Annotated in this window: 191 protein-coding genes, 1 tRNA gene and 1 pseudogene; 115 read left to right on the top strand and 78 right to left on the bottom strand. The window is 69.2% G+C overall.

Annotated features, from left to right (window positions below; genetic code table 11):
* The first annotated feature begins 120 nt into the window (after positions 1-120).
* Positions 121-1,764: a DUF222 domain-containing protein gene (locus ACPCHZ_RS25370; protein WP_423487279.1), complete on the top strand. Its 1,644-nt coding sequence runs from the start codon at positions 121-123 to the stop codon at positions 1,762-1,764.
* Here ACPCHZ_RS25370 and ACPCHZ_RS25365 read toward each other — a convergent pair whose 3' ends face one another.
* Both ACPCHZ_RS25365 and ACPCHZ_RS25360 read right to left on the bottom strand, forming a co-directional pair.
* Positions 1,765-2,427 (bottom strand): response regulator, encoded by a 663-nt coding sequence (locus ACPCHZ_RS25365; protein WP_423487278.1) that lies wholly within the window; start codon positions 2,425-2,427, stop codon positions 1,765-1,767. It lies immediately after the preceding gene.
* Positions 2,420-4,084, bottom strand: a complete 1,665-nt coding sequence (locus ACPCHZ_RS25360) for an ATP-binding protein (RefSeq protein ID WP_423487277.1) — start codon at positions 4,082-4,084, stop codon at positions 2,420-2,422. The genes ACPCHZ_RS25365 and ACPCHZ_RS25360 overlap by 8 nt, the downstream gene beginning before the upstream one ends.
* A 67-nt stretch (positions 4,085-4,151) precedes the next feature.
* Between ACPCHZ_RS25360 and ACPCHZ_RS25355 the strand changes: the two genes are divergently transcribed.
* Genes ACPCHZ_RS25355 through ACPCHZ_RS25340 form a run of 4 tightly spaced genes read left to right on the top strand, consistent with a single transcriptional unit; the run spans position 4,152 to position 7,611 of the window.
* Positions 4,152-5,129 carry a Bug family tripartite tricarboxylate transporter substrate binding protein gene (locus tag ACPCHZ_RS25355; protein WP_364981045.1) on the top strand — a complete coding sequence of 326 codons (978 nt, stop codon included), beginning with the start codon at positions 4,152-4,154 and terminating at the stop codon, positions 5,127-5,129.
* Positions 5,126-5,680, top strand: coding sequence for a tripartite tricarboxylate transporter TctB family protein (locus tag ACPCHZ_RS25350; protein ID WP_423487276.1), 555 nt, complete (start codon positions 5,126-5,128; stop codon positions 5,678-5,680). Before ACPCHZ_RS25355 ends, ACPCHZ_RS25350 begins: the two co-directional genes overlap by 4 nt.
* Positions 5,681-7,222, top strand: a complete 1,542-nt coding sequence (locus ACPCHZ_RS25345) for a tripartite tricarboxylate transporter permease (protein ID WP_423487275.1) — start codon at positions 5,681-5,683, stop codon at positions 7,220-7,222.
* A complete protein-coding gene (locus ACPCHZ_RS25340) occupies positions 7,219-7,611 on the top strand; it encodes a universal stress protein (RefSeq protein ID WP_423487274.1) in 393 nt (130 codons plus the stop codon). Before ACPCHZ_RS25345 ends, ACPCHZ_RS25340 begins: the two co-directional genes overlap by 4 nt.
* 7 nt (positions 7,612-7,618) lie before the next feature.
* On the opposite strand, the gene ACPCHZ_RS25335 is transcribed toward ACPCHZ_RS25340, so the two are convergent.
* The 5 genes from ACPCHZ_RS25335 to ACPCHZ_RS25315 all read right to left on the bottom strand — a co-directional run bounded on the left by ACPCHZ_RS25335 (position 7,619) and on the right by ACPCHZ_RS25315 (position 12,312).
* Entirely contained in the window at positions 7,619-8,305 is a 687-nt protein-coding gene (locus tag ACPCHZ_RS25335; RefSeq protein WP_423487273.1) for a sensor domain-containing protein, read from the bottom strand.
* 128 nt (positions 8,306-8,433) lie between these two features.
* Entirely contained in the window at positions 8,434-9,069 is a 636-nt protein-coding gene (locus ACPCHZ_RS25330; RefSeq protein WP_423487272.1) for an NADPH-dependent F420 reductase, read from the bottom strand.
* 81 nt (positions 9,070-9,150) lie between these two features.
* Complete coding sequence (locus ACPCHZ_RS25325; protein ID WP_364981033.1) at positions 9,151-9,453, bottom strand: Rieske (2Fe-2S) protein; 303 nt, start codon at positions 9,451-9,453, stop codon at positions 9,151-9,153.
* A gap of 28 nt (positions 9,454-9,481) precedes the next feature.
* Positions 9,482-11,959, bottom strand: a complete 2,478-nt coding sequence (gene nirB / locus ACPCHZ_RS25320; RefSeq protein ID WP_423487271.1) for a nitrite reductase large subunit NirB — start codon at positions 11,957-11,959, stop codon at positions 9,482-9,484.
* Positions 11,959-12,312, bottom strand: a complete 354-nt coding sequence (locus tag ACPCHZ_RS25315; protein WP_364981027.1) for a molybdopterin oxidoreductase — start codon at positions 12,310-12,312, stop codon at positions 11,959-11,961. Before ACPCHZ_RS25315 ends, nirB begins: the two co-directional genes overlap by 1 nt.
* Before the next feature lie 161 nt (positions 12,313-12,473).
* On the opposite strand from ACPCHZ_RS25315, the gene ACPCHZ_RS25310 reads away from it, so the two are divergent.
* The 3 genes from ACPCHZ_RS25310 (at position 12,474) to ACPCHZ_RS25300 (ending at position 18,715) form a co-directional block, all read left to right on the top strand.
* Positions 12,474-13,883: a nitrate/nitrite transporter gene (locus tag ACPCHZ_RS25310; RefSeq protein WP_423487270.1), complete on the top strand. Its 1,410-nt coding sequence runs from the start codon at positions 12,474-12,476 to the stop codon at positions 13,881-13,883.
* Between the two features lie 109 nt (positions 13,884-13,992).
* Positions 13,993-18,021, top strand: coding sequence for a molybdopterin-dependent oxidoreductase (locus tag ACPCHZ_RS25305; RefSeq protein ID WP_423487269.1), 4,029 nt, complete (start codon positions 13,993-13,995; stop codon positions 18,019-18,021).
* Positions 18,022-18,415: 394 nt separating this feature from the next.
* A complete protein-coding gene (locus ACPCHZ_RS25300; RefSeq protein ID WP_423487268.1) occupies positions 18,416-18,715 on the top strand; it encodes a hypothetical protein in 300 nt (99 codons plus the stop codon).
* Between the two features lie 61 nt (positions 18,716-18,776).
* Here the strand turns inward: ACPCHZ_RS25300 and ACPCHZ_RS25295 are convergent, their stop codons facing one another.
* Together ACPCHZ_RS25295 and ACPCHZ_RS25290 are read right to left on the bottom strand one after the other, a co-directional pair.
* Positions 18,777-19,121, bottom strand: coding sequence for a hypothetical protein (locus tag ACPCHZ_RS25295; RefSeq protein ID WP_423487267.1), 345 nt, complete (start codon positions 19,119-19,121; stop codon positions 18,777-18,779).
* Positions 19,115-19,513 carry a hypothetical protein gene (locus tag ACPCHZ_RS25290; protein WP_423487266.1) on the bottom strand — a complete coding sequence of 133 codons (399 nt, stop codon included), beginning with the start codon at positions 19,511-19,513 and terminating at the stop codon, positions 19,115-19,117. Before ACPCHZ_RS25290 ends, ACPCHZ_RS25295 begins: the two co-directional genes overlap by 7 nt.
* Positions 19,514-19,813: 300 nt before the next feature.
* Here ACPCHZ_RS25290 and ACPCHZ_RS25285 point away from each other — a divergent pair, with 300 nt between their 5' ends.
* Both ACPCHZ_RS25285 and ACPCHZ_RS25280 read left to right on the top strand, forming a co-directional pair.
* The gene (locus tag ACPCHZ_RS25285) at positions 19,814-20,245 is read left to right on the top strand and encodes a hypothetical protein (protein WP_423487265.1); all 432 of its coding nucleotides are present in this window, start codon (positions 19,814-19,816) and stop codon (positions 20,243-20,245) included.
* Positions 20,246-20,327: 82 nt separating this feature from the next.
* Positions 20,328-20,507 (top strand): hypothetical protein, encoded by a 180-nt coding sequence (locus ACPCHZ_RS25280; protein WP_423487264.1) that lies wholly within the window; start codon positions 20,328-20,330, stop codon positions 20,505-20,507.
* Positions 20,508-20,559: 52 nt separating this feature from the next.
* Here the strand turns inward: ACPCHZ_RS25280 and ACPCHZ_RS25275 are convergent, their stop codons facing one another.
* The 9 genes from ACPCHZ_RS25275 to ACPCHZ_RS25235 all read right to left on the bottom strand — a co-directional run bounded on the left by ACPCHZ_RS25275 (position 20,560) and on the right by ACPCHZ_RS25235 (position 26,608).
* The gene (locus tag ACPCHZ_RS25275) at positions 20,560-21,225 is read right to left on the bottom strand and encodes a hypothetical protein (RefSeq protein WP_423487263.1); all 666 of its coding nucleotides are present in this window, start codon (positions 21,223-21,225) and stop codon (positions 20,560-20,562) included.
* 28 nt (positions 21,226-21,253) lie between these two features.
* On the bottom strand, positions 21,254-21,793 hold the full coding sequence (locus ACPCHZ_RS25270) for a hypothetical protein (protein WP_423487262.1): 540 nt from the start codon (positions 21,791-21,793) through the stop codon (positions 21,254-21,256).
* A gap of 38 nt (positions 21,794-21,831) precedes the next feature.
* Complete coding sequence (locus ACPCHZ_RS25265; protein WP_423487261.1) at positions 21,832-22,293, bottom strand: DUF2510 domain-containing protein; 462 nt, start codon at positions 22,291-22,293, stop codon at positions 21,832-21,834.
* Positions 22,294-22,596: 303 nt separating this feature from the next.
* Positions 22,597-23,385, bottom strand: a complete 789-nt coding sequence (locus ACPCHZ_RS25260; protein WP_423487260.1) for a hypothetical protein — start codon at positions 23,383-23,385, stop codon at positions 22,597-22,599.
* 11 nt (positions 23,386-23,396) lie between these two features.
* Positions 23,397-23,720: a hypothetical protein gene (locus ACPCHZ_RS25255; RefSeq protein WP_423487259.1), complete on the bottom strand. Its 324-nt coding sequence runs from the start codon at positions 23,718-23,720 to the stop codon at positions 23,397-23,399.
* Positions 23,721-24,054: 334 nt separating this feature from the next.
* Entirely contained in the window at positions 24,055-24,195 is a 141-nt protein-coding gene (locus tag ACPCHZ_RS25250; RefSeq protein WP_423487258.1) for a hypothetical protein, read from the bottom strand.
* Positions 24,196-24,475: 280 nt separating this feature from the next.
* Complete coding sequence (locus ACPCHZ_RS25245) at positions 24,476-25,390, bottom strand: recombinase RecA (protein WP_423487257.1); 915 nt, start codon at positions 25,388-25,390, stop codon at positions 24,476-24,478.
* A gap of 263 nt (positions 25,391-25,653) precedes the next feature.
* The gene (locus ACPCHZ_RS25240) at positions 25,654-26,142 is read right to left on the bottom strand and encodes a hypothetical protein (RefSeq protein WP_423487256.1); all 489 of its coding nucleotides are present in this window, start codon (positions 26,140-26,142) and stop codon (positions 25,654-25,656) included.
* A gap of 253 nt (positions 26,143-26,395) precedes the next feature.
* Positions 26,396-26,608, bottom strand: coding sequence for a helix-turn-helix domain-containing protein (locus tag ACPCHZ_RS25235; RefSeq protein ID WP_423487255.1), 213 nt, complete (start codon positions 26,606-26,608; stop codon positions 26,396-26,398).
* A 127-nt stretch (positions 26,609-26,735) separates the two neighbouring features.
* Here ACPCHZ_RS25235 and ACPCHZ_RS25230 point away from each other — a divergent pair, with 127 nt between their 5' ends.
* Positions 26,736-27,287 (top strand): helix-turn-helix domain-containing protein, encoded by a 552-nt coding sequence (locus tag ACPCHZ_RS25230; protein ID WP_423487254.1) that lies wholly within the window; start codon positions 26,736-26,738, stop codon positions 27,285-27,287.
* Entirely contained in the window at positions 27,274-28,422 is a 1,149-nt protein-coding gene (locus ACPCHZ_RS25225) for a tyrosine-type recombinase/integrase (RefSeq protein WP_423487253.1), read from the top strand. The genes ACPCHZ_RS25230 and ACPCHZ_RS25225 overlap by 14 nt, the downstream gene beginning before the upstream one ends.
* A 26-nt stretch (positions 28,423-28,448) precedes the next feature.
* On the opposite strand, the gene ACPCHZ_RS25220 is transcribed toward ACPCHZ_RS25225, so the two are convergent.
* Positions 28,449-28,534: transfer RNA gene (locus tag ACPCHZ_RS25220), tRNA-Leu, on the bottom strand.
* A 70-nt stretch (positions 28,535-28,604) separates the two neighbouring features.
* On the opposite strand from ACPCHZ_RS25220, the gene ACPCHZ_RS25215 reads away from it, so the two are divergent.
* Both ACPCHZ_RS25215 and ACPCHZ_RS25210 read left to right on the top strand, forming a co-directional pair.
* A complete protein-coding gene (locus ACPCHZ_RS25215; protein WP_423487252.1) occupies positions 28,605-29,948 on the top strand; it encodes a M20/M25/M40 family metallo-hydrolase in 1,344 nt (447 codons plus the stop codon).
* 38 nt (positions 29,949-29,986) lie between these two features.
* Entirely contained in the window at positions 29,987-30,523 is a 537-nt protein-coding gene (locus tag ACPCHZ_RS25210) for a YbhB/YbcL family Raf kinase inhibitor-like protein (RefSeq protein ID WP_423487251.1), read from the top strand.
* A 2-nt stretch (positions 30,524-30,525) separates the two neighbouring features.
* On the opposite strand, the gene ACPCHZ_RS25205 is transcribed toward ACPCHZ_RS25210, so the two are convergent.
* From ACPCHZ_RS25205 to ACPCHZ_RS25195, 3 genes are read right to left on the bottom strand one after another with little or no spacing between them, the layout of a single operon-like run.
* Complete coding sequence (locus tag ACPCHZ_RS25205; protein ID WP_423487289.1) at positions 30,526-31,587, bottom strand: quinone-dependent dihydroorotate dehydrogenase; 1,062 nt, start codon at positions 31,585-31,587, stop codon at positions 30,526-30,528.
* A gap of 7 nt (positions 31,588-31,594) precedes the next feature.
* The gene (locus ACPCHZ_RS25200) at positions 31,595-31,831 is read right to left on the bottom strand and encodes a DUF5703 family protein (protein WP_364981836.1); all 237 of its coding nucleotides are present in this window, start codon (positions 31,829-31,831) and stop codon (positions 31,595-31,597) included.
* A 5-nt stretch (positions 31,832-31,836) separates the two neighbouring features.
* Positions 31,837-32,835 (bottom strand): YncE family protein, encoded by a 999-nt coding sequence (locus tag ACPCHZ_RS25195; protein ID WP_423487250.1) that lies wholly within the window; start codon positions 32,833-32,835, stop codon positions 31,837-31,839.
* 193 nt (positions 32,836-33,028) lie between these two features.
* Here ACPCHZ_RS25195 and ACPCHZ_RS25190 point away from each other — a divergent pair, with 193 nt between their 5' ends.
* From ACPCHZ_RS25190 to ACPCHZ_RS25145, 10 genes are all read left to right on the top strand, one after another.
* On the top strand, positions 33,029-33,340 hold the full coding sequence (locus ACPCHZ_RS25190) for a hypothetical protein (protein ID WP_423487249.1): 312 nt from the start codon (positions 33,029-33,031) through the stop codon (positions 33,338-33,340).
* Between the two features lie 39 nt (positions 33,341-33,379).
* The gene (locus ACPCHZ_RS25185) at positions 33,380-34,210 is read left to right on the top strand and encodes an undecaprenyl-diphosphate phosphatase (RefSeq protein WP_423487288.1); all 831 of its coding nucleotides are present in this window, start codon (positions 33,380-33,382) and stop codon (positions 34,208-34,210) included.
* Positions 34,207-34,917: a histidine phosphatase family protein gene (locus ACPCHZ_RS25180; RefSeq protein ID WP_423487248.1), complete on the top strand. Its 711-nt coding sequence runs from the start codon at positions 34,207-34,209 to the stop codon at positions 34,915-34,917. The genes ACPCHZ_RS25185 and ACPCHZ_RS25180 overlap by 4 nt, the downstream gene beginning before the upstream one ends.
* 55 nt (positions 34,918-34,972) lie before the next feature.
* Positions 34,973-35,560 (top strand): DUF3090 domain-containing protein, encoded by a 588-nt coding sequence (locus ACPCHZ_RS25175; protein ID WP_423487247.1) that lies wholly within the window; start codon positions 34,973-34,975, stop codon positions 35,558-35,560.
* Positions 35,544-36,386 (top strand): SCO1664 family protein, encoded by an 843-nt coding sequence (locus ACPCHZ_RS25170; RefSeq protein ID WP_423487246.1) that lies wholly within the window; start codon positions 35,544-35,546, stop codon positions 36,384-36,386. The genes ACPCHZ_RS25175 and ACPCHZ_RS25170 overlap by 17 nt, the downstream gene beginning before the upstream one ends.
* 230 nt (positions 36,387-36,616) lie before the next feature.
* The gene (locus ACPCHZ_RS25165; protein ID WP_423487245.1) at positions 36,617-37,378 is read left to right on the top strand and encodes a 3'(2'),5'-bisphosphate nucleotidase CysQ; all 762 of its coding nucleotides are present in this window, start codon (positions 36,617-36,619) and stop codon (positions 37,376-37,378) included.
* Between the two features lie 99 nt (positions 37,379-37,477).
* Positions 37,478-38,716, top strand: coding sequence for a cysteine--1-D-myo-inosityl 2-amino-2-deoxy-alpha-D-glucopyranoside ligase (gene mshC, locus ACPCHZ_RS25160; protein WP_423487244.1), 1,239 nt, complete (start codon positions 37,478-37,480; stop codon positions 38,714-38,716).
* A gap of 284 nt (positions 38,717-39,000) precedes the next feature.
* Positions 39,001-40,614 carry a polysaccharide lyase gene (locus tag ACPCHZ_RS25155; protein WP_423487243.1) on the top strand — a complete coding sequence of 538 codons (1,614 nt, stop codon included), beginning with the start codon at positions 39,001-39,003 and terminating at the stop codon, positions 40,612-40,614.
* Between the two features lie 90 nt (positions 40,615-40,704).
* Positions 40,705-41,580 (top strand): SDR family oxidoreductase, encoded by an 876-nt coding sequence (locus ACPCHZ_RS25150; RefSeq protein ID WP_423487242.1) that lies wholly within the window; start codon positions 40,705-40,707, stop codon positions 41,578-41,580.
* Positions 41,577-43,004: a DUF1254 domain-containing protein gene (locus ACPCHZ_RS25145; RefSeq protein ID WP_423487241.1), complete on the top strand. Its 1,428-nt coding sequence runs from the start codon at positions 41,577-41,579 to the stop codon at positions 43,002-43,004. The genes ACPCHZ_RS25150 and ACPCHZ_RS25145 overlap by 4 nt, the downstream gene beginning before the upstream one ends.
* A 10-nt stretch (positions 43,005-43,014) precedes the next feature.
* Here ACPCHZ_RS25145 and ACPCHZ_RS25140 read toward each other — a convergent pair whose 3' ends face one another.
* Complete coding sequence (locus tag ACPCHZ_RS25140; RefSeq protein ID WP_364980983.1) at positions 43,015-43,905, bottom strand: PAC2 family protein; 891 nt, start codon at positions 43,903-43,905, stop codon at positions 43,015-43,017.
* An 82-nt stretch (positions 43,906-43,987) separates the two neighbouring features.
* Here ACPCHZ_RS25140 and ACPCHZ_RS25135 point away from each other — a divergent pair, with 82 nt between their 5' ends.
* The 8 genes from ACPCHZ_RS25135 to ACPCHZ_RS25100 all read left to right on the top strand — a co-directional run bounded on the left by ACPCHZ_RS25135 (position 43,988) and on the right by ACPCHZ_RS25100 (position 53,482).
* Positions 43,988-44,122 carry a hypothetical protein gene (locus tag ACPCHZ_RS25135; RefSeq protein ID WP_423487240.1) on the top strand — a complete coding sequence of 45 codons (135 nt, stop codon included), beginning with the start codon at positions 43,988-43,990 and terminating at the stop codon, positions 44,120-44,122.
* 312 nt (positions 44,123-44,434) lie between these two features.
* Complete coding sequence (gene metH, locus ACPCHZ_RS25130) at positions 44,435-48,079, top strand: methionine synthase (RefSeq protein ID WP_423487287.1); 3,645 nt, start codon at positions 44,435-44,437, stop codon at positions 48,077-48,079.
* A 2-nt stretch (positions 48,080-48,081) separates the two neighbouring features.
* Positions 48,082-48,765, top strand: coding sequence for an HAD family hydrolase (locus ACPCHZ_RS25125; RefSeq protein ID WP_423487239.1), 684 nt, complete (start codon positions 48,082-48,084; stop codon positions 48,763-48,765).
* A gap of 93 nt (positions 48,766-48,858) precedes the next feature.
* On the top strand, positions 48,859-50,334 hold the full coding sequence (locus ACPCHZ_RS25120; RefSeq protein ID WP_423487238.1) for a sugar porter family MFS transporter: 1,476 nt from the start codon (positions 48,859-48,861) through the stop codon (positions 50,332-50,334).
* Positions 50,335-50,365: 31 nt separating this feature from the next.
* Complete coding sequence (locus tag ACPCHZ_RS25115; RefSeq protein ID WP_364980971.1) at positions 50,366-50,647, top strand: phosphoribosyl-ATP diphosphatase; 282 nt, start codon at positions 50,366-50,368, stop codon at positions 50,645-50,647.
* Between the two features lie 38 nt (positions 50,648-50,685).
* On the top strand, positions 50,686-51,537 hold the full coding sequence (hisG, locus tag ACPCHZ_RS25110) for an ATP phosphoribosyltransferase (protein WP_423487237.1): 852 nt from the start codon (positions 50,686-50,688) through the stop codon (positions 51,535-51,537).
* 69 nt (positions 51,538-51,606) lie between these two features.
* Positions 51,607-52,089, top strand: coding sequence for a DUF4126 family protein (locus ACPCHZ_RS25105; protein ID WP_423487236.1), 483 nt, complete (start codon positions 51,607-51,609; stop codon positions 52,087-52,089).
* 13 nt (positions 52,090-52,102) lie between these two features.
* Positions 52,103-53,482, top strand: coding sequence for an FAD-containing oxidoreductase (locus ACPCHZ_RS25100; RefSeq protein ID WP_423487235.1), 1,380 nt, complete (start codon positions 52,103-52,105; stop codon positions 53,480-53,482).
* Here the strand turns inward: ACPCHZ_RS25100 and ACPCHZ_RS25095 are convergent.
* From ACPCHZ_RS25095 to ACPCHZ_RS25070, 6 genes are all read right to left on the bottom strand, one after another.
* Complete coding sequence (locus ACPCHZ_RS25095; RefSeq protein ID WP_423487234.1) at positions 53,433-54,080, bottom strand: flavodoxin family protein; 648 nt, start codon at positions 54,078-54,080, stop codon at positions 53,433-53,435. The genes ACPCHZ_RS25100 and ACPCHZ_RS25095 overlap by 50 nt on opposite strands.
* The gene (locus ACPCHZ_RS25090; protein ID WP_423487233.1) at positions 54,073-54,558 is read right to left on the bottom strand and encodes an SRPBCC family protein; all 486 of its coding nucleotides are present in this window, start codon (positions 54,556-54,558) and stop codon (positions 54,073-54,075) included. Before ACPCHZ_RS25090 ends, ACPCHZ_RS25095 begins: the two co-directional genes overlap by 8 nt.
* Positions 54,555-54,872 carry an ArsR/SmtB family transcription factor gene (locus ACPCHZ_RS25085; RefSeq protein ID WP_423487232.1) on the bottom strand — a complete coding sequence of 106 codons (318 nt, stop codon included), beginning with the start codon at positions 54,870-54,872 and terminating at the stop codon, positions 54,555-54,557. The genes ACPCHZ_RS25090 and ACPCHZ_RS25085 overlap by 4 nt, the downstream gene beginning before the upstream one ends.
* 105 nt (positions 54,873-54,977) lie before the next feature.
* The gene (locus ACPCHZ_RS25080) at positions 54,978-55,493 is read right to left on the bottom strand and encodes a DinB family protein (RefSeq protein ID WP_423487231.1); all 516 of its coding nucleotides are present in this window, start codon (positions 55,491-55,493) and stop codon (positions 54,978-54,980) included.
* A complete protein-coding gene (locus ACPCHZ_RS25075; protein WP_423487230.1) occupies positions 55,490-56,287 on the bottom strand; it encodes a thioesterase family protein in 798 nt (265 codons plus the stop codon). The genes ACPCHZ_RS25080 and ACPCHZ_RS25075 overlap by 4 nt, the downstream gene beginning before the upstream one ends.
* On the bottom strand, positions 56,284-57,162 hold the full coding sequence (locus ACPCHZ_RS25070) for a RecB family exonuclease (RefSeq protein ID WP_364980943.1): 879 nt from the start codon (positions 57,160-57,162) through the stop codon (positions 56,284-56,286). Before ACPCHZ_RS25070 ends, ACPCHZ_RS25075 begins: the two co-directional genes overlap by 4 nt.
* A gap of 75 nt (positions 57,163-57,237) precedes the next feature.
* Between ACPCHZ_RS25070 and ACPCHZ_RS25065 the strand changes: the two genes are divergently transcribed.
* On the top strand, positions 57,238-58,071 hold the full coding sequence (locus ACPCHZ_RS25065; RefSeq protein ID WP_423487229.1) for a tRNA (adenine-N1)-methyltransferase: 834 nt from the start codon (positions 57,238-57,240) through the stop codon (positions 58,069-58,071).
* Here the strand turns inward: ACPCHZ_RS25065 and ACPCHZ_RS25060 are convergent, their stop codons facing one another.
* The 3 genes from ACPCHZ_RS25060 to ACPCHZ_RS25050 are packed head-to-tail and all read right to left on the bottom strand — an operon-like array spanning position 58,072 to position 59,367.
* The gene (locus ACPCHZ_RS25060) at positions 58,072-58,368 is read right to left on the bottom strand and encodes a DUF503 domain-containing protein (protein WP_423487228.1); all 297 of its coding nucleotides are present in this window, start codon (positions 58,366-58,368) and stop codon (positions 58,072-58,074) included.
* 10 nt (positions 58,369-58,378) lie between these two features.
* The gene (locus ACPCHZ_RS25055) at positions 58,379-58,867 is read right to left on the bottom strand and encodes a hypothetical protein (protein ID WP_423487227.1); all 489 of its coding nucleotides are present in this window, start codon (positions 58,865-58,867) and stop codon (positions 58,379-58,381) included.
* A 47-nt stretch (positions 58,868-58,914) separates the two neighbouring features.
* Entirely contained in the window at positions 58,915-59,367 is a 453-nt protein-coding gene (locus ACPCHZ_RS25050; protein WP_423487226.1) for a hypothetical protein, read from the bottom strand.
* Between the two features lie 171 nt (positions 59,368-59,538).
* Between ACPCHZ_RS25050 and arc the strand changes: the two genes are divergently transcribed.
* Positions 59,539-61,377, top strand: a complete 1,839-nt coding sequence (gene arc / locus ACPCHZ_RS25045) for a proteasome ATPase (RefSeq protein ID WP_423487225.1) — start codon at positions 59,539-59,541, stop codon at positions 61,375-61,377.
* 63 nt (positions 61,378-61,440) lie between these two features.
* On the opposite strand, the gene ACPCHZ_RS25040 is transcribed toward arc, so the two are convergent.
* On the bottom strand, positions 61,441-61,755 hold the full coding sequence (locus tag ACPCHZ_RS25040) for a DUF732 domain-containing protein (protein WP_423487224.1): 315 nt from the start codon (positions 61,753-61,755) through the stop codon (positions 61,441-61,443).
* Positions 61,752-62,909 (bottom strand): hypothetical protein, encoded by a 1,158-nt coding sequence (locus tag ACPCHZ_RS25035; protein ID WP_423487223.1) that lies wholly within the window; start codon positions 62,907-62,909, stop codon positions 61,752-61,754. Before ACPCHZ_RS25035 ends, ACPCHZ_RS25040 begins: the two co-directional genes overlap by 4 nt.
* A gap of 52 nt (positions 62,910-62,961) precedes the next feature.
* Between ACPCHZ_RS25035 and ACPCHZ_RS25030 the strand changes: the two genes are divergently transcribed.
* Entirely contained in the window at positions 62,962-64,362 is a 1,401-nt protein-coding gene (locus ACPCHZ_RS25030) for an ATP-binding protein (protein ID WP_423487222.1), read from the top strand.
* On the opposite strand, the gene ACPCHZ_RS25025 is transcribed toward ACPCHZ_RS25030, so the two are convergent.
* Complete coding sequence (locus ACPCHZ_RS25025) at positions 64,323-65,012, bottom strand: response regulator transcription factor (RefSeq protein WP_423487221.1); 690 nt, start codon at positions 65,010-65,012, stop codon at positions 64,323-64,325. The genes ACPCHZ_RS25030 and ACPCHZ_RS25025 overlap by 40 nt on opposite strands.
* A gap of 75 nt (positions 65,013-65,087) precedes the next feature.
* Between ACPCHZ_RS25025 and dop the strand changes: the two genes are divergently transcribed.
* From dop to prcA, 4 genes are all read left to right on the top strand, one after another.
* Entirely contained in the window at positions 65,088-66,584 is a 1,497-nt protein-coding gene (dop, locus tag ACPCHZ_RS25020) for a depupylase/deamidase Dop (protein ID WP_364980914.1), read from the top strand.
* Between the two features lie 94 nt (positions 66,585-66,678).
* The gene (locus ACPCHZ_RS25015) at positions 66,679-66,873 is read left to right on the top strand and encodes a ubiquitin-like protein Pup (protein WP_264010673.1); all 195 of its coding nucleotides are present in this window, start codon (positions 66,679-66,681) and stop codon (positions 66,871-66,873) included.
* Positions 66,870-67,772 carry a proteasome subunit beta gene (gene prcB, locus ACPCHZ_RS25010; RefSeq protein WP_423487220.1) on the top strand — a complete coding sequence of 301 codons (903 nt, stop codon included), beginning with the start codon at positions 66,870-66,872 and terminating at the stop codon, positions 67,770-67,772. The genes ACPCHZ_RS25015 and prcB overlap by 4 nt, the downstream gene beginning before the upstream one ends.
* Entirely contained in the window at positions 67,769-68,527 is a 759-nt protein-coding gene (prcA, locus tag ACPCHZ_RS25005) for a proteasome subunit alpha (protein WP_423487219.1), read from the top strand. Before prcB ends, prcA begins: the two co-directional genes overlap by 4 nt.
* On the opposite strand, the gene ACPCHZ_RS25000 is transcribed toward prcA, so the two are convergent.
* Positions 68,524-68,694, bottom strand: a complete 171-nt coding sequence (locus ACPCHZ_RS25000) for a hypothetical protein (protein WP_423487218.1) — start codon at positions 68,692-68,694, stop codon at positions 68,524-68,526. The two genes, prcA and ACPCHZ_RS25000, sit on opposite strands and share 4 nt — an antisense overlap.
* 279 nt (positions 68,695-68,973) lie before the next feature.
* Here ACPCHZ_RS25000 and ACPCHZ_RS24995 point away from each other — a divergent pair, with 279 nt between their 5' ends.
* The 8 genes from ACPCHZ_RS24995 to ACPCHZ_RS24960 are packed head-to-tail and all read left to right on the top strand — an operon-like array spanning position 68,974 to position 80,926.
* Entirely contained in the window at positions 68,974-71,409 is a 2,436-nt protein-coding gene (locus ACPCHZ_RS24995; protein ID WP_423487217.1) for a GcvT family protein, read from the top strand.
* A gap of 3 nt (positions 71,410-71,412) precedes the next feature.
* Positions 71,413-72,546 carry an N-methyl-L-tryptophan oxidase gene (gene solA, locus ACPCHZ_RS24990; protein WP_423487216.1) on the top strand — a complete coding sequence of 378 codons (1,134 nt, stop codon included), beginning with the start codon at positions 71,413-71,415 and terminating at the stop codon, positions 72,544-72,546.
* A complete protein-coding gene (locus tag ACPCHZ_RS24985) occupies positions 72,543-73,679 on the top strand; it encodes an aromatic ring-hydroxylating oxygenase subunit alpha (protein WP_423487215.1) in 1,137 nt (378 codons plus the stop codon). The genes solA and ACPCHZ_RS24985 overlap by 4 nt, the downstream gene beginning before the upstream one ends.
* Positions 73,680-73,690: 11 nt before the next feature.
* The gene (locus ACPCHZ_RS24980; RefSeq protein WP_423487214.1) at positions 73,691-75,169 is read left to right on the top strand and encodes an aldehyde dehydrogenase family protein; all 1,479 of its coding nucleotides are present in this window, start codon (positions 73,691-73,693) and stop codon (positions 75,167-75,169) included.
* Between the two features lie 19 nt (positions 75,170-75,188).
* Positions 75,189-76,754 carry an APC family permease gene (locus ACPCHZ_RS24975; protein ID WP_423487213.1) on the top strand — a complete coding sequence of 522 codons (1,566 nt, stop codon included), beginning with the start codon at positions 75,189-75,191 and terminating at the stop codon, positions 76,752-76,754.
* Positions 76,747-78,282, top strand: a complete 1,536-nt coding sequence (locus ACPCHZ_RS24970; RefSeq protein ID WP_423487212.1) for a GMC family oxidoreductase — start codon at positions 76,747-76,749, stop codon at positions 78,280-78,282. Before ACPCHZ_RS24975 ends, ACPCHZ_RS24970 begins: the two co-directional genes overlap by 8 nt.
* Before the next feature lie 49 nt (positions 78,283-78,331).
* Positions 78,332-80,104, top strand: coding sequence for a putative nucleotidyltransferase substrate binding domain-containing protein (locus ACPCHZ_RS24965; protein WP_423487211.1), 1,773 nt, complete (start codon positions 78,332-78,334; stop codon positions 80,102-80,104).
* Between the two features lie 12 nt (positions 80,105-80,116).
* Positions 80,117-80,926: an IclR family transcriptional regulator gene (locus tag ACPCHZ_RS24960; RefSeq protein ID WP_364980881.1), complete on the top strand. Its 810-nt coding sequence runs from the start codon at positions 80,117-80,119 to the stop codon at positions 80,924-80,926.
* Here the strand turns inward: ACPCHZ_RS24960 and ACPCHZ_RS24955 are convergent.
* Together ACPCHZ_RS24955 and ACPCHZ_RS24950 are read right to left on the bottom strand one after the other, a co-directional pair.
* Positions 80,865-82,502, bottom strand: coding sequence for an alpha/beta hydrolase (locus ACPCHZ_RS24955; RefSeq protein ID WP_423487210.1), 1,638 nt, complete (start codon positions 82,500-82,502; stop codon positions 80,865-80,867). The two genes, ACPCHZ_RS24960 and ACPCHZ_RS24955, sit on opposite strands and share 62 nt — an antisense overlap.
* Positions 82,499-82,774, bottom strand: a complete 276-nt coding sequence (locus ACPCHZ_RS24950; RefSeq protein ID WP_423487209.1) for a DUF7162 family protein — start codon at positions 82,772-82,774, stop codon at positions 82,499-82,501. Before ACPCHZ_RS24950 ends, ACPCHZ_RS24955 begins: the two co-directional genes overlap by 4 nt.
* Before the next feature lie 205 nt (positions 82,775-82,979).
* Here ACPCHZ_RS24950 and pafA point away from each other — a divergent pair, with 205 nt between their 5' ends.
* Positions 82,980-84,338: a Pup--protein ligase gene (pafA, locus tag ACPCHZ_RS24945; RefSeq protein WP_264012757.1), complete on the top strand. Its 1,359-nt coding sequence runs from the start codon at positions 82,980-82,982 to the stop codon at positions 84,336-84,338.
* Positions 84,339-84,344: 6 nt separating this feature from the next.
* Here the strand turns inward: pafA and ACPCHZ_RS24940 are convergent, their stop codons facing one another.
* Positions 84,345-84,848: a hypothetical protein gene (locus tag ACPCHZ_RS24940; RefSeq protein ID WP_423487208.1), complete on the bottom strand. Its 504-nt coding sequence runs from the start codon at positions 84,846-84,848 to the stop codon at positions 84,345-84,347.
* Positions 84,849-85,018: 170 nt separating this feature from the next.
* Between ACPCHZ_RS24940 and ACPCHZ_RS24935 the strand changes: the two genes are divergently transcribed.
* The 6 genes from ACPCHZ_RS24935 (at position 85,019) to ACPCHZ_RS24910 (ending at position 91,996) form a co-directional block, all read left to right on the top strand.
* On the top strand, positions 85,019-86,014 hold the full coding sequence (locus ACPCHZ_RS24935; protein WP_423487207.1) for a helix-turn-helix transcriptional regulator: 996 nt from the start codon (positions 85,019-85,021) through the stop codon (positions 86,012-86,014).
* Positions 86,011-86,997 carry a helix-turn-helix transcriptional regulator gene (locus ACPCHZ_RS24930; RefSeq protein ID WP_423487206.1) on the top strand — a complete coding sequence of 329 codons (987 nt, stop codon included), beginning with the start codon at positions 86,011-86,013 and terminating at the stop codon, positions 86,995-86,997. The genes ACPCHZ_RS24935 and ACPCHZ_RS24930 overlap by 4 nt, the downstream gene beginning before the upstream one ends.
* Positions 86,998-87,026: 29 nt before the next feature.
* Entirely contained in the window at positions 87,027-87,293 is a 267-nt protein-coding gene (tatA, locus tag ACPCHZ_RS24925; RefSeq protein WP_423487286.1) for a Sec-independent protein translocase subunit TatA, read from the top strand.
* A 79-nt stretch (positions 87,294-87,372) separates the two neighbouring features.
* A complete protein-coding gene (gene tatC / locus ACPCHZ_RS24920; protein ID WP_423487205.1) occupies positions 87,373-88,323 on the top strand; it encodes a twin-arginine translocase subunit TatC in 951 nt (316 codons plus the stop codon).
* Positions 88,307-91,084 (top strand): DEAD/DEAH box helicase, encoded by a 2,778-nt coding sequence (locus ACPCHZ_RS24915; protein ID WP_423487204.1) that lies wholly within the window; start codon positions 88,307-88,309, stop codon positions 91,082-91,084. Before tatC ends, ACPCHZ_RS24915 begins: the two co-directional genes overlap by 17 nt.
* Positions 91,085-91,147: 63 nt before the next feature.
* Positions 91,148-91,996 carry a DUF4333 domain-containing protein gene (locus tag ACPCHZ_RS24910; RefSeq protein ID WP_423487203.1) on the top strand — a complete coding sequence of 283 codons (849 nt, stop codon included), beginning with the start codon at positions 91,148-91,150 and terminating at the stop codon, positions 91,994-91,996.
* Here ACPCHZ_RS24910 and ACPCHZ_RS24905 read toward each other — a convergent pair.
* Positions 91,993-92,949 carry a 5'-3' exonuclease gene (locus ACPCHZ_RS24905; protein ID WP_423487202.1) on the bottom strand — a complete coding sequence of 319 codons (957 nt, stop codon included), beginning with the start codon at positions 92,947-92,949 and terminating at the stop codon, positions 91,993-91,995. The two genes, ACPCHZ_RS24910 and ACPCHZ_RS24905, sit on opposite strands and share 4 nt — an antisense overlap.
* Entirely contained in the window at positions 92,946-93,794 is an 849-nt protein-coding gene (locus ACPCHZ_RS24900; protein WP_423487201.1) for a hypothetical protein, read from the bottom strand. The genes ACPCHZ_RS24905 and ACPCHZ_RS24900 overlap by 4 nt, the downstream gene beginning before the upstream one ends.
* A gap of 37 nt (positions 93,795-93,831) precedes the next feature.
* Here ACPCHZ_RS24900 and ACPCHZ_RS24895 point away from each other — a divergent pair, with 37 nt between their 5' ends.
* On the top strand, positions 93,832-94,974 hold the full coding sequence (locus tag ACPCHZ_RS24895; RefSeq protein ID WP_423487200.1) for a M24 family metallopeptidase: 1,143 nt from the start codon (positions 93,832-93,834) through the stop codon (positions 94,972-94,974).
* A 17-nt stretch (positions 94,975-94,991) separates the two neighbouring features.
* On the opposite strand, the gene ACPCHZ_RS24890 is transcribed toward ACPCHZ_RS24895, so the two are convergent.
* Positions 94,992-95,417: a F420-dependent biliverdin reductase gene (locus tag ACPCHZ_RS24890; RefSeq protein ID WP_423487199.1), complete on the bottom strand. Its 426-nt coding sequence runs from the start codon at positions 95,415-95,417 to the stop codon at positions 94,992-94,994.
* A gap of 35 nt (positions 95,418-95,452) precedes the next feature.
* Between ACPCHZ_RS24890 and ACPCHZ_RS24885 the strand changes: the two genes are divergently transcribed.
* From ACPCHZ_RS24885 to ACPCHZ_RS24870, 4 genes are read left to right on the top strand one after another with little or no spacing between them, the layout of a single operon-like run.
* A complete protein-coding gene (locus tag ACPCHZ_RS24885; protein ID WP_423487198.1) occupies positions 95,453-96,223 on the top strand; it encodes an SDR family NAD(P)-dependent oxidoreductase in 771 nt (256 codons plus the stop codon).
* A 28-nt stretch (positions 96,224-96,251) separates the two neighbouring features.
* Positions 96,252-97,454 (top strand): precorrin-6y C5,15-methyltransferase (decarboxylating) subunit CbiE, encoded by a 1,203-nt coding sequence (cbiE, locus tag ACPCHZ_RS24880; protein WP_423487197.1) that lies wholly within the window; start codon positions 96,252-96,254, stop codon positions 97,452-97,454.
* Complete coding sequence (gene cobM, locus ACPCHZ_RS24875; protein WP_423487196.1) at positions 97,451-98,206, top strand: precorrin-4 C(11)-methyltransferase; 756 nt, start codon at positions 97,451-97,453, stop codon at positions 98,204-98,206. The genes cbiE and cobM overlap by 4 nt, the downstream gene beginning before the upstream one ends.
* Before the next feature lie 21 nt (positions 98,207-98,227).
* Positions 98,228-98,953 (top strand): cobalt-precorrin-6A reductase, encoded by a 726-nt coding sequence (locus ACPCHZ_RS24870; protein WP_423487285.1) that lies wholly within the window; start codon positions 98,228-98,230, stop codon positions 98,951-98,953.
* Here the strand turns inward: ACPCHZ_RS24870 and ACPCHZ_RS24865 are convergent.
* The 4 genes from ACPCHZ_RS24865 to cobG are packed head-to-tail and all read right to left on the bottom strand — an operon-like array spanning position 98,940 to position 103,250.
* Complete coding sequence (locus ACPCHZ_RS24865) at positions 98,940-100,004, bottom strand: phosphotransferase family protein (protein WP_423487195.1); 1,065 nt, start codon at positions 100,002-100,004, stop codon at positions 98,940-98,942. The two genes, ACPCHZ_RS24870 and ACPCHZ_RS24865, sit on opposite strands and share 14 nt — an antisense overlap.
* Before the next feature lie 12 nt (positions 100,005-100,016).
* A complete protein-coding gene (locus tag ACPCHZ_RS24860) occupies positions 100,017-101,498 on the bottom strand; it encodes a precorrin-2 C(20)-methyltransferase (RefSeq protein WP_364980828.1) in 1,482 nt (493 codons plus the stop codon).
* Positions 101,495-102,121, bottom strand: coding sequence for a precorrin-8X methylmutase (locus tag ACPCHZ_RS24855; protein WP_423487194.1), 627 nt, complete (start codon positions 102,119-102,121; stop codon positions 101,495-101,497). The genes ACPCHZ_RS24860 and ACPCHZ_RS24855 overlap by 4 nt, the downstream gene beginning before the upstream one ends.
* A gap of 4 nt (positions 102,122-102,125) precedes the next feature.
* On the bottom strand, positions 102,126-103,250 hold the full coding sequence (cobG, locus tag ACPCHZ_RS24850; RefSeq protein WP_423487193.1) for a precorrin-3B synthase: 1,125 nt from the start codon (positions 103,248-103,250) through the stop codon (positions 102,126-102,128).
* A gap of 237 nt (positions 103,251-103,487) precedes the next feature.
* On the opposite strand from cobG, the gene ACPCHZ_RS24845 reads away from it, so the two are divergent.
* On the top strand, positions 103,488-103,751 hold the full coding sequence (locus ACPCHZ_RS24845; RefSeq protein ID WP_423487192.1) for a hypothetical protein: 264 nt from the start codon (positions 103,488-103,490) through the stop codon (positions 103,749-103,751).
* Between the two features lie 2 nt (positions 103,752-103,753).
* On the opposite strand, the gene ACPCHZ_RS24840 is transcribed toward ACPCHZ_RS24845, so the two are convergent.
* Positions 103,754-104,665 (bottom strand): TauD/TfdA dioxygenase family protein, encoded by a 912-nt coding sequence (locus ACPCHZ_RS24840; RefSeq protein ID WP_423487191.1) that lies wholly within the window; start codon positions 104,663-104,665, stop codon positions 103,754-103,756.
* A gap of 171 nt (positions 104,666-104,836) precedes the next feature.
* On the opposite strand from ACPCHZ_RS24840, the gene ACPCHZ_RS24835 reads away from it, so the two are divergent.
* From ACPCHZ_RS24835 to ACPCHZ_RS24805, 7 genes are all read left to right on the top strand, one after another.
* Positions 104,837-105,484 carry an ABC transporter permease gene (locus ACPCHZ_RS24835; RefSeq protein ID WP_364980813.1) on the top strand — a complete coding sequence of 216 codons (648 nt, stop codon included), beginning with the start codon at positions 104,837-104,839 and terminating at the stop codon, positions 105,482-105,484.
* Positions 105,481-106,671, top strand: a complete 1,191-nt coding sequence (locus ACPCHZ_RS24830; RefSeq protein ID WP_423487190.1) for an ATP-binding cassette domain-containing protein — start codon at positions 105,481-105,483, stop codon at positions 106,669-106,671. Before ACPCHZ_RS24835 ends, ACPCHZ_RS24830 begins: the two co-directional genes overlap by 4 nt.
* Complete coding sequence (locus ACPCHZ_RS24825; protein WP_423487189.1) at positions 106,668-107,438, top strand: ABC transporter permease; 771 nt, start codon at positions 106,668-106,670, stop codon at positions 107,436-107,438. Before ACPCHZ_RS24830 ends, ACPCHZ_RS24825 begins: the two co-directional genes overlap by 4 nt.
* A complete protein-coding gene (locus tag ACPCHZ_RS24820) occupies positions 107,435-108,412 on the top strand; it encodes a glycine betaine ABC transporter substrate-binding protein (protein ID WP_423487188.1) in 978 nt (325 codons plus the stop codon). Before ACPCHZ_RS24825 ends, ACPCHZ_RS24820 begins: the two co-directional genes overlap by 4 nt.
* 279 nt (positions 108,413-108,691) lie before the next feature.
* The gene (cobN, locus tag ACPCHZ_RS24815; RefSeq protein ID WP_423487187.1) at positions 108,692-112,276 is read left to right on the top strand and encodes a cobaltochelatase subunit CobN; all 3,585 of its coding nucleotides are present in this window, start codon (positions 108,692-108,694) and stop codon (positions 112,274-112,276) included.
* Positions 112,277-112,302: 26 nt separating this feature from the next.
* Positions 112,303-112,686, top strand: a complete 384-nt coding sequence (locus ACPCHZ_RS24810) for a PPOX class F420-dependent oxidoreductase (RefSeq protein ID WP_364980797.1) — start codon at positions 112,303-112,305, stop codon at positions 112,684-112,686.
* Position 112,687: 1 nt separating this feature from the next.
* Positions 112,688-113,071, top strand: coding sequence for a PPOX class F420-dependent oxidoreductase (locus tag ACPCHZ_RS24805; RefSeq protein ID WP_264015745.1), 384 nt, complete (start codon positions 112,688-112,690; stop codon positions 113,069-113,071).
* Here the strand turns inward: ACPCHZ_RS24805 and ACPCHZ_RS24800 are convergent.
* Entirely contained in the window at positions 113,068-113,718 is a 651-nt protein-coding gene (locus ACPCHZ_RS24800) for a dienelactone hydrolase family protein (RefSeq protein ID WP_423487284.1), read from the bottom strand. The genes ACPCHZ_RS24805 and ACPCHZ_RS24800 overlap by 4 nt on opposite strands.
* Positions 113,719-113,822: 104 nt before the next feature.
* Here ACPCHZ_RS24800 and ACPCHZ_RS24795 point away from each other — a divergent pair, with 104 nt between their 5' ends.
* From ACPCHZ_RS24795 to ACPCHZ_RS24780, 4 genes are read left to right on the top strand one after another with little or no spacing between them, the layout of a single operon-like run.
* Positions 113,823-114,329, top strand: a complete 507-nt coding sequence (locus tag ACPCHZ_RS24795; protein WP_423487186.1) for an FxsA family protein — start codon at positions 113,823-113,825, stop codon at positions 114,327-114,329.
* A 15-nt stretch (positions 114,330-114,344) separates the two neighbouring features.
* Positions 114,345-115,937 carry an amidohydrolase gene (locus ACPCHZ_RS24790; RefSeq protein ID WP_423487283.1) on the top strand — a complete coding sequence of 531 codons (1,593 nt, stop codon included), beginning with the start codon at positions 114,345-114,347 and terminating at the stop codon, positions 115,935-115,937.
* A complete protein-coding gene (gene lnt / locus ACPCHZ_RS24785; protein WP_423487185.1) occupies positions 115,930-117,831 on the top strand; it encodes an apolipoprotein N-acyltransferase in 1,902 nt (633 codons plus the stop codon). The genes ACPCHZ_RS24790 and lnt overlap by 8 nt, the downstream gene beginning before the upstream one ends.
* Positions 117,828-118,622 (top strand): polyprenol monophosphomannose synthase, encoded by a 795-nt coding sequence (locus tag ACPCHZ_RS24780; RefSeq protein WP_364980787.1) that lies wholly within the window; start codon positions 117,828-117,830, stop codon positions 118,620-118,622. Before lnt ends, ACPCHZ_RS24780 begins: the two co-directional genes overlap by 4 nt.
* Positions 118,623-118,629: 7 nt before the next feature.
* On the opposite strand, the gene rbpA is transcribed toward ACPCHZ_RS24780, so the two are convergent.
* The gene (gene rbpA / locus ACPCHZ_RS24775) at positions 118,630-118,968 is read right to left on the bottom strand and encodes an RNA polymerase-binding protein RbpA (RefSeq protein ID WP_264015750.1); all 339 of its coding nucleotides are present in this window, start codon (positions 118,966-118,968) and stop codon (positions 118,630-118,632) included.
* A 120-nt stretch (positions 118,969-119,088) separates the two neighbouring features.
* Here rbpA and ACPCHZ_RS24770 point away from each other — a divergent pair, with 120 nt between their 5' ends.
* From ACPCHZ_RS24770 to ACPCHZ_RS24740, 7 genes are all read left to right on the top strand, one after another.
* Complete coding sequence (locus ACPCHZ_RS24770; RefSeq protein ID WP_423487184.1) at positions 119,089-119,454, top strand: hypothetical protein; 366 nt, start codon at positions 119,089-119,091, stop codon at positions 119,452-119,454.
* Positions 119,455-119,563: 109 nt separating this feature from the next.
* The gene (locus ACPCHZ_RS24765; protein WP_423487183.1) at positions 119,564-120,250 is read left to right on the top strand and encodes a hypothetical protein; all 687 of its coding nucleotides are present in this window, start codon (positions 119,564-119,566) and stop codon (positions 120,248-120,250) included.
* A 151-nt stretch (positions 120,251-120,401) separates the two neighbouring features.
* Positions 120,402-121,178, top strand: coding sequence for an ABC transporter permease (locus ACPCHZ_RS24760; protein ID WP_423487282.1), 777 nt, complete (start codon positions 120,402-120,404; stop codon positions 121,176-121,178).
* Positions 121,175-121,912, top strand: a complete 738-nt coding sequence (locus ACPCHZ_RS24755; RefSeq protein ID WP_423487182.1) for an ABC transporter ATP-binding protein — start codon at positions 121,175-121,177, stop codon at positions 121,910-121,912. Before ACPCHZ_RS24760 ends, ACPCHZ_RS24755 begins: the two co-directional genes overlap by 4 nt.
* 32 nt (positions 121,913-121,944) lie before the next feature.
* Positions 121,945-122,979, top strand: a complete 1,035-nt coding sequence (locus ACPCHZ_RS24750) for an ABC transporter substrate-binding protein (protein ID WP_423487181.1) — start codon at positions 121,945-121,947, stop codon at positions 122,977-122,979.
* A gap of 1 nt (position 122,980) precedes the next feature.
* The gene (locus ACPCHZ_RS24745) at positions 122,981-124,105 is read left to right on the top strand and encodes an LLM class flavin-dependent oxidoreductase (RefSeq protein ID WP_423487180.1); all 1,125 of its coding nucleotides are present in this window, start codon (positions 122,981-122,983) and stop codon (positions 124,103-124,105) included.
* Between the two features lie 40 nt (positions 124,106-124,145).
* Positions 124,146-124,721, top strand: coding sequence for a hypothetical protein (locus ACPCHZ_RS24740; protein WP_423487179.1), 576 nt, complete (start codon positions 124,146-124,148; stop codon positions 124,719-124,721).
* 10 nt (positions 124,722-124,731) lie between these two features.
* Here ACPCHZ_RS24740 and ACPCHZ_RS24735 read toward each other — a convergent pair whose 3' ends face one another.
* The gene (locus ACPCHZ_RS24735) at positions 124,732-125,439 is read right to left on the bottom strand and encodes a hypothetical protein (protein WP_423487178.1); all 708 of its coding nucleotides are present in this window, start codon (positions 125,437-125,439) and stop codon (positions 124,732-124,734) included.
* Between the two features lie 76 nt (positions 125,440-125,515).
* Here ACPCHZ_RS24735 and ACPCHZ_RS24730 point away from each other — a divergent pair, with 76 nt between their 5' ends.
* From ACPCHZ_RS24730 to ACPCHZ_RS24705, 6 genes are all read left to right on the top strand, one after another.
* A complete protein-coding gene (locus tag ACPCHZ_RS24730) occupies positions 125,516-127,024 on the top strand; it encodes a carboxylesterase/lipase family protein (RefSeq protein ID WP_423487177.1) in 1,509 nt (502 codons plus the stop codon).
* 54 nt (positions 127,025-127,078) lie between these two features.
* Positions 127,079-129,028: a primary-amine oxidase gene (locus tag ACPCHZ_RS24725; protein ID WP_423487176.1), complete on the top strand. Its 1,950-nt coding sequence runs from the start codon at positions 127,079-127,081 to the stop codon at positions 129,026-129,028.
* 47 nt (positions 129,029-129,075) lie between these two features.
* On the top strand, positions 129,076-131,073 hold the full coding sequence (locus ACPCHZ_RS24720; protein ID WP_423487175.1) for a phosphotransferase: 1,998 nt from the start codon (positions 129,076-129,078) through the stop codon (positions 131,071-131,073).
* 81 nt (positions 131,074-131,154) lie between these two features.
* A complete protein-coding gene (locus ACPCHZ_RS24715) occupies positions 131,155-131,484 on the top strand; it encodes a YnfA family protein (RefSeq protein ID WP_423487174.1) in 330 nt (109 codons plus the stop codon).
* 59 nt (positions 131,485-131,543) lie between these two features.
* Entirely contained in the window at positions 131,544-131,753 is a 210-nt protein-coding gene (locus ACPCHZ_RS24710; RefSeq protein WP_423487173.1) for a DUF2945 domain-containing protein, read from the top strand.
* 3 nt (positions 131,754-131,756) lie between these two features.
* Positions 131,757-132,128 (top strand): DUF3140 domain-containing protein, encoded by a 372-nt coding sequence (locus tag ACPCHZ_RS24705; RefSeq protein WP_423487172.1) that lies wholly within the window; start codon positions 131,757-131,759, stop codon positions 132,126-132,128.
* On the opposite strand, the gene ACPCHZ_RS24700 is transcribed toward ACPCHZ_RS24705, so the two are convergent.
* On the bottom strand, positions 132,115-133,005 hold the full coding sequence (locus ACPCHZ_RS24700; RefSeq protein ID WP_423487171.1) for an SCO6745 family protein: 891 nt from the start codon (positions 133,003-133,005) through the stop codon (positions 132,115-132,117). The two genes, ACPCHZ_RS24705 and ACPCHZ_RS24700, sit on opposite strands and share 14 nt — an antisense overlap.
* 8 nt (positions 133,006-133,013) lie before the next feature.
* Entirely contained in the window at positions 133,014-133,718 is a 705-nt protein-coding gene (locus ACPCHZ_RS24695) for a FadR/GntR family transcriptional regulator (protein WP_423487170.1), read from the bottom strand.
* A gap of 124 nt (positions 133,719-133,842) precedes the next feature.
* On the opposite strand from ACPCHZ_RS24695, the gene ACPCHZ_RS24690 reads away from it, so the two are divergent.
* Entirely contained in the window at positions 133,843-134,355 is a 513-nt protein-coding gene (locus ACPCHZ_RS24690; protein ID WP_423487169.1) for a gluconokinase, read from the top strand.
* Positions 134,352-135,827, top strand: coding sequence for a GntP family permease (locus tag ACPCHZ_RS24685; RefSeq protein WP_423487168.1), 1,476 nt, complete (start codon positions 134,352-134,354; stop codon positions 135,825-135,827). The genes ACPCHZ_RS24690 and ACPCHZ_RS24685 overlap by 4 nt, the downstream gene beginning before the upstream one ends.
* Positions 135,828-135,855: 28 nt before the next feature.
* On the opposite strand, the gene ACPCHZ_RS24680 is transcribed toward ACPCHZ_RS24685, so the two are convergent.
* From ACPCHZ_RS24680 to ACPCHZ_RS24665, 4 genes are all read right to left on the bottom strand, one after another.
* Positions 135,856-136,329, bottom strand: a complete 474-nt coding sequence (locus ACPCHZ_RS24680) for an RDD family protein (protein WP_423487167.1) — start codon at positions 136,327-136,329, stop codon at positions 135,856-135,858.
* Between the two features lie 98 nt (positions 136,330-136,427).
* Entirely contained in the window at positions 136,428-137,402 is a 975-nt protein-coding gene (locus ACPCHZ_RS24675) for a DoxX family protein (protein WP_423487166.1), read from the bottom strand.
* A 46-nt stretch (positions 137,403-137,448) separates the two neighbouring features.
* Complete coding sequence (locus tag ACPCHZ_RS24670; protein WP_423487165.1) at positions 137,449-137,952, bottom strand: DUF6328 family protein; 504 nt, start codon at positions 137,950-137,952, stop codon at positions 137,449-137,451.
* Positions 137,953-138,001: 49 nt separating this feature from the next.
* Positions 138,002-138,553 carry a dihydrofolate reductase family protein gene (locus ACPCHZ_RS24665; RefSeq protein WP_423487164.1) on the bottom strand — a complete coding sequence of 184 codons (552 nt, stop codon included), beginning with the start codon at positions 138,551-138,553 and terminating at the stop codon, positions 138,002-138,004.
* Positions 138,554-138,636: 83 nt separating this feature from the next.
* Here ACPCHZ_RS24665 and ACPCHZ_RS24660 point away from each other — a divergent pair, with 83 nt between their 5' ends.
* A complete protein-coding gene (locus ACPCHZ_RS24660; RefSeq protein WP_423487163.1) occupies positions 138,637-140,034 on the top strand; it encodes a xylulokinase in 1,398 nt (465 codons plus the stop codon).
* Positions 140,035-140,069: 35 nt separating this feature from the next.
* On the opposite strand, the gene ACPCHZ_RS24655 is transcribed toward ACPCHZ_RS24660, so the two are convergent.
* Positions 140,070-140,987, bottom strand: a complete 918-nt coding sequence (locus ACPCHZ_RS24655) for a LysR family transcriptional regulator (protein ID WP_423487162.1) — start codon at positions 140,985-140,987, stop codon at positions 140,070-140,072.
* A gap of 53 nt (positions 140,988-141,040) precedes the next feature.
* Between ACPCHZ_RS24655 and ACPCHZ_RS24650 the strand changes: the two genes are divergently transcribed.
* Positions 141,041-141,883 (top strand): acyl-CoA thioesterase domain-containing protein, encoded by an 843-nt coding sequence (locus ACPCHZ_RS24650; RefSeq protein ID WP_423487281.1) that lies wholly within the window; start codon positions 141,041-141,043, stop codon positions 141,881-141,883.
* 42 nt (positions 141,884-141,925) lie between these two features.
* Entirely contained in the window at positions 141,926-143,422 is a 1,497-nt protein-coding gene (locus ACPCHZ_RS24645; protein ID WP_423487161.1) for an FGGY-family carbohydrate kinase, read from the top strand.
* On the opposite strand, the gene ACPCHZ_RS24640 is transcribed toward ACPCHZ_RS24645, so the two are convergent.
* A complete protein-coding gene (locus tag ACPCHZ_RS24640; protein ID WP_423487160.1) occupies positions 143,407-144,198 on the bottom strand; it encodes an SDR family NAD(P)-dependent oxidoreductase in 792 nt (263 codons plus the stop codon). The genes ACPCHZ_RS24645 and ACPCHZ_RS24640 overlap by 16 nt on opposite strands.
* Before the next feature lie 29 nt (positions 144,199-144,227).
* A complete protein-coding gene (locus ACPCHZ_RS24635; RefSeq protein ID WP_423487159.1) occupies positions 144,228-145,253 on the bottom strand; it encodes a sugar-binding transcriptional regulator in 1,026 nt (341 codons plus the stop codon).
* Between the two features lie 127 nt (positions 145,254-145,380).
* Between ACPCHZ_RS24635 and eltD the strand changes: the two genes are divergently transcribed.
* The 12 genes from eltD (at position 145,381) to ACPCHZ_RS24575 (ending at position 156,579) form a co-directional block, all read left to right on the top strand.
* A complete protein-coding gene (gene eltD, locus ACPCHZ_RS24630; protein ID WP_423487158.1) occupies positions 145,381-146,469 on the top strand; it encodes an erythritol/L-threitol dehyrogenase in 1,089 nt (362 codons plus the stop codon).
* Between the two features lie 20 nt (positions 146,470-146,489).
* Complete coding sequence (locus tag ACPCHZ_RS24625; RefSeq protein ID WP_423487157.1) at positions 146,490-147,914, top strand: extracellular solute-binding protein; 1,425 nt, start codon at positions 146,490-146,492, stop codon at positions 147,912-147,914.
* 14 nt (positions 147,915-147,928) lie between these two features.
* Entirely contained in the window at positions 147,929-148,885 is a 957-nt protein-coding gene (locus ACPCHZ_RS24620; protein ID WP_423487156.1) for a carbohydrate ABC transporter permease, read from the top strand.
* 3 nt (positions 148,886-148,888) lie between these two features.
* The gene (locus tag ACPCHZ_RS24615; RefSeq protein WP_364980704.1) at positions 148,889-149,770 is read left to right on the top strand and encodes a carbohydrate ABC transporter permease; all 882 of its coding nucleotides are present in this window, start codon (positions 148,889-148,891) and stop codon (positions 149,768-149,770) included.
* A complete protein-coding gene (locus ACPCHZ_RS24610; protein ID WP_423487155.1) occupies positions 149,770-150,876 on the top strand; it encodes an ABC transporter ATP-binding protein in 1,107 nt (368 codons plus the stop codon). Before ACPCHZ_RS24615 ends, ACPCHZ_RS24610 begins: the two co-directional genes overlap by 1 nt.
* Positions 150,873-152,000: an ABC transporter ATP-binding protein gene (locus tag ACPCHZ_RS24605; protein WP_423487154.1), complete on the top strand. Its 1,128-nt coding sequence runs from the start codon at positions 150,873-150,875 to the stop codon at positions 151,998-152,000. Before ACPCHZ_RS24610 ends, ACPCHZ_RS24605 begins: the two co-directional genes overlap by 4 nt.
* A complete protein-coding gene (derK, locus tag ACPCHZ_RS24600; protein WP_423487153.1) occupies positions 151,997-153,742 on the top strand; it encodes a D-erythrulose 4-kinase in 1,746 nt (581 codons plus the stop codon). Before ACPCHZ_RS24605 ends, derK begins: the two co-directional genes overlap by 4 nt.
* On the top strand, positions 153,739-154,212 hold the full coding sequence (gene derI1 / locus ACPCHZ_RS24595) for a D-erythrulose 4-phosphate isomerase DerI1 (RefSeq protein ID WP_423487152.1): 474 nt from the start codon (positions 153,739-153,741) through the stop codon (positions 154,210-154,212). Before derK ends, derI1 begins: the two co-directional genes overlap by 4 nt.
* Positions 154,213-154,257: 45 nt before the next feature.
* Complete coding sequence (locus tag ACPCHZ_RS24590; RefSeq protein ID WP_423487151.1) at positions 154,258-154,734, top strand: SRPBCC family protein; 477 nt, start codon at positions 154,258-154,260, stop codon at positions 154,732-154,734.
* A 46-nt stretch (positions 154,735-154,780) separates the two neighbouring features.
* Positions 154,781-155,236 (top strand): Rieske (2Fe-2S) protein, encoded by a 456-nt coding sequence (locus tag ACPCHZ_RS24585; protein ID WP_423487150.1) that lies wholly within the window; start codon positions 154,781-154,783, stop codon positions 155,234-155,236.
* 88 nt (positions 155,237-155,324) lie between these two features.
* Complete coding sequence (locus tag ACPCHZ_RS24580; protein ID WP_423487149.1) at positions 155,325-156,191, top strand: EamA family transporter; 867 nt, start codon at positions 155,325-155,327, stop codon at positions 156,189-156,191.
* A 34-nt stretch (positions 156,192-156,225) separates the two neighbouring features.
* A complete protein-coding gene (locus ACPCHZ_RS24575; RefSeq protein ID WP_423487148.1) occupies positions 156,226-156,579 on the top strand; it encodes a nitroreductase/quinone reductase family protein in 354 nt (117 codons plus the stop codon).
* Positions 156,580-156,634: 55 nt separating this feature from the next.
* Here ACPCHZ_RS24575 and ACPCHZ_RS24570 read toward each other — a convergent pair whose 3' ends face one another.
* The 5 genes from ACPCHZ_RS24570 to ACPCHZ_RS24550 all read right to left on the bottom strand — a co-directional run bounded on the left by ACPCHZ_RS24570 (position 156,635) and on the right by ACPCHZ_RS24550 (position 161,254).
* A complete protein-coding gene (locus ACPCHZ_RS24570) occupies positions 156,635-157,063 on the bottom strand; it encodes a PPOX class F420-dependent oxidoreductase (protein WP_423487147.1) in 429 nt (142 codons plus the stop codon).
* A 77-nt stretch (positions 157,064-157,140) separates the two neighbouring features.
* Entirely contained in the window at positions 157,141-158,001 is an 861-nt protein-coding gene (locus ACPCHZ_RS24565; RefSeq protein WP_423487146.1) for an ABC transporter permease, read from the bottom strand.
* The gene (locus tag ACPCHZ_RS24560) at positions 157,998-158,873 is read right to left on the bottom strand and encodes an ABC transporter permease (protein WP_364980665.1); all 876 of its coding nucleotides are present in this window, start codon (positions 158,871-158,873) and stop codon (positions 157,998-158,000) included. The genes ACPCHZ_RS24565 and ACPCHZ_RS24560 overlap by 4 nt, the downstream gene beginning before the upstream one ends.
* 3 nt (positions 158,874-158,876) lie before the next feature.
* Entirely contained in the window at positions 158,877-160,079 is a 1,203-nt protein-coding gene (locus tag ACPCHZ_RS24555; RefSeq protein WP_423487145.1) for a polyamine ABC transporter substrate-binding protein, read from the bottom strand.
* Between the two features lie 53 nt (positions 160,080-160,132).
* Complete coding sequence (locus ACPCHZ_RS24550; RefSeq protein ID WP_423487280.1) at positions 160,133-161,254, bottom strand: ABC transporter ATP-binding protein; 1,122 nt, start codon at positions 161,252-161,254, stop codon at positions 160,133-160,135.
* A 293-nt stretch (positions 161,255-161,547) separates the two neighbouring features.
* Here ACPCHZ_RS24550 and ACPCHZ_RS24545 point away from each other — a divergent pair, with 293 nt between their 5' ends.
* The gene (locus tag ACPCHZ_RS24545; RefSeq protein ID WP_423487144.1) at positions 161,548-161,976 is read left to right on the top strand and encodes a type II toxin-antitoxin system Rv0910 family toxin; all 429 of its coding nucleotides are present in this window, start codon (positions 161,548-161,550) and stop codon (positions 161,974-161,976) included.
* Here the strand turns inward: ACPCHZ_RS24545 and ACPCHZ_RS24540 are convergent.
* On the bottom strand, positions 161,973-163,445 hold the full coding sequence (locus ACPCHZ_RS24540; protein WP_423487143.1) for an MFS transporter: 1,473 nt from the start codon (positions 163,443-163,445) through the stop codon (positions 161,973-161,975). The two genes, ACPCHZ_RS24545 and ACPCHZ_RS24540, sit on opposite strands and share 4 nt — an antisense overlap.
* Before the next feature lie 120 nt (positions 163,446-163,565).
* Between ACPCHZ_RS24540 and ACPCHZ_RS24535 the strand changes: the two genes are divergently transcribed.
* The 3 genes from ACPCHZ_RS24535 (at position 163,566) to ACPCHZ_RS24525 (ending at position 166,088) form a co-directional block, all read left to right on the top strand.
* Entirely contained in the window at positions 163,566-164,972 is a 1,407-nt protein-coding gene (locus tag ACPCHZ_RS24535; RefSeq protein WP_423487142.1) for a purine-cytosine permease family protein, read from the top strand.
* 67 nt (positions 164,973-165,039) lie between these two features.
* Positions 165,040-165,516 (top strand): TspO/MBR family protein, encoded by a 477-nt coding sequence (locus ACPCHZ_RS24530; protein ID WP_423487141.1) that lies wholly within the window; start codon positions 165,040-165,042, stop codon positions 165,514-165,516.
* Positions 165,501-166,088, top strand: coding sequence for a phosphate-starvation-inducible PsiE family protein (locus tag ACPCHZ_RS24525; protein ID WP_423487140.1), 588 nt, complete (start codon positions 165,501-165,503; stop codon positions 166,086-166,088). The genes ACPCHZ_RS24530 and ACPCHZ_RS24525 overlap by 16 nt, the downstream gene beginning before the upstream one ends.
* Positions 166,089-166,112: 24 nt before the next feature.
* On the opposite strand, the gene ACPCHZ_RS24520 is transcribed toward ACPCHZ_RS24525, so the two are convergent.
* Entirely contained in the window at positions 166,113-167,165 is a 1,053-nt protein-coding gene (locus ACPCHZ_RS24520; protein ID WP_423487139.1) for a tartrate dehydrogenase, read from the bottom strand.
* Positions 167,162-168,766, bottom strand: a complete 1,605-nt coding sequence (locus ACPCHZ_RS24515) for an SLC13 family permease (protein WP_423487138.1) — start codon at positions 168,764-168,766, stop codon at positions 167,162-167,164. The genes ACPCHZ_RS24520 and ACPCHZ_RS24515 overlap by 4 nt, the downstream gene beginning before the upstream one ends.
* Before the next feature lie 98 nt (positions 168,767-168,864).
* Here ACPCHZ_RS24515 and ACPCHZ_RS24510 point away from each other — a divergent pair, with 98 nt between their 5' ends.
* Positions 168,865-169,563, top strand: a complete 699-nt coding sequence (locus ACPCHZ_RS24510; protein ID WP_423487137.1) for a TIGR02206 family membrane protein — start codon at positions 168,865-168,867, stop codon at positions 169,561-169,563.
* A gap of 10 nt (positions 169,564-169,573) precedes the next feature.
* Here ACPCHZ_RS24510 and ACPCHZ_RS24505 read toward each other — a convergent pair whose 3' ends face one another.
* Both ACPCHZ_RS24505 and ACPCHZ_RS24500 read right to left on the bottom strand, forming a co-directional pair.
* On the bottom strand, positions 169,574-169,960 hold the full coding sequence (locus ACPCHZ_RS24505; RefSeq protein ID WP_423487136.1) for a hypothetical protein: 387 nt from the start codon (positions 169,958-169,960) through the stop codon (positions 169,574-169,576).
* A gap of 37 nt (positions 169,961-169,997) precedes the next feature.
* Complete coding sequence (locus ACPCHZ_RS24500) at positions 169,998-170,378, bottom strand: hypothetical protein (RefSeq protein ID WP_423487135.1); 381 nt, start codon at positions 170,376-170,378, stop codon at positions 169,998-170,000.
* Positions 170,379-170,510: 132 nt separating this feature from the next.
* Here ACPCHZ_RS24500 and ACPCHZ_RS24495 point away from each other — a divergent pair, with 132 nt between their 5' ends.
* The 4 genes from ACPCHZ_RS24495 to ACPCHZ_RS24480 all read left to right on the top strand — a co-directional run bounded on the left by ACPCHZ_RS24495 (position 170,511) and on the right by ACPCHZ_RS24480 (position 173,345).
* Positions 170,511-171,719 (top strand): sensor histidine kinase, encoded by a 1,209-nt coding sequence (locus tag ACPCHZ_RS24495; protein WP_423487134.1) that lies wholly within the window; start codon positions 170,511-170,513, stop codon positions 171,717-171,719.
* Positions 171,716-172,378 carry a response regulator gene (locus tag ACPCHZ_RS24490; RefSeq protein WP_423487133.1) on the top strand — a complete coding sequence of 221 codons (663 nt, stop codon included), beginning with the start codon at positions 171,716-171,718 and terminating at the stop codon, positions 172,376-172,378. The genes ACPCHZ_RS24495 and ACPCHZ_RS24490 overlap by 4 nt, the downstream gene beginning before the upstream one ends.
* Positions 172,379-172,457: 79 nt before the next feature.
* Complete coding sequence (locus ACPCHZ_RS24485; RefSeq protein ID WP_423487132.1) at positions 172,458-172,886, top strand: DUF4383 domain-containing protein; 429 nt, start codon at positions 172,458-172,460, stop codon at positions 172,884-172,886.
* A 132-nt stretch (positions 172,887-173,018) separates the two neighbouring features.
* Positions 173,019-173,345 (top strand): hypothetical protein, encoded by a 327-nt coding sequence (locus tag ACPCHZ_RS24480; protein ID WP_423487131.1) that lies wholly within the window; start codon positions 173,019-173,021, stop codon positions 173,343-173,345.
* Positions 173,346-173,358: 13 nt separating this feature from the next.
* On the opposite strand, the gene ACPCHZ_RS24475 is transcribed toward ACPCHZ_RS24480, so the two are convergent.
* From ACPCHZ_RS24475 to ACPCHZ_RS24460, 4 genes are all read right to left on the bottom strand, one after another.
* Complete coding sequence (locus ACPCHZ_RS24475) at positions 173,359-173,844, bottom strand: cupin domain-containing protein (RefSeq protein WP_423487130.1); 486 nt, start codon at positions 173,842-173,844, stop codon at positions 173,359-173,361.
* 59 nt (positions 173,845-173,903) lie between these two features.
* Positions 173,904-174,929, bottom strand: a complete 1,026-nt coding sequence (locus ACPCHZ_RS24470) for an alpha/beta fold hydrolase (RefSeq protein WP_423487129.1) — start codon at positions 174,927-174,929, stop codon at positions 173,904-173,906.
* 568 nt (positions 174,930-175,497) lie between these two features.
* On the bottom strand, positions 175,498-175,854 hold the full coding sequence (locus tag ACPCHZ_RS24465; RefSeq protein ID WP_423487128.1) for a hypothetical protein: 357 nt from the start codon (positions 175,852-175,854) through the stop codon (positions 175,498-175,500).
* 124 nt (positions 175,855-175,978) lie between these two features.
* Positions 175,979-176,236 (bottom strand): DUF3297 family protein, encoded by a 258-nt coding sequence (locus ACPCHZ_RS24460; RefSeq protein ID WP_423487127.1) that lies wholly within the window; start codon positions 176,234-176,236, stop codon positions 175,979-175,981.
* A gap of 138 nt (positions 176,237-176,374) precedes the next feature.
* Between ACPCHZ_RS24460 and ACPCHZ_RS24455 the strand changes: the two genes are divergently transcribed.
* Entirely contained in the window at positions 176,375-176,926 is a 552-nt protein-coding gene (locus ACPCHZ_RS24455; RefSeq protein ID WP_423487126.1) for a YaeQ family protein, read from the top strand.
* A 60-nt stretch (positions 176,927-176,986) separates the two neighbouring features.
* On the opposite strand, the gene ACPCHZ_RS24450 is transcribed toward ACPCHZ_RS24455, so the two are convergent.
* Entirely contained in the window at positions 176,987-177,382 is a 396-nt protein-coding gene (locus ACPCHZ_RS24450; protein WP_423487125.1) for a tautomerase family protein, read from the bottom strand.
* A gap of 195 nt (positions 177,383-177,577) precedes the next feature.
* On the opposite strand from ACPCHZ_RS24450, the gene ACPCHZ_RS24445 reads away from it, so the two are divergent.
* The 3 genes from ACPCHZ_RS24445 (at position 177,578) to ACPCHZ_RS24435 (ending at position 180,310) form a co-directional block, all read left to right on the top strand.
* Positions 177,578-177,724: a hypothetical protein gene (locus ACPCHZ_RS24445; RefSeq protein ID WP_423487124.1), complete on the top strand. Its 147-nt coding sequence runs from the start codon at positions 177,578-177,580 to the stop codon at positions 177,722-177,724.
* An 11-nt stretch (positions 177,725-177,735) separates the two neighbouring features.
* Positions 177,736-179,412: a GMC family oxidoreductase gene (locus ACPCHZ_RS24440; RefSeq protein ID WP_423487123.1), complete on the top strand. Its 1,677-nt coding sequence runs from the start codon at positions 177,736-177,738 to the stop codon at positions 179,410-179,412.
* Between the two features lie 88 nt (positions 179,413-179,500).
* The gene (locus tag ACPCHZ_RS24435) at positions 179,501-180,310 is read left to right on the top strand and encodes an LLM class F420-dependent oxidoreductase (RefSeq protein ID WP_423487122.1); all 810 of its coding nucleotides are present in this window, start codon (positions 179,501-179,503) and stop codon (positions 180,308-180,310) included.
* 39 nt (positions 180,311-180,349) lie between these two features.
* On the opposite strand, the gene ACPCHZ_RS24430 is transcribed toward ACPCHZ_RS24435, so the two are convergent.
* From ACPCHZ_RS24430 to ACPCHZ_RS24420, 3 genes are all read right to left on the bottom strand, one after another.
* A complete protein-coding gene (locus ACPCHZ_RS24430; protein WP_423487121.1) occupies positions 180,350-180,814 on the bottom strand; it encodes an SRPBCC family protein in 465 nt (154 codons plus the stop codon).
* A gap of 76 nt (positions 180,815-180,890) precedes the next feature.
* Positions 180,891-181,712, bottom strand: coding sequence for an alpha/beta fold hydrolase (locus ACPCHZ_RS24425; RefSeq protein ID WP_423487120.1), 822 nt, complete (start codon positions 181,710-181,712; stop codon positions 180,891-180,893).
* Between the two features lie 126 nt (positions 181,713-181,838).
* On the bottom strand, positions 181,839-182,297 hold the full coding sequence (locus ACPCHZ_RS24420) for a RidA family protein (RefSeq protein ID WP_423487119.1): 459 nt from the start codon (positions 182,295-182,297) through the stop codon (positions 181,839-181,841).
* Between the two features lie 63 nt (positions 182,298-182,360).
* Between ACPCHZ_RS24420 and ACPCHZ_RS24415 the strand changes: the two genes are divergently transcribed.
* Positions 182,361-182,828 carry a MarR family winged helix-turn-helix transcriptional regulator gene (locus ACPCHZ_RS24415; protein ID WP_423487118.1) on the top strand — a complete coding sequence of 156 codons (468 nt, stop codon included), beginning with the start codon at positions 182,361-182,363 and terminating at the stop codon, positions 182,826-182,828.
* Between the two features lie 59 nt (positions 182,829-182,887).
* Here ACPCHZ_RS24415 and ACPCHZ_RS24410 read toward each other — a convergent pair.
* Positions 182,888-183,082: pseudogene (locus tag ACPCHZ_RS24410) on the bottom strand (hypothetical protein); the annotation flags it as partial.

The following is a 183,082-nucleotide window of genomic DNA, read 5'->3' as shown; positions in this document are numbered from 1 at the left end:
GCCAACGTCAACCCCATCCACTGGGCCTACGCGCGCATTTTCGATGAGGCAACGAATCACCCATTCGCGCGCATTTCTGATGAGTCAACGCGGTCGTAGCTCGCGGATATACTCGAACACATGTTCGAGTCAGTGTCGACGGGTGAGGTGGTCGCAGCGATCACCGATGCCTATCGGGAGGAGTCGAGGCTGGTCGGGCGGCGGTTGGCGGCGATCGCCGAACTACTGGGCCGTCGTACCTGGGAGGCCGAGGCCGAAGACCCCGACTGTGGCTACATGATCGTCACCGGGTTGCAGCGCACCAGCGCCGAGGTGGCCGCGGCGATGAACCTCACGGCGGCCGCGGCCAGCGTGCTGGTGGCACAGGCCGATGCGTTGGACAGCCGGTTGCCGAAGGTGGCCGCGGTGCTCGCTCGGGGTGACATCGACTTGCGCACCGTGCAGATCATCCTGTCGCGCAGCGAGTTGGTCAGTGACCGCACGATCATCGCCGCCCTCGACTCCCAGTTGGCCGAACGCATCCCGCGGTGGCAGTCCTGGTCGCGTAAACGGGTGATCGATGCGGTGGACGCCGCGGTGCGCACCCTGGATCGTGATGCGGTCAAGGAACGTGAACGCGCCGAAGACCACCGCCACATGGATGTGATCGCCGTCGGTGACGGGACGGCCAAGGTCGACGGGGTGGTGGACGCCGAGACCGCGGTGATCTTCGACCGCACGCTGGGTGCACTCGCGACCGGGGTGTGCCCGTCAGATCCGCGGACCCTGGCCCAGCGCCGCGCCGACGCAGTGGCCGCGATGGCACAGGGACTACCGCTGGCGTGCCGGTGCGAGGCGTGCGCCGCATCGAAGTCGGCGCCGGCGCCGGCCGCCGCCGAGACTGATGCCGAGACCGGCGATCTCGAGGCGCCCGCGCCCGCAGCGCCTCCGCCGGCGCCCTCGGGCACCAAGTTCGTGATCAATGTGATCGCCGATCAGTCCACCGTGCTGGGTACCGGCAATCGGCCCGGTTATCTGGAGGGTTTCGGCGTGATCGACGCCGACCTGGTCCGCCAACTCGCCCACAACGCAACCCTGCGGCCGCTGAACCCGCCAACGGTGACGGCCGAGCAGGGGTTGCGGTATCAGCCGACGGCGGCGGTGGAACGGTTCGTGCGGATGCGGGATCTGAGGTGTCGCTTCCCCGGGTGTGACCGGCCCGCCCAAGGCTGCGACCTCGACCACACCATCGCGTTCAACCACGTCGACCCACGGGCCGGCGGTAAGACAGTGCCGGAGAACCTCAAATGCCTGTGCCGTCAACATCACCGGGCCAAGACGTTCGTGCAGGGCTGGCGTGACCTGCAGTTGCCCGACGGCACCGTGGTGTGGACGACGCCCGATGGGCGACAGGTGCACACCGTGCCCGGCGGTGTCGAACTCTTCCCCGCCCTGGCGGGTCGTCCGTGTGCGGCACCGCGGCCGACGCGCTGCAACCCCACCCGCAGACGCGCGAGTCGTGTCGAGCGGCGCCGCGCCAAGAACCGCGCCCTGCGCCCGCTCAACGAGGCTCACCGCACCCTGGAACGGGCCCGCCGCCGCGAGATCGAGGCCCGCAAAGACCGCAACCGCCACCGCACCATGCTCATGCTGTTCAAAGGCGGCCGACCCACCAAGAGTCCGTTCATGCGCTGGGTCAACCAACCCTACGAATCCGAAGTGCTGCCACCGGACTGGCAACCACCACCCGACCCACCACCACAACCCGACGACCCACCGTTCTAGCTAGCCGCGGGCGCGGTAGCGGCGCTCCGGACGGCCGACGCCGTACTGCAGCCGGAGTTCGAGCGCGCCGGTGCTGAGGTAGTGCTCGAGGTAGCGGCGCGCGCTCACCCGCGAAATGCCGATCAGCTCGGCACATTCGGCCGCCGACACCTCGCCGGCATCGCGGACGGCATCGAGCACCAGGCGGCCCGTCTCGACGCCCAGCCCCTTGGGCAGCGCCTCGGCCGACGTCGCGGGCCGGCCGAAGAGCGCGTCGATCAGCGACTGGTCGGCGCCGCGGTCCGATTCGAGGGCGTCGGCCCGTGCGGCGAACGCCTCCAGCTTGGCCCGCAGTTGCGCGAACTCGAACGGCTTGATCAGGTAGTCGGCGGCTCCACCGTCCAATGCACCACTGACCGTGTCCAATTCGCGGGCGGCGGTGATCATGATGACGCCGACCCGGTCGCCTGCCGAGCGCAACCGGTGCAGCACCTCCAACCCCGTCATGTCGGGCAGGTACACGTCGAGCAGGATGAGGTGCGGGCTCAGGTCACGTGCGGCGACGAGCGCCTCGGCGCCCGTGCGTGCGACGCCGACGGCGCGGAATCCGTCCACCCGGTCGACGAACCGGCGGTGGATGTCGGCCACCATGAAGTCGTCGTCGACCACCAACACGTCACGCACGGGCCAGCACCCCCGGCAGTCTCGCGACGAACGTGGCCCCGCCGCCGGGGCGATCGGTCACCTCGACGCTGCCGCCGTGCTGCGCGGTCACCAGTCGCACCAGCGCCAGGCCGATGCCGCGGCCACCCGGCACGTCGGACTTCGACGTGACGCCACGGGCGAAGATCGCCTCCCGGAGATGTTCGGGCACACCGGGTCCCGAGTCGGACACCGACACCTCCAACCCGGCGGAATCGGAGATCCCCACCGCCACCCGGGCCTCGTCCGATCCCACCGACACGTCCACCGCGTTGTCGATGAGATTGCCCAGCAACGTGATCACGTCGGTGGCCAGCGCCGGGTCGAGCGCGCCGAGGTGTGACTCCGGTTCGAGGTGCAACCCCACCCCGCTCTCGGCGGCCAGGGTGGTCTTGGCGATCAGCAGCGCCGCCACCGCCGGGTCGGAGATGCGCCGCGTCACCGCGTCGCTGATCTCGGCGCGCCTGCGGGTGAGGTCGCCCACCAGGTCGCGCACGGCGTCGTACTCGCCGAGCTGCACCAGACCGGAGATGGTGTGCAGCTGGTTGGCGAACTCGTGGGTCTGCGCCCTCAGCGTGTCGGTCACGCTCTTGTGCGACGACAGCTGTGCCTGCAGTGCGGCCAGTTCCGTGCTGTCGCGCATCGTGGTCACCGTACCGATCCGCCGCCCGGCACTGGTGGTCGCGCGCCGGTTCAACGCAAGCACCCGCGTCCGCGTAGCGATCACCACGTCGCGGCGATCCTCGCCGGAGAGCAGGAATTCCACCACCGCCGGGTCCAGACCGACCTCGTCGACGCGCCTGCCGACCGCAGTGCCGTCCACGCCGAGCAGATCCTGTGCGCTGTCGTTCATCAGCGTGATGCCGCCCTCGTTGTTGACCGCCACCACACCCTCACGGATGCTGTGCAGCAACGCTTCCCGATGGTCGGCCAACCCGGCGATCTCGGCGACCTCCAGCCCACCGGTGTGCCGCTTGATGCGCCGTGACAGCAGCCACGACGCCACCATGCCCAGCGCGGCGCCTATCCCCAGATAGAACAGCAGCCGTTCGCCCGCCCCGCTCACCAGCCCCCACACCGACGGATAGGGCTCGCTCACCGACGCGATCGCCAGCACCTCACCCCTGCTGGACAGCAGCGGCACCTGACCGATGAGATTGTGCGCGCCGTCGATGTCGCCGTCGCCGAACCACGCCCGTCCCTCGTCGGCCCGGGTCAGCCCGAGATCGGTCTGGTGTCCCACCCGCGATGGATCCGACGAGGCCCGCACCACCCCTGCCGGGTCGATGATCTCGGCGAGCCCGGCGCCCGACAGCGCGACGGCGCGGTCGACCTCCGGCGCGAGTGTCTGTGCGGCAGCGGGATCGTTGTAGCGGTCGCGAACCACCGGGGTCGACGCCACGTTCTCGGCCACGGCGATCAACCGCTGCCCCCGCACGTCGCGGAACTCCCGCGTCGACTCCGCAACGGAGAAGCCGGCCACCGCCAGCAGCACCACCGCGACCACCAGCAGCTGGAACGCCAGGAACTGCCCGGCGAGGCTGCGCCCGGACAGCGCCCGGACAACCGGCGCCCACCGCGAATGGTTCGTGTTCTTAATGACCAAATCTTCCTTTGCGTTCGAATCAGTGACGCACATCACTGGTGGGGTCCAGTATTGCTGAGCATCACACCGCTGCCGATTGGGGACGACTGTGCACAGAATCGTGGCCGCACTGCCGAGGGCGCTGGGTCTTGCGCTCGCCGCGCTCCTGCTGCTGACGGCCTGCGGCGTCACGCGCGGCGACGGCAACGAGGAGTTCCACCGGCTCCGGATGATGGTTCCCAACAGCCCCGGCGGTGGCTACGACCTGACCGCACGCACCGCGGTGAAGATCATGGAGGACGACGACATCACCGGGCGCATCGAGGTGTTCAACGTGATCGGCGCCGGCGGCACCGTCGCGATGGCCCGGCTGATGAACGAGAAGGGCAACAACGACCTCATGATGACCATGGGGCTCGGTGTCGTCGGCGCCACCTATACCAACGGCTCGAAGATCAAGGCGTCCGATGCGACGGCGCTGGCGAAGCTGATCGAGGATCCCGGCGCGATCTTCGTGCCCGCCGATTCCCCGTTCAAGACGATCCAGGACTTCGTCGCGGCGTGGAAGAAGGACCCGTCGAAGGTCACCATCGGCGGCGGATCGTCGCCGGGCGGACCGGATCACCTGTTCCCGATGGAGACCGCCGAGGCGGTCGGCGTCGATCCCAAGTCGGTCAACTTCGTCACCTACGACGGCGGCGGCGACCTGCTGACGGCGCTGCTCGGCAACAAGATCACCGCGGGCACGTCGAGCCCGGGTGAGCTCATCGACCAGATCGAGGCCGGCCAGCTACGGGTGCTCGCGGTGTCGAGCGACGAGCGCGTCGAGGGTATCGACGCACCGACACTCAAGGAGTCCGGGATCGACCTGACCTTCGCCAACTGGCGCGGAGTCCTCGCTCCGCCAGGCATTTCCGACGACGCCAAGCGCAGGATGATCAAGGTGCTCGAGGAGTTGCACGCCTCGCAGGGCTGGAAGGACGCCCTGGTGAAGAACGGCTGGACCGACGCTTTCGTGACCGGGGCGGCGTTCGAGCAGTTCCTCGTGGACCAAGACAACCGGGTCTCCTCGACCCTGACCGAACTGGGGCTGCTGTGACCACCACCGAGAAGCCGGAACCTCCGGCCCAGGAACCACCCGAACGGGAACCGGCCGTGGCCGAGAAGCGCATCGACAAGGCGCAGTACCTCGTCTGCGCCGTGCTCGTCGCGGTCGGCGCCTTCCTCATCTACGGTGCGTTCGCGTTGGAACCCGGATTCGCGAAGGTCGATCCGGTGGGGCCCAAGGCCTTCCCGATGGTCATCGGGATCGTGCTGATCGTGCTGGCCGTCATCCTCGCGGTGGCGATACCGCGGGGATCGGTGGGTGAGGCCGACGCCGGTGAGGACGTCGACCCGGACGCTCCGAGCGACTGGCGCACGGTCGGAATGCTCGTCGGCGTGTTCGTCGCCGTCATCCTGCTGGTCGAACCGCTCGGCTGGGTGATCACCAGCACACTGCTGTTCGCGGGCGCGGCAACGATTCTCGGCAACCGCCATTACGTCCGCAACATCGCCATCGGGGTGGTGCTCGCGCTGGTGAGCTTCTATGCATTCTATTCCGGGCTCGGGATCCCGCTGCCCGCAGGCATTCTGGACGGGATCCTGTAGATGAACAACTTCGACTGGCTGCTCCAGGGATTCGCCGAGGCGGCGACCCCGATGAACCTGCTGTACGCGGTCATCGGCGTGCTGCTGGGCACCGCGGTGGGCGTGCTGCCCGGCATCGGGCCCGCGATGACGGTCGCGCTGCTGCTCCCCGTCACCTACAACGTCAGCCCCAGTGCGGCGTTCATCATGTTCGCCGGCATCTTCTACGGCGGCATGTACGGCGGTTCCACCACGTCGATCCTGCTGAACACCCCCGGCGAATCGTCATCGGTGATCACGGCGATCGAGGGCAACAAGATGGCGAAGGCCGGACGCGCCGCGCAGGCGCTCGCCACCGCGGCCATCGGCTCGTTCGTCGCCGGCGCGATCGGCACCGCGCTGCTCGCCACATTCGCACCACCGATCTCACGGTTCGCGGTGTCGCTCGGTGCCCCGTCCTACCTGGCGATCATGATCTTCGCGCTCGTCGCGGTCACCGCGGTGCTCGGCGCCTCCAAGCTGCGCGGCGCCATCTCGCTGTTCCTCGGACTCGCGATCGGCGTGGTCGGCATCGACTTCCTCACCGGCCAGCCGCGCGCGACGTTCGGGTTGCCGCAGCTCTCCGACGGCATCGACATCGTCGTCATCGCGGTGGCCATCTTCGCGGTCGGCGAGGCGCTGTGGGTGGCCGCGCATCTGCGGCGCCGCCCTGCCGAGGTGATCCCGGTGGGCCGGCCCTGGATGGGCCGCGACGACTTCCGGCGATCGTGGAAGCCGTGGCTGCGTGGTACCGCCTACGGATTCCCGTTCGGCGCGCTACCTGCCGGTGGGGCGGAGCTGCCGACGTTCCTGTCCTACATCACCGAGAAGCGGCTCTCCAAGCACAAAGAGGAGTTCGGCAAGGGCGCCATCGAAGGTGTCGCCGGGCCGGAGGCCGCCAACAACGCCTCGGCGGCGGGCACGCTGGTGCCGATGCTGTCACTCGGTCTGCCCACCAACGCCACCGCGGCGGTCATGCTGACCGCGTTCGTGTCGTACGGAATCCAGCCGGGTCCCACCCTGTTCGACAAGGAGCCGTTGCTGATCTGGACGCTGATCGCCAGCCTCTTCATCGGCAACCTACTGCTGCTGCTGATCAACCTGCCGCTGGCGCCGCTGTGGGCGAAGCTGCTGCGCACCCCGCGGCCCTACCTGTACGCCGGCATCCTGTTCTTCGCGACGCTCGGCGCGCTGGCGGTCAACGTGCAGCCGCTCGACCTCGCGCTGCTGCTGGTGTTCGGACTGCTCGGCCTGATGATGCGGCGCTTCGGCCTGCCGGTGCTGCCCCTGATCATCGGGGTGATCCTCGGCCCGCGCGTCGAACGTCAACTCCGCCAGAGCCTCCAGCTCGGCGGCGGGGACTGGGCCAGCCTGTTCACCGAGCCGGTGGCGATCATCACCTACATCCTGATGGCGATCCTGCTCATCATGCCGCTGATCCTGAAGTTGATGCACCGCAGTGAGGAGTCGCTGTTGATCGTCGAGGACGACGCGGACCAGAAGGCGAAGGCGGCCCAGTCATGATCGTTGTTGGATACTCGGCTGACGAATTCGGCCGCGCCGCAGTCGAACACGGCATCACCGAGGCCAAGCGGCGCGACACCGAACTGCTGGTGATCAACGCCACCTCCGGCGAGTCCTACGTCGACAAACGCTTCGCCCAGCAGAGCGAAGTGCACGACGTCGAGGCCAGACTGACCGAGTGCGGGGTGCCGTTCGAGCTCAGTCAGCCCGTCGGTGTGGACGCCGCCGAGGAACTGGTCCGTGCGATGGACCGCGCCGAGGCAGAACTGCTCGTCATCGGGCTCCGGCACCGCAACCCGGTGGGCAAGCTGCTGATGGGCAGTGTGGCTCAGCGGGTGCTGCTGGAGTGCCCGAAGCCGGTGCTGGCCGTCAAGCCGGCGGAAGGCTGAGCCGTCACTACTGCGCCAGGATCTTGTCTCCGATCAGATCGGCGATCCTCACCGCCGAGTCGGCGGGGTCGGCGCTGCAGGTGTTCACGTCGATGATGATGTTGTTGCGCAGGGCCAGTGCCCTGCCGCACCCCCAACCCGGTGCTGCGGCTTCCTGCTGAACGACGTTGGTGCTCAGGATGTCGTCGACGTTCTTGATCTCTCCGACGTCCCAGCGTGATCCGCTCTGGGTGTGGACGTACTGGTGGCAGTTCGGCCACTGGCCGACCGATGTCTCGAAGAATGCGGCAGCCTTCTCGCGGTAGGGGAACTGCACCACGGCCTGCTTGAGGTAGTGGGTGAAATCGTCGCCGGTGTTGAGGCTCTGATCGCGCACGGCCTGGAATTCGCTGCCCGCGTACACCAGCGCCTCCGCGGCGCCGTCGATGGCGAGACACTCCACGGGTGCCATGATCGCGCTGTTGTCGGACATCGCGGTCTGGGACTCGGTGACCATCATGGCGGGCGATCCCATTGCGGCGGCCGCCTCGTGCGGCGCGAGAAGCAGTCCTGGCAACTCACGCTCGACGAGGGGACGCGGGATGGCGAATCGGATGTCCGGAGGCGCCACGGCCGTGGCATTGCTGGTCGTGGTGCATCCGGCGACGAGCAGGCAGATGCCCCAGAGCACCGTGCATACTTTCGAATGACGCATATATGCATGGTGAGGCAGGCTCTGCGGCAATGAAGCGATGTCGACCGCGAGTCATGGTCACGATGCACCGCAGACCTGATAACGAAATCGTGTACCGTCTCCGGCCCGACAGCTGCGGTCAGGCCGGGCTAGACCAGATCCATCTCGGCCGGACCCGCACCCCCGATGGCCTGGGAGATGAAGCTCTTGGTGGTCAACGGCCCGCCGAACTGCTGAAGCAGTCCGCCGCCGTCGTTGCGGCCGAGATCGAGCGCCTCGAATCCGAGGTCGGAGATCAGTTGTGCCACCGTGGCATTCGCGTCCGGGTGATTTCCGGACACGAACAACACGCGCCGGCCGCCGTGCCCGTCGCCGGGCTCGCGCGCCAGCACCTTGGCCCAGGTGTGGCCGAAGGCCTTGACCACCCTGGCGCCGCCCGCCCACTCCTCGACCAGATCGGAAGACGCCCGTCCGCCGAGGTCGGCGGGGGAGAAGTCGCTGTAGTCGATGGCGTTGGTGGCGTCGACGATGATGCGGCCGCCCCAGTCCGGCACCGACCCGACCAGTTCCCGGACCGCCTCGAACGGGGTGGCGAGGATGACGATGTCGGCTGCCAGTGCATCGGACACCTCGGCCGGGATGACGTTCGGTCCGATCGCGGCTGCGACGCCGCGGACCGCCTCGACACCGCGCGACGCGGCCAGTCCCACGTCGGTGCCGGTGCGGGCGAAATGCCCCGCGACGGCCGTGCCGATGTTTCCCGCTCCGATGATTGCGTACTGCATGACGTGCTCCTTCAGCCGACCAGAATGCGTGATATGTCACCGAACTGTGCCGGCCGGCCGGGTATTCCCTCGGGTGCCCGATCAGAGTGTGATGCGGATGGTTCCGTCCACGGCCTCGACGGGGAAGCTGCGCACCGACAAGTCGGCGCCTGCGGCCTCACGCCCGTCGCAGAGATCGAAGGTGTGCCCGTGCAGCGGACACACCACCACGCGGTCGTCGGCGAGTCCGTCGGCCAGCGGTCCGCCGCGGTGCGGGCACACCGCGTCGATCGCCCGCAGCGTGCCGTCGCGCAACCGGAACACCGCGATCTGCTCGCCGCGCACCGAGTACGTGCGGCCCTCGCCGACCGGTACCTCGTCCAGCGAGCCGATGTCGACGCTCATCGGGGTCCTCGGCTCTTCGCGCAAGCGCTCATCGCACGGGCACCAGGGGGAGCGGCAGCAGCGGCAGCGACGGCCGGAACTGTCCTTCGGTCACCGGGTCCTGCCCGTCCCGCCACGGGTCGCGATAGGCGTCCACCGACTTCTGCATCCTCCGGTCGAGGTCAGCTCCGATGCCCTCGCTGTCGTCGACCACCACCGCACGCAGGTGCTCGATGCCCACCCTCGGCACGAACGCGTAGGTGCGCTCGAGCCAGTTCGCGTTCTCCCGGTAGTACTGCAGGAAGCGGCCGGTCAGCGTGATCACCGTCTGCGGGTCGTCGACGGTCGCGAGCAGGTCGCCCTTGCGGATGTGCGCACCCGCGGCACCGCCGACGTAGATCTCCCACCGGCCGCCGTCCACCGCCACCACACCGAGGTCCTTGCACAGCGCCTCGGCGCAGTTTCGCGGGCATCCGGTGACGGCCAGCTTCATCTTGGCCGGGCTGGCCAGGCCCTGGTATCGCTCCTCGATGGCGATGCCCAGTGCCGTCGAATCGCCCAGCCCGAAGCGGCAGAAGTCGCTGCCCACACAGGTTTTGACGGTCCGGAAGCTCTTGCCGTACGCGTAGCCGGACGGCATGTCGAGATCGGCCCACACCGCGGGCAGATCCTCCTTGCGCACCCCGAGCAGGTCGATGCGCTGGCCACCGGTGAGCTTGATCATCGGGATCGCGTACTTCTCGGCGACATCGGCGATCGTGCGCAGCTGCGCCACGTCGGTCACCCCGCCCTTCATCTGCGGCACCACCGAGAACGTGCCGTCGCGCTGGATGTTGGCGTGCACCCGGTCGTTGATGAACCGGGCGTCGCGCTCGTCGACGTACTCGTCGGCCCACATCGTCTCCAGCAGCGACGCCAGCGCCATCTTCGAGCCCGCGTCCTCGCGGCCGTCGGGCGCCAGCGCGGCGAACACCGACGACACCGAATGCAGTTCGAGCTCGCGGATGTGGCGCATCAGCGTCGGCTTGTCGTAGGGCACCCCCGGCACGTACCAGGACGCCGACGGATCCTCGCTGACGGCGCCGCCTGCCGCCCATTCGACGACCTGGCCCACCAGCTCCTTGCACGAGCCGCAGCCCTTGCCCGCCTTCGTCTTCGCCATCACGCCCGACACCGACGTCTCGCCCGCTCGGACACAGCCGACCAGCGCGCCCTTGCTGACCCCGTTGCAGTTGCAGATCTGCGCGTCGTCGGCGAGCTCGGCGACGCCGACCGCGACGTCGGGGGTGCCGATGTCGAACATCAGCGACACCCGCTCGTCGGGTAGCGGCAACCCGCTGTCGAAGGCCTGCGTGAGGAACGACACCTTGCTGACGTCGCCGAGCAGGGTGGCGCCCACCAACTTCCCGTCCCGGATGACGATCGTCTTGTAGACGCCGTGCCGGGGTTCGGAGTACTGGACGAACTCGTCGTCCGGCCGCTCGGGCGCCTTGAGCCCCATCGACGCCACGTCCACGCCGGCCACCTTGAGCTTGGTGGCGGTGCGCGACCCGTGATAGGCCGCCGCCGGGTCGTTTCCGGTGAGCTGGTCGGCGAGCACGCCGGCCTGCTCCCACAGCGGAGCCACCAGGCCGTACACCTGACCGCGGTGCTGTGCGCATTCGCCGACGACGTAGATGTGCCCGTCGTCGATGGAGCGCATGTGGTCGTCGACCACGATCGCGCGTTCGACGGTCAGGCCCGCCCGTTGCGCCAGACCGACATTCGGCCGGATGCCCGCCGCGATCACCAGCATGTCGCAGTCGATGACCGAGCCGTCGGAGAACACGATCCCGGACAGCCTCCCCGAGTCGTCGGTGAGCACCTCGGTGGTGCGCTTCTCGGTGTGCACGGTGATACCGAGCGCCTCCACCGAACGCCGGAGGATGGCGCCCGCCGTGACGTCGAGCTGTGCGTTCATCAGCACCGGGCCCGCGTGCACGACATCGACTGTCAGGCCCCGGTTCTGAAGTCCGCGAGCGGCTTCGAGCCCGAGCAGCCCACCGCCGATCACCACGGCCTTGGTGCGGTGCTGCGCCTCGTCGATCATGCCCATGCAGTCGTCGAGGGTGCGGAAGCCGAACACCCCGTCGGTCAAAGTCGTGTCATCGGCCCACAGGCCGGTCATGGGCGGGAAGAAGGACCGGCTGCCGGTGGCGAGCACCAGATCGTCGTACTTCTGCACGGTGCCGTCGTCGGCGTACACCAGCCGGGCGAACCGGTCGATGCGCACCACCCGCACCCCGGCCCGCAGGTCGATGCCGTTCTCGGCGTACCAGTCCAGCGCGTTGAGGTAGATCTCGCCGGCGTCGGCCTCGACGTCCTGACTGCCCGCCAGCACGTTCGACAGCAGGATCCGGTTGTAGTTGCCGTACGGTTCGTCGCCGAACACCGTGATGTCGAACATCGCACCGCCGCCCCTGGCGAGGATCTCCTCGATGGCGCGCACGCCCGCCATCCCGTTGCCGACCACCACCAGCTTGCGCATCACACCTCCACCAGGCCGAGATCGACGACGACGGTGCCCGAACAGCCGGCGGGCGCGGCGACGAACAGTTCGAGCACGGTGTCCCCGAGCAGGTCCTCGACCACCCGCAACGCCACGTGGGTGGCGCCCTTGGCGGCGATGGGGAAGTACCGCATCGGCGCGCCGTCGCGGATCAGCACCACGGTGACCATCTCGTCGCAGGAGTTGCCGCCGCGGAAGTAGACCGGCTGGGTCACCGACCCGGCGGGCACCGTGTAGCGCAGTGAGTCGTCGATCGGCGTGGGCTTGGTGAGGCCGTTGCCCTCGAACTCGAAAGCGCCTTGCAGGAATCGGGGAATGCTGCCGTCGCTCATGCACCATGACTAGGCGGCGTTTGTTTCGCGGTGGTTTCGTCGCCGAGTCGGCCGTGGATCTCGTTGTGCACAGCCGCTGTCGCAGCAGGTGTGAGGCCGAGTTGACACAGCCGACACCGGAGGGCAACGGCGGCGGAACGGCCCGGCAGTACACAGATGGCATGAGCCGCGACATCGCACACTGGGACGCCGAGGACGTCGAGGCGTGGAACTCGGGCGGGCACAAGATCGCCAAGCGCAACCTGATCTGGTCGATCTTCGCCGAGCACGTCGGCTTCTCGATCTGGTCGATCTGGTCGGTGATGGTGCTGTTCATGCCGCAGGACGTCTACGGCATCGACCCGGCGGGCAAGTTCTACCTGGTGGCAATGCCGACCCTGGTCGGCGCCTTCATGCGCATCCCGTACACCGTCGCGCCCGCCCGGTTCGGCGGCCGCAACTGGACGATCGTCAGCGCGCTGCTCCTGCTGATCCCGACGCTGCTCACCCTCTGGGCGATGAAGAATCCCGGCACCAGTTACACCACGTTCATGGTGGTGGCGGCGTTCGCCGGCTTCGGCGGCGGCAACTTCGCCTCGTCGATGACCAACATCAATGCCTTCTACCCGCAGCGGCTCAAGGGCTGGGCACTGGGCCTCAACGCCGGTGGCGGCAACATCGGCGTGCCGGTCATCCAGCTGGTCGGGCTGCTCGTCATCGCCACCGTCGGCAACACCGCCCCCGAAATCGTCTGCGCCGCCTACCTCGTGCTGATCGCTGCGGCCGCGGTCGGCGCCGCGCTGTTCATGGACAACCTCGGCAACCAGCGGTCGAACCTGGGCGCGCTCGCCGAAGCGCTGCGCTACCAGCACTCCTGGGTGATGAGCTTCCTGTACATCGGCACGTTCGGCTCGTTCATCGGGTTCTCGTTCGCCTTCGGACAGGTGCTGCAGATCAACTACCTCGCCGGCGGCGACACCGCGGCGCAGGCCTCGCTGCACGCCGCGCAGATCTCGTTCATCGGGCCGCTTCTCGGCTCGATCTCGCGGCCGTTCGGCGGCAAGCTCGCCGACCGGATCGGCGGCGGACGGATCACGCTGTACACCTTCGTCGCGATGACCTTCGCGGCCGGAATCCTGGTGACGACCGGCATGATCGACGACGGCACGGCCGGCGCGCCGACCGGCGGGCAGATGGCGTGCTACGTGGCCGGCTTCATCATGCTGTTCATCCTGTCCGGGATCGGCAACGGCTCGACGTACAAGATGATCCCGTCGATCTTCGAGGCGAAGGCCCAGGGCCACGACGAGTGGAGCCCGGCGGAGAAGGCGGCGTGGTCGCGCAGCATGTCCGGCGCGCTGATCGGATTCGCCGGGGCGGTCGGCGCACTCGGCGGGGTGTTCATCAACATCGTGCTGCGCGCGTCCTACGTCGGTGACGCGAAGTCGGCCACCAACGCTTTCTGGGTGTTCATGGGGTTCTACGTGGTCTGCGCGGTCGTCACCTGGGTGGTCTTCCTGCGTATGCGGACGGCCAAGGCGGGTGGCGGAGAACACATCGACCGTGTGCCCTCTCCGGCTTCAACGGCCTGAGCAGCGCTGATGCGGCTCACCGAGCCCGCATGGCGGCGGTGAGCACCAGTTTTCCTGCCGATAACGTCACCGGAAACGAACCGGAACAGGACCCGCACACCATGGGGTCATGGCGGTGACCAGGACGGCGTGCTCGTACTGCGGCGTCGGCTGCGGCATCGAGGTGCAGACCGACGGTGACGCCGACCGCCCGGTGATCGCCCGGGTGTCTGGCGACAAGCTGCACCCGACCAACGCGGGCAGGCTGTGCACCAAGGGCGCCACCCATGCGGAGATGATGCGGGCCGACGAAGGGCGGCTGAAATCGGCGCTGCTGCGGCCCGGCCGTGACGACGAACCGGTGCCGGTGCCCGTCGACGACGCGATCGCCGAAGCCGGCAGGCGGCTGCGGGCCATCGTCGACAAGTACGGGCCGGATGCGGTCGCACTGTACGTCTCAGGGCAGATGTCGCTCGAATCCCAGTATCTGGCAACCAAACTCGCCAAGGGATTCCTGCGGACGAAGTACATGGAGTCGAACTCGCGGCTCTGCATGGCCAGCGCGGGCACCGGCTACAAGCAGTCCCTCGGCTCCGACGGCCCACCCGGGTCCTACACCGACTTCGACCTGACGAACCTGTTCTTCGTCATCGGATCCAACATGGCCGACTGCCACCCGATCCTCTACCTGCGCATGGCCGAGCGGCTCAAGGCGGGCGCCAAGCTGATCGTCGTCGACCCCCGACGCACCACCACCGCCGAGAAGGCCGACCTGTTCCTGCAGATCAAGCCCGGCACCGACCTCGCGCTGCTCAACGGCCTGCTGCATCTCCTGGTGGAGAGCGGCGACATCGACGAGCGGTTCATCGCCGAGCACACCGAGGGCTGGGAGCAGATGCGCCCGTTCCTGGCGGACTATCCGCCCGCGCGGGTGTCGGAGATCACCGGGATCGGTGAGTCGGATCTCCGGCTGGCCGCGGCGATGATCGACGAGGCCGGCGACTGGATGACGTGCTGGGCGGTCGGCATGAACCAGAGCACCCACGGCACCTGGAACACCAACGCGATCTGCAACCTGCACCTGGCGACCGGCGCGATCTGCCGCCCGGGCACCGGGCCGATGTCGCTGACCGGTCAGCCCAACGCGATGGGCGGACGCGAGATGGGCTACATGGGGCCGGGTCTGCCCGGACAGCGTTCGGTGGTCTCCGCCGATGACCGGGCGTACGTCGAGCAGCAGTGGGGTCTGGCGCCGGACACCATCCGCAGCGAGTTCGGGCCGGGCGCGGTCGACATGTTCGAACGCCTCGCCGCGGGCGAGATCAAGGCGTGCTGGATCATCTGCACCAATCCGGTGGCCACCATGCCGAACCGCAAGACCACGATCGCGGGGCTGGAGGCCGCCGAACTGGTGATCACCCAGGACACCTACCGGGACAACGCGACGAACCGCTACGCCGACATCGTGCTGCCCGCCACCCTGTGGGCCGAATCGGACGCGGTGATGATCAACTCCGACCGCACCATGACGCTGCTGCGGCAGTCGATCCCGCCGGCCGGCCAGGCCCGGCCGGACTGGCAGCTGATCTGCGACATCGCCGCCCAGCTCGGCTTCGGTGAACACTTCGACTACCGCGACAGCGCCGAGATCATCGACGAGATCACCGGATTCACCAATTTTCGGACGGGTTACGACCTGCGCGGCGTCAGCTACGAGCGGCTCCTCCGGACGCCGCTGCAGTGGCCGGTGCCACCGCAGGAGGCGCCCGGTGGCGACACCGACCGGCATCCGATCCGCTACCTCAACGACGGTGTCAGCCAGCATCTGTTCGTCGACGAGGACGGCTGCCGGCCCCGGCTGGCGTTCGCGACCCCGTCACGACGGGCGGTGTTCTTCCCGCGCCCGCACGTCGACGCCGACGAACTGCCCGACACCGACTACCCGATCGTGCTGAACACCGGTCGGCTGCAGCACCAGTGGCACACCATGACCAAGACCGGCAAGGTGGACAAGCTCAACAAACTCAACAGCGGCCCGTTCGTCGAGATCCACCCCGTCGACGCGGTGGCCCTCGAGATCACCGACGGGACCTCGGTGGAACTCGCCTCCCGGCGCGGCCGCGCCGTGCTGCCCGCGGTGGTGACCGACCGGGTGCGGCCCGGAAGCTGCTTCGTGCCGTTCCACTGGAACGACGAACACGGCGAGTACCTCACCATCAACGCCCTGACCAACGACGCCGTCGACCCGGAATCGCTGCAACCGGAGTTCAAGGTGTGCGCGATCAGCCTGCGCCCGGTGAGGCCGGTGGACACCCCGGCCGGCCATCCGCTCGTCGCCGAACTGGGCATCGGGCGGATCCGCAAGCCGACCCTGACCGATGACGAGAAGCTCTATCTCTCAGGCTTTCTCGGCGCAGTGGGCGATCAGCCCAGCGGAGTGCCGGTGCTCCCCGCGCACGCCCCGGTGCGCGCCGACGTGCGGCTGTGGATCGACGGTGTGCTCGCGGGGCGCTACTCCCGTGCCGGCGCCGCACCGGCCACGGCGGAGGACGCACCCGCCGGGGGAGGGCCGCTGGTGCTGTGGGCGTCGCAGACCGGCAACGCCGAGGAGGTGGCGGGCCGGGTGGCGGCGAAACTCGCTGCCGCGCAACTGCGCAGCATGGACGACGTGGCCGTGACCGATCTCACGACGGCCCGCGACGTGCTGGTGGTCACCAGCACCTTCGGCGACGGCGGCCCGCCGGACAACGGCGCGGACTTCTGGAGCCGCCTCGAGTCGGCCGAGGCTCCCGCCCTCGACGGTGTGCGCTTCGCCGTGCTGGGGATCGGCGACAGGGCCTACGACGACTTCTGCGGGCACGCCCGCTCGCTCGACGACCGGCTGGCCGCGCTCGGCGCCACCAGGCTGCGCAGTCGCGCCGAATGCGAGGCGTACGACGAGGAACCGATGCAGAGCTGGACCGACGACGTCGTCGCGCTGCTCGGCGAATCCACACCGACCGCCCCGCCGCGCGGCGGCACAACGACGATCACCCGGCCGGCCACCATCGCCGAACCGTTCACCCGCGCCAAGCCGGTGCTGGCACCGCTGAGCCGCAACGTGGTGCTCAGCGGCCCTTCCTCAGCGAAAGAGGTGCGGCTCTTCGGATTCGACATCTCCCAGTTCGGAGTCGGCTACGGCGTCGGCGATTCGCTGGGAGTGTTCGCCCGCAACGATCCCGCGGTGGTCGACGGGTGGCTGTCTGCCACCGGCCTGCGCGGGGAGCAGGTGGTCGAGGTGGACGGCGCCGAACAGCCCCTGAGTGACGCGCTGGCCACCTGTTACGACATCCGCAAGGTCACACCCAACCTGCTGCGGTTCGTCGCCGAGAACAGCCGCGACGCAAGGCCGCTGCGGGCGCCGAAGGACAAGCTCGACAAATGGCTGGCCACCAGGGACGGGCTGGACATCGTCCGAGAGTTCGCGGTGCACGCCGACCCGGCGCAGTGGCAGGAGGTGCTGGTCCGGCTGACGCCGCGCAACTACTCCATCTCGTCGAGCCCGCTGGTCAGCCCGAACGAGGTGCAGCTGACCGTGTCGGTGGTGCGCTATCACGGCACCGACGGCGGCCGCCGCGGCGGCGTGTGCTCGACCTTCCTCGCCGACCGCGCCGCGGATGCGCCGGTGCCGGTGTTCCTGCAGCGCTCACCGCACTTCCGCCCGCCGGAGGACGCCGACACCCCGATGATCATGGTCGGCCCGGGCACCGGCATCGCACCGTTCCGCGGGTTCCTGCAGGAGCGACGGGCACTCGGCCACACCGGCCACAACTGGCTGTTCTTCGGTGACCAGCACCGCAGGGACAACTTCTACTACCGCGACGACCTCGAGCACATGGTCAGTGACGGCTTCCTGGAGATGGACCTGGCGTTCTCCCGCGACCAGAAGGAGCGGGTGTACGTCCAGCACCGGATGCTCGAGCGGGGCGCCGAGGTGTGGCGGCGGCTGCAGGACGGCGCGCACTTCTACGTCTGCGGCGACGCCACCCGGATGGCGCGCGACGTGGACAACGCGCTGACCGCGATCATCCGCAAGCACGGCGCGATGACCAACGAGCAGGCCCACGACTACAAGCGTGAGCTGGTGGCGTCGAAACGCTACGTGCGCGACGTGTATTGAGCTCCGTCGCCTGGTGTCCGAGGGGGGACTTGAACCCCCATAGAGCTACCAGGTCAGGACGACAAAACTGCGTTTAGCTGCTGAAACACGTCACTGTAGATAACGCGAGCTATCCGGACTTCAGGCAAGTTTGTGTCCAAATGGTGTCCACGTGCGGGGCACGACGGTGGCACCTGGGGTTGATCCCGGCGCAGGTCTCGCGCTGGCGATCCTTAAGGCCGGCCAGATCGGCCAGTGTCCATGCGACCCAAAGCGCAACAAAACCGCCGATGTTATCCGGTGTGTCTGGCGAGACCCGGGCGCCAAGCGCATAGGTTATGCGTCACCCGGGTAAGCTATGCGGAGTTCAAACCTACTATTTACCAATAGGTTTCGATGCTCTACCGTCCCGAACATGACACAGCAGTTTCAGCCCGACCACCTCCTTCGGCTACCCCGCCCCGTCGGCGCCGTCATCGGTGACTGGCACCTCAGCGAGTACGTCGAGGACATCTACCGGACGCTGACGTGGTCGCGGCACGACGTAGCCGGGACGATGATCGCGGTCGAGGGCGCGCAGTACGCGGACGGCCGGATCGAGCGGCACGTCGTCGCCCTCCCATACTGCGCAGACTTCGAGCTGACGGCCGCGGATGCTCGCCGACTAGCTGGTGCGCTTCTCGACGCAGCCGAAGTGGTTGACCGGTTGGAATAGCGCACTCGATGGCCCGCAGTGGACTGGGCCCCGCAAATCTAGCGAGGGCTGAGTGTCCCGGTTAGCTTGGGTCGCCGTAGCTGCGCATAGCAATCTTCACTTGTGGCATGTACTCCGCGCAGCGGCCTTCGACGGACTCCCAGACGATGTCACCAGCCGACTCCAAATCCCAGCCACCAGCCACGTAGCTGTCTATGACCGTCCGTACGTCATCTGAGGATAGTGGCGGGCTGGCCTCAGCCGCTCTATCCAGGGAGACACAGTTTCGTTGACCGTTCGCGAAAATTTCCTGTTTCTCATCGGCTGTGAGTAAGCCGTAGACGTCCGGTTCGGCGCTGGCTGTCGGTGCGAGCACTGTCACGGCGATCGTCGCAACTACGGCTGCGGTGAGTGTGGGGTTCAGCACGCCATGTCCTGCGCCATGCTGAACATCTGACCAGTCCACTCCTCAGAGGCCCCCAAGTCCTCCGCAACCCACATGACGATGTTGTTCGGGTGTACACCGCCGGCCAAGTTTGAGCAGATGCCGCGCGCGATCTGCAGTAACCGGTCACGGTCAGTCGGAATGCCCGGCATGTCGTATTGAAGCCGAAAGTCGATGAAGTCCGTCTCGCGACTGTTAGGAGGGCTGACGTCGAACCAGCAATTCCAGGCGCTCGTTTTCGCGCCGCAGTAGCCGGGCTCCCCCGGGCCTGGAACGCTTGGGGGTGGTGCCGCCGTGGCGGTTCCGCCGGCCAAGGGAACGCACACCGCGGCGACCGTCGTCGCAACTGCGAACTTGAACTGCTGACGCTTCATCAGATCCCCCTCGAGCAAACCCAGGATGGCACGGCTTAGTGGTCCACCGCCGACGAATAAGCAAACGGTCGCCGCGCGATAACTGCGCCGAAGTGACGGCTGGGCCCGCTAGCCTCGACGCTATGGCGGAATCTCGGCCACACGGGGCGATCGACAACGAGTTGCGCTTGGTCGCCGCGATTCGGGCCTGTGTCGCCCGGCAAGGCGGCCCGACGCCCGAAGTCAGGTGGCCGATGCGTTGCAAGACGAGCGGGAGCTCCCCCGCAGCGACCCCCGCGGGATCGGGGATAGGCGCGCGGCATGCCTGAACCTGCAGATTTCGACTTTGGCGGTTGGGAGCCCGAGGCAGAGCCAACAGGCCCAACAGTCACGTCCGACGAGACGCTCCGGCGACTTTTCAAAGCGTCGATCGTGATGAACATCGGCATCCCGGTCACCCTGTTCCTGCCGTGGGGTGTCGCAGCCGGTTCCATAGCTAGCCGCAAACAGTTTGACTACACACTCGAATCTGGACTCCCCCACAACTATCGGGACATCCCGATACTGAACGCGCTGGTTCATTCATCCGGGAATGACGCGGACGACGCCGGCTACTTTCATCTCCGGGCTGCCACGACCTGGTCGGCGACGAATGTGCAATTTCATGTAGGGCTGCGTGTAAGGCTCGCCGACGTTTCTGCCTGGAGGGTCGGCCTTCCGAAGGGGCTAGAGTCCGAGGCGCGCGGCTCCTGACGCTCATCGAGGAAAGGGTTCGGCCTAGTGCGGTCCCGATTGACACGATTCGTGTCAGCCCTCGCCGCTACGGTCACCACCCATGAGCAACGCAGCCCCGTGGGCCACCGGCGCCGCCAACAAGTTCCGCGAGGTCGCGAGGACCACCGAGAACGAGACCACCAAGCTCCTCGCTGAGGGGCTCACTGCCCTATCGGAGTCCGTCCGAGCACTCGACGAGGAACTAGCTGCCATTCAGAAGCGGGTTCAGCCCGGCGGCTGAGGCTTTCGAGCGACCGAGCCACCACCTGGCGCAGGCGCAGCGGGCCGCCCCTCTACTGGTCGGCCGACACTTTGCCATCCCAGTCACCCGGGAGCCGCGTCGGCTTCAGCACCGCCCACTGAGTCGGATCGAAGGACCAATTGCCGGGGGTGGTAGCCGGGGGAGGCGGTTCGGCCGGGTCCGGCAGCGGATTCAGATCCGTGAAGGCCACGTACAACACCTGGGCCTCAAGCCACCGGCACTTGTGCACCGCAGCCGCCAGCTCGGTCCGAGTCAACTCCAGCTCTTTGACCTTGTTCGGCGAAACGAATATGTCGAGGGGGCTACGTGTCAACCGCAGCCGATCGCTCCCGACCGGCTCCGCGCTTACACCGTGCGCAGCCAGATCCCGCACGACCTTCACCTCGCTGAATACACCGTTGAAATCGCCGAGCTCCGCATCAGTGCCGAGTTCCTTCGCGATCCGTTGGAACAGTCGTGGCCGGTCCTCGTCGCGGCCGTTCTTCACCACTTTGTCCATCACGAAGCCGGCCACGCCTGGCAACCCCTCCAGGGACATCGGATCGTCGTCGGAGTCTTCGTCCCACAGGGGCATGCGCAGCAGGAAATAGGCACTCGCGAGCTGGTCCAGGAGCACTTGAACGTGAGCGAACGCGCCCACTAGCTGCCAGAGCTGTTGATGCATGCTCTGTTGCGGATCGAAGAGCGGGATCGTCACCGCAGCGCGCCTCCTAGAGCACCGGTAGTCATGAGGCCGGGCCGAGGTTCTCGACTATCCATAACGCGAAGCGCGGAACGGTGACAGCGCCGCCGAGCGTCGTGTTGTAGGTCCAGTCGCCGCTTACCTCGACGAACATCTTGAGCCGGTCGCCCTTCACCACATCCTTGACGGCGTTCGGGTTCGGGCCCGCGGAGATGAAAGCGTTCTGGCTGTATGAATCCGTCTGGTCCGGTGGCAAAGCTCCAGTCTCGGCCCGGAAGTCGGTAGTGCCAGTAGCGGCGTCGAATTGTGTGACGGTTCCGTACACAATGACCCGTTCGCCTTTCGATGCATCAGGATCCTTCGCGATGAGTGCGAACTCTCGATCCGTCAGAGGCCGATAATTGGCGGGGTCCTTGCCGGCCTTGACCGCCGACTCCTGCCGGCGCGCGGCGGCGTCTCGCTCAGCGGAGTCAACGGATGACGTGGCGCTCGTCGAAGGTGCCGGCGTCGACGTCTCCGAGCAAGCGGCCAGCAGTACAGCCACCACAGCGGTCATCACCAATTTGGCCGACACCGCGGCCACCAAGCACAGCTCCGCAACGAGAGCTTGGACCCGCCGCCTCACGTGATCACAGCCAGCAGCGCCACTGCCGCAACGATCGCAATCAACGTCACCGCTACGCTTCCCCACCGCCACTGACCCTCGTCGTCGACCCAAATTGCGCCGAGTCCGTCGTACTGGGCCGGAGGCCGACCCACGTGGCCGTACTCGTCGACGACGTCTACCCGGCGGCGATTGTCGAACGCCACTAACAGCCACACCCACCCCCATCCGCCGCAAGCCCAGAACGTGAGCAGCGTGAGGACACCGTGAAACACGTGATTTGGGCCGGTCACCACCGTTCTTGCCGGCGAAGCGGCAGGAACCACGTAGCCGGAGTTGGCAGCAGATGGCGCGATGGTTGGCGGGGGGAACGGTGCATATCTGTCAGTCCAGCCCGCGCCGTCGAAATAACGTTGTTGCCCCGACCCAGCCGGATCCGGATACCAACCAGCGGGCACAGCAGATGATGGCTCCCCCATGCGGCGAATAGTAACGAGCGCCGCAGCCCGCCAGCGCCAGTTTCAGCGGGGATCGAAGCACCTGCGCGTACATGATCTGGCTCTTCGGGGTGGACGTCGCCTCGCATGAGGTCTGCCCTCGGGTCACCCGTGGAAATTGGCTCCGTGTGTGAAAGCGGCACGCACCGGGAGTGCCGTCAGCGCATGCCTGAGGGCTCCCTCCCGTGGGTGCATGGCGGCCCAGACAGAGAGCAGTGCCCGGGCCGCCACGCTTCTCCCGCCGCCGCGGCGAAACCCCTTTTGCCCCGACGGCGGCGGGAAGTCTCAGACGCTGACCGGACGGCCGCGCCTCTGTCCCATTCGTTCCTGCTCGTATCGAGCGGCTGCTGCTTGGCGCTGCTGCTCGTGAGCGGCCTTGCGTTCCATGTAGTCGCCGAGGGTGGCGAGGCGCAGCGGGATCTGATGACGTGCCAGTATCCAGACATCGACTGGCCGGCCCTCCCGCATGGCGGTCGCCTCCGCCTCGCCGAGGGCGGTGACGTCGGCGGCGGTGACAACGAGGGGGTTGCGCTTGGTGGCGCTACTGAGGTTGGCGGTCATGGCCAGGGCCATGAATCCCTCGGTACCCGCCCGCCAGAGCCTGATTGCCTCCTGCGCTGCAGCCCAGTGGTGCATCGCCTCGGCGCCGCGATTGATGATGTTCTGAGTGTCATCGAGGCTCGCGGGCAGTGCTGCGGCGGCGGCGGCGAGCGCCTGGGCGTGCGGTTCGAGGGCGTCGCCCCACTCGGTGAGAATGGTGTCGGCGTACTCGACGAGTGCCTCGCCAATGCTGATATCCGCGTGCTCGCGAGCTACAGCGCCGATGTTGAACTGCCGCACGAGGATGGCGTCGAGAAGCATGCCCTGAATGTGCTTGTCGGCGTGATAGTCGCGACCTTCGGCGAGCGCAGTGAGCACCGTGGCGGTGAGGTTGGGACCGGGTATCGCTTCGGCGGTTTCGACCAACCTCTTGGCGGCGTCGAGCTGGTCAGCAAATTCGGCCGGTAGTGGCACCTGAAGGGTGTTCGCGGTGCGGGTGACGAGAGACGAATTGACTCGGTTCAGGTTCTGCATGGGTCGGCCTTTCAGAGACGCTGTTCGTAGAACGATTCGGGGCGATTGAAGAGATCGCTGACGAACCGGCGCGTGTAGGCGGCGTCGTCGATCGGGTGGGGCCCGGGATTGCCGCCTTCGGACGGGACAACGTGGGAAGGGTGCGCGTCCGCCGGTTGCGCGAGGTCGACGGGTTCCTCCTTGCCGAACAGGCGGCGGCTGAGTTCGCGTAGTGAGTCGTCGCGGTCCTCATCGGTGTCGGTCATGTGTCCTCCGAGAAAATCCATCGGCCGTTGATCTTTCGTGCGCCGGCGGCGGCGGCCTTGTTCCTGACTGTTCGTGCGGTGCAATTCCATTCGGCTGCGAGCTGCGCTGTCGTCTTCAATCCTGACAAGTCGGGCGGTGATGCACTTCCGTCAACGGAAAGTGCGCAGTTCAACGCAGCCGCGAGGTCTCTCAGCGAGGTGGGGATCGGATGCCCGAATTGGCGCCGGCGTCGGACCTCTTCGCCGATCCAATAGGCCGCCTGACGCACCTGTCTGTCGCTGAGCACCGCTCAGACCGCCCGTATCGCCGAATTTGGGGGGTTCGGGGGTGTTTTTTCGGTACAGAGAGACACGGCACGCACCGGGCGCGCCGTCGAGGGGGTGGGGGGCGGGGAACCCGGGGTGGGGCACCAATCTCTGCAGTTCACGGAGTGGTCCGCCCGGTCGCCTCGTCGTAGGACGCGATCGCCTTGCGCAGCCGGTCGATGTCCGCGTCGGCGAGGGTGTACGGGCCGACCTCGATGCCCATGCCTGAGGTCTTGGAGTGGATCAGCCGCACCGGCATGGCGACTCAGTTATCCATCTCGTCGACGTAGGGCTCGAGGTGGCCGAAGACGTCGAGGATGGTTGCCGGGGTGCCGGGGTGCCGGGGTACCGACGGCGCGGGTGATGCACCGTGCATACGGTGCGATGCACCGGTGCATACGGGGTGATGCACCGTGCATGAACTGGTATCGGATCGGTACTTGCTTCCGCGTGACATAAGGGGTGATGGCGCGTTCGGCCATGCATCTCATGCGGTTGTGGCCGGGCTGCGTCGAGGATGGGAAAGGCGGTCTCGTTCATCAGGAATCGGCTTTCTGTTGTTGTTCGCGGAAGCTGCGGAGGGCGTTGGCGGTGCGCTGCTTCTGCCACTTGAGGCGTTGGCGGGCGTCCTCGACCGTTTCGGGCGGCGGGTCCAGTGCCGCGACCGCAGCGACATCTTCGGCGGGCGCATGTTCGTCGTCGTTGCGTTCGCCGTCCGCGGGTGGATAGATCGCCCATTCGAGGACACCGTCGGTGAAAGCCAACAACTTGAAGGTGCCCGCGACCGGTTCTCGGTCTCCGACCGGGCAGTGGGCCCGGAGACCCCCGTGCCGGTCCTTATTCACGACGAGGGTGGCGCTGCCTCCGTGCCCGGGTGTGAAGGGCTGCTTGACCTTCACCCGCAACGACACTCCGCCGATGGCGCGACGCTTGGCCGCTGTTCCGCCGGGGCCGGCAGCCCGTGAGTCGGCGCTCTTCGCGAGGTGGTCGACCGCGAGGACCGCGGCGCCGGCCTTCGCCAAGGGTTTGAGGACATTGCTGTGGACGGTGGTGAACTCGTCGGCGTTGTTGGAGTTCGATCCATACAGCGGCAGCAGTTCACCGACCGAGTCGACGATGGCGACCGCGGGGCGCCATGACTTGGCGTCATCGACGACTTGGCGAAGTTCGTTGCGGTCCTCGGGTTCGCAATATCTGAACAGGTTCGAGTCCCGCAGTGCATCGTGAGGGGCGCCGAGGTCGATGAGGCGTCGAACTGTGGCAGGTCCGCCGTTGTGGTCCAGGTCGACGATGAGTGCCCGTCTGCGGGCCCTGAGTGCTTCAACGACGCAGGCCATGCAAAGCCAGGACTTGCCTGACTCGGGGTCGCCGAACACCCAGTTGACCTGTTCGCTGTAGAACAGCGCACGCCCGTCGATTCGTCGGCCGAGTACCGGTTCCGGTGGTTCCGGCATGGTTCCGTCGAGTAGAGCAGAAACGTCCAGGTAGAGGGGCTTTTCGTCTGCGGTTCCCGGTTCCCGCATAGAGGGTTGGGAACCGGGAACCGCGTCAATCACCTGTGCGACAGCGGTTCCCGTGCGGTTCCGGGAACCGGGAACTGCGTCGGTTCCCGGTTCCGCACCCCCGTTCCGGGAACCGGGAACCGCGGGTTTCGTCGCTACACGAAGGGCGTCGCTGTTTTCGGTGGCAGGCAGCCTGACGGCATTCGTTCGCGCGGTCATTCCTGACCGTCCCTCAGCAGGGAGAGACGCTGATCGCAGTCGCTGAGCATCCTCGCGAGGATCGTCGTGTGCGATCTCAGGTCATTCTCGGGCGCTTCTCGGGCGGCCGCTTGTAGCGCGACGCCTGCTGATTCGAGCCGTCGGCGCAGGGAGCCCGCGACGACGGCGCCGGCGTATTGCCGCGCGGCGTGCGGGTCCGCACCGGATGTGGTGGCTGCCTGCAGTTGGCCAGCCACGCCGTTGTGTGCGCGGAGACGGCCGGCGCGTTGCAGCTCGGCGAGCACCAGCTGCGGGCCGTGCGGTTTGCGCGCGCAATGGAGTCGGCGCACGGCGGCCAGGACTTCGGCGAGCGCGCTGCTTTCGACGTCGTCGTCGTGCACGAGTGCCAGCACGGCGGCGGCGTCGGCCGGTGTCGACCACAGCAGTGCGCCGACGAACAGGGTGTCGACGCCGGGGTGCGGGCCGACCGGGGCTACCTGGGTCATGCGGCCTCCTTGCCGCGGAGGTGACGCCAGCAGCGCCAGCCGCTGCGGCGCCGGATCGACTGGTCGGCGTGCAGACGTCGGCGGCAACGTTGACACCGCACACATGCAGACTCGTGCATGGTTTGGGTGCGGTTGACTAGGCTGTGAGGCGTAGGTGTGGGTGGTGCGCTAACCGCTTCGACGTTGGTCGGGTCAGGGGTGGCCCGGCCATCGCCGTTTCTTAGGCTCGGCGGTCCCTCCCGCTCGGCGGGCATTAGGCGACACCGACTGGGCGGCCGTCGGTGCGCTGCAAGATGTTCGCCTGGACATAGGCGTGCACGTCTTCCCACCTGTAGAGCACCCTGTGCCCGTATTTGACGAAAGGCACCCCGACGCCGCGCGAGCGGTCGTTGGCGAGCTTCGCTGGGGACGTTCGCAGGAACTCGGCCACCTCAGACGCGGTGGCGAGGGTCGGTTTGATTGACATCGCTGACCTTCTCACTTCGACAGAGGAGCGTCATAGTTTGACGCTCGTCTGTCAGAAACTAACAGCGACTCACCGACTGTCAAGGAAACACGCCGGAGTGTCAAAGTTTGAAGGTAGTATTTCGCGCATGGCAGGCAAAGAACCGGTCGCCGGACAGACCGCGACCACCGTCGCCGAGAACATCGGGCGACTACGAACAGGGCAGAACCTTACCTACACCCAGCTGTCCGAGCGATTGAAAGACAAAGCCGCATGGGACATCTCGCCAGTGGCTGTGCGCCGCATCGAAGACAACGAACGCCGCGTCAGCGTAGACGATCTGATGGCCCTGGCGGTGGCCCTTCGCGTGTCGCCGATCACCTTGCTGATGCCGGACTCCGTCGACCGCGACACGCCGGTAACGGTGACCGGCATCACCGAGCGATACGCGGCAGACCTTCTCTGGAAATGGTTGCGCGCCGACTGGGCACTACCCCGCCGAGGGGATGACGCTTCCGAGCTGTTCGACCTCGTAGCGCCGTCTCTTCCTGCGTGGGAGCGTAGAGAGTACGCGGAGAGGGTCACCGATCTCATCCGGATTGACCGGTTATCCGCCGATATGAAAGCCGGCGGTGAGCGCGCCGAGGCTGCGCGCCGAGAGTGGGACCGGATCGTGACGGGGTCCGATGGCGACAATTAAGCGTTACCCCACGGCGTCGGGTGAGCGGTGGGAAGTCCGATACCGCCAGCCCAACGGCGCCAGCAGCCGTAAGCGCGGATTCACCACCAAACGCGACGCATCGGCGTGGGCATCGAAGGTCGAGACCACCAAGGCTGAGGGTGCCTACGTGTCACCAGCGCGCGGCCGGGTGACGGTCGGCGATTTGTCGGTCGGATGGCTGGCGCGGCAAGAGCAGACGCTCTCGCCGTCCTACTACCGAACCATCGCCTATGCCTACCCCAAACACGTCGCGGCCAAGTGGGACAGGGTGCCGGTGAACAAGGTCGACATCTTGGACGTGAAGGCGTGGGCCGCGTCGATGACCCGCGGGGGGTCCAGTGCGACCGTGGTGAACCGTGCGGTCGGCATCCTGGCGGGCATCCTCGATGACGCGGTTGAGCACCGGGCGTTGGCGTTCAATCCGGCGCGGCGGTTCAAGCGCGGCGAGAAGCCGACGAAGGCCCCGAGGCGTCACGTATATCTCACCGAGGCCGACGTGTGCCGGTTGGCAGAGGAGTCCGGCCGTCACGCCGACCTGGTGCTGACACTGGCGTTCACCGGGTTGCGGTGGGGTGAGGCGATCGCGCTGACCGTCGCCGACGTCGAGTTCTTGAAGCGGCGAATTTCGGTGCATCGCAACGCTGTGCAAGTCGGTCAGGCGTTCGAGGTCGGGCAGACGAAGGGCAAGGAGAACCGGATGGTGCCGGTAGCGGCGTCAGTGCTGTCCCGGCTGGCGGTCCGGTGCGAGGATCGCACCGCCGACGATCTGCTGTTCCCGGCCCGCGGCGGCGGCTACTTGAAGCGGCCCAGCTATGACTCGACGGGGTGGTTCAACCGGGCCGTCGAGCGTGCCGAAGTGCAGACGATCACCCCGCATGATCTTCGGCATACGTGCGCCAGTCTGGCTGTCAGTTCCAGCGCGAATGTCCTTGCGGTGTCGCGGATGCTGGGCCATAAGGACCCGAGCGTCACATTGAGGATTTATGCCGACCTGTTCGACAGTGACCTGGACGCGGTGGCCGTCAATCTGGACGCGAGAATTTCGGACAGTGTCCAAACCGTGTCCAAGGCACCTGCCGACCGTCGCCGAAGCCGCCGCATAACCGCTGTCTAGCTGCGGCGATGCGTCATCCTGTGTCGTGTCCGAGGGGGGACTTGAACCCCCACGCCCGTTAATAGGGCACTAGCACCTCAAGCTAGCGCGTCTGCCATTCCGCCACTCGGACCAGTGGGCGACTAAGGCTATCGGATGTGGCTGCCGGGACCCAAACCCGGCCGTCCCCGCGGGTGGTACGAATGGTGACTGTGACTGCAGCCCCGGACGCATCCCACGAGGTCGTCGAACTCGTCAGCGCGTTGATCCGGTTCGACACCTCGAACACCGGCGACCCCGCCACCACCAAGGGTGAGGAGGAATGCGCCCGCTGGGTGGCGCAGGAGCTCGAGGAGGTCGGCTACGAGACCGAGTACGTCGAGGCGGGCGCACCCGGCCGGGGCAACGTGTTCGCCCGGCTGCCCGGCGCCGACCCATCGCGGGGCGCGCTGATGATCCACGGCCACCTCGACGTGGTACCCGCCGAACCCGCGGACTGGAGCGTGCACCCGTTCTCCGGGGCGATCGAGGACGGCTACGTGTGGGGCCGCGGCGCGGTCGACATGAAAGACATGTGCGGCATGATGATCGCCGTCGCCCGCCACTTCAAGCGCGCGGGCATCGTGCCGCCCCGGGATCTGGTGTTCGCGTTCGTCTCCGACGAGGAGCACGGCGGCACCTACGGCGCCCAGTGGCTCATCCAGCACCGGCCCGACCTGTTCGCCGGCGTCACCGAGGCCGTCGGCGAGGTGGGCGGGTTCTCGCTGACCGTGCCGCGCCGCGACGGCGGTGAACGCAGGCTCTATCTCATCGAGACCGCGGAGAAGGGCCTGTCGTGGATGCGGCTGTCGGCACGCGCGCGTGCTGGCCACGGCTCGATGGTGCACGACGACAACGCGGTGACGCTGATCGCCGAGGCAGTGGCCCGGCTGGGCCGCCACCGGTTCCCGCTCGTGCTCACCGACACCGTCGAGCAGTTCCTCAGCGCGGTCGCCGAGGAAACCGGGTACACGTTCGACGTGGATTCGCCGGATCTCGAGGGTTCCATCGCCAAACTGGGCGGAATCGCCCGCATCGTCGGCGCGACGCTGCGCGACACCGCCAACCCGACGATGCTCAAGGCCGGCTACAAGGCCAACGTCATCCCGGCCACCGCCGAGGCGGTGGTGGACTGCCGGGTGCTGCCCGGTCGCAAGGAGGCGTTCGAGCGGGAGGTCGACGAGCTGATCGGCCCGCACGTCACCCGCACCTGGGAGCGCGATCTCGACTCCTACGAGACGAGTTTCGACGGTGACCTGGTCGATGCGATGAACGCCGCGTTGCTGACCCTCGACCCGGACGCCCGCACGGTGCCGTACATGCTTTCCGGCGGTACCGATGCGAAAGCGTTCGCCAAGTTGGGGATTCGCTGTTTCGGCTTCGCGCCGTTGCGGCTGCCGCCGGATCTCGATTTCTCGGCTTTGTTCCACGGTGTCGACGAGCGGGTGCCCGTCGACGCGCTCGAATTCGGCGCCCGGGTGCTCGAACACTTCCTCGAGCACTGCTGAGCCGGTTCCCGTCCCGTATCCGTCAACGAAAGGACATCATGGCCTTCCCGTACGACCCCTACGAGTTCCTGCCGAAGCTGCCCACCTTCACGCTGACCTCGGAGACATTCACCGATGGCGCGACGCTGGGCAACGATCAGGTCAGCGGCATCATGGGCGCAGGCGGCTCGGACGTCTCACCGCAGCTGAGCTGGTCGGGCTTCCCGGAGGAAACCCGCAGCTTCGCCGTGACGATGTACGACCCCGACGCGCCGACCGGTTCGGGGTTCTGGCACTGGGCCGTGTTCAATCTGCCCGCGACCGTCACCGACCTGCCCGAAGGCGTCGGCGACGGCAGCAGCAAGGGTTTTCCCGGTGACGCGGTGACGCTGGCCAACGACGCCGGCCTGCAGCGGTTCATCGGTGCGGCGCCGCCCCCGGGTCACGGCCCGCACCGGTACATCATCGCGGTGCACGCCGTGGACGTCGAGAAGCTCGAGGTGCCCGCCGAGGCCACTCCGGCCTACCTCGGCTTCAACCTGTTCTCGCACGCGATCGCCCGTGCCCTCATCACCGGGACGTACGAGCAGGAGTGAGCTCAGCCCGCGGCGGAGCCGACGGCGTCTGCCAGTGACGCGAACCCGCCGTCGTGCAGGCGGCGGGCCAGGCCGTCGTGGATGTGCTTGGCCCACAGGCCGCCGCCGTAGATGAAGCCGGTGTAGCCCTGCAGGAGCGAGGCGCCGGCGGTGATGCGTTCCCATGCGTCGTCGGCGGTCTCGATGCCTCCGACGCTCACCAGCACCAGGCGGTCGCCGACGCGCCGGTACAGCCGGCGCAGTACCTCGGCCGAGCGCTGTGCGACCGGCGGCCCGGACACCCCGCCGGCGCCGAGGTCGGTCGCGCCGGGGGTGCGCAGCAGGTCCCGCGACACCGTCGTGTTGGTCGCGACGATGCCCGCGAGGCCGAGTTCCACTGCCAGATCGGCGATCTGGTCGATGTCGGCGTCTTCCAGATCGGGTGCGATCTTGACCAGTACCGGCGCCGTCGTCTGCGCACGCACCGCGGCGAGGATGGGCCGCAGCGTGTCGACCGCCTGTAGGTCGCGCAGCCCGGGGGTGTTGGGCGAGCTGACGTTGACCACCACGAACGCGGCCACCGGCCCGACCTGCCTGGCGCTCTCGGTGTAGTCGGCGACGGCGTCCTCGACCGGGGTGGATTTCGTCTTGCCGATGTTGACGCCGACCGGGGCGGTGGGACGCACGCGGGCCAGCCGCTGTGCCAGTTCGGTGGCGCCGGAGTTGTTGAAGCCCATCCGGTTGAGCAGTGCGCGGTCCTCGGGCAACCGGAACAGCCGCGGCTGCGGGTTGCCCGGTTGCGGGTGCGCGGTCACGGTGCCCACCTCGGCGTAGCCGAAGCCCAGCGCGGGCCAGGTACGCACACCGCGGCCGTCCTTGTCGAAGCCGGCGGCCAGGCCCAGCGGGCCGGGGAACCGGACTCCGAACACCGTGGTGGCCAGCGCCGGGTCGCGCGGAGCGAGCCAGCGCGTCAGCGCGGCCCGCAGCGGGGCGACCGCGGTGACCGCGCGCAGCAGGGTGAACACCCACGTGTGCACGCGTTCGGCAGGGACCGAGAACAGCAGCCGGCGGACTGCGCGGTAGATCACCCGGTCACTGCCCCGGCTGGTCGGTGATGCCCGCGGTCTTCTTGCGGCGCAGCAACACCCGGCGGCTGCCGTCGGTGTAGGCCCGCACCCGGGTCAGTTCCCAGCCGCGGTACTCGGCTTCGATGGACAGCCGGATCGACGCGGTCAGCCGGGTGACGTCGGGTGGCAGCCGCAGCGGCACCCACTCGTAGTCGTCGGAGAGGTCGCCCTCCCAGCCCTGCGGCATCCGGCCGCGCTGCATGGCGCTCACGGCTCGCCCGCCGTCGCGTTCGCGATCACCTGGACACCGTCTCCCGCACCGGACACGACGTACAGCGTGCCCGACGCGTCGTCGAAGGCCAGGGAGTCGGGTTGCCGCACGGTCAGATATCGCACCTTTTCCACCGGGATGCCAGTGGCCAGATCGTATCCAATCACCGTGTTGGTGGCAGTCTGCGACACCCACGTCAGCGTCGGCGAGGCGGCCAGCCCGTAGGGCGCCCCGCGCACCGGGTAGCGCTGGCGCAGGATCAGCGGGTCGGCGCCGAACACCAGCAACCCGTCGCCGCGGGTGTCGGCCACCAGCACCCGCCCCGCCGGGTCGACGGCCATCGTGGTGGCGCCCTCACCGGCGCGCAGCGCGTGCCGGGCATCGGTGCCGGACGCGTCGACGGTGGTCACCGACGTCTGCCCGCGGTCCAGCACCACCATCGTGTCGCCCTGTGCCGCAAGCGCGTCGACGCGGGCGAAGATCTTCAGCTCGGCGGCCACCGCGGCGCGGTCGCCGTCGGCGGGCGCCAGGGTGAGCACCGCGCCGTCGGCCGTGCCGAGTGCCAGCCGGCCGTCGGCGCGGCGCGCGATCGCGGTGAAATCGGCGTCCTGCTTGCCGTCGACGTCGACGCGGGTGGCCCGGCCGCGGGCGACGTCGACGCGGAAGTAGCCGCCCCGCCCGGCGGCGTACACCTCGCCCCGGCCGTCTCCGATCACCGCGGTGGCAACTCTGTCGAGTGCCACGGTGCGGGTGTCCGTCCCCGGGGCCATGACCGTCACCTGCGACCGGCCGTCCGCGCCGGCGCCCAGCACCACCAGCGATCGGGTGGCCGGGTCGAACACGGCGCCTCGGGTCTGGGCGGCGAGTGGCCGTACCAGTCCCGCGGGGGCGCCGCTGACCGGGGGAGACTCCGCGGCGGTGGCCGGGACGATGGTCGGCGGCGGGTCGTCGTCGGGGCCGGTCGCGCAGCCGGCCGAGGCAAGGATTGCCACCACCGCGACAGCGGCGAGAAAGCGCTGTGCCGCGGTGTTTAGGTGGTATGACAAGGGGTAGCTCTCGGTTCGTGCGGTCGATTCACGGGACGTTCGACGCGTCCGGCAAGTCTAGGCATGTCCGTGGTGGACGGGACGGGCGGCGATTCGCAGCTGCCGCTGTCGCCGACGGCAATACCGGAGGTATGGTGCGAATATGACGCTCGCCACACGTCGGAGTCATAGCGAAGACGACTTTGCTATCGAAGACATATCCACTGGTGTGCACGCTAGCGGGTTTGGCCAGGTCGGCGACGGGCGGAGCTTTTCGTTCCACGTCGAGCGCCAGCAACTCGTCGTCGAGGTGTACCGCCCGCGGCTGCGCCACCCCGTGCCACAGGCCGAGGACGTGGTGGCCGTCGCCACCCGAGGCCTGACCGACATCGACCTGTCCGACGAACGCAGCGTGGCCGCGGCCGTGCGCGACGCGGTCGCCGACGCGCACCCGGTGCCGCGCCCCGCTCGCTGACCCGCCGCCCACGGTACGGTCGTCGGCGTGACCGAGGCCATGTCGTGGATGCAGGTGGTGGTCCTGGCGATCCTGCAGGGCCTCACCGAGTTCCTGCCGGTGTCCTCCTCCGGCCACCTCGCCATCGCCTCGAGGGTGTTCTTCTCCGGTGATGCGGGCGCCTCGTTCACGGCCGTCACCCAGCTGGGCACCGAATTCGCCGTGCTGCTGTACTTCGCCCGCGACATCGGCCGCATCGTCACCGCCTGGTTCCGCGGCCTGTTCGCCCCCGAACACCGCACCGCCGACTACCGGCTCGGATGGTTCGTGATCATCGGCACCATCCCGATCGGGCTGATCGGCCTACTGCTCAAGGACGAGATCCGCACGGCGGCGCGGAATCTGTGGGCGATCGCGATCGCGCTGATCGTGTTCTCGGCCGTCATCGCGGCGGCCGAGTACGTCGGGCGCCAGGGCCGCCGGGTCGAGCACCTGACGTGGCGCGACGGCGTGATCGTCGGCCTGGCACAGTGTCTGGCGCTGCTGCCCGGGGTGTCCCGGTCGGGCGCCACCATCAGCGCCGGGCTGTTCCTCGGCATGAACCGCGAACTCGCCGCCCGGTTCGGCTTCCTGCTGGCGATACCGGCCGTGTTCGCCTCCGGGCTGTTCTCGCTGCCCGACGCGTTCGACCCGGTCGGCGAGGGGATGAGCGCCACCGGAGCGCAGCTGCTCGTCGCGACGATCATCGCGTTCGTCGTCGGCTTTGCCGCCGTCGCGTGGTTCCTGCGCTTCCTGGTCCGGCACAGCATGTACTGGTTCGTCGGCTACCGGGTGCTGCTCGGCACGGTCGTGCTGGTGCTGCTGGGCACCGGGGTGGTGGCGGCGTCGTGACCGTGATCCTGCTGCGGCACGGCCGCTCGACGTCGAACACCGCGCACACGCTGGCGGGCCGCAGCGAGGGCGTCGACCTCGACGACAAGGGCCGGGATCAGGCCGACGGGGTGGTGGAGCGCATCGGCGCGCTTCCGGTGCGGGCGATCGTGCGGTCGCCACTGCTGCGGTGCCGTCGCACCGTCGAACCGCTCGCCGCCGCACTGCAGCTGGAGCCGGTCGTCGACGAGCGGCTCGCGGAGGTCGACTACGGCGCATGGACCGGTCGCAAGATCGGCGATCTGGTCAAGGAGCCGCTGTGGGCGGTGGTGCAGCAACAGCCGAGCGCCGCGGTGTTCCCCGACGGCGAAGGCCTGGCTCAGGTGCAGGCGCGGGCCGTGGCGGCGGTGCGCGAACACGACCGGGCGCTGGCCGAGCAGCACGACGGCGACGTGCTCTGGGTGGCCTGCACGCACGGCGATGTGATCAAGGCGGTGCTTGCCGACGCGCTCGGTGTGCACCTCGACGGGTTCCAGCGCATCACCGCCGATCCCGCGTCGATGAGTGTGATCCGGTACACATCGCTGCGGCCATTCGTTCTGCACGTCAACCACACCGGGCCGAGCCTGACATCGGGACTGGTGGCCGCCCCCGCCAAGACCGACGGCGATGCATCGGAGCAGCCGGTCCCCACCGACGACGCGGTGGTCGGCGGTTCCGTCGACTGACCGGCGCCGTCGTGATTACGGTCGCGACGGCCCTACCGGTATTTTGGAAGGTGCCATGGCCCGCGCAATTCACGTCTTCCGTATGCCCGACCGTTTCGTGGCCGGGACAGTCGGGCAACCCGGCAACCGCACCTTCTATCTGCAGGCCGTGCACGAGAAGCGGGTGGTGTCGGTGATCTTGGAGAAGCAGCAGGTGGCGGTGCTGGCCGAGCGCATCTCTGCGCTGCTCCTCGAGATCAACCGCAGGTTCGGCACCCCGATCCCGCCCGAGACCGGGGAGATCGACGACCTGAGCCCACTGCAGACACCCGTGGACGCCGAATTCCGGGTCGGCACGATGGGTCTGGGCTGGGATTCCGAGGCGCAGACGATCGTGGTGGAACTGCTTGCGGTCTCCGAAACCGAATTCGACGCCTCGGTGGTGCTCGACGACGCCGAGGAGGGCCCCGACGCCGTTCGGGTGTTCCTGACGCCCGAGTCGGCGCGCCAGTTCGCGAACCGTTCGAACCGGGTCATCTCGGCCGGGCGACCGCCCTGCCCCCTCTGCGACGAGCCGCTCGACCCCGAAGGCCACATCTGCGTCCGCACCAACGGCTACCGGCGCGGTGCGCTCACCGAACCCGACGATGACACCGACACCTGAGCCTGCCGCCGGCGGCGTCGAGGAGGTGCTGCGGTGCGGCGAACTGACCGTCCTCGGGCGGATCCGCTCGGCGAGCAATGCCACCTTCCTGTGCGAGGCACATCTGGGCGAGCGGCAGGCGCACTGCGTCTACAAGCCGATCGCCGGGGAGGCGCCACTGTGGGACTTCCCCGACGGCACGCTGGCCGGCCGCGAGGTGGGCGCCTACCTGGTGTCCCATGCGCTGGGGTGGGACATCGTGCCGCATACCATCATTCGTGACGGACCCGCCGGCGGCGGGATGATCCAGCTGTGGGTGGACCAGCCCGGCGACGACATCGACGAGGACGCCGACGATGCCCCCGCGTCGGGACCCGATCTGGTCGACCTGCTGCCCGCGGGCCGGGTGCCGCCGGGCTACCTGCCGATCCTGCAGGCCTACGACTACGCCGGCGACGAGGTCACCCTCGTGCACGCCGACGACCCGAGGCTGTACCGGATGGCGGTGTTCGACGTGCTGGTGAACAACGCCGACCGCAAGGGCGGGCACATCCTCACGGGCGTCGACGGCCGCGTCTATGGCGTCGACCACGGCGTCACCCTGCACGTCGAGGACAAGCTGCGCACCGTGCTGTGGGGCTGGTCGGGCAAACCGGTCGACGATCCGACGCTCGAGGCGGTGCTCGGGCTCGACGAGGCGTTGCGCGGCGACCTGACCGAGCAGCTGCGCGAGCACATCACCCGTGCCGAGATCGCCGCTCTGCGTGCGAGAGTCGTCGCCCTACTGGGTGATCCGGTGATGCCGACGCCCGACCGGCACCGACCGATCCCGTGGCCGGCGTTCTAGTCGCAGTTGGAACAGACGCGAGTCAGCGACAACTGCATGCCGCATGTGCAGAACTCGCCTTCACGCCTCGTGTCGCGCGGCTTCACGGCTTTCGCCGCCGGGGTCCGGGTCTTCGCCGGTGCCTTCACGAGGGAGTCGGAGGGCTCATCTGCTGTGGTCATCACCTCTGACGTTAGTCCTCCGGGAGGTCCCGTGGTGTCCGCGGACCACGCGTTGGCGATACTGACCGGATGAGCCTGACCGATGCGGCGCTGGCCGCGGCGGTCGCGGCCGAAGCCGGCGAACTGCTGCTCGGGGTCCGCGACGAGGTCGGCTTCTACGATCCCTACTACCTCGGCGACGTCGGCGACATGCGCGCGAACGCGCTGATCCTCGACCGGCTGCGCCGGCACCGCCCCGACGACGCGGTGCTGTCCGAGGAGGCGGTCGACGACCTGTCCCGGGTGCAGGCCGGCCGGGTGTGGATCGTCGATCCGGTGGACGGCACCCACGAGTTCTCGCTGCCCGGCCACGACGACTGGGCGGTGCACATCGCGCTGTGGCAGCGCGGCGCCGGGGGACCCGACGGCGGCCTGACCGACGCCGTGGTGGCGCTGCCCGCCACCGGCGAGGTGTTCCGCAGCGACACCGTCACCCCGCCGCCACCACGGCGGGAGGGACCCATTCGCATCGCCGCCAGCGCCAGCAGGCCGCCGGCAGTGCTGTGGCGATTGCGTGAGCATCTCGACATCCAGCCGGTGCGGATCGGATCGGCCGGCGCCAAGGCGATGGCGGTGGTGCGCGGCGACGTCGACGCCTACATCCACGCCGGCGGGCAGTGGGAGTGGGACTCCGCGGCTCCCGCCGGGGTCGTCACGGCCGCAGGCCTGCACGCGTCGCGGCTGGACGGCTCGCCGATGCTCTACAACCGTCCCGACCCGTATCTGCCGGACTTCGTGATGTGCCGCAGTGAGCTGGCCGACGTGCTGCTGGACATCATCCGCAGGCGCTGACGGGCGGCGTGGGAATCAAATCGCGTCCGCCGTTGTCGCTGTCGGGGAGTCACGCACCAGCGGGAGGCCGTCCTGACCGAACACCTTAGAGTCGAAGCCATGCAATCGTGGCCGGCTCCGACCGTTCCGGAACTGCCGGGCCGTGGGCCGCAACTGCGCCTCTACGACAGCGCTGACCGCCAGGTGCGCCCCGTGTCGCCCGGTGAGACCGCCACCATGTACGTGTGCGGGATCACCCCGTACGACGCCACCCACCTGGGCCACGCCGCGACGTATCTGGCGTTCGACCTGGTGCACCGGCTGTGGCTGGACTCCGGGCACCGGGTGCACTACGTGCAGAACATCACCGACGTCGACGACCCGCTGTTCGAGCGCGCCGCCCGCGACGGGATCGACTGGCGTGAGCTCGGCGACCGCGAGACCGAACTCTTCCGCCAGGACATGGCGGCGCTGCGGGTGCTGCCGCCGCACGACTACGTCGCCGCCACCGAGGCCATCGCCGAGGTCGTCGAGCTGGTGGAGAAGATGCTGGCCTCCGGTGCCGCGTACGTCGTCGAGGACGCGCAGTACCCGGACGTGTACTTCCGTGCGGACGCCACCGTGCAGTTCGGCTACGAGTCGGGCTACGACCGCGACACCATGCTGCGGCTGTTCGGCGAGCGCGGCGGCGACCCGGACCGCCCGGGCAAGGGCGACGAACTCGACGCGCTGCTGTGGCGCGCGGAGCGGCCGGGGGAGCCGAGTTGGCCGTCGCCGTTCGGCCCGGGGCGGCCGGGTTGGCACGTGGAATGCGCGGCGATCGCGCTCGACCGCATCGGCACCGGGCTGGACATCCAGGGCGGCGGCAGCGACCTGATCTTCCCGCACCACGAGTTCTCGGCCGCGCACGCCGAGTCCGTCACCGGTGAGCGGCGGTTCGCGCGCCACTACGTGCACGCCGGGATGATCGGCTGGGACGGCCACAAGATGTCGAAGAGCCGCGGCAACCTGGTGCTGGTGTCGCGACTGCGCGCCGATGGCGTCGATCCGGCGGCGATCCGGCTCGGCCTGCTCGCCGGGCACTACCGCGCCGACCGCTCGTGGAGCGCCGCCGTGCTCGACGAGGCGCACACCCGGCTGCAGCGCTGGCGCACTGCGACCGCGCTGCCCGCCGGCCCCGCCGCCGGGGACGTGCTGGCCCGCGTCAGGCAGTATCTCGCCGACGATCTGGACACGCCGAAAGCCCTTGCCGCACTCGACGGCTGGTGTACCGACGCGCTGGAGTACGGCGGGCACGACAGCGAAGCGCCCCGGCTGGTGCGCGACGCCGTCGACGCCCTGCTCGGTGTGCCGCTCTGACGTAGCCCGCGGGTCGCCAATGAGCGTGTCCGGACACCGCCGAGCGCATTGCTCGTCGTACCCCGCAAAGCGGTTTCGCCACTCGACGGCAACGGAAGCAGTCGGGGAGTACTTTGCCAGCGCACAATGGCATTGTTGCTGCTTCAAGCAAATTTTTAATGACGGCCCCGAAGATTGTTTGCCAGACATACACCAGCGGTAGGTTATTGAGGTCGGTGGGTTTGCCAATCCCCTCGCTGAGTGATCGGAAGTGGACGATGAATCGTCGAGATATCCGAAGCTGTGTGGTCACATCGGCGATCGCGGCCGCGTCGATCACCGTGATCGCAGCGACCACCGCCGTCGTCGTCCCGAAACCCGACGCCGCCCGGTCCACGACGCACGAGGCGGTCCGCAGCGCAGCGCAGCCCAGCTCGCCGCCGAGCATCGTCACGACGCTGCTGGGGCTGCAGCAGTTGGGTGTCACGTCGGTGCGGGTCCGGGTGCCGGACCCCGCGGCCGACGCGCGGACAGCGCAGCCTGCCCTGGTGATCGCCGATGGCATCACTCCGACTGTCACCACCCGGACGGCGGCCACCACCAGCGCTACCTCGACCACCACCCGCGCGGCGGCCACCACCAGCAGTACCGCCACCACCCAAAGCGCTACCGCCACCTACCTCCAACAGCTGTCGGCGTACATGCAGAAGCTGGCGGCCGCTCTGACCCAGCCGCCGATCGTGCCGCCCACGGCGAAGCGTCTCTTCACCGGCGACTACAACACGGGGAACTTCACGCAATGGGCCATGTTGCAGGCCAAGGGAATCAACGCGCCCGCCCCGGCGAACTACTGCACCTACAGCGCATGTGTGCGTAACGGAGGGCTGGGTCACGAGACGGCGGCGCGGTTCGAGGTCCGCGACGGCGACGTCCCGCCGTTCGGTGGCGGCGAACGCGCAGAGGTCACTCCGGGCGCCTGGTACGCCCCCTCCGCGGGCGCCTTCGTCAAAGAAGGCGACGAACGCTGGTATTCGTTCTCGATGAAGTTCGACGAGGGATTCCAGAACCCGCGGCACGGGCCGGACAGCTGGTTCATGGTGTCCCAGTGGTTCCCCCAGCAGGGGGGTGCCCCCGCGCTGACCCTCCAGGTGACCCAGGACAACTATCTCGAACTGGGTGGCGCGGGCGCGGCGGTGCCCTACCGCCGCAAGATCTCGCCGGTGAAGCCGGGGGAGTGGGTGGACTACGTCGTCCACGTCAAATTCTCCGAAGACCCGAATGTCGGTTACGCGGAGGTCTACGAGAACGGCAAATTGGTTGTCGAGAAGCACTATCGGCCCACCCTCGTTGCCGGCGGCGGAGGCGCGTACTACAAGCAGGGCGTGTACCGGGACGCCGAATCCGCAGGTACACAAGTGGTGTGGCATGACGGCCTCGTCATCTACGAGGGGGTGACGCCTCCGCCGACGGTCGCACTCAGCCAGCCGGTCACGTCGGTCGCGCGGACGCAGTCATTCACCGCCGACAGTGTCGTGAGTGGCGGGGACGCCAACCTGCGTAGCGGACCGATCTCGGACGAACTCGGCACCGATGACAGCACGGAGTCGCTCGATGCGACGACGACGTCGGTCGATGCCACGACGTCCGTCGACTCCACGCCGTCCATTGGTGCCACGTCTTCTGCGTCCACTTCTGTGTCCTCGACGTCACTCGATGCCAAAAATGCGCGTCGCGAGGCCCGGGAGGAAGGTCGCGAGGCTCGGGAGGAACGCCGGGAGGCTCGTGCCGCCGAGCGTGAGCAACGCGCCGCCGAGCGCGAGGCGGCCGACGCCGAGGCCGAGGATGAGGCGGCCGACGTCGAGAGCGAAGCGGACGACGCCGATCCGGAGAACGGCTCGGAGCCCGACCAGACGCCGTAGGGGGCGTGACACGGGTGCGGCCCGAGGAATTGCTCGGCCGCCCGCGTGGTCCCGGCACGCCCGCCCACCCGGTGGAGTAGCTTGCGTCGCATGACTTCGGTACGTGGCAAGGTCGTGGTGATCACCGGCGGCGCGAGAGGTGTGGGGGAGGAACTGGCCCGCAGGCTGCACGCCAAGGGCGCCGCGCTGGTGCTGACCGACCTCGACGAGGGGCCACTGGCCGCACTGGCCGCCGACCTCGGCGAGGACCGCGTGCTGACCGTCGTCGCCGACGTGAGCGACCTCGAGAGCATGCAGGGCGCGGCGGAGCAGGCGGTGGCCCGCTTCGGCGGCATCGACATCGTCATCGCCAACGCCGGCATCGCCAGCTACGGCTCGGTGCTGGTGGTCGATCCCGACGCGTTCCGGCGGGTGCTCGACGTCAACGTCGTCGGCGTGTTCAACACGGTCCGGGCCACGCTGCCGTCTCTGATCGACCGCAAGGGATACGTTCTCGTGGTCTCGTCGCTCGCGGCGTTCGCGGCCGCACCCGGGATGGCGCCCTACGACGCGTCGAAGGCGGGCGTCGAGCAGTTCGCAAACGCACTGCGGCTGGAAGTGGCGCATCACGGCGTGGGCGTGGGCTGCGCTCACATGTCCTGGATCGACACGCCGCTGGTGCAGGACACCAAGAGCGATCTGCCGAGCTTCGTCGCGATGCTCGACTCGCTGCCAGGGCCGTTGAGCAAGACCACGTCGGTGCAGGAGTGCGGCGAGGTGTTCGTCAAGGGCATCGAACGCCGCAAAGACCGCATCTACTGTCCGCGCTGGGTGGGCCTCGCCCGCTGGTTCAAACCGGTGCTCACCACCAGGATCGGGCAGGCATCGCTGCTGAAGGCGGCGCCGAGGATCCTGCCGCAGATGGACGCCGAGGTCACCGCACTGAAGCGCTCGCTGGGCACCCGCACCCACGGCCTGAAGAAGTGATCCGCCGCGTTGCCGCGATCCTGATCGGGACCATCCTGCTCGCCGGGTGCGTCAAGGACGGCAAGGAAGCCGACCCCTCGACCCCGCCACCGCCCGCAGAGGTCACCCCGCAACAGGCGCGCGCGATCGCCAAGGAGGCCTACATCTGGGGCTTCCCGGTCGTGGACAACTACCGGGTGCAGTACTCCTACTTCGTCAACCGCGACAACCCCGAGTACAAGGGCGGCTGGAACGCGATCCACAACACCGCACGGCTGTTCACTCCCGAGGACAAGACCGTCCAGACGCCGAACTCCGACACGCCGTACTCGATCGTGGGGGCCGACCTGCGTGCCGAGCCGCTGGTGCTGACGGTCCCGCCGGTGGAACAGAACCGCTACTACTCGCTGCAGTTCATCAACGGTTACACCAACAACATCGCCTACACCGGCAGCCGCACCACCGGCAACGGCGGCGGGAAGTACCTGCTCGCCGGCCCCGGCTGGCAGGGCGACAAGCCCGAGGGTGTCGACGAGGTCATCCGCTCCGACACCGAACTGAACAACGTCATCTACCGCACCCAGCTGTTGAACCCGTCGGACCTGGAGAACGTCAAGCGGATCCAGGCCGGCTACCAGGTGACGCCGCTGTCGGTGTTCCTCCGTCAACCGCCTGCCGCGCCTGCACCCGCGATCGACTTCGTGCCCCCGCTGACGCCCGATCAGCAGCGCACCTCGCCGCAGTTCTTCGAAATCCTCAACTTCGCGCTGCGGTTCGCCCCCGTGCTGCCCGACGAGAAGGACCTGCGGGACCGGTTCGCAACCATCGGTATCGGGCCCGACGGCGACTTCGCGGCCGACGAGCTGAGTCCGGAGATGCGCTCGGCCGTCGAAGGCGGCATGGCCGACGCCTGGGCCGAGCTCGACGCGCTGAAGAAGGACAAGATCGACACCGGCGAGGTGGGGTCGGCGCAGTTCTTCGGCACCGCCGTCGACCTGAAGGGCAATTACCTCTACCGGATGGCCGGAGCGGTGTTCGGCATCTACGGCAACACCGCTGCCGAGGCGCTGTACCCGATTCTGGCCAATGACTCCACCGGCGCGCCGCTGACCGGCGCGAACAACTACACCGTGCGGTTCGCGCCCGGTCAGCTGCCGCCGGTCAACGCGTTCTGGTCGCTGACGATGTACGAGATGCCGCAGAGCCTGCTGGTCACCAATCCGCTCAACCGGTGGCTGATCAACTCGCCGATGCTGCCCAGCCTGGTCGCCGATCCCGACGGCGGCTACACGTTCCTGGTGCAGAACGCGTCGCCGGGCATCGACAAGGAGTCGAACTGGCTGCCCGCGCCCGCCGGTCCGTTCCAGATGGTGCTGCGGCTGTACTGGCCCAAACCGGACGCGCTGAACGGCACGTGGAAGCCACCGCAGGCCGTCAAGAGCTGACGGCCCGGGGTCAGCTGCGGTATCCGGGGCCGCGCCTGCGCAGGTAGCGCTCGAACTCCGCGGCCAGCGCGTCGCCGTCGATCTTGCTGAGGGTCTCGTGCATGTCGACCTCGGCGTCGCCGCGTTCCTCGAGCGCCGTCACGTACTCGGCGATCTCGTCGTCGTCGGCCGTCATCTCGGTGACGGCCTCCTCCCACTCCTCGGCGGCCGTCGGAAGGTCGGCCAGCGGCACCTCGATGTCGAGGACGTCCTCGACCCGGCGCAGCAGCGCCACCGTCGCCTTCGGGTTGGGCGGCTGCGAGACGTAGTGCGGGACGGCCGCCCAGAACGTCACGGCGGGAATCCCGGCCTGCACGCACGCGTCCTGGAACACCCCGGCGATGCCGGTCGGACCCTCGTAGCGGGTCTCCTCGAGGCCGAAGAACTTGGCTGATTCGGGGGAGTAGGCGGCCCCGGAGACCGGCACCGGCCGGGTGTGCGGGGTGTCGGCCAGCAGCGCGCCCAGGATCACCACCGTCTGCACATTCAGCTTGTCGGCGATGGCGAGCAGCTCGGCGCAGAACGTCCGCCACCGCATGTTCGGCTCGACGCCGTGCATCAGCACGATGTCGCGTTCGGCGCCGGGCGGGCGGCAGTGCGAGATCCGCATCGACGGCCACACCAGCTCACGGGTGACGCCGTCGATCTGCCGGATCACCGGGCGATTGACCTGGTAGTCGTAGTAGGACTCGTCGTCGATCTCGACGATCGGGTCGGCCTCCCAGATCGCGTCCAGGTGCTCGAGCGCGTCGCTGGCTGCGTCTCCGGCGTCGTTCCAGCCCTCGAACGCCGCGACGATGATGGCGTCGTGCAGTTCGGGCAGCTCGGGTCCCTTCGGTGCACTGAATTCCGATGGGGTCACCTGGCCAGCGTAAGGCCTCCGCAGTGGTGACGAGCGTCATCGGCCGCCCGGGTGATTTGCACCGTGCGACTACCCTGTCGTTGTGACCGCAGCCGCCAATCACGCCCGTCGCACCGACGGTGACCGCGCCATGGACACACAGCTCCGGGCCGCCGATCCCAAGCTCCACCACCCCGGATACGGCGAGACGAAATACGCTCGGCTGCACTTCGGTTGATCTTGGTGACGACGACTGGGTCGTGGTCAGGCTGGGCGTCCGGACGTCGATCAGGTGAGGACGTAGACTTTTCTGGTCGAGAGGCGTTGCAACGGTTATTCGGGGGGCCTGGATCCTCCTCGGTATCCGCCACGCTCGGCAGAGTCAAGGACGCCTTCCGCTACGGAAGGAGTGCGCGTGAACACGTCTGAGTCGACCGCCGTCGAGTCCAATACCGTCGAGTCGAAGACTTTTGCGCCCGACATCCGCCCCGACTGCACCGAGGAACTGACGGCTGCGCTGCGGCAGCGGATCGTGGTGATCGACGGTGCGATGGGCACGGCGATCCAGCGGGACCGGCCCGACGAGGCCGGCTACCGCGGCGACCGGTTCACGGAGTGGCCGACCGCCCTTCAGGGCAACAACGACCTGCTCAACCTGACTCAGCCCCAGATCATCGAGGGGATCCACCGCGAGTACCTCGAGGCGGGCGCCGACATCCTCGAGACCAACACGTTCAACGCGAACGCGATCTCGCTGTCGGACTACGACATGGCCGAGTTGGCCTACGAGCTGAACTACGCCGGCGCCGCACTGGCGCGCACCGCCGCCGACGAGTACAGCACCCCGGACAAGCCCCGCTACGTCGCGGGCGCCCTGGGGCCGACGACGCGAACCGCGTCGATCTCGCCGGACGTCAACGACCCCGGCGCGCGCAACGTCTCCTACGACCAGCTGGTCGCCGCCTACCTCGAAGCCGCCAACGGCCTGGTCGACGGTGGCGCCGACCTGCTCATCATCGAGACGATCTTCGACTCGCTGAACGCCAAGGCAGCGGTGTTCGCCGTCGAGACGCTGTTCGAGCAGCGCGGACGGCGCTGGCCGTTGATCATCTCGGGCACCATCACCGACGCCTCCGGCCGGACGCTGTCCGGACAGGTCACCGAGGCGTTCTGGAACGCCGTCAGGCACGCGAAGCCGCTCGCGGTCGGCCTCAACTGCGCGCTGGGCGCGCCGGAGATGAGGCCCTACATCGCCGAGATGGCGCGAATCGCCGACACGTTCGTCTCCTGCTACCCGAATGCGGGCCTGCCCAACGCCTTCGGCGAGTACGACGAGGACCCGGAGCATCAGGCCGGTTACATCGCCGAGTTCGCCGAGGCCGGCCTGGTCAACCTGGTCGGCGGATGCTGCGGAACGGCGCCGCCGCACATCGCCGAGATCGCCAAGGTGGTCGAGGGCAAGCCGCCGCGCGAGCTACCGGGGATCCCGGTGGCCACCCGGCTCGCGGGCCTGGAGCCGCTCAACATCAACGACGAGTCGCTGTTCGTCAACATCGGTGAGCGGACGAACATCACCGGCTCCGCGCGGTTCCGCAACCTGATCAAGGCCGAGGACTACGACTCCGCCCTGTCGGTCGCCCTGCAGCAGGTCGAGGTCGGTGCACAGGTCATCGACATCAACATGGACGAGGGCATGATCGACGGCGTCGCCGCGATGGACCGGTTCACCAAGCTGATCGCGGCCGAGCCGGACATCAGCCGCGTCCCGGTGATGATCGACTCCTCCAAGTGGGAGGTCATCGAGGCCGGCCTGAAGAACGTGCAGGGCAAGCCGATCGTCAACTCGATCTCCATGAAGGAGGGCGAGGAGAAGTTCATCCGCGAGGCCCGGCTGTGCCGCAAGTACGGCGCCGCCGTCGTCGTGATGGCCTTCGACGAGCAGGGCCAGGCCGACAACCTGGAGCGCCGCAAGGAGATCTGCGGGCGTGCCTACCGGATCCTGACCGAGGAGGTCGGCTTCCCGCCCGAGGACATCATCTTCGACCCGAACTGCTTCGCGCTGGCGACGGGCATCGAGGAGCACGCGACGTACGGGATCGACTTCATCGAGGCCTGCGCCTGGATCAAGGAGAACCTGCCAGGGGTGCACATCTCCGGTGGTATCTCCAACGTGTCGTTCTCGTTCCGCGGCAACAATCCTGTCCGCGAGGCGATCCACGCGGTGTTCCTGTTCCACGCCATCAAGGCCGGCCTGGACATGGGCATCGTCAACGCCGGTTCGCTGGTGCCGTACGACTCGATCGATCCCGAACTGCGGGACCGGATCGAGGACGTCGTGCTGAACCGTCGCGAGGACGCGGCCGAACGGCTCCTGGAGATCGCCGAACGGTTCAACAGCTCGGAGAAGGCCGACGATCCGGTCGCCGCCGAGTGGCGCAGCCTGCCGATTCGGGAGCGGATCACGCACGCGCTGGTCAAAGGCATCGACGCGAACGTCGACGCCGACACCGAGGAACTGCGGGCGGAGATCGAGGCTGCCGGGGGCCGGCCCATCGAGGTGATCGAGGGACCGCTGATGGACGGCATGAACGTCGTCGGCGACCTGTTCGGCGCGGGCAAGATGTTCCTGCCCCAGGTGGTGAAGTCGGCCCGGGTGATGAAGAAGGCCGTCGCGTACCTGCTGCCCTACATCGAGGCGGAGAAAGAGCAGAACGGCACTGCAGCAAGCAAGGACACCAACGGCACGATCATCATGGCGACGGTCAAGGGCGACGTCCACGACATCGGCAAGAACATCGTCGGGGTTGTCTTGCAGTGCAACAACTACGAGGTGATCGACCTCGGTGTGATGGTGCCTGCCCAGAAGATCCTGGATGCCGCCAAGGAGCACGACGCGGACATCATCGGACTGTCCGGCCTGATCACCCCATCCCTGGACGAGATGGTCAACTTCGCGGTCGAGATGGAGCGCCAGGGCCTGGAGATCCCGCTGTTGATCGGCGGTGCCACGACCTCACGTGCCCACACGGCCGTGAAGGTGGCGCCGCGTCGCAGCGGTCCGGTGGTCTGGGTGAAGGACGCTTCCCGTTCGGTGCCGGTAGCCGCGGCGCTGCTCGACGACAAGCAGCGGCCCGCCCTGCTGGAGGCCACCGAGAAGGATTACGCCTCGCTGCGCGAACGGCACGCCCAGAAGAGCGAGCGGCCGATGCTCACGCTGGAGAAGGCGCGGGCGAACCGGACGCCGATCGAATGGGACGACTACACGCCGCCGGTGCCCGCGCAGGGCCTGGGGGTGCGGGAATTCGGCGACTACGACTTCGCCGAGCTGCGCGAATACATCGACTGGCAGCCGTTCTTCAACGCCTGGGAGATGAAGGGCCGCTTCCCGGACATCCTCAACAACCCGGTGTCGGGCGAGACGGCCCGCAAGCTCTACGACGACGCGCAGGAGATGCTCGACACCCTGATCAAGGAGAAGTGGCTGACCGCCAACGGCGTGATCGGCTTCTTCCCGGCGAACGCGGTCGGTGACGACATCGAGGTCTACACCGACGAGAGCCGTACCGAGGTGCTGACCACGTTGCGCAACCTGCGCCAGCAGGGCGAGCACCGCGACGGCGTCCCGAACCGGTCCCTGGGCGATTTCGTCGCGCCGAAGGACACCGGCCTGAGCGACTACGTCGGCGCCTTCGCCGTCACCACGGGGCTCGGCATCCACGACAGGATCGCCGAGTTCAAGGCGGCCAACGACGACTACAACGCCATCCTGCTGGAGTCGCTGGCCGACCGGCTGGCAGAGGCGTTCGCCGAACGGATGCACCAACGGGTCCGCAAGGAGTTCTGGGCATACCAGCCCGACGAGCAACTCGACAACGACGCACTGATCGGTGAGAAGTACCGGGGGATCCGGCCCGCACCCGGCTACCCGGCCTGCCCGGAACACACCGAGAAGGCGACGCTCTGGGAGTTGATGGACGTCAAGGAGCGCACCGGTATCGAGCTGACCGAGTCGATGGCGATGTGGCCGGGAGCCGCCGTCAGCGGCTGGTACTTCTCGCATCCGCAGTCGCAGTACTTCGTGGTGGGCCGGATCGCCCAGGACCAGGTCGCCGACTACGCGAGGCGCAAGGGCTGGACCCTCAAGGCGGCCGAGCGCTGGCTGGCCCCCAATCTCGGCTACAACCCGGAGGACTGAGCGTGCAGGCCGTGCTGCTCGACATGGACGGCACCCTGGTCGATTCCGAGAAGCTGTGGGACATCTCGCTGGAGGCGCTCTACGCCCGCTTCGGCGGTGAACTGCGCACCGAGGTGCGCCAGGCACTGGTGGGCAGTTCGGCGGAGAACACCATGCGCACCGTCTTCGCCGACCTCGGCCTCGAGCCCGACCCACAGGCGATGGCCGAGACGAGCCGTTGGCTGCACGACCGCACCGGCGAGTTGTTCGAGCAGGGGTTGCCCTGGTGCGAGGGCGCCGAGGAACTGCTCGATGCGCTGGCCGCCGAGGCGGTGCCGATGGTCCTGGTCACCAACACACTGCGACCGCTCACCGACAAGGCGCTCACAAGCATTGGCCGACAGTACTTCTCGGCCACGGTATGCGGCGACGAGGTGGCGCACGGCAAACCCGCGCCGGATCCGTACCTGCGCGCGGCGGAGTTGCTGGGACTGCCGCCGGGCGGGTGTCTTGCCGTGGAGGACTCGGTCACCGGCACGGCGGCCGCCGAGACCGCGGGCTGCCCGGTGCTGGTGGTGCCCAACGACATCGCTGTGCCCGCAGGCCCGGGGCGGCGCCACGCACGGTCGCTGCGCGGCCTGGGTGTCGACGACCTTCGTGCCATCCACGCCGAGCTGACCGCCGAGCTCTCCGAACGCAGCGCCTGAGGGTTACCGGCCTCGAACAGCCCGTGCGCAGGTGTGAATTGTGCAATCGTGGGGAACGAGTGATTCCACGCAGCGCTGCGGAAAGGAAATCCCATGGCAGGTCAGGGTGGAGCTCCGGTAGGCGACGACCTACCGGTCTCGGACGAGGACTTCTCGTCGGGCAAGACCGCGGTGCGCATCGCATCGGTGGCCGCGCTCGGCGGCCTGCTGTTCGGCTACGACAGCGCGGTGATCAACGGTGCGGTGGACTCCATCCAGGAGGACTTCGGCATCGGCAACACCGAGCTGGGAATCGCCGTCGCCTCGGCGCTGCTGGGAGCGGCGGTGGGCGCCATGACGGCGGGACGCATCGCCGACAAGATCGGCCGCATCGCGGTCATGAAGATCGCCGCGGTGCTCTTCCTGATCAGCGCGTTCGGCACCGGCCTCGCGCCCGACGTGCTGTGGGTGGTGGTCTTCCGGGTGGTCGGCGGCATCGGTGTCGGCGTCGCGTCGGTCATCGCGCCCGCCTACATCGCCGAGACCTCGCCCCCGGGCATCCGTGGCCGGCTGGGTTCGCTGCAGCAGCTGGCGATCGTCTCCGGCATCTTCCTGTCGTTCGTCATCAACTGGCTCCTGCAGTGGACCGCGGGCGGACCGAACGAGACGCTCTGGCTGGGTCTCGATGCCTGGCGCTGGATGTTCCTGGCCATGGCGGTGCCCGCTGTGCTGTACGGCTCGCTGGCGTTCACCATCCCCGAATCGCCGCGGTATCTCGTTGCCAGTCACAAGATCCCAGAAGCCCGCCGGGTGCTCAACATGCTGCTCGGGCAGAAGAACCTGGAGATCACCATCACGCGCATCAGGGAGACCCTGGAGCGCGAGGACAAGCCGTCGTGGCGCGACCTGCGCAAGCCCACCGGTGGCATCTACGGCATTGTCTGGGTAGGTCTCGGGCTGTCGATCTTCCAGCAGTTCGTCGGTATCAACGTGATCTTCTACTACTCGAACGTGCTGTGGCAGGCCGTGGGCTTCAGCGCCGACGAGTCGGCGATCTACACTGTGATCACGTCGGTGATCAACGTGCTGACCACCCTGATCGCGATCGCGCTGATCGACAAGATCGGCCGGAAACCGTTGCTGCTCATCGGATCCTCCGGCATGGCGGTCACCCTCATCACGATGTCGGTCATCTTCGCCAACGCCACCGTCGGGCCCGACGGCACCCCGAGCCTGCCCGGCGCGTCGGGCGTGATCGCGCTGATCGCCGCCAACCTGTTCGTCGTCGCGTTCGGCATGTCGTGGGGACCGGTGGTCTGGGTGCTGCTCGGCGAGATGTTCCCCAACCGCATCCGCGCCGCCGCGCTGGGCCTGGCCGCCGCCGGCCAGTGGGCGGCCAACTGGCTGATCACAGTCTCGTTCCCCGGCCTGCGCGAACACCTCGGTCTGGCCTACGGGTTCTACGGGCTGTGCGCGATCCTGTCCGGACTCTTCGTGTGGCGGTGGGTGATGGAGACCAAGGGCGTGTCGCTGGAGGACATGCACGGCTCGATCCTCAAGAGCGACGAGTTGCCCAAAGCCACCACCTGAGAGCGGTCGGCGGCGGCCCGTCTGAGCCCGCATGGGACAATTGCTGCCCGTGAAGACCTTCGACGCCCTGTTCGCCGAGCTGAGCGAGAAAGCGCGCAGCCGGCCCGCCGGCAGCGGCACCGTCGCCGCGCTGGACGGCGGCGTGCACGGCCTCGGCAAGAAGATCCTCGAGGAGGCCGGCGAGGTCTGGCTGGCCGCCGAACACGAGAGTGACGAGGCGCTCGCCGACGAGGTCAGTCAGCTCCTCTACTGGACCCAGGTGCTGATGCTGGCCCGCGGGCTGTCCCTCGACGACGTCTACCGGAAGCTGTGAGCGCGGTGACAGATTCTCTTCGCGCAAGCGGCTCATCGATGCTGCGGGTCGCGGTTCCCAACAAGGGCGCGCTGAGCGAGTCCGCCGCGGAGATCCTGGCCGAGGCCGGCTACCGCAAGCGCACCGACCCCAAGGACCTCACGGTCATCGACCCGGTGAACAACGTCGAATTCTTCTTCCTGCGCCCGAAGGACATCGCGATCTACGTCGGCTCGGGTCAGCTGGACCTCGGCATCACCGGACGGGACCTGGCCGCCGAGTCGGACGCGCCGGTCCGCGAGCGGCTGGCGCTCGGCTTCGGTTCGTCGACGTTCCGCTACGCCGCACCGGCGGGCCGGGACTGGACCGCGGCGGACCTGGCCGGCAAGCGGATCGCCACCGCCTACCCGAACCTCGTGCGGAAAGACCTGGCGGCGCGGGGGATAGACGCCGCGGTGATCCGGCTCGACGGCGCGGTGGAGATCTCGGTACAGCTGGGGGTGGCCGATGCGATCGCCGACGTGGTCGGCTCGGGCCGCACGCTGCGACAGCACAATCTCACGGCTTTTGGTGAGTCGCTGTGCGATTCGGAGGCGGTGCTGATCGAGCAGGACGGTCCGGTCGACGACAGGTCGGCGGCGCGCGACCAGCTGGCCGCCCGCGTGCAGGGCGTGGTGTTCGGCCAGCAGTACCTGATGCTGGACTACGACTGCCCGCGTACGGTGCTCGACCGCGCGACCGCCGTCACGCCCGGCCTCGAATCACCCACCATCGCACCGCTGGCGGACCCCGACTGGGTGGCGGTGCGGGCGCTGGTGCCGCGCCGCGACGTCAACGCCATCATGGACCAGATCGCCGCCATCGGGGCCAAGGCGATCCTGGCCTCGGACATCAGGTTCTGCCGCTTCTAGATCGCCGGGCCCCGTCGCGGTCTGCGTGTTAGCGTCCGGAGGACATTTCGCCCCGCCTCGGAGGTACGCATGACGCATGTCCTGGTATTGGTCCTCGCGTTGCTGATCGGGGTGATAGCGGGGCTGCGCGCGCTGACGGCACCCGCGGTGGTGGCCTGGGGTGCGTTGCTGGGCTGGATCGACGTCGACGGCAAATGGTCGGAGTGGGTGGCACATCCGATCACCGTCGCGGTGCTGACCGTGCTCCTCGTCGTCGAGCTGATCACCGACCAGCTGCCGAAGACGCCGAGCCGCAAGACCCCGCCGCAGTTCCTCACCCGCATCCTGATGGGCGCCTTTGCCGGTGCGGTGATCGGCAGCGCGTTCTTCCACACCTTCAGCTCCATCGGCGCGGGAATCATCGGCGCGGTGCTCGGCACCCTGGGCGGCGCTGAGCTGCGGTCGCGGCTCGCGGCGGCCAACGGCGGCAAAGACCGGCCCGGTGCGATCATCGAGGACGTCATCGCTGTCGGCGGCGGCTTCCTGGTCGTGTTCCTCGTCAGCCTGATCTGAGCTGACACCCGGAATGAGTCCTGTGACAGAGCATTTCGACGCGATCGTGATCGGCGCCGGGCAGGCCGGGCCGCCGCTGGCCGGCCGGTTGACCGAGGCGGGCCAGACCGTCGCGGTGATCGAGCGCAAGCTGGTCGGCGGAACCTGCGTCAACTACGGATGCATCCCCACCAAGACCCTCGTGGCGAGCGCGCATGCCGCCCATCTGGCCCGGCGCGGCGCCGACTACGGCATCGGTACCGGCGATGTCGCCGTCGACATGGCCAAGGTCAAGGCCCGCAAGGACAAGATCATGCTCGACGACCGCCATGGCGTCGAGTCGTGGCTGCAGGGTATGGCAGGTTGCACCTTCATCCGCGGCCACGCCCGCTTCACCGATCCGCACACCGTGGACGTCGACGGTCGGATCCTCACCGCCGACCGCGTCTTCCTCAACGTCGGCGGCCGCGCGGTGGCCCCCGACCTGCCGGGCCTGGCGGACATCGACTACCTCACCAATGTCGGCATCCTCGAACTCGACACCGTGCCCGAGCATCTGGTGATCATCGGGGGCAGCTACATCGCGCTCGAATTCGCGCAGATGTACCGCAGGTTCGGCGCCGAGGTCACCGTGATCGAGAAGGGCCCCCGGCTGACATCGCGGGAGGACGAGGACGTCTCGGCCACCGTCCGCGAGGTCCTCGAGGCCGAGGGCATCGCCATCATCGTGGGCGCCGGGGACATGCGGTTCACCAAGCAGGACAACGGGTTCGAGGTGATACCGCACGACGGCGCCGACGCCGTGTCCGGCACCCATCTCCTGGTCGCCGTCGGGCGGGTGCCGAACACCGACGACCTCGGCCTCGACGCCGCAGGCGTGCAGACCGACGAGCGGGGCTACGTCGTGGTCGACGACCAGTTGCGCACCACGGCCGAGCACATCTGGGCGATGGGGGACTGCAACGGCAAGGGCGCCTTCACCCACACGTCGTACAACGACTTCGAGATCGTGGCGGCCAATCTGCTCGACGACGACCCCCGGCGGGTCAGCGACCGCATCACCACCTATGCGCTGTACATCGACCCGCCGCTGGGCCGTGCCGGGATGTCGGTCGACCAGGTGCGGGCGTCGGGCCGGAAAGCGTTGGTGGGCAAACGCCCGATGACGCGCGTCGGCCGTGCCGTCGAAAAGGGCGAGACGCAGGGCTTCATGAAGGTCGTCGTCGATGCCGAGACCGAAGAGATCCTCGGCGCGGCGATCTTCGGTGTCGGCGGCGACGAGGTGATCCACTCGATCCTCGACGTGATGACCGCCAAGCTGCCCTACACGGCGATATCCCGCACCATGCACATCCACCCGACCGTCAGTGAACTGGTGCCGACGCTGCTGCAGGATCTGAAGCCGCTGTCATAGCGTGCCTGCCCGCCTCGAGCTGACGCGCCACAAGCGTCACCCGCTGCCCGAGGTGGGTACAGGTCCGGGCGTCGGACCCGTGCACCCGGTCCGGGCCGGCGTCGACGTCGGTCTGCGCGCCCGCTCCGAGGAAGAACGCGAGCCGGTTGAGGTCGTCGGGACCGGCGGTCGAGCTGTTCCAGCCGGCCACCAATCCGAGGTTCACCCAGTGCATGTGGTGCTGGGCGGCGAACACCGCCAGCGAGGTCAACGTCTGCAACTTGTCCCCGCTCTTGCCACCGGAATTGGTGAACCCCGCGGCCACCTTGTCGCTCCAGGTGCCTTCCTGGCAGCGCCTGCCGGTCTTCTCCGCGAACGCCTGGAACGCCGCGGCCACGTTGCCCATGTAGGTCGGCGTGCCGAAGATGATCGCGTCGGCCGTGTCCAGGGTGTCCCAGTCGGCACCGGACATTGCGCCGACGGCGATGAGGGTCACGTCGGCGCCGGCGTCGCGGGCGCCCGCGGCGACGGCGTGGGCCAGCGTCTCGGTGTGCCCGAATCCGGAGTGGTAGGCCACCGCAACCCGTGGCGCGCCGACGTCGAAGTGGTTGTCAGGCATGATGTCTCCGCATCCGGTTCGTCCAGTCGGGTAGCTCGGTGCCGCCGAGGTGGGCCTCCAGCCGATCCAGGAAGGCCTCGGTGCCGCCGCGGAAGCCGGTGGCATTGCGCACGCCGAGCCCGCGATGGGTGAACCGCAACACGGTCGCGTCGGGGCCGTCGGAAGTCAGTTCGTAGCGCACCACGCCGTCCTCGACGATCTGCTGCCTCCACTCGTGTTCCAGCACGTGCGGTGGATCCCACACCAGGATCCGGCCGGTCATGCGTTTGAGGTCGTCGGGTAGCGGCGGACCGGTCGCGACCATCTCGATGGTGCCGCCTTCGCGCGGGTCGATGGTGGTCGGCCCGAACCACTGCTTCCGCTCGGCGGGGTCGGTGATGGCCGACCACACGGCCTCGACGGGGTAGGGCAGCCGGCGCTCGAAGTGCAGCACCGCGCGGTCGCCGTCGATCGTGAGGGTGCCGTCGCGGCCGGTCATTCCGAGCTCCCGTGGGTGGTCCGCAGGTGCTGCTCCAACGCGTCGAGATGACCGACCCAGAAGTGGCGGTAGCGCTCGATCCACTGGTCGATGGCCACCAGGCCGTCGGCGCGCAGCGCGTAGATGCGGCGCTGGGCGTCGGGGCGCACCTCCACCAGGCCGACCTCGCGCAGCACCCGCAGGTGCCGCGACACGGTCGGCTGCGTCAGTCCGGGCAACGTGGCGACCAGATCGCCTGCCGTGCGTTCGCCGTCGGTCAACACGTCGAGCAGTGCCCGGCGGCTGGGCTCCGCCACCGCCTCGAATACGTCCATGCGTCTAATATTGCATGACGTCTATATAGAAGCAAGTACATATAAAGACGCCCACGCCGAACGTGAGCAAGATGGCGATGTTCGGCCGATTTTTCAGCAATAGCTTCACGTTCGGCGCATAGGGCGCAGCAGCCGAAGCTGACCGATCTCCGAGATGTTCTTGGTCAGTTCGACGTTCACCCACAGCACGGTGTGGATCATGGAGCGGCCGGCGTCGGCGCCCCAGGGAAAGTCGGACGGCCGGCGCAGGTCGTCGGGGCCGAGACCCTCGAGGAGCGCCCGCCAGCCCGCCGCCAGCTCGTGCAGCCGCGTCACCGCCGGGGAACCGGAACCGGGCCACGTCACGTCGGTGCGCTCGGGTACCGCGTCGCCGCGCGCGTGGGCGAGCGTCACCGACCACCACCAGTCGATGTGCCAGGTGAGCCAGCCGATGGTGGGTACCGGGATGGGTTCGGGCTCGGTGTCCGCCCAGTCGGGGCGCCACCTGCCGTCGTCGTCCGGGCGCACCGTCCACACCGATTCGCCCGGCTCCCAGAGGAAGTCGTCATCGACCAGCGCGTCGAGGTGCAGCTCGGCCAGCGCCCACACCAGGTCGAACTGCCAGCGCGGATCTTCGCTCACCGGCGTTGCACCAACAGGGTCTGCGCGCTGGTGCCGACGAACCCCTGCCGGTCGAAGATCTCGGCAGTGGTGACCCCGACACCGTCCGGCCCGATTGAGCCGCGCGCCCGCAGTGCGAAATCCGAACCGGTCGGCAGCCGGTGCAGGTGCACGGTGGTGTCGGTGTTCATGAACATGAACCGCTCGGGATCCAGGGCGGCGCCCGCCCCGTTGGCCGAGTCGACGACCATCGCCAGCCGCTGCACCGCCGTGGTCTCCTCGTCGTCGACCAGCGGCACCAGCGGGCTGAGCCAGGCCACCGCGGCCTCGCCGTCGGCGCTGGGTTGGCGGCGCCACCTGACGGTCTCGAGGTAACCCCGCGCGCCCTCCCAGCTGTGCGGCACCGGTATCGCGTCGCCCTCGACGAGCGGCGGATAGCGATCGGTCGCCACCTCGTGGGTGTCGCTGGTGGCCAGCAGCCAGGCGGTGACGCGGGCCACCGGGCGTTCGGCGCCGTCGGGTGCGGCGGCGGTCATCTCGGCCGTCATCATCGAGATCCGCGTGCCCGGCCGGGACACCCTGCTACGGACCGTCACCGGCGCGACCGGAATGGCGCCGAGGATGTCGAGGGTGAGCCGGCCGATCCGCAGCGGCGTGCCTGCCGCCAGATCCTCGATGGCGCGGGTCATCAGCGCCAGCGGCGGCGAGCCGTGCTGGATGTCGGCGGCCCAGTTGCTGCGGGTGCCGTCGGTGGACTCGAACAACCCGGCATCAGGCCCGCCGCCGGGCAGGCGGCGGTAGAGGCAGTCGATCACGCAGCGGGCTCCGCCGCCGTCTGCAGCACCGCGTCGGGGTCGCCGTCGTCGATGACGGCGGGCCAGCCGGGGTAGGGCGGCGGCGTGCCGCCGAACGCCGGGCAGTGCGCGTGGTGGGCGCACCAGTCGCACAGTCGCGACGGCTTGGGCGGGAAGTCGCCCGAGACGCCCGCCGCCTGGATGGCCCGCCACATCGCCGACAGTGTCCGCTCGAAACGCAGCAGCTCGTCGGCGTCGGGGGAGTAGTCGAGCACCTGGCCGTCGGCCAGGTAGAGCAGCCGCAGCCGGGCCGGCAGCACACCGCGGGACCGCATCAGCGCGACGGCGTAGAACTTCATCTGGAACAGCGCCTTCGCCTCGGCCAGTGTGCGTGCCTCCGGCGGCGCCTTGCCGGTCTTGTAGTCGACCACCCGGAGCTCACCGGTGGCGGCGACGTCGATGCGGTCGACGAAGCCGCGCAGCAGCGTGCCGTCGGCGAGTTCCACCTCGACGCGCTGTTCGCAGGACTGCGGGTCGAACCGGGTGGGGTCCTCGAGGCGGTAGTAGCCCGACAGCAGCTTGCGCACCTCGTCGATCAGCGCGGTGCGCAACGCGGGGTCGACGTCGGCGACGAGGCCGGGGTGCTCGGCCACCACCCGGTCCCACGCGGGGCCGACCAATTCCTGCGCGGTGTCGTGACCGCGCTGCTCGGCGGGAAGGGAGTACAGCTGCTCGAGCGCGGCGTGCGCGACGGAACCGCGCAGCTGCGCGGGAGAGGTGGGCTCGGGGAGGCGGTCGATGGCCCGGAAGCGGTACAGCAGCGGGCACTGCTTGAAATCGCTGGCCCGCGACGGCGACAGCGCGGGCCGCCGCACACCACCCCGTTCGCTGCTCACGCACAGCAGCCTAGGACGGGCCCCCGACAACCCCGCGCACCCGCGGCGGCGCGTCCCCTGGCAGGCTTGACGGCTATGCGCCGCACCGGTCCCTTCGCCGTCGGTGACCGCGTGCAACTCACCGATGCCAAGGGCAGGCACTACACGATGCTGCTCGAGCCCGGCCGCGAGTTCCACACCCACCGCGGGATCATCGCGCTCGATTCGGTGGTGGGCTTGCCCGAGGGCAGCGTGGTGAAGTCGACGAGCGGCGACCAGTTCCTGGTGCTGCGCCCCCTCCTGGTCGACTACGTGATGTCGATGCCGCGCGGCGCGCAGGTGATCTACCCCAAGGACGCCGCACAGATCGTGCACGAGGGCGACATCTTCCCGGGCGCACGGGTGCTCGAGGCGGGCGCGGGTTCGGGTGCGTTGACGTGCTCGCTGCTGCGCGCGGTCGGCCCCGGCGGCCACGTGGCGTCCTACGACGTGCGCGACGACCACGCCGTACACGCCGAGCGCAACGTGGTCACCTTCTTCGGTGAGCGCCCGCCCAACTGGGACCTGGTCATCGCCGACGTGAACGACTACTCCGGCCCGGAGGTGGACCGGGTGGTGCTGGACATGCTCTCGCCGTGGGAGGTGCTCGACACGGTGTCGCGCAGCCTGGTCCCGGGCGGGGTGCTGATGATCTACGTCGCCACCGTCACGCAACTCTCGCGGGCCGTGGAGGCGCTGCGCGAGCAGCAGTGCTGGACCGAACCGCGGGCGTGGGAGAGCATGCAGCGCGGCTGGTACGTGGTGGGCCTGGCGGTCCGCCCGCAACACACCATGCGCGGCCACACCGCGTTCCTGATCAGCGCGCGCCGGCTCGCGCCCGGCGCGGTCGCGCCGATCCCGCTGCGCCGCAAACGGCAACTCGGCAGCTGATCATTCGTCGGTGCTGCGGCGCAGGCCCCGCCGTACCGACAGCAGTTCCAGTTCGGGGCGCGCCGCCACCAGCCGCTCGGCGGCGTCGAGCACGTCGACCAGATGCGCCCGGTCGGCCGCCACCATCGCCACCCCGACGCTCGCCCTGCGGTGCAGTTCCTGCGCGCCGACCTCGGCGGCCGACACGGCGAAGCGCCGTGCGAGTTCGGCGATCAGCGGCCGCACCGCGGACCGCTTCTGCTTGAGCGAGTGCACGTCGCCCAGCAGGAGGTCGAACTCCAGCCAGCCGATCCACATGTCGCGGGCCTCAGCGCGGTGGCGCCGGCGTGGCGGGCGCGTTGAGTTCGAAGAGCAGTTCGGCGGTCTCGTGGGTGAGCTGCCAGCCGCCGTCGGGCGTGCGCGCGAACTCCATCGGGTAGGTGAAGTCGCCGCCCTCGCGGCCTGCCGGGGTCCTGGCGATCACGGTCGCGGTCACGTTGCCGGGGTCGGACTCCGACCAGGCCAGATCCGCGGCGTCGAAGGTCATCGGGTTGTAGCCGTTGTCGGTCAGCGCCCGGCCGAACCGGTCGAGCGCCTCGGCGTCGGCGTTGGTGGCTTCCTCGACGAACGTGATCTTCTCGACGCCGGGCACGTTCACGTCGGCCAGTCGGTAGAGCACGTCGGTCAGTGCGCTCGGCGGCGGCAGCGGCGCGGCACCGGGGGGCGGCGGCGGACCGGCGGGGGTGCTGCGCGGCGGTGGGGCCTGCGCCGGTCGCGGCGCGTCGGCACTGCACCCGACAAGCCCGAACGCCGCCACCAGGATGGTGACGGCGCTCAGGATGACGGTGCTGATACGGCGGATCGTCAGCCCACCAGGTCGCCGAGGGCGAACAGCGACTGGCTCGACAGCTGCCAGCCGGTGGGGCTCGGGCCGCGCACGAACGACAGCGGCATCGAGCGGACCTGACCGTTGGCCAGCGTCGCGGTGACGTTGGCGGTCGCCAGGTTGCCGTTGAGGTCCGGGTTGGCGACCGTGGCGCTCAGCGGCAGGTAGCCCTTCGCCACGGCGTCGTTGTACTTGATCTCGGCGCCCTTGCCGGTGAACCGGCCGAGGCCCTGGATGTAGGGCGACTTGCCGCGGAAGGAGCCGCCGGAGCCGAGGGCGTTGACCGTCTGGGTGAGCTCGCCGGTGATCTCCGGCGCGGGTGCGGTGGGTACCGGCGCACCGAAGGCGACAGGCGAAGCGGACGAGATCGCAGGGGATGCAATCGAGGTCACACCCACCGCGGCGGCTCCGACAACGGCGGCCGCTGCCATGCCGGTTACGAGGGTTTTCAGGATCACAACTGTCCTTTCGAAGGGTCCAACGCTTTCTTACGTTAACAGTGATGCTGGTGTGTCCCATTGCTACACCGCACACAAAGGCTGAATCGCCGGTAGCGTTGAAGTTGTTACTGCACCAATATTCGGTGCGGGAGGGAGTTCGGTATGAGTGAGTCAGATCGTTCGGAAGCCTTCTCGGACGGTTTCGGGACCCCGATGTCCAGCGATGATGCTGCCGAATTGGAACAGCTGCGCCGAGAGGCCGCCATGCTGCGCGAGCAGCTGGAGAACGCCGTCGGCCCTCAGAGCGGGCTGCGCACCGCGCGTGACGTCCATCAGCTGGAAGCGCGGATCGACTCGCTCGCAGCGCGCAACGCCAAGCTGATGGAAACTCTCAAAGAGGCCCGCCAGCAGTTGCTGGCGCTTCGCGAGGAGGTCGACCGGCTGGGGCAGCCGCCGAGCGGATACGGCGTGCTGCTGGGGACCCACGAGGACGACACGGTCGACGTGTTCACCTCCGGCCGCAAGATGCGACTGACGTGCTCACCGAACATCGAGACCGAAGGACTCAAGCAGGGGCAGACGGTCCGCCTGAACGAGGCGCTCACCGTCGTCGAGGCGGGCACGTACGAGTCGGTCGGTGAGATCAGCACGCTGCGCGAGATCCTCTCCGACGGGCACCGGGCGCTGGTCGTCGGGCACGCCGACGAGGAGCGCATCGTGTGGCTGGCCGAGCCGCTGGTGGCCGCCGAGCACCTGCCCGAGGATCCCGACGCCGACACCGACAACGACGACGACAACCGGCCGCGCAAGTTGCGGCCCGGCGACTCGCTGCTGGTCGACACCAAGGCCGGCTACGCCTTCGAGCGCATCCCCAAGGCCGAGGTCGAGGACCTCGTGCTCGAAGAGGTGCCCGACGTCAGCTACAACGACATCGGCGGCCTCGGCCGTCAGATCGAGCAGATCCGCGACGCGGTGGAGCTGCCGTTCCTGCACAAGGAGCTCTACCGCGAATACTCGCTGCGCCCGCCCAAGGGCGTGCTGCTCTACGGTCCGCCCGGCTGCGGCAAGACGTTGATCGCGAAGGCGGTGGCCAATTCGCTGGCCAAGAAGATGGCCGAGGTGCGCGGCGACGACGCGCGCGAGGCGAAGTCCTACTTCCTCAACATCAAGGGCCCGGAGCTGCTGAACAAGTTCGTCGGCGAGACCGAACGCCACATCCGGCTGATCTTCCAGCGGGCGCGCGAGAAGGCGTCCGAGGGCACCCCGGTGATCGTGTTCTTCGACGAGATGGACTCCATCTTCCGCACCCGCGGTACCGGTGTCAGCTCCGACGTGGAGACCACCGTGGTGCCGCAGCTGCTGTCGGAGATCGACGGCGTCGAGGGGCTGGAGAACGTCATCGTGATCGGCGCCTCCAACCGCGAGGACATGATCGACCCGGCGATCCTGCGGCCCGGCCGCCTGGACGTCAAGATCAAGATCGAGCGGCCGGACGCCGAATCGGCGCAGGACATCTTCAGCAAGTACCTCACCGAGCAGTTGCCGATCAACGACGACGATCTCGCCGAGTTCAGCGGGGACCGGTCGTTGACGATCAAGGCCATGATCGAGAAGGTCGTCGACCGGATGTACGCCGAGATCGACGACAACCGATTCCTGGAGGTCACCTACGCCAACGGTGACAAGGAAGTCATGTACTTCAAGGACTTCAACTCCGGCGCCATGATCCAGAACGTCGTCGACCGGGCGAAGAAGAACGCGATCAAGTCGGTGCTGGAGACGGGCCAGAAGGGTCTGCGCATCCAGCACCTGCTCGACTCGATCGTCGACGAGTTCGCCGAGAACGAGGATCTGCCGAACACGACGAATCCCGATGACTGGGCCCGTATCTCGGGCAAGAAGGGCGAGCGGATCGTCTACATCCGCACCCTGGTCACCGGCAAGTCGTCGAGCGCCAGCAGGGCCATCGACACCGAGTCCAACCTCGGCCAGTACCTGTAGCCGACGAACACAGCCGGAAGACCCCCGCAGTGCACTGCGGGGGCCTTTCGCGTGCGGCGGGAATCAGCAGAGGTGGATGACGGCGGCCTCGTAGATGTAGTTCGCATCCTCGACGGCGATGCTCTCGGCGGTGTTCTCGTAGATCGCCTGCACGGTCGTCTCCTGCGGGACGCCGTGCTGCACGTCGCTGCAGATCTGGTAGCCCATCTCCAGCGCGGCGTCCGTCGGACCCGTGAAGTCGTTGTTGGCCAGATCGCCGAGGTAACTGCCCTCGTCGGCGTGCGCGGGCGACGCGACGGCCAGGGCGAGGGCGAACGCAGCCGCTGCGGCGGCGCAGCCGATCGACGGTTGCCCAGATCGATGTGGGCAACGGGTCACGGCGCGCGCGCGGACTCGGTCTCGAGGTAGGCGTCGCGACCGGCGAGGCTGACAGCGACGTCGGCGATCAGGGGATCGAAGAACCGCTCCCGGTAGAGCGGGTCGACACTGGTGCTGACGGTGAAGTACAGCCCGGACAGCACGGACACGAACAGCGACATGTGCACCACGGTCTGCGGCACCGGCAGGGCGATGCCGAACCACGTTCCGGCGCAGGGCGGTTGACCTTCTGCGCAGACCTCCTCCGCGGACCACAGCACGGTCACCTCGTCCGGGACGGCGATCACCCCCAGGGCCAGGAAGAACGCGAACAGTCCTGCGGTGAACAACACGACCTGGATCGCCTGCGCCACCAGCATGACCGCGACGACGTTGACCCGCTCACCGCCCGACAGCGGGGTGCGTGGCGGCTGGTGCCCCGGCGCGACGGCCAGTGGGGTGCCCGCCAGCAGCTCTGCCGGATTCTGATCCTCGGCCCGTTCCTCCCGGAGGGCCCGCACTTCGTCGCGAATCGTGGTGACCATGAACAGGATCGCCACCAGTGCGAGGAAGGCGATCGTCTGCCACAGCCGCTGCCGCGTCACCCGTGCCGAGAGCTGCCACAGTTCGCCGGTGAAGTACACCACCACCGTCAGCATCAGGAAGGGCAGTGCCCGGCTCATCAAGGTGCCGAGCGCGCCCAGTTGCAGCCACGCGAAGCGGAACGCCCACAGCGCGATCGAGCCGAAGCCGACATAGGTCAGCCAGATCGCGAGCAGCGACAGCAGCAGGAACACCGGCGCCTCGGTCAGCGCCTCCGCCGACCAGCCGTTGACGGCGACCGGCATCACGGCGACGAACGTCGCCATCACCAGCAGTGCCGCCGACCGCCGCCCCGCCAGGCCGAGCCGGGTCACGGTGCGTCGCAGCATGTTCATCACGAACGGCGCCACGATGAGCGCAGCGGCGATGACGCCGAGCCGCAACGCATAGCCAGAATCCGGGTCGTCGCCGGTGAGTTCGGCCGCGGACAGCGTCAGCGCGGTGACGACGCCGAGCGCGGCGACCATCGGGGCGGACCGGTCGATCAGCCTGCGCGAACGCACCCGCCGGGTGAGCACCAACGGCAGCCCACGCTGCAGGAACCACTCGTGCACCTGCCGGTCGTCGGACACAGCGCACCATTGTGCGCGATCACGGCGGCGCGGGAGCGGTAATGATGGACCGGTGGACACTCCTGCCCCGTCGGACCGCGTCCTGCCGCGGACCCGGTGGGGCATCTCGGCGCGCTCGGCGTTCGTCGCCGCCGCGGTGGTCTTCGTGGCGCTGACGCTGTCGGGCGCCGGACTGGCCGCGGTGCTGCACCGGACCCTGCTGGCCGACGTGGACAGCGCCGCTGCCGAGCGGCTGGCCGAGATCGGCTCGGCGTTGCGCACCGGCGGCGTGGACCGACTCGATCCCGGGCTGCTCGCGACCGACGAACGGATCCTCGCGGTGCAGATCCTCACCACCGACGGTGCGGTGGTGCGGCGGTCCGAGGCGGCACCCGACAGCCCGCTGATCCCGATCGGCGAGATCGGTGACGTGGTGCGGATCGGCATGCCCGAGCACGCATCGCCCTTCGGGCCGATCCGGTTCAGCGCGGGCACCTACGACGGGCCCGGCGGCAGGCACACCGTGTTGGTGGGTGAGGGCAGCCACGTCGTCGAGTCGACGGTCCGAGCGGTGATCACCGCGCTCGCCGTCTCGGCGCCCATCGTGATCGCGGTGTCGGCGGCGGCCACCTACCTGCTGGTGCGCCGGTCGATGCGGTCGGTGGAGGCGATCCGCGGCCGGGTCGACGCCATCACCACCTCGGACCTGACCGAGCGGGTGCCGGTCCCGGACAGTCGCGACGAGATCGCCGCGCTGGCGGTGACGATGAACGAGATGCTGTCGCGGATCGAGGCCGGCCACGCCGCCCAGCAGCGGTTCGTCGGCGACGCCTCCCACGAGTTGCGCAGTCCGCTGGCGACCATCGTCTCGGCACTGGAGGTGGCGGCCGCCCACCCGGACCTGCTCGGCCCGCTCGCCACGGAAACGCTGCTGCCCGAGGCGCACCGGATGCAGGCGCTCATCGAGGACCTGCTGTTGCTGGCCAGGGCCGACGAGCGCGGGCTGGTGCTGCGCCGCGAGGACGTCGACCTCGACGACCTCGTCGCCGCGGAGGTCGACGCGGTGGCGGGCCGCGCCGACCCGGTCGTGCGTGCCGACCTGGCGCCCGTTCGGTTGCAGGGCGACCGCGCCGCGCTGTCTCGCGTCGTGCGCAACGTGCTCGACAACGCGGCGCGGCATGCGCAGAACCGGGTCGACGTCACCGTGCGCGCCGACGCGGGCACGGCGGTGCTGACGGTGGCCGACGACGGACCGAGCGTGCCTCCGCACGAACGGATCCGGGTGTTCGACCGCTTCGTCCGGCTCGACCCGGACCGGGCCCGCACCGGCGGCGGCGCCGGGCTGGGTCTGGCGATCGTCAAGGAGATCGTCACCGCCCACGCGGGCGTGGTGTCCTTCGACGGGCGCCCCGGCGGCGGGTCCCGGCTGACCGTTCAGCTGCCGCTGTCGGCGGCGCCCGAATCGAGCCGGTAGCCGACCCCGCGGATCGTTTTGATGGTGGTGGCGCCGAACGGAACGTCGATCTTGCGGCGTAGGTAGCCGACGTAGACCTCCACCACGTTGTCGGGGCCGTCGTAGTTCGCATCCCACACGCTGTGCAGGATCGTGGTCTTGGTCAGCGCCTGGTCGGGGTGGCGCATCAGGAATTCGAGCAGGCCGTACTCGCGCGGGGTCAACGGGATCGGTGTCCCGTCGCGCGTCACCACCCTGCGGACCGGATCGAGGGTCAGCGTGCCCGCGGTCAGCACCTTCGGCCGCTGCACCGCGCTGCGCCGGTTCAGCGCCCGCAGGCGGGCCACCAGCACCGCGAAGGAGAACGGCTTGGTCAGGTAGTCGTCGGCGCCGAGTTCGAACGCGTCGGTCTGGTCGTACTCGCCGTCCTTGGCGGTCAGCATCATCACCGGCGTCCACACGCCGCGGCGCCGCATCCGCCGCAGCACCTCGTAGCCGGACAGCCCGGGCAGCATGATGTCGAGCACCACGACGTCGAATTCGTCCTCGCACGCCCGCCGCAGACCGTCCACGCCATCGGCGGTCTGGACCGTCATGAAGCCCTCGGCGGCCAGTCCGGCGGCGAGCGTGGCTGCCAGCCGCCGCTCGTCCTCGACGATCAGAACCCGCACGGTCCCAGTATCCCGGCAGCCGGCCCCGCCACCGTCGGTCACCGCCCCGTCGCGGCCGTCGCCTAGGCTGACGGCATGCAACGGATCATCGGAACGGAGGTCGAGTACGGCATCTCCTCGCCGTCCGATCCGACCGCGAATCCGATCCTCACGTCCACGCAGGCGGTGTTGGCCTACGCCGCCGCCGCAGGCATCCAGCGCGCCAAGCGCACCCGGTGGGACTACGAGGTGGAGTCCCCGCTGCGCGACGCCCGCGGATTCGACCTGAGCCGCTCGGCCGGGCCGCCGCCGGTGGTCGACGCCGACGAGGTCGGTGCGGCCAACATGATCCTCACCAACGGCGCCCGCCTCTACGTCGACCACGCCCACCCGGAGTACTCGGCGCCCGAGGTGACCGACCCGATGGACGCGGTGATCTGGGACAAGGCCGGCGAGCGGGTGATGGAGGCCGCCGCCCGGCACGTGGCGAGCGTTCCCGGTGCGGCCAGGCTGCAGCTCTACAAGAACAACGTCGACGGCAAGGGCGCGTCGTACGGGTCGCACGAGAACTACCTGATGAGCAGGCAGACGCCGTTCTCGGCGATCATCGCCGGGTTCACGCCGTTCCTGGTGTCGCGGCAGGTGGTCACCGGGTCCGGGCGGGTCGGCATCGGCGCGGCGGGCGACGAGCCGGGATTCCAGCTCACCCAGCGCGCCGACTACATCGAGGTCGAGGTCGGCCTGGAGACCACGCTCAAGCGCGGCATCATCAACACCCGCGACGAGCCGCACGCCGACGCCGACAAGTACCGCAGGCTGCACGTGATCATCGGCGACGCGAACCTCGCCGAGACGTCCACCTACCTGAAGGTGGGCACAGCCTCCCTGGTGCTCGACCTGATCGAGGAGGGCGTCGACCTCACCGACCTGGCGTTGGCGAGGCCGGTGCACGCCGTCCACGTGATCAGCCGTGACCCGTCGCTGCGGGCCACCGTGGCGCTGGCCGACGGCCGCGAGCTCACCGCCCTTGCGATGCAACGCATCTACCTGGACCGGGTGGCCAAGATGGTGGACTCGCGCGACCCCGACCCGCGGGCGTCCCATGTCGTGGAGACCTGGGCGGCGGTGCTCGACCTGCTCGAGCGCGACCCGATGGAGTGCGCCGAGATCCTGGACTGGCCGGCCAAGCTGCGGCTGCTGGAGGGCTTCCGCAACCGCGAGAACCTCAGCTGGTCGGCGCCGCGCCTGCACCTGGTCGACCTGCAGTACTCCGACGTGCGGCTCGACAAGGGCCTCTACAACCGGCTGGTGGCCCGCGGGTCGATGAAGCGTCTGGTCACCGAGCAGCAGGTGATCGACGCCGTGGACAACCCGCCGACCGACACCCGGGCGTACTTCCGCGGGGAGTGCCTGCGCCGGTTCGGCGCCGACATCGCCGCGGCAAGCTGGGACTCGGTGATCTTCGATCTGGGCGGCGATTCACTCGTCAGGATTCCGACGCTCGAGCCGCTGCGGGGCAGCAAGGCCCACGTCGGGGCCCTGCTCGATTCGGTGGACAGCGCCGCCGAACTCGTCGCGCAGCTCACCAACTGATCCGGCTATCCCGGGCAATCGGGACTCCGACCGGTAATGTGAAAGAACCGGTGCGCGGCTTCGTTCACCGAGATGACATGTGCAGGAGGCAGCGATGGCTCAGGAGCAGACCAAGCGCGGTGGTGGTGGCGGTGAGGACGACGACGTCACCGGCAGCACGGCCGCCGGCCAGGAGCGTCGCGAGAAGCTGACCGAGGAGACCGACGACCTGCTGGACGAGATCGACGACGTCCTGGAGGAGAACGCCGAAGACTTCGTGCGTGCGTACGTCCAGAAGGGCGGACAGTGACCTGGCCGCACGATCACCAGGCCTTCGCCCGATTCACCCTCCCGACCCCTGGGGCACCCGCCGTACCGGTGGACCTGTCGTCGTTCTCTGACATGCTGCGCAGGCAGGCGCCCCATCTGCTGCCGTTCGGCGGCGGCGCGGAGCACGTCGGGCGGGCCACGGACGCGGTGCCGCACGGCACGACGATCGTCGCGCTGAAGTTCCCCGGCGGCGTGGTGATGGCCGGTGACCGGCGCGCCACCCAGGGCAACATGATCGCCAGTCGTGACGTGCAGAAGGTGTACATCACCGACGACTACACGGCGACGGGGATCGCGGGCACCGCGGCGATCGCGGTGGAGTTCGCCCGGTTGTACGCCGTCGAACTCGAGCACTACGAGAAGATCGAGGGCGTCCCGCTGACGTTCCCCGGCAAGGTGAACCGGTTGGCGACCATGGTGCGCGGCAATCTCGGCGCGGCGCTGCAGGGCTTCATCGCGCTGCCGCTGCTGGCCGGATTCGATCTCGACGATCCCGACCCGCAGGGGGCCGGCCGCATCGTGTCGTTCGACGCTGCCGGTGGCTGGAACATCGAGGAAGAGGGCTACCAGTCCGTCGGCTCCGGCTCACTGTTCGCCAAGTCGGCGATCAAGAAGCTGTACGCGCAGGTGCACGACGCTGATTCGGCGTTGCGCGTGGCCATCGAGGCGCTGTATGACGCCGCGGACGACGACTCGGCCACCGGTGGGCCCGATCTCGTGCGTGGCATATATCCGACAGCGGTGGTCCTCGGCGCCGAAGGCGCCGAAGAGGTCAGCCAGGAGCACATCGCCACCCTCGCCCGCGAGGTCATCCAGAGTCGTTCCCGCGCCGACACATTCGGCCCTGATGCGCATGCGCCGCGAGGTACAGATTCGTGAGCTTCCCCTATTTCATCTCGCCCGAACAGGCGATGCGCGAGCGGTCGGAGCTGGCGCGCAAAGGTATCTCCCGGGGCCGCAGCGTGGTCGCGCTGGCGTACGAGGGCGGTGTGCTGTTCGTCGCCGAGAACCCGTCGCGGTCACTGCAGAAGGTCAGCGAGCTCTATGACCGGGTGGGCTTCGCCGCGGTCGGCCGGTTCAACGAGTTCAACACGATGCGCAGCGGCGGGATCCGGTTCGCCGACACGCAGGGCTATGCGTACTCGCGCCGCGACGTGACCGGCCGCCAGCTCGCCAACGTGTACGCCCAGACGCTGGGCACCATCTTCACCGAGCAGGCCAAACCGTACGAGGTGGAGCTGTGCGTCGCCGAGGTGGCGCACTACGGCGAGACCAAGGCGCCGGAGCTCTATCGGATCACCTACGACGGCTCCATCGCGGACGAACCCTATTTCGTGGTGATGGGCGGTACCACCGAGCCGATCCTGACGGCGCTCAACGACTCCTACACGGAGAACGCCGAACTGGGCGACGCCGTGAAGATCGCGGTGGCGGCGCTGAGCGCGGGCGCAGGCGGCAACGGCAGCGAGGCCCGCACGCTCGGGGTGTCGACGCTGGAGGTCGCGATCCTGGATGCGAACCGGCCCCGCCGGGCGTTCCGGCGGATCACCGGTTCTGCACTGGAGGCGCTGCTGCCCGAGACCACGCAGGCTGACGCCGGTGGCGCCGCGGCCGAGGACAAGCCGGCGGACTAAGTCACCTCACGGGGGGGCGACGCGGTCCGCCGCGCACTCCGTATCGCCTGTGCTTTCTTGCGGGTTTCCACCGACGTGGCGATGGTCCTGGCGGTGCGCTCGAAGAGGTCGGTCAGGTCTCGCGCGTCGTAGTGCAGGCCGGTGGCGCCGCTGCTGTTCACAGACATATCTCGAATCCGTTGCCGTAGGGCACCGGGTTCGATGTGGTGCGAGCGTGTGGCCGGTCCACTGGGAACTGATCGGCAGCGCGTGGCGTAAACCCAGGTCGTCGCCGCTGCCTTAAATCCGGCTGCGCTCAGGCTAGCCGTTGCGCGAGGTGTCAAACGTCTGCCCGCGTGTCCGAGTTGACGCGAGGGCACACGAAGACGAGGATGTGTTGCGTATAGAACATCACGTTGCGTGATATGCAACAAATAGTCCACATTTGTCCGGAAAGCGGTTCATTTATGCCGAAAATCGTCGTGATCGGAGCCGGGATCGTCGGCACCTCGCTGGCCGACGAACTCACCGCGCGCGGGTGCGCCGACGTGACGGTTGTCGACCGCGGACCGCTCTTCGCCACCGGTGGGTCGACGTCGCACGCGCCCGGCCTGGTGTTCCAGACCAACCCGTCCAAGACGATGACGGCCTTCGCCCGCTACACCGTCGAGAAGTTCCGCACCCTCGAACACCCGGGCGGCTGGGCGTTCAACCCGGTCGGCGGACTCGAGATCGCCACGACACCGCAGCGGTGGGCCGACCTGCACCGCAAAGCCGGCTGGGCGCAGGCATGGGGCATCCGGGGTGAACTGGTCACCGCCGACGAATGCCTCGCGCTTCACCCGCTGCTCGACAAAGATCGGGTCCTCGGCGGATTCCACACGCCCACAGACGGATTGGCGAAGGCGGTGCGCGCCGCAGAGGCGCAGGCGCGGCGCGCGATGGCACGCGGCGCGACATTCATGGCCGGCACCGAGGTGCTCGGCATCGTCGACCACGCCGGCCGGGTGACCGGCGTCCGCACCGCCGACGGGGTGCTGCCCGCCGACATCGTCGTCTGCGCCGCGGGATTCTGGGGCGCACAACTCGCCCGGCACGTCGGCCTGGTGCTGCCGCTGGTGCCGATGGCCCACCAGTACGCGACGACCGGCCAGGTGGCCCCGCTGGTCGGCCGCAACAGCGAAGCGCTCGAGGCGGGCCTGCCCATCCTGCGCCACCAGGACGCCGACCTGTACTTCCGCGAACACGTCGACCGCATCGGGATCGGGTCCTACGCCCACCGCCCGATGCCGGTGGAGATGGCCGGCCTGTCCGCGGACACCGGCGGCGAAGCCATGCCCTCGATGCTGCCGTTCACCGACGAGGACTTCGCCCCCGCGTGGGCCGAGGCGACCGCACTTCTTCCCGCGCTGGACGACTCGAAGGTCGAGGAGGCGTTCAACGGCATCTTCTCGTTCACCCCGGACGGATTGTCGCTGATGGGCGAGCACCGTGAGCTCAACGGCTTCTGGGTGGCCGAGGCCGTCTGGGTGACGCATTCGGCCGGGGTGGCGAAGGCCACCGCGGAGTGGATCGTCGACGGCACGCCCTCGATCGACGTTCACGAATGCGACCTGTACCGGTTCGAGGACGTGGCGCGCAGCCCGAAGTTCATCGCGCAGACGAGTTCACAGGCCTTCGTCGAGGTCTACGACGTCATCCACCCGCACCAGTACCGCACGGCCCTGCGGGGGCTGCGCACCAGCCCGTTCCACGCCCGGCACCGCGAACTCGGCGCCTACTTCTACGAGGGCGGCGGCTGGGAGCGTCCGGCCTGGTTCGAGGCCAACGCCGGGCTGGCCGAACGCATCGACGGCCTCGACATCCCGCAGCGCGACGACTGGTCGGCGCAGTTCTGGTCGCCGATCTCGATCGCCGAGGCGCACTGGACCCGGCACCGGGTGGCGATGTACGACATGACGCCGCTGACCCGCTACGAGATCGCCGGACCGGGCGCCGCCGCCTTCCTGCAGCGGATGACCACCAACAACGTCGACAAGAGCGTCGGCTCGGTCACCTACAGCCTGCTGCTCGACCACACCGGGGGCGTCCGCAGCGACCTCACGGTCACCCGGCTCGCCGACACCACCTTCCAGGTGGGCGCCAACTCGCCGCTCGACTTCGACTGGCTGGCACGCCATTTGCCGCCCGATGTGACACTGCGCGACATCACCGGCGGCACCTGCTGCGTCGGCGTGTGGGGGCCGCTGGCCCGCGACCTCGTGCAGCCGCTGTGCCCCGACGACCTCTCCCACGCGGCCTTCCCGTACTTCCGCGCGGTGCACACCCACCTCGACGCGCTGCCGGTGACGATGCTGCGCGTCTCCTACGTCGGCGAACTGGGCTGGGAGATCTACACCGACGCGCAGTATGGCGCGGCGCTGTGGGACCTGCTCTTCGAGGCCGGCCACGACCACGGCGTCATCGCCGCGGGCCGGATCGCCTTCAACAGCCTGCGCATCGAGAAGGGCTACCGCAGCTGGGGCACCGACGTCACCGGCGAACACTCTCCCGCGGCCGCCGGGCTGGGGTTCGCCGTCCGGATGGCCAAGGAGGACTTCGTCGGCAAAGCGGCGCTCGAGTCCGCGGAATCGCCGCCGAACACGTTGCGCAGCATCGTGTTCGATGACCCGGCGGCAGTGGTGCTCGGGAAGGAGCCGGTGTACGTCGGCGCGGAGTGCGTGGGCTACGTGACCAGCGCGGGATACTCGCCGACCGTCGGCCGCACCATCGCCTACGCCTGGCTGCCCACCGACACCGCAGACGGCGCCGGGGTCTGCGTGGACTACCGCGGAACGCGGCACACCGCTGCCGTTCACGCCGAACCGGTGGTGGACCCCGAGATGGCCCGGATCAGAAGGTAGGCCATGACATACGACGTCATCGTGATCGGTCTCGGCGGGATGGGTAGCGCGGCCGCCTACCACCTCGCCGCCCGCGGACAGCGCGTGCTGGGGCTGGAGAAGTTCAGCCCGGCGCATGACCGCGGCTCCAGCCACGGCGGGTCACGGATCATCCGGCAGTCCTACTTCGAGGACCCCGCCTACGTCCCCCTGCTGCTGCGCGCCTACGAGCTGTGGGGCGAGCTCGCCGCCGACTCCGGCCGCGAGGTGTTCCGGCTGACCGGAGGGCTGTTCATCGGGCCGCCCGACAGCCTCACCGTCGCAGGCAGTCTGCGCGCCAGCCGGGAATGGGACCTGCCGCACGAGGTGCTCGACGCCACCGAGATCCGGCGCAGGCAACCGAATTTCACGCCCCGCAACGGTGACATCGCGCTCTACGAGGCCAAGGCGGGATTCGCCAGGCCCGAGCTGACCGTGCAGGCCCACATCGACCTCGCCGGACAGGCAGGGGCCACCCTGTCCTTCGGCGAGGAGGTGCAGCACTGGGCGGAGACCGCCGGGGGTGTCTCGGTGACGACGACGCAGGGCAGCTACACCGCGGGCCAGCTCGTCGTCTGCCCGGGCGCCTGGGCGCCACAGCTGTTGGCGGAGTTCGGCATCCCGATCACCGTCGAACGGCAGGTGCTGTACTGGTTCGACCCGGTCGGCGGCGCCGACGCCTTCGCCGACCAGCCGATCTTCATCGCCGAGGACAGCGGTGGCGAGCAGATCTACGGGTTCCCGGCGATCGACGGCCCGGCCGGGGGAGTGAAGGTCGCGTTCTTCCGCCGCGGTGTGGTCTGCACGCCCGAGACCATCGACCGCGAGGTGCACGACCGCGAGATCGGCGAGATGCGCGCCAAGGCCGCCGAATTGCTGCCCGCCCTGGACGGGCCGCTGTTGCACTCGGCGACGTGCATGTACTCCAACACCCCCGATCAGCACTTCGTGATCGCCCGCCACCCCGATAGTGCGAACGTCACCGTGGCATGCGGCTTCTCGGGGCACGGCTTCAAGTTCGTTCCGGTGGTGGGCGAGATCCTCGCCGACCTGGCCACCGACGGCGCCACCCGCCACCCGATCACGCTGTTCGACCCCCGGCGACTGGTGACGACATGACGACCCTGCAACCGCCCTCGGGACTGCGCGCCACCCTGCGCGGCGAGTACTACACCAGCGACCGGGTGTTCGCCGCCGAGCAGGAACACATCTTCGAGGACATGTGGTTCTGCGCGGTGCGGTCCGCCGAACTCGCCACCCCCGGCATGTTCCGCAAGGTGCAGGTGGGCAGGGAGAGCGTGCTGCTGGTGCGGGGACGAGACGGGCTGCTGCGGGCGTTCCTCAACATCTGCCGCCACCGCGGCGCGCAACTCTGCACCGACGACGCGGGCGAACTGCGGCGCAACCTGCGCTGCCCGTACCACTCCTGGACCTATGCCCTCGACGGCAAGCTCGTCGCGGCGCCGAACATCGGGACGCTGACCGACGACGACGGCGCGCCGATCGACCGCTACCGGTTCGGGCTCGTCCCCGTCGCCCTCACCGAATGGCTCGGCTACGCGTGGGTGTGCCTGTCCGACACGCCACCACCGTTCGACGATGTGATCGCCGAGGCCACCCGCACCCTGGGCGACGCCGACGCGATCAACCGCTACGGCATCGGCGGGCTGGACGTCGGCAGGCGCATCGTCTACGACGTCGCCGCGAACTGGAAGCTGATCGTCGAGAACTTCATGGAGTGCTACCACTGCAGCTCGATCCACCCCGAACTCGTCGGCGTGCTCCCCGAGTTCGCCCGCGGTGTGGCCGCTCAGGCGAACATCGGCCGCGGCGCCGAATTCGGCTCGGCCGTGGACGGCTTCACCGTGGACGGCGCGGCCGGATTCGAGCGGCTGCCGGGCATCACCGACGGCCAGGACCGCCGCTACTACGCGATCACGGTCAAGCCGACGGTGTTCATCAACCTGGTCCCCGACCACATCATCTTCCACCGGATGATCCCGATGTCCCCGACGCGGACCGTCGTGGAGTGCGACTGGCTCTACACCGGCGACGTCGTCTCCTCCGGGCGCGACGTCACCCGGTCGGTCGAGCTGTTCCACCGGGTCAACGAACAGGACTTCGAGGCCTGCGAGCGAACGCAGCCGGCGATGGCGTCGCGGGCGTACCGGCACGGCGGTGTCCTCGTCCCCGCCGAACATCACATCGCGGAGTTCCACGAGTGGGTAGTGTCCCGTCTCGACTGTGACTGACGGGACGTGTCGTGGACGGTGAACCGGACCTCTACATCGGAGGGTCATGGCGTCATGCCTCCGACGGGGGCACCCGGGAGGTGATCAACCCCGCCGACGGTTCCGTCGCCGCGACCGTCGACGAGGCGACCCCCGACGATGCGCTGGCCGCGGTGGCCGCCGCGCGGGCCGCCTTCGACGACGGGCAGTGGGCTGCCACCGCCGTCGGCGACCGTGCCGCCCTGCTGCTGCGGATCGCCGATCTTCTGCAGCGCGACAAGGACCGGCTGGCCCGGCTGGAGACCCGCGACACAGGCAAGACGCTGGCCGAGAGCGAGATCGACATCGACGACGTGACGTCGGTGTTCCGGTACTACGCGCACCTGATCGCGACGCAGTCCGACCGACTCGTCGACGTGGGCGACCCGACGGTGATCAGCCGGGTGGTGCACGAACCGGTCGGCGTCTGCGTGCTGATCGCGCCGTGGAACTACCCACTGCTGCAGATGGTCTGGAAGATCGCGCCCGCGCTGGCCGCCGGCGCCACCATGGTCGCCAAGCCCAGCGAGGTGACGCCGCTGAGCACGATCGCGTTCACCCACCTGCTGGTCGAGGCGGGTGTCCCCGCCGGCGTGGTCAATCTGGTGCAGGGCAGCGGCGCCCGCCTGGGCGAGGCACTCACCGACAACGCGGCCGTCGACCTCATCTCCTTCACCGGGGGAGCGGCCACCGGGCGCGTCATCGCCGAGACCGCCGCCAAGCACGTCACCAGGGTGGCGTTGGAGCTCGGCGGCAAGAACCCCCACATCGTGTTCGCCGACGCGGACTGGGAGTCCTCGGTCGACCAGGTGCTCACCGGGGTGTTCCTGCACTCGGGTCAGGTCTGCTCGTCGGGAACGCGGCTGATCGTCGAAGCGTCGATTGCCGACGACTTCGTCGCCGAACTCGCCCGCCGCGCCGAGAAGATCCGGGTCGGGCACGGCATGGACCCCACCAGCGAGACCGGCCCGCTGGTCTCCGAAGCGCATCGCGCGAAGGTGGAGGACTATGTCGCGCTCGGGATCTCGGAGGGCGCGGTGCTCGTCACCGGTGGCGCGCGGCCCAGCGATCCGGGGTTGGCCGCGGGCAGCTTCTACCTGCCGACGATCTTCGACCGCTGCGACCGGTCGATGCGGATCGTCACCGAGGAGACCTTCGGGCCGATCCTGACCGTGGAGCGGTTCACCGAGGAGTCCGAGGCGATCGCACTCGGAAACGACACGCAGTACGGTCTCGCGGCGGGAGTACGGACATCCGACGCGGCGCGGGGCGAACGTGTGGTGCGGGCACTGCGGCACGGCACGGTGTGGCTCAACGACTTCGGCTACTACACCGCCGCGGCGGAGTGGGGCGGCTACGGGAAGTCGGGCAATGGCCGCGAGCTCGGACCCACCGGGCTCGCGGAATATCAAGAGATCAAACACATCTGGCACAACGTCGCGCCGAAGCCGGCCGGCTGGTTCACGGGCTAGCCGCAGAGAGGACACCACCATGGTGATCAAGGAACCGAACAGGGCGAGCGGAGCGACGGGAGGAATCGCGGCCGACAGCGGGATGGAGGACTTCGGCTACAAGGAGTCCCTCGACCGCAGCATCGGCAAGTTCGCCAGCTTCGCCGCGGGCGTCAGTTACATCTCGATCCTGACGGGCACGTTCCAGCTGTTCTACTTCGGCTTCGGCACGGCCGGTCCCGCCTACCTCTGGTCCTGGCCCATCGTGTTCGTCGGCCAGATGGCCGTCGCACTCTGCTTCATGGAACTCGCCGCGAAGTACCCGGTGGCCGGGTCGGTCTACAACTGGTCGAAGAAGCTGGGCAGCCGCCTCGTCGGGTGGATGTCGGGCTGGCTGATGCTCACCGCGTCCATCGTGACGATCTCCGCGGTCGCGCTGGCATACCAGCTCAACCTGCCGAGGCTGTGGAGCGGCTTCCAGATCATCGGCGACGGCACCGGCGACTACGACTACGCCGCCAACGCCGTGCTGCTGGGCACCGTCCTGATCGCGTTCACCACGCTGATCAACGCGCTCGGGGTGAAGCTGATGTCGCGGATCAACAGCGCGGGTGTGTTCATCGAGCTGATCGCTGCCGTGCTGATCGTGCTCCTGCTCGCGGTGAACGTGGAGCGTGGGCCGGACATCTTCTTCTCCACCAATGGATACGGCGCCGGGGAGAGCGGTGGCTGGCTGGCCGCATTCCTGATCGCCTCGCTCGCCTCCGGATACGTGATGTACGGGTTCGACACCGCGAGTTCGCTGGGGGAGGAGACCGTGGAGCCGCGGCGCACCGCGCCCAAGGCGATCTTCCGCGCGATCCTGGCGTCGTTCGTCATCGGCGGCGGCATCCTGGTGTTCGCCGTGATGGCCGCGCCGAACCTGGAGGATCCGGCGCTCGGCGAGAGCACCGGCGGTCTGCAGTACATCGTCGAGCAGGTGATGTGGGGTCCGCTCGGCACCATCTTCCTGATCTGCATCGTCATCGCGGTGACGGTGTGCACCCTGGCCGTCCACACCGCGGCGATCCGGCTCACCTTCGCCATGGCACGCGACAACGCGCTGCCGTTCGGTGAGCGGCTCGCCACCGTCAACCCGAAGACCCAGACGCCGATCATCCCGGCGGTCACCATCGGCGTCATTTCGGTGATCATCCTGGTCATCAACATCGGTCAGCCGAAGATCTTCACGGTGCTGACGTCGATCGCGATCATCATGATCTACCTGGCGTACCTGATGGTCACCGGTCCGCTGCTCAAGAAGCGCCTGCGGGGTGAGTGGCCGCCGAAGGACCTGAAGGAGGGCGGCTACTTCACGATGGGGCGGTGGGGTCTGCCCGTGAACATCGTGGCCGTCGTCTGGGGTGTCGGTATGGCGCTCAACCTCGCGTGGCCGCGGTCGGCGGTCTACGGCGACCCCTGGTACAACACGTGGGGCGCGTTCGTCTACATCGGCGTCATCCTGGGCGCGGGGCTGCTCTGGTATTTCCTCAAGGGACGCAACCACATCGGTTGCCTGGAGAGCCATGCCGCCACCACGAAGGCCGAGGCCGTCCTGGATGACTGACACCGCTTCTCCCGCAGGCACATTCGATTACGTCGTCGCAGGCGGCGGTACCGCGGGGTGCGCTCTGGCGGCCCGGCTGTCCGAGGATCCCGACGTGACGGTGTGCCTGATCGAGGCCGGGCCCACCGACGTCGGCGACGACGCGATCCTGGTGCTCTCGGACTGGATGCACCTGCTGGACTCGGGATACGACTGGGACTATCCGGTGGAGCCCCAGGAGCGCGGCAACTCGTTCATGCGGCACGCCCGCGCCCGGGTGCTCGGCGGCTGCTCGTCGCACAACTCGTGCATCGCGTTCTGGCCGCCCGCCGAGGCGCTCGACGAGTGGGCCGCGATGGGAGCGACCGGCTGGAGTGCCGACGAGGTGCTGCCGCTGATGCGCCGGTTGACCGGAACGGTCGGCCTGCGTGACGTCCCTGCCGAAGATCCCTGCGGCGCAGCGGTACTCGAGGCGGCCGCGGCACTCGGAATGCCGACCGTCGCGTTCAACCGGGGCGAGACGGTGCGCAACGGCGCGGGCTGGTTCCAGATCAACGCCGGTGAGGACGGGCTGCGCAACTCGAGTTCACACGCCTACCTGCACCCGATCCTCGACCAACGGCGCAACCTGGAGGTGCGCACCGACTGCTGGATCGCCGAGATCCTCTTCGACGACGCCCGCAACGCCACCGGCGTGCGCTATCAGCGGCCCGACCTGACCGGGTACGACACCGTGGCGGCCCGCCGCGAGGTGATCCTGTGCGCCGGCGCCATCGACACGCCGAAACTGTTGATGCTCTCCGGGATCGGGCCCACCGCGCACCTGCGCGAGATCGGTGTCCCGGTCCGCGTCGACTCACCCGGAGTGGGCGCCAACCTCGACGACCACGTCGAGGGGCTGGTGTTCTGGGAGGCGTCGAAGCCGATGGTGACGACCTCGACGCAGTGGTGGGAGATCGGGTTGTTCACCACCGTCGACGAGGGCGTCACCCAGCCGGACCTGATGATGCACTACGGCAGTGTGCCGTTCGACATGAACACCCTGCGGCGCGGCTACCCCACCACCGACAACGGGTTCTGCCTCACGCCCAACGTGACGCAGGGCCGCAGCCGCGGCACGGTGCAGCTGCGCTCGCGGGACTTCCGCGACCGGGCCAGGGTCGACCCGCGCTACTTCACCGACCCGGAGGGCTACGACGAACGCATCATGCTCGCCGGGGTGCGGCTCGCCCGCCGGATCGCCGAGCAGCCGGCGCTGGCCGACTGGGCGGCGCGCGAACTCGCACCAGGGCCCGACGCCACCACCGACGACGAACTGCTCGACTACATCCACCAGTGCCACAACACCGTCTACCACCCGGCCGCCACCGCCCGGATGGGCGCGGCCGACGATCCGATGGCGGTGCTCGACCCGCAGCTGCGGGTCAAGGGGGTGTCGCGGCTGCGGGTGGTCGACGCGTCGGCGATGCCGAAACTGCCTGCGGTCAATCCCAACATCACCGTGATGACGATGGCGGAGAAGTGCGCTGACCTCATCCGCAACCCCTGAGCCGGCGGACCTGCCGGCGTTCCTCGCCGAGCACACGCCGTTCCAGGCCATGCCCGACGAGGAGCTTGCCGCGCTCGCCGCCGGCGCGTCGGTCGTCGAGTTCCCGGCCGGCGCGCTGATCGCCGACTACACCGACCGGGTGCCCGACGATGTCTGGATGGTGCACTCCGGTCAGGTCACCCTGCGGGCCGGCGTCGACGGCGCCGTCATCGACACCGTCGGGCGCGGCGGGATCTTCGGCTACACCCCGCTGCTCACCGGCGGCGGGATGGAGTTCGACGCGCGAGCGTCGGTGCCGAGCACACTGATCCGGCTGCCTGGCGCGCCGGTGCGGACCCAGTTCGCCCGGCCGGCGGGGCTGGCGTTCCTGGCGTCGTCGGCGTGGAACACCTCCGGCGAGCGCCCCGCGATCGCCCCTGCCACCGACAACCGCGCGGTCGGCGAACTCGTGCACGGCGACGTGCTCGTGGTGCCGCCGGCCACCTCCGTGCGTGACGCGGTGGTGCAGATGACGGCCGGTCACGTGTCCTATGCGCTGATTCGCCTGCCGGACGGCGCATTCGGCATCTTCACCGACCGGGACCTGCGCAGCAGGGTCGTCGCGGCGGGACTCTCGGTGGACGTGCCGATCTCGGCGGTGATGAGTGCGCCGGTGCGGACGGTGACCGCGGACCAGAGCGCGGAGACCGTGTTGATGGAGATGCTCGAGTGCGGTCTGCGGCACATGCCGGTGGTGACCCCGCGCGGCGACGTCGTCGGCGTGCTCGAGGACGGCGATCTGCTGGCCGCGTCCGCCCGGCAGAGCTTCCTGCTGCGCCGCGGGATCGCCACGGCCGCCGACAGCGCCGAACTGGCCCGCGTCGGCCAGCGGGTGACCGGGGTCGCCGCGGACCTGTTCCGCAACGGCACCAAGGCGTCGGCCACCAGCGCGATCCTCTCGGTCGTCATCGACAGCCTGGTGCGCAAGGCGCTCGAACTGGCGCGGGCCGAGACGCCCGACGCCCCGGACGACGGGTTCGCCTGGCTGACCCTCGGCTCGGTGGCCCGCCGGGAGGCGATGCCGTCCTCCGACGTGGACAGCGCGCTGTCGTGGGCGACGCACCTGCAGCCCGCCGCGGACTCGCTGCGTGCGCTCGCCGCGCGCACCCACCGCATCCTCGACGCGTGCGGTCTGCCGTCGGACCGCAACGGCGCCACCGCGGACCGGCCCGCGTTCTCCCGATCGGCCGCGCAGTGGTCCGGCGCGGCGACGGGCTGGCTCGACGACCCGCTGCGCGACCGGGGCCTGATCCTGTCGTCGCTGCTCATCGACGGACGGGTGGTGTGGGGTGATCCGGCCCTGCACACCGTGCCCGCCGCCTACCGCCGGATGCGTGACCGGCATCCGAACACGCTGCGCCTGCAACTGCTCGACGCGTTGTCGGGCAAGGTGCGCACCCGTTCGCTGCGCGATGTGCTGTCCCGGCGCGGCGGCACGTTCGACCTGAAGAACCACGCGGTGCTGCCGATCGTGAACCTGGCCAGGTGGGGTGGCCTGACCGCCGGCGTGACCGCGGGCGGTACGCCTGCCCGGCTGGCCGCCGCGGCCGAGGCGGGGGCGATCACCGATCACGACGTCACCGCGCTGTGCGACGTCTTCGCGATGGTGCAGCGACTCCGGATGACCCACCAGGTCGGTCAGCTCGCCGCCGGCCACGCACCCGGCGACGTCATCACCTACGCGGAGTTGTCGCCGTTGAACCGGAGCCTGCTCGGCGACGGTCTCCGTGAGATCGCCGCCGTCCAGCGCCGGGTCCGCAACTTCGCGATCCCACCCGGATAGGATCGACCCGCGATGGCAAACGGCGAGGACAGACCGGCAGCGGCGGTGCAGTCAGTGGACCGGGCGCTGCTCGTGCTGGAGAGCCTGGCGAAGTCGGGGCAGGCCGGCGTCACCGAGATCGCCGCCGAACTGGGTGTGCACAAGTCGACGGTGTCACGGCTGATCGCGGTGCTGGAATCCCGCGGCTACGTCGAGCAGGTGTCGGGCCGCGGCAAGTACCGGCTGGGCTTCTCGATCGCGCGGCTGGCCCGTGCCAGCAGGGCGCGCCTCGACCTCGGCAAGCTGAGCCAGGACGTCTGCGACGGCCTCACCGAGTCCGTCGGTGAGACCAGCAACCTGGCGATCCTCGCCGACGACCGGGTGATCAACATCGTGGAGTCGATCGCGCCCGCGGAGATCAGCCTGCGCACCTGGGTGGGCCAGACGTGTCCACCGCATGCCACCTCCAGCGGCAAGGCGTTGCTGTCCGGTCTGTCCGACCAGGAGGTCCGGGACCGCTTTGCCGGTCCGCTCGAGGCGTACACACCGAACACCGTCGTCGACATCGAAGCGCTGCTGCGGGACCTGGCCGGCGTGCGGGAACGCGGCTGGGCGAGCGTCAGCGAAGAACTCGAGGTCGGGCTGAACGCCGTCGCCGCACCGGTCTACGACGACGACGCGCGGGTGGTGGCGGCGGTCAGCGTGTCGGGGCCGTCCTACCGCCTCGGCGACGACCGGTTCGACGAGGTCGCCGAGCAGACGGTCGCCGCGGCCGAGGCCGTCAGCCGCCGACTCGGCTGGGTCGAACCCGGGGACCGTGCAGCGACTCCGAGTCGCCGGTGATCACCGCCAGGACGTTGCGCCACGCGTCCGACGGCCAGTTCAGCACGTCACTGTGGGCCGCCGGTCCCGCCATCGGCCTGCCGTCGTCATAGCGGCCGGCGTCCAGCCGGATCACACCGGGCATCTCGTCGGGGTCGGCGCCGTGCGGACCGCCCGGAATGCCCTGCACGGCCTCGATCGGGTCACCCGGTGCGGTCATCGAGAACCGCAGCACGTCGGGATTGCGGTTGTGCCATTCGTCGGGATGCTCGACGCCGACGCCCGCCCCTGCGGCCGCGACGTAGAGGATCCGGTCGCCGGTCAGGCCAAGCGCCTCGGCGGTGCCGACGATGGAGCCGCCGTAGGAATGCCCGACGTACGTCACCGGCACGCTGCGGCCGGTCGCGTCGACGACCCGGTCGACGTCGTGGCTGAACGACACCAGCCGGGGTGCCATGTCCAGCGCGTACCGGGGGTCGGCGGCGGCGACGAGGCCGGTCAGCGGATTGCCCCGGGGAAACGGCCCACCCAGGTAGGTGATCATCGCGACGTCGCCGCGGGTGGCCGACACGAATCGGCGCGCGGTCTGCGTCGTCCCCGCCGACCCCTCGACGGTGGTGTTCAGTCCGGGCACCAGCACTGCCACGCTGCGCGCGGTGGCCAGCGACCCGGTGAGTTCGACGAGTGATGCCCGGGCCGGATCGAAGGCCAGGATCTGCCGGTCGATACGTGCGCCGGTGCGGGCGGGGTCGTCGATCTCGGCGAGCAGGCCGCGGTAGAGCTCGATGCGTCGTCGCGACGCCGGATCGGCGCCGTCCTCGGCCACGACCGCCTGCGCGATGTTGATCCGGTTGGCGGCGATTCGCATGTCCCACGGGATGCCGTCGGTGTTGCCGACCTGCTGGGGGAACTCGTCGACGAGGGTGCGGCGCTGCCCGGGCGTCATCGCCGCGATCTGCGCGGCGATGCGGTGCTGTGGGAGCCCGGGCCAGCCGGCCACCAGGTCGGCGCTCGACACCGGCGCACTCGCAGCCGGATTCGTGGCCGCGGGCGCTCGCCCGGGTGCGCCGGAGGACTCGACCGCCTCCCCGAGGTCGCGGGCGGCGTCGGCGTCGGCGGCGCCCAGCCGGTCGATTGCGGTGGTGATCGCCTGCGTGAGTTCGGCGGCCCTGCGCACCATCAGCCCGCGGGCGATCGACGGGTCCCCGCCGGAGAGTGCGACGAGCAGCGGCGCCGGGGCCGCGCCGGGGGAGACGGTGCCGTCGTCGGCCACGACGAATCCGTCCGCCCGTGCGGAGTCCACCACCGCCACCACGTCGGCCAGCGCCCGTGCGAGCTGACCGGCGCCGTCGCGGGCGGCGACCGCGGCCAGCGTCGTCGCCCGCAGCAGCGCCTGACCGTCGGCGGCCACCTCGACAGCCCGGCGCCGCGCGGCTTCGGCCGCAGCACCGGCAGACGGATCACCACCGGAGCAGGCGGCGACGATCGACGCGAGCAGTTCCTCGACGCGCGCGGCGGTGGTGTCCCAGCCGTCGGCCAGCGCCGTGAGCGCGTCCGGCCGCCACCCCGACGCCGTCGCCAGGGTCGGTGCGCTCACCGGCCGAAGCGGTGGGCGGCGCCCTGCTCGGTACCCTCGAACGCCGCCGCCGCGGCTACCGCTGCGCCCGCCCAGTCCCACAGGGCCGCCGCCAGTTCGGCGGCCAGGGCCGCGAGCACCCCGGGCACCGCCGCCCTCCCGACGTCGGACCCGCCGAGAGCCTCGACATCCAATGTCGGCCAAGGCAAGCCGCCGAGCTCGTCGGCGGCGCGCCGCACGGAATCGGCCGACGCCCGCAGCCGGGCCGGATCGACCTCGGTGTGTCCCCCCATGCCTCATGCTGACAGATTCCGGGGCGGCGGCGCCGACGTTATCCACAGGCTCCGCACCGCCCCCCGCGCATCCGCCGGCGCCCGGACCAGTGCGATCACCGGGCGGCCGTGACATTCGGTGACGGGACTGTCAACGCCAGTCGCCGCGGCGCGCGATCGACGGCTTGCCCGCCGCTACCACAGGGCACCCCGTAAGCTCGACGGTGTGCAGCGACGAATCATGGGCATTGAAACCGAATTCGGCGTGACCTGCACGTTCCACGGCCATCGCCGGCTCAGTCCGGACGAAGTCGCCCGGTATCTGTTCCGCCGGGTGGTGTCGTGGGGCCGCAGTTCCAACGTCTTCCTGCGCAACGGCGCGCGCCTGTACCTCGACGTGGGCAGCCACCCCGAGTACGCCACCGCCGAATGCGACAACCTCACCCAACTGGTGACCCACGACCGCGCCGGCGAGCGGGTGCTCGAGGACCTGCTCATCGACGCCGAACAACGGCTGGCCGACGAGGGCATCGGCGGGGACATCTACCTGTTCAAGAACAACACCGACTCGGCGGGCAACTCCTACGGCTGCCACGAGAACTACCTGATCGTGCGCGCAGGCGAGTTCTCCCGCATCTCCGACGTGCTGCTGCCGTTCCTGGTGACGCGCCAGCTGATCTGCGGCGCGGGCAAGGTGCTGCAGACGCCCAAGGCCGCGACGTTCTGCCTCAGCCAGCGTGCCGAGCACATCTGGGAGGGCGTGTCGAGCGCGACCACCCGCAGCAGGCCCATCATCAACACCCGCGACGAGCCGCACGCCGATGCCGAGAAGTACCGCAGGCTGCACGTCATCGTCGGCGACTCCAACATGTGCGAGTCCTCGACCATGCTGAAGGTGGGCACCGCGTCGCTGGTGCTGGAGATGATCGAGGCAGGCGTTCCGTTCCGCGACTTCTCCCTGGACAACCCGATCCGCGCCATCCGCGAGGTCAGCCACGACCTGACCGGGCGGCGCCCGGTGCGGCTGGCCGGCGGGCGTCAGGCCAGCGCCCTGGACATCCAGCGCGAGTACTACGCGCGGGCCGTCGAGTACCTGCAGACCCGCGAGCCCGACTCCCAGATCGAGCAGGTCGTCGACCTGTGGGGCCGTCAGCTCGACGCGGTGGAGAGCCAGGACTTCGCCAAGGTCGACACCGAGATCGACTGGGTGATCAAGCGCAAGCTGTTCCAGCGCTACCAGGACCGCTACGACATGGAGCTGTCCGACCCGAAGATCAGCCAGCTCGACCTGGCCTACCACGACATCAAGCGCGGCCGCGGCGTCTTCGACCTGCTGCAGCGCAAGGGGCTGGCCACCCGCATCACCACCGACGAGGACATCGAGGCGGCGGTGGACACCCCGCCGCAGACCACCAGGGCCAAGCTGCGCGGCGAGTTCATCAGCGCCGCACAGGAAGCCGGCCGCGACTTCACCGTCGACTGGGTGCACCTCAAGCTCAACGACCAGGCTCAGCGCACGGTGCTGTGCAAGGATCCGTTCCGGTCGGTCGACGAGCGGGTCAAGCGGCTCATCGCGAGCATGTAGGGCGTCTCAGAACAGCCTGCTGCCCGCGCGGGTCAGTACGAAACCGTGTTCGCCTGCGCGGCACGCGAACATGGCGTCGTCGCCGACCGCGCACTCCATCCCGTCGGACAGGGCGATCCGGTGGCCCGGCGGCAGCACCGGCAGCGTCGACGGACCGGCATCCGCGCCGGCCGGCGGGTCCGCCTGCTTCGCGGTCGCCGCGTCACCCGGTCCGAACGACAGGTCCCAGTAGCCGTCGGCGTCCGGCCGCGGCCCGTGACACCACAGCCGGTGGGCGTAGTCGCGGGTGTTCTTCGAGCACAGCTGCCCGCTGGGGGTCGCGAACGCCGACCCGCTGAAGTACCGGCGGGTGTCCTCGGCGCGGTAGGGGGTCCACTCGACCTCGGGGTAGTGCGCGATGTCGGGGAAGGCCGTCGCGGGCGTCGCCGCTTGACCGTCGGTCTGCCGTCCGCACGCCACCGAGGCGCCGAGGACGAGCAGCGCCACGGCGATGCATTGGCGTCCGTGCATTTCGGCCTCCGAGCTCGTCGTCCTGTCCATTCTGACGGCGGTGTCGATGCGTCCGGTGCACCAATCGGCGGCTCGAGCGTCAACCGGGCAGCGGAAGCTGCGTCGCTTCGTCCCGCTCGCCGCCCCGCCGGTGCGAGGAAACGGACGGCACAAGCCCTAGGCTTGGCGGCGTGGCGACCTCCAAAGTCGAACGGTTGATGAACCTCGTGATCGCGCTGTTGTCGACCCGCACGTTCATCACGGCCGACCGCATCCGTCAGGTCGTCGCCGGTTACGCCGACAGCCCCAGCGACGAGGCCTTCGCGCGGATGTTCGAGCGGGACAAGAACGAGCTGCGCGATCTCGGCATCCCGCTGGAGACCGGCCGGGTCTCCCAGTTCGACCCCACCGAGGGCTACCGCATCAACCGCGACGCCTACGCGCTGCCCGCCGTCGAGCTGACCGCCGACGAGGCGGCCGCCGTCGCCGTCGCCACCCAGCTGTGGGAGTCACCCGAGCTGATCACCGCCACACAGGGCGCCCTGCTCAAACTGCGGGCAGCCGGCGCCGATGTCGACGTCGCCGACGGCGTGGCGATCACCTCCACCGGGGCGCTCCCCGGGTTGCGCGGCTCCGAGGAGGTACTCGGGATCCTGTTGGCCGCCATCGACGCGGGCCGCGCCGTGCAGTTCGGCCACCGGCCGGCACGCAGCGAGCCCTACACCACCCGCACCGTCGAACCGTGGGGCGTGCTGACCTACCGGGGCCGCTGGTACCTCGTCGGCCACGACCGGGATCGCGACGCCACCCGCACCTTCCGGCTGTCGCGGATCGGCGCCGAGGTCACCGCCATCGGCCCGGCGGGCGCCGTACGCCGGCCCGACGGGGTGGACCTGCGCGACATCGTGCACCGGGCCGTCGCCGAATGGCCCACCGGCGGGCAGGCCAGGGTGTGGGTGGCCGACGGCCGCGCCACCGCGCTGCGCAGGCAGGCCACCGTGATCGGGCCTCGCACGCTGGCCGGCCGTCCCGGTGAGGAGATCGCCGTCGATATCGGGATGACCGACCGGCTGGCCCGCGAGATCGCCAGCTTCGGCGTCGATGCCGTTGCGCTGGAGCCGCAGTCGCTGCGCGACGATGTGCTGGCGCGATTACGCGCGCACGCCGAGAGCGGGGTGACGTCGTGAGTGCGGTCTCGACGCGGCTGGTGCGGCTGCTGAACATGGTCCCGTATTTCCAGGCCAACCCGCGGATCACCTACACCGAGGCCGCGTCCGACCTCGGTGTCTCGGTCGGGCAGCTGCGCGAGGACCTCAACCAGCTGTGGATGTGCGGGCTGCCGGGCTACGGTCCCGGCGACCTCATCGACTTCGAGTTCTCCGGCGACACCATCGAAGTGACCTTCTCGGCGGGCATCGACCATCCGCTGCGGCTGACCTCCCCGGAGGCGACCGGCGTGCTGGTGGCGCTGCGGGCACTCGTCGACGTGCCCGGAATGGTCGATCCCGAGGCGGCGCGCAGCGCGATCGCCAAGATCGAATCGGCGGCCGGCGCCGCCGGTCACGACATCGGCGACGCGGTGACCGCCGTCGACGAGCGCGCTCCGGCGGAGAGTGAGGCGGCCGCCGCGGTGCGGGCCGCCGTGCGCAACGCGCGCGCGCTGAGCATCGAGTACTACTCCGCCTCCCACGACGTGTTGACCAGCCGCGTCGTCGATCCCATCCGGGTGGTGCTGGTCGGCGACAACAGTTATCTGGAGGCGTGGTGCCGGTCGGCCGAAGGCGTCCGGCTGTTCCGCTTCGACCGCATCGTCGAGGCCCGCGTGCTCGACGAGCCCGCCGCGCCCCCGCCGCCGGCGGTCGAGGCCGCGCCCGACACCTCGCTGTTCGACCCCGACACCGCCGATCCGGCGCTGCCGTCGGCGACGCTGCTCATCGACCGCTCCGCGTCGTGGATGTTCGACTACTACCCGTTGCGGGTGGTGCGTGAGCTGCCCGTCGGCGCCTGCGAGGCCGCGATGACCTACGCCTCCGACGACTGGATGGCCCGCTTCGTGCTCGGCTTCGGGCCCGCGGTGCGCGTACTCGCCCCGGAGTCGCTGGCGCACCGGGTGCGCGAATCGGCCGCCGCGGCGCTGCGCGCCTACGAGGGCGGCACCGCAGGCGGGTAGACTCGGCCCAGACTTTGGAGGTGACCAACATGGGCGGTCTACAACCCTGGCACTGGGTAATCGTCATCGCGGTGTTCGTGCTGCTCTTCGGCGCCAAGAAGCTGCCGGACGCCGCGCGCTCGCTGGGCAAGTCGATGCGGATCTTCAAGTCGGAGATCAAGGAGATGCAGGCCGACGGCAAGCCCGAGCCGAAGCCCGAGACGCCCGGCCCGGCCACGCCGATCGCCTCCGAGCGCCTCGACGTCGCGGATCCCGCACCGGCCGCCGAACCGTCGTCCGACAAACGCCCGGCCTGACCCCACCCGTTTCGTGTGACGCGGCCCGGCGCCGCGCCCGTCAGGCTGTGCTCGCAGGTCGCATCCATTAGGCAGGCCGTTGCAGACCCCTCCGATCCTCAGGAAGCTCGATCCGCGCCGCCGGCGCGCCCGAGCAAATCCCGACGGCACCATGTCGTTGGTCGAACACCTCGCCGAGCTGCGCAACCGGCTGCTCGTCGCGGCCGCCGCGGTGGTGCTGACCACGATTCTCGGGTTCTTCTGGTACACCCACGGCATCTTCGGCATGCACAGCCTCGGCGAATGGTTGCGCGGCCCGTACTGCGCGCTGCCCGACTACGCGCGCGCCGACATCACCCCCGGCGGCGGATGCCGCCTGCTGGCGACGGGGCCCTTCGACCAGTTCATGCTCCGCCTCAAGGTGGCCCTGCTGGCCGGCATCGTGCTGGCCTGCCCGGTGTGGCTGCACCAGCTGTGGGCGTTCATCACCCCTGGGCTCTACAAGAACGAGCGCCGCTTCGCGACCGCGTTCGTGGCCATCGGGGCGCTGTTGTTCATCGGCGGCGCGGTGCTGGCCTACGTCGTGCTGGCCACCGCGCTGGGCTTCCTGCTCACCGTCGGCAGCGACGTGCAGGTCACCGCGCTCTCCGGCGACCAGTACTTCGGCTTCCTGATCAACCTGCTGCTGGTGTTCGGCATCAGCTTCGAGTTCCCCCTGCTGATCATCATGCTCAACCTGATCGGCGTCCTCACCTACGCGCGGCTCAAGGCGTGGCGCCGCGGGATGATCTTCGGGCTGTTCGTCTTCGCCGCGTTCGCCACGCCCGGTTCTGATCCGTTCACGATGCTCGCCCTGGCCGGCGCGCTGACCGTGCTGCTCGAACTGGCCATCCGAGTGGCGCGCATCCACGACAGGCGCAAGGCGAAGCGCGAGGCGCTCGAGGATGTCCCCGAAGACGAAGCCGCGCCGATCGGCACCGCCGATCCGATCGAGGCGCCGTCGGCGGTGCCGTCACCCTCCCGGGTCACGATCGATGACGAATCCACCTGAGTCGACGGCGACCGAACTCGCCGACTTCACCGCCGCGCTGCCGTTCGCGCTCGACGACTTCCAGCTGCGGGCCTGCCGGGCGCTGGAGAGCGGGCACGGGGTGCTGGTGTGCGCACCGACCGGCGCGGGTAAGACGGTGGTCGGTGAGTTCGCCGTCCACCTCGCTCTGGCCGCCGGCCGAAAGTGCTTCTACACCACGCCCATCAAGGCGCTGAGCAACCAGAAGCACACCGACCTGGTGGCGCGGTACGGCGCGGCGCGCATCGGGCTGCTCACCGGCGACCAGTCGATCAACGGCGACGCCGATGTGGTGGTGATGACCACCGAGGTGCTGCGCAACATGCTCTACGCCGATTCGCCGGCATTGCGCGGACTGGCATTCGTGGTGATGGACGAGGTGCACTTCCTCGCCGACCGGATGCGCGGGGCGGTGTGGGAGGAGGTGATCCTGCACCTGCCCGACGACGTCCGGCTGGTCAGCCTGTCGGCCACCGTCAGCAACGCCGAGGAGTTCGGCGGCTGGATCCAGACGGTGCGCGGGGACACCACCGTGGTGGTCGACGAACACCGGCCGGTGCCACTGTGGCAGCACGTGCTGGTCGGCAAGCGGCTGTTCGACCTCTTCGACTACCGCGCCCACGACCCGTCCGCCCGTGGCCGCGAACTCGTCGTCGATCCGGAGTTGTTGCGCCACATCGCGCACCGCAGAGAGGCCGACCGGCTCTCGGACTGGCAGCCGCGGGGGCGCGGCGGCCGGTCGTCGCACCGGGGCCGGTCGGTGGGTGCCCGGCCACCCAGCAGACCCGACGTGCTGGCCGCACTCGACCGTGAGGGCCTGCTGCCCGCGATCACGTTCATCTTCTCCCGCGCCGGCTGCGACGCCGCGGTCAAGCAGTGCCTGCGGTCCCCGCTGCGGCTGACCGACGACAAGGAACGGGCCCGCATCGCCGAGATCGTCGAGCGCCGCTGCGCCGACCTGCCCGAGGACGACCTGATCGTGCTCGACTACCACGAGTGGCGCGAAGGCCTGTTGCGCGGCCTGGCGGCCCACCACGCGGGCATGCTGCCGGTGTTCCGGCACACCGTCGAGGAGCTGTTCACCGCCGGGCTGGTCAAGGCGGTGTTCGCCACGGAAACCCTGGCGCTCGGCATCAACATGCCCGCCCGCACCGTGGTGCTGGAGCGGCTGGTCAAGTTCAACGGCGAGCAGCACATGCCGCTGACGCCGGGGGAGTACACCCAGCTGACGGGCCGGGCAGGGCGGCGCGGCATCGACGTCGAGGGCCACGCGGTGGTGCTGTGGCACAGCCACGACGACATGGCCGAGCCGGCCGAGATCGCCGGGCTGGCCTCCACCCGCACGTTCCCGCTGCGCAGTTCGTTCGCGCCGTCCTACAACATGACGATCAACCTGATTCAGCACATGGGCCCGGAACAGGCCCACCAGCTCCTCGAGCAGTCGTTCGCCCAGTACCAGGCGGACCGCTCGGTGGTGGGCCTGCGCCGTGGCGTCGAGCGCGGCGAGCGGCTGCTCGACGAGATCGCCGCCGAGCTGGGCGGGCGCGAGTCGCCGGTGCTGGAGTACGCGCGGTTGCGGGCGCAGATCTCCACCCGTGAGCGCGCGCAGTCGCGGGCCTCGCGGCTGCACCGGCGCAAGGCCGTCAACGACGCGCTGGCCGCGTTGCGCCGCGGCGACATCATCAACATCGCGCAGGGTCGCCGCGGCGGGCTGGCCGTCGTCCTCGAACCGGACCGCGACAGCGACGATCCGCGGCCGCTGGTGCTCACCGAACACCGTTGGGCGGGCCGGATCTCGTCGGCCGACTACACCGGGGCGTCGACCACGGTGGGGTCGATGACGCTGCCCAAGCGTGTCGAGCACCGCAATCCGCGAGCGCGCCGTGACCTGGCCTCGGCGCTGCGCTCGGCGGCCGCCGGCCTGGATCTGCCGTCGCACCGCCGGAGAAGCGGGGAGGCGCCGGAACGCGACGTCGACCCCGAGCTGGCCGGGCTGCGGGAGCAGCTGCGCAACCATCCCGCGCACCACGCACCCGACCGCGAAGACAAAGTCCGCCTCGCCGAGCGCTACCTGCGTATCGAGCGCGACAACGCCGAGATCCAGCGGAAGGTTGCTACCGCCACCAATTCGCTGGCCCGGACGTTCGACCGGATCGTCACGCTGCTCGCCGAACGCGGCTACATCGAGACGGCGGACGACGGTGACCCTGAGGCGACCGACGACGGTCGGCTGCTGGCCCGGATCTACAGCGAGAGTGACCTTTTGGTGGCCGAGTGCCTGCGCGGCGGCATCTGGGAGGGTCTCGGGCCCGCCGAGCTGGCGGCGGTGCTGTCGACGGTGCTCTATGAATCCCGGGGCGACACACCCGGCGCGCCAGCGGGTCTGGAGGCGCCGACGGCCGCCCTGCGGCGTGCGCTGGCACGGACCCGGCGGACGTCGGCCGAGTTGCGGGCCGAGGAGCAGCGGCACCGGATCGGGCCGAGCCGTGAACCGGACGACGGATTCGTCGCCGCGGTGTACCGATGGGCCACCACCGGCGATCTCACGACCGCGCTGGCCGCATCGGACGTCGCGGGCGGCGGGTCACCGCTGTCGGCAGGCGATTTCGTCCGGTGGTGCCGTCAGGTGCTCGACCTGCTCGACCAGGTGCGCAATGCGGCGCCGACGGCGGCGATGCGCACGGCGGCGAAACGCGCCATCAACGACATTCGGCGCGGCGTCGTGGCAGTTGATGCGGGGTAGTGTGTTGCCAGCCGACCCAGGACTTGACCGCAGGATCCACCTCAGGACGACCAAGGAGAGACGATGAGCGGACCGCAGGGTTCCGACCCCTCGCAGCCGTGGCCCGGCCAGCAGCCGGAGACCGGCGCCGATCAGCCGTCGGGTGAGCCGTCGAACGCATCGTGGCAGCCCTCCGGCGCCGGCGGTGACCAGTCCACCTCGCAGCAGCCGGCATGGCAGCCGCAGGCCGCCGACGAGTCGACCACCCAGGTGCCCAGCTGGCAGCAGCCGCCGCCGGCCTACGGTCAGCAGCAGTATCCGCAGTACCAGCAGCCGGGCCAGGAGCAGCCGACCTATCAGGCGCCGCAGCCGCAGTACCCGTCCACCGAGCAGTACGGGCAGTACGGACAGCAGCCGGGGCAGCAGTACGGGCAGCCGCCGCAGTACGGCCAGCAGCCGGGACAGTACGGGCAGACCGGTCAGCAGCCGCAGTACGGCCAGCCCCAGTACGGGCAGCCGGGCCAGTACGGCCAGCAGCCCGACCAGTACAACCAGTACGGGCAGTACCAGGCGCCCGGCTCGGAGTCCGGTTCCAAGAGTTCGCTGAAGCTGATCCTCGGCGTCGTCGGCGGGCTGGTGGCGATCCTCGTCATCGCCGTGCTGGTGACCGCGCTGTGGCTGCCGGGCTGGGCGGTCACCACCAAGCTCGACGTCAACGCCGCACAGTCGGGTGTGGAGCAGATCCTCACCGACGAGGAGAACGGCTACGGCGCCAAGAACGTCCAGGACGTCGTCTGCAACGACGGCCAGAGCCCCGAGGTCAAGCAGGGCGCCACGTTCGACTGCGACGTCAGCATCGACGGCACCAAGCGCACGGTGACGGTCACGTTCCAGGACGACGACGGAACCTACGAGGTCGGCCGGCCGCGCTAGCCGGGCAGCTCGTCGAGCGCTTTCTGCAGCCGCCCGACCGACGACGTGACGCCCAGTTCGCCGGCCAGGTCGGCGACCTTGCGCGGGTGCACGGCGGCCAGCGGCAGCGTGTCGGACTTCGTGGTGAAGGTGACGGGCGCGTCGTGCGCCACCCGCACCACCGGACCGGCGGCCTCGATGTAGTCCGTCGCCGCGAGCAGCTTCTTGCGGTAGGCCTTGCTCATCTTCGACTTGGGGTCGTCGGCGGCGGCCAGGATCGCCTCCAGCGAGCCGTACTGCGCGAGCAGGGTGGCGGCCGTCTTCTCCCCGACTCCGGGCACACCGGGCAGACCGTCGGACGGGTCGCCGCGCAGCAGCGCGAGTTCGGCGTACGCCGGCCCGGCCCGCTCGACCGGGACGTGGTACTGGTCGGCGACCTCGGCCGGGCCGAACATCGTCGCCTTGGCCATGCCGCGGCCCAGGTAGAGCACCCTGACCTGGACGGGGTCGTCGGCGACGAGCTGTAGGAGGTCCCGGTCCCCGCTGACCACGACGACCCGGTCCGTGCGTTCGCGGGCGGCGAGGGTGCCTAGCACGTCGTCGGCCTCGTATCCGGGGGCGCCGGCCGTGGCGATCCCGAACGCGTCGAGCACCGCCATGATCATGTCCACCTGCGGGGTCAGCTCGTCGGGCACCTCCTCGACGTCGGGGGTGCCCGCCGGTTCGGTCTCCGCGACGCGGTGCGCCTTGTACGAGGGAATCAGGTCCACCCGCCACTGCGGGCGCCAGTCGTCGTCGCGGCACACCACCAGCCGGCCCGGCCGTTCGCGGCCGACCAGCATCGCGACCGCGTCGAGGAAGCCGCGCAGTGCGTTGACCGGCCGACCGTCGGGCGCGGTGATCGACGACGGCAGCGCGAAGTAGGACCGGAACCACATGCTGGCCCCGTCGAGCAGGAGCAGCGGCCCGCTCATCGTGCGCTCTCGAACACGTACGCGCCGCTGGTGATCGGCCTGTCGCCGTTGCCCTCGTCGTAGAGCACCACCCTGGCTGCGAGCAGGCCGTCGGCGCCGGTCACCGCTTCGGACTCGGCGCGGAAGGGGCCGGCCGTGCCCCGTGCCATGAACATGACGTGTGACGACGCGCCCTGCAGCCGCCCGGTGCCCGCGAGCCGCGCCGCCGCGTCGGTGGCCGCCGTCTCGAGCAGCACGAACTGCGGCCCGATGTGCAGCGCCGCGTCCGGTGAGGCCACGTCGGCGGACAGTTCGGGCAGCGCCCAGTGCCCGTCCGGCCTGCGGTGCCCGCCGAACACCTGCCACAGCGGCGGCAGATTCGGCGAGTCCACCACCTCTATGTTGTCGACCTCCATCTTCTGCAGGCCCTCCGGCGGGATGCCGATGCTGACGCCCTGGCCCTCGATCAGGGCGAGCACGCGGTCCGGCCGGTCGGCGTCGACGATCTTGGCCCGGCTGTAGCCCATCTGCCTGCCGCGCCGCAGCTCCTCCGACACCACCTCGAAGCGGCGGACGTCGCGGCCGGGGTCGATGACCTGGCACGAGTGCACGACGGGGTTGGGCACCGCCTCGAGGTCGGACATGTGCCCACTCTCGGGCGCCGCGATCGACAGCACCGCCAGCAGCAGGCCGCCGGTGGGATTGCGCATGTCGTGGCGCACCACGACGGTGTCGTCGACGTCCCGCGGATCCATGGTGGCGTACTGCCTGCCGATGTAGCGGTAGCTGAGCAGGCCGCCCCAGCGCCGCCGCAACTCCTCGGCGTACTCGTGACTGTCGGTGAGTTCGCGGATGTCGCGCAGCATTCGGCTCACACTACTGGCGGCGATTAGCCTTTCAGCCATGAGTTCCGCCCGTTTCGATGCCGATGTGTACGCCCGCCGACTGGCCGCCGCCGCGAAGGCGACCGGCGATGCCGGACTGGCCGGCCTGGTCATCACCCCCGGCTACGACCTGCGCTACCTGACGGGTTCGCGGGCGCAGACCTTCGAGCGGTTGACGGCGCTGGTGGTGCCCGCGACAGGGTCGCCGACGGTGGTGGTGCCGCGGCTGGAACTGGCCGCGCTCAGGGAATCGGCGGTCACCGAACTCGGCATCACCGTGCGCGACTGGGTCGACGGTGACGACCCCTACCGGCTGGTGGCCGACGCGCTCGGCGGCGCACCGGCCGCCACCGCGGTCACCGACGCGATGCCCGCCCTGCACCTGCTGCCGCTGGCCGGGGTGCTCGGCGTGGTCCCGGTGCTCGCCACCGATGTGCTGCGGCGGCTGCGGATGGTCAAGGACGCGGCCGAGATCGACGCGCTGCGCACGGCCGGCGCGGCGATCGACCGGGTGCACGAGCGGGTGCCCGACTTCCTGGTGCCCGGTCGCACCGAGGCCGACGTCGCGGCCGACATCGCGAAAGCGATTGTCGACGAGGGTCACTCGGAGGTCGCGTTCATCATCGTCGGCTCGGGCCCGCACGGCGCCGACCCACACCACGAATGCTCCGACCGGGAACTGCGGGCCGGCGACATCGTGGTCGTCGACATCGGTGGACCGGTCGAACCGGGCTACAACTCGGACTCCACCCGGACCTACAGCATCGGCGAGCCGGATCCCGAGGTGTCACGGCGGTATGCGGTGCTGCAGCGCGCACAGCACGCCGCCGTGCAGGCCGTCCGCCCCGGGGTGACCGCCGAGCAGGTCGACGCCGCGGCCCGCGACGTGCTGGCCGCCGAGGGTCTGGCCGAGGCGTTCGTACACCGCACCGGGCACGGTATCGGGCTCTCGGTGCACGAGGAGCCCTACGTGGTGGCGGGCAACGACCTGCCGCTCGAAGCCGGGATGGCGTTCAGCGTCGAACCGGGCATCTACTTCCCGGGACAGTGGGGCGCCCGCATCGAGGACATCGTGATCGTCACCGACGACGGGGTGCTGCCGGTCAACAGCAGACCGCACGAGCTGGTCGTGGTGCCCGCAGGTCCCGCCGCGACGGTGTGACGCGCGGCGTCCCGCCGCTAGTCCTCGCCGCGGTCGAGCAGGTCGGAGGAGCCCAGCACCCGCTCCACCCGCACCTCGATGACCACCCGGCGCGGGTTGACCCGCGGCGTGCGGTACCGCTGGGCGTAGCGCAGTTCCGCGTCGCGCACCGCCTCGGGGTCGGTGTTGACGGCGGACTTGCCCTCCAGCGACAGCCAGCGGGCGCCGTCGACCTGACTGAGCACGGCCGCGCCGCGCTGATCCGCGTTGACCGCCTTCTGCGAGCCGCCGGTGGTGATGACACGCGCGATGTGTGTCTTGGGGTCGAAGGTGAAGCCGACCGCCACCACGTGCGGCGAGTTGTCCGCCCGCAGCGTGGTCAGCATGGCGAGATGGCGTTCGGTGAGGAACGCGATCGCGTCGTTCGTCAGCTTGGTCGTTGCCCTGCGACCCGAAGTTGCCATCAACGCCCACGCTAGCGCAGGACATAATCGCAGCTGTGAAAGACACGGCCGACACGGCGGACAGGCTCGGACCCGGCCTCGTCGTCGTCTTCGGCGGCCGTAGCGAGATCGGCACGGAACTCGCGGTGCGGCTGGCTCCCGGCGCCACGGTGGTGCTGGCCGCCCGCGGCCCCGACCGGCTGGCCGAGCAGGTGGCGGCAGTGCGGGCCGCGGGTGCGCACGCCGTGCACACCGTGGCGTTCGACGCCGACGACGTCGCGGCACACGGTGCGCTGGTCGACGCGATCGTCGCCGAGCACGGCCCGATCGGCACCGCGGTGCTGGCGTTCGGCGTGCTCGGTGACCAGGCCCGCGCCGAGCGCGACCCGGCGCACGCCGCGGCGATCGTGCACACCGACTTCGTCGCGCAGGTCAGCCTGCTCACCGCGCTGGCCGCCGCGATGCGGGCCGCCGGTGCGGGCACGATCGTGACCTTCTCCTCGGTGGCCGGAGTGCGGGTGCGCCGCGCCAACTACGTCTACGGCTCGGCCAAGGCGGGGCTCGACGGGTTCTGCGCCGGCCTGACCGATGCACTGCACGGATCGGGGGTGCGGCTGCTGGTGGTGCGGCCGGGGTTCGTGATCGGCCGGATGACCGAGGGGATGTCGACGGCGCCGCTGCCGAGCACACCCGCGCAGGTCGCCGACGCCACCGTGCGGGCGCTGCGGCGCGGGCGCAGCCACGTCTGGGTGCCGGGCGCGCTGCGGGTGTTGTTCTTCGCGTTGCGGCTGGTGCCGCGGCCGGTGTGGCGCAGGATGCCGCGATGAGCGCTCGCGCGAAGAGCCGAGGACGCCGATGATCTTCGTGGTGGGTATCGGCGCGGACGGCGTCGGGGGACTGGCGCCGGCGTCGGCGGCGGAGTTGCGGCGCGCGACGGTGGTGTACGGGTCCGCTCGCCAGCTGCGCCTGCTCGACGAGTCGGTGAGCGCGCAGCGGCGTGAGTGGCCGTCGCCACTGCTGCCTGCGCTGGCGGCGCTCGGTGATGCCACCGGCGATGTGCACGTGGTGGCCAGCGGCGACCCGATGCTGCACGGGATCGGCGCGACGCTGATTCGGCGGTTCGGCGCGGACCGGGTGTCGGTGCTGCCGCACGTCTCCTCGGTGACGCTGGCCTGCGCCCGGCTCGGCTGGAGCGTGCAGGACACCGAGGTGATCAGCCTCGTCACCGCCGACCCGCACACCGCGGTCCGCCGGGGCGGCCGCGCGGTGGTGCTGTCCACCGACCGCACCACACCGAAGGCGCTGGCCGCGCTGCTGGCCGCGCACGGCCGGGGCGACTCCGAACTCACCGTGCTAGAACAGCTCGGCGGCCGGGACGAGCGGCGCCGCGACGGCACCGCCGCACAGTGGGCGGACCGGGGTGCCGCCGACGTCGACGACCTCAACGTCGTGGCCGTTCGCTATCTGCCCGACGAGCGGGTGGCGTGGCCCGGCGACGACGCGTTCGACCACGACGGGCAGATCACCAAGCTCGGCATCCGCGCGGTCACCCTCGCCGCGCTCGCCCCGCGCCCCGGGGAGCTGCTGTGGGACGTCGGTGCCGGCGCGGGCAGCATCGCGGTCGAGTGGTGCCGCAGTGGCCCGGGGTGTTCGGCGGTCGCCTTCGAGTGCGACGAGCGGCGCCGCGCCCGCATCGTGACGAACGCCGAGGCGTTCGGGGTGCGCGTAGACGTGCGCGGCGCCGCCCCCGAGGCATTCGGCGCCGCCGAACTCAGCAGTGCGGGCGTGGACGGGGTGCCGACACCCGCGGCGATCTTCATCGGCGGCGGCATCACCGCACCGGGACTGCTGGACGCCTGCGTGCAGCGGCTGCCCACCGGCGGGCGGCTGGTGGTCAACACCGTCACTGCCGAATCCGAAGCGCTTGTGCTGCAGTGGTATTCACGGCTCGGGGGTGAGCTGCGCCGATTCCAGCACTACCGCGGCGAGCCGCTGGGCGGTTTCACCGGATGGCGGCCCGCGATGCCGGTCACCCAGTGGTCGGTGGTGACACCGTGACCGTGTACTTCATCGGCGCAGGCCCGGGCGCCGCCGACCTGATCACCGTGCGCGGGCAGCGACTGCTGCAACGGTGCCCGGTGTGCCTCTACGCCGGCTCGATCATGCCCGACGATCTGCTGGCCTCCTGCCCGCCGGAGGCCAGGATCGTCGACACGGGCCCGCTGACGCTCGAGCAGATCGTCACCGAACTGGCCGACGCGCATGCCGCGGGACTGGACGTCGCGCGGCTGCACTCGGGTGACCCGTCGATCTACAGTGCGCTGGCGGAGCAGTGCCGCCGTCTCGACGACCTCGGGGTCGACTACGAGATCGTGCCGGGGGTGCCTGCCTTCGCCGCTGCCGCGGCCGCGCTGGGCCGCGAGCTGACCGTTCCCGGTGTCGCCCAGACGGTCACGCTGAGCCGGGTGGCGACGCTGTCGACGGCGATGCCTGCGGGCGAGGATCTGCGCACGCTGTCGGCGCCGGGCGCCACGCTGGTGCTGCACCTGGCGGCCGCGCAGATCGACACGATCGTGCCCGAGCTGCTCGCCGGCGGTTATCGCCCCGAAACTCCCTGCGCCGTGGTGGCATTCGCGAGTTGGCCGCAGGAGGTGGTGGTGCGGTGCCCGCTGGGCGAACTCGCCGAGCGGACGCACGCGGCCGGCATCACCCGCACCGCCGTGATCGTCGTCGGCGACGTACTGGCCGCCGAGGGATTCACCGACAGCTACCTGTACTCCAGCGGCCGGACGCGGCGCGGGCGGCACTGAGATGTGCCGGTGACGCCACGCTTGAGGGTGTTGCTGCTCGGCGGCACGGGCGAGGCCCGCGCGCTCGCCGCCCGGCTGCATCCCGGTGTGCACGTGATCAGTTCGCTGGCGGGCCGGGTGCCGGACCCGGCGCTGCCGGTCGGCGAGGTGCGCATCGGCGGCTTCGGCGGCGTCGAGGGACTGCGGCACTGGCTGGCGGAGGCGGGCGTCGACGCCGTGGTCGACGCGACGCACCCGTTCGCCGCCACCATCACCGCCAACGCCGCGCAGGCGTGCGCGCGATCCGGAGTGCCGCACCTGGTGCTGGCCCGGCCTGCGTGGCGGCACGGCAGCACCGCGATCGTCGTCGGCTCGGATCGGGAGGCCGCCGAAAAGGTTCAGCAGCAAGGGTTCTCGCGGGTCTTCCTGACCACCGGCCGTTCCGGCATCGCGGCCTTCACCGACGTCGACGCCTGGTTCCTGATCCGCGCCGTCACCGCGCCCGACGCCGGCGTGCTGCCACGGCGCCACGAGCTGGTGCTGTCCCGCGGGCCGTACCGCTACGACGAGGAACTGCAGCTGATGCGGGACCGTCGCATCGACGCCGTGGTCACCAAGAACAGCGGCGGCGACATGACGCGGGCCAAACTCGACGCGGCGGCCACCCTCGAGCTGCCGGTGGTGATGGTCGACCGGCCGCCGCTGCCCGCGGGAGTCGACACGGTGCACACCGTCGACGAGGCGGTGGCCTGGGTCAGCTCCCGATGAGCTCCAGCGCGCCGAGGTCGCGGATCGCCTGGCAGCCGCGCTGCGCCATCACGGCCATCATGTCGTCCCCGCGCTCGGTCGACGACGCGAACGCGCACCCGAGCACCGTGATCAGCGGGGCCTGCAGGGTGCCGAGCCGGTAGTCGCGCCAGCAGTCCTCGGCGCTGTAGTCCGGCACGCCGTGGGTGAGCAGCTCGCGGTGGTAGGCCTCGACCAGCTCGCGTTCCACGTGGGGGCGCAGCTCCGACGGCAGGCTGGTGGCCAGGAAGTACGCCAGGTCACGGGCAGGCAGACCGACACCGAGGGTCTGCCAGTCCACCACCGTCACCCGGGTGCGGTCGGGGTCGAAGAGCAGGTTGTCGAGCCGGTAGTCGCCGTGCAGCAGCGAGAACCGGTCGGGCTCGGTGAGCAGCCAGGGCGTCACCACCGACATGGCCTCGACCAGCGTCTCGCGGTCCTGCGGCGACACCTTGTCGCCGAGCTTCTCGATCGTCATGTCGGCGGCCATCCTGGCGACGTCGCCCATGCCCTGGGCCGAGGCCGCATCGGGCTTCACCATCGCGATGCCGGGGGTGGCCGCGAGGTCCTCGTCACCCCAGCTGGGCCCGTGCAGACCGGCGATCGCGACCGCCGCGAGCCTCGCCTCCTCGGCGGTGCACCCGGCGATCTGGTCACCCTGCACCGCGGGCGCCATGTCGGCCAGGAGCAACACGAAATCCGCTCCATCACGGTCGATCTCGCAGTGATAGCAATCCGGCACCGGAACCGTGGTGCGGTCGGCGAGCGACTGGTAGAACGCGTGCTCGGACAGGTAGCCGAGAGTGACGCGCTCGCGAACCGCCTCGTCCTGGGCGGGCAGCTTGACCGCGAAGGTGGCCGGCAGGCGCACGTCGGCGTCGCCGTAGCCGACCGACAACCGGTAGGTGGCGCCGGTCTGGCCGGTCCCGATCGGCGCGACGTCCGCCTCGCGGACGTCGGCACCCAGCACAGAGGTCAGCCACTGCGGGGTGATGTCGGTGGGCCGCGCGGGGATCGAGACGGTCGAAGTCATGCGAACTACCTATCAGGTCGGATAGCGCCGTGGTGTGAAAACCCGGTCACCGGAGTCGTCACCGTGGGAGTCGTCGCGGTACCACTGGGTCTGGGAGGACCCCACGATCAGCAGGCAGCGCATGTCGACGTCGGCGGGGTCGAGATCGGCGAGGCGCACCACTGTGATCCGCTCGTCCGGCCCGGCGACGTCGCGCCCGATCACCACCGGGGTGTCCGCGTCGCGGTGGCGCAGCAGCAGGTCGCGCGCCGCGCCCACCTGCCAGGTCCGCGACTTCGACGCCGGGTTGTAGATCGCCAGCACCAGGTCGGCGGCGGCCGCGGCGGCAAGGCGCTTCTCGATCACGTCCCACGGCTTGAGCCGGTCGGACAGTGACACCACCGCGTAGTCGTGGCCCAGGGGAGCGCCGACCCGGCTCGCGACGGCCTGCGCCGCCGTCATCGCCGGAATCACCCGCACCGCGACCCCCGGCCACTGCTTGGCCTCCTCGACGACCGCGGTGGCCATCGCGAACACCCCCGGATCGCCGGAGGACACCACGGCGACGGCGCGGCCCTGCTGCGCCAGTTCGCACGCCAGGCGGGCGCGGGCGGGTTCGTCGGTGTTGTCGCTGGGGTGCCTGCGCTGGTCGGCGCGCGGCCGGACCCGGTCCAGGTAGGGGGCGTAGCCGATCAGGTCGGTGGCCGCGGCCAATTCGTGGCGGCTCTGCGGCGTCAACCAGTCCGGGTCACCGGGTCCGAGGCCCACCACGGCCACGCCGCCGGGCAGCGGCGGGCGGCGGTGACCGCCGGGCAGCATCGCCAGTGAGAAGTACGGCACCGCGTCGGCGTCGGCGTCGCCTGCGGGCAGCACCCGCTGCGCCGGCGTGCTCGCCCGTTCCACGTAGAAGGCGCCGTCGAGCCGATCGGCCGCCGAAAGTGCCTCTCGCACCGCAGGATAGGACCGGCCGAGCTTGAGGATGACGGCGGCGTCGGTGTCGGCGAGGCGGCGGCGCAACTCGTCGGCGGGCAGCGTGCCGGGCAGGATGGTCAGCACCTCGTCGCCCTGCACGAGCGGGATGCCGGTGGCCGCGGAGGCGGCGCTCACCGACGTCACCCCGGGCACGATCACCGCGTGGAATCGCTCGGTGAGCCGGGTGTGCATGTGCATGTAGGAGCTGTAGAACAGCGGGTCGCCCTCGGCCAGCAGCGCCACGTCGCGGCCCGCGTCCAGGTGGGCGGCGATCCGCTCGGCGGCCTCGCGGTAGAAGTCCTCGATGGCGCCTGCATAGCCGCCGGGGTGGTCGGTGGTCTCGGTGGTGACGGGGTAGACCAGGTGCTCCTCGATCTGTCCGTCGCGCAGATAAGGTTCGGCGATGCCGCGCGCGATGCTGCGGCCGTGCCGGGCGCTGTGGTAGGCGATCACATCGGCCTGCCCGATCACCCGGGCCGCCTTGACGGTCACCAGTTCCGGGTCGCCGGGTCCCAGGCCGACACCCCAGAGCGTGCCCCTCATTCGTGCTCACTCGCGATCGCGTTGACGGCGGCGGCGGCCATCGCGCTGCCGCCGCGCCGCCCGGTCACCATCAGATAGGCGATGCCGCGCGGGTTGTCGGCGAGTTCCTGCTTGGACTGCGCGGAGCCGACGAAGCCGACCGGCCCACCGAGCACCGCGGCCGGGACCGGCGCGCCGGCGTCGATCAGCTCGAGCAGCCGGAACAGCGCGGTCGGCGCGTTCCCGATGGCGAGCACGGCGCCGCCGAGCCGGTCGGCCCACAGTTCCACCGCGGCCGCCGACCGGGTGTTGCCGGTGCGCTCGGCGTGTGCGGCCGCCCGCGGATCGGCCACCAGCGACACCACCTCGTTGTCCGCGGGCAACCGCGACCGGGTGATGCCCGCGGCGACCATCGAGGAGTCGCAGAGCACGGGAGCACCCGCGGCCAGCGCGGCGTGGGTGCGGGCGACGACGTCGGCGGTGAAGGCCACGTGCTCGGTCACGTCGACCTGACCGCAGGTGTGGATCAACCGGACCACCACCCGCGCGACGTCGGCGGGGAAACGGGTCAGATCCGCCTCGGCGCGGATGGTCGCGAACGACTGACGGTAGATCTCCGCCGCGTCGCGGATGTAGTCGAGCACGCGCTCACCCTACGGTGCGCGACACCCGCTGCTGATAGCCGGAGTCGGTCGCCACGAGCACGTCACCGGTGGCGGGGCTGCCGCAGGCGCGCTCGCAGCCGACGAAGTGGCGGTGGCCGTCGGCGGGGGTGTGCACGGCGGCCGCGGCGTCGGCCCGCACGTCGGCCGCGGACCGCTCACACCCCGGACTCCCGGTGCACGCGCTGACGTCCAGCCACGGCGAGTTCGCGTCGAAGACCAGGCCCATCGGCGCCAGCACCCGCAGCGCCACGTCGGCGACGCCCTCGTCCAGATCGTGTACCAGTACCGAACGCCACGGCGTGATCACCATCGGCGCCTCGATCGCGGCCAGGAATTCGGCGACGCGGGCCTGCAGCACGCCGAGGGGCACCGCGGCGCCCAGGGTGACGCGGCCGTCGTCCTGGGGCAGCCACCCGACGGGCGGCCGGGCCGACGGCGGCCATGTCCGGCCCGCGGGGGCCGGCCGGTCGAACCCGTCGAGCAGCGCCTCGATGTCGGTGAGTTCGCCGACACGCCAGCATGTTCCGCGGCAGGCGGCGAACCGCACGGCGATCGTGACGAGCGTTTCGACCACGTCGGCGAGGGACAGCCGTACTCCGGTGTCGCGGCCGGCCAGCAGGAGCGCGGCGGTCTCGCCGTCGAGCATGTGCACACCGGTGTCGGCGGCCAGCCCGGAGACGTCGCCGCGGCCGTCGTCGAGCCCGAACCAGAACCGGCCGGACAACCCGGCCAGCTCCGGCGCGCCCTGGATGCCGTTGTCCAGCAGACTCACCAGGGCCCGGACGTCGGCGGCGCCCCCCGTGCGGCCGGACAGCGGCGACGCGACGACGTTGCGCACCCGCTCGTGGGACGCCGACGGCAACAGTCCGGCGGCGGCGACCGCGTCGGCGAGTGCGGCGGTGTCGGTGACGGCGCGGATCTGGACGTTGCCGCGGGAGGTGATCTCCATTGCCGGCGAGCCGAATTCGTTGGCCGCCGCGGCCAGTGCCCGCAGCTGGTCGGGTGTCACCATGCCGCCGGGCAGGCGCACCCGCGCCAGCGCACCGTCGGCGGCCCGGTGCACGCTGAGTGCGCCGGGGCAGGCGTCCTGATCACGGTGTCGGCTCATCGGTGCCACCATTCTAGGAGTCCGGCCGCGAGCCGCGATGGGACGTTAGCCAGAAAGTGGTTCGCTGTCGCCTCTTGCCGCGGAATAGATAGCTGAGCGGTCTACTGAACTGCGCTGACGTAGACCGAGGCGGTAGCCACGCGCACGGGTAGTCGACTACGCGTGAGGTAGCTGGGGTTGATCCGTAGCGTTCGGTTCATCAAGTCCGGGGGGTCCGGACGCGAGGGGGTTCTTGAGATGACCGAACTGTCAACGGCACCAGCCGCGGCGACGATGCCGCTGGTCGTGCCGGTCGCGGCTGAGCCGACCAACCAGGTACTGATCACCGAGCAGCAGGTGCTGTTCTCCACCGCCGCGGCCGCACCGTTGGCGCCCCGCAGGCCACACCGGATCGCCCAGTGGCTGCACGCGTTCTTCGACGCTCCGCAGCGGCCGAAGCCACCCGCGCGCCTGGACTTCCTGGAGCGCTCCCTGATGTCGCGGGAGATGGGGCGGCTCTAGCGTCAGCTGGCCAGCGCGATCGGTGTCACCACCGCCGAATAGTGTGACGCGTCACCGGAGATCACCCTGCTGCGCCTGCCGTGGACGTCCACCGGGATGTCCCCGGCCAGGGTGACCCGGCTGAGCCGGCGGAACTGATCGTCGTAATCGGAGACCGCGTAGTGCTGGGTGGCCCTGTTGTCCCAGATCGCCACGTCACCCGATGCCCAGTTCCAGCGGATGGTGTTCTCCAGCTTCGTGATCCGGGCCTGCAGCAGACCGAACAGGGCGGCCGACTCCGCGGAGTTCAAGCCGACGAAGTTCTTGACGAAGTGGCCGAGCACCAGCACCCGCCGTCCGGTCTCCGGATGCACCCGCACCACCGGATGCTCGGTCTCGTAGTAGTCCTTGACGAACTCCGACCGGTACTGCCGCTCGGCGGCCGACGCCGATGCCGACGGCGTCTCGACATCGGCGATGTAGTCGTACGCGTTGGTGTGCACCGCCCACAGGTTGTCCACCAGCGCGCGCAGCGGTTCCGGCAGCCGGTCGTAGGCGGCCTCGGTCGACGCCCACGTGGTGGTACCGCCGTACTCCGGCAGCGTCACCGCCCGCAGCAGCGAGGCCTTCGGGATGCGGTCGACGAACGTCACGTCGGTGTGCCAGCTGTTGGCCTTGTCGTAGCGGGAGTCGATCGGCAGCACCCGCTCGCCGCGGGAGGTCACGGTGGGATGGGCCGTCGTCGGCGTCCCGAGCCTGCGTGCGAACGCCAGTTGACCGTCGTCGTCCAGGTCGTGTTGCTCGCGGAAGAAGATGACCTTGTGCTCGAGCAGCGCGTCGTTGATACGTGCCGCCGTCCCCGCGTCGGACACGCTGCTCAGCTGGACTCCATCGATGCGGGCTCCGATACGGGCACCCAGTTTCACCACGCGCACGGGCGCAGACGCTGCCGCAACGGCGCTCGCAGGCCCAGGGTTTCACTCAGTGAGAACCGAACCGGCTGCATGACCGCCCCGTTTTGATCTAGTCGGGTTCGGGTACCAGCCAGCCACCCCGGGCGTAGGGTGCTGCGCACACACGGGACGAAACCTACAGCGGAGGTGGGCGTGCGAGGTCTGTGGGACTACGTGACCTCCCATCAATCCCAGCTCCTGTTCGACTCCTATCAGCACGTCAGCGCGGTGGTGCAGAGCGTGCTGATCGCCACCGTCATCGGCGTGGCGGTCGGTGTGCTCACCTATCGCAGCCCGCTGGCCGCCAACCTCGCCACGACGACGTCGAGCATCATCCTGACCGTCCCGTCCTTCGCGCTGCTCGGCCTGCTCATCCCGCTGTTCGGTCTCGGCGTCGCGACCAGCGTCGCGGCGCTGGTGCTGTACTCGCTGCTGCCGATCGTCCGGAACACCATCGTCGGGCTCACCGCGATCGACCCCGCCCTCACCGACGCGGCGCGCGGCATCGGGCTGAGCCGGCTCGGCACCCTCGGCCGCGTCGAGATCCGGCTGGCCTGGCCGTCGATCCTGTCGGCCATGCGGATGAGCACCCAGATGTCGATGGGCGTGCTGGCCATCGCCGCATACGTCAAAGGCCCGGGTCTGGGGAACCTGATCTTCGCCGGGCTGGCCCGGGTCGGCAGCCCCACGGCACTGCCGATGGCCCTGGCCGGCACCCTGCTGATCGTCATCCTGGCGCTCGCGCTGGATGCCCTGCTCGTTCTGCTCGGGCGCCTCACCACATCGAAAGGTGTTCGATGACAACCGGACTGACATCCGAAAGCCCCGCCAAGCAGGACCCGACCGGGGTGCGGATCCTGCTCGACAACGTCTCGAAGGTGTACCCGGGGTCCAAAGACCCTGCGGTGGAGAATGTCTCGCTCGAGATCCCGGCCGGCGAGATCGTCGTCTTCGTCGGCCCGTCGGGGTGCGGCAAGACCACCACGATGCGGATGATCAACCGGCTGTCCGAGCCGACGTCGGGTCGCATCGAGATCGGCGACAAGGACGCGCTGTCGATCAAGCCGACTGAGCTCCGGCGTTCGATCGGCTACGCCATCCAGCAGGCCGGCCTCTTCCCGCACATGACGATCCGGCAGAACGTCGGCCTGGTCCCGGGCCTGCTGGGCTGGGATCGCAAGCGCATCGGCGACCGCGTCGACGAACTGCTCGACATGGTGGGGCTCGAGCCCGCGCAGTACGCGCAGCGGTATCCGCGCCAGCTGTCGGGCGGCCAGCAGCAGCGGGTCGGGGTGGCCCGCGCACTGGCCGCCGATCCGCCGGTGCTCCTGATGGACGAGCCGTTCGGCGCGGTGGACCCGATCACCCGCAGCACCCTGCAGGACGAGTTGCTGCGGCTGCAGACCGAACTGCGCAAGACGATCGTCTTCGTCACCCACGACTTCGGCGAGGCGGTCAAGCTCGGTGACCGCATCGCGGTGCTGGGGCAGCGGTCCAAGGTGCTGCAGTACGACACGCCGCAGACCATCCTGGCCAGCCCCGCCGACGACACCGTCGCCGGCTTCGTCGGATCAGGCGCCTCGCTGCGCCAACTCGGCCTGCTGCGGGTCAAGGACGTCGACCTGCGGCCGCATCCGGCCGTGCGCCGCGACGACACCGTCGAACAGGCCCGCACCGCGCTGGCCGGGACCGACTTCGACTGGCTGGTGCTGCTCGACGACCGTGACCGCCCGGTCAGCTGGGTGCGCGAGAAGCGGCTGCGGCACGCCGGCTCGCTGAGCGACGTCGCTGAGCCGCTCGACGTGGTCAGCACCCAGTCGACGCTCGAGGATGCGCTCGAGGCGATCCTGGCCGAACAGCACGCCTCCGCGGTGGTCGCCGGACCCGGCAGCCGGTACGTCGGGGTCGTCACGCTGGACACCCTGATCGAGACCATCACCACGCTGCGGTCGGACGCGGAGGCGGCCACCGGGAACGACGAACCGTGACCACTGCCGTCAAGACCGTCGACACCCCCAAGGCCACCGCGGCCGAGCGGGTCCGGCTCTACATCCAGCCGGTGCTCGTGCTCATCGTCGCTGCGGCCGTGGTGTTCTGGGCGTTCAACCGCGATCTCACGGCCACCCAGAAGGAGAACATCAATCCCGGCAACGTCGCCTCGCTGATCTGGCAGCACCTGCTGATCACCGGGGCCGTCACCGCGATCGTCCTGCTCATCGGCGTTCCGCTCGGAGTGCTCGTCACTCGTCCCGGCGCGAAGGTGTTGCGGCCGTTGGTGATCGGTGTGGCGAACATCGGGCAGGCGGCGCCGGCGATCGGCCTGCTGGTGCTGTTGTTCCTGCTCACCGCGCGGACCGGGTTCTGGATCGGCGTCCTGCCGATCGCGCTCTACTCGCTGCTGCCCGTGCTGTCCAGCACCATCCTGGGCATCGATCAGGTCGACCGGTCGCTGATCGATGCCGGCCTCGGCCAGGGCATGTCGCGCGCCACGCTGCTGCTGCGGGTCGAACTGCCGCTGGCGGTGCCCTACATCCTGGCCGGGCTGCGCACCTCCCTGGTGCTGGCGGTCGGCACAGCCACACTGTCCTTCCTGGTCAACGCGGGCGGTCTGGGCATCCTGATCGACACCGGCTACAAGCTGCAGGACAACGTGACGCTGATCCTGGGCAGTGTGCTGGCGGTGTGCCTGGCGCTGCTCGTCGACTGGGTCGGCGGGCTCGCGGAGTTCTACGTCGGCCCCAAGGGCCTGCGGTGACGGCGCGGCGGGCGCTGCTCGCGCTGGCGTCGTTTGTCGTGTTGGCGCTGCCGGGCTGCGGCTTGGGATCCGGCAGCGCGGTGCCGTTCGAGGTGGGTCCCGGATCGATCCAGCCTGCGCCGGCACTGCAGGGCGTGAAGATCACCGTCGGCTCCAAGGAGTACACCGAGCAGGTCATCCTGGGCTACATCCTGGAGTACACCCTCGCCGCGGCCGGCGCCGAAGTCCGCGACCTCACCGGGATCGTCGGCTCGCGCAGCACCCGCGAGGCACAGTTGCGCGGGCAGGTCGACGTCGCCTACGAATTCACCGGCAACGCGTGGATCAACTACCTCGGCAACGAGAAGCCGATCCCGAACACCCGCGAGCAATACGAGGCGGTGCGCGACGCGGACCTCGCCCGGAACGACATGGTGTGGCTGGAACCGGGACCGATGGACGACACCTATGCGCTGGCCGCCAGTAGGCGCGTGGTCGAGCGGACCGGCGTGCGCACCCTGTCGCAGTACGCCGACCTGGTGCGCCGCGACCCCGCCGCCGCGAAGACGTGTGTGGACACCGAGTTCCGGGCCCGCCAGGACGGTTTCCCGGGGATGGCCGCCGCCTACGGGTTCGACCCGGCCCGTGCCCAGACGCCGATCCTGCAGGTCGGCATCATCTACCAGGCCACCGCCGACGCCACGCAGTGCGACTTCGGCGAGGTGTTCACCACCGACGGCCGGATCGCCGCACTCGACCTGGTGGTGCTCACCGACGACAAGCAGTTCTTCGCGCACTACAACCCGTCGGTCACCATGAAGCGCGACTTCTTCGACGCCCACCCCGAGATCGCCGCGGTGACCGCGCCGGTGACGGCGGCGCTGACGAACGACGCGATCATCGAGATGAACAAGCAGGTCGACGTCGAGGGCCGTGACCCCGCCGTCGTCGCCCGAGACTGGATGATCGCCAAAGGCTTCGTCACTGACCGCTGACGTGCGCGCACGCCGCCGATGTGACGTCCTTCACATTGTCGGGGCGTGTGATCTCCTCCACACAAACGCTTTGTTTCGCCCTTGCCGCTCCGTACCTTTCAGGTGAGGCGATACCGCCGGTATCGCATACAAGGGAAGGGGGCCGCGATGTTCACCATCATCGCTCTCGTCGTCGCTCTGTTCGTCCTCATCGCCGCGATCGGACTGCCCTACCAGCAGTCGTGGCACGCGCGCTGGGGAAACTACGACCGCTGACCCCGGGTGGGGTACGAATGACGGGTGGCCCAGCCGACCCGTCATCCGACCGTCCTGTTGCTGTCGACGTCCGACACCGACCTCACCACCGCCCGCGCCAGCGGCGCGCAGTACCGGTGGGCCAATCCGACCCGCCTGGTGGCCGGTGAGCTGACGGAATTGCTGGACGGCGCCGACTGCGTCGTCGTACGGATCCTCGGCGGGTACCGCGCATGGGAGGACGGCATCGACGCCGTCGTCGCCAGCGGGGTGCCCGCCGTCGTCGTCTCCGGGGAGCAGGCGCCCGACGCCGAATTGATGCGCCGCTCGACGACGCCGGCCGGCGTCGCGCTGCAGGCCCACATCTACCTCGCCCAGGGCGGGCTGGAGAACCTGCGGCGGCTGCACGCCTTCTTGTGCGACACCATCCTGATGACTGGATTCGGTTTCGCTCCACCGGAATCCACGCCCGAATGGGGCGTGCTCGAACGCGACGCCGCCGATGTCGACGGACCCACGGTCGCTGTCCTCTACTACCGGGCCCAGCACCTGGCCGGTAACACCGGCTACGTCCACGCGCTCTGCTCGGCCATCGAAAACGCCGGGGGACAACCACTTCCGGTGTTCTGCGCATCGCTGCGCACGGCGCCCACCGAACTGCTCGACACGCTCAAGGCCGCCGACGCCATGGTCACCACGGTGCTGGCCGCCGGGGGAGCGACACCCGCCTCGGTGGGTGCGGGCGGCAACGACGACACCTGGGACGTCGCGCATCTCGCGGCGCTGGACGTCCCGATCCTGCAGGGGCTGTGCCTGACGAGCTCGCGCGCACAGTGGGCGGCCAACGACGACGGGATGTCGCCGCTGGACGTCGCCACCCAGGTGGCCGTGCCGGAGTTCGACGGCCGGCTCATCACGGTCCCGTTCTCGTTCAAGGAGATCGACGCCGAGGGCCTGGTCTCCTACGTCGCCGACCCGGAGCGGTGCGCCCGGGTGGCGGGGCTCGCCGTCCGGCACGCACGGCTGCGCGCCGTCGCGCCGCCGGACAAGCGGGTCGCGGTGGTGTTCTCCGCCTATCCGACCAAGCACGCCCGCATCGGCAACGCCGTCGGGCTCGACACCCCGGCCAGCGCCGTCGAGCTGCTGCGCGCGATGGCCGCACACGGGTACGCCATCGGGGACATCCCCGGCGTCGAGGCCGGCGACGGCGACGCGCTGATCCACGCGCTGATCGAACGGGGCGGCCAGGATGCCGCCTGGCTGACCGAGGGTCAGCTGGCGGGCAACCCGATCCGGGTGGGTGCGGCCGAGTACCGCGCATGGTTCGCCACCCTGCCCGCCGAGCTCACCGACGCCGTCGTGAAGCACTGGGGGCAGGCGCCGGGCGAGCTGTTCGTCGACCGCAGCCGTGACGCCGACGGCGAGATCGTCATCGCCGCGATGCAGGCGGGCAACGTCGTGTTGATGGTGCAGCCGCCGCGCGGCTTCGGCGAGAACCCCGTCGCCATCTACCACGACCCCGACCTGCCGCCCAGCCATCACTACCTGGCGGCCTACCGCTGGCTCGACGCGGGCTTCCGGGCGGACGCCGTCGTGCACCTGGGCAAGCATGGCAACCTGGAGTGGCTGCCGGGCAAGACACTCGGCATGTCCGCGGCGTGCGGCACCGACGCAGCGCTGGCGAACCTGCCGCTGATCTACCCGTTCCTGGTCAACGACCCCGGCGAGGGCACCCAGGCCAAGCGCCGCGCGCACGCCACCCTCGTCGACCACCTGATCCCGCCGATGGCCAGGGCCGAGAGCTACGGCGACATCGCCCGCCTCGAGCAGCTGCTCGACGAGCACGCCAACGTCTCGGCCCTCGATCCGGGGAAGCTGCCCGCCATCCGCCAGCAGATCTGGACGCTGATGCGGGCGGCGAAGATGGACCACGACCTCGGGCTCGCCGAGCGCCCCGACGAGGACTCGTTCGACGACATGCTGCTGCACGTCGACGGCTGGCTGTGCGAGATCAAGGATGTCCAGATCCGCGACGGCCTGCACGTGCTCGGACACCCGCCCGAGGGCGAGTCGCAGCTCGACCTGGTGCTGGCGATCCTGCGGGCCCGCCAGCTGTTCGGCGGCGAGCAGACAGTGCCCGGGCTGCGGCAGGCCCTCGGTCTGGCCGAGGACGGCAACGACGAGCGCACCGCCGTCGACGCCGCCGAGGCCGCCGCCCGCGAGCTGGTGGCCGCGCTGCAACGGTCGGGGTGGGACGCCCGGGCCGTCGACGGGATCACCGACGACCCCGCGGTGGCGGCCATCCTGCGGTTCGCCGCCACCGAGGTGGTGCCCCGGCTGGCGGGCACGTCCGCCGAGATCGAGCAGGTGCTGCGCGCACTCGACGGCCGCTTCATCGCCGCGGGCCCGTCGGGCTCACCGCTGCGCGGCCTGGTCAACGTGCTGCCGACCGGCCGCAACTTCTACTCCGTTGACCCCAAGGCCGTGCCGTCCCGGCTGGCCTGGGAAACCGGTGTGGCGATGGCGGATTCGCTGCTGACCCGCTACCGCGACGACCACGGCAGCTGGCCCCGGTCGGTCGGCCTCTCGGTGTGGGGCACCTCGGCCATGCGCACCTCCGGTGACGACATCGCCGAGGTGCTGGCGCTGCTCGGTGTGCGGCCGGTGTGGGACGACGCCTCGCGGCGCGTCGTCGACCTCGAGGCGATCACACCCGCCGAGCTCGGCAGGCCCCGCATCGACGTCACCGTGCGGATCTCGGGGTTCTTCCGCGACGCGTTCCCGCACGTGGTCACGATGCTCGACGACGCGGTTGCGCTCGTCGCCGGTCTCGACGAGCCCGCCGAGGACAACTACGTGCGCGCGCACGCCCAGGCCGACCTCGCCGAACACGGCGACCAACGCCGAGCCACCACAAGGATCTTCGGCTCCAAGCCGGGCACCTACGGCGCGGGCCTGCTGCAGCTGATCGACAGCCGCAACTGGCGCGACGACGCCGACCTCGCCGAGGTCTACACCGCCTGGGGCGGATTCGCCTACGGCCGCGGCCTGGACGGCAGGCAGGCGACCGAGGACATGAACCAGAACTACCGGCGCATCGCGGTGGCCGCGAAGAACACCGACACCCGCGAGCACGACATCGCCGACTCCGACGACTACTTCCAGTACCACGGCGGGATGATCGCCACCGTGCGGGCGCTCACCGGCAAGGACCCCGCGGCCTACATCGGCGACAACACCCGCCCGGACGCGGTGCGCACCCGGACGTTGAACGAGGAGACCACCCGGGTGTTCCGGGCCCGCGTGGTCAATCCCCGCTGGATGACCGCGATGCGCAGGCACGGCTACAAGGGCGCCTTCGAGATGGCCGCCACCGTGGACTATCTCTTCGGCTACGACGCCACCGCCGGGGTGATGGCCGACTGGATGTACGAGCGGCTGAGCCACGAATACGTCCTCGACGACGAGAACCGCAAGTTCATGTCGGAGTCCAACCCGTGGGCGCTGCACGGGATGGCGGAGCGGTTGCTCGAGGCGGCGGGCCGGGGAATGTGGGCGCAGCCCGAAACCGCGACGCTGGACGGCCTGCGCCAGGTGCTGCTGGAGACCGAGGGCGACCTCGAGGGCTGATCGGCCGGAATGGGTAGGTTGCACGTATGCCCGTCACATTCGCCGAGGTCGCCAAGGCCGAGTACATCCTGCTGACCACGTTCACCAAGGACGGCAGACCCAAGCCGACACCGATCTGGGCCGCGCCGTCCGGCGACGGGCTGGTGGTGATCACCCAGGAGAAGTCCTGGAAGGTCAAGCGCATCCGCAACACCCCGCGGGTCACCATCGCCGAGTGCGACCGCAGCGGCAATCCCAAGGGCGAGGCCGTCGAGGCGACGGCTCGGATCCTCGACAAGTCGGCCAACGGGCCCACTTACGACGCGATCGGCCGGCGTTACGGCCTGCTCGGGAAGGGCTTCGGGTTCTTCTCGAAGCTCAACGGCGGGCTGAAGAAGAACGTCACCGTCGAACTGACGGCGGTGAGCTGACATGGCTCCGACGTTCCAGGACGTCTACGGCGAGAAGTACCTGCTGCTGACGACGTTCACCAAGGACGGCAGGCCGAAGCCGACCCCGGTGTGGGGTGTGCCCGACGGTGACCGGCTGCTCATCAGCACCGACGACGGCTCGTGGAAGACCAAACGCATCAACAACACTCCGCGGGTGACCATCCAGAAATGCGGGGTGCTCGGCAAGCCCAAGGGTGAACCGGTGGAGGCGATCGCCCGGAACCTGCCGAAGTCGGAGACCCGGCGGGTGTTCGACATGGTCACCCGGCGCTACTGGTGGCACGCCTGGTGGTGGATTCCGCAGGCACTGATCCGCGGCGGTGTGGACAAGGTGCACGCGGCGATCGAGGTGCGGGCGGCCTAACCGGCGCGCAGGTGCGTGTCGAAGAACGCGAACACCCTGGACCAGGCGTCCTCGGTGGCGGCCTCGTCATAGCCGAATCCGGTGATCCGCAGCAGCGGTTGGGCGGGCAGCTGGTTGGCGAAGCTGTGGCCGGCATCCGGGTACACCTTGACGTCGGCCGTGATGTTGCGGGCCTCGACCACCTTGGTCAGGCGCTCGCCCGCGCCGATGCCCAGCGGGTCGCGCCTGCCGAAGCTCGCGACGACGGGGCAGGACGCGTCGAGCGCCTCGTCGAGGCTGCGCGGCAGCGGCGTGCCGTAGAACGGCGCCGACGCGGCGAATCCGCGCGGCGAGAGCAGCAGGGCGAACTGTCCACCCATGCAGAAGCCCACGATGCCGACCGGCCCGCTGCACTCGGGCATGGCGAGCAGGTGTTCGCGGGCGGCCAGGATGTCGTCGACGGTGGGACCGGTGCGGGTGAACAGGCTGCGGAACGCACTGGTGATGCATCGCACCCGGCCGCGGGAGAACAGATTCGGGGTGATGGTCACATAGCCCTCGGCGGAGATCCGCGCGGTCGTCCTGCGGTTGTCCGGGCTGTAACCGATCGCGTCGTGCACCACCACCACGCCCGGCCACGGGCCTGACCCCTCAGGTACGGACACCATGGCCTCGAGGGGACCGTTGGGTGCGGAGATTCGGATGTCGCGTACGTCGTCGGCCACGCGCCCAATCTACGGAACCCGGGGGCCGTGCGGAACGTTGTCCGATCATGATGATGCGGCTGTTCCTGCTCTACGCCGTCGTCGAACTGGCGGTGCTGGTCGCGCTGGTGTCGACGATCGGCTTCGGCTGGACACTCCTGCTGGTGCTCGCCACGTTCGTGCTCGGGCTCGCGCTGGCGGGCTCGCAACTGAGGCGTCAGATCGGCCGGCTGCAGTCCGGGCTGACCGCCGCATCGGCCCGCGGAGCGGTGACCGACAGCGCGCTCGTCGCGCTGGGCACGGTGCTGGTGGCGATCCCCGGCGTCGCGTCGTCGGTGCTGGGCGCACTGCTGCTGCTGCCGCCGACGCGGGCGGCCGTCCGGCCCGCGGCGACGGCGCTGGCCGCCCGCTGTCTCGGCCGTGTCCCGCTGGTCACCGTGCCGGGAATGGCGCCCTACACCCGTGACTACAGCGACGGCGGCTACATCGACGGGGAGGTCCTCGACGTGCACGACACCCCGCCCACCACCGCTTCGGCCGCCCTGCCCGACGTCGTGGAGCGCAAGCCCGACTAGCGTGTCGGACTCGTGGTGACGACACTGCTGGTGGGCGGGCGGATACACAGCCCGGCGATGCCCGACGCCACCGCGATGGCGGTCCGCGGCGACACCGTCGCGTGGCTCGGCGCCGACGACGTCGGCCGGGCCCAGTTCCCCGATGCCACTGTCGTCGACCTCGACGGCGGGTTCGTGGCGCCGGCGTTCGTCGACAGCCACATCCACCTGACCGCGACCGGATTGACGCTGACCGGCCTGGACCTGCGTGCCGCGACGTCGCTGCGGCACTGCCTGACGCTGGTGGCCGATCACGCGCGGGCCCACCCCGACGGGGTGATCTGGGGACACGGCTGGGACGAGTCCGGGTGGCCCGAGCGCCGGGCGCCGAGCACCGCGGACCTCGACGGGCTGCTCGGGGACCGACCGGCCTACCTCTCCCGCGTCGACGTCCATTCCGCGGCGGCCACAACGGCCCTGTGCCGATCGGCCCCTGGTGTCGAGGACGCGGTCGGGTTCGCCGCCGAGTCGCCGCTGACCGCCGACGCCCATCACCGGGTGCGGGCCGCCGCGCGTGAGCGGCTGACCGCCCGGCAGCGCCGGGACGCACAGACCGCGGCCCTCGACGCGGCGGCCGCGCAGGGGATCGTCGCGGTGCACGAGTGCGCCGGTCCGCAGATCGGCGGCCTGGACGACTGGCTCGCCGTCCGTGAACTCACGCACGGTGTCGACGTCGTCGGGTACTGGGGTGAAGCGGTCAGCAGCCCCGGTGCGGCCCGCGACCTCGTCGACCGCACCGGAGCCCGCGGGCTGGCAGGCGACCTGTTCGTCGACGGCGCCCTGGGGTCGCGGACGGCCTGGCTGCACACGCCGTACGCGGATGCGCCGGACAGCTGCGGCAACACCTACCTGGACGCCGACGCAATCACCGCGCACCTGGCCGCCTGCACCGAGGCCGGAATCACCGCCGGGTTCCACGTGATCGGTGACGCCGCGGTCGGCGCGGTGGTGGAGGCCATCGGCCGCATCGTGGAGCGGGTGGGCGCACCCGCGGTCGCGCGCTGCGGGCACCGCCTCGAACACCTGGAGATGGTCACCGCCGAGCAGGCCGCGCTGCTCGGGTCGTGGGGCGTGCACGCCAGCGTCCAGCCCGCCTTCGACGCCCTCTGGGGTGGATCCGGGGGCATGTACGCCCAGCGGCTCGGCCCGGATCGCGCCGCCGGGCTCAACCCGTTCGCGCTGTTAGCATCCCAAGGCGTGCCCCTCGCCTTCGGCTCGGACAGCCCCGTCACCGGGTTGGATCCCTGGGGCTGGGTCCGCGCCGCGAGCGCGCACCGCACACTGGGCAGCGCGGTGTCGCTGCGGGCCGCGTTCGCGGCGGCGACCAGGGGCGCATGGCGGGCCGCAGGCGTCAACGACGGCGTCACCGGCACCCTGGTCCCTGGTGCGCCCGCCTCTTACGCGGTGTGGGATGCCGACGAGCTGACGGTGAGCGCTCCGGCCGACGGTGTGGCGCGCTGGTCCACCGACCCGCGGTCCCGCGTCCCGGCGCTGCCGAGGCTGGCGCCGGGCGACCCGTCGCCGCGGTGCCGCCGAACCGTGCACCGAGGTGTCGTCATTCATGGCTGACCCGCCGCGCCGACGCCGCCGCCGGGCGATGGACGACACCGACGTGATCCCTGCCGTCCCCACCGACGATGTCGGCGACCTCGACACCGGCCCGAACGAGACCGTCGACGAAAAGGCCGCCGACAAGAAGGCTGTCGACGAGAAGGCCGCCGATGAGGACGCCGGCGAGGCCGTCGCCCCGCGCACCCGCCGGGCCGACCGGCACGCGCGGCCGTCGCGGCCGGCCCGCATCGCTCGTGCCGCTGGTCCGGCCGTGCTGTCACGGTGGGCGCAGCTGAGCGCTGCCGGCCTCGGCGGGCTGCTGCTGTGCCTGAGCTTCCCGCCGTTCGGCTGGTGGTGGGCCGCATTCGTGGCGTTCGCCCTGCTGGGGTGGACCTTGACGCGACCATCGACGGCGGTCGCGGGCGGGTTCGGCTACGGCGTCCTGTTCGGCACCGTGTTCTACGTGCCGTTGCTGCCGTGGATCAGCGGGCTGGTCGGCCCGGTGCCGTGGCTGGCGCTGGCCGTGGTCCAGGCGCTGTTCCCCGGGCTGTTCGGCGCCCTCGCGGTCCTGGTGCGCCGGCTGCCCGGCCTGCCACTGTGGCTGGCGGCGCTGTGGGTGGGCCAGGAGTGGCTCAAGTCGACGGTGCCGTTCGGCGGTTTCCCCTGGGGTGTGGTGGCGTTCGGTCAGACCAATGGGCCCCTGCTGCCCCTGGTGCAGGTCGGCGGCGCGCCACTGCTGTCCTTCGCGGTCGCGCTGACCGGGTTCTGCCTGACCGCGATCGTCGTCGAGGCTGTCCGCTGGTGGCATCACGAGGACGACATGCACACCGCGCTGCCCGCCGTCGTGCTGCCCGGCATCTGCATCAGCGCGGCACTGCTCGGCACCGCTTTGGTCTCGCCGCAGGTCCGGCACTCCGGTGTGGGCGCAACCGACGATCCCACCGTCACCGTCGCCGCAGTGCAGGGCAACGTGCCCCGGCTCGGGCTGGATTTCAACGCCCAGCGCCGTGCGGTCCTCGACAACCACGTGCAGGAGACGTTGAGGCTGGCGGAGGACGTACGGGCCGGCCGCGCGCCGCACCCGGCGCTGGTGATCTGGCCGGAGAACTCCTCCGACATCGACCCGCTGGCCAACCCGGACGCCGCGGAGGAGATCACCGCCGCCGCCGATGCCGTCGACGCGCCGATCCTGGTCGGCGGCGTCGTGCGGGCTCCCGACTACCGCCCGGAGAATCCGGTGTCCACCAACTCGGTGATCGTGTGGGAACCCGGAAGCGGACCGGCCGAACGGCACGACAAGCGGATCGTGCAGCCGTTCGGGGAGTACCTGCCCTGGCGCGGCTTCTTCTCCAAGCTGTCGCCCTACGCCGACCGGGCCGGCTACTTCATCCCCGGCTCCGGCAACGGGGTGGTGCACGCCGCGGGCATCCCGGTCGGGGTGACCACGTGCTGGGAGGTCATCTTCGACCGCGCCGCGAGGGAGTCGGTGCTGGCCGGCGCACAGCTGCTGGCGGTGCCGTCGAACAACGCCACCTTCACCGAGCCGATGAGCGAGCAGCAACTGGCGTTCGCCCGGCTGCGCGCCGTCGAGCACGACCGGTACGTGGTGGTCGCGGGAACCACGGGCATCAGCGCGATGATCGCCCCGGACGGACGCGAACTGTCGCGCACCGGGTTCTTCGAACCGGCCTACCTCGACCAGCAGATCCGGTTGAAGACGCAGCTCACGCCCGCCACCCGCTGGGGACCCGTCGTGCAGGCCGTGCTGGTCGCCGTCGGCGTCGGGGCTTTGCTGGCGGCCATGCTGCACAATGGAGCGTTCGTATCGGCGATCAGACGGCGCCGGCGCAGGGCCGGAAGGGCCGGGCACAGCCCGTCCGACGAGGACGGCAACGACGGAGGACTGACATGACTGTCCCTGGTGGAGCGCAGCCGGGGGAGGGTGCCGGCGGCGCCATCCGGCCGAGTCAGCGCGCACTGGTCATCATCCCGACCTACAACGAGCGGGAGAACCTGCCGTTGATCGTCGGCCGCGTACATCAGTCGTGCCCCGGCGTGCACATCCTGATCGTCGACGACGGCAGCCCGGACGGCACCGGTGAGCTGGCCGACGAGTTCGCGCTGGCCGACCCGGACCGGGTGCACGTCATGCACCGCACCAGCAAGGACGGGCTGGGAGCGGCGTATCTGGCCGGTTTCGCGTGGGGGCTGGGCAGGCAGTACTCGGTGCTGGTGGAGATGGACGCCGACGGCAGCCACGCACCCGAACAGCTGCACCGGCTGCTCGAGGCCGTCGACGGCGGCGCCGACGTGGCGATCGGGTCGCGGTACGTCCCGGGCGGCACGATCCGCAACTGGCCGCGGCGGCGCTATGCCCTGTCCAAGACCGCCAACACCTATGCCCGCGTGCTACTGGGCGTCGACATCCACGACATCACCGCCGGCTACCGGGCCTACCGACGTGAGGTGCTCGAGAAGATCGACCTGGCCGCGGTGGACTCCAAGGGCTACTGCTTCCAGATCGACCTGACCTGGCGCGCGATCAACCAGGGCTTCGTCGTGGTGGAGGTGCCGATCACGTTCAGTGAACGCGAACTCGGCGTGTCCAAGATGAGCGGGTCCAACATTCGGGAGGCGATGTTCAAGGTCGCCACCTGGGGTGTCCGCGGGCGCCTCGATCGCGCCCGCGGCATCGTCCGCTAGCCGGTGCTCAGCTGCCGCGGCGCTTGGACTTGATCAGGTCCAGACGCTCTTTGAGCAGCTCTTCGAGCTCGTCCACCGAACGCCGTTCGAGCAGCATGTCCCAGTGCGTGCGCGGCGGCTTCACCTTCTTGGGCTCGGGCACGTCACCCTCGATCAGGGTGCCCTCCATGCCGTTGCGGCACAGCCAGGTGCCGGGGATCTCGGCGTCGTCGGCGAACGGGACGTCGAACTCCTCGCCGTTGTCGGTGCGGTAGCGAGCCACCTGACGCGGCGCCAGGTCGTGGTTGCGGTCGGTCTCGTAGCTCACGGCTCCGAGGCGACTGCCTCTCAGGACGCGATCAGCCATCGTCAACACTCCTCGATGTGTAAGTTGCCGGATCATCAACGCGGTCGGTGCCCGTTGAGTTCCCGACTCGACCTCCAGGATACCGGGAACCGCACCACCGGCCGTCTACAGTCGACCACCGTGGGGCCTGAAGTGCGTAGCCGCGAGCTTCGCGAAGATGTCCGTCGCCGCCGTCTGCAACCCTGCCGGTGGTGCGGCCGCGAGGTGGCCGACGCCGGGATGGGCAGGCGGCGGCAGTACTGCAGGCAGTCCTGCCGCCAGCGCGCCTACGAGCAGCGGGCCATGGTCAAGGGCACCGCACTCGCCCCGGACGCGGTGGTGCTGACCGCCGACGAGGCTGCGCAGCTCTCCGACCGGGTGTACCAGGTGCGTTGCGCCGCAGAGGATGTCGCGACGGCGGTGGACGAGGGCGCCGCGGCCGACGAGCTGCGCCAGCTGTGTGACGAACTGGTCCGGGCGGCCAAGGCGGCCGACGGCTGGCGCTAGCTCGGCCCCGAGGCCGCGGGGTCGCCGACGGCCTGCCGACCCGTCTGTAGAGCAGGGGTGCAGGCGCTGTTTCCGCCCGTGATCAGTAGCGGCAGGGGATGCTGAGCACATGCTCACCTACCTGCGCGCGCTGCTGGTGGGCATCGGCGCGCTGCTCGCGCTCGGTCTGACCGCGTGCTCCGGCGGTTCGTCACCGGAGGCGATCGAGTCCTCGGTCGGGGCGACGTCGGCCACCACCTTCCCGCCCGCGGGCACCTACCTCGCCGACATCACCAGGGACGGCCGGGCGATGAGCATCGGCATCTCCGTCGACGGTTCGGAGATCGCCGCTTACGCGTGCAACGGCGCCGACGACGAGGCATGGTTCTTCGGCAGCCAGTCCGCAGGCCGCATCGACATCGACTCCCGATTCCGCGACACCCTCGAGGCGACGTTCGACGGCACCGACGTCGAGGGCGAGCTGACCGTGAACGGCATGGCGTACCCGTTCACCGCCACACCGGCGCAGGCGCCCGCCGGGGTGTACACCGCCGACGCAGGCGGCGTGCGTTCGTCGTGGGTGCTGCGGACCGACGGGTCCGCGATCGGCGTTCAGTTCAGCGGCGGTGTGAGCGATCACGAGCTCGAACAGGCCGAGCGGCTCGCGGCCGAGCAGTTCCGCGACCAGGTGCGCAGTCGGCGCCAACTGCAGCAGGCCGCCCCGCTGGTGGTGATGCACAGCGGCGCGATGGGGTCGACGATCAACGGCAGGGCGGTGACGCCGACACTGGTCCAGGGAGGCTTCCGGCTCGGCTGACGGCACCCGCCGTTCCCGGTCGCCGGGGCGCTTCTTTTCCTCACGGCGAATAGAACCCTTACACCCTCGAGGCGTCCGCCCGTAGCGTCGTTTCACCGTGGCGAGTTCATCCGAGGTGGCGACTGCGCCGGGCGCGGTCGCCACGGCAGGTATCGGCGGGCGATCGAAAGGCCCACGCGAAGAACGGAAGTGGGCCGTCATCCGGCTCGCGTCACCGGTGGTGCTGCTGCTGTTGTGGCAGCTGGGCAGCGCGCTGGGCCTCATCCCGCAGGACGTGTTGCCCGCGCCGTCCCTGATCGCGGAGGCAGGCGTCGAGCTGATCGGCAACGGTCAACTGGCGGACGCACTGCGGGTGTCGGGCATCCGCGTCGTCGAAGGGCTGTTGCTGGGCAGCGTCGTCGGCGTCGCGCTCGGCACCGCCGTGGGACTGTCCCGCTGGCTGGAGGCCGGCGTCGACCCGCCGATGCAGATGGTGCGGGCACTGCCGCACCTCGGCCTCATTCCGCTGTTCATCGTGTGGTTCGGCATCGGCGAACTGCCCAAGGTGCTGTTGGTGGCGCTCGGCGTCAGCTTCCCGCTCTACCTGAACACCTTCTCGGCGATCCGCCAGGTGGACCCGAAACTCTTCGAAACCGCTCAGGTGCTGGGCTTCTCGTTCTGGCAGCGGTTCCGCGACATCATCGTGCCCAGCGCCGCCCCCCAGGTGCTGGTCGGTTTCCGGCAGTCCCTGGCGATCGCATGGCTCACCTTGATCGTGGCCGAGCAGATCAACGCCGACAAGGGCATCGGCTTCCTGATCAACAACGCCCGCGACTTCCTGCGCATCGACATCATCATCTTCGGTCTCGTCGTCTACGCACTGCTGGGCATCGGCACCGATGCCATCGTCCGCGCCCTCGAGCGCCGAGCATTGAGGTACCGCACATGACCATTGCCAGCGAACGCCGCACCCAGACCGCGGGCGAACTCCGCCACGTCGACAAGTGGTACGGCGAGCACCATGTGCTCAGTGACGTCTCGCTGCACATCGCCCGCGGTGAGATCGTCGCGCTGATCGGCCGCAGCGGCTCGGGCAAGTCGACGGTGCTGCGGGTGCTGGCGGGACTGTCCACCGATCACACCGGCGAGCGGGTGGTCGCCGGGGCGCCCGCGCTCGCGTTCCAGGAACCGCGGCTGTTCCCGTGGCGCGACGTGCGCACCAACGTCGTCTACGGGCTGACCCGGCAACGCCTGTCCCGCGGCGAGGCGAACGAGCGGGCGCTGCGGGCACTGGCCGACGTCGGCCTGGCCGACCGCGCAGGCGTGTGGCCGTTGACGCTGTCGGGCGGTCAGGCGCAACGGGTTTCGCTGGCCCGCGCGCTGGTCGCGGAGCCGGAACTGATGTTGCTCGACGAGCCGTTCGGTGCGCTCGACGCGCTCACCAGGCTGAGCATGCGATCCCTGCTGGTCGACCTGTGGCGCGAACACGGATTCGGCGTGCTGCTGGTCACCCACGACGTCGACGAGGCGGTCGCACTGGCCGACCGGGTGCTGGTGCTCGACGACGGAAAGGTGGCGCACACCCTCGACATCGACGAGCCGCGCCGCCCGCCCGGCGAAGCGACCGCCCACACCGAGCACTACCGCGCCGAGCTGCTCGACCGGCTCGGCGTCACCCGCTGACCACCACGACGGCTTCGACAGAGGAGACGACCATGCCCAGATCCCGGCCGATCGCGGTGCTGCTCGCCGCACTGACCGCGATGAGCCTGCTCGCCGGCTGTGTGTCCCGTGAGGACTCATCCGGCGCGCAGCAGGCGCCGCAGACCGTTCCGCTCTCGGAGCTGGCCGGTGTCACCCTGCACATCGGCGACCAGAAGGGCGGCACCCAGGCGCTGTTGACCGCCGCGGGCGCACTGGAGAACCTGCCCTACGCCGTGGAGTTCTCGACGTTCACCTCGGGCCCGCCGCAGATCGAGGCCGCCACCGCGGGCAAGATCGACTTCGCGATCACCGGCAACACCCCGCCGATATTCGGCGCCGCGTCGAACGCGAAGGTGAAGATCGTCTCGGCGTACGACGGCGGAGGGTTCGGCGACCAGATCCTGGTGCACGCCGATTCGCCGCTGCAGTCGGTCGGCGACCTGCGGGGCAAGAGCATCGCGGTCGCCAAAGGCAGCTCCGCACACGGCCATACGCTGGTGCAGCTCGATCGGGCGGGGCTGACGCCCGACGACGTCAAGCTGGTGTTCCTGCAGCCCGCCGATGCGCTGTCGGCGTTCACCCAGCGCCGCGTCGACGTCTGGGCGGTCTGGGATCCCTACACCGCGCAGGCCGAGACGGAACTGCCCGTGCGCAGCATCGCCCGCGCCACCGGCGTCACCAACGGCGCGGGCTTCGGTGTGGCGGCCGACGCCGCGTTGGCCGACCCGAAGCGCAACTCGGCGCTGCGCGATCTGCTGGTGCGCTACGCCAAGGCCGTCCGGTGGGCGCACGACAATCCCGCCGAATGGGCCACCCGCTACGGCGAGGATGTCGGCCTCGACCCCGAGGTGGCACAGTTGGCGCAGGGTCGAAGCCTGCGACTGCCGTTCGACCTGTCCGATCAACTCGTGGCTTCCGAGCAGGAGATGGCCGACCTCTTCGCGAAGTCGCAGCAGATCGCGTCGGCCCCCGACTTCTCCCGCTGGGTCGACCGCCGCTACGGCGACGTGCTGGCCCCGCTCTACATCGACCGCAAGAAGGAGTGAGATGTCCACCCTCGCCACGCCCGGATCGCCGGCCACCCCCGCGAAGTTCTTCTGGTTCCTGCCCACCAATGGCGACAGCCGCAACATCGTCGGCGCCTCGCATGCCTCGGCCCACCACATCGTGCCCGCCGGCTACCGCGAGCCGAGCAGGCGCTACCTCGCCGAGGTGGCTCGTGCGGCCGACCGACTGGGCTTCGAGGGTGTGCTCACCCCGACCGGAACCTGGTGCGAGGACGCCTGGTTGACCGCGGCGGCGCTGCTGTCGGAGACCGAGCGGCTGAAGTTCCTGGTGGCGTTCCGCCCCGGCCTGGTGCCGCCGACGCTGGCCGCCCAGCAGGCCGCCACCCTGCAGCGCTTCTCCGACGGCCGAGTCCTGCTCAACATCGTCAGCGGCGGAGATGACCTGGAACAGCGGCGGTTCGGCGACTGGCTCGACCACGACCAGCGCTACGCCCGCACCGGCGAGTTCCTGCACATAGTCAACTCGCTGTGGCAGCAGGAGTCGCTCGACTTCGACGGCGACCATTACAAGGTCGCCGACGCCCGGGTGTCGGCGCCGCCGAACCCGTTGCCCGGCATCTATTTCGGTGGGTCCTCGGCGGCCGCGCTGCCGATCGCCGCGCAGTACGTCGACGTGTACCTGACCTGGGGTGAGCCCCCGCAGGCGGCGGCCGCAAAGATCGAGCGGGTTCGCGCGCTGGCCGCCGAGCGCGGGCGCACCATTCGCTTCGGGATCCGGCTGCACACCATCAGCCGCGACACGTCCGCGGCGGCCTGGGCCGTCGCCGACGAACTCGTCGGCCGGCTGACGCCGGAACAGATCGCGAAAGCCACCGCCCTGCACTCGAAGTCGGAATCCGAAGGGCAGCGGCGAATGACGGCGCTGCACGGCGGACGGGTAGACCAGCTGGAGATCTACCCGAACCTGTGGGCGGGGGTCGGGCTGGTGCGCGGCGGCGCGGGCACGGCGCTGGTCGGCAGCCACGAGGAGGTCGCCAACCTGATCGTCGAGTACCACGCCCTCGGTTTCGACGAGTTCATCCTGTCGGGCTACCCGCACCTCGAGGAGGCGCACTGGTTCGCCGAGGGCGTGCTGCCGCTGCTGCGGCGCAAGGGCGTGGCCTGACCTGACACTGCGGCGCCGCTGCTCGTAGTCTGCGGTGACGATGGATGAATGGTTTGAGCACAGCCCGTTCGTGGGGTTCGCACCGTGGATTCTGTACTGGGTGGTGGCCGGCAGCTCGAGCACCTGGCTCTACGGCGGTCTGTGCGCGGTGATCGCGGCGTTCATCCTCGGGGTGTCGATGCGCGTCGGCGGTCCCCGGTTGCTCGAGGTGGTGACCATCGTGTTCTTCGTCGCCGTCACCGTCGCAGGCATGATCACCGGCGCCAGCGACATGGACTGGATGGACGTCTACTCCACGACGCTGTCGAGCGGCGTGCTGGCCGTGATGGCGCTCGGATCGCTGGCGTTCACCCCGTTCACCGAGCAGTACGCGCGGGACTTCACGCCGCGCAGCGCCCGCGAGGAGGCGGCGTTCCGGCGCACCAACCAGATGCTCACCCTGATGTGGGGGCTGGTGTTCGCGCTCATCGCGGTGCTCGGCTTCGTCGCCGCCGGTGCCCCGTCGACCGGGCACTGGACCAACTGGGTGATCCCGGTGGTGGTGATCGCCGGTGCGGTCGGGATGACGAACACCTATCCCGAGCGGGTGCAGGCGCGGCTCCGCACCACCGACTAGGTGCGGCGGGTCATTCCGGACAGCCGAACCGGACGCCGACGTCGGCGGGCGGGCTCACCGACTTCAGGCAGCCGAACGGCGCCACCCCCGCGTCACTGAGGCGGGCGGCCGTCTGATGGGCGTAGTTCACGCAGAACAGGCCGGCCGGGTCGGCGCGGCACCGGAAGTCACCGAAGGCCAGCGACCGGCCGTACGGCAATGCCGCACCGTCGCCCCGGACGAACGGCCCGGGATCTCCGTGCACCGACCCGACGTCGAGCGTCGGACCGGTGAAGTCCACCCAGTCGCCGATCCACTGCCCCGCGATGTCGGGCGGCGCCGGTGGCGGATCTGTGAACCGGACCAGGCAGTCCAGTCCGCCTTCGGACTGCGGACCGGTCATGCACCGCGTCGTGCCCGCCGGTGTGGTGAACGCGACGGCCTCGCCGAGCTGTGACACCGCGCCGTCCCGGGTCGCCGAGTGGAAACCGCCCACGTCGGCGGGCGTTCCGGCGGCCACGAACGCGATGACGTCACCGATCGGAGCGCCCGTGACGGGCGCGCCCACCGGCGGCTTCGACGTCCGCGTGGTCGTCGGCGGGGCGCTCGGGCGCGTCGCGGGCGACGGCACCGACAATCGGGAACCCGGCGGTGACCCGGACTCGCCGTCCTGCCCGCCGCACCCCGCTGAACACCCCGCCACCAGCACAGACGCCGCGAGAAACACAGCTATCCGCATGACGCCAGGCTAGCGGGCCGATGCGGTGCGGCCCGTCAGGCGCGGCGAACAGCAGTTCGTTCGCTACGGTCGGAAGATGCACGAACACACAGTCCGCGCAACGATCGACACCGGCACGATCGAAGGCTTCACCCGTGACGGTGTGCACCGCTGGCGGGCCGTCCCGTACGCCCAGCCGCCGGTCGGCCGCCTGCGGTTCCGGGCGCCCCTGCCCGTGCAGCCGTGGCGCGGTGTCCGGCACTGCCACAGCATCGGGTACTGCGCACCACAGCAGCGCCGGTACACCCTCATCGGGGTCAACAAGTACCAGCCGATGAGCGAGGACTGCCTGACGCTGAACGTCGTTGCGCCGCAGACCCCGCCCGACGGCCCGATGCCGGTGATGTTCTTCATCCACGGCGGCGGCTACCTGCTCGGCAGCTCGGCGACGCCCCTCTACGACGGTGCGGCGATGGCGCGGCGGGGCTGCGTGTACGTCTCGGTGAACTACCGGCTCGGGGCACTGGGCTGTATGGACCTGTCCGCGCTGTCGACGCCGGAGAACCCGATCGACGGGAATCTGTACCTGCGCGACCTGGTGATGGCGCTGCGCTGGGTGCGCGACAACGTCGAGGTGTTCGGCGGCGACCCGGACAACGTGACGATCTTCGGCGAGAGCGCAGGCGCGCACGCCGTCGCCACCCTGCTGGCCGTGCCGCAGGCCAAAGGGTTGTTCGCGCGGGCCATCTCGCAGAGCCCGGTCAGCGGCATGGTGCGGTCACCGGAAGCGGCCGCCACCTTCGCCGACCAGTTCGCCGGGTTGCTCGGCGCGCGTCCGCAGGACGGGGCCGCCGCGTTGATGGCGGCCAGGCCGAGGGAGCTGGTCACCGCACTCGACCGGTTGCTCACCCACGGCACGGACGACATGCCGGGAGCCTTCGCCCTGGGGCCCGCGTTCGGCACCGACTACCTGCCGCGCGATCCGGTCGAGGCGATGCGTGAGGGCACCGCCCACCGGGTGCCCCTCATCGTCGGCAACAACGCGGAGGAGGGGAAGTTGTTCACCCGATTCCTGCAGTTGCTGCCCACGTCCGAGGCGACCATCGAGCTGCTGCTGGCCAACTCGGACGCCGAGCGGCGCGAACGCATCACCTCGGCCTACCCGGGTTATCCGAGCCCGTCGGCGTGTGTGCGGCTCGGCGGTGACTTCGTGTTCGGCACGGCGACCTGGCAGGTCGCCGAGGCGCATTCCCGGCATGCGCCGACGTACGTCTACCGCTACGACTACGCGCCCCGCACGCTGCAGTGGTCCGGACTCGGCGCCACGCACGCCATGGAGTTGCTCGCCGTGTTCGACACCTACCAGACGCGGCTGGGTTCGTTGCTCACCGCCGCGGCCGACCAGCGGTCCGCGCGCCGGGTGAGCCGGGACGTGCAGCGGCGCTGGCGGGCGTTCGGCCGCACGGGTGTGCCGGGGGAGGACTGGCCGCTCTACACCGCCGACCGACGCGCCGTGCGCGTGTTCGACCGCAAGCCGAGGATGGAATTCGATCCCGACGTCGACCGCAGGACGGCCTGGGAGGGTTTCAGCCTCGCGGCGCGGTAGCGCCGAGCACATCGAATGGCTGCGGGGCGCCGCCGGATGTGATTGCGTGAGCGCGTGCACCCTCTGGATCCGCTGGCCGCAGACGAATTCGCGGCGGTGGCGGCGATACTGCGCCGCGACACCGACGTCGACGACAGCTGGCGGTTCGCCTCGGTCGAACTGGCGGAACCGGGCAAGGCGGAGCTCTGGGAGTTCGCCGCCGCAGGCACCCGGCCGCCGCGCCGCGCCACGGTGATCTGTCTGCAGCGAGCCACGAACAGCACCTACAAGGGTGTGGTGTCGCTGACCGGCGATCGGGTCGAGTCGTTCACGCACCTGCCCGGCGTGCAGGCGAACTTCACCGTTGACGAGTTCGCCGAGTGCGATCGGATGCTGCGGTCGCACCCGGACCTGATCGCTGCCCTCGCCCGCCGCGGCATCACCGACCTCGAGTTGGTCTTCATGGACACGTGGACGTACGGAAATGCTGTCGCCCCACCGGAATTCCGTGACCGCCGGATCGGCTGGTCGGACACCTGGCTGCGCGGCGCACCGGGTGCGAACCCGTACGCGCACCTGGTCAGCGGGCTGCACTGCGTCGTCGACCTCAACGCCATGTCGCTGCTCCGGATCGAGGACACCGGCCCCTTCGCCGGCGGTGGCGCCGAATTGCCGGACGTCATGGGCGAATACGCGCCGAGCCACATCCCCGAGCGGATCAGGTCGGCATGGCGTCGCGAGCCGCTGGCGCCGCTGCACATCACCCAGCCGGAGGGCACCTCGTTCCGGCTGGACGGCAATCTGCTGCAGTGGCAGAACTGGTCGCTGCGGATCGGGTTCAACCACCGCGAAGGGATGACACTGCACACGGTGTCCTACCGGGACGGCGACCGCGACCGGTCGGTGGCGCACCGGTTGTCGTTCGCCGAGATGGTGGTGCCGTACCGGGACTCGTCGCAGGATCACTACCGCCGCACGGCTTTCGACATCGGCGAGTGGGGCCTCGGCTTCATGACGACCTCGCTGGAACTCGGCTGTGACTGTCTCGGTGAGATCCGCTACCTGGACGCCGTGCTGCACGACAGTCGCGGCGTGCCCTACACGATCACCAACGCGATCTGCATCCACGAGGAGGACAACGCGGTCCTGTGGAAGCACGTCGACCACGACGCGGGCGCCGAGGTACGCCGGATGCGGCGGCTCACCGTGTCGTTCCACGTCACGGTGGCCAACTACGAGTACCTGGTGTACTGGCGGCTCTATCAGGACGGCAACATCGAATGCGAGGTGCGCGCAACCGGGATCATGGTCACCACCCCGCTCGCGCCGGGCCAGCCTCATCCGAACGGCACGCTGGTCGACGACCGCACGTATGCGCCGTTCCACCAGCACTTCCTGGTGGCCCGGCTCGACCTCGACGTCGACGGCAGCGAGAACACCGTCTACCGCACCGAGTCCTATGCCGAGCCGATCGGACCCGCCAACCCCTACGGCCTTTCGGTGCTGCTACGCGAGGTGCCGTTGCGCACCGAGGCCGACGGCATGCAGGACGTCGACTTCGCCTCCCAGCGCGGCTGGAAGGTGGTGAACACCAACGTCGTCAACGGGTTGGGCACCCACCCGTCCTACAAGCTGACCCCCACCGGGGCCCTCCCACCGATGTTCGATCCGGCGTCGCCGGTGCTGCGGCGCGCCAACGTCATCGGCCATACCCTTTGGGTGACGCCGAACAGCCCGGACGAACGTTGGCCCGCAGGCGAATTCGTCAACCAGTCGGAGACCGACACCGGGCTCGGCGAGTGGACGAAGGCGAACCGGCCGATCGACAACACCGACGTGGTGCTGTGGTACGTCTTCGGGATCCATCACATCACCCGTCCGGAGGACTGGCCGGTGATGCCGGTGGACGTGGTGTCGTTCTGGCTCAAGCCCTACGGCTTCTTCGATCGCAACCCCGCCCTCGACGTGCCCGCCGCGCCGCCGCAGCACTGCCATACGCCTTCCACCACCAGCGCGCCGCACTGATTGACACCCGTCAACAGTGTGATCCACCCCACTGCTACGTTCATCCGGTGGACGCACGTGACGACCTGGTGATCGAACGGCCGGCCGACCTGACCGCCGACTGGCTGACCACGGCGATCGGCGCGGGGCGCGTCGCCGACTTCTCCTTCGAACGTATCGGCACCGGCCAGATGAGCGAGTGCTATCGCGTCGCGCTGCGGTACGCCGACGATGCGACCACCGGCCCGGAGTCGGTGGTCCTCAAGGTCGCCGCCACCGACGCCAACAGCAGGCAGACCGGACTGGCGATGGGACTCTACGAACGCGAGGTGCGGTTCTACACCGACATCGCCCCGCGACTCGGCGGCCCGGTCGCGCCCTGCCACCACGCCGCCTACGACCCCGCGAACGGGACGTTCCACCTCGTCCTCGGCGACGCCGCACCCGCCGTCGTGGGCGACGAGATCCGCGGCGCCACAATAGAACAGGCGACCCTCGCGCTGACCGAACTGGGCCGGGTGCACGGACCGCTGCTCGGTGATCCCGCCCTGGCCGACGCGGACTGGCTCAACCGGGAGTCGCCGTTGAACCAGGGCCTGATCGCGGTGTTGTGGGCCGGCTTCGCCGAGCGGTACGCCGACTCGATCGCACCCGAACACCGCGAGGTGTGCGAGCGGCTGGTGGCGAGCTTCGACGCCTACCTCGCCGAAGAGGCCGCCGCGCAACGCATCGCGGGGCTGGTGCACGGTGACTACCGGCTCGACAACATGCTGTTCGGTCAGGCAGGCGCCGACCGCCCGTTGACGGTGGTGGACTGGCAGACCGTCACGTGGGGCCCGGCCTTCACCGACGTGGCCTACTTCCTGGGGTGCGCGCTGTCGGAGTCGGGGCGCCGCGACCACTACGACGACCTGCTGCGGGCGTACCACGAGGCGCTCGGCCCGCAGTCGCCGGTCGGCCTCGACGGTGTGCGGGACGGCGTCCGGCGACAGAGCTTCTTCGGCGTGATGATGGCGATCGTGTCGTCGATGCTCGTCGAGCGCACCGACCGCGGCGACCGGATGTTCATGACCATGCTCGCCCGGCACTGCTCCCATGTGCTCGACACCGGCGCGCTCGACGTGCTCCCGTCGGCGCAGCCGCCCGAAGCCTTGCAGCCCTCGGCCGACGACGAGGGCGCGCACCACCCGGGCGACGAGGAATTGTGGAACGAGAGCTGGTATTTCGACTTCGCCGACGCCGGCCAGGGCATCGGCGGCTGGGTCAGGGTCGGCCTGTACCCGAATCGGCGCACGGCCTGGCTCAACGCGCTGATCTGCGGGCCCGACATGCCGACCGTCGCCGTACTCGACTTCGAGGCGCCACTGCCCGATGACCCGTTCCTGGCCTGCGGTGACGGTGCCGAGATCACCATGGCGGCCGACGATCCGCTGCGCAGCTTCCGGGTGACCGTGCGGGGCAGTGGCCAGGCGTTCGACGACGCCGGCGCGCTGCTCGACGGCGCGCAGGGGCGTCCGGCCGAGTTGACGATGGACCTCACCTGGACCACCGTCGGCACGCCCTACCAGTACCGCATCACCCCTCGTTACGAGATCGCCTGCACGGTGTCGGGTTCGGTCACCGCCGACGGTCGGAGCGTGACGCTGCGCGACACACCCGGGCAGCGCGACCACTCATGGGGCGTGCGCGACTGGTGGTCGATGGACTGGGTCTGGAGTGCGCTGCACCTCGACGACGGCACCCATCTGCACGGCGTCGATCTGCGCATCCCGGGGGCACCGCCGCTGAGCGTCGGTTACGTCCAACCGGCGGGAGCGCCGCTGCAGGAGACGGCGACGGTGACCGCGCAGGCGACGTTCGCCGAGAACGGCCTGCCCGTCACCACCAGGCTGACGATGTCGCCCGGCGACGTGGACGCGACGGTCGACCTGCGCGGTTTCGCGCCGGTGCGGCTGACCGCCGACGACGGCCGCGTCAGCCACTTCCCGCGCGCCTGGGCGGCCGTCACGCTCTCCGACGGTCGCACCGGCGTGGGCTGGCTGGAGTGGAACCGCAACCTCGGCTAGCGCTGGCCGAGCGTGCGTGTCTGCGGCCCGACACGCCGTCAATCACCGACAAACGTGCACGCTCGCGGCAGGCTGACGGGCATGGTCGTGGCCAAGTCGGTGATGTTGTTCGTGCTCGCGGCGCTGCTGGAGATCGGCGGCGCCTGGCTGGTCTGGCAGGGCGTACGGGAACACCGCGGCTGGTGGTGGGTCGGATTCGGGGTGATCGCCCTCGGCGCCTACGGATTCGTCGCGGCCTTCCAGCCCGACGCCCAGTTCGGCAGGGTACTGGCCGCCTACGGCGGTGTGTTCATCGCCGGCTCGCTGGCGTGGGGGATGGTCGCCGACGGCTTTCGCCCGGACCGGTGGGACATCACGGGCGCGGTGGTGAGCCTGATCGGCGTCGGCGTGATCATGTACGCGCCGCGCTGAATTGTGACGGATTGCGGACACCGCGAATGACGGCAGGGCCGACGGGTACCCGCCGATGCATGAGCAAAGACTTCAAGAAGGGCGACAAGGTCAGCTGGCAGAGCCACGGCAGCACCGCCGAGGGCACCGTTCAAGAGAAGATCACCTCGGAAAAAGAGGCCGCCGGCCGCAAGGTCAAGGCGTCCGAGGACGAGCCGCAGTATCGGGTCAAGAGCGAGAAGAGCGGTAACGACGCCGTCCACAAGCCGGACGCACTGAAGAAGAAGTGACCGATGGCCGAGAGTGACACCACGCGGGACGACACCAAGCAGGACGAAGACCACAAGCAGACGTGGGACGAATTCCGCGACGTCGTCAACATGACCGCGTCGGAGCTGCAGAAGTGGCTGGACTCCGATGATTCGAAGTCGGTGGGCCAGAAGTCCGGCGGCGGCGAGTCCACCGGCCACGAGAGCGGCAGGCACATCGTCAAGATCCTCGAGGCCAAGAAATCCGACCTGTCCGACGACGACTACGCCCACATGCGCAAGGTCGTCGGTTACGCCAGACGCCATCTGGCGCAACGGCCATCAGGCGACATCGAAGACTCGGCGTGGCGCTACTCGCTGAAGAATTGGGGCCACGACCCCGTCAAGAAGTCCTGAGTCCGGCGCTGTCGTCGTCGAGGTCGTTGCGGTTGAGGCCCATCGGGGTGGCCTGGGGCAGATCGCCGCCCGCCACTACGGCACGGGCGAGTGGTGTCAGCGTCTGGAACAGCAACTCCACCTCGTCGTCGGTGAGGCCGTCGAGCGCCGACAGCGCCAGCGCGTCGGTGGTGTCCTCGATGTGCTGCTTGAGCGCCCGGCCGGCGTCGGTGAGCCCACCGTCGTCGAGCAGGCCGCGGCCGGCGAGTCGGCTCTGGTGCTCGGCCCACTGCTGCTCGTCGTAATCCCTACTGCGCATGATCATCTCGGCGGGCACTTTGCCCGCGGCGGCGTGCAGCACATTGCACTCGCGGCCGCTGATGCCCGCGGCGGCGAGCACCGCGACGTGTGCATCACCCCGGTGTTCGCGCAGCAGCGTCACCGCGTGCCACAACCGCGCCAAAGGATCGGTGGGCCAGTCCAACGACAGGTTGGCGGCGAACAGCGGCCGGCCGTCGACCGGCGCCGCGACGGCTGCCTTGGCCGCGAGTTCGGCTGCGGTGCGCAGGCCGTCGTCGTCGACCAGGCCGTAGCGGCGCAGCGCCACGACGGCCGACTCCTCACGCGCGCGCAGCGCCTCGGCAGGGCCGGCCACCTCCCAGGCCGCGGGCAGCGCCTTGGCCACCCGCGCGGGCGCGAAGTTGTAGAACACGGCGGTCACCACTTCTGCGGGAACCGGGCCCAGTGGCGCCGAGCGGGCGGCGAAGTACCCCATCCAGAAACCGCGGTAACCGAGCGCGTCCATCGCGGTCCGTGCCTCCGGGGCGAAGTACGTGACGGCATGCACCGGCTCGAACCGGTCGAAGAAGCGGCGCGCGAGATTCGGTTGTCTGCCCACCATGGCAGTTAACCACTGCCGGTGAACTCCTCGGCCACCGCGGATGCCGCCTCGTCGATGATGGCGCGCATCGCGCGTTCGGCCTCCGCCGCATCGCTCATCCGGATCGCCCGGGCGACGTCGTCGTGCAGTGCCACGGCGGCCGGATTCGGGGTCTCGGGCATCATCCCGTGCTGGGTCCGGCCGGACAGCACCGCGGCGACCACCCCGGTCAGCGCCCGGAACATCTCGTTTCCGCTGGCGTCCAACAGCGTCTGGTGGAACACCAGGTCCGCGGACAGATAGGCGTCCAGGTCACCGGCGCGGCCGTGCACCAGCATGTCCGACGCGGCGGCGGCCATCACGCGGCACTGGTGCGGATCGGCGCGCCGGGCGGCCAGGGCGGCGGCCGCGGGTTCGAAGCCGCGGCGCAGCTCGGACAGCGACTGCAACTGGGCGACGCGGTCGCCTGCGTCGAGGCGCCAGCGAATCACGTTCGGGTCGAACACGTTCCAGCTCGCCGACGGCTGCACCGTGATGCCCACCCGGCGGCGAGACTCCACCATGCCCATCGATTCCAGCACCCGGATGGCCTCGCGGGCGACGCTGCGCGACACACCGTGCTCGGCGCCGACGCCGTCGAGCGTGAGGACCTGACCGGCTGGGTACTTCCCGGACACGATCCGGGTGCCCAGCGCGGTGAGCAGTCCGCCGACGCGAGTGGCCACGGTCACACTTACATAGTGTCATACGTTTGCTGGCGCGGTTATGGACCCATCATCCCAACTTCGATCTTGCAAAAGTCTTACCATTGGTGCAGTCTGTGTGACGTCAACCACAACTGGGTAGGTGGAGGGTATGGCGTCACCAGTAGTCGTCATGGGCGTGTCAGGATCCGGGAAGTCGACCGTCGGTGCGGCGCTCGCCCAGCGCCTGCGGGTGCCGTTCGCCGATGCGGACGACTTCCATCCGCCGGCCAACATCGCCAAGATGACCGCGGGTCACCCGCTCGACGACGACGACCGCCATCCGTGGCTCGAGGCCATCGGCATCTGGCTGGCAGGGCATCCCACGGGCGGGGTGATGAGCTGCTCGGCGCTCAAGCGCCGATACCGTGACCAGCTCCGCCGGCACTGCGCCGACGTCGAGTTCCTGCACCTGAGTGGGGCGCTGGAGGTCATCTCCCGCCGACAGGCCAGCAGGCCTGGCCACTTCATGCCGGCGTCGCTAATGGCCTCCCAGTTCGAGACGCTCGAGCCGCTGGAGCCCGACGAGCGCGGCGTCTCCATCAACGTCGACCAGGACATCGATTCGATCATCGACTCGTATGTCACGTTGATCGATCCCGCCACCGAAGAGGAGACCCGATGACCACGGCACTGACCCTGCTGGCCGCCGATGCGGAGCTGGCCGAACCCGTCGCGTCCGGCTGGCAACTGGTGGTCGCGGCGCTGGCCGGTATCGCGGTCATCGTCGTGCTGATCACGCTGCTGAAACTGCACCCGTTCCTCGCACTGATCTTCGGCGCGCTGACGGTGGGGCTCGTGGCGGGGGTGAACATCGCCGACGTGCTCGACTCCTTCGCCGACGGATTCGGTTCCACCGCAGCCGGTGTCGGCATCCTCATCGCGTTGGGTGCGATGTTCGCGAAATTGCTGGCCGACTCCGGAGGCGCCGACGAAATCGTCGACACCATCGTCGGGCACGCCTCGCCGCGCGCACTGCCGTGGGCGATGGCACTCGTCGGGTCGATCATCGGCCTGCCGATGTTCTTCGAGATCGGCCTCGTGCTGCTGATGCCGGTGATCTACCTGGTGGCCAAGCGTTCGGGCCTGTCGCTGATCACCGTCGGCATCCCCGCCCTCGCCGGGCTGTCCGCGATGCACGGCCTGGTTCCGCCGCACCCGGGTCCGCTGACCGCCATCGAGTACCTGGGCGCCGACCTCGGTATGACGCTGGCACTCGGTGTCGCCGTGGCCATCCCGACGGTCATCGTCGCCGGGCCGCTGTTCGGCAAGCTGGCCGGCCGCTGGGTCGTGCTCGACGTGCCCGACCGCTTCGACGCCGACGACTTCGACGGCAACGGCAGTGGAAAAGGCGCAGCCGCAGGGGAAGTGGGCGACGGCACGCAGACACTGACCGCCACCGAGGCCGGACTCCGTACCGAACGGCGCAGGCCGTCGTTCGGCATCACGATCTTCAGCGTGCTGCTGCCCGTCGCGTTGATGATGGGCAAGGCACTCGTCGACATCTTCATCGACGACGAGAGCAACCTCGCGCGGCAGACGTTCGACATCCTGGGCCGGCCGCTGATGGCGCTGCTGATCGCCGTCATCGTCGGCATCTTCACCCTTGGCAAGAGTTCCGGCATGACCCGCGAGCAGATCACCAAGTGCATCGAGTCGTCGCTGCCGCCGGTCGCAGGCATCATCCTGATCGTCGCCGCAGGCGGTGGGTTCAAGCAGGTGCTGGTCGACACCGGCATCGGCACCAAGCTCGCCGAATGGGCCACGGCCGCCAACGTATCGGTGATCCTGCTGGCCTGGGTGCTGGCCGTACTGATCCGGCTGGCGACCGGCTCCGCGACCGTGGCCACGATCACCGCGTCGTCTCTGATGCTGGGACTCGTCGAGGGTCTGAGCTCCGGTGAGGTCTCGCTGGTCGTCCTCGCGGTCGGTGCCGGCTCGGTGTTCTTCAGCCACGTCAACGACGCGGGCTTCTGGCTGGTGAAGGAGTACTTCGGGATGTCGGTCGGTCAGACCATCAAGTCGTGGTCGCTGATGGAGACCGTGCTGTCGGTGACCGGCCTGGTGTTCGTGCTGCTGATGGGAATCTTCATCTGAGCATGCGCCGACCCGCGGGCGCAGGCCGTCAGCCCTTGATGACCTGCGTCCCGCCGGCCAGCTCGTCGTGCTTGCCCTGCTTGGTCGGGCTGCTGTTGATGGTCACCGCGATGACGATCATCGCCACGAACGCCAGCAAGCCGCCCACCAGCGGGATGATGGTGAGAACGGTGAACGCGTTGCGGATCGCGGCTTCGCGGGCGGTCGGCGTCGGGGCGCCGCCTGCGCCACGCACGTGCAGGCCGAGCAGCTTCTTGCCCGGGGTCCAGCCCTGGGTCATCTCGAACACGAAGAAGTAGAGGAACATCGGCACGCCGGTGAAGAGCCCCGACGCCCAGAAGCTCGACATGGTGTCGGTCAGCACGATGAGCAAACCGGAGACGATCCCGACGAGAATGCCGTCGATCAGCCGGGCGAGGAACCGCGGCAGCAACGCGCCGGGCGCACCCGCTCCGGGCGAGCCGTAGGAACCGGACGGGGAACCGTACTCGCCTGAAGTCATCGCATTCACTCCTGATCAGGATGGGTGGATGCGAATGTACCGCCCGAGCGGGCGCCGGGAAGGGGCGACGGCCGCTCGGGCGGTGACGGATTTCGGTGTCAGCGCAGGCGCTTCTGCTGCTTGTTGAGTTCCTTGCGGGTCTTCTTCAGTTCCTTGCGGGTGGCGCCGGCGATGTCTTCGGCCCGGTAGCGGGCGGCGTCGGCGACGGCCGCACTGCGCTTGGCGGCCGCGTCGGCGAGCTCCGGAGCCCGGTCGCGTGCGAGCTCGGCCCAGTCATAACCGCGTTCCCGCGCCACCTCGGCGAGTTCGGCGCTGCGCTTGCTCGCGACGTCGGCCAGTTCGGCGCTGCGCTTGCTCGCGACGTCGGCCAGTTCGGCGCCGCGCTTGCTCGCGACGTCGGCGAGCTCGGCGCCGCGCTCCCGGGCCACATCGGCCCACTCGGCGCCACGCTTGCCCGCGACCTCGGCGAACTCGGCGCCGCGCTCACGGGCGATCTGTGCCAGCTCGCGACCGCGCTCGGCGCCGACCTGCAGGCCGTGGCCGACCTTGTCGGCCAGTTCGCTGTCGGTCAGCGAGTTGCCCGCGGCCGCACCCACCGGAAGTGCGGAGGTGACCGCGACGGAGACCTTGCGTGCAGCGCGGCGGCCCCGCCAGCCCAGTGACGGCCTGCCCTCGGTGTCGACGGCGGCGATGATCAGGCCGCCGATGAGGCTGATGTCGGTGAGGAACGCGCGACGCTCGTCGGCCTTGCGGCCCGGCTCGGTCTCGGTCCAGAACGCGTGGGCGCCGAGGCTTCCCGGCACCACGCTCAGGGCGAGTGCGGCCGAGGCGAACCGCGGCAGCTTGCCCGTCGCCAGCAGCAGGCCGCCGCCGATCTGCACGGCTGCGGTGACCTTGGCGACCGTCTCGGCGTCGGACGGAACATTGGGGCCGACCGGATCCGGCAGCTTGCTCAGGCCGTCGAGCGTCGGTCGGGCGGCGTCGGCGGCGGGCTTGGGGCTCCGCAGCGCATCAACGCCGCGCCCGATGAAAACGGCAGACAACATGGGGCGCGCGACTCGTCGAATCAACATGGCCCGGGGGTTCCCACGGCATCCGCTTCACAAACCCTGATCTGCCTCAATAGGACGTGTCGGTCTTGCGTCGTCCCCACAGCGGCAGCGCGAACCAGAAGGTGTTCAACGCCAGCAACGTGGCGGCACCGGCGATCCACGCCCCGGTGCGCCCCGCGACGGTGTCGAAGATGACGACGGCTACTCCGGTGAGTGCGGCGCCCAGCAGCAGCAGGCCCCAGATCGCGTATCGGTGCGAGGCGGAGACCAGCGCCTGCATCCGGTGCCGTCGGAACAGCAACCGGTGCATCCCGACCGGCGCCACCAGCAACACCGTGGCGCCCACCGAACAGGCCACGGTGATCAGGTACACCATCTGCATCACCGCGTCGAGCTGAGGAAACCGGGCCTGGAACGGCAGCGTGAGCAGGAAGCCCGTCAGCAGTTGCACCCCGGTCTGCGCCACGCGCAGCTCCTGCAGCAGGCTCGACCAGTTGCGGTCCAGCCGCTGCGCCTCGGTCTCGTCGCGATCGTCATCCCATCGCCCGGCGCCCGGGTGCTCGACGTCCACACCGGCCATTCTCGCAGCAGGGTCATCGGAGCACCCGGCTTCGGCGAAGTCAGCAGGCGCCGTACTTCAGCAATGTGACGCCGGAGGCGAAGGTGCGTGCCGGCTCGAGCACCGAGAGCCGCGGGAGCGCAGTGCCGTCGGGGAACAGCGGCCGCCCGCGGCCCTGCACGGCGGGGTAGACCGACAACCGGAACTCGTCGACCGATCCGGCCGCGATGAGCAGATGGGTGAGCGTGATGCTGCCGGTGACCACGATGTCGCGGCCGGGTCGGGACTTCAGCTCTGCCACCTCGGCGACCGGATCTCCGCGCAGCACGGTCGAGTTCGCCCAGCCGGGGTCCGTCATCGTCGACGACACCACATACTTGGCGACCTTGTTGAGATAGTCGGTGATGCCGGTGCTGTCCTCGGACTGCGCGGGCCAGTACTCCCGGAAATCCTCGAACGTCCGCCGGCCGAGCAGCAGGGCATCGGACTGCCGGTCCTGGCGGTGCGTCTCTTCGAGCAGTTCGTCGTCCTGGACCTCAGGATCGAACCAGTCGTCGAGCATCTCGATCGATCCGTCCAGCGTCACGTTCTGGGTGATGACGAGTTTTCGCATGCCGATACCGACTCGCGCAGCGGTCCGGAATCATCGGCGGTGCTGACTAGGCTGTCGAGACGACCCGAGTCGAGGAGGTGGCGGTGACGCTCGTTGCGGGGTTCGACTCGTCGACGCAGTCCTGCAAGTTGGTGATTTGCGACGCCGAGACCGGCGAGGTGGTGCGCGCGGCGTCGTCGCCGCATCCCGAGGGCACCGAGGTCGACCCGCAGCTGTGGTGGTCGGCGCTGCAGGCCACCGTCAGCGCCGCGGGCGGCCTCGACGACGTCGCCGCCGTCGCCGTCGGCGCGCAACAGCACGGCATGGTCTGTCTCGACCGGCACGGTTCGGTGGTACGAGATGCATTGCTGTGGAACGACACCCGGTCCGCCTCGGCCGCCGCGGATCTGGTCGGCGAACTCGGCGGCGGCGCCGCGTGGGCCGACCGGATCGGTGTCGTCCCGGTCGCCTCGATCACCGCGGCGAAATTGCGCTGGCTGGCCGATGACGAACCGGCCAACGCCGACGCGACGGCGGCGGTGTGTCTGCCGCACGACTGGCTGACGTGGCGGCTGTCCGGCTCCACCGACATCTCCGACCTGCGCACCGACCGCAGCGATGCCAGCGGCACCGGATACTTCTCGGCGGAACGTGACGCCTACGACGACGGGCTGCTGGAGCTGGCGACGCGGGGCCGCCGTCCGTCGCTGCCGACCGTGCTCGGACCCCACGACGAGGCCGGCCGCACGCCGGCGGGCGCGGTGCTCGGGCCCGGAGCGGGGGACAACGCCGCCGCCGCGTTCGGACTCGGAGCCCAGCCGGGCGACTGCGTGATCTCGCTGGGAACGTCGGGGGTGGTCAGCGCGGTCGGCCACACCGCACCCCACGACGCGGAAGGCATCGTCGCCGGATTCGCCGATGCCACCGGCCGTCAGCTGCCCCTGGTGTGCACACTCAACGGCGCACCCGTGCTGGCCGCGGTGGCCGCCATGCTGCGGGTGGATTTCGACGAGCTCGATCGGCTGGCACTGTCGGCGCTGCCCGGGGCCGAGGGCCTGACCCTGGTGCCCTACCTCGACGGGGAGCGCTCGCCGAACCTGCCCGAGTCCGCGGGCGCCGTGCAGGGGGTGACGACCCGCAACCTCACCTCCGCCAACATGGCACGGGCGGCGGTCGAGGGCCTGCTGGCGTCGATGGCCTACTGCATCGACAAGATCGCGGCGCAGGGTGTGGCGGTGGAGCGCATCATCCTGGTGGGCGGCGGGGCCCGATCCGGGGCCGTGCGCAAGATCGCCCCCGCGATCTGGGGCAGGCCCGTCCACGTCCCGACCCCGGGGGAGTACGTGGCGCTCGGCGCCGCGCGGCAGGCGGCGTGGACGCTGTCCGCCGGCGGGGAGCCACCGGAATGGTCCTTCGGCATCACGGCGTCCTACACCGCCGACGCCACCCCTGCCGTGCTGGACCAGTACCGCGCCGCGCAGCCGCTGACGCTCGGCCAGTGACGTAAGCGGTTGCGAGACAGGGTCTCCGAATTCGCTCAGTGGCGGGCCGCCGGCCTCGGCCACGATTCGGCGGGCACCGGATGGCCGTGCGGCCGCAACCGGTCGAGCACCAGCCGCAGCGGCGGCCAGGTGGAGCGGCCGCGCCGCGTGACCGCGAAGGCGGTGAGCATGACGGCGGGTTCGGTCAGCGGCAGCACCCGCACGCCGGGCCCCGTCGGCCGGTGCACGGGCAGCAGTCCGACACCGTAGCCGGTCCTGATCAGGTCCTCGACGAGTTCGAGGCTGTCGATCTGGTGAGCGATCGTCGGGGTGAACCCGGCCAGCGACGCCAGCGTGCGGACAGCGTCCTCGTCGGCGGTGTTGCGGGAGTTGACGATCCAGCGGCGATCCGCGAAGTCGCGGAGGTCGGCGGTGTCACTGGGGTCGTCCTCGGGCACCCCGAGGCCCCACGGTGTGGTCCACAGCGGAACCGCCTCGAGCACAGCGTCCGGTGATGCCGGCGCGAGGTCGTACTCGTAGGTCAGCGCCAGGTCGAGGTCGTCGTCGGCGAGCAGGCGGAACGCCTCGATCGGTTCGTATTCGCTGATCACCACCTCGACCTGGGGGTGGCTGCGGGAGAGTTCGTCGAGGATCGGCAGCAGTGAGACCCGGATCCCGGTGGCGAACCCGCCGACGCGCAGCGTGCCTGCCGGGTCGGCCTCGGGGTCGAGGTCGAGCCGCGCGGCGTCGACCGCAGCCAGGATCGTCACGGCGTGGTCGGCCAGCCGCCGTCCGGCCGGGGTCAGCCGGACGCGCCGGCCGTCGGGCTCGATGAGCCGGGTATCGGTGTCCCGGGCCAGCGCGGCCAACTGCTGCGACACCGTCGATGTGGTCAGGCCGTGCGCGTCGGCGACCGCGCGCATCGAGCCGAGCCGCGACAGCGCCAGCAGCAGGTGCAGGCGGCGGGTGTCCACAGTCTCGATTGTCCGTGATCGCCGCATCGTGTGTCCAGCACCGTCCGGCGATGATGAACGATGCGCGTCTGTGCGAAGATGCCCCGGTGACCCGACCCGCGCACTTCACGCAGCTCGACAAGGATCGCTTCCAGCCGACGCGGTTCGCGCAAAGTCATTGGGGCGCCGACCATCTCAACGGGCCGGCCGTCGTCGGACTCGCCGCCCGTGCACTCGAGACCCATTTCGGGTCGCCGGAGTTCATGCCGGCCCGGCTCACCGTCGACCTGTTCCGCGCCGCACGGGGAGTGCCGACCGAGACCGTCACCCGGCTGGTGCGCGACGGCAGGCGGGTGCGCAACGTGGAGTGCGAGATCGTGCAGGGCGATCTGACGGTGGCCCGCGCGACGCTGGTGCAGTATCGGCGCGGCGCGAATCCCCGCGGCGAGGAGTGGACCGCGACAATCGGTTTCGAACCACCCGCCGACCTGGACGAGGGCCGGCCGATCAACATCGGCAGCGACGGGGTGGGTTGGTCCCATGCGATCGTCGACCACCAGAACGCCACCCGCAAGCGCACCGTCAACCGCACTGCCGACGTCGTCGAGGGGACGGAGAACACGCCGTTCGTCCTGGCGGCCATGGTGGCTGAGGGCGCGAGCCTGGTGACCAATCTCGGCACCGCCGGTATCGGCTACATCAACGGCGACCTCACCGTGGCGCTGGCCCGGTTGCCGGTCGACGACTGGGTGGGAGTGCAGGCCGACGCGCACTGGGCCCACGACGGCGTCGCGGTCGGCACGGCCACCCTGTTCGACCACCTCGGACCGTTCGGCACGGGGATGGTGACCGCGATCGGCAATCCCGACGCGCAGATCGACTTCTCCGACGATCCGTTCCCGGCACGCACCCACTGATCGGCCCACGCCCGGGCAGGCCCACCGCGTAGGGTCGGCACCGTGGATCTGCTGCTCGGAATCGACATGGGCACGGGAAGCACCAAGGGCGTGCTGGTCGACGCCGAGGGTTCGGTGATCGCGTCGGAGACGATCACCCATGCGATGAGCCTGCCGCGCCCGGGATGGGCCGAGGTCGACGCCGAGGCGCTGTGGTGGCGCGAGGTCTGCCAGATCAGCACCGCGCTGATGGCGCAACTGCCCGCCGGCGCCGCGGTGGCCGGCATGTGCGTCAGCGGTGTCGGACCGTGCCTGGTGCTGTGCGACGGCGACCTGCGGCCGCTGCGCCCCGCGATCCTGTACGGCATCGACACCCGCGCCACCGATGAAATCGCCTCGCTGACGGCAGAATTCGGCGAGGATGCGATCCTCGAGCGGGCCGGAACGCTGCTGTCGAGCCAGGCCGTCGGGCCCAAGCTGGAGTGGGTCCGCCGGCACGAGCCGGAGGTCTTCGAACGCGCCACCGGCTGGTACGGGTCGAACTCCTACATCGCGGCCAAGCTCACCGGCGAGTACGTCATGGACCACCACACCGCCAGCCAGTGCGATCCGCTCTACGCCACCCGGGACTTCGCCTGGAACGACGAATGGGCGCGCCGGATCTGCGGGCATCTGCCGCTGCCGCGGCTGGTGTGGCCGAGCGACGTGGTGGGCCGGGTGACCCCGGCGGCGGCCGAGGCCACCGGCGTGCCCGCGGGCACACCTGTGGCGGCAGGCACGGTCGACGCCTACTCCGAGGCCTTCTCGGTCGGGGTCCGGCGGCCGGGCGACCAGATGCTGATGTACGGGTCGACGATGTTCCTGGTGCAGATCATCGACACCTATCACAGCGACCCGGCGCTGTGGACCACAGCCGGTGTCGAACCCGGCACCCTCGCGCTGGCCGCGGGGACGTCGACGGCGGGCAGCCTCATAGGGTGGCTGCAGAACGTCACCGGCGGTGCGAGTTTCGACGATCTGATGGCCGAGGCGCGCAGCGTGCCGCCGGGCAGCGACGGCCTGCTGATCCTGCCCTACCTCGCCGGAGAGCGCACGCCGGTGTTCGACCCGCAGGCCCGCGGGGTGGTCGCCGGCCTCACGCTGAGGCACGGTCGCGGTCACCTGTTTCGTGCGGCCTACGAGGGCATCTCGTTCGGTATCCGGCAGATCTTGGAACGATTCGACGACGCCCATTCGGCGGCGCGCACGGTGGCGGTCGGCGGTGGCCTGCGGAGTCCGGTCTGGGCGCAGACGCTCTCCGACATCACCGGCCGCCCGCAGCTGGTTCCCGAGCAGGCGATCGGCGCGAGTTACGGTGATGCGCTGCTCGCCGCGATCGGCGTCGGCCTGGTGCCGCCGAGCACCGACTGGGCCAGGATCGCCAGGGAGATCGAACCCGATCCGGCCAACCGGGCCCGCTACGACGACCTCTACGAAACGTGGCGGGAGCTGTACCCCGCCACCCGCGAGCAGGTGCACCGGCTGGCGGCAGCCGAGCAGGGCGGTCAGCCCATCGTGTAGCCGCCGTCGAGCGGAAGGTCGACTCCGTTGACCATGCTCGCGGCATCGGAGGCGAGCCACACCACCGCGTCGGAGACCTCGTGCGGGACGGCGAACCGGCCCAACGGGATACGGGCGAGCATCGGAGCCGCCTTGGCCTCCTCGCCCCACACCCGCTGCCCCATCTCGGTGAGCACCACCGTGGGGCACACCGAGTTGGCCCGGATGCCGTGCGGGCCGAGTTCGCGGGCGAGCACCTTGGTCGCCATGACGAGTCCCGCCTTCGACGCGCAGTACGCGTAGTGGTCGGGCAGCGGCGCCAGCGCGGCGGCGGAGGCGACGGTGATGATCGCGCCGCCGGTGCCCTGCCGGACCATCGCCGCACCGACGGCGGCGGCCAGCAGCGCAGGCGCCCGCAGATTGACGGCGATGGTGGCGTCGAACAGCGCGGGATCGGTGTCGACGGCCGGCTGGGGGTGCGAGATCCCGGCGTTGTTGACGAGCACGTCGAGACCGCCGAACGCGTCGGCGGCGACGTCAGCGAGCATGTCCGGTCCCTGCGGGTGCGCGAGATCGACTGCGGCGGTGCGTACCTGGGCGCCGTAGCGCTCCGCGAGTGCGGTGCGTGCGGCATCGAGTTCACCCTCGTCGCGTCCGCTGAGCACCAGATCGGCACCTGCGGCGGCGAAGGCCCGGGCGATGTCGGCGCCGATGCCCTTGGTCGCGCCGGTGATCAGGGCGCGTTTGCCGTCCAGGCGTAGCACCCCGGAATAGCGCGCATCGGCGGTCGTGGTCACGGGATTCCTTTCACCAGGGCGGGCGTCCGTCAGGCGTCACGGTCGACGGCGTCGAGGATCGCCGCGGCCGTCGCCGGATCGGTGACGAGTTGATTGAAGTAGCCGCCACGGGCGCCGGCGATGATCGACTCGACCTTGTCCGGCCCGACGGCCACCGCGATGGTGACCGGGATGTGGCGCAGCGCATCCAGTTCCACGGCGATCAACCGGTCGCTGCCGTCGAAGTCGACCGGTTCGCCGTCGCGGTCGTAGAACCGGGAGCAGACGTCGCCGACCGCGGCGCGCAGCGAGGTCGAGCGGGTGGGCACGAAGCGGGGGATGTCCGATCGCATCAGCGGTGGCGCCCCGACGCCCATGAGCGCGCACCGGGCCTGCGGCCACAGATGCAGCACCCGCTGGATGCTCGGGTCGTTGAGCAGCGACGGGTACAGGTCCGCACCCGGAAGCGCCGGGGCGAAAAGGTAATTCGGCCTGCCGTTGACGCGGTTGGCCACCAGCCGGGTGATCTCGTTGGTCTGGTACCACTCCTCGGGCTGGTCGTTGCCGCCCACTGTCGGCGCGACGAGGACGCCGGGCAGTGCGTGCATCTCGTACTGCGCCACCTCGTAGACGGTGCGTCCCGACGACACCAGCAGGACGTCGCCCGGCAGCAGGCCCGCCGCGCCGAGGGCACGCCCGACGGCGGGTGCCAGTGCGGCGCCCATCACGTCGACGATGGTCCGCCCCGGTCCCGGATTCTGCAGGGGGTGGCTGAGGAACACCCTCGTCAGCGCCAGGGCGCGCATCAGCCGGTCACTCAGATCGCCGGTGGCGACTTCGGCGGGTGGGACGACCTCGATGCGCACGATGCCGCGCCGTTTGGCTTCGGCCAGAAGGCGACTCACCGTCGCGCGACTGGTGCCGAGCTGGGCGGCGACGTCCGCCTGGGTGGCGTCCTCGGTGTAGTAGAGCTTGGCGGCCGTGTACAGCAGGGACGACGAGAAGTGGCCGGCATCGGCGTCGGCGGCAGCGCCGTCGACACCGGCCGGGCTGACGGGCTGTGCGGGCCGGGGCACGCACCGAGTATGCCATTGACCCGCAGCTTGAACACCTGTTCCTGAACAAATTCTCTTTGAACAAGTGTTCTGGACATATGTGCATAGGTTGGTTAGTGTGACTGCAACCACATCCCGAGGAGCCGCGATGACCGCACAGATTCCCGAGAAGATGCAGGCAGTGGTGTGCCACGGCCCGCACGACTACCGACTCGAGGAAGTCGCCGTGCCGCAGCGCGGTCCCGGGGAAGCGCTCATCCGGGTCGAGGCGGTGGGCATCTGTGCCAGCGACCTGAAGTGCTACCACGGCGCAGCCAAGTTCTGGGGTGACGAGAACCGGCCGGCCTGGGCCGAGACCATGGTGATCCCGGGACACGAATTCGTCGGCCGGGTGGTCGAACTCGACGACGAGGCCGCGCAGCAATGGGGGATCGCGGTCGGCGACCGGGTGGTCTCCGAGCAGATCGTGCCGTGCTGGGAGTGCCGGTTCTGCAAGCGCGGCCAGTACCACATGTGTCAGCCGCACGATCTCTACGGCTTCAAGCGCCGCACGCCCGGGGCGATGGCCAGCTACATGGTGTATCCCGCGGAAGCGCTGGTGCACAAGGTGTCCGGCGACGTCGCTCCCGCGCACGCCGCGTTCGCCGAGCCGCTGTCGTGCGCTCTGCACGCCGTCGAGCGCGCGCAGATCACCTTCGAGGACACCGTGGTGGTCGCCGGCTGCGGCCCGATCGGCCTCGGCATGGTCGCCGGCGCACGCGCCAAGAACCCGATGCGGGTGATCGCGCTCGACATGGCGCCGGAGAAGCTGGAACTGGCGACCCGCTGTGGCGCCGACCTGACCGTCAACATCGCCGAGCAGGACGCCGAGCAGATCGTGAAGGACCTCACCGACGGCTACGGCGCGGACGTCTACCTCGAGGGGACCGGCCACACCTCCGCGGTGCCGCAGGGCCTGAACCTGCTGCGCAAGCTCGGCCGCTACGTCGAGTACGGCGTCTTCGGCAGCGACGTCACCGTCGACTGGAGCATCATCAGCGACGACAAGGAACTCGACGTCCTCGGCGCTCACCTCGGCCCGTACTGCTGGCCGGCCGCCATCAAGATGATCGAGTCCGGTGTGCTGCCGATGGATCAGATCTGCACTCACCAACTGCCGCTCACCGATTTCCAGAAGGGTCTGGACCTGGTGGCCAGCGGCAAGGAGTCCGTCAAGGTCTCGTTGATCCCGGCCTGATCGAGCGAAGGACCGAAGACATGAGTCGATTCAATCCCTCGGGTCCGCGGATGACGCGGCGGGACATGTTGACCGCGATGGGCATCGCCGGAGCCGCCGCAGCGAGCCTGCCGCTGTTGTCGGCCTGCGGCGTGGGCGGCAAGGCCGGTGCGCCGAACGGGGCATCGGAGATCAGCGGCGGGTTCGACTGGCGCAAGGCGGCGGGCTCGACGATCAACATCCTGCAGACCCCGCACCCCTACCAGCTGTCGTATCAGCCGCTGCTGCAGGAGTTCACCGAACTCACCGGCATCAACGTCAACGTCGACCTGGTGCCCGAAGCCGATTACTTCACCAAGTTGAACACCGAACTCGCCGGCGGCTCGGGCAAGCACGACGCGTTCATGCTCGGCGCGTACTTCATCTGGCAGTACGGCCCACCCGGCTGGATCGAAGACCTCGATCCCTGGCTGAAGAACAGCTCGGCCACCAGCGCGGAGTACGACTTCGAGGACATCTTCGACGGCCTGCGCACGTCGACCCGGTGGGACTTCACCCTCGGCAACCCGCTGGGCACCGGTGGGCAGTGGGCGATCCCGTGGGGTTTCGAGAACAACGTGGTGGCCTACAACAAGCGGGTCTTCGACGAGAAGGGCATCAAGAAGCTGCCCGACAACCTCGACGACTTCATCCAGCTCGCCGTCGACCTCACCGACCGCTCGGAGAACCGGTACGGCCTGTCAACCCGCGGATCCAAGTCGTGGGCGACCATCCATCCCGGCTTCATGACGCAGTACACCCGCCAGGGTGCGGTGGACTACACGTTCAACGGGTCCGAACTGGTCGCCGAGATGGACAGCGACAAGGCCATCGACTTCACCGAGAAGTGGATAGACCTGCAGCACCGGGCGGGTCCGACGTCGTGGACCACCTACGACTACCCCAACGCCACCGGCGATCTCGGCGACGGCAAGGCGATGATGGTGTTCGACGCCGACAGCGCCACCTACCCGAAGAACAAGCCGGGGGCGAGCAAGGAGGCGGGCAACATCGCCTGGTACGCCGGACCCGCAGGGCCCGACGGCAACTACAAGACGAATCTCTGGACGTGGAGCTGGGCGATGAGCTCGGCGTCGCGGAACAAGCTGCCCGCCTGGCTGTTCATCCAGTGGGCCACCGGCAAGGAGTCGATGAACAAGGCCGTCCAGGGCGGCACCTACGCCGATCCGGTGCGCAAGTCGGTGTTCGACAGCACCTTCAAGCGGGTGGCCGCCGACCAGTTCGGCTACCTCGAGGCGTTCGAGACGGTGATCGGGGAGTCGAAGATCCAGTTCACCCCGCAGAAGAAGTTCTTCGACACCACGCAGAGCTGGGCGGTGGCGCTCCAGGACATCTACGGCGGCGACGACGCGGCCACCCGGCTGCGCAGCCTCGCCAAGACCAACACCTCCAAGGTCAACCTCTAGGAGCCGTGGCGCACATGACAACTCAGACCCCCAAGGCACCGGAGACGTCGTCGGAGCAGCCGGCGCGTGCTCCGGGGCGCGACCTGCCCGAGGTGCCGACCTGGCGCCGCAGGCTGCGGCCGTACCTGCTCTCGATCCCGGCCCTGGTCATCGTCATCGGGATCCTCTACCCGTTCGCCGTCGGCGCGTACTACGCCTTCCTCAACTACGCCGCGGTCAACCCCGACCCGCACTTCGTCTGGTTCCAGAACTTCGCCTCGGTGCTCGGCGACCAGGTGTTCTGGCGCAGCGTGCAGGTGACCGCGATCTTCGCGGTGCTCGCCACGGCCATCGAGACGGTGCTCGGTGTCGGGTTGGCGCTGCTGCTCAACCGGTCGTCGATCATCGGCAAGATCTTCGAGAAGGTGCTGATCCTGCCGCTGATGATCGCCCCGGTGATCGCGGGCGTCATCTGGAAGCTGATGTTCAACCCGCAGTTCGGCATCCTCAACCATGTTCTGGGGCTGGGCAACACCTTCGACTGGCTGTCGGCGGGCAACGCGCTGTTCTCGGTCATCCTGGTCGACATCTGGATCTTCACCCCGTTCGTGGCGATCCTCGTGCTGGCGGGCATCCGGTCACTGCCCAGAGAGCCGTTCGAGGCGTCCGAGGTCGACGGCGCGAACTGGTTCTACATGTTCCGCAAGCTGATGCTGCCAATGCTGTGGCCCTACATCCTGGTGGCCGTCATCTTCCGGTTCATGGACAACCTCAAGGTGTTCGACCACATCTACGTGCTCACGGCGGGCGGTCCGGGGGTGGCCACCCGCACCCTGCAGATCGGCGCGTTCGAGGACTCGATCATCAACCTCGACTACTCCCGCGGCAGCACCTACATGCTGCTGCTCTGGATCATCGTGTTCATCACCGCGCGCTACCTGGTGAGCGTGCTCGGCAAGGCGCAGCGTCGTGCTGCCGGAGCGGAGTCCTGAGAGATGGCACTGAAATTGAGCCGGGCCGAACTGCTCCCCGGCCAGAAGCGGCTCTCGATCGGCGCGGTGGCTGCCGACGTGGGACTGGTGTTCTGGTTCCTGTTCTCGCTCTTCCCGATCTTCTGGATGCTGATGCTGGCACTGAAGAACGCCGAGCAGCAGACCACCACCTACTTCTCGTTCAGCCCGACGTGGTCGAACTTCGCCACGGTGCTGTCCGAGAAGGGCACCCAGATGACCAGCGTCGACTTCAAGGCGTCCCTGCTCACCAGCCTGCTGAACTGCGGTGGCGCGGTGCTCGTCTCACTGGTCATCGGAATCCCGGCCGCCTACGCCGCCGGTCGCTGGCAGTACCGGGGTTCCAACGACCTGATGTTCCAGATGCTGTCGTTCCGCTTCGCGCCGGAGTTGATGGTGATCGTGCCGCTGTTCGTGATCTACAACCAGATCGGGCTGTTCGACACCAAGGTCGGCATGATCTGGGTGCTGCAACTGGTCACCATGCCGCTGGTGGTGTGGATCCTGCGGTCCTACTTCCAGGATCTGCCCGAGGATCTCGAGCAGGCGGCGCTGCTCGACGGCTACACCCGCAGGCGCGCCTTCATGATGGTCGCGTTGCCGATCGTGCGGCCGGGGATCGCCGCCGCGGCGCTGCTGGCGTTCATCTTCGCCTGGAACAACTACGTGTTCCCGCTCATCCTGGCCGACAGCAATGCAGGCACCGTCACCGTGGCGATCACGAAGTTCCTCGGCGGCGGCGGCCAGGCGTACTACAACCTCACGGCCGCGGCGGCGATCATCGCGGCTCTCCCGCCCCTCATCCTGGCGCTGACCATTCAGCGCTACCTGGTCCGGGGCCTGTCGTTCGGGGCGGTGAAAGCCTGATGGCCACGGTATCGGTTGTCGATCTGCACAAGTCGTTCGGGAAAACCCACGCGGTCAACGGGATATCCGTCGACATCGAGGACGGCGAGTTCTTCGTCATCCTCGGGCCGAGCGGCGCGGGCAAGACCACGACGCTGAAGTCGATCGCCGGCCTCGTCGACATCGACGACGGGTCGGTGGCGATCGGTGGCCGGGACGTCACCCGGGTCGAGCCGTATCACCGCAACGTCGCGATGGCCTTCGAGAGCTACGCGCTGTACCCGCAGAAGACGGTCAGCGAGAACCTCGCCTCGCCGCTGAAATCGGGCCGCACGGGCCGCTACAGCGAGGCGCAGCGCACCGAGCGGATCGACCAGGTCACCACCACGCTGGGGATCAACCACCTGCTGAAGCGGTTCCCGCGCGAGCTGTCCAACGGCCAGCGTCAGCGTGTCGCCCTGGGCCGGGTGCTGGTGCGGCCGGCCGACATCTACCTGCTCGACGAACCGCTCAGCCACCTCGACGCGAAGCTGCGCGCCTCGATGCGGGCCGAGCTCAAACAACTGGGCGCGATGTCGAACACCACCACGCTCTACGTCACCCACGACTACCAGGAGGCGCTCGCGCTGGGCGATCGCATCGCGGTGATGCGCGACGGGACCCTCGTCCAGATCGGCACCCCGGAGGAGATCTGGCGGCGACCGGCGGACACCTTCGTCGCCAAGGCGCTGGGCCAACCGGAGGTCAACCTCCTCGACGGCGTCGTCGACGACGGCCGGATCCGGCTCGGTGACGGCTCGTTCGACGTGCCGGTGCCCGCAGGCACGACCGTCGACCGGGGTGACCGCGTCCGAGTCGGCTTGCGACCCTGTGACATCCACGTCACCCCCGGTGCGGGGATGCTGCGCGGCAGGGTGTCGCTCGCCGAGCGCCTCGGCCGCAACGTGGAGCTGACCGTCGAGGTCGGGGGAGTGCCGTTGATCGTGCTGGCGTCCGGCCGCGAGGGCGTCGACGAGGGCGCCGAGATCACCATGTCGGTCGCGGACGGCGACATCCACGTGTTCTCCGCCGGCGACGGCGACACCCCGCGGCTCGGCGCCGACAAGATGCTGGAGGCGATGAAGTGACGACCACGACGGTCGACCCGAAGACCACCACCGCACAGAGCCTCACCCTCACCGACCTGGTCAAGACGTACATGGCGCGGGGACGCGAGAGTTTCCAGGCGGTCAAGGGCATCAACCTCGACATCGCTGCCGGTGAGCTGATCGCGCTGCTCGGCCCCTCGGGCTGCGGCAAGACGACAACCCTGCGGATGATCGCCGGACTGGAGACCGTCACCAGCGGGTCCATCAAGATCGGTGAGCGGGAGATCTCCGGGCTGCCCGCCGCCAAGCGCGGTATCGGGGTCGGATTCGAGAGTTACGCGCTGTACCCACCGATGTCGGTGCGCGACAACCTGCTCTACGGCCTGAAGGCACGCAAGGTCAAGGGTGCCGAGCAGATGGTCGACTCCATCAGTGAGCGGCTCGAGATGCGCGAGATGATGAACCTGCGGCCGGCGGGGCTGTCCAGCGGTCAGAAGCAGCGGGTGGCGTTGGCGCGCGCGCTGGTCCGCAACCCGCCGGTGCTGCTGCTCGACGAACCGCTCAGCCACCTCGACGCCTCGGCGCGCCAGCGGGTGCGGCGTGAACTGAAGGTGCTGCAGCGCGAGTTCGGCTACACCACCATCGTCGTCACCCACGATCAGGTCGAAGCGCTGTCGCTGGCCGACCGCCTCGCGGTGATGGACGCCGGCGTGGTCCAGCAGTTCGGCACCCCGGACGAGGTGTTCGACGACCCGGCGAACCTGTTCGTCGCGCAGTTCGTCGGCGAACCGCAGATCAACGTGCTGCGCGGTACCGCCCGCACGGTGAACGGCCGCGTGCATGTCGAGATCGGCAGGGACGCAGGCGCTCTGGACACCACCGTGACCGGCGTCGCCGACGGCACGAAGGTCAGTGTCGGCGTCCGCCCGCAGGACTGTGCGATCGCCGCCGACCCGTCCCGCGGCGTGGCCGCCACGATCGCGTACTTCGAGCACCTGCTCGAGTTCGGCCTGGCCACCAGCACCGTCGCCGGGATGGAGGAGGGCATCGTGGTGCAGACACCGGCCGCGGAGAGCTATGAGCCCGAGCAGCAGGTGACCGTCACCGCGCCGCCCGAGCGGGTCTACCTGTTCGACGCCGAGTCCGGAGATCGGTTGCGATGACCAAGCTCTTCAACGACCCGGCGCGGTTCACCGAGGACATGCTCGCCGGGTTCCTCGACGCCAACGCCCGCTACGTCGTCGGCGTGCCCGGCGGAGTGGTGCGCGCCCAGGAGACCCGGTCCGGGAAGGTCGCCGTCGTCATCGGCGGCGGATCCGGCCACTACCCGGCGTTCTGCGGCACGGTGGGAACCGGTTTCGCCGACGGCGCGGTGGTCGGCAACATCTTCACCTCCCCGTCGGCCGAGGAGGCGGCGTCGGTGGCGCGCGCCGCGCACGGCGACGCGGGTGTGTTGCTCACCACCGGGAACTACGCGGGCGACGTGATGAACTTCGGCCTGGCGGTGACACAGCTGCGCGGCGAGGGCATCGACGCGCACTACTTCGCCGTGACCGACGACGTCGCCAGCGCTCCGAAGGGCGAAGAATCCAAGAGACGTGGCATCGCAGGCGATTTCACCGTCTTCAAGTGCGCGAGCGCCGCCGCCGAGGAGGGTCTCGACCTGGCGGGTGTGGTCGCGGTCGCGGAAGCCGCGAACGCCGCCACCCGCACCCTCGGGGTGGCGTTCGACGGCTGCACCCTGCCGGGCGCCGATCACCCGCTGTTCACCGTGCCCGAGGGCACGATGGGCGTCGGCCTGGGCATCCACGGCGAACCCGGAGTGGCCGAGGAGTCGATGCCGACCGCGGCGGACCTGGCCGCCACCCTCGTCGACGGCGTGCTGGCGGAGAAGCCGGACCAGTCCGGGGAGCGCATCGCGGTGATCCTCAACGGACTCGGCCGCACCAAGTACGAAGAGCTGTTCGTGGTGTGGGGCGAGGCGGCACGGCTGCTGCGCGAGCGGGGCTACACGGTCGTCGATCCCGAGGTGGGCGAACTCGTCACCAGCCTCGACATGGCGGGCTGCTCGCTGACCGTGATGTGGCTCGACGAGACGCTCGAGCGGTACTGGACCGCCCCCGCGGACACCCCGGCCTACCGCAAGGGCGCGGTGCCGGTCGCCGGGCAGGGTCCGCGGCGCTCGGAATCCGACACCGGATCCGCACCCGACGCACCGCGGCCGGCCGAGCTGTCCGACGAGGACAGCCGGGCCGGCGGACTGCTGGTGGCGAAGGCTCTGGAGGCGATGGCCGCAATGCTGGCCGACGCGGAGGACGAGCTCGGCCGCATCGACGCGGTCGCAGGCGACGGCGACCACGGCCGCGGCATGGTGAAGGGGTCGTCGGCCGCCCGTGCCGCCGCCACCCGCGCCGTGGACGACGGCGCAGGCCAGGGCTCCGTACTGACCGCGGCGGGCAGGGAGTGGGCGGCCAAGGCAGGCGGCACCTCCGGCGTGCTGTGGGGCGCACTGCTCAGCGCCATCGGCGGACGCCTCGGCGACACCGGCCGCCCGGACTCCACCACCGTGGCCGCGGGCGTGCGCGACGGCTACGACGCGCTGATCGAACTCGGCGGCGCGGCGCCGGGGGACAAGACCATGCTCGACGCGCTGCTGCCGTTCGTCGAGGAACTCGAGCGCCGGACCGCCGACGGCGAATCCTGGCAACGGGCTTGGACATCGGCGGCCGAGACCGCCACCGACGCGGCCCGCGCCACCGCCGAGATGCGGCCCAAGGTCGGCCGTGCCCGGCCGCTCGCCGAGCGCAGTGTCGGAACACCAGATGCCGGCGCCACGTCACTGGCGATGTGCGCACGCACCGTCGCGGGCTGCCTCACGGCGACCGCAGGAGGAGACAAGAAATGACCGACGGACTTCGCATCGTGGTGGGTTCCGACGACGCCGGCTACGAGTACAAGGAAGCGCTCAAGGGCGACCTGAAGGCCGACGACCGCGTCGCCGAGGTCACCGACATCGGCGTGGGCACCGACGAGAACACGGCATACCCGCACATCGCGGTGGCCGCCGCACGCCTGGTGGCCGAGGGCAAGGCCGACCGCGCGCTGCTGGTGTGCGGTACCGGCCTCGGCGTGGCGATCAGCGCCAACAAGGTGCCCGGCATCCGCGCCGTCACCGCGCACGACAGCTTCTCCGTCGAGCGGTCGGTGCTGTCCAACAACGCCCAGGTGCTCTGCTTCGGACAGCGCGTCGTGGGCCTGGAACTCGCCCGGCGACTGGCGCGGGAATGGCTCGGCTACGAGTTCGACCCCGGCAGCGCATCGGCCGACAAGGTCGAGGCCATCTGCGGATACGAACCGGCGGCTCCGTCGTCCTGACCGTCCGGCGTTTGCCGTTCGGGGGCGACGGGGTAGCCGAAATCCATGGTCACTTCCACCGTCGAGGCACTCGACACCGGCACCCAGAAAGTCTCCCGGCGTGTGCGGGTGAACGCCCCTGCGGCCGAGATCTACGCGCTGCTGGCCGACCCGCACCGCCACCCCGAGCTCGACGGCTCGGGCACGATCCGCGACGTGCCGATCACCGGACCGCATCGCGTGGCGCCCGGTGACACGTTCACCGTCGGCATGAAGCAGTACGGCGTGCCGTACACGATCACGTCCACCGTCACCGTCGCTCAGGACGATCGGGTCATCGAGTGGCAGCATCCGCTCGGGCACCGCTGGCGCTGGGAGCTCACCCAGGTGGCGGCCGACTCCACCGAGGTCACCGAGACGTTCGACTACTCGACCGCCAAGGCGCCGCTGCTGATCACGATGTTCGGCATGCACCGCAGGAACGCCGAAGGCATCGCGTCGACCCTGCGGAATCTCGCCCAGCGGTACGCCGCGCAGAGCTGACCGGCAGGCCGCGTTTGACGGCCCACATCCTGGGCACGGTTAGGGCATGGTCCGCCTTCGCAACGACCCGCACGAGCGCGGCGTCGACACCGGCAGCATGCTGCCGCCAGTCACCCACGACAATCCCGTCCCGGCACAGGGTGACGTGCTCATCCAAGTCGACCAGCTCGGCGAGCGCGGCGTCCGGGAGGTGAGAACCGAGCGGCACGGCGTCCTGGCGGTCGGCGTCACGCCCGACGGAGAACCGTTCGCCGTCGGCAACGTCTGCCGTCACCAGTTCGCCCGCATGGGCCGTGGCCGCGTCACCGCGTCGGGCTGTCTGGAATGCCCCTGGCACCGCGCACGATACGACGTCACGAGCGGCCGGATGGTGGAGGGACCGAAGGGCCGCATCTTCGGATTCCGCCCGTACTCGGCGATGTTCCGGCTGTTCGGCAACCGGTTCGGCTTGCAGACGGTTCCGGTCCGGCTGCGAGACGGTGCCATTCGCCTCGTCGCATGACTGCCACAACGACCGTTCGCAGAACATGAACATTGTGTCCGTCGAAATCGCGTGGACGCGAACGGTCTGACTCCCGTTCAATGCAGGAATGTCGAGCAGTCACGTCCGCACCGGGGCGTTCATGGCCGTGGCGGCCATGCTGTCGGTGCAACTCGGCGTGGCGGTCGCCGTCGCGCTGATCGACCGGATCGGCGCCGACGGCGCCGCCTGGTTACGGCTCAGCTGGGCCGGCCTGCTGTTCCTGGTCGTGCTGCGCCCGCGCGCCGCGCGGTTCACCCGCCGGACGTTCGCCACCTGTGTCGGCCTCGGCGTCGTCACCGCAGGCATCACCCTGCTGTACATGGCTGCGCTGGAGCGGATTCCGATGGGAACGGCCAGCGCACTGGAGTTCCTCGGCCCGCTCGCCGTGGCGGTCACCCACGGCCGCGGCCGTGGGCGCATCCTGTGGCCCACCCTGGCGGCGGCCGGGGTGCTGCTGATGACCGAGCCGTGGTCGGGCACCGTCGACCCGGTCGGCGTGATGTACGCGCTGGCCGCCGGGTGCTGCTGGGCGGGCTACATCCTGCTGACCCAGCGGGTCGGCGACCAGGTCGCCGGAATCGGGGGTCTTTCGGTTTCGATGCCGGTGGCGGCGCTGGTCGCGACTGCCGTCGTCGGTCCCGACGTGTTCGACCGGCTCACTCCGGAACTCCTGCTGGTCGGCCTCGGACTGGCCGTGCTGCTGCCGGTGGTTCCGTTCGCGCTGGAACTAGTTGCGCTGCGCCGGCTCACCACCGCCGCCTTCGGCACGCTGATGAGCCTCGAACCGGCCTTCGCGCTCGTCATCGGATGGGCGATCCTGCACCAGATCCCCGAGGCCTCGGCGGTGGCCGGCATCTGTTTCGTGGTGGCGGCCGGCGCGGGCGCCGCGCGTGCGGGTGCCCGGTCGGCGCCGGTACCCGCCGAGGTCGGCTGAGGGCTACGCTCGTCGGAGCATCAGGGAGGTGGCGATGGCGCGGGGGATTTTCGACTCGCCGCTCGTGGGTGTCGTGAATGCCGGTGTGGTGCGACTGCTGAACCTGCCCCTCGTGGGCCGGCTGGTCGGCCGCGGCCTGGTCGTGATCCGGTATGTGGGACGGCGTTCGGGTACCACGTTCGAGACGCCGGTGGGTTACCGCCGCCGCGGCGACACGATCGTCATCGGCATCGTGGCCCCCGACAAGAAGAACTGGTGGCGCAATTTCCTCGACGACGGCGCGCCGATCACCCTGCTGGACTTCGAGGGCCGCGACCGGACGGGGCACGCCGTGGCGCATCGCGACGACCGCGGTGAGGTCTCGGTGGCGGTGACGCTCGACGGCTGACAGCCCTGATACAGCCGCCGTGCGGCGACGACGGCTGGTTCTGCCCAGCCCGGTGTCAGCCCCGGCCGTCGGGCTGGCTGGTGTTCTTGTGCGCACCCCAGCCGTGCACACGCTCGATCTCGAGCAGTGCGCTGACCCGCGGGCGGTCTCGCCGTGCGTACTGCTCACCGGTGTAGTGCCGGGACAGGGCGTCGATGTCGACGAGGCCGTCGTCCGCATAGATGTCGACGATCCGGCCGATGAGGGTGACGTGGGTGTACCAGTCCTCGCCGTCCAGCACCGTGAGTGACACCCGCGGGTCGTGGCGGATGTGCTCGAGCCGCTTGCGGCCCGCGTCCATGTTCACCAGCACGCGACCGTCGCGCAGGAGGTACCAGGTGGCAGCGGACACCGGTTGCCCGTCCCGCCTGACCGTGCTGATGACGGCCGGATTGGGTTTGGAGAGCATCGCGGTGGCGTCCTCGGACAGCAATGGCGCGGGCACGGCGTCTCCCCTCGAAAGAGCGTTGTCGCAGGGCCGGATGCCCCGTTGCCCCGGCGGCGAAACCAGGACGACGCGCCTCAGCCGTCGATTCGCTTGCGCCGGTAAAGCGTTCCCACCGCAAGCAGGATCAGGCTGACCACCAGGATCGCGGTGGCCAGCACGTTGATCTGCGGTGGTACCGCCGCCTTCACGGCGGCGTTCACATACAGCGGGTAGGTGACCGACGAGCCACTCACGAAGTAGGTGATGATGAAGTCGTCGAGCGACAGCGCGAACGACAGCATCGCCGCGGCGATGATTCCCGGAACGATCAGCGGCAGGGTCACCTTGAAGAACGTCCTGGCCGGACCCGCGCCCAGATCCATCGACGCGTCTTCCAGCGTCCAGTCGAACCCGCGCATCCTGGCCCGCACCGTCATCGCGATGAAGCTGACCTCGAACGCGATGTGCGCCAACAGGATCGTGACATAGCCCGTCGCCCAGCCCAGGTCGAGGAACAGCACGAGCAGAGACGCACCCATCACCACCTCGGGCGCCGTCAACGGCAGGATCAGGAACGTGTCGACCGCCCGCTGACCGCGAAACCGCTGGCGCACCAGCGCGATCGCCACCAGCATGCCCAGCACCAGTGCGACCGCCGTCGACACCGCGGCCACATTGAGGCTGAGCTTCATCGCCTCGGTGAGCGCCGGATACTTGAAGGGATCGCGCCAGTTGTCGAGCGTGAACCCCTGCCAGCTGTAGTTGAACTTGCCCTTCGGGTCGTTGAACGAGAACAGCACGATCACGAAGATCGGGATGAACAGGTAGACCAGCACCAGACCGGCCACGATCCGCAGCGCCCAGTCACCCCACTTCGGGCTGCCCTTGATGGTCTTCGCCGGGTGCCCGGCCTCCTGAGCCGCTGCGGCCACGGCGGCGCCCGCCTGCGTCGTCATACCAGGTCCTCCGTGCCCAGCGCGCGGGTGTAGAGCAGGACGCCGGCCAGGATGATCGACATCAGCACCAGGCTCAGCGCCGCGGCGGCCGGATAGTCCTTGACGACCAGGAATTGTTGCTGGATCACGTTGCCGATCATCGTGGTCTGGGTGCTGCCGAGGTACTCGGCGTTGATGAAATCGCCTGCGGCGGGGATGAACACGAGCAGGCTGCCGGCCAGCACACCCGGCAGGGCGAGCGGCAGGATCACCTTGGTGAAGCTGCGGGTGTTCGACGAGTACAGGTCCTTGGACGCCTCCACCAGCCTCGGGTCGATCTTCTCCAGGCTGACGTAGAGCGGCAGGATCATGAAGATGATCCAGTTGTAGATCAGCCCGCCGATCACCGCCCAGCTGGTGGACAGCAGCCGGCCGTCGCTCGGCAGCAGCCCGACGGTGCCCAGTGCGGAGACCACCCAGCCGTCGTCGGCCAGGATCGTCTTCCACGCGATGGTCCGGATCAGGAACGTCACGAAGAACGGCAGGATCACCAGACCCAGGATCAGGTTCTTGAACCGGCCCGCCTTGAAGGCGATCACATACGCCAGCGGGAACGCCAGCAGCAGGCACACCACCGTCGCGGTCAGCGCGTAACCGAAGGACCGCAGGATCTGGTCGTGGTAGCGACTGAACGCGTCGGCGTAGTTGCCGAAGTTCCAGGAGAACGTCAGCGTCGGCAGGAACACCGACCCGCCCGACGACGACAGCGACGTGCGCGCCAGCGAGACCAGCGGCACGACGAAGAAGATCGCCAGGTACGCCAGCGCGGGCAGGATCATCAGATACGGCGCTATCCAGCTGCGCCGTCGACTGCTGGTGGCGGTGCCTGCCATGGGTCAGGCGCCGGTGACCGCGGCGTAGGCGGCGTTGAACTCCTGGGTCTGTTCGTCGGTCAGCGCCGGCCAGGTCTTCAGCTTGTCGCGGGTGGCCTGCGGCGGGTTGATCAGCTCGTTCTTCGCCAGCGCCGGATCGAGCTTGTCGAGTTCGGCGTCCATGTCCGAGAGCACCGGCACGTACTGGGTGAAGGCGATCAGCTTCGCGTAGTTCGCCCGGTCGTAGACGTAGTTGATCCACTCCTCGGCGGCGGTCTTGTTCTTCGTCGAGTTGGGGATGACCATGGTGTCGATGGAGGTCAGGCCGCCGGATTCGGGCACGATGAACTGCAGGTCGGGATTGTCCTTCTGCAGCTGCACGACGTCACCCGAATAGGCCTGCGCGATCACGAGATTGCCTGCCGCGAGGTCGTCGGAGTAGTCGTTGCCGGTGAACCGGCGGATCTGGCCGCGGTCCTTCTGCTCGCGGATCAGGTCCACTGCCTGCTGAACCGTCTGGGAGGTCGCGTTCTCCGGCGAGTTGCCCTGCGAGAGCATGATCATGCCCAACCCGTCCTGGGTGTCGGAGAACAGGCTCACCTTGCCCTTGAACGCGGGGTCCCACAGGTCGTCGACCTTCGTGATGTCGCGGCCCGTGGCGGCCCGGTTGTAGGCCAGGCCGACCATGTAGGACATGTACGGCGCGCTGAACTTACGCCCCGAATCCGCGGGCGAATTCATCAGTTCGGGCAACAGGTTCTTCTTGTTGGTCCACCGGGACTCGCTGATCTCGTTGAGCCAGCCGAGCGAGTTGAGCCGCGCCGCCATGAACTGCGTCGGCACCACGAGGTCCGCACCGATGTCCTGGCCGCGCGACAGCGGCTCCTTGACCTTGGCGAACCACTCCTCGTTGTCGTTGTAGTCCTCTTTGTAATCCACGGTCAGGCCGGTCGCCGTCTGGAAAGCGGCGATGAAGCCGTCGGCCATGTACAGCGGCCAGTTCGAGATCCGCAGATTGCCGCTGGCCGGTGCACCGTCGTCGGTGGCGGTCGCCGACGACGACCCGCCGCCGCTGTCGGACCCGCAGGCGGCCAGCACGGTGGGACCCAGCGCCAGGGCCGCCGCCGCCGCGGCGCCGCCGCCGATGAAGCGTCGGCGGGAGGTCCGGGCCGCGGTCAGCCGGGCGAGCAATGCGGGGTCGATGTCGGCGGAGTTCTTGGAGCGCATGGCGGGTGTGCCTTTCGTGATGGGTGAGGGGAGCGGACCGGATGGCTCGACGATCAGGAATCGTCGAGCATCTCCTCGAGGTCCTCCGTGGTGGGGATGTCCGCGGCGGGCAGCACCAGCGACGCTTCCGGCGCCCAGTAGGCGAACACCTCGTCGCCCGGGCGCAGCAGCGGCAGTTCCTGCTCGGGCCCGACGTGCGCGACGATGGCCGAGCCGTCGGCGGCGGCCAGCGAGAGCCGCACCACCGGCCCCTGGAAGGTCAGGTCGGCCACCTTCGCTCGGACGGCCGCGAACTGCGCGGCGGGCTGTTCCATCGCGACCCTGACCCGCTCGGGGCGGATCATCATCGTCGCGTGGCCGCCTGCCTCGATGGTGGTCTCGCCGGCGCGGGCCCGCAGCGTGCTGCCCAGCACCTCCACGTCGACCAGGCCACCGTCGCTCCGACTGGTCTGGCGTCCCGGCCAGAGATTCGCCTGGCCGATGAAGCTCGCGACGAACACGGTGGCGGGTCGCTCGTAGATCTCGTTCGGTGTGCCGATCTGCTCGACGTTGCCCGCGTTCATCACCGCGATCCGGTCGCTCATCGTCAGCGCCTCCTCCTGGTCGTGCGTCACGTAGATGAACGTGATGCCGACCTCGCGCTGGATCCGTTTGAGCTCGAACTGCATGATCTGGCGCAACTTGAGGTCGAGGGCGCCCAGCGGTTCGTCGAGCAGCAGCGCGCTGGGGTAGTTCACCAGTGCCCGCGCCAGCGCCACCCGCTGCTGCTGACCGCCTGAGAGCTGACCCGGCCTGCGCTTGGCGAAGTCGGTCAGGCGGACGATCTCGAGCAGCTCGTCGACGCGTCGTTTGATCTCGGGCTTGTCCTTCTTCCTGCTGCGCGGACCGTAGGCCACGTTGTCCCACACCGACATGTGCGGGAACAGCGCGTAGTGCTGGAAGACGGTGTTGACGTTGCGTTTGTGCGGCGGGACCCGGGACACGTCGGCGCCTTCGAGGCGAATGGCGCCCGATGTGGGTGTCTCGAACCCGGCGATCATGCGCAGCGTGGTGGTCTTGCCGCAGCCCGACGGCCCGAGCATGGAGAAGAACTCACCCGAACCGATCGAGAAGTCGGCGTCGGCCACCGCCACGTAATCGGCGAAGCGCTTCGTGACGTGGTCGATCTCGATCACGGGGCCCGTTGCGGCGGATCCGCCGGGGGTGCCGGTGATCTTGTCGACGGCGGTGGTGTGTGTGCCGGTCAGAACGCAGTCCTCCTCGATGCAGCCCCCCGCAGCCGTATAAACCATGGCCGATACTGGCGACCTTCGCAAGCGATTCCGCAACGAATTAACATTCCGACAATGGAATCCTTCGTCAGACCGGGTGACGCCGAGAGATTCCGCGCAAATGTCGGGCCGCGGGTCGCTGCGCTTCGGAACCGGAAACCGTTTACCTTCCGCACTCGATCGGGTAGTGAGGTGGCATGGCATCGGTTGACGTTGCGGTTACCTCGGATCTGAGCCCGGAGAAGGCATGGGAGCTGGCGTCGAACCTGCGCCGCTTCGACGAGTGGCTGACGATCTTCGCCGGCTGGCGCAGCGACGTGCCCGAGGAGATCGAGGTCGGCACCTGCGTGTCGTCGCTGATCAAGATCAAGGGCTTCCGCAACACCATCCACTGGCGGGTGACGCGGTACGACGAGCCCAAGGACATCGAGCTCGTCGGCACCGGCAGGCCCTCGGTCTGCATCGCGCTGTCGCTGAGCGTCGAGGAGAAGGGCGACGGCACGAAGTTCCGGGTGATCGCCGACCTGTCCGGCGGCCTGCTGAACACCCGGGTGGGCAATCTCGTCGCCAAGGTGATCGAGTCCGACGTGCAGAAGTCGGTGTCGAATCTCGCCGCGTTGCGCTAGCCCCACTCGTGGTTCATCGCCCGCGTCTCGTAGCGGGCCTCGTCGGATTCCACCCCGCGCTCACGGGAGCGCGACATCGCGATGAGCACCATCGCGAGCGCGGCGGTCACCGCGCCCGCCCAGAAGATCGTCACGAAACCGGCCTCCACCGGTAGCCCGGTGCCGGGCTGGGTGTGCGACAGCAGCACCGCGACCACCGCGGCCGCCGTCGAACTGCCGATGGTGCGGGCGATGGCGTTCATCCCGGTGGCCACCCCGGTCTCACCCGCGTCGACGTCGCCGACGATGAGTGCGGGCAGCGCGCCGTAGCCGAGACTGATGTAGGCGTTCGCCAGGATGCCTGCCACGATCACCTGCCAGGGACGGCCGTGGGCGACCGCCAGCATGACGAACCCGGCGATGCCGGCCAGCGCGGCCGCCACCAGTACCCGGCGGGCGCCGAACCGCTCGATGAACCGCCCGCTGACCAGTGCGACCGCGAAACCCGTCACCGCACCCGGGAGCAGGTACACCACGCTCGCCTCGAGCACGTCGGCCCCGAAGCCGTACCCCGCCGCGCTCGGAGTCTGCACGAACTGCGTCAGCCCGAGGAACGCGAAGTACAGCCCCATCCCGACGAACACCGTGGCCAGGTTGGTGAGCAGGATCGGCCTGCGGGCGAGCATCCGGGTCGACACCAGCGGCCGCGCGGCGCGCCGCTCCCACCACCACCAGGCAACCAGCACCAGGACACCCGTCACCGCCGTGCCGATCGTGCGCGGCGACCCCCACCCCCAGGTGTTGCCCTGGGTGACGGCGAGCAGCAACGCGGAGAGGCCTGCGGCCAGTCCGGCCGCCCCGAGCCAGTCGACGGTCCCGGACGTCGCCCGCGGGCGGGACGGCACCACCGTCAGCACCACGCCGATCACCACGACGGTGAAGGCAGTGGTCAGCCAGAACACCTTCTGGTAGCCGGCGCCGTCGGCCATCAACAGGCCGGTGACCACCAGACCGGCCCCGCCACCGAATCCCAGCGTTCCCGACATCACCGTCATCGCGCCCACCAGTCGGTCGCGCGGCAGCTCCTCACGCAGCACCGCCACCCCGATCGGGTAGAGCGCGTACGACGCACCCTGCAGGACACGTCCGACGATCAGCATGGCGAGCGACGACGTGACCGCGGCGAGCACACTGCCGACGAGCACCACGGCCAGCACCGCGAGCAGGACCCGCTTCTTGCTGTAAAGGTCGGCGAGCCGGCCGATCAGCGGTGTCAGGGCGATGGCGGCGAGGAGGTTGGCGGTGACCGCCCAGCTGACGGCGACACCGGACACGGCGAGCTGGGTGGCGATGATGCCCAGCACCGGCACCACCGCGGTCTGCAGCACCGCGACGGTGAGCACCACGACGCTCAGCCCGGCGACCAGCAGGCCGGGCCGCCGCACCGGCGGGAACGCAGGCGTCGACCGGTTCGCGTCGGTCTCGACCACACCCACTCCGATCGTTAGCTCGCCTTGGTTGTCCGTTCCGATGACGCTAGCCTCCGCGGTGGCCGCACACGGCGTCGAGGTGGCCGGGGCGGCAGCGACCGGCCGTGGTCGAATGAACCCATGACTTCCGGCCCGACGTCGAACGCGCTGACCGCGGCGACCTTCACAGGTCACCGACCCTCGGGGGTGGGGGACATGTCCGTGGAGACCCACGGCATCGCGCCCATCCCCACCGACCAGCGGTACGGCAAGCCGTCCCGGTTGTTCACGGTGTGGTTCGCGCCCCAGGTCACCATGAGCGGGGTGTTCACCGGCACGCTGGCCATCGTGCTCGGCCTCGGCTTCTGGCTCGGGATGCTGGCGATGGTCATCGGTACCGTCCTGGGTTCGCTTGTGGTGGCCTACCTTTCGACGTGGGGACCGCGCACCGGGACCGGTCAGCTGCCACATTCCCGGATGGCGTTCGGCGGTGGGGTGGTGCTGCCGGGAGTGCTGCAGTGGGGTTCGTCGATCGCGTGGGACGCACTGGTGGGACTGTTCGGCGGCGAAGCGCTCGCGGCGCTGCTCGGCATCCCGTTCTGGGCCGCGGTGCTGATCGTGCTCGGCGTGCAGGGCGTGGTGGGGTTCTTCGGCTACGAGCTGATCCACCGGCTGCAGGCCGTGCTGACCGTCGTCCTGTTCGCCACCTTCCTGGTGTTCGGCATCAAGGTCGTCAGCAGCCACGACGTGATCACCGCCGCCACCGTGGCGGGCCCTGACCTGGTGGGTGCGTTCGTCCTCGAGGTGACGATCGCATTCAGCCTCGCCATCTCCTGGGCCAGCTACGCCGCCGACTTCAGCCGCTACCTGCCGGCGACCTCGCGGCGCGCCAAGGTCTTCGGATACACATTCGCCGGAATAGTGTTGGCGTACATCTTCGTTCAGGCGATCGGCATCGCCGCCGCCGACCTGCTCGCCGACCAGACCGCAGAAGGCGTGCGGTCGGTGATGGGCGGCGGCGTGGTCGGCGGCCTGGCGCTGGTGGTCATCGCGCTGGCCTCGGTGGGATCCGGGGTGATGAACGACTACAGCGGTTCGCTGGCCTTGCAGACGGTCGGCGTCCGGGTGCGCAGGCCGGTGTCGGCGGTCATCATCACGGCGCTGGCGTTCCTGCTCATCCTGTGGCTGCACGCCGCCGACACCGCGACCAGGTTCACCGACGTACTCCTGCTGGTGAGTTACTGGATCCCGGCGTTCGTCGCCGTCGTCGTCATCGACTGGCGGCTGCGCAGCGCCGGCCGGGACACCGTCGATCCCGCTGCCGAGCACACCGACCCGCGGGACGCGGCGGTGGCGCTGGCCGCGTTCGTGATCGCCTACCTCGCCGCGATGCCGTTCATGCACACCACGCTCATCGAGGGATTCGTGGCCCGGGCGTGGCACGGGGCCGACATCGCCTACTTCGTCAACTTCGCGGTGGCGGCGGTCCTCTACGGCGGCTACCGGATGGCCACGCGGCGCCGCGTGCGCGGCCCCGTGGTCGTCTGACTTTGGCAGCGGCGGAGATTCGCGAAGCCGCGATTCGGGTATCGCTCATCCGACGAAAGGGGTCCCCATGCGGGCAGCCACCCTGGCCAAGACGGCCGGAGCAGTGTTCGCCACCGCGGCAGTGGGCGGTCTGGCGAGTCGGCCGGCCGGGTCGGCGTGGTACGCGAAGCTGAAGAAGCCGAGCTTTCAGCCCCCACGCCAAGCCTTTCCGATCGTCTGGCCCATTCTCTACGCCGACATCGCGGCGGTGTCGGCGGCGACCCTCGACGAGCTCGACGAATCTGCGCCCGCGAAGGCGCGCGCCTACCGCGTCGCGCTGGCGGCGAATCTCGTCCTCAACGGCGGCTGGACGTGGCTGTTCTTCAACCAGCACCGGCTCGGGACGTCGGCGGTGGCAGCGGCGGCGCTGACGGTCAGCAGCGCCGACCTGACCCGGCGTGCGATCGAGGCGCGCGGACCCGGCGCGGCGGTGCTGGCGCCGTATCCGCTGTGGTGTGCCTTCGCCACTGCGTTGTCCAGCAGCATCTGGTGGTTGAACCGCTGATGGCGAAGCCGACGCGAGAAGCCAAGGACGCCAAAGACGCCAAGAACGAAGAGAAGGAAGACGATCGGCAGCGGTTCGCCGACCGTGCCCTCGGCGTCATGGAGGACGGCATCTACTGGGCGATCGCCGTCGTTCTGGTGATCGGGTCGGGCGCCCTGCTGGTCGCCCAGTTCAACACGATGCTGCGACTGCGCAACTCGCCTGCCTCGACGGTCATGCTCGAGGTGCTCGACGGGCTGCTGCTGATCTTCATCTTCGTCGAACTGCTCTACGCGGTGCGGTCGTGTCTACGGTCCCACGAGATCGTCGCCGAACCCTTCCTGATCGTCGGCATCCTCGCCGGCATCAAGGAGATCGTCGTGCTGTCCGTGGAGGCGGCGAAACTGCTCGACCAGGGCCCGGTGTTCGCCCGCGCCGTCGTCGAGATCGGGGTGCTCGCGGGCGTGGTGCTGGCCCTCGCGGTAGCCGCGTTCGTGCTGCGGGAGCGGCGGCGTGACACAGAGGACGCCGGGAAGCAGGTCGCCGAGGAGGAAGCCGAAGAAGAGGACGACGCAGAGTCCGCGTCCGATTAGGCTGCCGCCGCGCTGTTCCGGGCTTCAGCGCAGAGCGTCCACCAGTGCCTCGGTCACCTCGCGGGTGGAGGCGGTGCCGCCGAGGTCGCCGGTGCGGGTGTGCGGTTCGGCCAGGGTCGCCGTCATCGCGGTGACGATGTCCGCGGCGGCCGCCGGGTGACCGAGGTGGTCGAGCATCATCGCGGCCGACCAGACCGCGCCGATGGGGTTCGCCACTCCCTGTCCGGCGATGTCGGGCGCCGACCCGTGCACCGGTTCGAACATCGACGGGTACTGCTTGGTCGGATCGAGATTGGCTGACGGCGCGATGCCGATCGACCCGGCCACCGCGGCAGCGAGGTCGGAAAGGATGTCTCCGAACAGGTTCGACCCCACCACCACGTCGAAGCGTTGCGGGTGCAGGACGAATTTCGCCGCCAGCGCGTCGATGTGCTCGCTGACGACTTCGATGTCGGGATGGCGGGCGCTGCGTTCGGCGACCACCTCGTCCCAGAAGGGCAGCGTGTGCACGATGCCGTTCGACTTCGTCGCCGAGGTGACGTGTTTGCGCCGGGTCGCGGCGAGTTCCAGTGCGTAATCGGCGATCCGGCTGATACCGACGCGGGTGAACACCGACTCCTGGACCGCCATCTCGTCGGGGAAGCCACGGTTCATCCGCCCGCCGATCTCGCTGTACTCGCCCTCGACGTTCTCGCGGACCACGACGAAGTCCACCCCGTCGGCGTCGCGCAGCGGACTCCGCACGCCGTCGAACACCCGGATCGGCCGCAGGTTCACGTACTGACGGAACGCCCGTCGGATGGGGATGAGCAGGCCCCACAGCGAGATGTGGTCGGGGACGCCCGGCCAGCCGACGGCGCCGAGCAGGATGGCGTCGAATCCGCCCAAGGTGTCGATCCCGTCGGCGGGCATCATCGCGCCCTCGTTGGCGTAGCGTTCGCACGACCAGTCGAAATCGGTGTAGGACAGCGAAATCGAGTGCTTGCCGCACACCGCGTCCAGCACCGCGCGTGCCGACTCGATCACCTCACCGCCGATTCCGTCACCCGGGATCACCGCGATCTTCTGGGCGGTCACGACCCGAGTCCCAGCATTGCGACCAACAGCGGCAGGAACACGATGATGAGGATCGCGCCTGCGACGTCGAAGGTGATACCGGAGCGGATCATCGTGGTGATCGGTACCGCCCCGGACCCGTAGACGATCGCGTTCTGCGGTGTGGACACCGGGAGCATGAAGCCGAACGACGCGGCGAAGGTGGCCGCCAGGGCCGGGACGAACGGATTGACTCCCGCGGCCACCGCCACCGGGATGATGATCGGCACCACGACGGCGGCCGATGCGGTGTTGCTCGTGGTCTCCGACACCACGATCGCCAGCAGCACCGCGAAGATCGTGATCGGCAGGATGCTGGACAGCCCGAGGGAGTCGGCCACCGAGGTGCCGATCGTCTCGGCCAGTCCGGTGTCGGCGAGCAGCGACCCGAAGATGATGCCGGTGCCGAACAGCACGATGGTGCCCCAGTCGATCTGCGCGGCGTCACTCCACCGCAGCGTGAATTCCCGGTTCTGCCAGTCGGTGGGCAGCAGGAACAGCAGCGCCGCGCCGAACACCGCTACGGTGCCCTCGTCGAGCCGGTCGCTGACCGCGGTGTAGATGTCGGAGTCGTTGCCGAAGATGAGCGCGATCACGCCGGGGAAGATCCAGAGCGAGACCGTGATGCCGAAGGCGATCAGAGTGTTCTTCTCCGCCCGGGACAGCTTGCCCATCTCTGCACGCTGTTCGTCGACGTACTCGGTGACACCCTCGATGTGCTTGATCTCCGGCTTGTTCAGCTTGATCAGCACGAACGCGAGCACCACGAACATCAGCAGGCAGATCGGCGCTGCCATCACCATCCACTGGCCGAAGCTGATCCGCTCACCGGTGGCCTCCTCGATGAGTCCGCGGCCGATCAGGTTGGGGGGGCTGCCCACCGGTGTCAGCAGACCGCCGACACTGGCCGCGTACGCGAGCATGAGCATGATGGCGGCGCCGACCTTCAGCCGCAGCGGGTCGAAGTCGTCGGGGACCTTGCCCTGGACCTGCAGCAGCTTCGCCACGACGCCGAGGATGCCGATCGCCGTGGGTAGCAACATGGCGACGGTGGCAGTGTTGGAGACGAACGCCGACAACAGACACGTGATCGCGCCGAAGGCGATGATCACCCCGGTGGTGGACTGCCCCACCCGGGGCAGTGCCAGGATGCGGAACGCGAACCGCCGGGCGAGACCGTGTTTGAGCATCGCCTGGGCCAGGATGAAGGCGCCGATGAAGGTGAACACCGTCGAGGATCCGAAGGGGCCCAGCACGTCGTCGGCCGGTGCCACCCCCATGAAGACCACCACCGCGACGCCGAGCAGGCCGCCGATGGGGATGGGCACCGCCTCGCTCACCCAGAGCACGATCACGCCGAGCAGCACGCCGGCCAATGTCTGTTGTTGCGGCGGGATGTCGATGGGCAGTGCGAGGAAGGCGATCGCGACGACCGGTGCGAGGAAGAGACCGACGGTGCGGCGGCCCTTCTCGAACCGCTCCTCACCCGGCGAGAGGCGCTGTTCACCCAGGCTGCGATATGTGGCGCCGCCCATCAGCGCCTTGTCGACGTCTGTCCTGTTGGCCCGTTCCCCGGCGGTCATGGCGCTCTCCTGACGGCAGCTGGAAGACGTGTGGCTTGCGTCACACCGAGAAGTGGGTGCCCAAACCGGTGCCGGACTAACCGCGCTAACGTGCCCATGTGCCGAGCGCATACCGCGAGTTCACCGCGTACGGGGCGTCGCACTGGGCGGCGATCGCGGTGTTCGTCGCAGGCGCAGTGGCGCTGGTATGGTTCGGCCGCCGTCAGACGCCGGCGCAGTCCCGGCGGTTCGGCCGCATCGTCGGAGCAACGGCGGCGGCGATTTACGCTGTGGCGGTTGTCTATTCGATGTTTCCGCCCAGTCTCGACCGGTCGGTTCCGCTGCACCTCACCGATCTCGCCACCGTGGTGTCGGCGTATGCGTGGTGGTCGCAGCGACATTGGGCGTATGCGCTGGTCTACTACTGGGGTCTGGTGCTGAGCATGCAGGCGCTGATCTCACCGGCCCTGCGCGGGCCCGACTTCCCGCACTACCAGTACCTGGGGTTCTGGTTCATCCACCTGGTCGTCGTGTGGGGAGCCGTCTACCTCACGTGGGGGCGGGGCCTTCGCCCGAACTGGCGCAGCTATCACATCGCCGTGGCGGTGACGTCGGCGTGGATCGTGGTCACCTTCGCATTCAACCGGCTGGCGGGCAGCAATTACGGCTTCCTGAACGGCAAGCCGAGCACCGAGAGCCTGCTCGACGTCCTCGGCCCGTGGCCGGTCTACGTGGTCGTGGGTACGGCCGCGGTGTTCCTCGTATGGGCGTTGATGACATGGCCGTGGACGCGGGCGGTGCGCGGCGTCCGGCGGTGAGGCGCGGGCCTCAGTACGGGGTGAGCACCGTGCGGTGCGCCAGCGGCTCGGCCAGCGGTACGTCGAGCGTCCCCGACACCGCGATCATGATGCAGGCACGGGCGACGGCCTCGGGCCGGGCACCGCTGCGTAACCGCACCTCGACGGTGTCGGCGTTCTCGAGCACCGTGGCGTGCACACCGAAGCACTCGGGTGTGCCGGCCGTGAACCGAAGTCGCAGCGTTCGGCCGCCGTCCTGCACGGTCCACGAGTTCACCTGGAGCGGATGGCTGTCGACGATCTGCGGTGTGTCGACGAATTCCACCGAGCCGTCCGTGTCGGGATCCGCCTGTGCGGTCGCGGGCACCGATGTGGCGATCCCGATCAGGAGCACGACGGCAGGCAGCAGATTCCGCACCGTCACACCGTAGTCCGTCGACGTACTACCGCGGACGTCAGGCGACGGTCCGGCGGTTCGCCTCCGGGCTCGAGTGGATGGCGATGATCCGCTGCTCGCCGCGTTGCAGGCCGCGCACCCGGACCGAGCGCCGGGCCGCGGCGTCGAGCAGTGCACGCAAGCCGGGGTGGCCCGCCGCCAGCTCGGCGTGGGCCTGCTCGGCCGGGACGTCGTCATGCACGGCTTGGTCGAGCCGGGCGGCCAGCATGGTCATCCAGCGGTGCCGAAGCGACAGCAGCAGCCCTTCCTCGTCGCCGAAGAGGCGTCGCACATCGGCGGCCCGCGCATCGAGGTCGAGTGCGCCTTCCGGGTCGGCGGTGGCTTGTTCGATGAGATCAGCCATGAAGGCCATGCGTTCGTGCAACTGTGACCATGTCATGCCTCGACGCTACGAACTGGTACGGGCGTACGCGTCGTGCTGCGGGTCGATCGCCGTTGCGACCCTGGTAGGACGACACCTACCGACCACGGGATGATGTACGGCCGCGGCCGACTCTTCTACGATGGCACGATGCCGCGTCAGGCAGAGCGCCACCTGCGGAGATGCCTCCGCCGCGGGGCCGAGATGATTCCGCTCGGCTACACGTGGCGGTTCGTGATGGCCGTCGACGCCACGATGCTGGGCGTCGGTCTGGTCGCGGCACTGCAGCGCCCGCTGTCCGACCTGCCGATCGCGATCGTCGCGCTCCTCGTGTCGCTCACGCCGTGGTTGTGCTTCTTCACATTCGGTACCAAGCACGAAGGATTCGCGTTGTGCGTGGCGTGGACGGCTGCCACCGGCATCCTGCTGTTCGCGACCTCGGCGCCGGTGGCCGATGACTTCGCACCGTTGCTGCTCGGCCTGATGGTCGGTGTGGTTGGCGCACTGACCGCGATGACCGGCGGCTTTCTTGCGGCGTCGGCAGCGGCGGTTCTGCTGCTGGTGGCGTCCGCGCTCGGTCGCGTCGACTCGCTACCGCTGTACCTGAGTTTCATCGGGATCGGTTGGCTGGTCGGATATCTGATGAACGGTCAGAGCCAGCTGCTGATCCAGCAGCAGCAGGCGCAGGCCCGGCTCGCCGAACTGGCCGCCGGTGAGGAACGCCGCCGCATCGCCCGAGAGGTGCACGACGTGATCGCCCATTCGCTGTCCATCACGCTGCTGCACGTCACCGGCGCCCGGCGCGGACTGCAGGAGGACCGTGACGTCGACGATGCCGTCGAGGCGCTCGAGCAGGCCGAGCAGCTCGGACGTCAGGCGATGGCCGACATCCGCCGCACCGTCGGGTTGCTCGACACCGCCACGGTGAAGATGGCGCCTGAACCCGGTGTGGCCGACATCTACGGCCTGGTGGAGGATTTCGCGCGCGCCGGCGTGCAGGTGGACCTTGTCGCGGACGGTCCGCTGGACCGGGTGACCGCCGCCGTCGGCCTGGCGCTGTACCGGATCACCCAGGAGTCGCTGGCGAACGTCGCCAAACATGCCGTGGACGCCCGGTGTCACGTCGCGCTCACCATCACCGCCCATCACGCGGTGCTGACTGTCACCAACGACATCCCCGTCCCCGTCGGCGCGGTCAGCCCGGGGGAGGGCCGCGGCATGCAGGGCATGCGCCAGCGCGTCGAATTGCTTGGCGGACAGATCGATGCCGGACCGTCCGGAGGTGAATGGTCGGTGCGTGCTGACATCCCGCTGGCCGACGGGAACGCCGGCCGACCGCCGAGACACTGTCCGCTGTGAGCCACGAGACGGCCGAGATCGCCGCGCTACTGGTCGACGACCAGGAATTGGTGCGTTCGGGTTTGCGGCGCATCCTTCGTCGCAAGGACGGCATCGTGGTCGTCGCCGAATGCTCGGACGGCGACGAAGTCCTCGAAGCGGTCGAGCTGCACAGGCCCGATGTCGTGGTGATGGATCTGCGGATGAAGCGGGTCGACGGTATCGAGGCCACCCGGTTGCTCGCCAGCGGAGGCGGACCGCCGGTGCTCGCGCTGACGACGTTCAACGACGACGACCTGCTGTCCGGTGTGTTACGGGCCGGCGCAGCGGGTTTCGTCCTGAAGGACTCGTCGGCCGAGGAGCTGATCCACGCCGTACGCGCCGTTGCCCGTGGCGACAGCTACCTCGATCCCGCGGTGACCTCGCGGGTGCTCAACGTGTATCGCGGTGCGGCACAGTCGTCGCCCGAACCTGTCGCGGCAGGTCTGACGTCCCGGGAACTGGATGTCCTGACGCTGATCGCCCGAGGCCGGTCGAACGGTGAGATCGCCGACGAGCTGTTCATCTCCGGTGTGACGGTGAAGAGTCACATCGGCCGCATCTTCCTGAAACTCGGTCTGCGGGACCGGGCGGCGGCGATCGTCTATGCCTACGACCACGGGATCGTCTCACCCAACTGACGCGTGTGATCTCGCAGAACCATTGGCATCGACTACTACGACGCGTAGTATACGACGCGAGGGTCAGGGAGGGCGCGCCATGCGGTGGAGTTTCGCTCAGGTCGGATTGCTGGTCATCTGTGTCGTGCACCTGATTCAAGCGGTCGTCGGATTCATTGCCGAACCCAGCTTCGCGACCGGACCCGACGCGCCAACGGTGCAGATTCTCGGGATGGACTACAACGGCTGGCACGCGCTCGCCGGCGTTGCGCTGTTCGGACCCGGACTGGTGTTCGCGATGCGCAAATCGTGGTCGGTGCTGTATCTGCTCGCCGCGGCGGTGGCCGGTGCGCTGCCGGGAATCTGGGCGTTCTTCTCCCAGCAGGTCGCCTACGTCTTCACCTTTCCGAACAACGTCACCGACGCGGTGGTGCATCTGGTGATCGCTGCGGTGATGATCACGGTGGCGGCGGTGCAGATCGTCCTCGACGGCGGCATCAAGAATTCACTCGCCGATCTGCGGGGCTGAGCAGTCGTCGCGGGTAGTCCACGGCGGACCAGTCTCCGAAGTCGAGTGGCGTAGTACTCGCAGCCGCGAACCCGGTCGGCGCAACGATCGAGTCCTGGGTGACAACACCCGGAAGCGAGGAAGGAAAGCGCCATGAACCAGATCTCGATCGCCTGCACCGCAGCCATCGGCGCCGTGGCCATTCTTGCCGGCTCGACCGTGGCGCACGCCAATCCGGCGACACCCATGCCGGTCATCGAGTCGTCTGCACAGCAACTGTGCGGTGCCATCAACGCCGATCCCACCGAAGACGGAGTCTTCGCGGGGATGGCCGGCCTGGACGACGGACGGCTCGACGATATGGACGGGGCGCTGGTGTTGATGACTGCCGTTCACCACGTCTGCCCGCAGCACGAGGAGCTGATGATGAGCGTCATCGACCCGATGGCGGCCGAGGAAATCTGCGGCAAGCCGGCATGAGGTGACGTCGGCGCTACGCCTTCTCGAGGAAGGTGGTGTCGTAGCGGGCGTAGAGCTCGGCCCACTGCGCCCGATCCGGCGGGCCGCCGGTGCGGTCGATGATCTCGGCAAGCTCGCGAAAGTACTCAGCGAAGCGGGCCGGAGCGAAGGTGCCAACGATGCGACCCGTCCCATGCCCGGCGTTGCGGAAGGTGTGGGGCCGGCCGCGCGGGACATAAAGAAACGCACCGGGTTCGGCGCGCACCTGCTCGGCGCCGAAGGTGAACTCATAGGTGCCGTCGACGACGTAGAACGTCTCGTCGTGGCCATGGTGGATGTGTTGGGGAGGGCCGGTTACACCGGGTTCGGATGTGTACTCGTAGAACGTCATCGCGTCAGCGGTGTCGGCGCCGTCGATCTTGAGACGCATCGCGCTGTCGCCCAGAAACTTCAGGCGCTCGCCGCCGTCGCGCTCCAGCTGCAGGTAGGACCCGACGGGGAGGTTGTTGTCGATACTCATGGATTGAGTATTCGAGCGGCGACCCGTAGGCACATCCCCGAACTCGGCCAATCTTGCCGCTAGCGGTTGGCGCCGGCGGTGATCAGCGCGGCGAGCTGCACGCGGGTCACGCCGAGTTTGGTGTAAATCCGCTTCAGGTGTGATTCCACGGTATGTCGCGACAAGTGCAGGGCCTGTGCGATTGCCGGATTGGACATCCCTTGTGCGAGGCATCCGGCGACTCGGAGCTCGGCGGGGGTGAGCGAGCTCAGCGGGTCGCCGACGACACCGACCCGCCTTCGAAGGCTTTCCGCGTGGTGCGTGGTGCCAATGAGGAACCGCTCGATCTCTCGCAGGACGGCCGTCACGTCGCCGACGTACGGCAGGTGGTCGTCGCCGTCGACGACGATCAGGTGGGCGTCCGGGATTGTCGCCGCCAGGTGCTCGCCGTTGCAACGCGGAACGAAGCGGTCACTCGCGCGATGCAACACCAGCGTGGGGGCTTTCACCTGAGGCAACACTGACCTGGCGTCATTGCCGATGTTCGCCCGGAAGAGTGCGAGGGCCGCGCCGGGGGAGGCCGCCATGCGCTCGAAGCGGGCCATTCCGGCCCTGGCTCTATCGGCCTGTCGATGCCGCCACAACGACGGAGCGAGGTGTTCCAGAGAGTCACCCGTACCCCAGCGCTTCTCGATGACGTCCTCGAGCCAGTGAATCTTTTCTTCGGACTCGTAGCCGCACGGGAAATCAGGGCTGCCGGTGACCTTGCCGGCGTGGCTGGCGAACAGGACCAGTTTCTCGACGCGGTCGGGGTGCCGAGCGGCGAAGATTGCAGCCATCGTCCCGCCCTCTGAAAACCCGAACAGCGACGCGCGCTCGATCCCTGCGGCGTCGAGTACGGCGCGGATGTCGTCCATCCGGCCCTCCAGCGAAAGCTCGCCGACCACTCGGTCCGACATCCCGGTACCGCGCTTGTCGAAACGGACCAGCGTGGTGAACGAAGCCAGCGCTTCGTAGAACAGTCGCGACAGCCCGTTTTCCAGCTCCAGCTCGAGATGCGATACCCAGCCGGGAATGTAGACGAGGTTGGTGTCGCCGTCGCCCATCACTTGGAACGCGATATGAACATCGCCGCTCAGTGCATACCGTGTATCAGGCACCGGGTACCTCGCAATGATCACGCACGCAGCAGCGTGCCGACGCCCAGCTTAGCTGCACAGCGTGTTCGGGAGGTCGGCGTCGCTCGTGGCCTGAGATCTCGAGAAAGCTGACCACGTACGTGCCCGAGGGCGGCGCTCAGCAACACCGCAGTGCCGCAACGCAATTCGTCACTGTGACGAATTGACGGCGGGATTGGGCAGGGGGCGCAGGCGGCGGTGGTACCGGCTCGGTGGTCTGCGCCGGGGACGCACGGCCGGCCCGCTGGCGAACGGTCCGCGTATGGCGCCAGCTTCGCGCGTGCTTGGGCGATGACGGTCTACAGCGCGGAGCGGCCGTCACTCGCTAGAGGTATAGAAGGTGCTGCGCGCGTCAACATTTGTTGACGGGTGCGCATGCGCACACGGCCCCGCAGCTCAGAATTTTGCCGATAAGCCACATTATGTCAGTTTGTGCGCCGGGCCTCCCGGGGTCTTCCCCCCACCCCTCAACGAGTTCAATCTGGCTGGCGGCCGACTAACACGGAATGGCGATGCCGGTGAACAAGTCCCGGCCGCACTCGACACGGACCGAGCCCGCCGGTGGGTTCGGACCGTCCCAGAGATTGCTGTGTTCGAGGCGGAAGGTGCCGTCCAAGGATCTATATGGCACATTGCCCGTCCCGGGGGCGACGCGGTACCACGTGTGGCAGATATTCATGTCCCAGGCGCCGGGGCTGATACCCGGTCCCGGCGGAGAAGCCAACGACGTTCCTGGGCACCATGTGTGTGCGCCCGGCGGGTCGGCCGCAGCGGTGCCCGTGGCCAGGCTCAGGCCGGCCGCCGCGAGACTGACCGACGTCAGCGCCCCGGCCAGCATCCGTTTGGTGTGCATGTTGATATCCCTTCGTTTGTGCGCACCGTCGATTCGCGGCGTCGTCCCGGCAAGTACACCCGGGAAGTACGTCTACCGATCCCAAAAAGACGGGACCGTCGCGCCGCGTGAGCACGCAGGTGCGCTATTCCGCTCCGCGGAAATAAGGTTCAACCGTGCCACTGAGCTTGACGACCATTGGATTTCCGCGGCGGTCCTTCGCGGTAGGGACTTCAACACGCACCCAACCCTCGGCCACGTTGTATTCGTGGACATTGGTCTTCTCGGCGCCATTGAAGCGAATACCCACGTCGCGGCGAAGCACCTCTTCGCTGTAGAAGGCGCTACGCGGATCGATGGAGAGGTGATTCGGTGGAACGTCTGTGTTGTGATCCTCGGACATGATGGCCTTCGTTGAATGCTGCGTTGGGTGCTCGTGTTGTTCCCGAAGAATCTACGCGACCCTGCCGTAGCGGGATGCCCGTAGCCATTGGAAGCGGCCTGATCGCTCGGGGAACACCACCAGGGTGGACACTATGACGTGGCTCTTTCTGCGACAGTGTTCAAAGTCGAACTCGGCGTCTCCGATGTCGATCACGGTTACTACGCCGATCACACGCTGACCGTAGCCCGTCATCCCAGTGAGACCGATGAGCGGATGGTGGTGCGGTTGTTGGCGTTTGGGCTGCGCGCACACCGGCTCAGCGACGTCGACGGTGAGTTGGCGTTCGGGGCGGGCCTGTCCACCCCTGGCGTACCGGACTTGCGGCTTGCGGACTACACGGGCCGGATCCTGGAGTGGATCAACGTCGGCCAGCCCGATGAACGCGTCTTGGGCAAGGCGGCCAGCCAGGCTGACCAGGTCATGCTGTTCCCGTTCGCCGCCGGCGTGGCCACCTGGTGGCGCACCGTGGGACCCAAAGTGGCGAAGCTGTCGAACCTGTCGGTGGTGCAGATACCGCACGGGCCGGTGCAGCAACTGGCCCAGAGCCTCGATCGACGGGTCTCGGCGCAGGTGATGGTGATGGAAGATCAGGTGACGATGACCGTGGGCGGTGTCGACGTCACCTTCACGCCCGAGCCGTTTCAGTGAACTTCTGAACCCGAGCTGCTGGTCGATAGCGTTGGCCGCCGCTTCCGTCGCGCGATTTAGCTACACGTTGATGTCGAAACCCAAGTCGACGTCGCACGCAGCCTGGCCGCCGCGAACGCCCCAGTTCTCGACAGCGCTCTCCCGCAAGACGATGGTCACATGATCGGGAGGTATACCCAGGGCGCCCAGGCGGTCCACAATCTCGCGATACAGGTTCCGCTTGGCCTGCACCGAGCGTCCGGCGAAACAATCGATCGCCACAAGTGTGTACAGCTCTGGATGAGCCAACTCCGGGGAATGCGCGAACCGGTGTGGCTCATGACCAACCAGCCGGACGTGCTTGTCTCCTGACGGAATTTCGAACGCCGCCACCAACGCATCGTGAACCGCATCGATGATCGCGACCTCTTCATCGGTGGGATATGGCCGTCGAACCTCGATCGTCGTGCTGGGCATCGCCCCACCCTCACACAATGACCGTTGACGATCACCAGATTTTTGGGCGGACGGCCCGCACGAATGCGTTGTCTCGTTTCAAGAGAATCGAGACAAGCGGCCCAACGCCGCTCCCCCGCCGCAAGGGCGGGGGTCGCTGCGGGTCCTGTCACGAATATCGGCCCGACGGTTTGGGCGCTGGAGGACACTGGCTGTATGTCCACTGCGCTCTGGATCCTCGTTGCGGTCCTTGCCGTCGGCACCATCGCCGGTGGCTTGTTGAGGGTACGGGCCTGGTTGCAGAAACCAGCCCCGCCCGAGGTCATTGAGGCCGCGCGCCGTCGCGACGAGGAAAAAGACTGACCACGCCGGAGTTGAGCCCCGTCGCCGAGTTCGACTTCATCATCGTGGGAGCAGGTAGTGCGGGCTGCCTGCTCGCCAATCGGCTCAGCGCCAACCCCGATCACCGTGTGCTCTTGATCGAGGCCGGTGGCAAGGACAACTGGTTCTGGATCAAGGTGCCGGTGGGCTACCTGTACACCATTGCCAACCCCCGCACCGACTGGTGCTTCGCGACCGAGCCCGACCCCGGACTGGCCGGCCGCAGCATTCACTACGCGCGGGGCCGAGTGATCGGTGGCAGCTCGTCGATCAACGCGATGATTCACATGCGCGGCCAGGCCTCCGATTACGAGCTGTGGGCGCAGGCCACCGGTGACGAGCGGTGGCTGTGGGACGGCTCCGGCCAGACACTTTCGATCTACAAGCAGCTGGAAGACTACTTCGGCGGCGCAGACGAGTGGCACGGCGCCGGTGGTGAGATCGCCGTCGAGCGGCCACGAGTGCGCTGGAAGATCTTGGACGCCTGGCAGGCCGCCGCTGCCGAACTGGGCATTGACCCCATCGACGAATTCAACCGCGGAAGCAATGACGGCAGTGCGTACTTCCATGTCAACCAACGGCGTGGCCGTCGCTGGTCGATGGCCGATTCCTTCCTGCATCCCGTCGCCCACCGCCCTAATCTCACCGTCTACACCCACGCCCAGGCGCTGCATCTGCTGATGGACAGCGAGGTCCACGAGGATCAGCGTCGAGGGGCCTGGACGACAGCACAGCACCGCGCCACCGGTGTGCGGCTGCGCAAAGACGGCCAGATCATCGACGTCCAGGCCCGTCGGGAGGTGATCCTGAGCGCCGGAACGATCGGGTCGCCGCAGCTCATGCAGGCCTCGGGTCTGGGTCCGGCCGGGCTGCTCACCCAACACCAGGTGCCGGTGGCCGTCGATCTGCCGGGAGTAGGTGAGAACCTCCAGGACCACCTGCAGCTGCGAACGGTCTACCGGGTGCGGGGCGCCCGGACCGTCAACACGCTCTACCGCAACTGGATCACCCGAGCGGGCATGGGAATTCAGTACCTGTTGCTGCGCTCAGGACCGCTGACCATGCCGCCCTCCACGTTGGGAGCTTTCGCCAAGAGCGATCCCACACTGGCCAGTCCTGACTTGGAGTGGCACGTGCAGCCCCTGTCCTTGGCCAAGTTCGGCGAGCCCCTGCATCCCTTCGGAGCGATCACTCCGTCGGTCTGCAATCTGCGCCCCACCTCGCGAGGTCATGTGCGTATAGCCGGCGCGGATCCGCTGACCTCGCCGCGGATCTCCTGCAACTACCTGTCGACTGACGCCGATCGTCGAATTGCCGTGCTCGGCCTCCGGATGACCCGGCAGATCATGGAGGCGCAACCCCTGACCCGCTACCGCCCAGAAGAAGTGCTTCCTGGCCCCCAACTGAAGAGCGACGAAGACCTGGAGCAAGCGGCCCGTGAGCTGGGGACGACCATCTTCCATCCAGTGGGCACCTGCGCGATGGGGGCGTTCGATCCGCGCGGGCGGCCGCGGTCGGCCGCGACGGTGCTCGACACCGATTGCCGCGTGTACCGCGTCGCCGGCCTTCGAGTGGTTGATGCATCGGCGATGCCCACAATTACTTCGGGGAACACCAACGCGCCGGTCATGCTGATCGCAGAACGCGCAGCGCGGGCAATCTTGGATTGAGACTAGGCGTCGACGCGCCGATCAGGAATAAACCCGCACCCGCTGAACTTGGCTCAAGAGTCGCCTCTCCCCCGACTCAGGAGCATTCATGACCCGTCCCGTCCGCGTCGCCGTGCAAATCCAGCCGGGCGGCACGCCCGACTACCGCACATGGCGCGACGCCGTCCTGGCCGCCGACGACCTCGGCGCCGACGTGATCTTCGGCTACGACCACTTCCACTACCCGGCGATGAAGGGAATCGTCGACGGCAAGCCGGTCCTGTTCGACAAGCAGCCCGACGTCGCCAACTTCGAGGGTTGGACCGCGCTCGCATCGTGGGGCGAGATCACCTCACATGCCGATATCGGGCTCCTCGTCACCGGCGTCGGCTACCGCAACGCGGACCTGCTCGCCGACATGGCGCGCACCGTCGACCACATCAGCGGCGGCCGGCTCATCCTCGGCCTCGGCGCGGGCTGGTACGAAAAGGATTACACGACCTACGGTTACGACTTCGGCACCTTCGGCTCCCGCTTCGACCTGTTCGACGAGAGCTTGATCCGCATCGAGAACCGGCTCGCCGCATTGATTCCGCCCCCGGTGCGCAAGCTGCCGATCCTCATCGGCGGAACCGGGCCCAAGCGCTCGCTGCCCGCCGTTGCCCGGCACGCCGACATCTGGCACGCGTTCACCGACCTCGACGCCTTCCGTAAGTCCAGCGACCGCGTCGACGAACTGGCAGCTTCGTTCGGCCGCAACGGCGCCGACATCGAACGCTCGACGCTGTGGGTGAACGCCGACAGCGCCGATGCCTTCCGCGAGGCAGGAGTCACGTTGTTCCAGACCGAACTCACCGCCAAAGACGGTTACGACCTCACGTCTCTCAAAGAGGTGCTCACCTGGCGCGACAACGGGTAGGACGGAGCGCCAGGTCCGCTCCCCCGATGAGCCGCCCGGTCAGGACGAGGTCTCGGCGGCGAGCTTGGCCAGGGTGTCGTCCAGTTGGTCCTTGGTGACCAGAGGGAAAGCCACCTTCTCGAGGAGCTTCTTGTCGGTGACCTTCGACCAGTCATAGGTGTGGCGTACCAACGTCTCATTCGGTCCCCTGGACTCCAACTCCCACAACCACTCCCATCCTGGAGGCTCAGTGCCCTGAGGCGCCGTCTTCCAGGCCAGCAGCTTGTCCTTCGCATAACCGGACACGTGGTTGTCGGTCTTGTACTCCCCGCCCATGTGGTCGCCCTGCATGTTCATCGTGAACACCTCGCCCACCGCCTGAATCCGGTCAGCGTGATGGACACTGCGGAGGAAACCCGAGCCGTCGAGTGCTGGGTGTCGCTCGGGATTAGAGATGACGTCGAAGACCGCGGCTGCTGACGCATCGATGGTTCGTTCAACGGTGACCTTCGCGTTTTCGCTCATCCCCCCACACTGCCGAACCTCAGCCGTTACGGCAATGTTGCGTGCGGATCGGCGGGTTACCGCTCGAAGTCAGGGCTCACGCCCCCGACGTCACCGCCTTCGCGAATGCCTCCGGATCCTGATCGTGCGCCAGGTGTCCCACGTTCGGGATCACCACCGTGTGGAGGTCCGATCGGTGGCGGGTGAACCGGTGGTGAATGCGATGGAGCCACGCCGGGCTCTGGTCACCGAGGATCCAGGTCATGGGAACCGGTGCGGCGGCGACGGCCCGCGTCGCGACATATTCGACGGAGACGCCGAACGGATGCGGATCGAACTCGACCAGCACCGGTTCCACGTTGCGCCGCATCCCCTCTCGGACTCGGTCAGCAGCAAGGTCGTAGGCGTTACCGCCGGACCGCAGCGCGTAGACAGACCGGAAGAACTTCTCGCCCGCCTCGATTCGGCGTCCGCGGCACTGCTGCCACTTCACCCGGATCGTGGCAGCGAGCACCGCCCTGTCGCCGAGGCGCACGTTGTGGAACGGCGGTTCTATGACGCACAGGCTGCGCATTCGTGACGGGTCTGCGGCCGCCAGCGCCATCGCAACGTTTCCGCCGGAGCTCCAGCCCACGACATGAGCGGGGCGGTCACAGACCTGCTCGAGCAGCGCAGCCAGGTCGTTCGTGTGCAGGCGGTAATCGCGCACCGGCCGATGTGTCGAACGCCCGTACCCGCGGCGGTCGTAGGTGATCACCTGATGATCGGCGGCGAGCAGATCGATGACCGGATCCCAGGTGGTGGCGTCCGCGCCGGTGCCGTGGACCAGAACCAGCGGCTCACCGCGGCCGCGCACGTCGTAGTGCAGTGCGCATCCCGGCACCTCGAGAATGGCCATGCCCAGCTCCCGTTCGTCCATGTCGGCAGTCTCACGTCAACGGTCGCACGGCGTCGGCGGCGACGCCGGCGGACGGGCCGAATCGCGCATCCGTCCTGGCGATCGCAAGCATCGGCCGCCGCCAAGGGCATTCGGGCGCGACGGGTATCACTCAGTCGATGCCCTCCTGCCATCGAGGCCGAGGATGGCGGTCACGCGGATCTCGACGCGCATCTTGGGCGCTCCCAGCGCCGTGACACCGGTCTCGGTCCAGATCGGCGCGTGGTCGGGCATCCATTTGCGGAGCTGCTCGATCATGACGTCGTTGTGCTCATCACCGATGGAGTCCGTTTGGCTGGCAACGTGATACGAATTCAGGTGGACCACGTCGCGCCAGGAGGCGCCGGCAGTGGCGAGGGTCCGCTCGACGTTCTCGAAGGCCCGCTCGATCTCGTCCTTCAGCGAATCCGGGAAGTTCAGGGCGTCGTCCCAGCCTCCCTGTCCGGAGATCTCGACCCTGTCCCCGATCCGCACGGCTTGGCTGTAATGCCGTTCTTTACACAGCATCTCGCCGTATCCCGGCGTGACGAAGAACTCGACCGCTGTACCTGATTTCACTTCATCCATGAACTGAACATACCGCGATTCACTTCACGTGTAAACTCATGCCGGCAAAGACAGGAGGCACCGGTGGCGCGTACCGACGACCCGCAATGGCTCAGCCCGCAGGAGAAAGAGGTCTGGACCAGTCTGATCTCGGTGATCCTGCTGCTGCCTGGAAAACTCGAGTCGCCCCTGCGCGAGGTCGACCTCACGCTTTTCGAATACCTCACATTGAGCCACATCTCGGAAGCTCCGAACCGCCGAATCCGCATGAGCGAGTTGGCGTATCTGGCCAACGGTTCCCTGTCCCGGCTGTCGAACGTCGTCAAGAGGTTCGAGCAACGCGGCTGGGCCACCCGCTCGCCCGACCCCGACGACGGCCGCTACACCATCGCGGCGCTCACCGACGACGGCTACCGTCTCGTGGTCGATGCGGCGCCCATCCATGTGCGCTCGGTGCGCGAACTCGTTCTCGACCGCCTCACTGCCACCGACCAACAGGCGCTGATGCGAATCGCCGGCAAGCTGCGCGTCGTGGGCCCGGACTCGGCGTAGCCGCCTACGACGACGGCCCCCGGAGTGTTCCGGGGGCCGTCGTCGGGTGGGGTCGGGTGTTACTTGACGGTGATGGTGACCGTCGGGCTGTAGGTGTTGTTGTTCTTGTCGTTGGAGCGGATGGCGTCGGGGCGGATGCTGGCGTTGGGGCTGACCGACACGACGCGGGCTTCGTCGAGGGCGACGTCGTTGAGGCGGTTGACCTGAACGCGGTAGCCCTGCGAGCGGAGTTCTTCGATGGCTTGTTCGGCGTT

The organism is Mycobacterium sp. NPDC050041 (assembly GCF_049541695.1).
Lineage (GTDB): Bacteria > Actinomycetota > Actinomycetes > Mycobacteriales > Mycobacteriaceae > Mycobacterium.
The sequence above is the reverse complement of the archived record's forward strand: the minus strand, read 5'-3'. Positions and strand labels throughout refer to the sequence as shown.

What these genes read in the sequence shown, in the direction of transcription:
- ACPCHZ_RS25370 (WP_423487279.1), top strand. Translation starts at nt 121, where the DNA reads ATGTTCGAGTCAGTGTCGACGGGTGAGGTGGTCGCAGCGATCACCGAT.
- ACPCHZ_RS25360 (WP_423487277.1), bottom strand. Translation starts at nt 4,084, where the DNA reads ATGTGCGTCACTGATTCGAACGCAAAGGAAGATTTGGTCATTAAGAAC.
- ACPCHZ_RS25345 (WP_423487275.1), top strand. Translation starts at nt 5,681, where the DNA reads ATGAACAACTTCGACTGGCTGCTCCAGGGATTCGCCGAGGCGGCGACC.
- ACPCHZ_RS25340 (WP_423487274.1), top strand. Translation starts at nt 7,219, where the DNA reads ATGATCGTTGTTGGATACTCGGCTGACGAATTCGGCCGCGCCGCAGTC.
- ACPCHZ_RS25335 (WP_423487273.1), bottom strand. Translation starts at nt 8,305, where the DNA reads ATGCGTCATTCGAAAGTATGCACGGTGCTCTGGGGCATCTGCCTGCTC.
- ACPCHZ_RS25330 (WP_423487272.1), bottom strand. Translation starts at nt 9,069, where the DNA reads ATGCAGTACGCAATCATCGGAGCGGGAAACATCGGCACGGCCGTCGCG.
- ACPCHZ_RS25325 (WP_364981033.1), bottom strand. Translation starts at nt 9,453, where the DNA reads ATGAGCGTCGACATCGGCTCGCTGGACGAGGTACCGGTCGGCGAGGGC.
- nirB (WP_423487271.1), bottom strand. Translation starts at nt 11,959, where the DNA reads ATGCGCAAGCTGGTGGTGGTCGGCAACGGGATGGCGGGCGTGCGCGCC.
- ACPCHZ_RS25315 (WP_364981027.1), bottom strand. Translation starts at nt 12,312, where the DNA reads ATGAGCGACGGCAGCATTCCCCGATTCCTGCAAGGCGCTTTCGAGTTC.
- ACPCHZ_RS25310 (WP_423487270.1), top strand. Translation starts at nt 12,474, where the DNA reads ATGAGCCGCGACATCGCACACTGGGACGCCGAGGACGTCGAGGCGTGG.
- ACPCHZ_RS25305 (WP_423487269.1), top strand. Translation starts at nt 13,993, where the DNA reads ATGGCGGTGACCAGGACGGCGTGCTCGTACTGCGGCGTCGGCTGCGGC.
- ACPCHZ_RS25300 (WP_423487268.1), top strand. Translation starts at nt 18,416, where the DNA reads ATGACACAGCAGTTTCAGCCCGACCACCTCCTTCGGCTACCCCGCCCC.
- ACPCHZ_RS25290 (WP_423487266.1), bottom strand. Translation starts at nt 19,513, where the DNA reads ATGAAGCGTCAGCAGTTCAAGTTCGCAGTTGCGACGACGGTCGCCGCG.
- ACPCHZ_RS25285 (WP_423487265.1), top strand. Translation starts at nt 19,814, where the DNA reads ATGCCTGAACCTGCAGATTTCGACTTTGGCGGTTGGGAGCCCGAGGCA.
- ACPCHZ_RS25280 (WP_423487264.1), top strand. Translation starts at nt 20,328, where the DNA reads ATGAGCAACGCAGCCCCGTGGGCCACCGGCGCCGCCAACAAGTTCCGC.
- ACPCHZ_RS25265 (WP_423487261.1), bottom strand. Translation starts at nt 22,293, where the DNA reads ATGGGGGAGCCATCATCTGCTGTGCCCGCTGGTTGGTATCCGGATCCG.
- ACPCHZ_RS25260 (WP_423487260.1), bottom strand. Translation starts at nt 23,385, where the DNA reads ATGCAGAACCTGAACCGAGTCAATTCGTCTCTCGTCACCCGCACCGCG.
- ACPCHZ_RS25255 (WP_423487259.1), bottom strand. Translation starts at nt 23,720, where the DNA reads ATGGAATTGCACCGCACGAACAGTCAGGAACAAGGCCGCCGCCGCCGG.
- ACPCHZ_RS25250 (WP_423487258.1), bottom strand. Translation starts at nt 24,195, where the DNA reads ATGCCGGTGCGGCTGATCCACTCCAAGACCTCAGGCATGGGCATCGAG.
- ACPCHZ_RS25245 (WP_423487257.1), bottom strand. Translation starts at nt 25,390, where the DNA reads ATGCCGGAACCACCGGAACCGGTACTCGGCCGACGAATCGACGGGCGT.
- ACPCHZ_RS25240 (WP_423487256.1), bottom strand. Translation starts at nt 26,142, where the DNA reads ATGACCCAGGTAGCCCCGGTCGGCCCGCACCCCGGCGTCGACACCCTG.
- ACPCHZ_RS25235 (WP_423487255.1), bottom strand. Translation starts at nt 26,608, where the DNA reads ATGTCAATCAAACCGACCCTCGCCACCGCGTCTGAGGTGGCCGAGTTC.
- ACPCHZ_RS25230 (WP_423487254.1), top strand. Translation starts at nt 26,736, where the DNA reads ATGGCAGGCAAAGAACCGGTCGCCGGACAGACCGCGACCACCGTCGCC.
- ACPCHZ_RS25225 (WP_423487253.1), top strand. Translation starts at nt 27,274, where the DNA reads ATGGCGACAATTAAGCGTTACCCCACGGCGTCGGGTGAGCGGTGGGAA.
- ACPCHZ_RS25215 (WP_423487252.1), top strand. Translation starts at nt 28,605, where the DNA reads ATGGTGACTGTGACTGCAGCCCCGGACGCATCCCACGAGGTCGTCGAA.
- ACPCHZ_RS25210 (WP_423487251.1), top strand. Translation starts at nt 29,987, where the DNA reads ATGGCCTTCCCGTACGACCCCTACGAGTTCCTGCCGAAGCTGCCCACC.
- ACPCHZ_RS25200 (WP_364981836.1), bottom strand. Translation starts at nt 31,831, where the DNA reads ATGCAGCGCGGCCGGATGCCGCAGGGCTGGGAGGGCGACCTCTCCGAC.
- ACPCHZ_RS25190 (WP_423487249.1), top strand. Translation starts at nt 33,029, where the DNA reads ATGACGCTCGCCACACGTCGGAGTCATAGCGAAGACGACTTTGCTATC.
- ACPCHZ_RS25185 (WP_423487288.1), top strand. Translation starts at nt 33,380, where the DNA reads ATGTCGTGGATGCAGGTGGTGGTCCTGGCGATCCTGCAGGGCCTCACC.
- ACPCHZ_RS25175 (WP_423487247.1), top strand. Translation starts at nt 34,973, where the DNA reads ATGGCCCGCGCAATTCACGTCTTCCGTATGCCCGACCGTTTCGTGGCC.
- ACPCHZ_RS25170 (WP_423487246.1), top strand. Translation starts at nt 35,544, where the DNA reads ATGACACCGACACCTGAGCCTGCCGCCGGCGGCGTCGAGGAGGTGCTG.
- ACPCHZ_RS25165 (WP_423487245.1), top strand. Translation starts at nt 36,617, where the DNA reads ATGAGCCTGACCGATGCGGCGCTGGCCGCGGCGGTCGCGGCCGAAGCC.
- mshC (WP_423487244.1), top strand. Translation starts at nt 37,478, where the DNA reads ATGCAATCGTGGCCGGCTCCGACCGTTCCGGAACTGCCGGGCCGTGGG.
- ACPCHZ_RS25150 (WP_423487242.1), top strand. Translation starts at nt 40,705, where the DNA reads ATGACTTCGGTACGTGGCAAGGTCGTGGTGATCACCGGCGGCGCGAGA.
- metH (WP_423487287.1), top strand. Translation starts at nt 44,435, where the DNA reads ATGGGCACGGCGATCCAGCGGGACCGGCCCGACGAGGCCGGCTACCGC.
- ACPCHZ_RS25120 (WP_423487238.1), top strand. Translation starts at nt 48,859, where the DNA reads ATGGCAGGTCAGGGTGGAGCTCCGGTAGGCGACGACCTACCGGTCTCG.
- ACPCHZ_RS25115 (WP_364980971.1), top strand. Translation starts at nt 50,366, where the DNA reads ATGGGACAATTGCTGCCCGTGAAGACCTTCGACGCCCTGTTCGCCGAG.
- hisG (WP_423487237.1), top strand. Translation starts at nt 50,686, where the DNA reads ATGCTGCGGGTCGCGGTTCCCAACAAGGGCGCGCTGAGCGAGTCCGCC.
- ACPCHZ_RS25105 (WP_423487236.1), top strand. Translation starts at nt 51,607, where the DNA reads ATGACGCATGTCCTGGTATTGGTCCTCGCGTTGCTGATCGGGGTGATA.
- ACPCHZ_RS25100 (WP_423487235.1), top strand. Translation starts at nt 52,103, where the DNA reads ATGAGTCCTGTGACAGAGCATTTCGACGCGATCGTGATCGGCGCCGGG.
- ACPCHZ_RS25095 (WP_423487234.1), bottom strand. Translation starts at nt 54,080, where the DNA reads ATGCCTGACAACCACTTCGACGTCGGCGCGCCACGGGTTGCGGTGGCC.
- ACPCHZ_RS25090 (WP_423487233.1), bottom strand. Translation starts at nt 54,558, where the DNA reads ATGACCGGCCGCGACGGCACCCTCACGATCGACGGCGACCGCGCGGTG.
- ACPCHZ_RS25085 (WP_423487232.1), bottom strand. Translation starts at nt 54,872, where the DNA reads ATGGACGTATTCGAGGCGGTGGCGGAGCCCAGCCGCCGGGCACTGCTC.
- ACPCHZ_RS25065 (WP_423487229.1), top strand. Translation starts at nt 57,238, where the DNA reads ATGCGCCGCACCGGTCCCTTCGCCGTCGGTGACCGCGTGCAACTCACC.
- ACPCHZ_RS25060 (WP_423487228.1), bottom strand. Translation starts at nt 58,368, where the DNA reads ATGTGGATCGGCTGGCTGGAGTTCGACCTCCTGCTGGGCGACGTGCAC.
- ACPCHZ_RS25050 (WP_423487226.1), bottom strand. Translation starts at nt 59,367, where the DNA reads ATGGCAGCGGCCGCCGTTGTCGGAGCCGCCGCGGTGGGTGTGACCTCG.
- arc (WP_423487225.1), top strand. Translation starts at nt 59,539, where the DNA reads ATGAGTGAGTCAGATCGTTCGGAAGCCTTCTCGGACGGTTTCGGGACC.
- dop (WP_364980914.1), top strand. Translation starts at nt 65,088, where the DNA reads ATGCAACGGATCATCGGAACGGAGGTCGAGTACGGCATCTCCTCGCCG.
- ACPCHZ_RS25015 (WP_264010673.1), top strand. Translation starts at nt 66,679, where the DNA reads ATGGCTCAGGAGCAGACCAAGCGCGGTGGTGGTGGCGGTGAGGACGAC.
- ACPCHZ_RS25000 (WP_423487218.1), bottom strand. Translation starts at nt 68,694, where the DNA reads ATGTCTGTGAACAGCAGCGGCGCCACCGGCCTGCACTACGACGCGCGA.
- ACPCHZ_RS24995 (WP_423487217.1), top strand. Translation starts at nt 68,974, where the DNA reads ATGCCGAAAATCGTCGTGATCGGAGCCGGGATCGTCGGCACCTCGCTG.
- solA (WP_423487216.1), top strand. Translation starts at nt 71,413, where the DNA reads ATGACATACGACGTCATCGTGATCGGTCTCGGCGGGATGGGTAGCGCG.
- ACPCHZ_RS24985 (WP_423487215.1), top strand. Translation starts at nt 72,543, where the DNA reads ATGACGACCCTGCAACCGCCCTCGGGACTGCGCGCCACCCTGCGCGGC.
- ACPCHZ_RS24975 (WP_423487213.1), top strand. Translation starts at nt 75,189, where the DNA reads ATGGTGATCAAGGAACCGAACAGGGCGAGCGGAGCGACGGGAGGAATC.
- ACPCHZ_RS24970 (WP_423487212.1), top strand. Translation starts at nt 76,747, where the DNA reads ATGACTGACACCGCTTCTCCCGCAGGCACATTCGATTACGTCGTCGCA.
- ACPCHZ_RS24965 (WP_423487211.1), top strand. Translation starts at nt 78,332, where the DNA reads ATGCCCGACGAGGAGCTTGCCGCGCTCGCCGCCGGCGCGTCGGTCGTC.
- ACPCHZ_RS24960 (WP_364980881.1), top strand. Translation starts at nt 80,117, where the DNA reads ATGGCAAACGGCGAGGACAGACCGGCAGCGGCGGTGCAGTCAGTGGAC.
- ACPCHZ_RS24950 (WP_423487209.1), bottom strand. Translation starts at nt 82,774, where the DNA reads ATGGGGGGACACACCGAGGTCGATCCGGCCCGGCTGCGGGCGTCGGCC.
- ACPCHZ_RS24940 (WP_423487208.1), bottom strand. Translation starts at nt 84,848, where the DNA reads ATGCACGGACGCCAATGCATCGCCGTGGCGCTGCTCGTCCTCGGCGCC.
- tatA (WP_423487286.1), top strand. Translation starts at nt 87,027, where the DNA reads ATGGGCGGTCTACAACCCTGGCACTGGGTAATCGTCATCGCGGTGTTC.
- ACPCHZ_RS24915 (WP_423487204.1), top strand. Translation starts at nt 88,307, where the DNA reads ATGACGAATCCACCTGAGTCGACGGCGACCGAACTCGCCGACTTCACC.
- ACPCHZ_RS24910 (WP_423487203.1), top strand. Translation starts at nt 91,148, where the DNA reads ATGAGCGGACCGCAGGGTTCCGACCCCTCGCAGCCGTGGCCCGGCCAG.
- ACPCHZ_RS24905 (WP_423487202.1), bottom strand. Translation starts at nt 92,949, where the DNA reads ATGAGCGGGCCGCTGCTCCTGCTCGACGGGGCCAGCATGTGGTTCCGG.
- ACPCHZ_RS24900 (WP_423487201.1), bottom strand. Translation starts at nt 93,794, where the DNA reads ATGCTGCGCGACATCCGCGAACTCACCGACAGTCACGAGTACGCCGAG.
- ACPCHZ_RS24895 (WP_423487200.1), top strand. Translation starts at nt 93,832, where the DNA reads ATGAGTTCCGCCCGTTTCGATGCCGATGTGTACGCCCGCCGACTGGCC.
- ACPCHZ_RS24890 (WP_423487199.1), bottom strand. Translation starts at nt 95,417, where the DNA reads ATGGCAACTTCGGGTCGCAGGGCAACGACCAAGCTGACGAACGACGCG.
- cbiE (WP_423487197.1), top strand. Translation starts at nt 96,252, where the DNA reads ATGATCTTCGTGGTGGGTATCGGCGCGGACGGCGTCGGGGGACTGGCG.
- ACPCHZ_RS24865 (WP_423487195.1), bottom strand. Translation starts at nt 100,004, where the DNA reads ATGACTTCGACCGTCTCGATCCCCGCGCGGCCCACCGACATCACCCCG.
- ACPCHZ_RS24860 (WP_364980828.1), bottom strand. Translation starts at nt 101,498, where the DNA reads ATGAGGGGCACGCTCTGGGGTGTCGGCCTGGGACCCGGCGACCCGGAA.
- cobG (WP_423487193.1), bottom strand. Translation starts at nt 103,250, where the DNA reads ATGAGCCGACACCGTGATCAGGACGCCTGCCCCGGCGCACTCAGCGTG.
- ACPCHZ_RS24845 (WP_423487192.1), top strand. Translation starts at nt 103,488, where the DNA reads ATGACCGAACTGTCAACGGCACCAGCCGCGGCGACGATGCCGCTGGTC.
- ACPCHZ_RS24830 (WP_423487190.1), top strand. Translation starts at nt 105,481, where the DNA reads ATGACAACCGGACTGACATCCGAAAGCCCCGCCAAGCAGGACCCGACC.
- ACPCHZ_RS24810 (WP_364980797.1), top strand. Translation starts at nt 112,303, where the DNA reads ATGCCCGTCACATTCGCCGAGGTCGCCAAGGCCGAGTACATCCTGCTG.
- ACPCHZ_RS24805 (WP_264015745.1), top strand. Translation starts at nt 112,688, where the DNA reads ATGGCTCCGACGTTCCAGGACGTCTACGGCGAGAAGTACCTGCTGCTG.
- ACPCHZ_RS24800 (WP_423487284.1), bottom strand. Translation starts at nt 113,718, where the DNA reads ATGGTGTCCGTACCTGAGGGGTCAGGCCCGTGGCCGGGCGTGGTGGTG.
- ACPCHZ_RS24795 (WP_423487186.1), top strand. Translation starts at nt 113,823, where the DNA reads ATGATGATGCGGCTGTTCCTGCTCTACGCCGTCGTCGAACTGGCGGTG.
- lnt (WP_423487185.1), top strand. Translation starts at nt 115,930, where the DNA reads ATGGCTGACCCGCCGCGCCGACGCCGCCGCCGGGCGATGGACGACACC.
- ACPCHZ_RS24780 (WP_364980787.1), top strand. Translation starts at nt 117,828, where the DNA reads ATGACTGTCCCTGGTGGAGCGCAGCCGGGGGAGGGTGCCGGCGGCGCC.
- rbpA (WP_264015750.1), bottom strand. Translation starts at nt 118,968, where the DNA reads ATGGCTGATCGCGTCCTGAGAGGCAGTCGCCTCGGAGCCGTGAGCTAC.
- ACPCHZ_RS24765 (WP_423487183.1), top strand. Translation starts at nt 119,564, where the DNA reads ATGCTCACCTACCTGCGCGCGCTGCTGGTGGGCATCGGCGCGCTGCTC.
- ACPCHZ_RS24755 (WP_423487182.1), top strand. Translation starts at nt 121,175, where the DNA reads ATGACCATTGCCAGCGAACGCCGCACCCAGACCGCGGGCGAACTCCGC.
- ACPCHZ_RS24750 (WP_423487181.1), top strand. Translation starts at nt 121,945, where the DNA reads ATGCCCAGATCCCGGCCGATCGCGGTGCTGCTCGCCGCACTGACCGCG.
- ACPCHZ_RS24745 (WP_423487180.1), top strand. Translation starts at nt 122,981, where the DNA reads ATGTCCACCCTCGCCACGCCCGGATCGCCGGCCACCCCCGCGAAGTTC.
- ACPCHZ_RS24740 (WP_423487179.1), top strand. Translation starts at nt 124,146, where the DNA reads ATGGATGAATGGTTTGAGCACAGCCCGTTCGTGGGGTTCGCACCGTGG.
- ACPCHZ_RS24735 (WP_423487178.1), bottom strand. Translation starts at nt 125,439, where the DNA reads ATGCGGATAGCTGTGTTTCTCGCGGCGTCTGTGCTGGTGGCGGGGTGT.
- ACPCHZ_RS24730 (WP_423487177.1), top strand. Translation starts at nt 125,516, where the DNA reads ATGCACGAACACACAGTCCGCGCAACGATCGACACCGGCACGATCGAA.
- ACPCHZ_RS24715 (WP_423487174.1), top strand. Translation starts at nt 131,155, where the DNA reads ATGGTCGTGGCCAAGTCGGTGATGTTGTTCGTGCTCGCGGCGCTGCTG.
- ACPCHZ_RS24710 (WP_423487173.1), top strand. Translation starts at nt 131,544, where the DNA reads ATGAGCAAAGACTTCAAGAAGGGCGACAAGGTCAGCTGGCAGAGCCAC.
- ACPCHZ_RS24705 (WP_423487172.1), top strand. Translation starts at nt 131,757, where the DNA reads ATGGCCGAGAGTGACACCACGCGGGACGACACCAAGCAGGACGAAGAC.
- ACPCHZ_RS24690 (WP_423487169.1), top strand. Translation starts at nt 133,843, where the DNA reads ATGGCGTCACCAGTAGTCGTCATGGGCGTGTCAGGATCCGGGAAGTCG.
- ACPCHZ_RS24685 (WP_423487168.1), top strand. Translation starts at nt 134,352, where the DNA reads ATGACCACGGCACTGACCCTGCTGGCCGCCGATGCGGAGCTGGCCGAA.
- ACPCHZ_RS24680 (WP_423487167.1), bottom strand. Translation starts at nt 136,329, where the DNA reads ATGACTTCAGGCGAGTACGGTTCCCCGTCCGGTTCCTACGGCTCGCCC.
- ACPCHZ_RS24675 (WP_423487166.1), bottom strand. Translation starts at nt 137,402, where the DNA reads ATGTTGATTCGACGAGTCGCGCGCCCCATGTTGTCTGCCGTTTTCATC.
- ACPCHZ_RS24665 (WP_423487164.1), bottom strand. Translation starts at nt 138,553, where the DNA reads ATGCGAAAACTCGTCATCACCCAGAACGTGACGCTGGACGGATCGATC.
- ACPCHZ_RS24650 (WP_423487281.1), top strand. Translation starts at nt 141,041, where the DNA reads ATGAACGATGCGCGTCTGTGCGAAGATGCCCCGGTGACCCGACCCGCG.
- eltD (WP_423487158.1), top strand. Translation starts at nt 145,381, where the DNA reads ATGACCGCACAGATTCCCGAGAAGATGCAGGCAGTGGTGTGCCACGGC.
- ACPCHZ_RS24625 (WP_423487157.1), top strand. Translation starts at nt 146,490, where the DNA reads ATGAGTCGATTCAATCCCTCGGGTCCGCGGATGACGCGGCGGGACATG.
- ACPCHZ_RS24620 (WP_423487156.1), top strand. Translation starts at nt 147,929, where the DNA reads ATGACAACTCAGACCCCCAAGGCACCGGAGACGTCGTCGGAGCAGCCG.
- ACPCHZ_RS24615 (WP_364980704.1), top strand. Translation starts at nt 148,889, where the DNA reads ATGGCACTGAAATTGAGCCGGGCCGAACTGCTCCCCGGCCAGAAGCGG.
- ACPCHZ_RS24610 (WP_423487155.1), top strand. Translation starts at nt 149,770, where the DNA reads ATGGCCACGGTATCGGTTGTCGATCTGCACAAGTCGTTCGGGAAAACC.
- derK (WP_423487153.1), top strand. Translation starts at nt 151,997, where the DNA reads ATGACCAAGCTCTTCAACGACCCGGCGCGGTTCACCGAGGACATGCTC.
- derI1 (WP_423487152.1), top strand. Translation starts at nt 153,739, where the DNA reads ATGACCGACGGACTTCGCATCGTGGTGGGTTCCGACGACGCCGGCTAC.
- ACPCHZ_RS24590 (WP_423487151.1), top strand. Translation starts at nt 154,258, where the DNA reads ATGGTCACTTCCACCGTCGAGGCACTCGACACCGGCACCCAGAAAGTC.
- ACPCHZ_RS24585 (WP_423487150.1), top strand. Translation starts at nt 154,781, where the DNA reads ATGGTCCGCCTTCGCAACGACCCGCACGAGCGCGGCGTCGACACCGGC.
- ACPCHZ_RS24580 (WP_423487149.1), top strand. Translation starts at nt 155,325, where the DNA reads ATGTCGAGCAGTCACGTCCGCACCGGGGCGTTCATGGCCGTGGCGGCC.
- ACPCHZ_RS24575 (WP_423487148.1), top strand. Translation starts at nt 156,226, where the DNA reads ATGGCGCGGGGGATTTTCGACTCGCCGCTCGTGGGTGTCGTGAATGCC.
- ACPCHZ_RS24565 (WP_423487146.1), bottom strand. Translation starts at nt 158,001, where the DNA reads ATGACGACGCAGGCGGGCGCCGCCGTGGCCGCAGCGGCTCAGGAGGCC.
- ACPCHZ_RS24560 (WP_364980665.1), bottom strand. Translation starts at nt 158,873, where the DNA reads ATGGCAGGCACCGCCACCAGCAGTCGACGGCGCAGCTGGATAGCGCCG.
- ACPCHZ_RS24555 (WP_423487145.1), bottom strand. Translation starts at nt 160,079, where the DNA reads ATGCGCTCCAAGAACTCCGCCGACATCGACCCCGCATTGCTCGCCCGG.
- ACPCHZ_RS24545 (WP_423487144.1), top strand. Translation starts at nt 161,548, where the DNA reads ATGGCATCGGTTGACGTTGCGGTTACCTCGGATCTGAGCCCGGAGAAG.
- ACPCHZ_RS24535 (WP_423487142.1), top strand. Translation starts at nt 163,566, where the DNA reads ATGACTTCCGGCCCGACGTCGAACGCGCTGACCGCGGCGACCTTCACA.
- ACPCHZ_RS24530 (WP_423487141.1), top strand. Translation starts at nt 165,040, where the DNA reads ATGCGGGCAGCCACCCTGGCCAAGACGGCCGGAGCAGTGTTCGCCACC.
- ACPCHZ_RS24515 (WP_423487138.1), bottom strand. Translation starts at nt 168,766, where the DNA reads ATGACCGCCGGGGAACGGGCCAACAGGACAGACGTCGACAAGGCGCTG.
- ACPCHZ_RS24500 (WP_423487135.1), bottom strand. Translation starts at nt 170,378, where the DNA reads ATGACATGGTCACAGTTGCACGAACGCATGGCCTTCATGGCTGATCTC.
- ACPCHZ_RS24495 (WP_423487134.1), top strand. Translation starts at nt 170,511, where the DNA reads ATGCCGCGTCAGGCAGAGCGCCACCTGCGGAGATGCCTCCGCCGCGGG.
- ACPCHZ_RS24485 (WP_423487132.1), top strand. Translation starts at nt 172,458, where the DNA reads ATGCGGTGGAGTTTCGCTCAGGTCGGATTGCTGGTCATCTGTGTCGTG.
- ACPCHZ_RS24480 (WP_423487131.1), top strand. Translation starts at nt 173,019, where the DNA reads ATGAACCAGATCTCGATCGCCTGCACCGCAGCCATCGGCGCCGTGGCC.
- ACPCHZ_RS24475 (WP_423487130.1), bottom strand. Translation starts at nt 173,844, where the DNA reads ATGAGTATCGACAACAACCTCCCCGTCGGGTCCTACCTGCAGCTGGAG.
- ACPCHZ_RS24470 (WP_423487129.1), bottom strand. Translation starts at nt 174,929, where the DNA reads ATGGGCGACGGCGACACCAACCTCGTCTACATTCCCGGCTGGGTATCG.
- ACPCHZ_RS24465 (WP_423487128.1), bottom strand. Translation starts at nt 175,854, where the DNA reads ATGCACACCAAACGGATGCTGGCCGGGGCGCTGACGTCGGTCAGTCTC.
- ACPCHZ_RS24460 (WP_423487127.1), bottom strand. Translation starts at nt 176,236, where the DNA reads ATGTCCGAGGATCACAACACAGACGTTCCACCGAATCACCTCTCCATC.
- ACPCHZ_RS24450 (WP_423487125.1), bottom strand. Translation starts at nt 177,382, where the DNA reads ATGCCCAGCACGACGATCGAGGTTCGACGGCCATATCCCACCGATGAA.
- ACPCHZ_RS24445 (WP_423487124.1), top strand. Translation starts at nt 177,578, where the DNA reads ATGTCCACTGCGCTCTGGATCCTCGTTGCGGTCCTTGCCGTCGGCACC.
- ACPCHZ_RS24435 (WP_423487122.1), top strand. Translation starts at nt 179,501, where the DNA reads ATGACCCGTCCCGTCCGCGTCGCCGTGCAAATCCAGCCGGGCGGCACG.
- ACPCHZ_RS24430 (WP_423487121.1), bottom strand. Translation starts at nt 180,814, where the DNA reads ATGAGCGAAAACGCGAAGGTCACCGTTGAACGAACCATCGATGCGTCA.
- ACPCHZ_RS24425 (WP_423487120.1), bottom strand. Translation starts at nt 181,712, where the DNA reads ATGGACGAACGGGAGCTGGGCATGGCCATTCTCGAGGTGCCGGGATGC.
- ACPCHZ_RS24420 (WP_423487119.1), bottom strand. Translation starts at nt 182,297, where the DNA reads ATGGATGAAGTGAAATCAGGTACAGCGGTCGAGTTCTTCGTCACGCCG.